The sequence below is a fragment of the Streptomyces sp. NBC_00286 genome (genome assembly GCF_036173125.1).
Classification (GTDB): Bacteria; Actinomycetota; Actinomycetes; order Streptomycetales; family Streptomycetaceae; genus Streptomyces.
This window is the reverse complement of sequence record NZ_CP108054.1, coordinates 5,795,001-6,021,025: the sequence shown is the minus strand read 5'-3', so window position 1 is coordinate 6,021,025 and position 226,025 is coordinate 5,795,001. Positions and strand designations below refer to the sequence as shown.

Annotated in this window: 212 protein-coding genes, 1 tRNA gene, 2 rRNA genes, 5 pseudogenes and 1 riboswitch (2 of these 221 cut by a window edge); of the genes and pseudogenes, 80 read left to right on the top strand and 140 right to left on the bottom strand. The window is 68.6% G+C overall.

The window, feature by feature from the left end; translation table 11 throughout:
- Both OHT21_RS27800 and OHT21_RS27795 read right to left on the bottom strand, forming a co-directional pair.
- On the bottom strand, positions 1–209 hold the 5' portion of the coding sequence (locus OHT21_RS27800; protein WP_328771053.1) for a hypothetical protein. The gene continues 4 nt to the left of window position 1, outside the view; 209 of the gene's 213 nt are visible here — the first part of the coding sequence; it begins with the start codon at positions 207–209; its stop codon lies off the left edge, out of view.
- Between the two features lie 87 nt (positions 210–296).
- Positions 297–378: transfer RNA gene (locus tag OHT21_RS27795), tRNA-Tyr, on the bottom strand.
- A 200-nt stretch (positions 379–578) separates the two neighbouring features.
- Here OHT21_RS27795 and OHT21_RS27790 point away from each other — a divergent pair.
- Positions 579–1,067: a YajQ family cyclic di-GMP-binding protein gene (locus OHT21_RS27790; protein WP_328771052.1), complete on the top strand. Its 489-nt coding sequence runs from the start codon at positions 579–581 to the stop codon at positions 1,065–1,067.
- A gap of 88 nt (positions 1,068–1,155) precedes the next feature.
- On the opposite strand, the gene OHT21_RS27785 is transcribed toward OHT21_RS27790, so the two are convergent.
- Positions 1,156–1,422, bottom strand: a complete 267-nt coding sequence (locus OHT21_RS27785; protein ID WP_328771051.1) for a GlsB/YeaQ/YmgE family stress response membrane protein — start codon at positions 1,420–1,422, stop codon at positions 1,156–1,158.
- 190 nt (positions 1,423–1,612) lie between these two features.
- Between OHT21_RS27785 and OHT21_RS27780 the strand changes: the two genes are divergently transcribed.
- Positions 1,613–2,971 carry an APC family permease gene (locus OHT21_RS27780; RefSeq protein ID WP_328771050.1) on the top strand — a complete coding sequence of 453 codons (1,359 nt, stop codon included), beginning with the start codon at positions 1,613–1,615 and terminating at the stop codon, positions 2,969–2,971.
- A gap of 210 nt (positions 2,972–3,181) precedes the next feature.
- Here OHT21_RS27780 and OHT21_RS27775 read toward each other — a convergent pair whose 3' ends face one another.
- The 13 genes from OHT21_RS27775 to OHT21_RS27715 form a co-directional block, all read right to left on the bottom strand.
- Positions 3,182–4,315 (bottom strand): barstar family protein, encoded by a 1,134-nt coding sequence (locus OHT21_RS27775; RefSeq protein WP_328771049.1) that lies wholly within the window; start codon positions 4,313–4,315, stop codon positions 3,182–3,184.
- Positions 4,316–4,326: 11 nt separating this feature from the next.
- Positions 4,327–4,725: a YccF domain-containing protein gene (locus OHT21_RS27770; RefSeq protein WP_328771048.1), complete on the bottom strand. Its 399-nt coding sequence runs from the start codon at positions 4,723–4,725 to the stop codon at positions 4,327–4,329.
- Positions 4,722–5,585 carry a zinc metalloprotease HtpX gene (gene htpX, locus OHT21_RS27765; RefSeq protein ID WP_328771047.1) on the bottom strand — a complete coding sequence of 288 codons (864 nt, stop codon included), beginning with the start codon at positions 5,583–5,585 and terminating at the stop codon, positions 4,722–4,724. Before htpX ends, OHT21_RS27770 begins: the two co-directional genes overlap by 4 nt.
- Before the next feature lie 259 nt (positions 5,586–5,844).
- Positions 5,845–7,368 carry an NADH-quinone oxidoreductase subunit N gene (locus OHT21_RS27760; protein ID WP_328771046.1) on the bottom strand — a complete coding sequence of 508 codons (1,524 nt, stop codon included), beginning with the start codon at positions 7,366–7,368 and terminating at the stop codon, positions 5,845–5,847.
- On the bottom strand, positions 7,365–8,939 hold the full coding sequence (locus OHT21_RS27755) for an NADH-quinone oxidoreductase subunit M (RefSeq protein ID WP_328771045.1): 1,575 nt from the start codon (positions 8,937–8,939) through the stop codon (positions 7,365–7,367). Before OHT21_RS27755 ends, OHT21_RS27760 begins: the two co-directional genes overlap by 4 nt.
- Before the next feature lie 6 nt (positions 8,940–8,945).
- The gene (locus OHT21_RS27750) at positions 8,946–10,937 is read right to left on the bottom strand and encodes an NADH-quinone oxidoreductase subunit 5 family protein (protein ID WP_328771044.1); all 1,992 of its coding nucleotides are present in this window, start codon (positions 10,935–10,937) and stop codon (positions 8,946–8,948) included.
- Positions 10,934–11,338 carry an NADH-quinone oxidoreductase subunit NuoK gene (nuoK, locus tag OHT21_RS27745; protein ID WP_328771043.1) on the bottom strand — a complete coding sequence of 135 codons (405 nt, stop codon included), beginning with the start codon at positions 11,336–11,338 and terminating at the stop codon, positions 10,934–10,936. The genes OHT21_RS27750 and nuoK (OHT21_RS27745) overlap by 4 nt, the downstream gene beginning before the upstream one ends.
- The gene (locus tag OHT21_RS27740) at positions 11,338–12,018 is read right to left on the bottom strand and encodes an NADH-quinone oxidoreductase subunit J family protein (RefSeq protein WP_328771042.1); all 681 of its coding nucleotides are present in this window, start codon (positions 12,016–12,018) and stop codon (positions 11,338–11,340) included. Before OHT21_RS27740 ends, nuoK (OHT21_RS27745) begins: the two co-directional genes overlap by 1 nt.
- Positions 12,015–12,644 carry a NuoI/complex I 23 kDa subunit family protein gene (locus tag OHT21_RS27735; RefSeq protein ID WP_328771041.1) on the bottom strand — a complete coding sequence of 210 codons (630 nt, stop codon included), beginning with the start codon at positions 12,642–12,644 and terminating at the stop codon, positions 12,015–12,017. The genes OHT21_RS27740 and OHT21_RS27735 overlap by 4 nt, the downstream gene beginning before the upstream one ends.
- Before the next feature lie 2 nt (positions 12,645–12,646).
- Entirely contained in the window at positions 12,647–13,615 is a 969-nt protein-coding gene (locus OHT21_RS27730; RefSeq protein WP_328771040.1) for a complex I subunit 1/NuoH family protein, read from the bottom strand.
- Entirely contained in the window at positions 13,612–14,940 is a 1,329-nt protein-coding gene (locus tag OHT21_RS27725; protein WP_328771039.1) for an NADH-quinone oxidoreductase subunit C, read from the bottom strand. The genes OHT21_RS27730 and OHT21_RS27725 overlap by 4 nt, the downstream gene beginning before the upstream one ends.
- On the bottom strand, positions 14,937–15,587 hold the full coding sequence (locus tag OHT21_RS27720) for an NADH-quinone oxidoreductase subunit B (RefSeq protein ID WP_328771038.1): 651 nt from the start codon (positions 15,585–15,587) through the stop codon (positions 14,937–14,939). The genes OHT21_RS27725 and OHT21_RS27720 overlap by 4 nt, the downstream gene beginning before the upstream one ends.
- Entirely contained in the window at positions 15,578–16,000 is a 423-nt protein-coding gene (locus OHT21_RS27715) for an NADH-quinone oxidoreductase subunit A (RefSeq protein ID WP_328771037.1), read from the bottom strand. Before OHT21_RS27715 ends, OHT21_RS27720 begins: the two co-directional genes overlap by 10 nt.
- A 265-nt stretch (positions 16,001–16,265) precedes the next feature.
- Between OHT21_RS27715 and OHT21_RS27710 the strand changes: the two genes are divergently transcribed.
- The 5 genes from OHT21_RS27710 to OHT21_RS27690 all read left to right on the top strand — a co-directional run bounded on the left by OHT21_RS27710 (position 16,266) and on the right by OHT21_RS27690 (position 23,507).
- Entirely contained in the window at positions 16,266–17,462 is a 1,197-nt protein-coding gene (locus OHT21_RS27710; RefSeq protein ID WP_328771036.1) for a sensor histidine kinase, read from the top strand.
- A gap of 281 nt (positions 17,463–17,743) precedes the next feature.
- Entirely contained in the window at positions 17,744–19,111 is a 1,368-nt protein-coding gene (locus tag OHT21_RS27705) for a sensor histidine kinase (RefSeq protein ID WP_328771035.1), read from the top strand.
- A gap of 456 nt (positions 19,112–19,567) precedes the next feature.
- Positions 19,568–20,227: a response regulator transcription factor gene (locus tag OHT21_RS27700; protein WP_328771034.1), complete on the top strand. Its 660-nt coding sequence runs from the start codon at positions 19,568–19,570 to the stop codon at positions 20,225–20,227.
- Positions 20,228–20,503: 276 nt separating this feature from the next.
- On the top strand, positions 20,504–22,435 hold the full coding sequence (locus tag OHT21_RS27695) for a 2-oxoacid:acceptor oxidoreductase subunit alpha (RefSeq protein ID WP_328771033.1): 1,932 nt from the start codon (positions 20,504–20,506) through the stop codon (positions 22,433–22,435).
- The gene (locus OHT21_RS27690; RefSeq protein WP_328771032.1) at positions 22,428–23,507 is read left to right on the top strand and encodes a 2-oxoacid:ferredoxin oxidoreductase subunit beta; all 1,080 of its coding nucleotides are present in this window, start codon (positions 22,428–22,430) and stop codon (positions 23,505–23,507) included. The genes OHT21_RS27695 and OHT21_RS27690 overlap by 8 nt, the downstream gene beginning before the upstream one ends.
- 90 nt (positions 23,508–23,597) lie before the next feature.
- On the opposite strand, the gene OHT21_RS27685 is transcribed toward OHT21_RS27690, so the two are convergent.
- Positions 23,598–24,005 carry a winged helix-turn-helix transcriptional regulator gene (locus OHT21_RS27685; protein ID WP_328771031.1) on the bottom strand — a complete coding sequence of 136 codons (408 nt, stop codon included), beginning with the start codon at positions 24,003–24,005 and terminating at the stop codon, positions 23,598–23,600.
- A gap of 90 nt (positions 24,006–24,095) precedes the next feature.
- On the opposite strand from OHT21_RS27685, the gene OHT21_RS27680 reads away from it, so the two are divergent.
- Positions 24,096–24,950 (top strand): SDR family oxidoreductase, encoded by an 855-nt coding sequence (locus OHT21_RS27680; RefSeq protein WP_328771030.1) that lies wholly within the window; start codon positions 24,096–24,098, stop codon positions 24,948–24,950.
- Positions 24,951–25,149: 199 nt separating this feature from the next.
- Positions 25,150–26,061, top strand: coding sequence for an EamA family transporter RarD (gene rarD / locus OHT21_RS27675; protein WP_443050670.1), 912 nt, complete (start codon positions 25,150–25,152; stop codon positions 26,059–26,061).
- A gap of 3 nt (positions 26,062–26,064) precedes the next feature.
- Here rarD and OHT21_RS27670 read toward each other — a convergent pair whose 3' ends face one another.
- Complete coding sequence (locus tag OHT21_RS27670; protein WP_328771028.1) at positions 26,065–27,288, bottom strand: 4-hydroxybenzoate 3-monooxygenase; 1,224 nt, start codon at positions 27,286–27,288, stop codon at positions 26,065–26,067.
- A gap of 49 nt (positions 27,289–27,337) precedes the next feature.
- Positions 27,338–28,981 (bottom strand): MFS transporter, encoded by a 1,644-nt coding sequence (locus OHT21_RS27665; protein WP_328771027.1) that lies wholly within the window; start codon positions 28,979–28,981, stop codon positions 27,338–27,340.
- A 182-nt stretch (positions 28,982–29,163) separates the two neighbouring features.
- On the opposite strand from OHT21_RS27665, the gene OHT21_RS27660 reads away from it, so the two are divergent.
- Positions 29,164–29,628, top strand: coding sequence for a VOC family protein (locus tag OHT21_RS27660; protein ID WP_328771026.1), 465 nt, complete (start codon positions 29,164–29,166; stop codon positions 29,626–29,628).
- Between the two features lie 40 nt (positions 29,629–29,668).
- Here OHT21_RS27660 and OHT21_RS27655 read toward each other — a convergent pair whose 3' ends face one another.
- From OHT21_RS27655 to OHT21_RS27625, 7 genes are all read right to left on the bottom strand, one after another.
- On the bottom strand, positions 29,669–30,499 hold the full coding sequence (locus OHT21_RS27655; protein ID WP_328771025.1) for an ABC transporter permease: 831 nt from the start codon (positions 30,497–30,499) through the stop codon (positions 29,669–29,671).
- Positions 30,500–30,608: 109 nt separating this feature from the next.
- A complete protein-coding gene (locus OHT21_RS27650) occupies positions 30,609–31,646 on the bottom strand; it encodes an ABC transporter ATP-binding protein (protein WP_328771024.1) in 1,038 nt (345 codons plus the stop codon).
- A gap of 76 nt (positions 31,647–31,722) precedes the next feature.
- Positions 31,723–32,943 (bottom strand): LolA family protein, encoded by a 1,221-nt coding sequence (locus tag OHT21_RS27645; protein WP_328771023.1) that lies wholly within the window; start codon positions 32,941–32,943, stop codon positions 31,723–31,725.
- A gap of 336 nt (positions 32,944–33,279) precedes the next feature.
- On the bottom strand, positions 33,280–33,618 hold the full coding sequence (locus OHT21_RS27640) for a DUF3455 domain-containing protein (protein WP_328771022.1): 339 nt from the start codon (positions 33,616–33,618) through the stop codon (positions 33,280–33,282).
- Between the two features lie 207 nt (positions 33,619–33,825).
- The gene (locus OHT21_RS27635; RefSeq protein WP_328771021.1) at positions 33,826–34,230 is read right to left on the bottom strand and encodes a hypothetical protein; all 405 of its coding nucleotides are present in this window, start codon (positions 34,228–34,230) and stop codon (positions 33,826–33,828) included.
- A gap of 204 nt (positions 34,231–34,434) precedes the next feature.
- The gene (locus tag OHT21_RS27630; RefSeq protein WP_328771020.1) at positions 34,435–35,445 is read right to left on the bottom strand and encodes a polyprenyl synthetase family protein; all 1,011 of its coding nucleotides are present in this window, start codon (positions 35,443–35,445) and stop codon (positions 34,435–34,437) included.
- A 313-nt stretch (positions 35,446–35,758) separates the two neighbouring features.
- Positions 35,759–36,616: an HAD family hydrolase gene (locus OHT21_RS27625; RefSeq protein ID WP_328771019.1), complete on the bottom strand. Its 858-nt coding sequence runs from the start codon at positions 36,614–36,616 to the stop codon at positions 35,759–35,761.
- 239 nt (positions 36,617–36,855) lie between these two features.
- Between OHT21_RS27625 and OHT21_RS27620 the strand changes: the two genes are divergently transcribed.
- Together OHT21_RS27620 and fahA are read left to right on the top strand one after the other, a co-directional pair.
- Entirely contained in the window at positions 36,856–37,431 is a 576-nt protein-coding gene (locus OHT21_RS27620; RefSeq protein WP_328771018.1) for a hypothetical protein, read from the top strand.
- Positions 37,432–37,504: 73 nt separating this feature from the next.
- Positions 37,505–38,719 carry a fumarylacetoacetase gene (fahA, locus tag OHT21_RS27615; RefSeq protein ID WP_328771017.1) on the top strand — a complete coding sequence of 405 codons (1,215 nt, stop codon included), beginning with the start codon at positions 37,505–37,507 and terminating at the stop codon, positions 38,717–38,719.
- A 95-nt stretch (positions 38,720–38,814) separates the two neighbouring features.
- Here fahA and recQ read toward each other — a convergent pair whose 3' ends face one another.
- From recQ to OHT21_RS27540, 15 genes are all read right to left on the bottom strand, one after another.
- Positions 38,815–40,866, bottom strand: coding sequence for a DNA helicase RecQ (gene recQ, locus OHT21_RS27610; protein ID WP_328771016.1), 2,052 nt, complete (start codon positions 40,864–40,866; stop codon positions 38,815–38,817).
- 207 nt (positions 40,867–41,073) lie between these two features.
- On the bottom strand, positions 41,074–42,723 hold the full coding sequence (nuoN, locus tag OHT21_RS27605; protein ID WP_328771015.1) for an NADH-quinone oxidoreductase subunit NuoN: 1,650 nt from the start codon (positions 42,721–42,723) through the stop codon (positions 41,074–41,076).
- Positions 42,720–44,291 (bottom strand): NADH-quinone oxidoreductase subunit M, encoded by a 1,572-nt coding sequence (locus OHT21_RS27600; protein WP_328771014.1) that lies wholly within the window; start codon positions 44,289–44,291, stop codon positions 42,720–42,722. The genes nuoN and OHT21_RS27600 overlap by 4 nt, the downstream gene beginning before the upstream one ends.
- Positions 44,292–44,296: 5 nt before the next feature.
- Complete coding sequence (gene nuoL / locus OHT21_RS27595) at positions 44,297–46,243, bottom strand: NADH-quinone oxidoreductase subunit L (RefSeq protein ID WP_328771013.1); 1,947 nt, start codon at positions 46,241–46,243, stop codon at positions 44,297–44,299.
- Positions 46,244–46,257: 14 nt separating this feature from the next.
- Positions 46,258–46,557 carry an NADH-quinone oxidoreductase subunit NuoK gene (gene nuoK, locus OHT21_RS27590; protein ID WP_328771012.1) on the bottom strand — a complete coding sequence of 100 codons (300 nt, stop codon included), beginning with the start codon at positions 46,555–46,557 and terminating at the stop codon, positions 46,258–46,260.
- Complete coding sequence (locus OHT21_RS27585; RefSeq protein ID WP_328771011.1) at positions 46,554–47,363, bottom strand: NADH-quinone oxidoreductase subunit J; 810 nt, start codon at positions 47,361–47,363, stop codon at positions 46,554–46,556. Before OHT21_RS27585 ends, nuoK (OHT21_RS27590) begins: the two co-directional genes overlap by 4 nt.
- Positions 47,360–48,001: an NADH-quinone oxidoreductase subunit NuoI gene (nuoI, locus tag OHT21_RS27580; RefSeq protein ID WP_328771010.1), complete on the bottom strand. Its 642-nt coding sequence runs from the start codon at positions 47,999–48,001 to the stop codon at positions 47,360–47,362. The genes OHT21_RS27585 and nuoI overlap by 4 nt, the downstream gene beginning before the upstream one ends.
- Positions 47,994–49,391, bottom strand: a complete 1,398-nt coding sequence (gene nuoH, locus OHT21_RS27575; protein WP_328771009.1) for an NADH-quinone oxidoreductase subunit NuoH — start codon at positions 49,389–49,391, stop codon at positions 47,994–47,996. The genes nuoI and nuoH overlap by 8 nt, the downstream gene beginning before the upstream one ends.
- Entirely contained in the window at positions 49,388–51,892 is a 2,505-nt protein-coding gene (locus OHT21_RS27570) for an NADH-quinone oxidoreductase subunit G (RefSeq protein ID WP_328771008.1), read from the bottom strand. The genes nuoH and OHT21_RS27570 overlap by 4 nt, the downstream gene beginning before the upstream one ends.
- Positions 51,889–53,247: an NADH-quinone oxidoreductase subunit NuoF gene (nuoF, locus tag OHT21_RS27565; RefSeq protein WP_328771007.1), complete on the bottom strand. Its 1,359-nt coding sequence runs from the start codon at positions 53,245–53,247 to the stop codon at positions 51,889–51,891. The genes OHT21_RS27570 and nuoF overlap by 4 nt, the downstream gene beginning before the upstream one ends.
- Positions 53,244–54,053, bottom strand: coding sequence for an NADH-quinone oxidoreductase subunit NuoE (nuoE, locus tag OHT21_RS27560; protein WP_443050669.1), 810 nt, complete (start codon positions 54,051–54,053; stop codon positions 53,244–53,246). Before nuoE ends, nuoF begins: the two co-directional genes overlap by 4 nt.
- Positions 54,054–54,103: 50 nt before the next feature.
- Positions 54,104–55,426, bottom strand: a complete 1,323-nt coding sequence (locus tag OHT21_RS27555) for an NADH-quinone oxidoreductase subunit D (RefSeq protein ID WP_328771005.1) — start codon at positions 55,424–55,426, stop codon at positions 54,104–54,106.
- Between the two features lie 52 nt (positions 55,427–55,478).
- Positions 55,479–56,222 carry an NADH-quinone oxidoreductase subunit C gene (locus tag OHT21_RS27550; RefSeq protein WP_328771004.1) on the bottom strand — a complete coding sequence of 248 codons (744 nt, stop codon included), beginning with the start codon at positions 56,220–56,222 and terminating at the stop codon, positions 55,479–55,481.
- Entirely contained in the window at positions 56,219–56,773 is a 555-nt protein-coding gene (locus tag OHT21_RS27545; RefSeq protein WP_328771003.1) for a NuoB/complex I 20 kDa subunit family protein, read from the bottom strand. The genes OHT21_RS27550 and OHT21_RS27545 overlap by 4 nt, the downstream gene beginning before the upstream one ends.
- 32 nt (positions 56,774–56,805) lie before the next feature.
- The gene (locus OHT21_RS27540) at positions 56,806–57,165 is read right to left on the bottom strand and encodes an NADH-quinone oxidoreductase subunit A (protein WP_033319564.1); all 360 of its coding nucleotides are present in this window, start codon (positions 57,163–57,165) and stop codon (positions 56,806–56,808) included.
- Positions 57,166–57,976: 811 nt separating this feature from the next.
- Between OHT21_RS27540 and OHT21_RS27535 the strand changes: the two genes are divergently transcribed.
- The gene (locus tag OHT21_RS27535; RefSeq protein WP_328771002.1) at positions 57,977–58,819 is read left to right on the top strand and encodes a C40 family peptidase; all 843 of its coding nucleotides are present in this window, start codon (positions 57,977–57,979) and stop codon (positions 58,817–58,819) included.
- 129 nt (positions 58,820–58,948) lie between these two features.
- On the opposite strand, the gene OHT21_RS27530 is transcribed toward OHT21_RS27535, so the two are convergent.
- A complete protein-coding gene (locus tag OHT21_RS27530) occupies positions 58,949–60,253 on the bottom strand; it encodes a geranylgeranyl reductase family protein (RefSeq protein WP_328771001.1) in 1,305 nt (434 codons plus the stop codon).
- A 98-nt stretch (positions 60,254–60,351) separates the two neighbouring features.
- Here OHT21_RS27530 and OHT21_RS27525 point away from each other — a divergent pair, with 98 nt between their 5' ends.
- Entirely contained in the window at positions 60,352–60,858 is a 507-nt protein-coding gene (locus tag OHT21_RS27525; RefSeq protein WP_328771000.1) for a GNAT family N-acetyltransferase, read from the top strand.
- A gap of 159 nt (positions 60,859–61,017) precedes the next feature.
- On the top strand, positions 61,018–61,356 hold the full coding sequence (locus OHT21_RS27520) for a PASTA domain-containing protein (protein ID WP_328770999.1): 339 nt from the start codon (positions 61,018–61,020) through the stop codon (positions 61,354–61,356).
- 155 nt (positions 61,357–61,511) lie between these two features.
- Here the strand turns inward: OHT21_RS27520 and OHT21_RS27515 are convergent, their stop codons facing one another.
- Positions 61,512–62,207, bottom strand: coding sequence for a demethylmenaquinone methyltransferase (locus OHT21_RS27515; RefSeq protein WP_328770998.1), 696 nt, complete (start codon positions 62,205–62,207; stop codon positions 61,512–61,514).
- A 127-nt stretch (positions 62,208–62,334) separates the two neighbouring features.
- On the opposite strand from OHT21_RS27515, the gene OHT21_RS27510 reads away from it, so the two are divergent.
- On the top strand, positions 62,335–63,408 hold the full coding sequence (locus tag OHT21_RS27510) for a chitinase (RefSeq protein WP_328770997.1): 1,074 nt from the start codon (positions 62,335–62,337) through the stop codon (positions 63,406–63,408).
- Positions 63,409–63,411: 3 nt separating this feature from the next.
- Here the strand turns inward: OHT21_RS27510 and OHT21_RS27505 are convergent, their stop codons facing one another.
- The 4 genes from OHT21_RS27505 to OHT21_RS27490 all read right to left on the bottom strand — a co-directional run bounded on the left by OHT21_RS27505 (position 63,412) and on the right by OHT21_RS27490 (position 69,040).
- Positions 63,412–63,864 (bottom strand): imidazolonepropionase-like domain-containing protein, encoded by a 453-nt coding sequence (locus tag OHT21_RS27505; RefSeq protein WP_328770996.1) that lies wholly within the window; start codon positions 63,862–63,864, stop codon positions 63,412–63,414.
- A 17-nt stretch (positions 63,865–63,881) separates the two neighbouring features.
- On the bottom strand, positions 63,882–65,081 hold the full coding sequence (mqnC, locus tag OHT21_RS27500) for a cyclic dehypoxanthinyl futalosine synthase (RefSeq protein WP_328770995.1): 1,200 nt from the start codon (positions 65,079–65,081) through the stop codon (positions 63,882–63,884).
- A 119-nt stretch (positions 65,082–65,200) separates the two neighbouring features.
- Entirely contained in the window at positions 65,201–65,644 is a 444-nt protein-coding gene (locus tag OHT21_RS27495; RefSeq protein WP_328770994.1) for a prepilin peptidase, read from the bottom strand.
- Positions 65,645–66,043: 399 nt separating this feature from the next.
- Positions 66,044–69,040, bottom strand: coding sequence for a BTAD domain-containing putative transcriptional regulator (locus OHT21_RS27490; protein WP_328770993.1), 2,997 nt, complete (start codon positions 69,038–69,040; stop codon positions 66,044–66,046).
- A 247-nt stretch (positions 69,041–69,287) separates the two neighbouring features.
- On the opposite strand from OHT21_RS27490, the gene OHT21_RS27485 reads away from it, so the two are divergent.
- Positions 69,288–69,941 (top strand): hypothetical protein, encoded by a 654-nt coding sequence (locus OHT21_RS27485; protein ID WP_328770992.1) that lies wholly within the window; start codon positions 69,288–69,290, stop codon positions 69,939–69,941.
- Between the two features lie 71 nt (positions 69,942–70,012).
- Positions 70,013–71,020, top strand: a complete 1,008-nt coding sequence (locus OHT21_RS27480; RefSeq protein WP_328774242.1) for a hypothetical protein — start codon at positions 70,013–70,015, stop codon at positions 71,018–71,020.
- Between the two features lie 2 nt (positions 71,021–71,022).
- On the opposite strand, the gene OHT21_RS27475 is transcribed toward OHT21_RS27480, so the two are convergent.
- The gene (locus OHT21_RS27475; RefSeq protein ID WP_328770990.1) at positions 71,023–71,436 is read right to left on the bottom strand and encodes an ATP-binding protein; all 414 of its coding nucleotides are present in this window, start codon (positions 71,434–71,436) and stop codon (positions 71,023–71,025) included.
- Positions 71,437–71,678: 242 nt separating this feature from the next.
- Here OHT21_RS27475 and OHT21_RS27470 point away from each other — a divergent pair, with 242 nt between their 5' ends.
- Both OHT21_RS27470 and OHT21_RS27465 read left to right on the top strand, forming a co-directional pair.
- Positions 71,679–72,530, top strand: coding sequence for a helix-turn-helix domain-containing protein (locus tag OHT21_RS27470; protein ID WP_328770989.1), 852 nt, complete (start codon positions 71,679–71,681; stop codon positions 72,528–72,530).
- Between the two features lie 8 nt (positions 72,531–72,538).
- The gene (locus OHT21_RS27465; protein ID WP_328770988.1) at positions 72,539–72,742 is read left to right on the top strand and encodes a DUF397 domain-containing protein; all 204 of its coding nucleotides are present in this window, start codon (positions 72,539–72,541) and stop codon (positions 72,740–72,742) included.
- Between the two features lie 206 nt (positions 72,743–72,948).
- On the opposite strand, the gene OHT21_RS27460 is transcribed toward OHT21_RS27465, so the two are convergent.
- On the bottom strand, positions 72,949–73,152 hold the full coding sequence (locus OHT21_RS27460; protein WP_328770987.1) for a hypothetical protein: 204 nt from the start codon (positions 73,150–73,152) through the stop codon (positions 72,949–72,951).
- A 493-nt stretch (positions 73,153–73,645) separates the two neighbouring features.
- On the opposite strand from OHT21_RS27460, the gene OHT21_RS27455 reads away from it, so the two are divergent.
- Entirely contained in the window at positions 73,646–73,984 is a 339-nt protein-coding gene (locus tag OHT21_RS27455; RefSeq protein WP_328770986.1) for a hypothetical protein, read from the top strand.
- Positions 73,985–74,398: 414 nt separating this feature from the next.
- Here OHT21_RS27455 and OHT21_RS27450 read toward each other — a convergent pair whose 3' ends face one another.
- From OHT21_RS27450 to OHT21_RS27395, 12 genes are all read right to left on the bottom strand, one after another.
- Positions 74,399–74,989: a hypothetical protein gene (locus OHT21_RS27450; RefSeq protein WP_328770985.1), complete on the bottom strand. Its 591-nt coding sequence runs from the start codon at positions 74,987–74,989 to the stop codon at positions 74,399–74,401.
- Between the two features lie 8 nt (positions 74,990–74,997).
- Positions 74,998–75,186: a hypothetical protein gene (locus tag OHT21_RS27445; protein ID WP_328770984.1), complete on the bottom strand. Its 189-nt coding sequence runs from the start codon at positions 75,184–75,186 to the stop codon at positions 74,998–75,000.
- A gap of 27 nt (positions 75,187–75,213) precedes the next feature.
- Entirely contained in the window at positions 75,214–75,426 is a 213-nt protein-coding gene (locus tag OHT21_RS27440) for a hypothetical protein (RefSeq protein ID WP_328770983.1), read from the bottom strand.
- Between the two features lie 127 nt (positions 75,427–75,553).
- Positions 75,554–75,970 carry a pilus assembly protein TadG-related protein gene (locus tag OHT21_RS27435; RefSeq protein ID WP_328774241.1) on the bottom strand — a complete coding sequence of 139 codons (417 nt, stop codon included), beginning with the start codon at positions 75,968–75,970 and terminating at the stop codon, positions 75,554–75,556.
- Positions 75,971–76,032: 62 nt separating this feature from the next.
- Complete coding sequence (locus tag OHT21_RS27430) at positions 76,033–76,470, bottom strand: TadE/TadG family type IV pilus assembly protein (protein ID WP_328774240.1); 438 nt, start codon at positions 76,468–76,470, stop codon at positions 76,033–76,035.
- A 15-nt stretch (positions 76,471–76,485) separates the two neighbouring features.
- Positions 76,486–76,932, bottom strand: coding sequence for a TadE family protein (locus OHT21_RS27425; protein ID WP_328770982.1), 447 nt, complete (start codon positions 76,930–76,932; stop codon positions 76,486–76,488).
- 27 nt (positions 76,933–76,959) lie between these two features.
- Positions 76,960–77,211, bottom strand: coding sequence for a hypothetical protein (locus OHT21_RS27420; protein WP_328770981.1), 252 nt, complete (start codon positions 77,209–77,211; stop codon positions 76,960–76,962).
- A 42-nt stretch (positions 77,212–77,253) separates the two neighbouring features.
- Positions 77,254–78,174, bottom strand: a complete 921-nt coding sequence (locus OHT21_RS27415; protein WP_328770980.1) for a type II secretion system F family protein — start codon at positions 78,172–78,174, stop codon at positions 77,254–77,256.
- Entirely contained in the window at positions 78,174–79,241 is a 1,068-nt protein-coding gene (locus tag OHT21_RS27410; protein ID WP_443050668.1) for a type II secretion system F family protein, read from the bottom strand. The genes OHT21_RS27415 and OHT21_RS27410 overlap by 1 nt, the downstream gene beginning before the upstream one ends.
- Before the next feature lie 5 nt (positions 79,242–79,246).
- Positions 79,247–80,557, bottom strand: coding sequence for a CpaF family protein (locus tag OHT21_RS27405; RefSeq protein WP_328770979.1), 1,311 nt, complete (start codon positions 80,555–80,557; stop codon positions 79,247–79,249).
- Positions 80,554–81,405 carry a hypothetical protein gene (locus tag OHT21_RS27400; protein WP_328770978.1) on the bottom strand — a complete coding sequence of 284 codons (852 nt, stop codon included), beginning with the start codon at positions 81,403–81,405 and terminating at the stop codon, positions 80,554–80,556. The genes OHT21_RS27405 and OHT21_RS27400 overlap by 4 nt, the downstream gene beginning before the upstream one ends.
- Before the next feature lie 23 nt (positions 81,406–81,428).
- Complete coding sequence (locus OHT21_RS27395; protein WP_328770977.1) at positions 81,429–82,151, bottom strand: hypothetical protein; 723 nt, start codon at positions 82,149–82,151, stop codon at positions 81,429–81,431.
- A 778-nt stretch (positions 82,152–82,929) separates the two neighbouring features.
- Between OHT21_RS27395 and OHT21_RS27390 the strand changes: the two genes are divergently transcribed.
- The 3 genes from OHT21_RS27390 to OHT21_RS27380 all read left to right on the top strand — a co-directional run bounded on the left by OHT21_RS27390 (position 82,930) and on the right by OHT21_RS27380 (position 85,301).
- Positions 82,930–83,532 (top strand): hypothetical protein, encoded by a 603-nt coding sequence (locus tag OHT21_RS27390; RefSeq protein ID WP_328770976.1) that lies wholly within the window; start codon positions 82,930–82,932, stop codon positions 83,530–83,532.
- A 45-nt stretch (positions 83,533–83,577) separates the two neighbouring features.
- Entirely contained in the window at positions 83,578–84,291 is a 714-nt protein-coding gene (locus OHT21_RS27385) for a hypothetical protein (protein ID WP_328770975.1), read from the top strand.
- A gap of 131 nt (positions 84,292–84,422) precedes the next feature.
- Positions 84,423–85,301, top strand: coding sequence for a hypothetical protein (locus tag OHT21_RS27380; protein ID WP_328770974.1), 879 nt, complete (start codon positions 84,423–84,425; stop codon positions 85,299–85,301).
- Positions 85,302–85,423: 122 nt separating this feature from the next.
- Here the strand turns inward: OHT21_RS27380 and OHT21_RS27375 are convergent, their stop codons facing one another.
- The gene (locus OHT21_RS27375; RefSeq protein ID WP_328770973.1) at positions 85,424–86,161 is read right to left on the bottom strand and encodes a transglycosylase SLT domain-containing protein; all 738 of its coding nucleotides are present in this window, start codon (positions 86,159–86,161) and stop codon (positions 85,424–85,426) included.
- Between the two features lie 4 nt (positions 86,162–86,165).
- Positions 86,166–86,316, bottom strand: a riboswitch (cyclic di-AMP (ydaO/yuaA leader).
- A 492-nt stretch (positions 86,317–86,808) separates the two neighbouring features.
- Here OHT21_RS27375 and OHT21_RS27370 point away from each other — a divergent pair.
- The gene (locus OHT21_RS27370) at positions 86,809–88,050 is read left to right on the top strand and encodes an FAD-dependent monooxygenase (protein ID WP_328770972.1); all 1,242 of its coding nucleotides are present in this window, start codon (positions 86,809–86,811) and stop codon (positions 88,048–88,050) included.
- Entirely contained in the window at positions 88,050–89,660 is a 1,611-nt protein-coding gene (locus OHT21_RS27365) for a hypothetical protein (protein WP_328770970.1), read from the top strand. The genes OHT21_RS27370 and OHT21_RS27365 overlap by 1 nt, the downstream gene beginning before the upstream one ends.
- Positions 89,661–89,805: 145 nt before the next feature.
- Here OHT21_RS27365 and OHT21_RS27360 read toward each other — a convergent pair whose 3' ends face one another.
- The 5 genes from OHT21_RS27360 to OHT21_RS27340 form a co-directional block, all read right to left on the bottom strand.
- Positions 89,806–90,867: a hypothetical protein gene (locus tag OHT21_RS27360; RefSeq protein WP_328770969.1), complete on the bottom strand. Its 1,062-nt coding sequence runs from the start codon at positions 90,865–90,867 to the stop codon at positions 89,806–89,808.
- Positions 90,868–91,257: 390 nt separating this feature from the next.
- Positions 91,258–91,755: a hypothetical protein gene (locus OHT21_RS27355; protein WP_328770968.1), complete on the bottom strand. Its 498-nt coding sequence runs from the start codon at positions 91,753–91,755 to the stop codon at positions 91,258–91,260.
- Positions 91,756–91,840: 85 nt separating this feature from the next.
- The gene (locus tag OHT21_RS27350) at positions 91,841–92,470 is read right to left on the bottom strand and encodes a hypothetical protein (RefSeq protein WP_328770967.1); all 630 of its coding nucleotides are present in this window, start codon (positions 92,468–92,470) and stop codon (positions 91,841–91,843) included.
- 13 nt (positions 92,471–92,483) lie between these two features.
- Positions 92,484–97,094, bottom strand: coding sequence for an RHS repeat-associated core domain-containing protein (locus OHT21_RS27345; protein ID WP_443050438.1), 4,611 nt, complete (start codon positions 97,092–97,094; stop codon positions 92,484–92,486).
- A 130-nt stretch (positions 97,095–97,224) separates the two neighbouring features.
- A complete protein-coding gene (locus OHT21_RS27340) occupies positions 97,225–97,872 on the bottom strand; it encodes a hypothetical protein (RefSeq protein WP_328770965.1) in 648 nt (215 codons plus the stop codon).
- Positions 97,873–97,958: 86 nt separating this feature from the next.
- Here OHT21_RS27340 and OHT21_RS27335 point away from each other — a divergent pair, with 86 nt between their 5' ends.
- Positions 97,959–98,264, top strand: coding sequence for a hypothetical protein (locus tag OHT21_RS27335; protein WP_328770964.1), 306 nt, complete (start codon positions 97,959–97,961; stop codon positions 98,262–98,264).
- Between the two features lie 69 nt (positions 98,265–98,333).
- Here the strand turns inward: OHT21_RS27335 and OHT21_RS27330 are convergent, their stop codons facing one another.
- The gene (locus OHT21_RS27330; protein WP_328770963.1) at positions 98,334–98,621 is read right to left on the bottom strand and encodes a GntR family transcriptional regulator; all 288 of its coding nucleotides are present in this window, start codon (positions 98,619–98,621) and stop codon (positions 98,334–98,336) included.
- A gap of 164 nt (positions 98,622–98,785) precedes the next feature.
- Here OHT21_RS27330 and OHT21_RS27325 point away from each other — a divergent pair, with 164 nt between their 5' ends.
- The 5 genes from OHT21_RS27325 (at position 98,786) to OHT21_RS27305 (ending at position 101,766) form a co-directional block, all read left to right on the top strand.
- Positions 98,786–99,082 carry a hypothetical protein gene (locus OHT21_RS27325; RefSeq protein WP_328770961.1) on the top strand — a complete coding sequence of 99 codons (297 nt, stop codon included), beginning with the start codon at positions 98,786–98,788 and terminating at the stop codon, positions 99,080–99,082.
- Positions 99,079–99,444, top strand: a complete 366-nt coding sequence (locus OHT21_RS27320) for a hypothetical protein (protein ID WP_328770960.1) — start codon at positions 99,079–99,081, stop codon at positions 99,442–99,444. The genes OHT21_RS27325 and OHT21_RS27320 overlap by 4 nt, the downstream gene beginning before the upstream one ends.
- Positions 99,445–99,764: 320 nt before the next feature.
- Complete coding sequence (locus OHT21_RS27315) at positions 99,765–100,421, top strand: hypothetical protein (protein ID WP_328770959.1); 657 nt, start codon at positions 99,765–99,767, stop codon at positions 100,419–100,421.
- On the top strand, positions 100,418–101,452 hold the full coding sequence (locus OHT21_RS27310; protein ID WP_328770958.1) for a hypothetical protein: 1,035 nt from the start codon (positions 100,418–100,420) through the stop codon (positions 101,450–101,452). The genes OHT21_RS27315 and OHT21_RS27310 overlap by 4 nt, the downstream gene beginning before the upstream one ends.
- Before the next feature lie 89 nt (positions 101,453–101,541).
- Positions 101,542–101,766 (top strand): hypothetical protein, encoded by a 225-nt coding sequence (locus OHT21_RS27305; RefSeq protein WP_328770957.1) that lies wholly within the window; start codon positions 101,542–101,544, stop codon positions 101,764–101,766.
- A 279-nt stretch (positions 101,767–102,045) separates the two neighbouring features.
- Here OHT21_RS27305 and OHT21_RS27300 read toward each other — a convergent pair whose 3' ends face one another.
- The 4 genes from OHT21_RS27300 to OHT21_RS27285 all read right to left on the bottom strand — a co-directional run bounded on the left by OHT21_RS27300 (position 102,046) and on the right by OHT21_RS27285 (position 104,247).
- A complete protein-coding gene (locus tag OHT21_RS27300; protein ID WP_328770956.1) occupies positions 102,046–102,639 on the bottom strand; it encodes a hypothetical protein in 594 nt (197 codons plus the stop codon).
- The gene (locus tag OHT21_RS27295; protein WP_328770955.1) at positions 102,636–103,010 is read right to left on the bottom strand and encodes a hypothetical protein; all 375 of its coding nucleotides are present in this window, start codon (positions 103,008–103,010) and stop codon (positions 102,636–102,638) included. Before OHT21_RS27295 ends, OHT21_RS27300 begins: the two co-directional genes overlap by 4 nt.
- 248 nt (positions 103,011–103,258) lie before the next feature.
- Positions 103,259–103,708 carry a hypothetical protein gene (locus tag OHT21_RS27290; protein WP_328770954.1) on the bottom strand — a complete coding sequence of 150 codons (450 nt, stop codon included), beginning with the start codon at positions 103,706–103,708 and terminating at the stop codon, positions 103,259–103,261.
- Entirely contained in the window at positions 103,705–104,247 is a 543-nt protein-coding gene (locus OHT21_RS27285) for a hypothetical protein (protein WP_328770953.1), read from the bottom strand. Before OHT21_RS27285 ends, OHT21_RS27290 begins: the two co-directional genes overlap by 4 nt.
- Positions 104,248–104,588: 341 nt before the next feature.
- On the opposite strand from OHT21_RS27285, the gene OHT21_RS27280 reads away from it, so the two are divergent.
- Positions 104,589–104,870, top strand: coding sequence for a transposase (locus OHT21_RS27280; protein WP_328770952.1), 282 nt, complete (start codon positions 104,589–104,591; stop codon positions 104,868–104,870).
- Positions 104,871–105,068: 198 nt separating this feature from the next.
- On the opposite strand, the gene OHT21_RS27275 is transcribed toward OHT21_RS27280, so the two are convergent.
- From OHT21_RS27275 to OHT21_RS27255, 5 genes are read right to left on the bottom strand one after another with little or no spacing between them, the layout of a single operon-like run.
- On the bottom strand, positions 105,069–105,647 hold the full coding sequence (locus OHT21_RS27275) for a hypothetical protein (protein ID WP_328770951.1): 579 nt from the start codon (positions 105,645–105,647) through the stop codon (positions 105,069–105,071).
- Complete coding sequence (locus OHT21_RS27270; protein ID WP_328770950.1) at positions 105,644–106,312, bottom strand: hypothetical protein; 669 nt, start codon at positions 106,310–106,312, stop codon at positions 105,644–105,646. Before OHT21_RS27270 ends, OHT21_RS27275 begins: the two co-directional genes overlap by 4 nt.
- Positions 106,302–106,889 carry a hypothetical protein gene (locus OHT21_RS27265; RefSeq protein WP_328770949.1) on the bottom strand — a complete coding sequence of 196 codons (588 nt, stop codon included), beginning with the start codon at positions 106,887–106,889 and terminating at the stop codon, positions 106,302–106,304. The genes OHT21_RS27270 and OHT21_RS27265 overlap by 11 nt, the downstream gene beginning before the upstream one ends.
- Before the next feature lie 33 nt (positions 106,890–106,922).
- The gene (locus OHT21_RS27260) at positions 106,923–108,143 is read right to left on the bottom strand and encodes a putative T7SS-secreted protein (RefSeq protein ID WP_328770948.1); all 1,221 of its coding nucleotides are present in this window, start codon (positions 108,141–108,143) and stop codon (positions 106,923–106,925) included.
- Positions 108,140–108,451 carry a WXG100 family type VII secretion target gene (locus OHT21_RS27255; protein ID WP_328770947.1) on the bottom strand — a complete coding sequence of 104 codons (312 nt, stop codon included), beginning with the start codon at positions 108,449–108,451 and terminating at the stop codon, positions 108,140–108,142. The genes OHT21_RS27260 and OHT21_RS27255 overlap by 4 nt, the downstream gene beginning before the upstream one ends.
- A gap of 154 nt (positions 108,452–108,605) precedes the next feature.
- Between OHT21_RS27255 and OHT21_RS27250 the strand changes: the two genes are divergently transcribed.
- A complete protein-coding gene (locus OHT21_RS27250; RefSeq protein WP_328770946.1) occupies positions 108,606–109,286 on the top strand; it encodes a hypothetical protein in 681 nt (226 codons plus the stop codon).
- A gap of 72 nt (positions 109,287–109,358) precedes the next feature.
- On the opposite strand, the gene OHT21_RS27245 is transcribed toward OHT21_RS27250, so the two are convergent.
- Positions 109,359–109,658 (bottom strand): WXG100 family type VII secretion target, encoded by a 300-nt coding sequence (locus OHT21_RS27245; RefSeq protein WP_328770945.1) that lies wholly within the window; start codon positions 109,656–109,658, stop codon positions 109,359–109,361.
- 289 nt (positions 109,659–109,947) lie between these two features.
- On the opposite strand from OHT21_RS27245, the gene OHT21_RS27240 reads away from it, so the two are divergent.
- Positions 109,948–114,522 carry an FtsK/SpoIIIE domain-containing protein gene (locus tag OHT21_RS27240; RefSeq protein ID WP_328770944.1) on the top strand — a complete coding sequence of 1,525 codons (4,575 nt, stop codon included), beginning with the start codon at positions 109,948–109,950 and terminating at the stop codon, positions 114,520–114,522.
- 111 nt (positions 114,523–114,633) lie between these two features.
- On the top strand, positions 114,634–115,212 hold the full coding sequence (locus tag OHT21_RS27235) for a hypothetical protein (protein WP_328770943.1): 579 nt from the start codon (positions 114,634–114,636) through the stop codon (positions 115,210–115,212).
- Here the strand turns inward: OHT21_RS27235 and OHT21_RS27230 are convergent.
- The gene (locus OHT21_RS27230) at positions 115,205–117,013 is read right to left on the bottom strand and encodes a serine/threonine-protein kinase (RefSeq protein ID WP_328770942.1); all 1,809 of its coding nucleotides are present in this window, start codon (positions 117,011–117,013) and stop codon (positions 115,205–115,207) included. The two genes, OHT21_RS27235 and OHT21_RS27230, sit on opposite strands and share 8 nt — an antisense overlap.
- Before the next feature lie 80 nt (positions 117,014–117,093).
- Positions 117,094–117,942 (bottom strand): menaquinone biosynthetic enzyme MqnA/MqnD family protein, encoded by an 849-nt coding sequence (locus tag OHT21_RS27225; RefSeq protein WP_328770941.1) that lies wholly within the window; start codon positions 117,940–117,942, stop codon positions 117,094–117,096.
- Between the two features lie 354 nt (positions 117,943–118,296).
- Between OHT21_RS27225 and OHT21_RS27220 the strand changes: the two genes are divergently transcribed.
- The 3 genes from OHT21_RS27220 (at position 118,297) to OHT21_RS27210 (ending at position 119,854) form a co-directional block, all read left to right on the top strand.
- Positions 118,297–118,500 carry a cold-shock protein gene (locus OHT21_RS27220; protein ID WP_033319512.1) on the top strand — a complete coding sequence of 68 codons (204 nt, stop codon included), beginning with the start codon at positions 118,297–118,299 and terminating at the stop codon, positions 118,498–118,500.
- 233 nt (positions 118,501–118,733) lie between these two features.
- Complete coding sequence (locus OHT21_RS27215; RefSeq protein ID WP_328768325.1) at positions 118,734–119,174, top strand: helix-turn-helix domain-containing protein; 441 nt, start codon at positions 118,734–118,736, stop codon at positions 119,172–119,174.
- A complete protein-coding gene (locus OHT21_RS27210; protein ID WP_328766012.1) occupies positions 119,171–119,854 on the top strand; it encodes an IS630 family transposase in 684 nt (227 codons plus the stop codon). The genes OHT21_RS27215 and OHT21_RS27210 overlap by 4 nt, the downstream gene beginning before the upstream one ends.
- A gap of 103 nt (positions 119,855–119,957) precedes the next feature.
- Here the strand turns inward: OHT21_RS27210 and OHT21_RS27205 are convergent, their stop codons facing one another.
- The gene (locus tag OHT21_RS27205; protein ID WP_328770940.1) at positions 119,958–121,859 is read right to left on the bottom strand and encodes an AMP-dependent synthetase/ligase; all 1,902 of its coding nucleotides are present in this window, start codon (positions 121,857–121,859) and stop codon (positions 119,958–119,960) included.
- A 360-nt stretch (positions 121,860–122,219) separates the two neighbouring features.
- On the opposite strand from OHT21_RS27205, the gene OHT21_RS27200 reads away from it, so the two are divergent.
- A complete protein-coding gene (locus OHT21_RS27200; protein ID WP_328770939.1) occupies positions 122,220–123,125 on the top strand; it encodes a MaoC family dehydratase in 906 nt (301 codons plus the stop codon).
- 32 nt (positions 123,126–123,157) lie between these two features.
- Here OHT21_RS27200 and OHT21_RS27195 read toward each other — a convergent pair whose 3' ends face one another.
- The 8 genes from OHT21_RS27195 to OHT21_RS27160 all read right to left on the bottom strand — a co-directional run bounded on the left by OHT21_RS27195 (position 123,158) and on the right by OHT21_RS27160 (position 130,988).
- Entirely contained in the window at positions 123,158–123,811 is a 654-nt protein-coding gene (locus tag OHT21_RS27195; RefSeq protein ID WP_328770938.1) for a TetR/AcrR family transcriptional regulator, read from the bottom strand.
- A gap of 18 nt (positions 123,812–123,829) precedes the next feature.
- Positions 123,830–125,800, bottom strand: a complete 1,971-nt coding sequence (locus OHT21_RS27190) for a zinc ribbon domain-containing protein (RefSeq protein WP_328770937.1) — start codon at positions 125,798–125,800, stop codon at positions 123,830–123,832.
- Between the two features lie 208 nt (positions 125,801–126,008).
- The gene (locus OHT21_RS27185; protein WP_328770936.1) at positions 126,009–126,314 is read right to left on the bottom strand and encodes a DUF4229 domain-containing protein; all 306 of its coding nucleotides are present in this window, start codon (positions 126,312–126,314) and stop codon (positions 126,009–126,011) included.
- A 157-nt stretch (positions 126,315–126,471) separates the two neighbouring features.
- The gene (locus OHT21_RS27180) at positions 126,472–127,014 is read right to left on the bottom strand and encodes a GNAT family N-acetyltransferase (RefSeq protein WP_328770935.1); all 543 of its coding nucleotides are present in this window, start codon (positions 127,012–127,014) and stop codon (positions 126,472–126,474) included.
- Between the two features lie 108 nt (positions 127,015–127,122).
- Positions 127,123–127,809, bottom strand: coding sequence for a UdgX family uracil-DNA binding protein (locus tag OHT21_RS27175; protein WP_328770934.1), 687 nt, complete (start codon positions 127,807–127,809; stop codon positions 127,123–127,125).
- 758 nt (positions 127,810–128,567) lie between these two features.
- Positions 128,568–129,731 (bottom strand): aminofutalosine synthase MqnE, encoded by a 1,164-nt coding sequence (gene mqnE / locus OHT21_RS27170; protein WP_328770933.1) that lies wholly within the window; start codon positions 129,729–129,731, stop codon positions 128,568–128,570.
- 52 nt (positions 129,732–129,783) lie between these two features.
- The gene (locus OHT21_RS27165) at positions 129,784–130,239 is read right to left on the bottom strand and encodes an Lrp/AsnC family transcriptional regulator (protein ID WP_328770932.1); all 456 of its coding nucleotides are present in this window, start codon (positions 130,237–130,239) and stop codon (positions 129,784–129,786) included.
- Between the two features lie 74 nt (positions 130,240–130,313).
- Positions 130,314–130,988: a UbiX family flavin prenyltransferase gene (locus tag OHT21_RS27160; protein ID WP_328770931.1), complete on the bottom strand. Its 675-nt coding sequence runs from the start codon at positions 130,986–130,988 to the stop codon at positions 130,314–130,316.
- A 221-nt stretch (positions 130,989–131,209) separates the two neighbouring features.
- Between OHT21_RS27160 and OHT21_RS27155 the strand changes: the two genes are divergently transcribed.
- Positions 131,210–131,842, top strand: coding sequence for a rhomboid family intramembrane serine protease (locus tag OHT21_RS27155; protein ID WP_328770930.1), 633 nt, complete (start codon positions 131,210–131,212; stop codon positions 131,840–131,842).
- A 63-nt stretch (positions 131,843–131,905) separates the two neighbouring features.
- Here the strand turns inward: OHT21_RS27155 and mqnP are convergent, their stop codons facing one another.
- Positions 131,906–132,808, bottom strand: coding sequence for a menaquinone biosynthesis prenyltransferase MqnP (gene mqnP, locus OHT21_RS27150; RefSeq protein WP_328770929.1), 903 nt, complete (start codon positions 132,806–132,808; stop codon positions 131,906–131,908).
- 67 nt (positions 132,809–132,875) lie between these two features.
- Positions 132,876–134,336, bottom strand: a complete 1,461-nt coding sequence (locus tag OHT21_RS27145) for a menaquinone biosynthesis decarboxylase (protein ID WP_328770928.1) — start codon at positions 134,334–134,336, stop codon at positions 132,876–132,878.
- A gap of 186 nt (positions 134,337–134,522) precedes the next feature.
- Between OHT21_RS27145 and OHT21_RS27140 the strand changes: the two genes are divergently transcribed.
- Entirely contained in the window at positions 134,523–134,855 is a 333-nt protein-coding gene (locus OHT21_RS27140; protein WP_328770927.1) for a PLD nuclease N-terminal domain-containing protein, read from the top strand.
- Positions 134,856–134,978: 123 nt separating this feature from the next.
- On the opposite strand, the pseudogene erm reads toward OHT21_RS27140, so the two are convergent.
- Positions 134,979–135,734: pseudogene (erm, locus tag OHT21_RS27135) on the bottom strand (23S ribosomal RNA methyltransferase Erm); the annotation flags it as partial.
- A 312-nt stretch (positions 135,735–136,046) separates the two neighbouring features.
- On the opposite strand from erm, the gene OHT21_RS27130 reads away from it, so the two are divergent.
- Positions 136,047–136,505, top strand: coding sequence for a nucleoside deaminase (locus OHT21_RS27130; RefSeq protein WP_328770925.1), 459 nt, complete (start codon positions 136,047–136,049; stop codon positions 136,503–136,505).
- A complete protein-coding gene (locus tag OHT21_RS27125; RefSeq protein WP_328770924.1) occupies positions 136,498–137,463 on the top strand; it encodes an isopenicillin N synthase family dioxygenase in 966 nt (321 codons plus the stop codon). The genes OHT21_RS27130 and OHT21_RS27125 overlap by 8 nt, the downstream gene beginning before the upstream one ends.
- A 9-nt stretch (positions 137,464–137,472) precedes the next feature.
- On the opposite strand, the gene OHT21_RS27120 is transcribed toward OHT21_RS27125, so the two are convergent.
- Together OHT21_RS27120 and OHT21_RS27115 are read right to left on the bottom strand one after the other, a co-directional pair.
- The gene (locus OHT21_RS27120) at positions 137,473–138,090 is read right to left on the bottom strand and encodes a TOPRIM nucleotidyl transferase/hydrolase domain-containing protein (protein WP_328770923.1); all 618 of its coding nucleotides are present in this window, start codon (positions 138,088–138,090) and stop codon (positions 137,473–137,475) included.
- Positions 138,091–138,330: 240 nt separating this feature from the next.
- Complete coding sequence (locus OHT21_RS27115; RefSeq protein ID WP_328770922.1) at positions 138,331–138,558, bottom strand: hypothetical protein; 228 nt, start codon at positions 138,556–138,558, stop codon at positions 138,331–138,333.
- 140 nt (positions 138,559–138,698) lie between these two features.
- Here OHT21_RS27115 and OHT21_RS27110 point away from each other — a divergent pair, with 140 nt between their 5' ends.
- Both OHT21_RS27110 and OHT21_RS44775 read left to right on the top strand, forming a co-directional pair.
- A complete protein-coding gene (locus OHT21_RS27110; protein WP_443050437.1) occupies positions 138,699–139,715 on the top strand; it encodes a helix-turn-helix domain-containing protein in 1,017 nt (338 codons plus the stop codon).
- Positions 139,657–139,791, top strand: coding sequence for a DUF397 domain-containing protein (locus tag OHT21_RS44775; RefSeq protein ID WP_443050667.1), 135 nt, complete (start codon positions 139,657–139,659; stop codon positions 139,789–139,791). The genes OHT21_RS27110 and OHT21_RS44775 overlap by 59 nt, the downstream gene beginning before the upstream one ends.
- Here the strand turns inward: OHT21_RS44775 and OHT21_RS27100 are convergent.
- The 8 genes and pseudogenes from OHT21_RS27100 to hemL form a co-directional block, all read right to left on the bottom strand.
- Positions 139,792–140,715: pseudogene (locus OHT21_RS27100) on the bottom strand (CU044_5270 family protein); the annotation flags it as partial.
- 91 nt (positions 140,716–140,806) lie between these two features.
- Positions 140,807–141,916 (bottom strand): c-type cytochrome biogenesis protein CcsB, encoded by a 1,110-nt coding sequence (ccsB, locus tag OHT21_RS27095; RefSeq protein WP_328770920.1) that lies wholly within the window; start codon positions 141,914–141,916, stop codon positions 140,807–140,809.
- The gene (gene resB / locus OHT21_RS27090) at positions 141,913–143,775 is read right to left on the bottom strand and encodes a cytochrome c biogenesis protein ResB (RefSeq protein ID WP_328770919.1); all 1,863 of its coding nucleotides are present in this window, start codon (positions 143,773–143,775) and stop codon (positions 141,913–141,915) included. The genes ccsB and resB overlap by 4 nt, the downstream gene beginning before the upstream one ends.
- Before the next feature lie 3 nt (positions 143,776–143,778).
- Entirely contained in the window at positions 143,779–144,543 is a 765-nt protein-coding gene (locus OHT21_RS27085; RefSeq protein WP_328770918.1) for a cytochrome c biogenesis CcdA family protein, read from the bottom strand.
- A 6-nt stretch (positions 144,544–144,549) separates the two neighbouring features.
- Positions 144,550–145,191 (bottom strand): TlpA family protein disulfide reductase, encoded by a 642-nt coding sequence (locus OHT21_RS27080; RefSeq protein ID WP_328770917.1) that lies wholly within the window; start codon positions 145,189–145,191, stop codon positions 144,550–144,552.
- Positions 145,192–145,257: 66 nt separating this feature from the next.
- Complete coding sequence (locus tag OHT21_RS27075) at positions 145,258–146,553, bottom strand: hypothetical protein (RefSeq protein WP_328770916.1); 1,296 nt, start codon at positions 146,551–146,553, stop codon at positions 145,258–145,260.
- Positions 146,554–146,711: 158 nt separating this feature from the next.
- Entirely contained in the window at positions 146,712–147,386 is a 675-nt protein-coding gene (locus OHT21_RS27070) for a histidine phosphatase family protein (protein WP_328770915.1), read from the bottom strand.
- Complete coding sequence (gene hemL / locus OHT21_RS27065; protein WP_328770914.1) at positions 147,383–148,699, bottom strand: glutamate-1-semialdehyde 2,1-aminomutase; 1,317 nt, start codon at positions 148,697–148,699, stop codon at positions 147,383–147,385. Before hemL ends, OHT21_RS27070 begins: the two co-directional genes overlap by 4 nt.
- A gap of 147 nt (positions 148,700–148,846) precedes the next feature.
- On the opposite strand from hemL, the gene OHT21_RS27060 reads away from it, so the two are divergent.
- From OHT21_RS27060 to OHT21_RS27045, 4 genes are all read left to right on the top strand, one after another.
- On the top strand, positions 148,847–149,506 hold the full coding sequence (locus OHT21_RS27060; protein ID WP_328770913.1) for a hypothetical protein: 660 nt from the start codon (positions 148,847–148,849) through the stop codon (positions 149,504–149,506).
- A 241-nt stretch (positions 149,507–149,747) separates the two neighbouring features.
- Positions 149,748–151,376, top strand: coding sequence for an MFS transporter (locus tag OHT21_RS27055; protein ID WP_328770912.1), 1,629 nt, complete (start codon positions 149,748–149,750; stop codon positions 151,374–151,376).
- Between the two features lie 18 nt (positions 151,377–151,394).
- The gene (locus OHT21_RS27050) at positions 151,395–151,922 is read left to right on the top strand and encodes a hypothetical protein (protein WP_328770911.1); all 528 of its coding nucleotides are present in this window, start codon (positions 151,395–151,397) and stop codon (positions 151,920–151,922) included.
- Between the two features lie 163 nt (positions 151,923–152,085).
- Entirely contained in the window at positions 152,086–152,283 is a 198-nt protein-coding gene (locus OHT21_RS27045) for a hypothetical protein (RefSeq protein ID WP_031116763.1), read from the top strand.
- Between the two features lie 109 nt (positions 152,284–152,392).
- On the opposite strand, the gene OHT21_RS27040 is transcribed toward OHT21_RS27045, so the two are convergent.
- Both OHT21_RS27040 and OHT21_RS27035 read right to left on the bottom strand, forming a co-directional pair.
- Complete coding sequence (locus OHT21_RS27040; protein ID WP_328770910.1) at positions 152,393–153,814, bottom strand: DUF2252 domain-containing protein; 1,422 nt, start codon at positions 153,812–153,814, stop codon at positions 152,393–152,395.
- Entirely contained in the window at positions 153,811–154,458 is a 648-nt protein-coding gene (locus OHT21_RS27035; protein WP_328770909.1) for a potassium channel family protein, read from the bottom strand. The genes OHT21_RS27040 and OHT21_RS27035 overlap by 4 nt, the downstream gene beginning before the upstream one ends.
- Positions 154,459–154,783: 325 nt before the next feature.
- Between OHT21_RS27035 and OHT21_RS27030 the strand changes: the two genes are divergently transcribed.
- The 8 genes and pseudogenes from OHT21_RS27030 to OHT21_RS26995 all read left to right on the top strand — a co-directional run.
- Positions 154,784–155,443, top strand: coding sequence for an HdeD family acid-resistance protein (locus tag OHT21_RS27030; RefSeq protein WP_328770908.1), 660 nt, complete (start codon positions 154,784–154,786; stop codon positions 155,441–155,443).
- Between the two features lie 115 nt (positions 155,444–155,558).
- Positions 155,559–156,908 (top strand): hypothetical protein, encoded by a 1,350-nt coding sequence (locus tag OHT21_RS27025; RefSeq protein ID WP_328770907.1) that lies wholly within the window; start codon positions 155,559–155,561, stop codon positions 156,906–156,908.
- Positions 156,909–156,911: 3 nt separating this feature from the next.
- A complete protein-coding gene (locus OHT21_RS27020) occupies positions 156,912–157,775 on the top strand; it encodes a YhjD/YihY/BrkB family envelope integrity protein (RefSeq protein WP_328770906.1) in 864 nt (287 codons plus the stop codon).
- Between the two features lie 143 nt (positions 157,776–157,918).
- Positions 157,919–158,386: an SHOCT domain-containing protein gene (locus OHT21_RS27015; RefSeq protein WP_328770905.1), complete on the top strand. Its 468-nt coding sequence runs from the start codon at positions 157,919–157,921 to the stop codon at positions 158,384–158,386.
- A 30-nt stretch (positions 158,387–158,416) separates the two neighbouring features.
- Positions 158,417–158,884, top strand: coding sequence for a DUF7144 family membrane protein (locus OHT21_RS27010; protein ID WP_328770904.1), 468 nt, complete (start codon positions 158,417–158,419; stop codon positions 158,882–158,884).
- 21 nt (positions 158,885–158,905) lie between these two features.
- Entirely contained in the window at positions 158,906–160,294 is a 1,389-nt protein-coding gene (locus tag OHT21_RS27005) for a diacylglycerol/lipid kinase family protein (RefSeq protein WP_328770903.1), read from the top strand.
- 159 nt (positions 160,295–160,453) lie between these two features.
- Positions 160,454–161,218 (top strand): class I SAM-dependent methyltransferase, encoded by a 765-nt coding sequence (locus OHT21_RS27000; RefSeq protein WP_328770902.1) that lies wholly within the window; start codon positions 160,454–160,456, stop codon positions 161,216–161,218.
- A gap of 43 nt (positions 161,219–161,261) precedes the next feature.
- Positions 161,262–161,822 (top strand): annotated as a pseudogene (locus OHT21_RS26995) (phosphotransferase); the annotation flags it as partial.
- Between the two features lie 252 nt (positions 161,823–162,074).
- On the opposite strand, the gene OHT21_RS26990 reads toward OHT21_RS26995, so the two are convergent.
- The 5 genes from OHT21_RS26990 to OHT21_RS26970 all read right to left on the bottom strand — a co-directional run bounded on the left by OHT21_RS26990 (position 162,075) and on the right by OHT21_RS26970 (position 168,783).
- Entirely contained in the window at positions 162,075–163,718 is a 1,644-nt protein-coding gene (locus OHT21_RS26990) for a glycoside hydrolase family 13 protein (protein ID WP_328770901.1), read from the bottom strand.
- Between the two features lie 103 nt (positions 163,719–163,821).
- Positions 163,822–164,739, bottom strand: coding sequence for a carbohydrate ABC transporter permease (locus OHT21_RS26985; RefSeq protein ID WP_328770900.1), 918 nt, complete (start codon positions 164,737–164,739; stop codon positions 163,822–163,824).
- Positions 164,740–164,848: 109 nt separating this feature from the next.
- Positions 164,849–166,129: a carbohydrate ABC transporter permease gene (locus OHT21_RS26980; RefSeq protein ID WP_328770899.1), complete on the bottom strand. Its 1,281-nt coding sequence runs from the start codon at positions 166,127–166,129 to the stop codon at positions 164,849–164,851.
- A gap of 207 nt (positions 166,130–166,336) precedes the next feature.
- Entirely contained in the window at positions 166,337–167,581 is a 1,245-nt protein-coding gene (locus OHT21_RS26975; protein ID WP_328770898.1) for a sugar ABC transporter substrate-binding protein, read from the bottom strand.
- A 176-nt stretch (positions 167,582–167,757) separates the two neighbouring features.
- Complete coding sequence (locus OHT21_RS26970; RefSeq protein WP_328770897.1) at positions 167,758–168,783, bottom strand: LacI family DNA-binding transcriptional regulator; 1,026 nt, start codon at positions 168,781–168,783, stop codon at positions 167,758–167,760.
- A 223-nt stretch (positions 168,784–169,006) separates the two neighbouring features.
- Between OHT21_RS26970 and OHT21_RS26965 the strand changes: the two genes are divergently transcribed.
- The gene (locus OHT21_RS26965; protein WP_328770896.1) at positions 169,007–171,169 is read left to right on the top strand and encodes a glycogen debranching N-terminal domain-containing protein; all 2,163 of its coding nucleotides are present in this window, start codon (positions 169,007–169,009) and stop codon (positions 171,167–171,169) included.
- Between the two features lie 108 nt (positions 171,170–171,277).
- On the opposite strand, the gene OHT21_RS26960 is transcribed toward OHT21_RS26965, so the two are convergent.
- Complete coding sequence (locus tag OHT21_RS26960; protein ID WP_328770895.1) at positions 171,278–172,678, bottom strand: DUF2252 domain-containing protein; 1,401 nt, start codon at positions 172,676–172,678, stop codon at positions 171,278–171,280.
- A 233-nt stretch (positions 172,679–172,911) separates the two neighbouring features.
- On the opposite strand from OHT21_RS26960, the gene OHT21_RS26955 reads away from it, so the two are divergent.
- The 3 genes from OHT21_RS26955 to OHT21_RS26945 all read left to right on the top strand — a co-directional run bounded on the left by OHT21_RS26955 (position 172,912) and on the right by OHT21_RS26945 (position 173,977).
- Positions 172,912–173,169 carry a hypothetical protein gene (locus OHT21_RS26955; protein ID WP_328770894.1) on the top strand — a complete coding sequence of 86 codons (258 nt, stop codon included), beginning with the start codon at positions 172,912–172,914 and terminating at the stop codon, positions 173,167–173,169.
- Positions 173,170–173,177: 8 nt separating this feature from the next.
- On the top strand, positions 173,178–173,708 hold the full coding sequence (locus OHT21_RS26950) for a hypothetical protein (protein WP_328770893.1): 531 nt from the start codon (positions 173,178–173,180) through the stop codon (positions 173,706–173,708).
- A 65-nt stretch (positions 173,709–173,773) separates the two neighbouring features.
- The gene (locus OHT21_RS26945) at positions 173,774–173,977 is read left to right on the top strand and encodes a hypothetical protein (protein WP_328770892.1); all 204 of its coding nucleotides are present in this window, start codon (positions 173,774–173,776) and stop codon (positions 173,975–173,977) included.
- Positions 173,978–173,998: 21 nt separating this feature from the next.
- Here OHT21_RS26945 and OHT21_RS26940 read toward each other — a convergent pair whose 3' ends face one another.
- The 3 genes and pseudogenes from OHT21_RS26940 to OHT21_RS26930 form a co-directional block, all read right to left on the bottom strand.
- On the bottom strand, positions 173,999–175,216 hold the full coding sequence (locus tag OHT21_RS26940) for a MalY/PatB family protein (protein WP_328770891.1): 1,218 nt from the start codon (positions 175,214–175,216) through the stop codon (positions 173,999–174,001).
- Between the two features lie 199 nt (positions 175,217–175,415).
- Positions 175,416–176,514: pseudogene (locus tag OHT21_RS26935) on the bottom strand (HAMP domain-containing sensor histidine kinase); the annotation flags it as partial.
- A 361-nt stretch (positions 176,515–176,875) separates the two neighbouring features.
- Positions 176,876–177,634, bottom strand: a complete 759-nt coding sequence (locus tag OHT21_RS26930) for a response regulator transcription factor (protein ID WP_328770890.1) — start codon at positions 177,632–177,634, stop codon at positions 176,876–176,878.
- A 213-nt stretch (positions 177,635–177,847) separates the two neighbouring features.
- Here OHT21_RS26930 and OHT21_RS26925 point away from each other — a divergent pair, with 213 nt between their 5' ends.
- Positions 177,848–179,086: a glycosyltransferase family 4 protein gene (locus OHT21_RS26925; RefSeq protein WP_328770889.1), complete on the top strand. Its 1,239-nt coding sequence runs from the start codon at positions 177,848–177,850 to the stop codon at positions 179,084–179,086.
- A gap of 63 nt (positions 179,087–179,149) precedes the next feature.
- On the opposite strand, the gene OHT21_RS26920 is transcribed toward OHT21_RS26925, so the two are convergent.
- The 3 genes from OHT21_RS26920 to OHT21_RS26910 form a co-directional block, all read right to left on the bottom strand.
- Complete coding sequence (locus OHT21_RS26920; RefSeq protein ID WP_328770888.1) at positions 179,150–179,320, bottom strand: hypothetical protein; 171 nt, start codon at positions 179,318–179,320, stop codon at positions 179,150–179,152.
- The gene (locus OHT21_RS26915) at positions 179,320–180,090 is read right to left on the bottom strand and encodes an SDR family NAD(P)-dependent oxidoreductase (RefSeq protein WP_328770887.1); all 771 of its coding nucleotides are present in this window, start codon (positions 180,088–180,090) and stop codon (positions 179,320–179,322) included. Before OHT21_RS26915 ends, OHT21_RS26920 begins: the two co-directional genes overlap by 1 nt.
- Before the next feature lie 146 nt (positions 180,091–180,236).
- Positions 180,237–180,602: a hypothetical protein gene (locus tag OHT21_RS26910; protein ID WP_328770886.1), complete on the bottom strand. Its 366-nt coding sequence runs from the start codon at positions 180,600–180,602 to the stop codon at positions 180,237–180,239.
- 154 nt (positions 180,603–180,756) lie between these two features.
- Between OHT21_RS26910 and OHT21_RS26905 the strand changes: the two genes are divergently transcribed.
- Positions 180,757–181,197: an ester cyclase gene (locus tag OHT21_RS26905; RefSeq protein WP_328770885.1), complete on the top strand. Its 441-nt coding sequence runs from the start codon at positions 180,757–180,759 to the stop codon at positions 181,195–181,197.
- Between the two features lie 164 nt (positions 181,198–181,361).
- Here the strand turns inward: OHT21_RS26905 and OHT21_RS26900 are convergent, their stop codons facing one another.
- The gene (locus OHT21_RS26900; RefSeq protein WP_328770884.1) at positions 181,362–181,694 is read right to left on the bottom strand and encodes a YnfA family protein; all 333 of its coding nucleotides are present in this window, start codon (positions 181,692–181,694) and stop codon (positions 181,362–181,364) included.
- Positions 181,695–181,839: 145 nt separating this feature from the next.
- Here OHT21_RS26900 and OHT21_RS26895 point away from each other — a divergent pair, with 145 nt between their 5' ends.
- The gene (locus OHT21_RS26895; protein ID WP_328774238.1) at positions 181,840–182,340 is read left to right on the top strand and encodes a MarR family winged helix-turn-helix transcriptional regulator; all 501 of its coding nucleotides are present in this window, start codon (positions 181,840–181,842) and stop codon (positions 182,338–182,340) included.
- Between the two features lie 73 nt (positions 182,341–182,413).
- On the opposite strand, the gene OHT21_RS26890 is transcribed toward OHT21_RS26895, so the two are convergent.
- Positions 182,414–183,250, bottom strand: a complete 837-nt coding sequence (locus OHT21_RS26890) for an AraC family transcriptional regulator (RefSeq protein WP_328770883.1) — start codon at positions 183,248–183,250, stop codon at positions 182,414–182,416.
- An 85-nt stretch (positions 183,251–183,335) separates the two neighbouring features.
- Between OHT21_RS26890 and OHT21_RS26885 the strand changes: the two genes are divergently transcribed.
- A complete protein-coding gene (locus tag OHT21_RS26885) occupies positions 183,336–183,992 on the top strand; it encodes a TIGR03086 family metal-binding protein (RefSeq protein WP_328770882.1) in 657 nt (218 codons plus the stop codon).
- Positions 183,993–184,174: 182 nt separating this feature from the next.
- Here the strand turns inward: OHT21_RS26885 and OHT21_RS26880 are convergent, their stop codons facing one another.
- Entirely contained in the window at positions 184,175–185,032 is an 858-nt protein-coding gene (locus OHT21_RS26880; protein ID WP_328770881.1) for a polysaccharide deacetylase family protein, read from the bottom strand.
- 226 nt (positions 185,033–185,258) lie between these two features.
- Between OHT21_RS26880 and OHT21_RS26875 the strand changes: the two genes are divergently transcribed.
- A complete protein-coding gene (locus OHT21_RS26875; protein ID WP_328770880.1) occupies positions 185,259–186,131 on the top strand; it encodes an LAGLIDADG family homing endonuclease in 873 nt (290 codons plus the stop codon).
- Positions 186,132–186,172: 41 nt separating this feature from the next.
- Here the strand turns inward: OHT21_RS26875 and OHT21_RS26870 are convergent.
- A pseudogene (locus OHT21_RS26870) lies at positions 186,173–187,365 on the bottom strand (RtcB family protein).
- A gap of 170 nt (positions 187,366–187,535) precedes the next feature.
- Between OHT21_RS26870 and OHT21_RS26865 the strand changes: the two are divergent.
- The 3 genes from OHT21_RS26865 to OHT21_RS26855 all read left to right on the top strand — a co-directional run bounded on the left by OHT21_RS26865 (position 187,536) and on the right by OHT21_RS26855 (position 191,010).
- Entirely contained in the window at positions 187,536–188,426 is an 891-nt protein-coding gene (locus OHT21_RS26865; RefSeq protein ID WP_328770879.1) for a DUF3558 domain-containing protein, read from the top strand.
- Positions 188,427–188,544: 118 nt separating this feature from the next.
- A complete protein-coding gene (locus OHT21_RS26860; protein ID WP_328770878.1) occupies positions 188,545–189,396 on the top strand; it encodes a DUF3558 domain-containing protein in 852 nt (283 codons plus the stop codon).
- 234 nt (positions 189,397–189,630) lie between these two features.
- Positions 189,631–191,010: a DUF2637 domain-containing protein gene (locus tag OHT21_RS26855; RefSeq protein WP_328770877.1), complete on the top strand. Its 1,380-nt coding sequence runs from the start codon at positions 189,631–189,633 to the stop codon at positions 191,008–191,010.
- Between the two features lie 158 nt (positions 191,011–191,168).
- On the opposite strand, the gene lysS is transcribed toward OHT21_RS26855, so the two are convergent.
- Positions 191,169–192,914, bottom strand: coding sequence for a lysine--tRNA ligase (gene lysS / locus OHT21_RS26850; RefSeq protein WP_328770876.1), 1,746 nt, complete (start codon positions 192,912–192,914; stop codon positions 191,169–191,171).
- An 808-nt stretch (positions 192,915–193,722) separates the two neighbouring features.
- Here lysS and argS point away from each other — a divergent pair.
- The gene (gene argS / locus OHT21_RS26845) at positions 193,723–195,507 is read left to right on the top strand and encodes an arginine--tRNA ligase (protein ID WP_328770875.1); all 1,785 of its coding nucleotides are present in this window, start codon (positions 193,723–193,725) and stop codon (positions 195,505–195,507) included.
- Positions 195,508–195,578: 71 nt separating this feature from the next.
- Here argS and OHT21_RS26840 read toward each other — a convergent pair whose 3' ends face one another.
- Positions 195,579–196,022 carry a peptidoglycan-binding domain-containing protein gene (locus tag OHT21_RS26840; protein ID WP_328770874.1) on the bottom strand — a complete coding sequence of 148 codons (444 nt, stop codon included), beginning with the start codon at positions 196,020–196,022 and terminating at the stop codon, positions 195,579–195,581.
- Positions 196,023–196,355: 333 nt separating this feature from the next.
- On the opposite strand from OHT21_RS26840, the gene OHT21_RS26835 reads away from it, so the two are divergent.
- Both OHT21_RS26835 and OHT21_RS26830 read left to right on the top strand, forming a co-directional pair.
- Positions 196,356–197,207, top strand: coding sequence for a peptidoglycan-binding protein (locus OHT21_RS26835; protein ID WP_328770873.1), 852 nt, complete (start codon positions 196,356–196,358; stop codon positions 197,205–197,207).
- Between the two features lie 14 nt (positions 197,208–197,221).
- A complete protein-coding gene (locus OHT21_RS26830) occupies positions 197,222–198,157 on the top strand; it encodes a helix-turn-helix domain-containing protein (protein WP_328770872.1) in 936 nt (311 codons plus the stop codon).
- A gap of 47 nt (positions 198,158–198,204) precedes the next feature.
- Here the strand turns inward: OHT21_RS26830 and OHT21_RS26825 are convergent, their stop codons facing one another.
- Entirely contained in the window at positions 198,205–198,942 is a 738-nt protein-coding gene (locus OHT21_RS26825; protein WP_328770871.1) for a hypothetical protein, read from the bottom strand.
- A gap of 419 nt (positions 198,943–199,361) precedes the next feature.
- Here OHT21_RS26825 and OHT21_RS26820 point away from each other — a divergent pair, with 419 nt between their 5' ends.
- Entirely contained in the window at positions 199,362–200,186 is an 825-nt protein-coding gene (locus OHT21_RS26820) for a helix-turn-helix transcriptional regulator (protein WP_328770870.1), read from the top strand.
- Between the two features lie 77 nt (positions 200,187–200,263).
- Complete coding sequence (locus OHT21_RS26815) at positions 200,264–201,190, top strand: aminoglycoside phosphotransferase family protein (RefSeq protein WP_328770869.1); 927 nt, start codon at positions 200,264–200,266, stop codon at positions 201,188–201,190.
- Positions 201,191–201,209: 19 nt separating this feature from the next.
- On the opposite strand, the gene OHT21_RS26810 is transcribed toward OHT21_RS26815, so the two are convergent.
- A complete protein-coding gene (locus OHT21_RS26810; RefSeq protein ID WP_328770868.1) occupies positions 201,210–202,112 on the bottom strand; it encodes an SAM-dependent methyltransferase in 903 nt (300 codons plus the stop codon).
- A 141-nt stretch (positions 202,113–202,253) separates the two neighbouring features.
- Between OHT21_RS26810 and OHT21_RS44770 the strand changes: the two genes are divergently transcribed.
- The gene (locus OHT21_RS44770) at positions 202,254–202,568 is read left to right on the top strand and encodes a response regulator transcription factor (RefSeq protein WP_443050436.1); all 315 of its coding nucleotides are present in this window, start codon (positions 202,254–202,256) and stop codon (positions 202,566–202,568) included.
- A gap of 184 nt (positions 202,569–202,752) precedes the next feature.
- On the opposite strand, the gene hemB is transcribed toward OHT21_RS44770, so the two are convergent.
- The gene (gene hemB / locus OHT21_RS26800; RefSeq protein WP_328770867.1) at positions 202,753–203,745 is read right to left on the bottom strand and encodes a porphobilinogen synthase; all 993 of its coding nucleotides are present in this window, start codon (positions 203,743–203,745) and stop codon (positions 202,753–202,755) included.
- A gap of 196 nt (positions 203,746–203,941) precedes the next feature.
- Here hemB and OHT21_RS26795 point away from each other — a divergent pair, with 196 nt between their 5' ends.
- Positions 203,942–205,336 (top strand): FAD-binding oxidoreductase, encoded by a 1,395-nt coding sequence (locus tag OHT21_RS26795; RefSeq protein WP_328770866.1) that lies wholly within the window; start codon positions 203,942–203,944, stop codon positions 205,334–205,336.
- A gap of 297 nt (positions 205,337–205,633) precedes the next feature.
- Here the strand turns inward: OHT21_RS26795 and OHT21_RS26790 are convergent, their stop codons facing one another.
- The 5 genes from OHT21_RS26790 to OHT21_RS26770 form a co-directional block, all read right to left on the bottom strand.
- A complete protein-coding gene (locus OHT21_RS26790) occupies positions 205,634–207,316 on the bottom strand; it encodes a bifunctional uroporphyrinogen-III C-methyltransferase/uroporphyrinogen-III synthase (protein ID WP_328770865.1) in 1,683 nt (560 codons plus the stop codon).
- Positions 207,313–208,329 carry a hydroxymethylbilane synthase gene (gene hemC, locus OHT21_RS26785; RefSeq protein ID WP_328770864.1) on the bottom strand — a complete coding sequence of 339 codons (1,017 nt, stop codon included), beginning with the start codon at positions 208,327–208,329 and terminating at the stop codon, positions 207,313–207,315. Before hemC ends, OHT21_RS26790 begins: the two co-directional genes overlap by 4 nt.
- Positions 208,326–210,041, bottom strand: a complete 1,716-nt coding sequence (locus OHT21_RS26780) for a glutamyl-tRNA reductase (protein ID WP_328770863.1) — start codon at positions 210,039–210,041, stop codon at positions 208,326–208,328. The genes hemC and OHT21_RS26780 overlap by 4 nt, the downstream gene beginning before the upstream one ends.
- A complete protein-coding gene (locus OHT21_RS26775; protein ID WP_328770862.1) occupies positions 210,038–210,793 on the bottom strand; it encodes a redox-sensing transcriptional repressor Rex in 756 nt (251 codons plus the stop codon). The genes OHT21_RS26780 and OHT21_RS26775 overlap by 4 nt, the downstream gene beginning before the upstream one ends.
- A gap of 317 nt (positions 210,794–211,110) precedes the next feature.
- A complete protein-coding gene (locus OHT21_RS26770) occupies positions 211,111–211,410 on the bottom strand; it encodes a glutaredoxin family protein (protein WP_328770861.1) in 300 nt (99 codons plus the stop codon).
- A 175-nt stretch (positions 211,411–211,585) separates the two neighbouring features.
- Here OHT21_RS26770 and OHT21_RS26765 point away from each other — a divergent pair, with 175 nt between their 5' ends.
- From OHT21_RS26765 to OHT21_RS26755, 3 genes are all read left to right on the top strand, one after another.
- Positions 211,586–212,530, top strand: coding sequence for an HAD family hydrolase (locus tag OHT21_RS26765; RefSeq protein ID WP_328770860.1), 945 nt, complete (start codon positions 211,586–211,588; stop codon positions 212,528–212,530).
- Between the two features lie 347 nt (positions 212,531–212,877).
- On the top strand, positions 212,878–213,711 hold the full coding sequence (locus tag OHT21_RS26760; protein WP_328770859.1) for an ECF subfamily RNA polymerase sigma factor, BldN family: 834 nt from the start codon (positions 212,878–212,880) through the stop codon (positions 213,709–213,711).
- Positions 213,712–213,977: 266 nt separating this feature from the next.
- Positions 213,978–215,222 carry a DUF5667 domain-containing protein gene (locus OHT21_RS26755; RefSeq protein WP_328770858.1) on the top strand — a complete coding sequence of 415 codons (1,245 nt, stop codon included), beginning with the start codon at positions 213,978–213,980 and terminating at the stop codon, positions 215,220–215,222.
- Positions 215,223–215,462: 240 nt separating this feature from the next.
- Here the strand turns inward: OHT21_RS26755 and OHT21_RS26750 are convergent, their stop codons facing one another.
- The 10 genes from OHT21_RS26750 to OHT21_RS26705 all read right to left on the bottom strand — a co-directional run.
- Positions 215,463–216,527 carry a lysophospholipid acyltransferase family protein gene (locus OHT21_RS26750; RefSeq protein ID WP_328770857.1) on the bottom strand — a complete coding sequence of 355 codons (1,065 nt, stop codon included), beginning with the start codon at positions 216,525–216,527 and terminating at the stop codon, positions 215,463–215,465.
- A gap of 14 nt (positions 216,528–216,541) precedes the next feature.
- On the bottom strand, positions 216,542–217,603 hold the full coding sequence (locus OHT21_RS26745) for an NAD-dependent epimerase/dehydratase family protein (RefSeq protein ID WP_328770856.1): 1,062 nt from the start codon (positions 217,601–217,603) through the stop codon (positions 216,542–216,544).
- Positions 217,604–218,022: 419 nt separating this feature from the next.
- Positions 218,023–218,121 carry a 30S ribosomal protein bS22 gene (locus OHT21_RS26740; protein WP_003948845.1) on the bottom strand — a complete coding sequence of 33 codons (99 nt, stop codon included), beginning with the start codon at positions 218,119–218,121 and terminating at the stop codon, positions 218,023–218,025.
- 195 nt (positions 218,122–218,316) lie between these two features.
- A complete protein-coding gene (locus OHT21_RS26735; RefSeq protein WP_093781815.1) occupies positions 218,317–218,526 on the bottom strand; it encodes a helix-turn-helix domain-containing protein in 210 nt (69 codons plus the stop codon).
- A gap of 129 nt (positions 218,527–218,655) precedes the next feature.
- A complete protein-coding gene (locus OHT21_RS26730) occupies positions 218,656–219,471 on the bottom strand; it encodes a phosphatase (protein WP_328774237.1) in 816 nt (271 codons plus the stop codon).
- A 223-nt stretch (positions 219,472–219,694) separates the two neighbouring features.
- On the bottom strand, positions 219,695–220,867 hold the full coding sequence (locus OHT21_RS26725) for an acetoin utilization protein AcuC (RefSeq protein WP_328770855.1): 1,173 nt from the start codon (positions 220,865–220,867) through the stop codon (positions 219,695–219,697).
- Positions 220,818–222,035, bottom strand: a complete 1,218-nt coding sequence (locus OHT21_RS26720; protein WP_328770854.1) for an MFS transporter — start codon at positions 222,033–222,035, stop codon at positions 220,818–220,820. Before OHT21_RS26720 ends, OHT21_RS26725 begins: the two co-directional genes overlap by 50 nt.
- Positions 222,036–222,175: 140 nt before the next feature.
- Positions 222,176–222,820 carry an HAD family hydrolase gene (locus tag OHT21_RS26715; protein WP_328770853.1) on the bottom strand — a complete coding sequence of 215 codons (645 nt, stop codon included), beginning with the start codon at positions 222,818–222,820 and terminating at the stop codon, positions 222,176–222,178.
- A 61-nt stretch (positions 222,821–222,881) separates the two neighbouring features.
- Positions 222,882–222,998, bottom strand: a 5S ribosomal RNA gene (gene rrf, locus OHT21_RS26710).
- A gap of 91 nt (positions 222,999–223,089) precedes the next feature.
- Positions 223,090–226,025, bottom strand: a 23S ribosomal RNA gene (locus OHT21_RS26705); it runs 189 nt beyond the window's last position.

Sequence of the window (226,025 nt, the reverse complement as noted above, 5' to 3'; positions counted from 1 at the left end):
AACAGGGGGAGCTGGCCGGGGAAGTCCGGCACGACGTATTCATCCAGCCCTGGCTGGACTGCCCCGAGCTGCGCCGGCCTGCGCGACCCGGGGCACGATACGAGCTGCCCGCTCTCACGCGCTCCTGGCGGGTCGTGCCGCGCGAACCGCCCGGCGACGACGGCGATCTCCCGACGGCACTCGGGGCAATTCCTACGGCGTGACGACATACGGACCAGCGTACGAAGCCGGACGGCGACAAGAAGAGACCCTCTCGGGCCTGCTTTCTCGCAGGCCCGAGAGGGTCTCTCTCAGAGTGGCGGCGCCAGGATTCGAACCTGGGAAGGCTGAGCCGGCAGATTTACAGTCTGCTCCCTTTGGCCGCTCGGGCACACCGCCAGGGGTTGCTGCCCTTGGAACCGCCCTTCGGCGCTGCTCCGTGGCAACGACGTAAACGATACCCGATGCCCAGGGGTGCTTCGCCACCCGATTGATCGGCACTCGGAGGGTGGGGGGTGGCTAGGCTTGAGCGGATGCGGCCGGGACCGAGCCGGGCTCGACGGCCGCCCCACGCACCCCGATACAAGGAGCCACAGGACATGGCCGACTCCAGTTTCGACATCGTCTCGAAGGTCGAGCGGCAGGAGGTCGACAACGCCCTCAACCAGGCCGCCAAGGAAATCTCGCAGCGCTACGACTTCAAGAACGTGGGCGCCTCCATCTCTTGGTCCGGCGAGAAGATCCTGATGGAGGCGAACTCCGAGGAGCGGGTCAAGGCCATCCTCGACGTCTTCCAGTCCAAGCTGATCAAGCGCGGCATCTCGCTGAAGGCCCTGGACGCGGGCGAGCCGCAGCTCTCCGGCAAGGAGTACAAGATCTTCGCCTCCATCGAGGAAGGCATCTCCCAGGAGAACGCCAAGAAAGTGGCGAAGATCATTCGCGACGAAGGGCCGAAGGGCGTCAAGGCGCAGGTTCAGGGCGATGAGCTGCGGGTCAGCTCGAAGAGCCGTGACGACCTGCAGGCCGTGATCGCACTGCTGAAGGGCAAGGACTTCGACTTCGCGCTGCAGTTCGTGAACTACCGGTGAGATCGCGCTGGTTGCGCGTACGGGGAAGGGTGGGCACCGTCGGGTGCCCACCCTTCCCGCCCGCTGGCTGCGGTTTGAGGGTGTGTACTCAGTTGCGCGAGTGGCCGAACAGGATGCGGTAGGCGACCAGCAGGACGAGGGAGCCACCGATCGCGGCGGCCCAGGTGGCGCCGTCGTAGAAGTCCTTGGTGATCGGGTTGTCCAGCCAGCGGGCTGATATCCAGCCGCCGATGAACGCGCCCGCGACGCCGATGAGCGTCGTGCCGATGAAGCCGCCCGGGTCGCGGCCCGGCAGCAGGAACTTGGCTATGGCGCCGGCCAGCAGCCCCAGAATGATCCAGCTGATGATCCCCATACCGTGAACCTGCCCTTCCGTGCTGTGCCTGTGCTGTGATCTTGCTCTCGCCAGGCTGTGTTCCCGCCGCTGATGTGCTGCTGTTCGCGGCTTCGCCTGTGCTGCGGCTCTTGTCGTTGTTCGTCTGTTGTTGCTGGAGAGGACGCCGCTACGGCGTCGGCCGGTTGCACTGATCAGTAGGGTGCCGCTCATGACACAGTCCGGTTCTGGCCGACCCGGCTCGTCGCCGTCCGGTCCGGGTGCCTCCCGCGCGCGGCAGCCCGGCTCGCCACAGCCCGAGGCGGAGCTACGGCGGACGCTCGGCGTCGGCGACGCCGTGGTCATCGGACTCGGGTCGATGGTCGGGGCCGGAATCTTCGCCGCCCTCGGGCCCGCGGCGCATGCGGCCGGGTCCGGCCTGCTCCTCGGTCTGGGCGTCGCCGCCGTCGTCGCGTACTGCAATGCGACGTCCTCGGCGCGCCTCGCCGCCCTCTATCCCGCATCGGGCGGAACGTATGTGTACGGGCGGGAGCGGCTCGGAGAGTTCTGGGGGTATCTGGCGGGCTGGGCGTTCGTCGTCGGCAAGACCTCCTCGTGTGCGGCGATGGCGCTCACCGTGGGCGCGTACGTCTGGCCTGGGCAGGCGCACGCGGTGGCCGTCGGGGCCGTGGTGGCGCTGACCGCCGTGAACTACGGCGGTGTGCAGAAGTCCGCGTGGCTGACGCGGGCGATCGTGGCGGTGGTTCTCGCGGTACTCGCCTCCGTGGTGGTCGTGTGCCTCTCCTCCGGGAACGCCGATGCCGGGCGGCTCGACGTGGGGGTCTCCGGGGGAGCAGGCGGCGTGCTTCAGGCGGCAGGCCTGCTGTTCTTCGCCTTCGCGGGGTACGCGCGGATCGCGACGCTCGGCGAGGAGGTGCGGGATCCCGCGCGCACCATTCCGCGCGCGATCCCGCTGGCGCTGGGCATCGCGCTGCTGGTGTACACGGCTGTGGCGGTGGCTGTCCTTTCCGTGCTGGGGTCGGGCGGGCTCGGGCAGGCGACGGCGCCGCTGGCCGACGCGGTACGGGCGGCCGGTGTGCCGGGGCTTGTCCCGGTCGTACGGGTCGGTGCCGCCGTTGCAGCGCTCGGCTCACTTCTCGCGCTGATCCTGGGTGTGTCGCGGACGACGCTGGCCATGGCCCGCGACCGGCATCTGCCGGGCACATTGGCCGCCGTGCATCCGCGCTTCCAGGTGCCTCATCGGGCCGAGCTGGCCGTCGGCGCGGTGGTCGCCGCGCTGACCGCGACGGTGGATGTGCGGGGTGCCATCGGCTTCTCCTCCTTCGGTGTGCTCGTGTACTACGCGATCGCCAACGCCTCGGCTTGGACGCTCAGTTCGGACTTCAGGGCGCGCGTCGGGCCGGCGGTCGGGGCAGCCGGATGCGTCACGCTGGCGTTCGCCTTGCCGGGGGTGTCGGTGGTTGTGGGCGCGGGTGTGCTGGGCGCGGGGGCAGCCGCGTATGGAGGGCGGAAGTGGCTTGCCTCGCGGCAGAACGGGCGGGACTCTGGCCAGCAGGGTGGCACAGGATGAAGACGCCCTGCGCAGACGTCGTACAGCGCACACTACGGAGGTGCGTCCGCGGGCTCGGGGTGTGAAGGCTTGCGCCACAGCCTCGAGTTGTGGGCCTCAGTGGCGACACTCGTCATCATTTGCTCGATCTCGGTCATGGGTTCATAGTGCAGGGCGCCACTGACATTCGGGCGGGCTGTGGATAACCAGGCTGTGGATAGTGGTGCGGCGTCAGGCGAGGCGAACCTGGATGCCTTCGGCTGCAAGGAATTCGAGCAGTTCCTCGAAGGTCCAGGGCCGATTGTCGATACGCGGGGTGAGTCCGAGGCAGGTGCGGGCGACCTCCGCGTCGTGCCAGACCAGGTTGGAGGGCCGGCCGGCTCCCCAACCGCCGCGGAGGCAGTCGACCAGCGCGTCGAGACCCCAGCCGAAGTAGCCCCCGGGTCCGTTCACCGCCTCGCCGAGTGCGCAGAAGAAGCCGGGCTCGTCGGTGATGTGACGGCCGTCGAGGTGGTACGTGCCGCCGGGCGCGGCGTCGGGTGTCTGCGCGACGTGGTTGTCCCGCACCGTGTCGAGCCAGTAGCGGCGCCCCTCTGTGCCGCACCGCGCCCAGGAGTTGGGCTGGGCCGGGCGTCCGTCGTCCCACAGCTCCCAGACCTCCCGGGCAGCGGTCGGCGGCCGCTCGGACCACGGTTCCAGCGTGAGGTCCACCAGGCCGCGGCCGGACGGGATCCAGGCGACGAGCTCGCCTTCGACGGCGCACTGAACAGCACGGCCGGATGTGTCGAGACGGATCAGCTTGGCGTGCCCGAGATCCTCCTCCCCCGCGTTCAGTGCCGTAAGAAGGGCTCCTTGCGGGGCACAGCCGAGCAGCCGCACGGACGGTTCGACGAGGTCCGGCCCGCCGTTCTCGACGTACGCCAAATCCCGGCAGCTGCCCCGTGCTTGGTCCTCCGTTCCGAGCAGCCGGTAGCCCGGGGAGAGCGGTGGGCACTGCGGATAGTCGAACGAGTTGTCCGGGGACTGGCGGGCCTCGATCGTGATGTCCAGCAGCGACAGGTCGCGCGCGCATGGGCGGTCGCTGAGGACACGTACGTCCTCCAGGCACCACTCGCCGACCCCGTCACCCTTCTTGTCGAGGATCTGCAGAGCGAGGAAGCCGAGCGGCGCCGAGCCATCGGCACGCGCGCGTGCGAGGGCGGTAGTCAACTCCCCTGCCGGTGCGCAGCCCAGCAATGCGTACGTCCCGCGCGCGGGAGGACGCGGATCGCCGAAGAGGTTCTCGGCGTCCGCGCACAGGGCCCAGATCTCGTCGTCCTCGGCCTCGACGTCGTAGGCCGCCAAGGCGTACTTCGGCTGTCGCACCCCGTGCCGCTCTACCAGCGAGACGTCGCGAACGGCTGGTCCGTACGCACGATTTCGCGTCCCAGAGGGACCAGCGAAACGGGGATCAGCTTGAAGTTGGCGATCCCCAGGGGGATGCCGATGATCGTGAGGCACTGCAGGACACCGGTGACGATGTGGGTGAGGGCGAGCCACCAGCCCGCCAGGATCAGCCACAGGATGTTGCCGACGAAAGAGGCCGCGCCCGCACTGGGACGCTCGACCGTCGTATGTCCGAACGGCCACAGGGCGTACACGCCGATACGGAACGCCGCGATGCCAAACGGGATGCCGATGATCGTTATGCACAGCAGCACGCCCGCGAACACGTAGCCGAGGAACAGCCAGAAGCCGCTCAGTACGAGCCATATGACGTTCAGGATTGTCTTCACTGGTGGTGACCTGCCATCTGCTCGAGCCGGGCAATGCGCTCCGCCATCGGCGGATGCGTGGAGAACAGCCTGGACATCCCCTGGCCCGGACGGAAGGGATTCGCGATCATCATGTGGCTTGCGGTCTCGATGCGCGGCTCGGGGGGCAGCGGAAGCTGCTTCGTGCCCGCTTCGAGCTTGCGCAGGGCGCTCGCCAAGGCCAGCGGGTCGCCGGTGAGCTGGGCGCCGGAGGCGTCGGCCTCGTACTCTCGGGAGCGACTGATGGCGAGCTGGATCAGGGAGGCGGCGAGCGGACCCAGGATCATGATCATCAGCATGCCCAGGAGGCCGGGGCCCTCGTCGTCGTCGGAGCGGCCGAGCGGGATCAGCCAGGCGAAGTGGACCAGGAACATGATCACGGAGGCGAGAGCGCCGGCGACCGACGAGATCAGTATGTCGCGGTTGTAGACGTGGCTCAGCTCATGGCTGATGACGCCGCGCAACTCACGCTCGTTCAGGATCCGCAGGATGCCGTCGGTGCAGCACACAGCAGCATTGCGCGGGTTGCGGCCCGTCGCGAACGCGTTGGGTGCCTCGGTCGGCGAGATGTACAGGCGGGGCATGGGCTGGCGGGCCTGCGTGGAGAGTTCACGCACCATCCGGTAGAGGGCCGGGGCCTCGAACTCACTCACCGGGCGCGCGCGCATCGCGCGTAGCGCCAACTTGTCGCTGTTCCAGTACGCGTACGCGTTCGTGCCGATCGCGATCAGCAGCGCGACGACGAGGCCCATACGCCCGAAGAGGCTGCCGATGACGATGATGAGTGCGGACAGTCCCCCGAGGAGTACGGCGGTCCTGAGCCCGTTGTGCCGGCGGTGCACGGTACGCCCTCCAAGTTGTGCGGCAGGGGAACCCTTTGCTTGCTGATCTCTGTCACTGACTCCGTGCTTCCACGGTCCAGTGGACCCTCCCTTACTGGTCAACGCCAGGCGGGAAGCCCTAGTTCCCTTGTGCGCGCGGCGGTGAGGGTGGGCCGTCCGGGTGAGTGCGGCAACGCCTGGCACGCACGCGTGCGGTTCGGGTGGCCCACGCGCGCGTGCCGGATGCCGTCAGCGGCTCAGAAGAGGCCGGTTTCGCGGTTCAGAACAGGCCGGTGTCCGAGAAGCGGAGGACCAACTGGGGTGCTCCGGAGAGGGCGACTCCCAGGACCGCGGTCAGTGCGATCGCGGCGGTCAGCGGGGCCGGGACGCGGTGCTTTTCGGGTTCCCCTTCGGGGGCGCGGAACAGGAGCGTCGTCCACTGGAGGTAGTAGAAGAGCGCGATCACGACGTTGACGGCCATGACCACGGCGAGCCAGCCGAGGCCCGCGTCCACGGCCGCCGAGAAGACGGTGACCTTCGCGAAGAGGCCGATGATGCCCGGCGGCAGGCCCGCGAGGCAGAGCAGGAAGAAGCCCAGCACGAGCGCGGACAGTGGGCGTGAGGCGTACAGGCCGCGGTAGTCGCTGATGCGGTTGAGTGGCTTCGTACGGGCCACCAGGGCGGCGACGGCAAAGGCTCCGAGGTTCACTGCGGCGTACATCAGGGCGTACGCGACGGTGGAGCCGATGGCCTTTTCGGCGTCCTGGGAGTACGCGGCGGCGGCGATCGGCACGAGGAGGTAGCCGGCCTGGCCGACCGAGGACCAGGCGAGCAGTCGTACCGCGCTGTACGCGCGCGTGGACTGCTGCCGCAGGGCGCCCACGTTGCCGATCGTCATGGTGAGCGCGGCCAGGGCGGCGAGTGCCGGGCCCCAGACATCGGCGTACGACGGGAGGGCGATCACGGTGACGAGGATCAGCCCGGAGAAGCCGACCGCCTTGCCGACGACCGACAAGTAGGCGGCCACCGGCAAGGGCGCCCCTACGTAGGTGTCGGGCACCCAGAAGTGGAAGGGCACGGCGGCCGTCTTGAAGGCGAAGCCGACGAGGGTGAGAACGACGCCGGTCTGGGCGAGCGTGTGGAGTTGTCCGTCTACGTTCTGGATCTCGGTGGCGATCTGCGTGAGGTACAGGGTGCCTGTAGAGGCGTAGATGAAGCTGACGCCCATGAGGCTCACGGCGGTTGCGGTGACCGAGGACAGGAAGAACTTCAGAGCCGCTTCGGAGGACTTCCTGTCGCCGCGTTTGATGCCGACGAGGGCGAAGGCGGGCAGTGAAGCGACTTCCAGGGCGACGATCAGGGTCGCAAGGTCGCGGGAGGCGGGAAGCAGGGCGGCGCCGGCGGCTGAGGAGAGCAGCAGGAACCAGAACTCCCCTTCGGGGAGTTCCCTGTTGGCGTCCTTCAGGGCGGTGACGGAGAGAAGGGCCGCCAGGAGGGCTCCGCCGAGGACGAGGAACTGGATGACGAGCGTGAACTGGTCCGCCGTGTAGCTGCAGACGTCCGCGTCGCCGGTCAGGCAGAAGGTGGAGCGGTCGCCGTCCAGGAGGGGCAGAAGCATCAGCGTGGACGCGGCGAGTCCAGCGACGGACAGCCAGCCGAGCAGCGCCTTCTTGGCGTCGCCCACGAAGAGGTCGACGACGAGCACCACGAGGCCGACGACCGCCGCGATGGTGGGCGGTGCGATCGCGAGCCAGTCGACGGACTGGACCACGGACTCGGCCAGAGGCTGGGCCAGGTTGCTCATCGGGTGCCTCCTGCGAGGAGCTGCTGCACTGCCGGGTCGCTCAGACCGAGCAGAGCCTTGGGCCAGAGTCCGGCGACGACGGTGAGGGCGACAAGCGGGGTCCAGGCGGCGAACTCGTACGTCTGGACGTCCGCGAACCCGGGGCTGTCCTGAGGAACGACGCCCATGCAGACGCGGCGTACCACGATGAGCAGGTACGCGGCGGTGAGCAGGGTGCCGAACGCGGCGATCGCCATGAAGGTCAGGAACGCGGGCCGGCTGAGATCGTCGGCCGGATCGAAGGCGCCGAACAGCGCCAGCATTTCGCCCCAGAACCCGGCGAGGCCCGGCAGCCCGAGCGAGGCGACGGCACCGAAAGCGAGCAGACCGCCGAAGCGCGGGGCCTTGCCGTAGAGCGCGGCGCCGGTCTGCTCCGCGAGTGCGTCGAGGTCGGTGGTGCCCGTACGGTCCTTGAGCGCGCCGACCAGGAAGAACAGCAGGCCGGTGATGAGGCCGTGGGCGATGTTCGCGAACAACGCGCCGTTCACGCCGGTCGGGGTCATCGTCGCGATGCCGAGGAGTACGAAGCCCATGTGGCCGACGGAGGAGTACGCGATGAGGCGCTTGAGGTCGCCCTTCGCGCCCTGCTTGGCGAGGGCGAGGCAGGCGAGGGATCCGTAGATGATCCCGACGACGGCGAAGGCGGCGAGGTAGGGCGCGAAGGTGCGGAAGCCGTCGGGCGTGATCGGCAGCAGAATCCGGACGAACCCGTACGTACCCATCTTCAGCAGGACACCAGCCAGCAGGACGGAGCCGACGGTCGGCGCGGCGGTGTGGGCGTCCGGCAGCCAGCTGTGCAGCGGCCACATCGGCGTCTTGACCGCGAGCCCGATTCCGATCGCCAAAACGGCGATGACCTGCACGGATGTGGTCAGCGACCGGCCGTTGTCAGTGGCGAGTGCCATCATGTCGAACGTGCCGGACTTGAGCCCGACGAGGAGCAGGCCCAACAGCATGACAACGGAACCGAGCAGTGTGTAGAGGATGAACTTCCAAGCGGCAGCCTGCCGTTGCTCACCGCCCCAGCGGGCGATGAGGAAGTACATCGGGATGAGCACCATCTCGAAGGCGAGGAAGAAGAGCAGAAGGTCGAGGACGGCGAAGGTCGCGAGGGTGCCTGACTCGAGGACGAGCAGGAGCGAGACGAAGGCCTTCGGGGTCGGGCCCGAGGGCATCTTGAAGTAGGAGTACAGCGCGCAGAGGAAGGTCAGCAGCGCGGTCAGGACCAGGAGGGGGAGGGAAATGCCGTCTGTGCCGAGGTGGATCCGCACGTCGAGTGCGGGGATCCAGCTGATGTCCGTCGTGGCCTGCATCTTCGACGGCTGGTCGTGGTCGAAGCCGAGCGCGAGGACGATCGCGGCGATCAGCACGGCGCCGGTGACGGTGACGCCGTGGCGCAACACGGCTTGCTCGGGGGACTTTCCCTTCAGCCCTGGTGGGGCGGGCAGGAGAGCGGCGGCGGCGCCGAGGAGCGGGCCGACGACGATGAACGCCAGAAGAACCTGCATCACGGACTCGTTGATATCGATCACGCCTGCTCACGCTCCCGTGGCGACTAGGAGGGCGGCGACCGCGAGGACGACGGTGCCGGCGAGCAGCGCGCTCACATAGGTCTGCACATTGCCGGTCTGGGCGCGCCGGACGGCCGCGCCGAGGAGGCGGGGCAGGGCGCCCGCGCCGCGTACGTAGGTGTCGACGACCTCTCGGTCGAGGAACCGGACGAGTGTGGCTCCGGACTGGACCGGGCGGACAAAGAGTGCCGCGTAGACGGCGTCAAGGTGGAAGCCGACGGCAGCATGGCGGTGCAGCGGTCCCAGGAGCAGGCGCCCGGGGTCCGCCGGGTCGGGTGCGGAGGCTACGTTTCCGTACGCGGGCGCATGGCTGGCGATGGCTTCGGCCTCGACGAGCCCGGCGTCCCCCTCCGGGTGGGCCGCGACCGCACCCAGCGGGACGCGCGCCGCGAGCGCCGTGGTGTGCCTCCAGGCACCGTACGTGACGATGCCGCCGACGAGGGCAACTCCCGTGCCGAGCACGGAGGTGGCGAGGGTCGGGGTCAGATCGTGCCCGTCGAACCAGTCGGGCAGCAGGCCGGTGGTGAGCCCGAGGGCGAGCGACGGGACGGCGAGTACCCACAGCACGGCGTTCATGGCGAGGGGCTGCCTGCCGTGGTCGGGGGCTTCGCCTCCGTGGCCGCGGAAGGCGAGCAGCCACAGGCGCATCGCGTACGCGGCGGTGAGCAGGGCGGTGATCAGGCCGGCGACGAGGACGATCCAGCCTGCGACGCCGGGGATGTTCTCGGCGTGACCGGTGGCGGCGTGCTCGGCGGCGCCCAGGACGGCTTCCTTTGAGAAGAAGCCGCTGAAGGGAGGGATCGCGGCAAGGGCGAGGAGCGCCACGGTCATCGTCCAGTAGGCGTCGGGGACGCGGGCGCGCAGGTCCTTCATGCGGGACATGGCGGCCAGCGAGTTGGTGCCGGCGGCGTGGATGATCACGCCTGCGGCGAGGAACAGCAGCGCCTTGAAGGCGCCGTGGGAGAGGAGGTGGAAGACGGCGGCACCGCGGTCGCCGACGGCGAGGGCGCCGGTCATGTAGCCGAGCTGGCCGATCGTCGAGTACGCGAGGACGCGCTTGATGTCGTCCTGGGCGAGCGCGGCGAGCGCCGAACCGGCCATCGTGACGGCGGCCATGACGGCGAGGACGAGCAGCGCGGCCGAGGAGGCGGCGAAGACCGGAAGGAGCCGGGCGATGAAGTAGACACCGGCGGCGACCATCGTTGCGGCGTGGATCAGCGCGGAGACGGGTGTGGGGCCCGCCATCGCGTCGGGCAGCCAGGTGTGCAGCGGGAACTGTGCCGACTTGCCCGCCACACCGGCGAGGAGCAGCAGGGCGATCAGCGTCGGATGGTCGAGTCCGCCGCTCGCGACCGAGCCGAGGACGGTCCTGATGCGGAAGGAACCGGCGTCTGCGGCGAGCGCGAACAGACCGATCAGGAAGGGGATGTCGCCGAGTTTGGTGACCAGGAAGGCCTTCAGGGAGGCGGCGCGTGCTTCTGGGGTCTCCCAGTAGTGGCCGACGAGGAAGTACGAGCAGATGCCCATGATCTCCCAGCCGACCAGGAGCACCATCAGGTCGCCGGAGTAGACGACGAGCAGCATCGCGGAGGTGAAGAGGGAGACGAGAGCGGCGTACGAGGGGTAGCGCGGGTCGTCGCGCAGGTAGCCCGTCGAGTAGATCTGCACGCAGGAGGCGACGACGCCGACCAGGACGGCGACGAGGGCGGCGAAGCCGTCGATGTGCAGGGCGAGTTCGATGGGGACCGAGCCGGTCGGGGTGAGCTCGGTGGCGGCGTCGATGGCCTGGTCGCCGCTCTGGCGTACGGCGACGAGGACGGTGAGAGCCAGGGAGGTCACCGAGGGCAGGACGGCGAGGGGGCGTACGAAACCGGGGGCTGTGCGGCCCAGGAGCAGGCCGGCCGCGGCGCCCAGGAACGGAAGGAGGGGGACGAGGACGGCGAGGGTGGTCGTGGTCACGCGGTGGCCTCAGCCTTCTCGGCCGTCGTGGGCGCGGCGGATCCGGGGGCGTCGTGGCCGTCGTCGCTGTCATCGCCGTCGTCGGTCTCGGCGGTGTCGCGGAGCTTGTCGATGTCCGAGGTGCCGCGATTGCGGTAGACGGCGAGGACGATCGCCAGGCCGATGCCGATCTCGGCGGCGGCGATGGCGATGGTGAACAGGGTCAGGGCCTGGCCGGAGTGCAGGGTGTCCTGTGCGGTCTTGCTGAGCCAGACGTCGAAGGCGACCAGGTTCAGGTTGACGGCGTTGAGCATCAGCTCGACGGACATCAGGACCAGGATCGCGTTGCGGCGCGCGAGGACTCCGTACAGGCCCGTGCAGAAGAGGAGGGCGGAGAGCACGGCGGGATAGGCGAGATGCATCAGCGGGCGCCTTCCTTGCCCTGGCGCGAGGGCTGCTCGTCGGAGGAGGTGGCCGGGCCCGTACCCGAAGGCTGCTTGCCCGGGGCCGTACTCCCTGTGGGCAGGTTGGAGGCGGCGGCCTTGCGGGAGAGGACGATCGCGCCGACCAGGGCGGCGAGGAGGAGGACGGAGAGGGCTTCGAAGGGGAGGACCCAGTTCTGGAAGAGGGCCTTGCCGTTTGCCTCGGTGGAGCCGGCGGCGGCGCCGTCCAGGTCGATCCAGGTCGTCCGGAAGGCGTCGACGACGACCCAGACGAGGGCGGTGGCCGCGGCGATGGCGACGGTCAGGGCGGCCCAGCGGTTGCCGGAGTCGGCGTCCGGGGACCGGCCGATGGGGGCCTTGGTGAGCATCAGACCGAAGAGGAGGAGCACGACGACGGAACCGACGTAGATGAGGACCTGCACCCAGGCGATGAACTCGGCGGTGAGCAGGAGGTATTCGACGGCGAGGCTGCCGAGCGTCACGACCAGCCACAGGGCGGCGTGGACCAGTTGCTTGGTGGTGACGGTCACGACGGCCGCGCCGAGGGTGACGAGGCCGACGAGGAGGAAGGCGATCTCGACGCCGGTCGGGGAGAGGAAGCCGTTGGTTTCGGCGGCGGTGGTCGTCGCCGTTGATGCGGCGACGGCGGCGAGGCTCACGCGTCTCCCTCCTGCGGCGCGGTCGGCTCCGCCCCGGCTGCCGGTTCGTCTGCCCGGGCTGCCTGCTCCCCGGCTGCCTGTTCGGCGGCGAGCTTGTCGGCGGTCTTGCGGGCGGCGGCGAGTTCCTTCGGTTCCTCGGCGGAGGGGTCGAGGGCCGGAGGGGCCGGGACGGTCCACATCCACTCGCGGAGTTTGTCGCGTTCGTGGGTGAGTTCGTGGATGTCGGTCTCCGCGTACTCGAACTCCGGGGACCAGAAGAGCGCGTCGAAAGGACACACCTCGATGCAGATACCGCAATACATGCACAGAGCGAAGTCGATGGCGAAGCGGTCGAGGACGTTACGGCTGCGCTCGCGGCCTCCGGGGGCGGCGGGCGGGACCGTCTCCTTGTGGGAGTCGATGTAGATGCACCAGTCCGGGCACTCGCGGGCGCACAGCATGCAGACCGTGCAGTTCTCCTCGAAGAGGCCGATGACGCCGCGGCTTCGGGGCGGGAGTTCGGGCTGGGCGTCCGGGTACTGCGCGGTGTGCGCGCGCTTCGTCATCGTGCGCAGGGTGACGGCCAGGCCCTTGGCGAGGCCGCTGCCGGGGATGCGAGACCGAGTGGGCGGGAGGGACTCAGCCATGGCTACTGGATCACCACCTTGACGACGCCGGTGAGGGCGATCTGGGCGAGGGAGAGAGGGACGAGGAGGGTCCAGGAGAGTTTCTGGAGCTGGTCCTCGCGGAGACGGGGATAGGTGACGCGGAGCCAGATCACGAGGAAGGCGAGGACCGCGGTCTTCAGCAGGGTCCAGACCCAGCCGAGGCCGTCGGCGCCCCACGGGCCGTGCCAGCCGCCCAGGAAAAGGACGGTGGTCAGGCCGCACAGGACGATGATTCCGGCGTACTCGGCGAGGAGGAAGAGAGCGAAACGCAGACCGGTGTACTCGGTGTACGCGCCGAAGATGATCTCCGAGTCGGCGACCGGCATGTCGAAGGGAGGGCGCTGGAGTTCGGCGAGGCCGGCCACGAAGAAGACGAGCGCGCCGACGATCTGCCAGGGCAGCCACCACCACTCGAAGGCGTCGAGGATGCCGGGGAGCGAGACCGTGCCCGCGGCCATCGCGACCGAGGCCGCGGTGAGGAGCATCGGGAGTTCGTAGGCGAGGAGTTGGGCGGCGGTGCGGAGGCCGCCGAGGAGGGAGAACTTGTTGGCCGAGGCCCAGCCCGCCATGAGTGAGCCGAGGACGCCCACGCCCATCACGGCGAGGACGAAGAAGATGCCTGCGTCGATGACCTCGCCGACGGCACCTTCGCCCGGGCCGATGGGGATGGCGAGAAGGACGAGTAGGTACGGGAGGAGGGCGACGGCGGGGGCCAGCTGGAAGATACGGCGGTCGGCGCCCGCGGGGACGACGTCTTCCTTCTGGGCGAACTTCACGCCGTCCGCGACGAGTTGGGCCCAGCCGTGGAAGCCGCCCGCGTACATGGGGCCGAGGCGGCCCTGCATATGGGCCATCACCTTGTGCTCCGTCTGGCCGACGATCAGCGGGAAGGTGAGGAACACGACGAAGACGATCAGGAGTCGCAGGGTGACGTCGAGCACGTCGTTCACTGCGGGCCTCCTGGGGGGTTGTCGTCGGTGGGGTGCTGGGCTTCGGGAGTCTCGGAGGGTTTCGCCTGCGCCTCCTCGGGAGCTTCGGCAGCCCTGGGCTCGTCGGGCTCGACGTCCGGTTGCCGCTCAGGCGAGGGACGCTCTTCAGTGGGCGACTCCCCCGTTGGCGACTCGCTCTTCGGCGACTCGCCTGTGGGCGGCTCCCCGATCCGCGACTCCTCCGTGGGAGCCCCCGTGGGCGGCTTCTGCTCAGAGTCGTCGAAGGCGGGGCGCGCATGGTGCCACGGAGCGTCCGTACTGCGGGCGCGCGCCGGGCGGGCGGGCTGCCCGCCTTCGGGCTGCCGCTTGCCTCCGGGCTGCTGCTCGCCGCCAGCTTCGTCGGCCGGGGCGGCAGCGGACACCCCCCGCTGCGACGCCGAGCCCTCGTCGGCGCTGCGGGCGCGACGCGGTGCCGCGGGCGGCGTTTCGGCACCCGATGCCGAGGCGGGCGAGGCCGAAGGAGCACCCGCCGAGCCCGCCTCCGTCCCCTCAGCGCGCTCTGCCCCCTCCGTCCGCTGTGTCGCCGACCCCTCGCTCACGCTGCGCGCCCGGCGTCCCGCAGGCCTGCCCTCCGCCGTCGTACCCGTACCAGGACCCGCGGCGGGCGCACCCGAAGCCGGGGCCTGGCTCGCCGAGCCCTCCCCCGCTGTGCGAGTCCGCCGGGCCGGGCGTTCGCCCGCGGCCCGGGCCGCGCCTCGGGCAGGGCGGGCCGGAGCAGGCGGGAGCTGGCCCTTCAGGGGGCCCCACTCGTTCGGGTCGGGGACGCCGGGCGGCAGCATCTGGCGGCGCTTCGGACCGCCGTGCTCCGACTCCCCCGGCTCCTTCGCGCCGGGCCAGGCCTTGGCGACGCGGGCCGCCAGGACGAAGTCCTTGCGCAGGGGGTGCCCCTCGAAGCCCTCCGGGAGGAGCAGCGGCGCGAGCCCCGGGTGGCCCTCGAAGGTGACGCCGAACATCTCGTGGGTCTCACGTTCGTGCCAGGCGGCGCCCGCGTAGACGTCCACGGCGGAAGGGAGTACGGGTGCGTCGTGCGGCACGGTCGTACGTACGAGAAGGCGGCGTACCGGAGCGAGTGCGACCACATGGGCCGCGACGCGGAAGCCCGTGCCGGGCTCGTCGACGGCGCTCAGCCAGTCGAAATACGTACAGCCCAGTTCGTCGCGCGCGGTCTCCAGGGCGGAGATCCAGGCGGCGGGCGGCACGTCGACGGTCAGGAGCTCGTACGACTCCTCGGCCGTGGCCTCCGTACCGAAGAGCTCCTCCACCGGGGAGGGCAGCCAGCCGGTCACCGCTCGCCCTCCTCCCCTGCCGGAACCGGCGGCTTCACCAGCCCGCTCTGCAGCGCGCCCGTGGAAGGCCGGGGGCCGGCGGATCCGTAGCGCTGAGATCCGTACTCGGATCCGTACCGCTCCCCCAGCGACTCCCGTGCGATCTTCTCCTGAAGCTTGAGGATGCCCTGGAGCAGTGCTTCGGGCCGGGGCGGGCATCCGGGGACGTACACATCGACCGGGATGATCTGGTCGACGCCCTTGGTCACGGAGTACGAGTCCCAGTAGGGCCCGCCGCAGTTGGAGCAGGCGCCGAAGGAGATGACGTACTTGGGCTCGGGCATCTGCTCGTACAGCCGCTTCACCGCGGGCGCCATCTTGTCCGTCACCGTCCCCGACACCACCATCAGGTCGGCCTGGCGCGGCCCTGGAGCGAACGGAATCACGCCCAGGCGGATGAAGTCGTGCCGGGCCATGGAGGCGGCGATGAACTCGATGGCGCAGCAGGCGAGGCCGAAGTTGAAGACCCACAGGCTGTAGCGGCGACCCCAGTTGAGGACCACTTTCATCGGCTCGGGGGCAAGACGCGCGAGCGCACCCAGGCGCTTCGGCTCCGGAAGCAGCACAGGCCCCGGCTCGGACACGGGCTCGGGCTGGGTCACGTCCATGTGAGGACGCCCTTCTTGTATGCGTACAGCAGTCCCACGGCCAGGAAGCCGAGGAAGATGAACATCTCTACGAGCGTCGTCGCCCCGTAGCCCGGCGCGGCGAAGACCGTCGCCCAGGGGAACAGGAAGATCGAGTCGACGGCGAAGATCACGTAGAGGAAGGCGTAGACGTAGTAGCGGACCTGGGTGTGGGCCCAGCCCTCGCCGACGGGGTCGACTCCGCACTCGTACGTCAGGAGTTTCTCGGGCGTCGGGACGACGGGCCGCAGCAGGCGCCCGGCTCCGAAGGCGACGGCGACGAACAGCACGCCGATCACGGCGAGCAGTCCGACGACCGAGTAGGACTGGAAGTAGTCCGCCGCGACCGTGATCCCGGCGGTCCCGGTCCCCGCGCCCCTGGTCGGTTCCGGCACGTCCGCCCCTCGCTCCCTGACCTCGTATGACCGCGTATGACCTCGTGCGCGCGCTGATGTGCGCCGTGCGATGCGCCGTGCTCGACGATCTGTACGCACCGGAGTCTAGGCCCTGCTAAAGAAACGGTAAGCAGCCCGTCACGCCTTGGCATGCGCGGAGGTCGCCGACGGGCGCCCGGCGGGAAGCAGGGGTGGGGTTTTCCCCAGGGGATCCCGGCGGTCCACCTCATGGCGCTCCGGCCTGCGGCCCGGCACGCTAGCCGTTATGACCGAACGCATCATCGCCACCGACACCCGGGACGTCGGCGACCGGCCGCCGCCCGCGCGCTTCGCCTACGACCGGCACACCTGGAAGGAGATCGCGCATCTCCTGGCGAACCTGCCGGTGTCGCTGATCGGTTTCACGTACGTCGTGACGGTCCTGTCCACTGGCGCCTTCCTGACCCTGACGGTGATCGGTCTTCCGCTGCTCGCGGGCGGGCTGATGGGCGCCCGTCTGCTGGGCAAGCTGGAGCGGGGCCGGGCCAGGGCACTGCTGGGGGTACGGGTGGACGAGCCGAGTCCGCTGCCGTGGCGAGGCCGGGGCGGCTTCCTCCCCGCGCTGTGGATGGCGCTGAAGGACCCCGTCGGCTGGCGGACGGTGCTGTACGACTTCATGCGGTTGCCCTGGGGCATCCTCACTTTCACTATCACGCTGACCTCGTTGTTCGTGCTGTGGCCGGTGCTGCCGTTCATCGCGCGCGGGCTCGCCAACGCGGACCGGGCGATGGTCCGCGGGCTGCTGTCGCCCTCCGACGAACTGGAGCGGCGCATAGCCGAGTTGGAGTCGGACCGGGGCGTGGTCGTCGACACGGCCGCGGCCGATCTGCGGCGTATCGAGCGGGATCTGCACGACGGAGCGCAGGCGCGACTCGTCAACCTCGCGATGGGGCTCGGTCTGGCCAAGGAGAAGCTCCTGGAGGACCCCGACACCGCGGCGTCGATGGTCGAGGAGGCGCACGGCGAGGTGAAGATGGCGCTCCAGGAACTGCGCGACCTGGCCCGTGGCATCCATCCCGCCGTCCTCACCGACCGCGGGCTCGACGCCGCCCTGTCCGCGGTGGCCTCCCGCTGCACGGTCCCCGTCAAGGTGACCGCCGACCTGCCGATGCGCCCGGCCGCGGCCATCGAGGGCATCGCGTACTTCACGGTCTCCGAGCTCCTCCAGAACGTCAGCAAACACAGCGGGGCACGGTCCGCCTCCGTCGACGTCTGGCGCTCGGACAACCGCCTGCTCATACAGGTCTGGGACGACGGCCGCGGCGGCGCCTCCCTCGACGGCGGCACCGGCATGGCGGGCCTCGCGGACCGGCTCGGCGCGGTAGACGGCCTGTTCATCATTGAGTCCCCCGTAGGCGGCCCGACAACGATCACGGCGGAACTCCCGTGGCGGGACCGCACGGAGGAGCCGGCACGGAGGTAGGCGGACGGCTGCGGGCGCGCTCCGGCGGGCGGCCGGGCTACGCGCCGTACGACTGCCTGCCGTACGACTGCCTGCCGTACGGCTCTCCTCTTGTACGGCACTTCCAGCTGCACGGCCTTCTCCTGCCGTACGACCCTTCACGTCGTACAGCTAGGTAGGGAAAACCCCCGCTCCAAGACGCCGACGTACTCCATGGTCCGCGGGCCTGGCACCGAGCAGTGTGGAGCTACGACAGCGGACAACCGGACCGAACAGGAACCGAGTAGAAACGGACGGCGGCCATGGCGACGGAGTACGGACAGGGATACGGGCGAGACGCTGGGCCCGGATTCCTCGGGGAGGGCGTCGAGGGGCGGCGGCACAGGCTCCCGGCCGCACTGCGGGCGCCATTCGAGGCGCGCAGCTGGAAAGAGTTCGGCTACCTGATGCTGAACCTGCCGGTCAGCATCCTGATGTTCACCTTCGCCGTGACGATGGTGTCGCTGGGCGCGGGCCTGCTGATCACATTCCTCGGCATACCGGTGCTCGCGGCGGCGCTCGCGGGCTGCCGCGGATTCGGCGCGCTGGAACGGGCGCGGGCTCGCGGGCTGCTGGGTCTGGAGGTCGCGGCGCCGGAGCCGTTGCGGGTCCGGAAGCAGGGCCCGATGGCGTGGATGGGCGCGATGCTCAAGAGCGGGGCGTCCTGGCGGCATCTGCTGTACGCGGTGCTGCACTTCCCGTGGGCCGTGTTCTCGTTCGTGGTGGCGATCAACTTCTGGGCGTACGGCTGGGCCATGCTGACGTATCCGCTGTGGTTCTGGGTCTTCCCGGTATGGGCCGGACAGGACGGGCTTCAGCTGTACGGGGATGAGACGCACCGGATCTACCTGGACAACCCCTTCGAGATAACCGTGACGGCGCTGCTGGGGCTGCTGCTCACGCTGGCCACGCCGTGGATCGTACGGGCGCTGACGCTGGTGGACGGGCTGCTGGTGCGCGGGCTGCTCGGGCCTTCGCGGCTGGCGACGCGGGTCGTGGAGCTGGAGTCGGACCGCGGTGTCGTCATCGACACGGCCGCCGCCGATCTGCGGCGTATCGAGCGGGATCTGCACGACGGGGCGCAGGCGCGGCTGGTCGCGCTGGCCATGGACCTGGGGCTGGCCAAGGAGAAGCTGGCGGAGGATCCGGAGGCGGCGGCGCGGATGGTGGGCGAGGCGCACGGTGAGGTGAAGACGGCGCTGCAGGAACTGCGGGACCTCGCTCGTGGCATCCATCCCGCCGTTCTCACCGACCGGGGGCTCGATGCCGCCCTGTCCGCGGTGGCCTCTCGTTGCACGGTGCCGGTTCAGGTCGAGGTGGACCTGCCGTCCCGGCCGACGCCCGCCATCGAGGGCATCGCGTACTTCACCGCGTCCGAGCTGCTCCAGAACGTCAGCAAGCACTCGCGGGCGACGCGGGCATACGTCGACGTCTGGCGCGTCGACAACCGCCTGATGCTTCAGGTCGTCGACAACGGTGCCGGCGGAGCGGATGCCTCCGGCGGTTCTGGCCTGGCTGGTCTCGCCGAACGCCTCGACGCGGTCGACGGCATCCTCGTCGTCGACTCTCCGCCCGGCGGGCCGACGCGCGTCACGGCAGAGCTGCCTTGGCGCCATGCGTCCGCCGGATGAGTGGGGCGCCCACAGGGGTGGGGGGGACACTCGTGTCGCGGCTGCGGGTGCGTTGTGGTTGCTCGCGCAGTTCCCCGCGCCCCTGGGGTGCGTGGTGGGTGCGGGGCGGCGGTCCGGTGCGTCAGCCCGTCGCCAACAGGGCATACGACCCCTTGCTGACACCGGGCGCAACTGTGCCCAGACCGAAGCTAAGCGACGGACATACGACGCACCGGCCCACGTCCCCTCCCACCGGCGGAAGAGTGCGGGTTCGTCGTGGTCTGGGCTCTGAGTGGAGCCGCAGGTTTTTAGGGGCGCGGGGCTGTGGCATTTGCGGCTCCGCCGCGTGGGCGCGACCAGCCACGACGGCGCCGCAGCCGACAACGAACCCACCCCGCCCAACCACCGGAGGTGAAATGCTGGACCCCTACGCGCAAGCCTGCGCCGACTGGGGGGCCAGAAACCGTGGAGGACAGGGTGCAAGTGGTCATCGCCGAGGATTCGGTGCTGCTCAGGGAGGGCCTGACTCGGCTGCTGACCGACCGGGGGCACGAAGTCGTCGCCGGAGTGGGTGACGGTGACGCACTGATCAAGACCATCACAGAACTGGCGGCCCAGGGCACACTGCCGGACGTCGTCGTCGCGGACGTACGGATGCCGCCGACCCACACGGACGAGGGCGTCAAGGCCGCGGTGCAGTTGCGGAAACATCACCCGGGACTCGGGGTACTCGTGCTCTCGCAGTATGTGGAGGAGCAGTACGCCACAGAACTCCTCGCCGGTTCCAGCCACGGCGTCGGCTACCTGCTCAAGGACCGGGTAGCCGAAGTACGTGAGTTCGTGGACGCGGTGGTACGCGTGGCCCGGGGCGGCACGGCGCTCGACCCGGAGGTGGTGGCCCAGCTGCTCGGCCGCAGCCGGAAGCAGGACGTACTCGCGGGACTCACCCCCCGCGAGAGGGAGGTCCTGGGACTTATGGCCGAGGGACGGACGAACTCCGCGATCGCCCGGCAGCTGGTCGTCAGCGACGGCGCCGTGGAGAAGCACGTCAGCAATATCTTCCTGAAGCTCGGCTTGTCCCAGAGCGACGGCGACCACCGACGGGTCCTGGCGGTCCTGACCTACCTGAACTCGTGAACCGGCCCCACCCGAACCCGGACGGGGCGCGCAAGATCCGTAGAACAGCGTCCGTGGAACAACGTCCTAGAACCAAAGGACGAGCCATGAGCGTCCTCAGAAATAGAGGCCAGAGAGTGAATAAGTCGTGGCAAATCGGGGCGTCCCGCGGTCTCAAGGTGGTGTCCATCATGCGAATGGCCGAGGGAAGGCGACCCTTACAGACGTAGGGTTGAAGGTGGGAGCGCTTGCGGGCAGGCCGCTCTCAGACAGCCGCCTCGAGGGAGGTCCAGTTCAGTGACCAGCCAGGTCAGTCCAACCGAACAGGCCGACGGAGCCGTCGTAGGAGAACAGCGCAAACCGGCGGGCGCGGGCGCGAAGGACGTGCGCCGCCTCGACCGGGTGATCATCCGGTTCGCGGGGGACTCGGGTGACGGTATGCAGCTCACCGGCGACCGCTTCACCTCGGAGACGGCGTCGTTCGGCAACGACCTGTCGACGCTGCCGAACTTCCCCGCCGAGATCCGCGCGCCTGCCGGAACCCTGCCGGGCGTCTCGTCGTTCCAGCTGCACTTCGCCGACCACGACATCCTCACGCCGGGCGACGCCCCGAACGTACTCGTGGCGATGAACCCGGCCGCGCTGAAGGCCAACATCGGCGATGTGCCGCGCGGCGCCGAGGTGATCGTCAACACGGACGAGTTCACCAAGCGGGCAATGGCCAAGGTCGGCTACGCCGCGAGCCCGCTGGACGACGGTTCCCTGGATGGCTACCACGTCCACCCTGTGCCCCTGACCACGCTGACGGTCGAGGCGCTCAAGGAGTTCGACCTGTCCCGCAAGGAGGCCGAGCGCAGCAAGAACATGTTCGCGCTGGGCCTGCTGAGCTGGATGTACCACCGGCCCACCGAGGGCACCGAGAAGTTCCTGAAGTCGAAGTTCGCCAAGAAGCCGGACATCGCGGCGGCCAACATCGCCGCCTTCCGCGCCGGGTGGAACTTCGGCGAGACCACCGAGGACTTCGCGGTCTCGTACGAGGTCGCCCCGGCCACGAAGGCGTTCCCGACCGGTACGTACCGGAACATCTCCGGGAACCTGGCCCTGTCGTACGGCCTGATCGCCGCCTCCCGCCAGGCCGACCTGCCGCTCTACCTGGGCTCGTACCCGATCACGCCGGCCTCGGACATCCTGCACGAACTCAGCAAACACAAGAACTTCGGCGTACGGACCTTCCAGGCCGAGGACGAGATCGCCGGTATCGGCGCGGCCCTGGGCGCGGCTTTCGGCGGCTCCCTCGCCGTGACCACGACATCCGGTCCGGGGGTGGCCCTCAAGAGCGAGACCATCGGTCTGGCCGTGAGCCTCGAGCTCCCGCTCCTCGTGATCGACATCCAGCGCGGCGGCCCGTCCACCGGCCTGCCGACCAAGACCGAGCAGGCGGACCTGCTGCAGGCGATGTACGGGCGCAACGGCGAGGCCCCGGTCCCGGTCGTGGCCCCGCGCACACCCGCCGACTGCTTCGACGCGGCCCTGGAAGCCGCCCGGATCGCGGTCACCTACCGCACCCCGGTGTTCCTGCTCTCCGACGGCTACCTGGCCAACGGCTCCGAGCCCTGGCGCATCCCGGACATCGACGAACTCCCGGATCTGCGCACGCAGTTCGCTCAGGGCCCGAACCACACCCTGGACGACGGCACCGAGGTCTTCTGGCCCTACAGACGCGACCCGGCCACCCTCGCCCGCCCGTGGGCGATCCCGGGCACGCCCGGCCTGGAGCACCGTATCGGCGGCATCGAGAAGCAGGACGGCACGGGCAACATCTCGTACGACCCGGCCAACCACGACTTCATGGTGCGTACGCGCCAGGCGAAGGTCGACGGCATCGACGTACCGGACATCGAGGTCGACGACCCTCATGGCGCGCGGATGCTCGTACTGGGCTGGGGGTCGACGTACGGGCCCATCACCGCGGCCGTACGACGGCTGCGCGCGGCCGGGGAGAGCATCGCGCAGGCTCATCTGCGCCATCTCAACCCGTTCCCGCGGAATCTCGGCGAGGTGCTGGGGCGTTACGACAAGGTGGTGATCCCCGAGATGAACCTCGGTCAGCTCGCCACGCTCGTCCGGGCGAAGTACCTGGTGGACGCCCACTCCTACAACCAGGTCAACGGTATGCCGTTCAAGGCTGAGCAGCTCGCCACGGCTCTCAAGGAGGCCATCGATGGCTGAGACGACCACGGAAGGCACGGACACGATCGAGGCGCTTTCCCTTGTGCCCAAGGCCGAGGGCAAGCAGTCCATGAAGGACTTCAAGTCCGATCAGGAAGTGCGCTGGTGCCCCGGCTGCGGCGACTACGCGGTCCTCGCCGCGGTCCAGGGCTTCATGCCCCAACTCGGGCTGGCGAAGGAGAACATCGTCTTCGTCTCGGGCATCGGCTGCTCCTCCCGCTTCCCGTACTACATGAACACGTACGGGATGCACTCCATCCACGGCCGCGCGCCCGCCATCGCGACGGGCCTGGCCTCGTCCCGGCAGGACCTGTCGGTGTGGGTCGTCACCGGTGACGGCGACGCGCTGTCCATCGGCGGCAACCACCTCATCCACGCCCTGCGCCGCAACGTCAACCTCAAGATCCTGCTCTTCAACAACCGGATCTACGGCCTGACCAAAGGCCAGTACTCCCCGACCTCCGAGGTCGGCAAGATCACGAAGTCCACGCCGATGGGCTCGCTGGACGCACCCTTCAACCCGGTCTCACTGGCCATCGGCGCGGAGGCGTCCTTCGTGGCACGCACCGTGGACTCCGACCGCAAGCACCTCACAGAGGTCCTGCGCCAGGCCGCCGCCCACCCGGGCACCGCCCTGGTCGAGATCTACCAGAACTGCAACATCTTCAACGACGGCGCCTTCGAGGCCCTGAAGGACAAGCAGCAGGCGGAGGAGGCGGTCATCCGTCTCCAGCACGGCCAGCCCATCCGCTTCGGCACGGACGGCGCGAAGGGTGTCGTACGGGATCAGCTGACGGGTGACCTGAAGGTCGTCACCGTCACGCCGGAGAACGAGGAGCAGATTCTGGTCCACGACGCGCATTCCCCGTCCCCCACAACGGCGTTCGCGCTGTCGCGCCTGGCCGACCCGGACACGCTGCACCACACCCCGATCGGCGTCTTCCGCTCCGTCGACCGGCCCGTCTACGACACCCAGATGGCCGACCAGCTGGACACCGCGGTCGAGCAGAACGGCAAGGGCGACCTGGCCGCGCTGCTGGCCGGCGGGGACACCTGGACTGTTGTGGGCTGAGCGGTAGTTGGGCCTGAGGGCCTGGGCGCTGCTGTACGTGCATGACGTACCGCAACGCCCAGGCCCTCACGTCACTCGTCGCGGAGGGAGCTACTCCCTGGCCGCGTCATACTCCTCGCGCGCCTTCAGCACCGCGTCCATGCGGCGCGAAGTCCAGTCGGCCAGCGCCTGCACCTGCTCGGCGGCCTCGCGGCCCAGGTCCGTCAGCGAGTAGTCCACCCTCGGCGGGATCACCGGCTTCGCGTCCCGGTGGACCAGCCCGTCCCGCTCCAGTGTCTGCAAGGTCTGCGTGAGCATCTTCTCGCTGACGCGCCCGATGGCACGGCGCAGTTCGCTGAAGCGGTGCGGGCGGTCCAGGAGCTGGATCAGGACGAGGACGCCCCAGCGGCTGGTGACGTGTTCCAGCACGAGACGGTGCGGGCACATCGCCTCGCCCTCGACGTTCCACTTGGTGACGGACGCGTTGACGGGTGTCTTGACGGATGCGCTTACGGCCATGCAAGTACCTTACTTCAAAGTGGGTACTTTCCAATAGTTAGTGCATCCCCTAGGGTTAGTGCATACCCACCAACAAGGAGCTGCAACATCATGAGCATCGTCGTCACCGGAGCCACCGGACACCTCGGCCGTCTCGTCATCGAAGGCCTGCTGGAGAAGGTCCCGGCCGACCAGATCACGGCTGTCGCCCGCAGCGAGGAGAAGGCCGCCGACTACGCGGCTCGCGGCGTGAAGATAGCCGTCGCCGACTACAGCGCTCCCGAGACCTTCGACAACGTCTTCTCGGCCGGCGACAAGGTGCTGCTCATCTCCGGCAGCGAGATCGGCAACGACCGCGTGGGCCAGCACAAGGTCGTTCTCGAAGCCGCCAAGGCCGCCGGGGTCGTGCTCCTCGCATACACCAGCGCTCCCGGCAGCCTGACCGCCGCGCTGGCCGACGACCACCGGGGCACCGAGGCCGCGATCCTCGAGTCCGGCGTGACGTACACCCTGCTGCGCAACGGCTGGTACCACGAGAACTACACCGAGAACCTGGCCCCGGTCCTCGAGCACGGCGCCGTCGTCCAGGCCGCCGGCGAGGGCAGGGTCTCCTCGGCCTCCCGCGCCGACTACGCCGCCGCCGCCGTGGCCGTGCTGACGGGCGAAGGCCACGAGAACAAGACGTACGAGCTGGGCGGCGACATCGCCTGGAGCTTCGCCGAGTACGCCGCCGAGGTGGCCAAGCAGTCCGGCAAGGAGATCGCGTACAGCCCCGTATCCGTCGAGGTCTACACGGGCATCCTGACCGGCGTCGGCCTGCCCGAGCCGGTCGCCGCGACCATCGCCGGCGTGGACGCGTCCGTCGAGAAGGGCGAGCTGGTCGTCACCAGCGGCGACCTGTCCCGGCTGATCGGCCGCCCGACCACGCCGATCGCGGACTCGATCGCGCTGGCACTCAAGGGCTGACCTGCTCGACCTGCCCCGCGGACCCCACCCCCGCCGGTAATGACCGTATCGTGGATACGGCCATGACAGGCGGGGGTGTTCGGCGCTACCGTCGTGAACGGCTGCGCGCTCGCAGCCGCGCGAGAGGGGAGAGGCCGTGCCGGTGGAGTCCAGGGGTGAGCGGCGGATAGGTCTGCTGAACGGCTTCGCGGCGTACGGCATGTGGGGACTCGTCCCCCTCTTCTGGCCGCTCCTCGAGCCCGCCGGAGCGGTCGAGATCCTCGCCCACCGCATGGTGTGGTCGCTCGGCTTCGTCGCGATCGCACTGCTGGTGATACGGCGCTGGGCCTGGGCCGGCGAACTACTGCGGCAGCCGCGCAGACTGGGCCTGATCGCGATCGCGGCCACCGTGATCACCGTCAACTGGGGTGTCTACATCTGGGCCGTGAACACCGGCCATGTCGTGGAGGCGTCCCTCGGCTACTTCATCAACCCGCTCGTCACCATCGCGATGGGCGTCCTGCTGCTGAAGGAGCGGCTGCGGCCCGCCCAGTGGGCGGCGGTCGGCATCGGCTTCGCCGCCGTTCTCGTGCTGACCATCGGGTACGGGCAGCCGCCGTGGATCTCCCTCTGCCTCGCCTTCTCCTTCGCGACGTACGGGCTGGTGAAAAAGAAGGTCAACCTCGGCGGTCTGGAGTCGCTGGCCGCGGAGACGGCGATCCAGTTCCTGCCCGCGCTCGGCTATCTGCTGTGGCTGGCGGGGCAGGGCGACATGGCGTTCGGAGCCGAGGGCGTCGGGCACGCGGCGCTGCTGGCCGCGACCGGTGTGGTGACGGCGGCGCCGCTCGTCTGCTTCGGGGCGGCGGCGATCCGCGTACCGCTGTCGACGCTCGGGCTGCTCCAGTACCTGGCACCCGTGCTGCAGTTCCTGCTCGGCGTCCTGTACTTCCACGAGGCCATGCCCGCTGAGCGGTGGGCCGGGTTCGCGCTGGTGTGGGCCGCGCTGTCGCTGCTGACGTGGGATGCGCTGCGGACGTCACACCGGGCGCGGCTGACTCTGCAGACGGCGGGGGCCGAGGTGGACGTCCCGGAGATCCAGAGGCCGGCCTCGAGCCCCAGCCCCAGGCTCTGAGGGTCAGTAATCGGCGTCCTTGCCGATGTACAACCCCGCGAACCCGGCCGCGGCGGCGGGCGAGGCGAGGGTCCGTCGCAGCCGGGCCGCGGTGATGCCCGCCCGGAACGGGTCGCCGGACGAGGCGCCGTGGTAGATGTCCGACAGCCACATCGAGAACTCCTGGTACTGCCACACCCGCCCCAGACAGGCCGCCGAGTAACCGCTGAGCCCGCTCTCGTCGCCCTTGCCGCAGTACGCGACGAGCGCGTCGCCCAGCAGCAGGGCGTCATGGATCGCGAGGTTCATGCCCTTCGCGCCGATCGGCGCCAGAAGGTGCGCCGCGTCTCCAGCCAGATACAGCCGCCCGTACGCCATCGGCTCCGCGACGTAGTTGTGCATGTCCAGGACCCGCTTCTCGATCAGCCGCCCCTCGGTGAGCGGCTGGGCCCCGTCCGCCGCGAGCCGCTCGTGGAGTTCGGCCCAGACACGTTCGTGCGACCAGTTCTCGGGGTCATCGCCGGGCGGGCACTCCAGGTAGTAACGGGTGACCTGCGGACTGCGGGCCATATGCCCGGCGAAGCCCCGCGGATGGACTCCGAAGACGACGCAGTCGTTGGACGGTGGCGCCTCTGCGAGCAGCGCCAGCCAGCCGATGCCGTACTCGTGCCGGGCGATGCCGACATGCTCCGGCGGCATGCACGCCCGGGTGACACCGCGCGCACCGTCGCAGCCCGCGACGGCCGCACAGTCGAGTCGTACGCGCTCGCCCGTGTCCGGATCTGTGTACGACACCGAGGGCTGGTCCGAGTCGATGGCGTGCACCTCCACGTCGCGTACGCCGAAACGGATGTCACCGCCCCGCTCATCCGCGTACACGCGCACCAGGTCCGTCACCAACAGCGGCTGGGGATAGGCGAAGTGATGGTGCCCGGACAGGTCGCCGTACCGGAACCTGTGCCGCTCCCCCGCGAACCGGAACTCGCACTCGCTGTGCACCTGGGCGTTCTCCAGCAGCCGGTCGGCGAGGCCACGCCGCTCCAGGGCGCGCACCGCCCACTCCTCCAGGAAGCCCGCGCGAGGCCGCTGCTCGATGAACTCCCTGCTCTCCGCCTCCAGCACCACACAGTCCACGGAGGCGGCACGCAGGATGTTGGCGACGGTGAGCCCGGCGGGACCGGCACCCACGACGACGACCGAGGTGCGCTCCGTACGCTCTGTGGAGGTGGGGGCGGCGGTGTCCGTCATGGGGACATTATGTCGGCGGTTACCGCGCTGCGTGACGTGCCGCGCATCCTCAACTCACCGAATTCTGGGCCGGTTTGGTGCCAGCCCCGACGCTCGCCTCAGCAGTCACTCCGGCCACCCGCCTCCCCCGACCGCCGCGCAGACCGAAGGACGAGAGCAGCGCGCCCAACGTCACCATCACCACGGGCACGATCAGCGCCGTACGGAACGCGGACAGGGTGGACTCGGGGTCCGAACGCGGGGAGGAGGCCAGGCCGTACACCGCCGTCACTGCCGAGATGCCGAGCGCCGCGCCGAACTGGGTCGCAGTGTTCAGCAGGCCGCCCGCCAGGCCCTGCTCGGACTCCGTGACGCCGTCCGTCGCCGCGATCGTGAGCGGACCGTAGGCCAGGGCGAAGGCGATGCCCGATATGAGGAGCGTGGGGAACATCGCGGCGTACGTCCAGTCCATGCCGACCGGCAGGAAGAGCCCGTACGCCACGATCCCCAGGACGAAGCCGCCGAGGATCACCCGGCCGTTGCCGAACCGGTTGACCAGGCGGGGCGTGAGCGTCGGCGCCAGGATCGCGTCGCAGCCCATCACCACCAGGGCTATCGCCGTCTGGAGCGAGGACCAGCCGCGCAGTTCCTGCAGATAGAGCGTGACGACGAACTGGAAACCGAAGAAGGCCCCGACGAAGAGCAACGCCCCGAGGTCGGCCCGTACGACCGATGCCTTCCGCAGGATGCCCAGGCGTACGAGGGGCGCGGGACTGCGGCGTTCGACGATGACGAATGCGGCGACGAGGAGCCCGGCGGCAACGGCCGCCCCGGCCGTCAACTGCCAGCCCTCCAGGCCGTGTTCAAGTCGTATGACGGCGTACGCGGCGAGCAGCATGGCTCCGGCGGCAGTGACGGCGCCGAGGAAGTCGAAGCCCTGGTGGCCGACTGCGGCATGGTGGTCGGTCGCGGCCTGCCGGACAGCTTCGATCTGGCTGTCGGATGCGGTCTCGCGCTCGGCTGCAGTCTCACGGTCAGCAGCGGTCTTGGGGGCGGCTGCAGTCTCGCGGTGGGCAGCGGTCTCGCGGTTGACTGCGGTCGTTTCTGTCGTACGGGGCTGGGGGCACCCGTCCGCTACTTCCTGCCGGCCTCCGCCGGTCTGGGCCGGAATCAAGCGCACCGCCGCGACCAGGATCGCCCCCGCGAGCAGTACCGGTGCGAAGAAGACCCAGCGCCAGCCGAGCTGGGTCAGTAGGCCGCCGATGACCAGGCCGAGGGAGAAGCCGCCGGCTCCCGTGCCCGCGAAGACGAGCAGGGCCTTGTTGCGCTGCGGGCCCTCCTCGTACGAGGTCGTGATCAGGGACAACGCGGCCGGAGTCATGAACGCCGCCGAGACGCCCGTGACGAAACGGGCCACGATCAGCATCCAGCCCTCCGTGGCGAAACCACCGAGACCCGAGAAGGCTAGGAAGACGGTCAGCCAGAGGAGGAACATCCGGCGTCTGCCCAGGAGGTCGGCCGCCCGACCGCCAAGCAGGGTGAAGCCGGCGTAACCGAGTACGTATGCGCTGATCACCCACGCCGCCGCGTTCGTGGACAGGTCGAGATCGGCCCGGATGGAGGGGATCGCGACGGCCAGCATGGCGACATCGATGCCCTCGAGGAAGATCGTTCCGCAGAGAACGAGCAGCAGGGCCCAGGCGCGGGTGCCCATGGCGGGACTCCTTCGAGAGAGGGCGGCGAGGCACAGGCGGTCAGTCGACGGAAGGTCAGTTCTCTCCTGTAACCACGGCCAGCCTGCGGCAGCTTCCAAGGCTCATCAAACGGATTAGCCAGCTGACTCCACGGCGGCGCAAAAACCCCGTACGAAGCCCTCATCCGTCGTACCGTCCCTCCATGACTCAGTCGCCCACGCCCCTGCACTGGAAGCTCGTCATCGACGCCGCCGACCCGCATGCCCAGGCCGACTTCTGGGCCGCCGCCCTCCGCTACGAAGTCGAGGACAACAGCGCCCTCATCGAACGCCTGCTGGGCTTCGGCGCCGTACCGCCCGAGATCACCGTCGAGTCCCACGGCCGCAAGGCATGGCGCGACCTCATCGCCGTACGGCACCCGGAGGACCCGTACGACAAGGAGAGCGGCACGGGCCTCGGCCGGCGGCTCCTCTTCCAGCGCGTTCCGGAGCCGAAGACCGTCAAAAACCGGCTGCACATCGACGTACACACCGAGCCCGGGCGACACGAGGCCGAGGTCGCGCGACTGACGGACCTGGGGGCGGCCGTAGAGCGCGAGGTGAAAGAGCCAGGCGGCGAGTGGGTCATCATGACGGACCCCGAGGGCAACGAATTCTGCGTCCACTGAACGCCCCACCCATACAAGCCGCCGCTCAGGCGGTGATCGGTCAGGCAGTGATGTCCTTCGTCGTGAACCGCGCCCACGCCGCCGTGCCGAACACCGCCGCGTACAGCCCCTGAAGGCCGAGGTTGCGGAGCAGATCGTCCCAGTACACCGGATCGCGCATCAGGTCCGCGAAGGACAGCCAGTAGTGCGAGAAGAAGTACGGCTGTATCGCGTGGAGTTGGGGTATCTGGTCGAGGATCTGGATGGTGATCAGCAGGCCCACGGTCGTCGCCATGGCCGCTATGCCGCTGCCGGTGAGCGTCGAGATGAACAGGCCGAGCGCCGCTATCCCGATCAGTGACGCGGCGACGATCAGCGCGATCAGAAACGCCCGCCCCAGCCCTTCACCGAAGCTGATCCGCGTGCCGGAGATCGTCGTCAGCTCGCCGAGCGGGAACAGCAGGGCCCCCACGATCAGCGCCGACACGGCCACGACAAGTGTCGCCACGACGCAGAACGCCAGCGTGGTCGCGTACTTGGTGAGCAGCAGCCTGGTACGTCCCGCGGGTGCGACCAGCAGGTAGCGCAGAGTGCCGGAGTTCGACTCGCCCGCTATCGCGTCGCCAGCGATGACGCCGATCGCCATCGGCAGGAAGAAGGGCAGCGTCGCGGCCAGCGCCGTGAACACCAGGAACAGTCCGTTGTTGGTGATCTGCGAGACGAACGCCGGTCCCCCGCCGCCTCCGCCCCCTCCCCCACCGTCACTCGTCTCGATCTTCACGGCGATCCCGACCAGCACCGGCACCGCGGCCAGCACTCCCAGCAGCGCGATCGTCCGCCACCGACGCAGGGTGGTCACCAGCTCGTTGCGCAGCAGGCCGAGAGTCCACATCGGACTCGGCTTCCTTACGCCGACGACCGCGGCGGTGCCGGAGCCCGCGGTGATATCAGTGACCTCCGAGACCTCAGAGATCCCCGAAACCCCATTGGCCTCGGATGCTTCAGCCCGCGACATCGAAGCCCTCCCCCGTAAGCGCCACGAACGCGTCCTCCAGCGAAGCCCGCTCAAGCCCGAAGCCCCGTACGCGGACACCTGCCGACACCAACGCCGCGTTCACCTCGGCGAGGTCACGGTCGCGGTCGTCCGGAGGCTCGCCGGTCACCCGGTCCTCCTCGACGACGACGTCGGCCACGCCCTGCTCCTTCAGTACGCGGGCCGCGTCGCCCGGGTCCGGCGTCGTGACGACCAGGCGGCCACGGGCACCGGCCGCCAGCTCGGCCACCGGCCCCTGGATGATCAGCCGCCCCTGCGCCATCACCGCGGCGTGCGAGCACACCTGCTCGATCTCGTCCAGCAGATGCGAGGAGAGGAACACGGTCGTACCGTCGGACGCCAACTCCCGCACCAGAGAACGGATTTCGCGCATCCCCTGCGGATCGAGCCCATTGGTCGGCTCGTCCAGGACCAGCAGTCGGCGCGGCTGGAGCAGTGCCGCCGCCAGGCCGAGCCGCTGCTTCATGCCCAGCGAGTAGGCCTTCGCCTTCTTGCCCGCGGCGGCCGTCAGTCCAACCCGGTCGAGGGCGGTCGCGACGCGCGTGCGCCGCGTGCGGGGATCGGCGGTCGGGTCGGCGGAGTCGTACCGCAGGAGGTTGTCGCGGCCGGACAGGAACCCGTACAGCGCCGGTCCCTCGATCAGCGCCCCCACCTGCGGGAGCACCGTGCGGGTGGCGCGCGGCATGGGCTGTCCCAGGACGCGTGCCGTGCCCGAGGTTGGCTCGATCAGGCCCATCAGCATTCTGATGGTGGTGGTCTTGCCGGAGCCGTTCGGCCCCAGAAAGCCGAAGACGCTGCCCGCCGGTACGGCCAGATCGAGGCCGTCGACGGCGAGTTGCCCGCCGCGGTAGCGCTTGGTGAGCCCACGGGTGGCGATCACCGTGTCCGGTCCGGCATCCGGCCGACTGTCCGGCCCGGAGCCCGACCCCGGACCCGGTCCCGAGTCCGGTCCGGTGTCCGGTTCCGCGGTGGACCGTTCCGCCATCGACTCCCTCAACTCCCTGTTGGCGCCCAGCCAGAATCCTCCGGCCGGGCGCCAACCACCTGTCGTGCTCTGCCTGTTACTTGGCGGCGTTGGCCGCCTTCACCAGTGCGTCCTTCGTGACGGCGCCCGCATACACTTGGCCGTCGTCCGTGATGAGCGCGTTGACCAGCCGGGTCGAGAAGACCGTGCCCGAGCCGAACTTGCCGCTCACCTTCGTGCCCAGCGAGTCGAGGAAGCCGCCCGCGGCGCCGGCCTCCGACGGTATGCCCTCGCCGCCGGTGTCGAACCGGGCGATGGTGGTCCAGCCCTCGCCTATGGTCTTGAGCCCCTCGAACCCTTCGAGCCCTTGGCCCAGGTCCTCTTCGGCCTTCGGACGCGCCTGCTCCTCGGCCTTCGCCTCGTCACCCTCGGTGACCTTCGCGCCCTTCGGCGGGCTGAAATCGAAGGTGGACGCATCCGGCTTGCTGAAGTCGACCTTGGTGAAGCCGGCGTCCACGACGGCCGCGCCACCGCTCGCCGGTGTCAGCGTGAACTTCAGCGGCATACCGGTCTTGGAGTCCACGGCTATGGTGATCTGACCCACCGTCGAACCGGACTGCTTCGGCTTGATGACCAGCCTGTACGCATCGCGGCCCGCGACCTGTGCCGTGCCGTCGACCTTCACGGACGTCGTGTCGTCGACCGCCTTCAGCGCCTCGTCGGCCATCTCCTTGGGCGTGGTCGGGACGTCCTTCGGCGCCTCTTCCTCCTTGCCCTTGTCCTCGGCGGCACCGGAGGCGTCCTTCATGTGGAAGGCCTCGTTCGACGCGCTGTCGTACGCCCACACCTCGTCGCCGTTGTGGATCAGGCTGTACTCGGCGGCGTCGTCCAGCAGCGACACCTTGTGCTTGTCCGGGCCATCGGCCGCGACCCGCAACGTGTGCGTACCGGACGCGAGTTCCATGAGCTTGGTCGAAGGATCGGCGGAGGAGCCCTCGTCCTCGGAACCACCGGCTCCGCCGCCGCCACCCGGAGCGAGGCTGCTCTCCAGACCGCCCAGGTCCGGCAGGCCCAGATTCGTGCTGACCTTCACCGTGCCGGACAGCTGCTGTACGTCGGACGCGGCGATCTTCTCTATGAGTTGCTCAGCGGTGATCTCGGGCAGGTCGGGGTCGCCGGAGCCCGCGAACGCCGGGACCAGCCCGATGGTCGCCGCCGCCAGCCCCACCACCGCGACGGGAACGACGTACCGCGCCGCCTTGCGCCGGCCGGTTCGCAGCTCCTCGTTCGTGTTGTCGTCGGATTCGTACGGTGCCATGTGTGCCCTACCTCCGTCGTCGGCGGCGGCTTACCGTCACGCACTCGTCCACCCCGGCCGCCATTGTCACCCGAACTCCTGTGAAGTGGTGTTTCCAATCAGACCAAATCGGCCGACGAGAAACGTCAGACCTCGGAGCCAACTCTGTGTACTGCTGGGGTATGACGTGAGTGGGCGGCGCCTCCCTCGCCCCGTAGGGGTCGGGAGGGAGACGCCGCCCGTAACTCCGTTCAGAGTCGGTCGGTCATTGCCTCAACAGGCCATGGATCACAGCCTGAACAGGCCTTGAAATCACCGGCTCGCCAGCCCTGAACTGCCGGCTCAACAGCCCGTGGATCACCTGTTGATGAACACGTAATCCGCCCCGTAAGGCACACCCACGATGGTCCCCTCCTCGCAGGACCCGGCAGGAGCCACCCCGCCCACAGTGTTCAGCCGAAGGATCTCGGCCGTACCGGCCAACAGCCCGCGGTGCTTGCCGGACTGAGTGGCCTTGAGGTCCAGCTCCGGGATGTTCTTGTCGCCGTTGGGCGTCTTGGAGATCAGCGCACCGGTGACCGCGCTGCGGTCGGGTGCGATCCACAGCCGCAGTGCGAACGGGGAGTTGGGTGGTGCGGCCGCGCATCGCGGCCACACACCACCTTGGGCGAAGGCTTCGGTTCCACCTTCTTGCACTCTTGGAGTTCTCTTCCGCTACGGGTTGCCCCAGCAGTGGAAGACTCTCCCCTGGATCACTCCGGGGAGTTTGACGGGGACTTGCCCCTCTGACGACCACCCTCCCGGCGACCGGGGCAACTCACCGAGGAGAGCCGCCCGCGCTCCGAACCGAAGCGGAGCCAGCCGAACATACCAACCCAGGCCCAGCCGGGGAGACTTGACTGACTACCCCCACCCGAACGGGTGACCGCGCGGCTGGCCGGTGCCGCGCCACTTGACCGCGACGGACACCTTGTCGCCCTTGACCTTCACGAACTGGAGCGCCGCGCCGTCCTTGTCACCGACGGCGGGGCCGTCCTGGATCGGCACCTCGTTCGCACCGTTGAGGCTCGCGGCGAGGATGGTGCCGCCGCTGCCACTGCCGCCCGCGAGGCCGCTCTGCACCTCGATGGACTGGCCCCCGTGCTGCGCGTGGTTGGCGCCCTTGCCCTTGGCGCTGCCGTTGGACTGGTTTCCGCTGTCAGCGACCGCCGGGATGACGGCGGCGGCGACACCGGCCGCGGCGACCACCGCGACACCGGAGATGACCAGGCTCTTACGACGCTTCGCGGACGTAAAGAATGTCCCCATGATTCTGTTTTCTCCCCGTAACTCAGCTGACACCCCCTGCGTCAGCTTCTGGGCTTTGTCACGGAGTGGATCTGAGTCTGGACTCAATCCAACTATGTGACGTGCATCACTCTGGATTGAAGTCTTCGAGGACTTCGAGGAGCTCGAGAAGACCGAGGAGACGAGAAGATCGAGAGAGGAGATCGAAAAGGGAGCGCGGCAGGGTCAGCCCGCCCGGTGCACCACCGCGTCGCACAGCTCCACCAGCGCCGCCTTCGCATCGCACTCGGGGAGCGGAGCGAGCGTGGAGCGGGCCTCCTCGGCGTACCGCACGGTGTCGCGGCGGGCCTGCTCCAGGGCCGGGTGGGCGCGCAGGAGGGAGAGCGCCTCGGTATGCCGGGCGTCGTCCGTCAGATCCGAGTCGAGCAGCTCGGCGAGCGCGATGTCCTCGGCCAGCCCGAGCCGCTCCACGCGCTCGCGCAGCCGCAGCACGGGGAGGGTGGGAATGCCCTCGCGCAGGTCGGTGCCCGGTGTCTTGCCGGACTCGTGCGAATCGCTGGCGATGTCCAATACGTCATCGGCGAGCTGGAAGGCGACACCGAGCCGCTCCCCGTACTGCGTGAGCACGTCCACCACGGTCTCGTCGGCGCCCGACATCATCGCGCCGAACCGTCCCGACACGGCGATCAGCGAGCCGGTCTTTCCGCCGATCACGTCCAGGTAGTGGTCGATCGGGTCGCGGCCGTCGCGTGGTCCGGCCGTCTCCAGGATCTGGCCGGTGACCAGGCGCTCGAACGCCTCGGCCTGGATCCGGACCGCCTCCGGCCCGAGGTCGGCCAGGATGTGCGAGGCGCGCGCGAACAGGAAGTCGCCGGTGAGTACCGCTACCGAGTTGCCCCAACGGATGTTAGCGCTGGGCACTCCGCGGCGTACGTCCGCCTCGTCCATCACGTCGTCGTGGTACAGCGTGGCGAGGTGGGTCAGCTCCACGACCACGGCGGAGGGCACAACGCCCGGCGCGTACGGGTCACCGAACTGCGCGGCGAGCATCACGAGCAGCGGCCGGAACCGCTTGCCGCCCGCACGCACCAGGTGCTGCGCGGCTTCCGTGATGAACGGGACCTCACTCTTGGTGGCCTCGATCAGGCCTTCCTCGACAGCCGCCAATCCGGCCTGGACATCGGCTTCGAGAGCCTGGTCCCGCACGCTCAGCCCGAACGGCCCGACGACGGTCACGAGGGTCTCCTGTCTGCTGACGCTCTCAAGGGCGGTCTCTGCGTGCTCTTGGTGCTGACTGCTGCTGATGTGTCTTTGTGTGCTGTTTCTGTGCTGTGTGTCATGCGTGCTGTGAGTGTTTGTCGATGTGTCACTGCTCGCACTCAAGTCAGCGTATCCGGTCGCCTTTCGATCACAGTGAGCGCCCGCCCGTCCAGACCAGGCCCTATCGGATCAATGGCGGTATGTTCCCAGCGACCTGCAACGACAACGAAGCACACGGCACGGAAGGTTCCGCTCCCACCACTTCGGGATCACCGGCCCGAGGAAGACCTCAGGACGTACGCCCGCGCACGCGAGGAGCTGCTTCCGTGACGGTCGCCGTAGGGCGGAACAGCCGCTCCAGCACGACCGCGATCCCGTCCTCCTCGTTCGAGAGGGTCACCTCGTCGGCCACCGCCTTGAGGTCGGGGTGGGCATTGGCCATCGCTACGCCGTGGGTGGCCCAGTCGAACATGGGGATGTCGTTGGGCATGTCACCGAAAGCGATCGTTGTGGTGCGGGTGAGACCGAGGTGGGCGGCGGCGAGGGCGAGGCCCGTCGCCTTGTTCACTCCGCATGGCTGAAGTTCGACGGTGCCGGGTCCGGACATCGTGACGGAGGCGAGGGAACCGACCGCTCCGCGAGCCGCCGACGCCAACTCGTCGTCCGTCAGGCATGGATGACGCAGAAGCACCTTGCTGATGGGCTGCGTCCACAGGTCGTCGCGGTGGGGAACCCGAACCGCCGGCAACGTCGGATGCGGCATCTCGTACCCCGGTTCGATCAACGTGAGCCCGTCGACACCGTCCTGGTCCACGGCCGCGTACACGTCCCCGACCTCCGCCTCTATCTTGCCGAGCGCCGTCTCGGCCAACTCCCGGTCGAGGGTCACCGACCACACCATGCGGTGGGCCCCTGCGTCGTACAACTGCGCCCCCTGCCCGCACACCGCCAGCCCCTGACCACCCAAGTCGGCGAGCAACGGCTGTACGCGCGGCGCCGGGCGCCCGGTCACGACTATGTGCCGGGCTCCTGCCGTGGCCGCCATCGCCAGCGCGGTCCGTGACCGGTCGGAGAGGGTGTCGTCGCCGCGGAGCAGCGTTCCGTCCAGGTCAGTGGCGATAAGTGAATATGCGATCGGTGCGGCCATGATCAGAGAATACGGACCGAACGGCCCAACGACCCGGCCCGAACCGGACGTCGTCCGAAACCCCGACCATCCCGCACGCCACCCCAGTCCGACGGCGATCCCCGCACAGGCAGACTTGCTCCTTGCCGCCGAGTTCCCGGCGTCAACTCCCCTGTGGCGATGCGAACTCGAACTCTTGAAACGGGAGGTGCGCCCGGCCCTCCCCGCCACTGGCCCGTCTGGACCCTGGAGGAAGGCGTATGACCTCGTTCCAGCAACATCTGCGCACGACCGCCCCCGAGATCCTGAAACGCTTCCCGGACCAACTCAAACCCGAGATCTACGCCGTCTCCTTCCGCATCTGGCGAATCGACTACGACCCCAGGCAGCCGTACGTCGCGATCGGCTACAACACCGAGAGCCAGTACCGGCGGGAGACCCGGCCGGAGAACCCGGGTGAAGCCCGCTGGAATTACGCCTGCTGGCTGCTGGACGGGTTCGAGACGCTCGGGAACGTTCCTGAGGATCCGGTCGGGAGCCCGCTTTACGTCGACGAGGTGAAGCGGCTCGGCCTCTGGTTCGACGGTGAAGGTGACGACGCGAGCGACGACCAGTACGAGGCACTGGGCGAGCACTTCGCCGACGCCTGTACGAGCCTCGCCCGCCACCTCCACGACAGTGGCCGGCTCAAGGAGATCCTCGGCCGCCCCGTCCCCGTGCAGGTCTTCGACATGGACTGCCCGGGCTGGGAGGTGGAGGCCACCCAGGCCGCCAACCCGCCCGAACTCGTCGCCGACTTCCTGTCTTGGCAGCGAGCCGCGGCGGGCGAGTCGTAAGCCTCTCGGACGCCCCGTGCGCAACTCCGTCGTAACGTGATCCCCACCCACACGGAAAGCGAGGCAGCACCCTATGCCCCCCTTCGAGGTCCCCGAGGGCGATCCCTTCGGCCCGCACAACCTTCCGTACGGCGTGTTCTCCCCGGCCAACTCCGAGGAGCGCGGTGTCGGCGTCCGGCTGGGCGACCACGTCCTCGACGTGGGCGGCGCGGCCCGGGCGCTCGGCTCCCCGTACGTCAGGCTGCTCGCCCGCCGTTCGCTCGACCCGCTGCTCGCGGCGGGCCGTACGGCCTGGTCGGATGTGCGACGAGCGATCACGGCGTGGCTGACCGTGCCCGCCCACCGGGAGACCGTCGAACCCCTGATGCACCCGCTCTCCGAAGTCACCCTGCACCTCCCCTTCACGGTCGCGGACTACGTCGACTTCTACGCATCGGAAAACCACGCCCGCAACGTCGGCAAGATCTTCCGCCCCGACGCCGCCGACTCCCTCACCCCCAACTGGAAGCACCTGCCGATCGGTTATCACGGCCGGTCCGGCACCGTGGTGGTGTCCGGCACGGACGTGGTACGCCCCTGTGGCCAGCGCAAGGCGCCCACGGACCCCGAGCCGGTCTTCGGGCCGTCCGTCCGCCTGGACATCGAGGCAGAGGTCGGCTTCGTGGTGGGTACGCCCTCCGCCATGGGCTCACGGGTGCCGCTGAGCGACTTCCGCGACCATGTCTTCGGCCTCTGCCTCCTCAACGACTGGTCCGCGCGCGACCTCCAGGCTTGGGAGTACGTCCCCCTCGGCCCCTTCCTCGGCAAGTCCTTCGCCACGTCGGTGTCGGCCTGGATCACGCCGCTCGACGCCCTGGACGACGCCCGGGTCGCGCCCCCGTCCCGCACTCACCCCCTGCTCCCCTACCTGGACGACTCCTCCGAGGAACCCGGCGGCTACGACCTGCGTATCTCCGTCGCCCTCAACGGCCACGTCATCTCCGAGCCACCCTTCTCCACCATGTACTGGACCGCCGCCCAGCAGTTGGCCCATATGACGGTGAACGGCGCATCCCTGCGCACCGGCGACCTCTACGGCTCGGGAACGGTGAGCGGAGCCAGCGAGCGCGAACGCGGATCGCTGCTGGAGCTGACCTGGAACGGTCGCGACACCCTCGAACTCCTCGACGGCAAGCGGACGTTCCTCGAGGACGGCGACGTCGTCACGCTGACGGCCTGGGCACCGGGGCCGAACGGAACCCGGGTGGGACTGGGCGAGGTGACGGGGCAGGTCGTACCGAGCGTGTGAGTACCTCTCTCACCTGCTGTGCCTCACCTGGCCAGAGCGTGTGAGTGCCTTGCTCGTCCGCTCTGCCTCACCTGGCCGTCCGTCCCACCCGGCCGCTATATCCAGTCGTCCGGCGCGTCCTGCTCATCGGGCTCGCCCCAGTCCTCCCGATCCGGCTCCCGCTCCCCCGAGTCCCCGCCCTCGGCCGCGCCGGCCGGTGACTCGGGCGAGTCCGGAGCCAGGGAGGCGAGCACCCCGAGCACCCCGTCCCCGTACGTCGCGAGCTTCTTCTCGCCGACCCCGCTGATCGCGCCCAACTCCACGATGGACGTGGGCCCCACCATGGCGATCTCCCGAAGTGTCGCGTCGTGAAAGATGACGTACGCCGGAACTCCCTGCTCCTTGGCCTGCGCGGCACGCCACGTACGCAGGGCCTCGAAGGCGGGGACCAGCTCCTCGGGCAGCTCGACCGCCGCGGCCTTGGGCTTGCGCTCGCCCCTGGGCGACGCCGACTTCGTGGTCACCGGCTTCTTCGGCTCCTTGCGCAGCGGAACCTCCCGCTCGCGCCGCAGCACCGTGCCGCTCGCCTCGGTCAGTACGAGCGTCCCGTACTCGCCCTCGACCGCGAGCAGTCCCTGGGCCAGCAACTGCCGTACGACTCCTCGCCATTCGCCCTCGGACAGCTCCTCGCCGATGCCGAACACGGACAGCTGATCGTGGTCGAACTGTATGACCTTGGCGGTTCTGCGCCCGAGCAGAATGTCGACGATCTGGACCGCCCCGAACTTCTGCCCGCGCTCGCGCTGCAATCGCACCACCGTGGACAGCACCTTCTGGGCCGCGACCGTGCCGTCCCAGGTCTCCGGAGGGACCAGGCAGGTGTCGCAGTTCCCGCACGCCGTGGTCTCGGCGTCCTGGCCGAAGTAGGCGAGCAGTTGGGCCCGGCGGCACTGAACCGTCTCGCACAGCGCGAGCATCGCGTCGAGGTGCGCCGCGGCCCGCCGCTGGAACGCCTCGTCGCCCTCACCGGACTGGATCAGCTTGCGCTGCTGTATGACGTCGTTCAGGCCGTACGCCATCCATGCCGTGGAGGGCAGTCCGTCGCGGCCCGCGCGGCCCGTCTCCTGGTAGTAGCCCTCGACCGACTTCGGCAGGTCGAGATGGGCGACGAACCGTACATCCGGCTTGTCGATGCCCATGCCGAAGGCGATGGTGGCGCAGACGACCAGGCCCTCCTCGCGCAGGAACCGCGACTGGTGCGCCGCGCGCGTGCCCGCGTCCAGGCCCGCGTGGTACGGCACCGCCTCGATGCCGTTGCGACAGAGGAACTCGGCCGTCTTCTCCACGGAGTTGCGCGACAGGCAGTACACGATGCCCGCGTCGCCCGCGTGCTCCTCCTTCAAGAAGGTCAGCAACTGCTTCTTGGGGTCGGCCTTCGGCACGATCCGGTACTGGATGTTGGGGCGGTCGAAGCTCGCCACGAAATGGCGAGCGTCCGGCATGCCCAGGCGCTGCGTGATCTCCTGGTGCGTCGCGTCCGTGGCCGTCGCGGTCAGTGCGATGCGCGGTACGTCGGGCCAGCGCTCACCCAGCAGTGAGAGCGCCAGATAGTCGGGGCGGAAGTCATGGCCCCACTGGGACACACAGTGCGCCTCGTCGATCGCGAAGACCGAGATCTTGCCGCGGGCGAGGAGGTCTAGCGTGGACTCCAGCCGCAGCCGCTCCGGCGCGAGGTAGATGACGTCGAGCTCGCCCGCCAGGAACTCCGCCTCGACCACGCGCCGCTCGTCAAAGTCCTGCGTGGAGTTCATGAACCCGGCGCGCACGCCGAGCGCCCGCAGCGCGTCCACCTGGTCCTGCATCAGCGCGATCAGGGGCGAGACCACCACACCCGTACCAGGTCTGACCAGGGACGGGATCTGGTAGCAGAGCGACTTGCCGCCGCCGGTCGGCATGAGCACCACGGCGTCGCCGCCGGCCACCACATGCTCGATGACCGCTTCCTGCTCGCCGCGGAACGCCTCGTACCCGAAGACACGGCGGAGCGTGCCCAGCACCTCGCTCTCCGCGAGCCCCGCGACCGTGCTCCCGCCGAGGCCCACGGCCTGCCCGGCCAGCCCTGCGGACTGCTCGGCAAGCCCCGCCACGACCCTGTCCTCTTCGGTCATCACACCCATCCCGCCAGTCCCGCTCAGCCCGCTCATTGCTCTGTCCCCCGTCGCACGTCGCGCCTCGACCACTGCGTCCACGATAGGGGCCGCCACTGACAGCCTCAGAGTTATCCACAGGCTGCCTTCCATGACTACTCCCGCTGGACACGCACAAGGCCCCGGCTCCCACGAAGGGTGCCGGGGCCCACGCAACGGGTACGCACGTCAGCGCACGAACACTCCCGCCTGTCCCGCCAGATCCAGGAAGTACTGCGGCGCCACACCGAGTACGAGCGTGACCACCACACCGAACGCGATCGCCGTCATCGTCAGCGGTGACGGCACCGCCACCGTCGGCCCCTCCGGCTTCGGCTCGCTGAAGAACATGAGCACGATCACGCGGATGTAGAAGAACGCCGCGATGGCCGACGAGATCACACCGACCACGACGATCGCGCCCGCGCCACCCTCCGCCGCCGCCTTGAACACGGCGAACTTCCCGGCGAAGCCGGAGGTGAGCGGAATGCCCGCGAAGGCCAGCAGGAAGACCGCGAACACCGCCGCCACCAGGGGCGAACGCCGCCCGAGCCCTGCCCACTTGGACAGATGCGTGGCCTCGCCGCCCGCGTCCCGCACCAGGGTGACGACCGCGAACGCGCCGATCGTGACGAAGGAGTAGGCGCCCAGGTAGAAGAGCACGGACGAGATGCCGTCCGCCGAGGTCGCGATGACACCGGCGAGGATGAACCCGGCGTGGGCGATCGACGAGTACGCCAGGAGCCGCTTGATGTCGGTCTGCGTGATCGCGACGATCGCGCCGCCCAGCATGGTGACGATCGCGACGGCCCACATCACCGGCCGCCAGTCCCAGCTGAGGCCCGGCAGCACCACGTACAGCAGACGCAGCAGCGCCCCGAAGGCGGCCACCTTGGTGGCGGCGGCCATGAAGCCGGTCACCGGGGTCGGTGCGCCTTGATAGACGTCCGGGGTCCACATGTGGAACGGCACCGCGCCCACCTTGAACAGCAGGCCCATGACGAGCATCGCGGCGCCGATGAGCAGCAGCGCGTCGTTGCCCATGGTCTCCGCGAGCGCCGGGGTCACGTTCTCGATCGAGCCGTCGACGACCTGCGCGATCGTCGCGTACGACACCGAGCCCGCGTAGCCGTACAGCAGGGCGATGCCGAAGAGCGTGAACGCGGAGGCGAAGGCGCCGAGCAGGAAGTACTTGACCGCGGCCTCCTGCGACATGATCCGCTTGCGGCGGGCCACGGCGCACAGCAGGTAGAGCGGCAGCGAGAAGACTTCCAGGGCGATGAACAGCGTCAACAGGTCGTTGGCCGCCGGGAACAAGAGCATTCCGCCGATGGCGAAGAGGAGCAGCGGGAACACCTCGGTGGTGGTGAACCCGGCCTTCACCGCGGCTTTTTCGCTGTCGCTGCCGGGCACGGACGCGGCCTGCGCGGCGAACGAGTCGACGCGGTTTCCGTGCGCCACGGGGTCGAGCCGCCGTTCGGCGAAGGTGAACACGCCGAGCAGACCGGCCAGCAGGATCGTGCCCTGCAAGAAGAGCGCCGGCCCGTCGACCGCGATGGCGCCCATCGCCACGATGCCGGCCTTCGTGGTGCCGTATCCCCTGGTCGCGAGCGCGATGACCGCGGCGAAGGCGGCGGCGAGTGAGACGACGGACAGGAACACCTGGGCGTAGTAACGGGACTTGCGCGGCACGAACGCCTCGAGGAGCACGCCGATGATCGCCGCACCGATGACGATCAGGGTGGGCGACAACTGCCCGTATTCGATCTTGGGCGCGTCGATCTTCTCGATCGGATCGGCCGCCATTGTCCACAGGCTGTGGACGGCTGTTGCGCTCACTTGGCCGCCTCCACCTCAGGCTCGGGGTCCTGCTTCTGTACATCGGACATGGTGTGCTCGACCGCCGGGTTGACGATGTCGGTGAGCGGCTTCGGGAAGACACCCAGGAAGATCAGCAGGGCGATCAGCGGGGTGACGACCACGAGTTCCCGCACCCTCAGGTCGGGCATGGCCGAGACCTCGGGCTTCACCGGGCCCGTCATCGTCCTCTGGTAGAGGACGAGGGTGTAGAGCGCGGCAAGGACGATGCCGAAGGTGGCGATGATCCCGATCACCGGGTAGCGCGTGAACGTGCCGACCAGGACCAGGAATTCACTCACGAACGGCGCGAGGCCGGGCAGCGAGAGGGTCGCGAGGCTGCCGATCAGGAAGGTGCCGGCGAGTACCGGGGCGACTTTCTGCACTCCTCCGTAGTCGGCGATCAGCCGCGAGCCGCGCCGCGAGATCAGGAAGCCGGCCACCAACATCAGGGCGGCGGTGGAGATCCCGTGGTTGACCATGTAGAGCGTCGCGCCCGACTGGCCCTGGCTGGTCATCGCGAAGATGCCCATGATGATGAACCCGAAGTGCGAGATCGACGCGTACGCCACCAGCCGCTTGATGTCACGCTGCCCGACCGCGAGCAACGCCCCGTAGACGATGCTGATCAGGGCGAGTACGAGAATGACCGGCGTCGCCCACTTCGATGCCTCCGGGAAGAGCTGGAGGCAAAAGCGCAGCATCGCGAAGGTGCCGACCTTGTCGACCACGGCTGTGATCAGTACGGCGACCGGGGCCGTCGACTCCTGCATCGCGTTCGGCAGCCAGGTGTGCAGCGGCCACAGGGGTGCCTTCACGGCGAACGCGAAGAAGAAGCCCAGGAAGAGCCAGCGTTCGGTGCTGGTCGCCATGTCCAGCGTGCCGTTGGCCCGGGCCTCGGCGATCTCCTGCAGCGAGAAGTTTCCGGCCACTACGTAGAGGCCGATGACGGCGGCCAGCATGATCAGGCCGCCGGCCAGGTTGTAGAGGAGGAACTTCACGGCGGCGTACGAGCGTTGGGCCGCCGCCTTCTCGTCCGTGCCCGCGTGGGCGCGGTCTCCGAAGCCGCCGATGAGGAAGTACATCGGGATGAGCATGGCTTCGAAGAAGATGTAGAAGAGGAAGACATCGGTGGCCTCGAAGGAGAGGATCACCATCGCCTCGACGGCGAGGATCAGGGCGAAGAAGCCCTGTGTCGGACGCCAGCGGCTGCTGCGGGTCTCCAGCGGGTCGGCGTCGTGCCAGCCCGCGAGGATCACGAACGGGATCAGCAGCGCGGTCAGCGCGATCAGCGCCACCCCGATGCCGTCCACACCCAGCTCGTAGCGCACCCCGAAGTCCGCGATCCAGGCGTGGGATTCGGTGAGTTGGTAGCGGTCGCCGCCGGGCTCGAAGCGGACCAGGACCACCACGGCGAGTACCAGGGTGGCGAGCGAGACCAGCAGCGCCAGCCATTTGGCGGCGGTGCGGCGCGCGGCCGGCACGGCGGCCGTGGCGATCGCCCCGAGGGCCGGGAGCGCCGCCGTCGCTGTCAGCAGTGGAAAGGACATCGGTATCAGACCGCCCTCATCAGCAGGGTCGCGGCGATGAGGACCGCCGCACCGCCGAACATCGAGACCGCGTACGAGCGCGCGAAGCCGTTCTGCAGCCTGCGCAGCCGTCCGGACAGGCCGCCCATGGAGGCCGCCGTGCCGTTGACGACCCCGTCGACCAGGGTGTGGTCGACGTACACCAGGGAGCGCGTGAGGTGCTCTCCGCCGCGTACGAGGACGACGTGGTTGAAGTCGTCCTGGAGGAGGTCACGCCGAGCGGCCCGGGTGAGCAGAGAGCCACGCGGGGCGACGACGGGCACGGGACGGCGCCCGTACTGGGCGTAGGCGACGCCGACGCCGATGACCATCACGGCCACCGTGGAGAGAGTGACCGTCAGGGCGCTGACCGGCGGATGCCCGTGCGCGTGGTCGGTGACGGGCTCCAGCCAGTGGATGAACCGGTCGCCGATGCTGAAGAACCCTCCCGCGAACACCGAACCGAAGGCGAGCACGATCATCGGGATAGTCATGGACCTCGGGGACTCGTGCGGGTGGGGTTCGGCGTGCTCGCCGTGCGTCTCGGCGGCGGGCTCCACGCTCGGCTCGGCCGGGGACGGCGTCGGAGCATGCCGCCAGCGCTCCTCTCCGAAGAACGTCATCAGCATCACGCGCGTCATGTAGTACGCGGTGATGGCCGCGCCAAGGAGGGCCACGCCTCCGAGGATCCAGCCCTCGGTGCCGCCCTTGGCGAAGGCCGCCTCGATGATCTTGTCCTTGGAGAAGAAGCCGGACAGGCCGGGGAAGCCGATGATGGCGAGGTAGCCGAGGCCGAAGGTGACGAAGGTGACCGGCATGTACTTCCTGAGGCCGCCGTACTTCCTCATGTCGACCTCGTCGTTCATGCCGTGCATGACCGAACCGGCGCCGAGGAAGAGCCCGGCCTTGAAGAAGCCGTGCGTCACCAGGTGCATGATCGCGAAGGCGTAGCCGATGGGGCCGAGGCCCGCGGCGAGGATCATGTAGCCGATCTGCGACATGGTCGAGCCGGCCAGCGCCTTCTTGATGTCGTCCTTCGCGCAACCGACGATCGCACCGAACAGGAGCGTGACGGCGCCGACGACGGTCACGGCCAGCTGAGCGTCCGGCGCGGCGTTGAAGATCGCGCCGGAGCGCACGATCAGGTACACGCCCGCGGTCACCATCGTCGCGGCGTGGATGAGGGCCGAGACCGGGGTCGGGCCCTCCATCGCGTCCCCGAGCCAGGACTGCAGCGGCACCTGGGCGGACTTGCCGCAGGCGGCGAGCAGCAGCATCAGACCGATGGCGGTGAGCTTGCCCTCGCTCGTCTCGCCCGTCGCCTCGAGTACGGGCCCGAAGGCGAAGGTGCCGAACCAGGCGAACATCAGCATGATCGCGATGGAAAGGCCCATGTCGCCGACGCGGTTGACCAGGAAGGCCTTCTTCGCGGCCGTGGCAGCGCTGGGCTTGTGCTGCCAGAAGCCGATCAGCAGGTACGAGGCGAGGCCGACGCCCTCCCAGCCGACGTACAGCAGCAGGTAGTTGTCGGCGAGGACGAGCAGCAGCATCGCCGCGAGGAACAGGTTCAGATAGCCGAAGAAGCGGCGGCGCCGCTCGTCGTGCTCCATGTACCCGATCGAGTACACGTGGATCAGCGAGCCGACGCCGCTGATCAGCAGGACGAACGTCATCGACAGCTGGTCGAGCTGGAAGGCGACGTCCGCCTGGAAGCTCTCCACGGGGACCCAGCTGAACAGGTGCTGGGTCATCTCCCGGTCTTCCGCGCCCTTCCCGAGCATGTCGGCGAAGAGGATCGCGCCGATCACGAAGGAGGCGGCCGCGAGGACGGTGCCGATCCAGTGGCCGACGGCATCGAGCCGTCGGCCACCGCACAGCAGTACGGCCGCTCCGAGCAGAGGCGCCGCTACCAGCAGCGCAATCAGGTTCTCCACGATTCAGCGACCCCTTAGAGCTTCATCAGGCTGGCGTCGTCGACCGAGGCCGAGTGGCGGGTACGGAACAGGGACACAATGATCGCGAGCCCGACCACGACCTCCGCGGCGGCGACGACCATCGTGAAGAAGGCCATGATCTGGCCGTCGAGATTGCCGTGCATCCGAGAGAAGGCCACGAGCGCGAGGTTGCAGGCGTTGAGCATGAGCTCGACGCACATGAACACCACGATCGCGTTCCGCCTGATCAGGACGCCGGTGGCGCCGATCGTGAACAACAGGGCGGCGAGGTAGAGGTAGTTGACGGGATTCACTTCTTGGCCTCCTCTTCCCGGCCGAGCCGTTCCTCCGCGCGCTGCTCCAGGGCCTTGAGGTCATTGATCGCCTCGTTGGACACATCGCGGATCTGGCCGCGCTCCCGCAGCGTCTTGTGGACAGTGAGCTCGGACGCGGTGCCGTCCGGGAGGAGGCCGGCGATGTCCACCGCGTTGTGCCGGGCGTAGACGCCGGGGGCGGGCAACGGCGGGAGCTGCTTGCCTTCCCGTACGCGCTGCTCGGCCAGCTCTCGCTGGGTCTTGGCCCGCTCGGTGCGCTCCCGGTGCGTGAGCACCATGGCGCCGACGGCGGCCGTGATGAGCAGGGCGCCGGTGAGCTCGAAGGCGAAGACGTACTTCGTGAAGATGAGGGCGGCGAGACCCTCCACATTGCCACCGGCGTTGGCCTGGCCCAGGCCGCTGAACTCGTTCAGCGAGGCGTTGCCGATTCCCGCGCAGAGCAGGATGCCGAAGCCGAGGCCGCACAGGAGGGCCAGCCAGCGCTGCCCCTTGATGGTCTCCTTCAGGGAGTCGGCGGCGGTGACGCCGACGAGCATGACCACGAAGAGGAAAAGCATCATGATCGCGCCGGTGTAGACGACGATCTGCACGATGCCCAGGAAATAGGCGCCGTTGGCGAGGTAGAACACCGCCAGGATGATCATGGTTCCGGCGAGGCAGAGCGCGCTGTGCACAGCCTTCTTCATGAAGACGGTGCACAGGGCGCCGATCACCGCGATGGTGCCGAGGACCCAGAACTGGAAGGCCTCTCCGGTGGAGGTGGTGTAGGCGGCGAGATCCATCATTGGCCGATCACCTTTTCCGACGCCGGCTCGTCCGGGCCGAAGGTCGAGGCGGCCTCCTGCGGCACCTCTCCCTTGGAGAGGGCAACCTGGCGCTCCGTACCCGGCGCAGCCTCCGTGACCAGACCTCGGTAGTAGTCCTGCTCGTCCGTCCCGGGGAAGATCGAGTGCGGGCTGTCGACCATGCCCTCTTCGAGGCCGGCGAGCAGCTGCTCCTTGGTGTAGATGAGGTTGGCGCGGCTGGTGTCAGCCAGCTCGAACTCGTTCGTCATCGTCAGCGCGCGCGTGGGGCACGCCTCGATGCACAGCCCGCACAGGATGCAGCGGGCGTAGTTGATCTGGTAGACGCGGCCGTACCGCTCGCCCGGGGAGTAGCGCTCCTCCTCGGTGTTGTCCGCGCCCTCCACATAGATCGCGTCCGCCGGGCAGGCCCAGGCGCACAGCTCGCAGCCGATGCACTTCTCCAGGCCGTCCGGATGGCGGTTGAGCTGGTGCCGACCGTGGAATCGCGGGGCGGTGGTCTTCTTCTGTTCGGGGTACTGCTCGGTCAGCCGCTTCTTGAACATGGCCTTGAAGGTCACGCCGAAACCTGCGACGGGGTTCTGGAAACCGGGTTTGGTCTCCTTCTGCTCATCAGCCATCGGACGCCTCCTTTCCGTCACGAGATCCATCGGTTCCGTCACTGGCAGTATCGACCCCACCACTGACAATCAACTCCCGCTCCCGGCGCGGGCTTCGCCTCGGCACCGGTGGCAGCGTCTGTCCCGGCAGCGGTGGTACGGGGAATCCGCCCGCCATCGGGTCGAAGGCGACGGCCTCCGCGGGCGCCTCCTGCGCTTCCTTGCCGGACTTCCGATCGCGGAACATGTCGACGGCGAACGAGAGCACCAGCAGGCCGAGGACCGCTGCGGCGACATAGAGGGCAATGTCGGCGAAGTCGTAGTTCTCGTTGCGCAGGGTCCGTACGGTCGCGACGGCCATCAGCCAGGTGACCGAGACCGGAAGGAGGACCTTCCAGCCGAACTTCATCAGCTGGTCGTAGCGGACACGGGGCAGCGTGCCGCGCAGCCAGATGAAGAAGAACAGCGACACCTGCACCTTGAGGACGAACCAAAGCATCGGCCACCAGCCGTGGTTGGCACCCTCCCAGAACGTGCTGACCGGCCAGGGAGCCCGCCAGCCGCCGAGGAAGAGCGTCACCGCCACGGCCGAGACCGTCACCATGTTCACGTACTCGGCGAGCATGAACATCGCGAACTTGATCGACGAGTACTCGGTGTTGAAACCGCCCACCAGATCGCCCTCGGATTCCGGCATGTCGAGGGGCGCACGGTTGGTCTCGCCGACCATCGTCGCGACGTAGATCAGGAAGGAGACCGGCAGCAGCACGATGTACCAGCGGTCCTGCTGCGACTCGACGATCGCCGAGGTCGACATCGACCCGGAGTAGAGGAACACCGAGGCGAAGGCGACACCCATCGCGATCTCGTACGAGATCATCTGCGCGCAGGCCCGGAGGCCGCCCAGCAGCGGATAGGTGGATCCAGAACTCCAGCCCGCCAGCACGATCCCGTAGATGCCCACCGAGGCGACCGCGAGGATGTAGAGCATCGCGATCGGCAGGTCGGTGAGCTGCATCGCGGTGCGCTGGCCGAAGATCGAAATTTCGTTGCCGGCCGGTCCGAAGGGGATCACGGCGATCGCCATGAAGGCCGGGATCGCGGCGACGACCGGCGCGAGGACGTAGACCACCTTGTCCGCGCGCTTGACGATGACGTCTTCCTTGAGCATCAACTTCATGCCGTCGGCGAGCGACTGGAGCATGCCCCAGGGGCCGTGCCGGTTGGGGCCGATGCGCAGCTGCATCCAGGCGACGACCTTGCGCTCCCACACGATGGAGAAGAGCACGGTCAACATCAGGAAGGCGAAGCAGAAGACCGCCTTGATGACGACCAGCCACCAGGGGTCGCGGCCGAACATGGAGAGGTCTTCAGCCGCGAGGTACGACGCCGCGGTGAGGTCCGGAGTCATGCCTTCACCTCCTTGGGGGCCTCGGGGGCGAGCGTCGCCGGGCCGATGCGGACGAGGTCACCGGGGATCGCGCCGGTGTCGGAGGCGACACCTCCTCCGGCGGAGTTCAGCGGGAGCCACACCACGCGGTCGGGCATCTCCGTGATCTGCAGCGGGAATTCGACCACTCCGGAGGGGCCGGTTACGGCGAGCACATCGCCGCTCTTGACGCCGGCCTCGGCTGCCGTGGCGGCCGACACGCGCGCGCGTGCGGCATGCCGGGTCCCGGCGAGCGCCTCGTCGCCCTCCTGGAGGCGGCCCTGGTCGAGCAACAGCCGGTGCCCGGCGAGGACTGCCTCCCCGGCGGCGGGGCGCGGCAGTTGGGCTCCTGTCTCCAGGGGCTCGGTGGCCCGCGCACCGTCCCAGGCACCGAGCCGGTCGAGCTCCACGCGCGCGGTGCGCAGATCGGGCAGCCCCAGGTGTACGTCCATGGCGTCCGCGAGCATCTGCAGGACGCGGGCGTCGGTCGGCGCCAGCCGGCGGGTCATCTGGTCGGGCTTGAGCGCCGCCTCGAAGGACCGGGCCCGGCCCTCCCAGTTGAGGAAGGTGCCCGCCTTCTCCGCAACGGCGGCGACGGGGAGTACGACATCCGCGTGCTCGGTGACCTCACTGGGGCGCAGTTCGAGCGACACCAGGAAGCCCACTTCGGAAAGTGCCGCACGCGCGCGTGCCGGATCGGGCAGGTCCGCGACCTCGACGCCGGCCACGACGAGCGCGGCCAGCTCACCGGTGGCGGCGGCCTCGACGATCTGGCCGGTGTCACGTCCGTCCCGGAGCGGGAGTTCGGAGACTCCCCAGGCGGCTGCGACCTCGACCCGCGCGCGCGAGTCGGTGGCCGGACGCCCGCCCGGCAGCAGGGAGGGCAGCGCGCCCGCCTCGATGGCGCCGCGCTCCCCGGCCCGGCGCGGGATCCACACCAGTTCGGCACCCGTCGCGGAGGCGGCCCGTACGGCGGCGGTGAGCCCGCCCGCCACGGCGGCCAGCCGCTCCCCTACGACGATCACGGCGCCCTCGGCGCGCAGGCCTTCGGAGGCCGTCGCGCCGTCGCCTTCAAGGCCGACACCGGAGGCGAGCGCGTCCAGCCACTCGGTCTCGGTGCCGGGCGCGGCGGGCAGCAGCGTGCCGCCCGCCTTCTCCAGTCCGCGGGTCGCGTGCGTGGCGAGCGCGAACGTCTTCTGCCCGTGCTTGCGCCAGGCCTTGCGCAGCCGCAGGAAGACGCCGGGCACCTCCTCCTCGGCCTCGATGCCGACGAGCAGGACGGCGGGTGCCTTCTCCAGGGAGGTGTACGTGACGCCCGTACCGTCGAGGTCACGGCCGTGTCCGGCGACCCGGGCGGCCAGGAAGGCGGCCTCCTCGCCGCTGTGCACGCGCGCGCGGAAGTCGATGTCGTTCGTGTCGAGGGCCACGCGCGCGAACTTGCTGTACGCGTAGGCGTCTTCGACGGTGAGCCGCCCGCCGGTCAGGACACCGGTCCTGGAGCGGGCCGCCAGCAGCCCTTCGGCCGCCGCCGCAAGGGCCTCGGGCCACGAGGCGGGCTCCAGCTCACCGGATTCGCCGCGCACCAGGGGCGTCGTCAGACGGTCCCGCTGCTGCGCGTACCGGAAGCCGAACCGCCCCTTGTCGCACATCCACTCCTCGTTGACCTCGGGGTCGGGAGCCGCGAGCCTCCGCATGACCTTGCCGCGCCGGTGGTCGGTACGGGTCGCGCAGCCGCCGGAGCAGTGCTCGCACACCGAAGGCGAGGAGACGAGGTCGAAGGGGCGCGAGCGGAAGCGGTACGCCGCCGATGTCAGCGCGCCCACCGGGCAGATCTGGATGGTGTTCCCGGAGAAGTACGACTCGAAGGGATCGCCCTCTCCGGTGCCGACCTGCTGTAGTGCGCCCCGTTCGAGCAGCTCGATCATCGGGTCGCCCGCGACCTGGTTGCTGAACCGGGTGCACCGGGCGCACAGCACGCACCGCTCACGGTCGAGCAGCACCTGGGGCGAGATGGGGACGGGCTTCTCGAAGGTCCGCTTCTTGCCCTCGAAGCGGGACTCGGCGTTGCCGTGCGACATGGCCTGGTTCTGTAGGGGGCACTCGCCGCCCTTGTCGCAGACCGGGCAGTCCAGCGGGTGGTTGATGAGCAGGAGCTCCATCACACCCTTCTGGGCCTTCTCGGCGACAGGAGAGGTGAGATGGGTCTTGACGACCATTCCGTCCGTGCAGGTGATCGTGCAGGACGCCATGGGCTTGCGCTGGCCCTCGACCTCGACGATGCACTGGCGGCAGGCGCCGGCCGGGTCGAGAAGCGGGTGGTCGCAGAAGCGGGGGATCTCGATGCCGAGCTGTTCGGCGGCGCGGATGACCAGGGTGCCCTTGGGCACGCTGATCTCGATGCCGTCGATGGTCAGCGAGACGAGATCTTCCGGCGGAACCGCCGCCTCCCCGCCCCCGGAGGGAGCGCTGGTGGTCACGGTCATGCGTTCACCTCCGCGTGCTTGTCCTTGTCGGCCCAGGCCGTGGACTTGGCCGGGTCGAAGGGGCAGCCCCGGCCCGTGATGTGCTCCTCGTACTCCTCGCGGAAGTACTTGAGGGAGGAGAAGATCGGCGAGGCGGCGCCGTCGCCGAGGGCGCAGAAGGACTTGCCGTTGATGTTGTCGGCGATGTCGTTCAGCTTGTCGAGGTCGGACATGACGCCCTTGCCGGCCTCGATGTCGCGCAGCAACTGCACGAGCCAGTACGTCCCTTCGCGGCAGGGCGTGCACTTGCCGCAGGACTCATGGGCGTAGAACTCCGTCCACCGCGTCACCGCCCGCACGACACACGTCGTCTCGTCGAAACACTGCAGAGCTTTGGTGCCGAGCATGGAACCCGCGGCGCCCACTCCTTCGTAATCAAGAGGGACGTCGAGGTGCTCGTCGGTGAACATCGGGGTCGAAGAGCCGCCCGGCGTCCAGAACTTGAGCCGGTGCCCCGGCCGCATCCCGCCGCTCATGTCGAGGAGTTGGCGGAGCGTGATGCCGAGCGGGGCCTCGTACTGACCGGGACGGGCGACATGGCCGCTGAGCGAGTAGAGCGTGAAGCCCGGGGACTTCTCGCTCCCCATCGATCGGAACCATTCCTTGCCCTTGTGGAGAATCGCGGGAACTGACGCGATCGACTCGACGTTATTCACCACAGTCGGGCACGCGTAGAGCCCCGCGACAGCAGGAAAGGGGGGACGAAGTCGCGGCTGGCCACGGCGGCCCTCGAGCGAGTCGAGCAGTGCGGTCTCCTCACCACAGATGTACGCGCCCGCGCCCGCGTGCACGGTGACCTGGAGGTCGAGTCCGCTGCCCAGGATGTTCTCGCCGAGGTACCCCGCCGCATACGCCTCCCGTACTGCCTCGTGCAGACGCCTCAGCACGGGGACAACTTCACCGCGCAGATAGATGAAGGCATGCGAAGAACGGATCGCGTAACAGGCGATCACGATGCCCTCGATGAGGCTATGCGGGTTCGCGAAGAGAAGCGGGATGTCCTTACAGGTGCCCGGTTCCGATTCGTCGGCGTTGACAACTAGATAGTGAGGCTTGCCATCGCCCTGCGGGATGAACTGCCACTTCATGCCCGTAGGGAATCCCGCGCCGCCGCGTCCACGCAGACCGGAGTCCTTCACGTACGCGATGAGGTCGTCCGGCGACATGGCCAGCGCCTTGCGGAGCCCCTCGTACCCCTCGTGCCTTCGGTACACGTCCAGCGTCCAGGACTTGTCCTCGTCCCAGAAGGCCGACAGCACGGGTGCGAGCAGCTTCTCCGGGCCGGTGTCTTTGATCTCGGCTGCCAAGGTCATCACTCCCCCTCCTCGGAGACCGGGCCCGCAGGATGCGCGGGGTCGGAGGCCGAGGTTCGCTGCGGCGCGTCATGCGAGCTGAGGTGCTCGGCGGGCGGCTGGTCCTGCGGACCGCCGGAGCCCCGCGGGTGCACCACGCGCGCGGGAGTCATCTCGCCCTTCGCCAGCCGGAGGCCGATCAGTGAGGCCGGTCCCGCACTGCCGCCCGCCTCGACGGCTCCGGGGCGCTCGTCGGGGAAGCCGGCCAGGACCCGTGCGGTCTCCTTGAACGTGCACAAGGGGGCACCGCGCGTCGGTTCGACCTGTGCACCCGCCCGCAGGTCGTCCACGAGGCGCTTGGCGGTGTCCACGGTCTGGTTGTCGAAGAACTCCCAGTTGACCATCACGACCGGGGCGAAGTCGCAGGCCGCGTTGCACTCGATGTGCTCCAGGGTGACCTTGCCGTCGTCGGTGGTCTCGCCGTTGCCGACACCTAGGTGGTCCTGGAGGGCCTCGAAGATCGCGTCGCCGCCCATCACCGCGCACAGGGTGTTGGTGCAGACGCCTACCTGGTAGTCACCGGAGGGCTTGCGCCGGTACATGGTGTAGAAGGTGGCGACCGCGGTGACCTCGGCCGTGGTCAGGTCCAGCATGTCGGCGCAGAACTGCATGCCGGTGCGCGTGACATGGCCCTCCTCCGACTGCACGAGATGCAGCAATGGCAGGAGGGCGGACCGGGAGTCCGGGTAGCGGGCGATGACCTCGCGCGCGTCGGCTTCGAGCCGGGCTCGAACGTCGTCCGGGTAGTCGGGCGCGGGCAGTTGGGGCATGCCCAGGCTGACGCCCTGTGCCTGTACGCCCTGCTCGGAAGGAGTGGTGGTCACCGGTCGACGCCTCCCATCACGGGGTCGATGGACGCGACGGCGACGATGACGTCGGCGACCTGGCCGCCCTCGCACATCGCCGCCATGGCCTGCAGATTGGTGAAGGACGGGTCGCGGTAGTGGACCCGGTAGGGACGGGTGCCGCCGTCGGACACGGCATGCACCCCGAGTTCGCCCTTGGGCGACTCGACGGCCGCGTACGCCTGGCCGGGCGGGACCCTGAAGCCCTCGGTCACCAGCTTGAAGTGGTGGATCAGGGACTCCATGGAGGTGCCCATGATCTGCTTGATGTGGTCGAGGGAGTTGCCCAGGCCGTCGGGGCCGAGAGCCAGTTGTGCGGGCCAGGCGATCTTCTTGTCGGCGACCATGACCGGACCGGGCTTCAGCCGGTCCAGGCACTGCTCGATGATCCGCAACGACTGGCGCATCTCCTCCAGGCGGATCAAAAAGCGCCCGTACGCGTCACAGGTGTCGGCGGTCGGGACGTCGAAGTCGTACGTCTCGTAGCCGCAGTACGGCTGCGACTTGCGCAGGTCGTGTGGGAGGCCGGCCGAGCGGAGGATCGGGCCGGTGGCGCCGAGGGCCATGCAGCCGGCCAGGTCGAGGTAGCCGATGTCCTGCATACGGGCCTTGAAGACGGGGTTCCCGGTGGCGAGCTTGTCGTACTCGGGAAGGTTCTTCTTCATCTTCTTCACGAACTCGCGGATCTGGTCCACCGCGCCCGGCGGCAGGTCCTGGGCGAGGCCGCCGGGCCTGATGTACGCGTGGTTCATGCGCAGGCCGGTGATCAACTCATAGATGTCGAGAACGAGTTCACGATCACGGAAGCCGTAGATCATGATCGTGGTGGCGCCGAGTTCCATGCCTCCGGTGGCGATGCACACCAGGTGCGAGGAGAGCCGGTTCAGCTCCATCAGGAGCACGCGGATGATGGAGGCGCGATCGGGGACCTGGTCCTCGATGCCGAGGAGCTTCTCGACGGCGAGGCAGTATCCGGTCTCGTTGAAGAACGACGTCAGGTAGTCCATGCGCGTCACGAAGGTCGTGCCCTGCGTCCACGTACGGAACTCGAGGTTCTTCTCGATGCCGGTGTGCAGATAACCGATTCCGCAGCGGGCTTCGGTGACCGTCTCGCCGTCGATCTCCAGGATCAGCCGGAGCACGCCGTGGGTGGACGGGTGCTGCGGGCCCATGTTGACGACGATGCGTTCGTCGTCGGCCCGGGCCGCGGTCTGGACGACCTCGTCCCAGTCGCCGCCTGTGACCGTGTAGACGGTGCCTTCCGTGGTCTCGCGGGCGGATGCGGCACTGGTCATCACAGCCTCCCGAAGGGAGTCGTTGAGGGGTGGTGGTCGGGCGACGGGTGGGCGCTCATGAGTAGGACCTCCGCTGGTCCGGGGCCGGGATCTGGGCGCCCTTGTACTCGACGGGGATGCCGCCGAGGGGGTAGTCCTTGCGCTGCGGGAAGCCCTGCCAGTCGTCCGGCATCATGATCCGCGTCAGGGCCGGGTGACCGTCGAAGACGATGCCGAAGAAGTCGTACGTCTCGCGCTCGTGCCAGTCGTTGGTCGGATAGACGGAGACCAGGGACGGGATGTGCGGGTCGGCGTCGGGAGCGCTGACTTCGAGGCGGATCAGCCGGTTGTGGGTGATCGAGCGCAGGTGGTAGACGGCGTGCAGCTCGCGCCCCTTGTCGCCGGGGTAGTGGACGCCGCTCACCCCCGTGCACAGCTCGAAGCGGAGCGCCGGGTCGTCGCGCAGGGTCTGCGCGACGCGGACCAGATGCTCGCGCTCGATGTGGAACGTGATCTCGTCGCGGTCGACGACCGTCTTCTCGATGGCGTTCTCGGGGACGAGGCCCTGTTCCTCCAGGGCACCCTCCAACTCGTCGGCGACCTCGTCGAACCAGCCGCCGTACGGCCGGGTGGCGGGCCCGGGCAGCCGGACGGAGCGGACCAGGCCGCCGTAGCCGGAGGTGTCGCCGCCGTTGTCGGCGCCGAACATGCCGCGCTGGACGCGGATTTCCTCGCCCGCCTCGCCCCGCCGGCCGGGGAGGTTGGCGGCGCTGAGGTCCTTCTCGGGGGTCACCCCGTTCGTGCCGTTCGCGTCGCTCACCGCAGCAGGCCCTTCATCTCGATGGTGGGGAGCGCCTTGAGCGCCGCTTCCTCCGCCTCGCGGGCCGCCTCCTCGGCGTTCACGCCGAGCTTCGAGGTCTGGATCTTCTGGTGCAGCTTGAGAATGGCATCCAGCAGCATCTCGGGCCGCGGCGGACAACCGGGCAGATAGATGTCGACAGGGACGACGTGATCGACGCCCTGCACGATCGCGTAGTTGTTGAACATCCCGCCCGAGGATGCGCAGACCCCCATGGAGATCACCCACTTGGGGTTTGGCATCTGGTCATAGACCTGCCGCAGCACCGGCGCCATCTTCTGGCTGACGCGTCCGGCGACGATCATCAGGTCGGCCTGGCGCGGCGAGCCGCGGAAGACCTCCATGCCGAAGCGCGCCATGTCGTAGCGGCCCGCGCCGGTCGTCATCATCTCGATGGCGCAGCAGGCGAGGCCGAAGGTGGCGGGAAAGACGGACGACTTGCGCACCCAGCCGGCGGCCTGCTCGACGGTGGTCAGCAGGAAGCCGCTCGGCAGCTTTTCTTCGAGTCCCATGCTCAGTGGCTCCTCTGTGCCCTATCCGGGGTTCAGTCCCATTCCAGGCCGCCGCGCCGCCATACGTACGCGTACGCGACGAAGACGGTGAGCACGAAGAGCAGCATCTCCACGAGCCCGAATACCCCAAGGGCGTCGAAGGTGACGGCCCAGGGATAGAGGAAGACGATCTCGATATCGAAAATGATGAAGAGCATCGCCGTCAGGTAGTACTTGATGGGGAACCGCCCACCGCCGGCCGGCGTGGGGGTCGGTTCGATACCGCACTCGTAGGCCTCGAGCTTGGCCCGGTTGTACCGCTTTGGACCGATAAGCGTGGCCATGACCACGGAGAAGATCGCAAAGCCTGCCCCGAGGGCTCCCAGTACGAGGATGGGCGCATACGCGTTCACCGCTCCTCGCTCCTCTCAGTCGGCATTGACTGCTTGCGGGGTCCCCCCGGCCGGAGGCTGGGGAGGTTCGTCGGACTTCACCCGCCCCACGAAGCTCACAGGCTCCGTCGGCTTCACGAGACTCGCAAGCCCCGTGCGGCTTCACGAAGATCGCGTACATGTGAAGCAGGTCACAAGCCCAACTGCCACGCATCTTATGCCTGCCGGTCTGTGATCTGCGACACGGGGTACGACAACGCCTTTGTGATCTCCACCACCTGGCATTGGATCATGCGGCCAGAGGCGAGCCGATCTTCGCGCAGGAAGCGTCCAAGTGATCACCAGAAGTGACAATTTCGCTCGTTAACGCAGGTCCGGCAGTGGAGCTCTTTACCAAGGGGCGGCACGCACAAGCAAATTGGCCCTGAACATCAACGCTTGGTAGAGGAACTCGTTCACACTTCGGGGGAAGTTGGCTCGCCGGTGTGGACGGGCGCGAGCACGTGCATCCGTTCACGAGCAGAACACGAACTTGAGACCCGAACGAGACACAAGCCGCGTCGCACTCCGGTCGCCACACGCGACGTATCCGCCACAGTGGCCGTTCCGTGACCTGCGTCACACTCGAAACCGGGGCCGATAAGCGGGGCTTGGCCATCGGTCCCAACGGGTGGTAAGTGCTGGGCAATTCGGACGTAATGCGAAAAGACCTTGCTCACGGACCAGTTGAGCGGTGTCCGCTTTGCCCGCTACGGCGTCAATAAAGAACGCCACGCCCGGGAATTTGGCGGCCCATTGAACAACTGTGGCGCACCACACGTTTCTTGAAGATATGGAGGAGCCCCTGATACCGGTTGGACTCATGTCCCACACCGCTCACATACCCAGCCACCGGAAACCCCGGCCTCGCAGCAGTTCGACGCTCGCGATGCGCGCCGGAGTTGCCGGTGGCGTCCTCAGCACCCTGGCAGTGGGAGCTGCGGCCGGATCGGCGAACGCGTCCGAGCCCGTGACCCAGACGATCGAACTGCCCACGCTCACGGCCGACCTGTCCGCGACCGTGGCCGAATCTGCGGCCGCCACCCAGCAGGCCGCGGCCGACTACGAACTGCTGGCCGAGCGTGACGCGGCCGCCGCCAACGCGGCCAAGCAGGCCAAGGCCGACCTCGCCGAGGCGAAGAAGAAGGCGGAGGCCAAGAAGAAGGCCGAGGCCGAGCGCAGGGCCGCCGCGGAGGCCGCTGCCTCCAGGGCCGCCGAGCGGACCACCCTCAGCTCCTCCGCTGCCTCGAGCTCCGAGACCGATGTCCCGGCCCCGGCCAGCGGCAGCGTCGGTACGGTCATCAACTTCCTCAAGGCTCAGGTCGGCGACGCCTACGTCTTGGGCGCCACCGGTCCCAACGCCTGGGACTGCTCCAGCCTGGTCCAGGCCGCGTTCAAGCAGGTCGGCGTGGACCTGCCGCGCGTCTCGCAGGACCAGTCGACGGTCGGGACCGACGTCCCGCTGTCCGACATCCAGGTCGGCGACATCCTGTACTGGGGCGGCAAGGGCTCGGCGTACCACACGGGTGTCTACATCGGTGGGGGCCAGTACCTGGACGCCGCGAACCCCAGCAAGGGCGTCGTCATCCAGGACCTGTCGGGCTACCCGGCGAGCGGCGCGGTACGCGTCCTCTGACTCCGACTCCGACCGGACCCAGGGGTCCTTTCTGAACCGCTCCGGTCGCGCAACGTGAAGGGCCGCTTCCCCATCGGGGGAAGCGGCCCTCAGCGCGTACGTGTCACGCCCGGGGTGCGCCTGGGCGGGTCACGCCTTGGGCGACACCTTGCTCAGCCCGTTGATGATGCGGTCCATAGCGTCGCCGCCCGTCGGGTCCGTCAGGTTGGCGAGCATCTTCAGCGTGAACTTCATCAGCACGGGGTGCGTCAGTCCGCGCTGCGTCGCGATCTTCATGACCTTCGGGTTGCCGATGAGCTTCACGAAGGCGCGCCCGAGGTTGTAGTAGCCGCCGTAGGTGTCCTTGAGGACCTTCGGGTAGCGCTGGAGGGCGAGTTCGCGCTGGGCGGGCGTCGACCGGGCGTGCGCCTGGACGATGACGTCGGCGGCGATCTGGCCGGACTCCATGGCGTACGCGATGCCCTCGCCGTTGAAGGGGTTCACCATGCCGCCCGCGTCGCCGACGAGCAACAGGCCCTTGGTGTAGTGCGGTTGGCGGTTGAAGGCCATGGGGAGGGCGGCGCCGCGGATCGGGATCGTCATGTTGTCCGGGGTGTAACCCCATTCCTCCGGCATCGACGCGCACCAGGCCTTCAGGACCTCGCGCCAGTCCAGCTCCTTGAAGGAGGAAGAGGTGTTGAGGACGCCCAGGCCGACGTTCGAAGTGCCGTCGCCCATGCCGAAGATCCAGCCGTAGCCGGGCAGCAGCCGGTCCTCGCCCGGTCCACGCCGGTCCCACAGCTCCAGCCAGGACTCCAGGTAGTCGTCCTCGTGGCGCGGGGACGTGAAGTACGTACGCACCGCGACGCCCATCGGCCGGTCGTCGCGCCGGTGCAGCCCCATGGCGAGGGACAGCCGGGTCGAGTTGCCGTCGGCCGCCACGACCAGCGGGGCATGGAAGGTGACTTCGCGCTTCTCCTTGGAGTCGACGTCACCGAGCTTCGCGTGCACGCCCGTGATGCGGCCCGTACGGTCGTCGAGGATCGGGGCGCCCACATTGCAGCGCTCGTACAGCCGCGCGCCCGCCTTCTGCGCCTGCCGCGCCAACTGCTCGTCGAAGTCGTCCCGCTTCCGTACGAGTCCGTAGTCCGGGTAGGCGGCGAGATCCGGCCAGTCCAGCTGGAGGCGGACACCGCCGCCGATGATGCGCAGCCCCTTGTTCCGGAGCCAGCCCGCCTCCTCGGAGATGTCGATGCCCATCGAGACAAGCTGCTTGGTCGCGCGGGGCGTCAGCCCGTCACCGCAGACCTTTTCGCGCGGAAACGCCGTCTTCTCAAGGAGCAGGACATCGAGCCCGGCCTTCGCCAGGTAGTACGCGGTGGTGGAACCGGCTGGCCCGGCCCCGACGACGATCACATCAGCGGTGTGTTCGGAGAGGGGCTGGGACTCGGTCACGGCGGGGTCTCCCCAAGACTCGAAATCAACGTGCCGACGGGCACTGGACATGGGCAGTCTATTCAGCGGTACTGATCACCCTGCTGAAGGGCCACTCCATGAACCGACCTTCCCCCGTGGTACGACTGCGCGTCCCCACCGACGAGGACGCCTTCGCCTGGCACCGGATCTTCGACGACCCGGACGTGATGGAGTTCCACGGCGGAAAGCCGGCCGAGCTGTCCGTCTACGAGGAGCTGACCGCGCGACAGCGCCGGCACGACGCCGAGTACGGCTTCTGCTTCTGGACCATGCTCGACGAGCAGGACGACGTCATCGGCTTCACGGGCGCCCAGCCGTGGCCGCACGCCTGGGGTCCGAAGGGCGAGATCGAGATCGGCTGGCGGCTCGGACGGGCGTACTGGGGCAAGGGGTACGTGACCACCGCGGCGTGGAGCACGCTCGACCGGCTGCGGACGGCGGGCGTCACCAGCGTGGTGGCGATGGTCAACTCCCGCAATGAACGCTCCATCGCGGTGACCACACGCCTCGGAATGACTCTCTCCGAGAGGTTCACGTCGCCGAACTCGCAGCAGGTGGGCCACTGCTACCGGCTGGACCTCTGAGACCGGTGACGGCTTCCGGGTCGGCCTGCGAGACCCGTGACGCCCTCCAGGGCCGGCTGTAACGCCTTCCGGGTCGGCCTCCGGGCTGGGTGACGCCTTACGGTGGCGCCCGGCTTCCGGCGGCGCGCGGCAGCGTTTACTCTTCCGGTACCGCTGGGGGTGACGTCTGTGCGCAAACCACCCGATGTGCGTGTACCGCGGCTCGTCGGCCTGATGGCCGTGGACGCGCGCGAGACGGCCGAGGCGCGTGGCGTGATGCTCGCCGCGCCGGACCGGCCCGACTTCCATCTGACCGTCGTCGACTACGTCGTACGCCAGTACCCGCTGCCCGGCACCGAGGTGCCACGCGGTGCCGTCGTCACCGTGTGGTTCGACTTCGGTGAGGGGGAGGGCGGCGGAGGTGCGGGGGTGAGGGAGCCACGGCTCCCTCACCCTCCTACGGGGGGCTTGTACCGCGAACTCGATGAACCAGGCAACCCGTTCGAGGTCTTGCGGTAGCGCTCCGCTGGGTAAGGCAGATTCGAAGCTGCGGGTTCGTCGTGGCTGGTCGCGCCCACGCGGCGGAGCCGCATATCGAAACAGCCCCGCGCCCCTAAGAGGCCTGCGGCCTCCTCAGGGGCGCGGTGTACAGCACCGAATTCCGCCTGCTCAGCTCAGCTCTCTTTGAAGCCCCTGTGCAGTGCCACAACCCCGCCCGTGAGGTTCCGCCACGCCACCTTCGACCAGCCGGCCTTGCGCAGGCGTTCGGCCAGTGCGGGCTGGTCGGGCCAGGCGCGGATGGACTCGGCGAGGTAGACGTACGCGTCGGGGTTGGAGGAGACCGCCCTCGCGACCGGCGGCAGCGCGCGCATCAGGTACTCCGTGTATACGGTGCGGAAGGGCGCCCAAGTGGGGTGCGAGAACTCGCAGATCACCACGCGTCCGCCCGGCCTCGTCACCCGGTACAGCTCGCGCAGCGCCGCGTCCGTGTCCTGGACGTTCCGCAGGCCGAAGGAGATCGTCACCGCGTCGAAGGTGTCGTTCTTGAAGGGCAGCCTCGTCGCGTCGCCGGCCGTCAGCGGCAGCCAGGGGTGGTTCCGCTTGCCGACCCGGAGCATCCCGAGCGAGAAGTCGCACGGCACAACGTACGCCCCGGTCCGCACGAAGGGCAGGGACGAGGTGGCCGTACCCGCCGCCAGGTCCAGCACCTTCTGCGCGGGCCGCGCGTCCACCGCCTTGGCGACCTCCTTGCGCCAGCGCCGGTCCTGGCCGAGTGACAGCACGTCGTTCGTCAGGTCGTACCGTTCCGCCACGTCGTCGAACATCGAGGCGACTTCGTGCGGCTGCTTGTTCAGGGAAGCGCGGGTCACGGGCCCATTGTGGCAGCCGAGGGCAGAGCCGGGACGCCCGGCCTGCCCGACCAGGACCGGATCCACGCCGCCGCCGGTGAGACGTTGCCCGTCCCCTGCCGTACCTCACACGAGAGGTGGATGTGCAATGAAGAGTCTTCTGAAACCGGCTGCCGGGCTTGTCTTCGCCACGGCACTGACCTGTACGGGGTGCTCCTCGGACCCGTCGCCCTCGCAGGCGGCCCCCACGCTGCCCAGAACGCCCGCCCCTCCCACGGAGACCTCGCCGGACACGCCTGAGTCACCGGATACGCCGTCACAGTCGCCGCCGGAAACCCCCTTACCGGGGCCTGCGTTCGCCCCATACGTCAGCGCCACCGCGGCCTCCGGCAACGAATCAATGGGCTCCGCGTCGTCGTACAACCTGGCCTTCGTGATCGCGGGCCGCGGCGGCTGCACACCGACGTGGGGCAAGTACGGCATCGGCAAGGCGTCGGTGAAGTCCCGGATCTCGGCGCTGAAGTCGTCCGGGCGCAGCGTGCGGGTCTCCTTCGGAGGTGCCTCGGGCAAGGAGCTGGCCACCACCTGCAAGAGCGTCCCCAAGCTGGCCGGTGCATACGCGGTCGCGCTCGACGCCGCCGGTGCGACGGAGGCCGACTTCGACATCGAGGGCCCGCCGTTGTCCGACTCCAAGTCGGTGGCGCTTCGCTCCAAGGCCATCGCCCTGCTCCAGCGGCAACGCCCGGAGATCCGGGTGTCCTTCACGCTGCCCGTGATGCCGCACGGCCTCAACAGGGACAGCCGGGCCGTGCTGAAGTCCGCGAAAGCCGGCGGCGTGAAGGTCTCCGCGGTCAACATCATGACGATGAACTACGGCAGTTCGTACGACGATGACATGGGCACGTACGCGATCAAGGCGGCCAAGGCGACCCATGGCCAGCTGAGGAAAATCTTCGGCCTCTCGTCCGAGGACGCCTGGAAGGGCCTCGCCCTGACCCCGATGATCGGCGTCAACGATGTCGACAACGAGACGTTCACGGTGTCCGACGCGGCCCAAGTCCGCTCGTTCGCCGAGAAGAAGGACATCGCGTGGGTGTCGATGTGGGCGGCGGCCCGCGACCGCCAGTGCGCACCCGGCAAGGCGAAGCGGAACGTCGCGCAGACGGACTGCAGCGGGGTGAAGCAGGAGGCGGGCGAGTTCGCGAAGGCCTTCTCCGGCTGACCGCTATCTCCGCCGGTGCACCAGCCGCCCCGCGCAGACGGTCGCGACACACGCGCCGGTCTCGTCGAAGACGGCGAGGTCGGCGCGGCCGGTGTCGACGATCACGGGCCGTCGCGCCGCGCTCGCGAGCACGACGACGTCGTTACGCTCGGCCGCGGCCCGGAGTCCGGCCGTACCGGCGTACTCCTCCAGAACCGCCACCGCACCGAGCTTCAGCACCGCATGCACCCGTTCCCGAGGCGTCGGCGCCTCGGGCAGCGGCCCCTCGTGGACGAGGGCGGGCCCGAGCACGCCGGACCAATGCCGTACGCGAGCGCCCGGGAAACGTTCCCGAAGCTCCGCAAGCGGCCCCGTCGCCGCGACCCGGCCCCCTTCCACCACGACGGCCCCGTCCTTCACCGGAACGGAGTCGTCCCAGGCGTGGCGGAGCTCATCCGCGGCGTGAATCGTCAGCACAGGAAGGCTAGTTGGGGCTAGTTGGAGGCGAGGAGCTTCAGCTCCGGGTGGGCCGTGCCGCCCGCGATCGCCGTCGACGAGATGTGCGACTGGACCCGCTCGTCGACGGGATCCTTCGCCGGGTCGTCGTGGACGACGAGGTGCTCGTACGTCGTCGCGCGCTGGGCCGGGACGCGGCCCGCCTTGCGGATCAGGTCGATGATCTCCATGCGGTTGGAGCGATGCTTGGCACCGGCCGACGAGACGACGTTCTCCTCCAGCATGATCGAACCGAGGTCGTCCGCCCCGTAGTGCAGCGACAGCTGGCCGACTTCCTTGCCGGTGGTGAGCCAGGACCCCTGGATATGGGCGATGTTGTCCATGAACAGCCGCGAGATGGCGATCATGCGCAGATACTCGAAGATCGTCGCCTGCGTACGCCCCTTGAGGTGGTTGTTCTCGGGCTGGTACGTGTACGGGATGAAGGCCCGGAAGCCGCCCGTCCGGTCCTGTACGTCACGGATCATCCGCAGGTGCTCGATGCGCTCGGCGTTGGTTTCGCCCGTACCCATGAGCATGGTGGAGGTGGATTCCACGCCCAGCCGGTGCGCGGTCTCCATGATCTCCAGCCAGCGCTCACCGCTCTCCTTCAGCGGGGCGATCGCCTTGCGGGGCCGCGCGGGCAGCAGCTCGGCACCGGCACCGGCGAAGGAGTCGAGTCCGGCGGCGTGAATCCGCGAGATGGCCTCTTCCACACTCACCTTGGAGATACGGGCCATGTGCTCGACCTCCGACGCCCCCAGGGAGTGGATGACGAGCTGCGGGTACGCGGCCTTGATGGCGGCGAAGTGCTTCTCGTAGTACTCGACGCCGTAGTCCGGGTGGTGCCCGCCCTGGAACATGATCTGCGTACCGCCGAGCTCGACGGTCTCCGCGCAGCGCCGCAGGATGTCGTCCAGATCGCGCGTCCAGCCCTTGTCGACGGCCTTCGGCGGCGCGTAGAAGGCGCAGAACTTGCAGGCCGTGACGCATACGTTGGTGTAGTTGATGTTGCGCTCGATGATGTACGTCGCGATGTGCTCGGTACCGGCGTACCGGCGGCGGCGTACGGCATCGGCGGCGGCGCCCAGCGCGTGCAGCGGGGCGTTCCGGTAGAGGTCGAGCGCCTCCTCCGGGGTGATCCGCCCACCCTCGGCGGCACGGTCGAGGACGGACTGAAGGTCGGCGTTCTCGGTCACCGGGCGGTCCCTTTCGACAGGAGATGGAAAAGGCGCGAAGCGCTTCGAAATAAGGGTGGTGGTGGGAGACGGGTGGGCGGACTGATCCAGCGTACGCCAGCCCCTTGCGGCAGCTCGCGTCAGGCCGCATACGCCCCGATGAGCGTGCCCACGAAGGCGCCGCCGATGAGGAAGGGCCCGTACGGCACCGCGGTCTTACGCCCACCCCTGCGCGTAACGACGAGCCCGACCGCGTAGAACCCCGCCAGAAAGAACCCGGCAAAGGCCCCGAGAATCAGCACCGCCCACCCGTACCACCCGAGGACGGCCCCCAGCCAGATCCCGACCTTCACGTCACCGAAGGCCACCCAGTTCGGATTGATGAGAAAACAGACGAAGAACCACCCGGCATAAGCGAGCCCACCGAGCAGCGCCCCCGTCCAGTCGCCGCCGTTCTCCGGCACCAGCGCCACGATCCCCAGCAGCCCCGGCACGCCGACGGCCACCGGCAGATTCACCACGTCCGGCAGCCGATGCACAGAGAAGTCGACGAGGGTCAGCAACACCCCCAGGGGCGCAACCAACAGCCATACGCCCAACTCGGGCCGAGCACCGGTAGCAGCGGCAAGAGCAGCGCAGACAAGCGAGGTGGCGACAACGATGAGCGGCGTACTAGGCCCATAGGCCCGCCCCGCACACCGAGCCACCCCCACCCACCCACGGATCTGATGCCCATCCGGACACTGCCCCCGCCACTCCTCCTCAGGCTCAACGGAAAGCCGATAGACAGCCCGGGGAACGAACATCCCAGTAAGCGCACCCCAGAGGGCAGCCCCGAGAATCAACGCCAATTCCACGCAAGGCTCCTAGCCGCAACCGCTACCGCTGTGGGCAATCGTTCCGCAGGGCGATGGGGGTCCCCCCGCTCGAGCGAAGCCGAGAGTGGGGGAGGGTGGGCACAGCCACAAGCACCGGGCAACTTGTCACCCAACGGCCGCAACACCACTCCGCCAAGAGGGCAGCAACTCATCCAACAGAGCCTCAGTCCGAGGCGGCAGCCCCCGAGCCCCGCTCCGAGACACCAGGTCCGCCGCAAGCCTCTGAAGCTGCGCTTCGTCACCCGTGGCATGAGTAGCCCGAAGCAACTCATGCCACAACCGCTCATCGCCAGGCGCGGAGCCAAGCGCAGCGTTCAGCGCCTCAATAGCCTTCCCCGCGCGCCCCTTCTCCAGATGGAACGCCGACAACGCCAGCCCAATATCGGCAACGAGCAAGGGCAGTTGCGCGTCAATGATCTCGTGGGTGAGCCACCCATACCGCCCCGCCGGCCGCTCGGCCAACAACGGCCCCCGCACCAACACCAGCGCATCGGTCAGCAACCGCCCCCGCACAGCCCGGCTGTCGACCCCACGCCCCTGAGTCGCCTCGTGGTACAGCGACCGCAGCACATCAAGGTCGGACACCACGGACTTCGCCAGCTTGAGCCGCCCCGTCGAGTCGGTACCGAGCCGCGGCGTACCGTCCGTATCGTTGCCCAGCCACGCCCGCAGCCGCTCGATCAGCGCGTCCCGAACATCCTCCGTGACGCCCCGGGGCCACAGCGCGGACGAGAGCACCCGAGGATGGACGCCCTCCCGGTGCAGCAGCAGCAACGCCAACGCCTCGTGCAGCAGCGGACTCCGCTCACCGTCCGGCGTATCGAGGCCGATGATCTCGTACGGCCCGACAAGTCGCGCGTACACCGCCGGCCGCCCCTGTTCGCTGATGTCGACGAGGAACGGCGGATCGGCGGCGGGACCGTTCGGCTCGCGCTCGGGGTCCGCCTCGACGAACAGCTCGACGACGGCGCGCTGTTGGGCCACCGGCAGTAGCTGCGCGTCGAGTTCGAGCCCGAGGAGCGGGGCGAGCAGCTTGCCCTCGCCGGTGATCTGCATCTCCCAGGCGGCGCCGGGCAGATCGCCCGACTCGGTCCCGACGAGGTAGCCGATGCCCAACCGGCTGGCGTCGGAGGCGAGTTCGGCGAGCTTGACCGCGTCCTCGGCGGACGGTTGGGCGGCGAGGAGTACGAGATGCGGGGCCCAACGGGTGTGCTGCGCGGGCCCAGTACGCCCCGTGAGGACGGAGTCGTGACCGGCGGCGCCGAGCGCGCCGCGCCGCTGCCGGGTCTCCGCCTCCATGGTCTCGACGAGCGCCTCGATGTCGTCGAGGTGGCGCAGCCGGTTGGGCGCGAGAGGCGTCAGATCCTCCCCGAAGCCGACGAGCGTGATCGTCATGCGGTCGGACCAGCCGTTGGTCGCCAACTCGGCGGCCACGGAGGCGAACACGCCCGCCCGGTCCTCCTCGCTGCCGCTCAGCGAGACGATGCCGGGCACGGACTCCAGGTTGAGCAGCAGCCGCGAGTCGTCCATCGTGCCGAGGCTGACGAGTCCGGGGTACGGGGCTGCCGTGTCGGTGTCCTCGTACCGCTCGGCGTCCGCCCGTGCCAGCATCCAGAACGTCTGGTCCTGCCCGAGCTGCCACGGAACCGGCGGCCTTCCGGCAGGCTGCGCCAGTTGCAGATGCAAATCCCCGTTGCTCATCCAGGCCGCGTACACGGTCGGCAACGGCCGCGACTCCTCCGCGAGCGAAGCGGCCAGCCCGCGCAACGACCGGTCAAGAAGTCGTACGCCCTCGGGGTCGGCCCCCACGAGCAACGCGTCCTGTGCATCGGCGGCCGTACCGGTGGGCGTCGGCGGCTCCAGCATGCCACGCCGCCCGCCGACGGCAGCGAGGGCCGACTGCCACAGGGCCTGACGGCGCCGGCGCCCAAGCGCACCGAGGAGCCCGGCGGCGAGGAGGGGCGCCCCGAGGAGGGCCTGCGGCAGCCCGAAGCCACTGTCGTCGGCGGCGGAGGTGGCGTGTTCCTGCCCCTGCTGGCCTTGACCCTGCTGTCCGTGGTCCGGAGCGGGCCGCTGCTCGGGAATGGAGATCTGAGCGGTGTCATGATCAACAGCCCCGCTGCCACTGCCACTGCCGCTACCGCTGCCGTCCTGCTGGCCACTCCCCCGCTGCTCCGCACTCCCCGTCTGGGAGTAGTCGGAGATCTGCTGCTGGACCTCCTTCGACACCTCCGGGGCCTCGTCGGGCATCTCGACGAGGTCGCCGCCGCGGGCGTCGCCGGGCATCTCCAGGATCCAGCCGGGCCGGATCAGACTGGCCTCGGAGAGCCTCGAACCGTCGGGCTGCGCACGGTCCTTGTTGAGCTGGTAGATCTCCTTGTACCGCCGCCCGTCCCCGAGATGCCGCTCGGCGACCTCCCAGAGGGAGTCGTGATGGCGTCCCTCCGGCGGCTGGATCCGGTAGTACTTCGTGTCGCCGCTGTCGGCGGTGCTTCCGCTCTCGGCGGCGTGCGCGGCGTTCGCGGCCTGTTCGGCCAGCGCGGCGGCGGCACTGGAGGCGGCCTGTTCCTGCTGCCCCAGCAGGCCGGCGGGCGTCTGCTGCGCGGCGGCGACGGTAGGCCGCTGGTTCTCCTGCATCTGCTGCCCGAGCTGCGAGAGTCCGGGCGCGAAGCTGGCCGCGGTAGCGCCGACCAGCAGCAACGCGGCGACGAGCTGCCGCGCGAGCAACTGGCTCGGCCCGGCTCCGGGCACGCGGTTCGGCACTCCGACGCCGGAGAGGGCGGCCTTCATCTCCACGAGTACGCACGCGGTGAACTGGGCCCAGGCGAACCAGACGACAACAGTCAGGACGTTCAGAAAGGTGCCGGCCGTGATCGGCTGCTGCAGCCAGTCCAGACTCGGCATCCCGCTGGGCAGCGGCCACCCCATCTGCGTGGCCAGCGCCCCCGGCACTCCCACCAACAGCACAATCAGGGCAATAAAGGCAAAGAACGCCTTCGCGAAGTCCCCGAACGTACGCCGCCGCCGAGGCAATGGCTGCGGCGTCCGATTCCTCGGACCCGGCGAACTGCCCGTCGAGCTGGAAGTGGTGCGTCGCGCCATGGCGGGTGTCCTGATGTCGTGTGTGGAGGGAGGCGTGCGGGGGTGTACTGAGCCTACTGAGATCTTAAGGAGGGTGTCGAAAGCCCGCACCACATCCGGGATGTGAGCCACTTCGCAACTGTCACGTCACACATCTCACGATCCCCACACAATCCCCCATCGCTGCTTCGATACGCGCTACTTGCCCCTGATAGCTTCGTTCTCTGTTGCACACGCCAGAGACGCCTGACACAGGGGGAGTTCACCCGTGGCCCGCCGCATCGCGCCCATAGCCGCCACGTTCGCCGCGACAGCGGCGCTATTGATCACCGCTTGCGGTGGGGGTGACGATTCGTCTTCTACGGATGACATCCAGGGGGCGGATACAGGCTCGAAGAGTCCGTCGGCTTCGGCTTCCGAATCAGCTGACAGTGACCGTCCGGATGTCAGTCTGCCGAAGGACTTCAAGCTGGTCTTCGACTTCGACAAGCCATCCGACGCCAAGCATGCGGCGGCGCTCGCCGACGCGCAGAACTACATTCGTGCGCTGAAGCACGGCATCGCCAAGCAGGACCCGAACGACCCGGCGTACCAGTTCTATTCCGCCGCACAGGCCGCGCAGTACGCCAAGTCGCAGATCGAGGAGTACGTGAAGGGCGGGTGGACCGTCAACGGGACCGACAGGTACTACGACGAAGACACCACCACCCTGAATGACGGCAAGGGCGTCCTCGTCACGTTCTGCAGGAACCAAGCCAAGTTCTACGGCAAGGAGATCAAGACCGGGAAGATCCTCTACACCGAGGAGAGCCTGAACAGCTACCAGACGTTCCGGCTGCTCATGGTCCCGCCGTCCGGCTCCTCCGAGGTCTGGAAGACCGGGAACATCGAGGTCATGGGCAAGGCGAAGGAGTGCCAGTGATGACGCCTTCGCGACGGACAGTGTGCTGGGGTGCTGCTGTCGGCGCGGCTGCGGTGCTGTGCGCCGGTGGCATGGCTCATGCCGACGGGCCCGGGGACGACACGACCGCTCCCTCGAAGCCCTCCCCTCCCGCGGGCAACGTGAACAATCAGGACTTGTCCGCTGCCGTCTCCCGGATCAAGGTCACCCAGGTGAGCGGCCCCACCGGCGGCAACGGCGGCAACATCTCGTCGACGGACGTGAACTGGGAGCCCCCACCCTGCTGGTACGAGCCCGCCTTCACGCCGGAGCAGCTCAAGGAATTCTCGGAGACGAACTACCCCCTGGGAGACGTCAGCCCCCACACTGCCTGGGGCGGCGAGAGGCTGTGGACGGACCACTACCGGGACGGCAAGGAGGCCTACAGCTACGAGGACGGCGCCTTGGTCTCCCACGAAGGCTACGAGAACTACAACATCGGCAAGGACGGCTACTTCTGGCGCGGCGTGGCCCGCGACACCGGTGACCCGGACTCGTACGACTGCGAGCGCGTCATGTTCTGGCAGGACGCCGACGAGGTCCCCGACGCACCGAACGCCCCCACGCCCGAGACACTCGCCGCATACGCCTACGACAAAATCAAGGTCCCCGACACCAAGATCGAGCTGAAGCCGGAAGCCAAGTCGACGGTCAACGCGCCCACTTGGGTGTGGCTGGACAAGGGCACCTTCAAGGAGGTCAAGGTCCGCGCCGAGTTGCCCAACACCGGCCTGTGGGCGGAAACGACCGCAAAGCCGATCGCCCTCCACCTGGAGCCGGGCACGGACGACGCGGAGACCTTCCCCTCCTCCGGCGACTGCGAGATCAACGACGACGGCTCCATCGGCACCCCGTACAAGACGGGCGACGCCGGGAAGACCCCACCGTGCGGCATCAGGTACCTGCGGGCCACCAACGGCGAACCGTACGAACTCTCAGCCTCGGTGACCTGGGAGATCAACTGGGAAGGCGCCGGAGGCACAGGCGGCGACCTCCCGAACGGCACCTTCGAGACCACCCAGGACATGAACGTCCAGGAAATCCAGTCGATCAACCGCTGACGCTACGCGGCCCGCAAGTCGCACCACACGTACTTGCCCTTGTCGGCGCCGCGCCGCAACGGATGCCAGCCCCAGTCGTCGGCGCAGGCGCGGACGAGTTCGAGACCGCGCCCCGCCTCCGCGTCGACGGCGTACGCCAACTCCCGTGGAGGCGGCGGCGGTTCAGGGTCAGCGTCCCAGGCCTCGATACGCAGGACTCCGTCCCGCCAGTGCAGGCGCAAGGACGCGGGCCCTTTCGTATGCCGTACGGAGTTGGAGACGAGCTCTGTCACCAGCAGCTCGGCGACTTCGGATAGCCGGATCAGCCCGTGGATGGTGAGGATCAGGCGCAAGGTGCGTCGGCAGACGGTGACGGCTCGAACGTCGTGCGGGATGTGGAGCGTGTACTCCCAGGGCTCGTCCATGGGTTTGGGCATGCGTGAACTCCGTGTGGTGGAAGGGGAGTTGGCGAGAGGGGTGCCACGGTCGACGGGCGATGGCTCGGCCGCAGCCGTCACGGCATGACGGAGCGGTGCACTTTCGGAGCCCCGAGGTTCCGCAGCGTGTGCGACGCATGACCGACGGTAGGTCTTTAATTTAGGACTATGCAAGTCGTTGCCGTAATCTTCCCCCCGAACGAGTCACTGTTTCCCCGCAGTTGGGAACGAGGAGGACGTCCATGCCGCGTCGACGGCAGCCCACCGCACGCCAGGTACGGCTGGGCATCGAGCTGCGAAAACTGCGAGAAGCCGCAGGGCTCAAGGCGCGCGAGGCGGCCGTACTGCTCGGGGCGGATTCCGTCCAGATGAGCCAGATCGAGTTCGGTATCGCCGGCGTCAGCGAGGAACGCGTACGCCGCCTCGCCGCTCACTACGCCTGCACAGACGACGAGTTGATCGCGGCGCTGGTGGCCATGGCAACCGACCGGACGCGCGGCTGGTGGGAGGAGTACCGAGGCTCCCTGCCCACACCGTTCCTCGACCTCTCCGAACTGGAGCACCACGCCAAGTTCCGCCGCGATGTGGAGTTCCTCCATGTTCCCGGGCTGCTTCAGACGGAGGACTACGCTCGCGCGCTCTTCTCGTTCACAACGCCCGAACTACCTCGGAGCGAGCTCGACGCGTGCGTGAGTCACAGGATGCGACGGCGCGCGATCATCGAGGGAAGTCGGCCGATCCCGTACGAGACGGTCATCCACGAAGCAGCGCTACGGATCAGGGTGGGTGACCGTGCCGCCGCACGAGCACAGCTCGACCGCATCCTGACGACGTCCGAAGCGGATCACGTCACGGTCCGCGTCATCCCGTTCAACCTGGACGGATTCGCCGGAGCCGGTAGCACCATGGTGTACGCGGGAGGTGCCGTTCCCCAGTTGGACACGATTGTTCGCGACGCACCGCACGGCACCACGTTCATCGATTCCGCCGCCCAACTCAACCACTTTCGAACGCTTTTCCGTAAAGTGGAGGCGGTGTCGCTCGATCCGAAGCGGTCGCGTGACTTCATCCACCAGTTGGCAACGGAACTGTGAGGTAGAGCATGACCACCCCCGACAACTGGCAGAAGTCGTCCTTCTCCGGCGGCGGTGAAGGCAACGCCTGCGTCGAACTCGCCTCCACCCCCACCACGATCCACCTCCGCGAAAGCGACACCCCCACCACCCAACTCACCACCACCCCCACCCCCCTGGCCAATCTCCTCCACTCCATACGCTCCGGAGCCCTGGCCACCCCTGCAACGTAACTGCGACGGGCCCCGGATCAGTCGGCTGCTATTGGCGAATCCGGGCGACATTGCGGGCGCATCTCCCGACACCGCCGCTCCCGGTAGGCAATCGCGGGAATGTGACACTCACCCCCGCGAGTGTCACATTCCCGCGAACGACCACCTGCCCGGGGAGGATTCGCCGACAGCACCCAGGCGACCCGGGGCCTGCGGCACCCGCTCCGTCAGTGCGCGCCGGCGTGAACGCTCACGCCTGCCACGACACCGTCGGCCGAGGCCGCGCCAAAGGCGTCGGCGCAGACGTCGACGTTGACGGGCCCGGCCTGGAGAAGGCCACCGCCGGACACACCGCCCGCGAGGCCGCCGGACACGTTGTCCAAGCCGGTGTCGGAGAGCTCTGCGGTTTCAACCTGGGGGGTGAAGTTCATGGCGCGCGTTTCCCTTCGGATGTGAATTTCCCGATGGCGGAGTTCGCCCGATTCCCAAAAACCGGGAACCATTCCCAGCAACTCACGCCGTGCGCAGGATCAAAGCACGCCTACGAATGCACGGCCAGCCGCTCCCCGCCCCTGCGGGACGCATTCCGATGCCCGGCTTCACACCCGTGACGACCAACTCACCGAATACACCAACTCCTTCACACACCCGTCCACGCCGCTGCACGCACAATAGTTGCCACCAGGTTTCCAAGCCGGACATCCAACCGCCAAAGCCTCATGCCGCAAAACAGGTGTGACAGATATTCAGGTTCCGCATGACCTCGCGGTGAATGCTGTGCAGGTTTCCCAGATCTTCCGCCGCCGCTCGACGGATCACCTGCGTCAACGCCACAAGCCCCGCCTGTCAGACCGATGCGGTACTTTCACACGTACGTTCTGAAGAGTCCGTAGCCGCCACGCACACCACAGGGGGATCGAAGACATGGCCAAGCCCGACCTCGCGCTTCCGCTCACTGAGATGGAGGACTACGGGAGCCGGCTGCGTGACATCAAGCAGCGTATGAACCACACCAAGAAGCTCTTCGAGTCCTACCGGGACGACGTGGGTGACGGTGGGGTCTACGACAAGCTCGAAGAGTTCGAGTCGAACTGGGAGGACGGCCGCGAGGACATCAACCAGCAGCTTGACGCGCTGGCCGACATGTCCGACGCCGTCGTGCGCGAGTTCAAGAAGCTCGACGACGACCTGGCGAAGAAGGTCCGGGATGGTGTGAAGACCAAGGAGAAGGGCGGGGGCGGAAAAGGCGGCAGCGACAAATAGGCGCCCTCGGTTCCTTCAGCACCCCCACCGAAAGCCGCCCCACCCCTGCCGCGTGCCGCGACGCCGCCCGCGGGGCCGCACTCCCCAACCCGATCGCCCTGAGCAAGATCAGGGACGACTCACTTCTCAAGGCCTACACAGGCATCTGCATCGAGTCGAGCGAGGGCGCCGTCAGCTGCCTGTGGATCTCCAAGGTCAACAAGGAGACGGAGAACGACAATCTATGGACGTACGTGCTCACGGCCACCCAGTGGAAGCCCGAGTGACCTGAGGGCCGAGTGGCGGCGGCCAGCCGGCCTCGACCTTGGTATAGGCGAGGGCACGGCCTCTGACCACCACGTCCCCGCCGCCCTCACGTCTTCCTCTCGAAGGGGTCCAGCCGGGCGTCAGAGCAACGGCGTCAGAGCAACGGCGTCAGAGCGAAAGTGTCCGCGCGATGTTGTCGGCCATCTGCTCGGCAGGCTCATCGAGGATCGACTCGGTCCAGGACATCGCCATGGTGATCGCCACCTCCGTGTTCTCCGGACGGACGCCGTAGAAGAGAGTGCGGATCACGGGGCGGGCTGCGAGCAGCCGTTTCTTCTCGCCGATGAAGTTCTGCCGGATGCGTACGGCGTCGCCGAGCGGCAGCCGTACCTCGCGCACGTCCGATTCGCCGAAGTCCCGGATGGTCATGTGCTCGGTCAGCCAGGAGAGCGTGACGTCGGGGACCGAAGCGTCCGGATGGATGGCGTCGAGTTCGAGGATGGCGGCCACCGAGTTGTGGCCGCTCACGTACCAGCCGAAGGCCGCGAGGGGGTCGCGGGTACGGCTGTCTGCCGCGGCGCGTTTGAGGTCCCGTGCCAGGACGCGGGCGTCGCCCTTTTTGCCGTCCTGCGCGTAGCGCGCGGCGAGTTCCTCCGCCTGGTACGTGGCCCAGTAGTCCAGGTCCACGGTGTCGGCGACGGGGAAGGGCACCCAGTCCTCCGAACACTCCAGGCCGAGGTTCGAGAGGTCGTCGGTCATGGGTGTGATCACTCCGTCCAGGTCAGCGAACCGGTGATCGCGTCGAAGAGGTCGGCCATCGCGTCGGCGACCGGCTCCAGGGGGGTGGAAAAGGTGAGCAGCAGGAAGGCCGCCGTGCCGGGGACGGGGACGTGGTACTCCACCGAGAGGGAGGTGTGGGCGTGCTCGGACTCCTCCTCGGCGTCCTGCCGGGTCATCCGTCGGACCCGGACGGCGGGGCCCGCTCACTTTCTGCCCCCAGTTCCCGATCCTTGCTTGTCCTCACGCCTCAGTGCCTCGGCGAGCTCGTGGTCGAGCTGCTCGTACGAGTCCGCGGCCGCCTTGGTGATCTCGTGCAGGGTCTTCAACTCCTCAGTGAGCTTCCTGCGGCGGATCTTCCAGTTGCTGTCGAACTCCTCGAAGGCGTCCAGGAGCTTCTGTGCGCCGATCTCCGCCACGCCGTATCCCTCAGCCGGGTTGCCTCGCTTCTCAAAGGTGTCATGGACGCGTTTCAGCGCCCGAGCACACTCCCTGATCCGTTCGATGTCGGCTTCTTGATCACTCGCTGTGCCCCCTGGCTCCTACTCAGCCGACCTGGTTCTCCGCCACCGCCTGGCCGTGGACGATCACGTCTCCGCCGTACAACATGCCCGTGAAGACGGGGGAGTACGTGAGCTGGACCTCGACCTCCACCTCGTCCGCGTTCGCGGCCACGCAGTGCGTGGCGCCGATGTCCGCGCCGGACATGCCCATTTCGTTGGCGAAGGCCTTCACGCGGGCGTTGCAGTTCTCGAAGAGGATGGGGGCGGGGCCGGCCTCGTTGTCGTAGAGGGCTTCGAGGTCGATGTCCTGGGCGGCGTAGCGGGCGGCCTGTTCCGCGATGTCGGCGGCACGTTCCCGCTTGGAGATCGACAGACCGCCGTCGATGACGAAGGCCGACAGGGACAGGAACACGAGCGCGAAGATGATGACCGCGCCGGCACCCGAGCCCCGGTCGTCCATACGGTCCCGGCGGGCCGCAATCCAAACACGCACATCCCATCCGCGTACAGCAGAACGCAGCGTCACGCCGTCCTCCGGAACGGGTCGAGCGGCGAGCTGAAGCTGGCCGTCAGCGTCGTGGGGATGTCCACGCCGATCATCGCGAGGCCACGTATCTCGCAGCTCACCTCGACCGTGAAGATCGTGTCGGGTATGAAGCCCTCGCTGGTCTGGTTCACCGTCACCGGGCCCGAGCAGACGTCATCGAGGTTGGCCTCCGCGGCTTTTCGCGCCTCCGCCATCGCCGTGGCGTGGTCCTTCTGGATCGAACCCGCGCGGGCCGCGTCCCGGGCGGCCCCGTCCAAGGCCCCCCGCCCGTCCACCACTTGCCCGAAGGCCACCAGCAGGAGGATGAACATGATCATCACGGGGGCGAGGATGACCACCTCGATCGTGGACAACCCACGGTCCCGGTCCCGGGAAGCCAGGACCCGCACCCGAGCCCGTACAAAAGCGAGCATGCCGAAAGAGCGCACCTAATCCACGTCCTCCACGAACCGCTCCACCGGCCCCGACGACTCCGCGTGCACCGTGAAATCAAGGCCGGGAAAGACCGTCGGCACCTTGGCCGTGATCTCCACGCCCACCGTGTTCTCCTCCGGCTGGAGCATCGTCACGTCGGGAGCGAGGACCAACTGCGGCCCCAGCTGCGCGATATAGCTGTCGACCACGTCCTGCGCCTCGCCCCGCCAGGCGCCCGGCTGCTCATCCGCCGTCGCGCGCGCCTTCCGCGCGCCCGCCTGCGCCGCCGCCTGGGCCACATGGTCGGCGAAGAAGTACAGCGCGAACTGCACCGTCGCGAAGATCATGAAGAAGAGTACGGGCGTGAGCAGCACGAACTCGATTGCGGTCATGCCGGAGTCGCCGCGGGCGGAGGCGGCCTCCACCCGGCGGCGTACCCAGCTTCGTACGCTCACCAGCAACCCCGTATGGATGTGAAATGGAAGAAATCAGCAGGTGTTGCCCGCGTCAGCGCCCTCGATGCAGTCCTTCACCTTGTTGGCGCCATCACCCAACGCCTCGTTGATGATCGCAGCCACCACACCCACGATCGCCACGACAACCGCCGAAATAATGACCCACTCCACCGCGGAGGCCCCCCGGTCGAGCTCCCCGGAGCGGGCGCGCTGCACCCTCCCCTGGAGGAAGGTGATCAGGAAGTCCACCCCCGGGATCCCGGTGCTGAAGTTCCGTCCGTTCATGGTGAGTTGTCCTCTCAGTGATCTCGAAAGTAGTGGTCGGCGTCAGACTTGGAACACACGCATCGCGGCCGGAAAGATCAGGAACACGAGGAACCCCGCACACAGCAGCAGCTGCGCCACAAGCATCGACTGCGACTTCTCCCCCGCACTGCCCTCGATATCGGCGAGTTCGCGGTGCCGCATCGTCTCGGCACGCGAGGCGAGGGACTCGCGGACCTTCGCGCCGTCGTCCGCGACGAGCGCCAACGACGCCGACAGGTCCTTGAGTTCCTCGACGCCCAGCTCCTCGCCGAGCGAACCGAGCGCCTGCCACTGGCTGATACCGGTGATCCGGGCGTCGGACAGCGCGTTACGGATCCGCTGGGTCGCCCAGCCGTCGGAGATCTCGGCGGCGGCCATCAGGGCCTCCGGGAGACCGCGGCCACCCGCCAGGCTCATCGACACCAGGTCCAGATACGCGCCGATCACGCGCCGCAGGTCGCGCCGCTTGTCGGCCGCGTCCCGCCGCACCTCCAGATCCGGCAGGAAGAAGAAGAGCACCGCGAACAGCAGCGCCAGCCAGACCGGGATGATCGGGCTGCTGCCCACGCCCAGCGTCCACACCACGGCGAACAGCAACGGCCCGAAGAACAGACCCGCGGCCCCCAGCAGCACCTTCGTCGCGAGGAACTTCTCCCAACTCCGGTCCAGAACAGCCAGATCCGCCCGCAGCGACCGCAGCTCCCAGCCCTGCTGCATATAGAACTCGGCGACGCGCTGGCCCACTCCGGCCCGCAGGCTGCCCAGCCGCCCGTCGTCGGCGGTGCGATGCGAGGACTCGTACGCCGCGCCCCGCGCCCGCATCGCGTCGATGCGCGCGACCTGGGAAACCGCGCTGCGCTTCGACGGCATCAGGGCCCGTACGAGGACGTAGACGCCCAGGCCGATGGCGGCACCGATCACGATCGGCATGGTCAGGTCCATCAGCGACGCACCCCCTCTTCGGACGGAACCGACGCCTGGCCCGGACCCGACGCCTGGCCCGGACCCGACGGTGACGGCTGCGACTGGGCCGGCATCCGGGGTCGTACGAACTGGACCGCCGCCTCGTCCCTGACCAGGAACCTTTCCGGCGTCTCGATCGTCGACAGTTTGCGCAGCCACCAGAAACCGAGCGCGAACAGGGCGCAGACGCAGGCGAGTACGAGCTGCCCGATCGCCGTGCCGTACGGCTCGACGAACTCGCGGTTGAAGATGGACAGTCCGAGCACGAAGGAGATCGAGACGGCGACAACGATCTGTACGGACCGCCGAGTCGACGCCCGCTGCGCCATGACGCGCTGCCGCATGTCGACCTCCTCGCGCGCCGACTTGGCGAGCGCCCCGAGGACTTGGCGCAGACCCGGGCCGCGCAGCCGCGCGTTGAGGATGAGCGCGGCGACGATGATGTCGGCGGAGGCGTCGTCGATCTCGTCGGCGAGATGCTGCAGGGCCTCGGGCAGCGGCGTACGGGAGCGGAGCCGGTCTACGAGGGCGTCGAGGTGCGGACGCAGTACGGGGGCGGACGCGCGCGCGGACGCCGGGATGGCCTGCTCCAGACCGACCGCGCCCGCGATCGTGTCACGCAGCGACTCGGTCCAGGACGCCAGCGCTTCTACGCGGCGCATGGCGGCCTTCTCCTCGGAGGCGCCGCCGAAGAGCTTGTCCCAGAAGAAGACGAGTATGGCGGCGGCGATACCGGCCACCGCCCAGCGGGTGAGCAGCAGGACGACGATTCCGGCGCCGGCCGCGATCGAACCGCGCTGACCGGCGAACTTGATGAGCTCCCCGGCCCGTTCCCCGGACTTGTGCTTCTCGTGCTCGGGCTTGGCGGGCAGCCCTCGCACCGCGACGGCGAACAGCGCGATCCCGCCGCCGACGGCGACCCCGCACGCCAGCGCGTACAGCACCGTCGTGGAGAAGAGCCCGCCCATGGAGCCGAGCGAGCCCAGCGCGGCAAGCTGCACGGCCGACCCCGTCATCTCCCCCGTCGCGTACGTCATTTCTGTCATCCCCATCAGCCCCAGTTCCCGGCGGGCCCGCGATAGCCGTGCGCGACCAGGTCGTCGAGGCAGGACATGGGCGCATGCGGTACGACCCTGCCGTCGGCCGTCTCGGCGAACACCTCGCTGGACAGGACGCGTCCGTCGACGCCGTTGACCTCACGGATCGAGGTGACCATGCGCTGAAGTCGGCCGCCCGTCTGGTAGTTGTTGCGCCGCTGGATGAACACGACGAAGTTCACGGCGCCGGCCACGAGCATCTGGCTGGCCTCGATGGGCAGCCTCTCGTTGGCCTGGAGCGCGTACGTCGAAATACGGTTGAAGACCTCGCTGGAGCTGTTCGCGTGGATCGTGGACAGCGAGCCGTCGTTGCCCTGCGACATCGCGTTGAGCATGGTCACGATCTCGTCGCCGAGGACCTCACCGACGATGACGCGGGAGGGGTTCATACGCAGCGACCGGCGGACGAGCTCGGCCATCGAAATGGCGCCCTGGCCCTCGGAGTTGGGCAGCCGCTCCTCGAACGCGACCACGTTCGGGTGCAGGTCGGGGAACTGGTCGAGGCCGAGCTCCAGGGCGCGTTCGACGGTGATGAGGCGCTCGTGCGGCGGGATCTCGTTGGCGAGCGCGCGCAAGAGGGTCGTCTTACCGGCGTTCGTGGCTCCCGCGATCATGATGTTCTTACGGGCCCGGACGGCGCAGGCGAGGAAGTGCCCGATCTCGGGCGTGAGCGTCCCGTTGCCGACGAGGTCCGACATGAAGACCTTGCCCATGCGCGCGCGGCGGATGGACAGGGCCGGGCGCCGGGTGACGTCCATGACGGCGGACAGTCGCGAACCGTCCGGCAGCCGCAGGTCGAGCTGCGGGTTCGCGGAGTCGAAGGGCCGGGAGGAGAGACCGGAGTACGCGCCGAGGATCTGGATGAGCTCGATGAGCTCCTCGTCGTTCTCGGCGACGGGATCGGCCTTGACCTCCTCGCCGTTCGCGTATCCGACGAAGACCTGGTCGTACCCGTTGATGTCGATGTTCTCGACCTCGGGATTGTCGAGCAGGGGCTGAAGCCGGCCGACTCCGAAGAGAGCGGCGTGCACGGCGGCCGCGTACTGCTCCTCGGTCTCGGCATCCAGCGGCGTACGACCGGAGTTGATCTCCGTACGGGCGTACTCCTCGAGGATCTGGGCGATGACCGCGCGGGCGTACTGCCGCTCGTCCTCGCTGGACATCGGCGTGACGCCGGAGACCTGGTCGAGGCGGCGCTGCTCGGCGATACGGTCACCGGCCTCCTGCCGGAACCGCTTGACCAGCTGGTGGTCGACAGCGGTCATCGGCCCGCCCCCGCGGTGGGCTGCCCGCCCGGCCCACCGGCCGGTACGGCCCAGGCCGCCCCGAACTGCTGGTAGAGGTCCGCGGTCACCTTGCGCGCCGAGCGGATGAGCAGCGACTTGTCGAGCCGGCCGCGCTTGCGTCCGGCCAACTGGTCGGCGCCGGACGGGTCGTCGGCGAGCGTACCGACGACACGGGCGCCGGTCTGCGCGGCCACCAGCATGTCGTTGACCTGGTGGACGAGCTTGGCGGAGTCGCCCGGGTCGGCGATGAGGATGACGCCGATGAGCGGGGTCGCGAGGGAGGCCGCGCCGCGGGCGCCGCCGTGCAGCTTGGCGGTGAGGGCGGCGGCCCGGTCGCGTACGCGCGCGATGGCCTCCGGCTCGGTGCGGGAGATGAGGAGGACGAGGGCCGCCTGCGAGAACATCTCGACGGCGGGGGTGTCCCCCGCGACCCGGCCGCAGTCGGCGATGACGTCGGCGGGCGCGTTCGGCGAGTCGGCAAGGTGAGCGAAGGCCCGGCCGAGGGTCGGCCACAGCCCGGCGAGCCCGGCGGCCTGCTCGGCGTTCCCGAGCCCGACGAGCACCTCGAGTCCACCGCTCAACGGCTGTACGTGGTCCCAGAGTTGATCCGGTACGAGCCCTCGGCGCGCGGTGGCGGCGATGGACAGCATGCCGGTGTTGGGGTTCAGCGGACCGCCGTGCGCGGCGGCACTGCGGTACACCAGGTCACCGCCGGCCGGATCGGTCTCCGCCAGCAGAGCCCGGCGGGGCCAGACCGCGGCGAGGGCGACGGCGGCCGTGGTGACGCCGGGGGAACCCTTGTCGGCGGCGAGAGCGATGAGCGCCATGTCTCTTGTTGTCTCTCTCGCCCTTAGTTGCCGGGCACGAGGACGACGGCGACCTCGCCTGCGGCGGCGGCCTGGGTGAGGGCGGGGACGTCGTCCTGGTCTACGAGCACCGTGACCGAGATGTTGCCGGTGCTGATGGTGGCGTCGTCGCCGCTGCTCTTTGTATTCACGCGCGCGTTGTCGACGAGGAGGGTGTCGGTGCCTGTGGCGGTGCCGCCGGACGAGTTGTTGTCGGAGTTGGAGCCGGTGCTGGTCTTGCTGGCGCGGTAGGCGGCGACGATATCGCCGGGCTTGATGTTGGACGGGTACTGGCCCTCCTTGAGGGCGAGGCCTACAGAGGCCTTGCCTGCGGGGAGGGAGGACTTCGCCCCGAACATCTGGCCGACGACGACAGTGCCCGCGTAGATGGGCGACTTGGCCTTGAGGGTCTTCAGGGTCTCGCGCTGCTCCCAGCGGACGTACTTGATGCTGGAGTCTTCCGCGACCAGGACGGAGGTGATGTTGCTGTCGTCGACGGCCTCGCCGGCCTGGAGGGTCTTCGTCACCTGGATGACCTCGACACGATCCCCGGCCCGCAGCACGAGCATCGTCGCCCCCAGCGCTCCGACCAGGATGAGCAGCACGGCGAGAGCGGCGAGTGCCGGTTTGCGCTCGCGAGGTGGCGTGGGAAGACGCTCACCCATGGCCGGCTGAGCCGGCGCCGCGGAACGGTTGTTACCCGCCCCCGTACGCTCTTGGATCTTCACGCAACCGCTCCCCGTACACCCAAGAAGGTTTCCGTCATTTGGGACACTCCATTCGGCATCGGGCGTACCGCCCGACCTGGCCGAATAACCAGCGACTTGAGTGCTGGAATGAGTGTCAAGTCATCGCACCGTATCAGGGGCGCATAAGCCCCTCAAGGCGCGCCAACGATCGCGAACCTCACAGGACTCGACGTTATCCACGCGCAACGTAGGCCGGTTGGTTCCCCGTTGAGTACGGGCCTTCCTGAGCAGGTTCTGCTGTGCGAGCGCGAACGGCGTGACGTCCGCGAGACACGTGATCGTCATGCGGAGGCCACCGTTCCTGCACGAACTACTCACGAGTCAAGGAGAGGGCGGTGTGGGCCGCGGGATGACCTTCCAGGTCGGAGGGTGCACCGTGACTGCGCCCTCGCACCTCCGGTGACGGTGAGTGTTCAGCCTTGTTGACAGCGTGAGGGGCGGTACCCCAGGATCTGTTGACCGCGTTCCCGCTTCGAGATCGAGCGGGTCCGCGCACGGGGAACGTCGTCTGCCCGACGAGCAGTTGGGCCTTTCCTGGTGCAACTCCGGTGGCTTGCAGCCCCGTAGAGCACCGGCATCGGAATCGGCACCTCCGACCGCGTAGCGCTGTGTGGCTGTGCCGCGGCTGTGGCTGTCGCTGTGGCTGTTCCGCGTTGTGGCCATGCCGCTGTGGTGCCGTGCCGTTGTGGCGCCGTACCGCTGTGCGGCCTGCGCGAGTAGATCCCCCCACAATCACAACACCCACAAGGAGCTTGTCTTGCTGCACCAGAAAACCGCCCTGCGCGTCGCCGCGCCCGTCGCCGTTCTCGCGCTCGCGCTGACGGCGTGCGGCGGCGGGGAGGACAAGGCCGACGCGAAGGAGCCCGCTACCAAGCCGGAGGCGGCGGCAACTCCGGCCGAGGCGGCCTCCGGTGGCGAGATGGCCACGGGCGAGAGCGCCGAGGGCAAGGTCGAGGAAGAGGACGGCAAGGTCACGTACGACATCACCGCCATGAAGGTGGACGTCGGCACCGAGGCCGAGGCCCAGGAACTGGTGCAGGACAAGGCGGAGGCCAAGGGCATGGTGCTCGCGGTCGCGCACCTCAAGTTCACGCACAAGGGCGGCCCGGCCCTGACGTCCGACTCCGACGCGGCCGACGGCACCAGCATCTGGGCGGACGGCAAGCGGGGCGCCCTGCTCATCGGCGCCGCCGACGACGCGCCCGGCTGCGAGGACCCGTACGACGTCGAGAGCTGGAAGACGGGCGAGAGCCACACCTTCTGCGACTCGTACCTGATCCCGGCGAACGCCAAGGAGATGGAGGTCCGCTGGGCGGAGGAGGACGGGGAACCGTTCATCTGGAAGTTCCCCGGCCAGTAGGGCAGTTGCTTCCACCGGCAGCCATCGATAAGGAAAGGAAGAGGAATGAAGAGATCCGCTGCCCTGACCGCCGGCGCCCTCTCCATAGCCGTACTCACCGGCCTGACCGCCTGCGGAGGCGGTGACTCGGAGACGGACGCGGCCGCCGCCGACACGCCCAAGCCGACCCCGACGGGGCCGAGCCCGGCCGAGCGGCTCGCGAAGCTCGCGATCACCAAGGCGGACGTCCCCGGCTACAACGTTGAGAAGAGCAGCGAGGAGTACCTCTTCGCCAAGTCCCAGGACGAGGTCACCCTCGACAAGAAGGTGTGCGCCCCACTGGCGTACGCGATGAGCCAACTCCCCGTCGGCGAGGCGCAGGCCGACCTCAATCGAGTGGCTTCGAAGAACGTCAACAGCCACACGTATGTCACGCTCAACGCCTACGAGGCCGGCAAGGCGGAGTCCGCCATGGCCGGCCTCACCAAGGCGGTGGACTCCTGCGGCACCGGCTTCACGGCCAAGGCGAAAAACAACACGAGCGCGTTCGACTCGGTTACGGCCGAGAAGGCGGACCCGGCGGGCGACGAGTCCCTGGCCTTCAAGGCCACGTTGACGTTCAGGGGCGTCACCCACACGGTCCACTCGGCAGCCGTACGCCGCGACGACGTGATCGCCGTCTACTACGCGGTGAACGGCTGGGCCATCGCGGACTCCAGGCCCAGCGACACCAAGGTCGCCTCCGTCGTGGCCAAGGCCCAGAACGCGAAGCTTGGTTGAGGGCTCCGGCCCCGGCCCCGGCCCCGGGTACCTGGCTGCCCGGGGCCGGACGCTTGCCGCTGATCATCCTTACGAGTGAGCCAACGGCATATTCCCGTCCGGCTTGACGTGCCGTCACTACCGTCCGTCACATGGTCAGCTCATCCCACGAGGCGATGCACCGCCTCTTCCAGGAGGACCCCGGCGCCTTCGCGCGGACCTTCCGGACCCTGGATCTCCCGTTTCCGGACCCGGTCGCGGTGTCCCTCATGCCCACTGATCTCACGGAGATCAAGCCACTGGAACGGCGCGTGGACACGCTCCTCAGGCTCGACACCGCCTCCGGCGAAAGCCATCTCCTGGTCGTCGAAGCCCAGGGCAAGAGAGACCCGAAGAAGCACGCAAGCTGGGCTTACCACATCGCCCACCTCTACGCGAAGTACCGCATCCCGCCCGTCTTGCTTGTCACCTGCCAGGACAAGGCCACCGCCGCCTGGGCCGCCGAACCCATCACGATCGGGCCCAGCCAGTGGCGCACTCTCACACTGCGTCCCCTCGTTCTGGGCCCGCACAACGTCCCCGCCATCACCGACCCGTCCACTGCGGCCCGCGACATCCCCCTGGCGACACTCTCCGCCATCACGCATGGCAAGGACGTCAACGCCGCTGCCATACTGAAAGCCCTGGCCGCCGCTCTGAAGACCGTCGACGAAGAGACCGCGAGGATCTTCGCCGAATTCACCGAACTCGGCCTCGGGACCGCCCCGGCCGCCAACACCTGGAGGCAATTGATGTCCGTCGACCTCTCCTTCTTCCGCTCGGAGACCTCCCAGCGCCTGCGCGCGGAAGGCCGCGTCGAGGGCCATGCCGAGGACATCCTGCTGATCCTGAGCGAGCGCGGCATCGAGGTCCCAGACGACGTACGCGCGCGCATCACGGACTGCACCGAAGTGGAAACCCTCCGAGCCTGGCTCAAGCGCTCCGTCACGGCCGCCACTGCCGAAGATCTGTTCGGGGACATGAAAGGCTGACGATCGACGGTGAATGCCCGGCCCATCACAGGGCCGGGCATTCACCCTGTCGCCGATCGGCCGACCCATGGGGTGCTCAGCTGATCCGGTGCCTAGGCCGCCCCACAGGTCCAGACACCCGATCAGTAAGGGCCGTTGACGTTGTCGATCGAGCCGTATCGGTCGGCGGCGTAGTTGCAGGCGGCCACGATGTTGGCGACCGGGTCGAAGGGGTCTGTCGACGTGCCGGGCACGTGGTAGGCCCTGAAGGTCGGGTCGATGGTCTGCAGGAGGCCCTTGGACGGGGTGCCGGCCGCGGCGTTGGAGTCCCAGTTGTTGATGGCCTGCGGATTGCCGGACGACTCGCGCATGACGTTGCGGTGGATGCCGTCGTACGAGCCCGGAATCCCGTTCTGGGCCATGATGTCGAGCGCTGCCTTGATCCAACCGTCGAGGTCGTTCGAGTACGTCTTCGCGGCGGCTTGCGTGGCAGCGGCGGGCGCCGTGGACTTGGCGGCGGCCGGGCTCGCGGCCGCCTTCTTCGTACCGACGGTCAGCGTGAGACCGGGCTTGATCAGCGACGGGTTGTTTCCGATGACCGCACGGTTGGCCTTGTACAGCCCCTGCCAACCACCGCTCGTGCCATGCTTCTTGGCGATCTTGGTCAAGGTGTCGCCCTTGGCCACCTTGTGCGTGACGAGCTCGACCTGCGGAACCGCGGCCTCAGCAACCTGCGTGACCTGCCCCGCCGGCTGGGCGGCGTGGGCACCGCTCACCGCCACGAACGGGAGGGCGAGCGCGACTCCACCCGTTCCTACGGGGACGAAGGCGCGGGCGATGCGGCTGACTCTCGTACGGCGGTGCTTACCTCGTGCGGGCATGACGAATTCCTCTCCGGCGCCTGCGAGGTGAGCTGTCGGGTTCGGGCGGGAGCTGCCCGGCCGCGCAGTGAGCGCGACTTCACCCCAAGCCGCTCCGGTTGCCCGGATCGGCGACTTACCTGGGTCCCCCGCTCCTGCCATAGCGCGTGGATGAATGGGGTTCCGGAGCGGCGGCAGGATTAGGCGTTCCGTCCGGATCGAGACGAGAACGTATGCGAGAGCACACACCCGAAACAAGCCTCGAAATCCCGGTGCGCCCCTTATGAACTCGCCAAAAGGAAGGGTAAATCGCCCGATTATTCCGGAACGCGACTCTCAACTTACGTTCTGCAAAGCAGAAGTTGTCGAGGCACCCCCTCAACGCCCAATCCACCCGAACGTGACTCATTTCACGCGATCAAGCGCCACTAAGCCTGAACAAAGCGGCAATGTAGGCAACTCGGGCATTGCGCCTTCCTGAGGGCCCGCCGGGGCTGGGCGTGAAGAACCCCTTGCCGGTCCGCCCCTCGGCACGTTGACAGGCGACTGTCGCCATGCTGCTATGAGGCGCTTCCCAGCCGGACCTGCGCCGCGTCGCACACCGCTCAGGCACCGGATCGACGGACACCTGACCGGGGGCGGGCCCCGAACAACCAGAGCGAGGACCCATGCCGCAGCGCGCCGCGACCATCGTCGGCGGCGGGATCGGCGGCCTCGCGGCGGCCATTGCCCTGCACCGCCGGGGCTGGCGCGTCGAAGTCCTGGAGCGTGCCCCGGAGTTCACCGAGATCGGCGCCGGCATCTCCCTGTGGCCGAACGCGCTGCACGCGCTTGAGGTGCTCGGCCTGGCCGACGCCGTCCGGGTACTCGGCGCCGTCGAGGCCGCAGGCGGCGTACGGGATCGCCGGGGCCGCTGGCTGTCCCGTACGGACAACGCGGAGCTGACGCGCCGCTTCGGCCAGCCCCTGGTGGTCCTGCACCGCGCGGACCTGTTGCGGGTGCTCACCGAGGCACTGCCCGCCGACAGCCTGCGGTCGGGCAGCGAGGTGTCCGCAGTCCGCGACGACGGCCACGGTCACGGTCACGGTCACGGCCTGGTCGTCCATCACCGCGAGGGTGAGTCCCGGCCCGACGTCGTGGTCGGCGCCGACGGGCTGCGCAGTGCGGTCCGCCGCGCCTTGTGGCCTGACGCGGCCGGCCCCCGGTACGCCGGTTACCCGGCCTGGCGCATGGTTACCGAGCCCCTCGCCGAGCCACCCTCCGAGGGCGCGGCGATCTGGGGCCGTGGGGAGAGGTTCGGCTACACGGCGCTGCCGGGCGGGCGGATGTACTGCTTCGCGACCGCGTCGCTGCCGGAGGCCGCGGCCTCCGGCTCGTCCTCGTCCTCGTCCTCGTCCGAGCACGCCGAACTGCTGCGCCGGTTCGGGTCCTGGCCGGATCCCGTCCCCGCCCTGTTGGCCGCCGTCCCCGCGGAGGCGGTGCTCCGGCACGACCTGTACGACCTGCCGCCGCTGCCCACCTTCGTACGCGGCCGGGTCGCGCTGCTGGGCGACGCGGCCCACGCCATGACCCCCAATCTGGGCCAGGGCGCGTGCCAGGCGCTGGAGGACGCGGTCACCCTCGCCCACTGCCTCGACGGCACCCCGGACGTGACCGCCGCACTCCGCTCGTACGACCTGCTGCGCCGTCCGCGAACCCAGGCCATCACGCGCCGCTCCGCCCGGCTCGGCGCAATCGGCCAGTTGTCGTGGCCGCCCGCGGTGCTGCTGCGCGACACGGCCGCCCGGCTGACCCCGACGCAAGCGACGCTGCGTTCGATGACGCCGGTGCTCGGCTGGACCGCGCCCGCCGACCCGGCGACCGCGACGCAGAGCGAGCGCAAGAGCGAGCGCAAGAGCAAGAGCGACTGATGCCGGACTGGACGTATCACCCGCTGCGCGGCGCGGCCGCCGCCGTCCTCGGCCGTCGCCGTTCGCAGCGAACCGCACTGCGGCTGCTGGCCTCGATCGGCTCCCGTCCCGCCGGCGCACGGCTGATCGCCCGGGGATTCGGCCACCGCCATCCGCCCGAACGCCTCGCCGGCGAGATCGCCGGCGTACCCGTGACCGTCCGCCTCGGCATAACCGTCCCGCCCTCGCTCGCCCGCCAAACGGTACGCGCCATGCCCCCGCTCGGGGCCGGCGTCGTCGAGGTGGCACCCGTCTCGGCGGCCGATGTGGAGACCGTACGGAAGGCCGCTGTCGGCCGCTCGATCCCGCTGATCGTCCGTGCGAGCGACCCGGAGACCGAGGCCGCCCTCAAGCCGTACGTCGACGGGTTTCCCAGCGGCGACGACCCGCACGCGATCCATGTGTCCGACCCGTACGGCGACGGGTTCACCAGCGGCGACGACCCGCACGTGGTCCACGTGTCCGACCCGTCGGTCACCGCCGCGGCCGCCATGCTCGAGGAGCCGGGCGCCGTCGTGCTCGCCCGGCCCGGGGTGCTGGTCGAGGCCGGACCCGGCTGGTTCGCACGGGTCACCGAGGCGGCCACGCCCACCGTGCCCGCGCCGCGGCTACGGGACGTCGGGCTACGAGACGTCGGCCGCGATCCCCGCCGCTGGCCCGCCTGGTGGTGGGCGCTGCTCGTCGGGCTCGGTATGACGGGTGCCGGACTCGGCGCCGCGGCGATCACACTCGGGCCCGTACTGCTCTGGTACGACCGCGACTACCTCGGCATGACGGTGCATCAACTGCACGCCGCCAATCCCCACCTCGTCCACTTCCTCCAGCACGACCGGATCACCATGGCCGGCACGATGGCATCGATCGGCGCCCTCTACACCGGCCTCGCCGTGGGCGGCATCAGACGCGGCTGGCCCTGGGCCCGCGAGGTGTACCTGCTCTCGGGAGCGATCGGCTTCCCCACCTTGTTCTACTTCCTGGCCACCGGCTTCGTAGAACCCCTGCACACGGCCACCGCCCTCGTACTGTTCCCGATGTTCGTGGCAGCGGTCCGCCGACCCCCGCACACACCGCGCTGGCACCTGGCCCCCGAGGGCCCGGAACCGGAACGCCGACGGGCCCTGACCGGCCAACTCCTGCTGATCGTCACGGGAGCGGGCCTGTTCGCCGGCGGAGCGGTGATCTCGGTAGTCGGCCTGACCGGCGTCTTCGTACCGACCGACCTGACCTTCCTGGGCACCAGCGCGGAGGCGCTCGAAACCCTGAACTCCCGGCTTGTGCCGTTCGTCGCGCACGACCGGGCGGGGCTGGGCGGCGCCCTGATGTCCGCCGCGGTGGCCATCGTCTTGCTCAGCGCGTGGGGGTGGCGGCGGGGCGAGGCGTGGGTGTTCTGGACCCTGACGGCAGCGGCGGCGGCCGGATTCCTGCCGGCGGTGGTGGTGCACGGCGCGATCCATTACACGGACTTCGTCCACTTGGCGCCGGTCTACTTCGGCATCGCTATAACGGGTACGGGCTTGCTGCTCGCGCGTCCGTACCTTTGCGCCAAGGCGTCGGCGAGGCCGGAGGACTGACGGTGCATCTCGGAGAACGCCCTGCCCCAGACACCCCGACCGTCGGCCCAGCCTGAGGGACAGGTCAGGTTCAGCTTTCGCTGGGCCACTCACCCGTCGGCCCACCCGAGCGGCTGGCTCGGCTCCCGCACCCCTAGCGCGGGCACTACCCGACCGGGGCACCGGACGGCACCCGAACCTCTGCCGTGCCGCCGTCGAGCCGCTCGCGCAGGCACGCGAGCAGGACGCCCATCGGCGCCAGCGCCAAGGGCAGCAGCACGAGCGCCACCGCAACCGGGGTGATGATGACGAGGACGCCCGTGACCCACACGTTGTCCTCGGTGGTGGCCAGCATGAGCAGCCCCGCCCAGTGCGCCACGTACGTCCCGAGCCACTTCAGCACGTTGAAGGCGACGGCGACCGCGAGAGTGCCCAGCAGGAAGATCCCGGTGGTGTACAGACGTGCCGTACCGGTCAGCGTCCAGGAACGGCGCATCGCCGCCGTCGCCGAGGAGTTGTCCGCCACCCGTACCGCGGTGGCCAGGGAGAAACGGGCCAGGAGGACGCCTCCGAGCGCCCAGAGCACGACGGGCAGGATCCGGCCCACCAGGATGAACTGCACGGTCGCGGGATCGTGGTACGTGGGCCACACGACCCCGGGCACCATCTCCAACTCGAGGAGAACCAGGACGAGCAGGCCCGCCAGTGCCGGGACGAGGACGCACACCAGGGTCAGCAACTGCACGCGGAACGCGGCCCCGAAGTGCGGACGGCAGCGGCGCCACAGGGCGCGGAGGGTGAGCGCACCAGGGGCCGCGGCAGCGCCCGTGCCCGTGCCCGCCGCCGCGCGTTCCCGCGCGTTGGCGACGGTGACGGCCTGGGCGGTGAGCAGCCAGGCGATCAAGACCATCGCGACGAGGAACAGCAGCGGGAACACGCATAACGCGACGTTGACGAGGCTGTCCTTCTGGTCGGCGTACGCGACGTAGGAGTCCTCGGACGCGATGCTGAACTCGGCGTCTCTTCTGGCTTGCAGGAAGAGACCCCACGACGCGGCGAACGCGCCTACCACGATCCCCCCTCCGACAAGCAGCGCCACCACGCCGGCCAGAACGGCGGAGCCGAACACCGGGCGCCGGTCACGGCTGCTGATCCGCAGGCCCTCGGCCACGACGGAGGTACCGGCCCGGCGGTCCTCCGGGCTGATCACAGAACTGCTGCCCGTCATGCCGCACCCTCTCTATTCCTGGGCCCGTAGACGGCAGCGGCGCTCTCCCGGTTCCGCGCAGGCCAGGCAAAATCCTGCTAGAAATTCAGCCGGGATCTTACTCAGAGCGGAGTAGGCCTCCACATAGCGAGCCAATTCGGCCCCCTTTGGATGCTACGGGAATTACGGAACAATGCGTGACAGCATTTCGTACATATACGGGTGATCTATAAGGTTCTGAGGCAGGCCGCCGGTTCGCCAACAGCAAGGCCCGGAGGGTGTCACACGAAGTCGCCGCTTGGACGGAATTCGTGCTCTGCGGCAGGGAGTTCCCAGAGGATCTCCGACTGTACGTCTCCCTCCAGGACCGCGACCAAGAAGCTGGTGCAGGTCATCTGGTGGTGTTCCCACTCAGGGCCGCGGCCAGCGCATCTTCACGAAGGGGTTGGGCTCGCGATCGAAGTTTTTCATCCGTAGCATGCGGTACCGGGTGACGGCCTCGTCGAGGGACTCCTCTCCCGAAAACTCACAGGAATAGGCAGGAAATGTCAGGCGCACATATGGAGTGAGATCCGGATTCTCGCCACGGTAGAAACGGTGCACCTCCGCTCCTACTCCCGCCACCACGTCGAAGCAACGCCCACCGGGCGCCTTGAACCCGCCGACCGCGCTCAAATGAGGGTTACGGAAAAACATCTCCGCCTCGCGCCCCCTGGCGAACTCCAGGGTGGCGATGGCCAGTTCCTGGTCATAGGAATCACGGGCACTGAGCTGAAACAGCCGCTCACCATCCCCGGAGAGCGCGCCGGCAAAGTCGAACCGGAGAGCAGGAGACCAATGCCAGGCATCCGCCAGCCCCGGGAGCGGCGCCACATTACGGAATCCGCTTACCTCGGCGCGAATGTCCATGTTCTTCCACGATCACCTGCACTATTAGCCACTCAAGCACCCCTGCACGCGTCTTTTGTCCTCGCACACTGCCGATATCGAACCGTCACCCCTGAACCCAGCCAGCCAGCTCAGCGACGGACACAGTGGCCGCCCTGATCTCGTCGCGGATGGGCACGCAAGAATTTCGAAGATTTTCGAGAAAATCCCCGTCAAGAGCGCCGCCCGCCTGATCGCCAACCAAGGTGCGGGCTGATGCGACGAATGAATTCTGTGCGTCCTGCTCCAGTCGCTGAAGCCGACCGATTTCCTCTTCCTCGCCGGCCCGGGTCACTTTGGTTTGACTACCGCCAAGTTTGAAGTCGATACTTCCGAGGATCGTTTCGAGTGTCTGCCCGGACATCTCAGCCCGAGCCGGACTCGGATTCATGTAGACCGCGATGGCATTGACTGCAAGCATGCCGGACTGCAGGATGGAAAAACCTTTGCTACCCGGGTCATCACCATCAAATGATTCTGCTCTGCTCTCGAAGTCCTCGATGATCTCGATGAGTTCATCCTCGCCAACCTCGCCGACCGGCGCCTTCCAAGCAGCGTCAAGAACGTATGAGAACCACTCTGCATCCGCTGGATCGGCCAAAGTGGTGAACACCCCACTCCCACGCTCCGCGCAAGCCAGGCAGAATCCCGTCAGGAAGTCAGCAGGAAGCTCGCGCAGAGCGGAGTAGGCTTCCATATTGCGAGCCAACTTAATCTCCTCTGGTCCAGAACAACGTATAGGGTGAATTCTGTGACATATGACCGCGAATCCCCTCTCCACCGACTTCTATGCCTCGCACATCGATTTGCGGCAAGCATATGTCGTTGCAGAAGTTCCGCGAAGCCGCACCGTAAACGGCATGCTCGTTGGGCCCCAGAGCGTTGATTATACCGTCCTCGGCGTGTCCCGGAGCTTGAACAAATTCTTCACCGTCTCGCAACTGCCAGCCGGAGGGCATGGGACCGTCACCATTAATTCCGATTCGCCTGGTGAACTGCCTCGTTTCGGAATTGAATACCCCGATGACCGCTGTGGTCCCCCTGACATCGGCCATCCAGTAATCGTTTCTGAGAGATTGCAGCTCTTCCGCACGATTCAGGGCGAGGAGTGCATCGTCCCGCGTTCCTGGGCTGCAGGGGCTTAGGCCTAGGGGATCGATCCATACGAACGGGTTCCCGACGTAGGCAAAGGGGTTGGGGCCAGGTGCAAGACCAAGGGGGTCAGACGTGACGAAGCGGGCGGTCTCTGGGTCGTAATGGCGGAAGAAGTTGTAATGGAGGCCGGTCTCGGGGTCGAAGTACTGCCCGGGGAATCGGAGCGGGGTGTAAGCGGTGCTGCCCGACGCCCAGCTGGTGGTCCCCCACAAGGAAGTTCGGGTATTCCAGGCGATGTCTCCTGACTCGTCAACGAGTTCGGTCGGAGTGCCTACGAGGTCGGTGACGATCGCGAAGAAGCGGGAATCGATCTCGTCCTGCGGTGCTTCAGCCGCCGTGATGCGCTCGGTCTGAGCAACAGGGCGCAGCCCCTGATGGTCCCAGGTAAGGGTGACTGGGTTCGCCAACTCCACGCTCTTAGTGGTCTGTTCACAGAGGGTGGTGCCATCCCACGTGAAGTCGATTCGCTCAACGACCGTTTCGCCGTCAGCGGCCATGCGGAGCTTGGCCGTACGGCGGCCGAGCGGGTCATAGGTGTAGCGCCACAGGGTGCCGTCGGGGGTGACGGTTGACGTGAGTCGATCTTCGGCGTCCCAGGTGTAGCGCCAGGTGTCCGGCTTGCGGGACAGGCGGGTTTTCTGGCGCAGGGTGATGCGGCCGAGTTCGTCGTGCTCGTAGCGGACCTGGCCGGCGCGGGTGATCCGAGTGCCGCTGTAGGTGCGCGACCCTGTCGCCTCGTGGCCGGGGTGATGCTGAGGCCATGTCGCCTGGGTTTGGTTGCCCACGGCGTCGTAGGCGTAGGTCTCTGTCCAGTTCTTGGCATGGACGGCCGTGACTCGGCCTGTCTCGTCGAGATCGAAGTGGCGAGTGCCCGACTGCGGATCAGTGAGCCGAGTGAGGTTGCCGTCAGTTCGGTATGTGTAGGCGCGGTGCTGGATGGGGTTGCCGTCGGCGGCGGTTACTGACTGGGTCGTGAGGCGCCCCAGTTCATCGAAGGCCTGGGCCAGCGTGACGTTCGTCCCTATGTTCCGAGCTACTTCCCGGCCCATAAGATCACGGTCGAAGTCGATCTCATGGCCAGAGGCGTCGAGTCGGATGCGGTGACCGGCGGGGTCGTAGGTCCAGATGCTGGTTGTGCCGCTTGGAGTGGTGCGCTGCAGGCGTCGGCCAGCGGCGTCGTAGCCATATGTGACGGTGCGACCGTTGATCGTCTCCGAGACGGGACGGCCCACGCGGTCGTATCGCAGAAGGATTTCGGAATCCGAGTCGGTTGTGGCTCTGGTCAGTCGACCGTGCAGGTTGTAGGCGTAACTCGTGACCGCTCCGGCGACGTTCTTGCGGATGATCTGGCCGAACGCGTCGTGTTCGAATGTGACGGTTTGACCGACTGCGTTGGTGCGGGAGGCAACTCGGCCAGCTGCGTCGTGCGCGTAGGTGAGCGTACGGTCGTCGAAGTCCGTTTCAGCTGTCAGGCGTCCAGCAGCGTCGTATTCGTAATTCCACGTCATCCCCTCCGGGTTGGTGACGCCAATAAGCCTCAAAGACGCGTCGTATTGGAACTCGGAACGGGCTCCACCAGGGCCGCTGCGGGCCGCGAGCAGGTCGAAGTGGGTGTACTCGAAGTGGGAGACCTGCCCCAACTGATCTGTATAGCTGGTGCAGTTGCCTTCGCCGTCGTAGCTCCACGCCTCCGTCGCTCCGTCAGGTGTGGTGCGGCCGATGAGTCGGCCTTCGGGCGACCAGGTGAAGCGGGTGGTGTGTCCCAGAGGATCGGTCACGGCGACGGGTCGGCCGTACGTGTCGCGTTGCCAGGTCGTCTCGGCACCCATTGGGTCGGTGACCTTCAGGGGCAGGCCCGCGGGATTGCACACCACGGCGGTGGTATGCCCCAGGGCATCACTGACGGCGATGGCATGTCCCTCCGGGGTGTACGTGCTGCGGGAGATCCCTCCATCCGGGGCGATTGCCGCAGTGCAGTTACCGCGTTCGTCGTAGGCGTATCTCCAGATCGTTCCGTCCGGAAGGTTGATCGCCGTGGTGAGGTTGAAGTCTCCGTAGGTGAAGCGGACGACCGTGCCGTCCGGCCGGGTCACCTCTGTGGGCTGTCCCAGCTCGTTGTTCACGGCGCTGGTGGTGTGCCCTAGCTGATCCGTCAAAGAGATCAGGTGGTGATGAGCGTCGTAGGCGGTGCGGACCACACCTCCCAGGGGGTCGATTTCGGCGACAACCTGACAGTTGTCGTTGATGACGAAGCGGGATGTGGCTTCCTCTGCTGTGGTGATCTCCGTGACGTGGCATCCGGGCCAAGCAGGATCGACGACTTCGTAAGCAAAGGTGTTGACCATGTGCCCGGCTTCACCGCCCTGCGCAATGCAGCGGTCCTGGGCATCGTAGGTGTAGTCGTAACGACGGCGATTGGTGTCCGTCCAGGACGTGATGCGAAGCCGCTCGTCATAGGTGAACTCCAGTGGCAAACCAGAGGAGTTGGTGACCGAGACGAGGTTGCCATCGGTGTAGCCGTACTGCTTGATGACGGCGTCCGAGCCGTCATCAGCCGCTCCGGTCATGCTCAGCGTGGTGACTCGGCCCTCGTAGGTGGTGAGTTTGAGGTGGTAGCCGCCTGAGTGGCGAATGGCGAGAGGGACACCGTGCTCGTCGTAGTCGAAGTCGATTGTGTTGCCGTTGCGGTCGGCGAAGCGGGTGAGCGGGGCCAGTCCGTCGGTGGGCCGGGCGAAATGACGGGCGTGGCCGGTGAGCGGGTCGTCGACGCGGTAACTGCCGTCGCCCAGGCGGAACAAGGGCCAGCGGGGGCCAACCTCGGGCAAGACCCGGAGGCCCGGTGCTTCGGGGTGTGGATAGGCGAGCAGCATTCCGTCCTCGGTGACGAAGACGATGCCGTCCTCTTCGACTTCGAGGCGCTGGTCGATGGTGGAGGCCCAGGTGGGGCCGAACCACCAACCGCAGCGGTAACCGGAAGCGGCCCGCCGTGTGAAGGTCAGCGGGAGAGCGCCTGGCAGCGTGATGTCGGTCCCATCCAGAAACATCCACCCCGTGGCTGGATCAACAGGGTCGCCACAGCCCTTGATCTTGGTCTTGAGCCGGTTGTAGGCGCCCTTGGCCCCGTCAGCGATGGCCGTCTTGGCGTTCTTCGTCAGGCCGCCCAAGCTCTTGGCCATGCCCTTGAGGCCCATGGCGCCAGCGGACTTCAGCCCCTTGGCCAGGCCGCCAAGGGTGGTCAGGCCCTTCATCCCAGGTATGCAGTCCAGCGCCGCGAACGCCACATCCCATAGTGAGGCTTGTCCCTTGGCGTACCTGTTGAGCGTGTCGGCCAGCACGACCAGCGCGGCGACGAGCACGATCGCACCCAGGATCGGCCCGCCGATGATCATCGCAATGATGCCCAACACCGCGACAACGACCTTGCAGACTTCGACGATGGTGTCCCAGTTGTCGGAGACCCAGTCGCCGACCTCCTCGTACCAGGCCCGGTTCTGGATCCCCGCCTCAGAAGCCTCCTCCAGCTTGTTCTTCGCCTCCCGCGCCGCCTCCTCGCGCATCTGCCGGGCGTCCGCGGCCATCTTCTTCGCCGCATCCAACGCGCTCTGCGCGGCGCTGACATCCGACTGGGCCGCAGTCTGCGCCGACTTGGCGTTCGTCGCATCCCGCGTCGCGGCACGCACCTTGGACTCGTCCGGCTTCGGGACGTCCTTGCCCGCCGAACCGGGATCGTCCTTGTACTTGTCCGCCTCCTTGGTCGCCCGCGTCACCCACGAATCCGCCGTCGACAGACGGGACTTGGCCGAGGCCAGATCCGCCTGCGCCTCCCGCCCCTTGACCAGCGCCTTGTCCGCCAGCGCCTGCGCACGCTCTAACTTCGGCCAATACGCAGCCAGCGCATCGCCCGCCAAGTCGTAGGACTTCTTCAACTTCTTCAGGTTCTTCGGAACACCGGAGAACTCATCGCGGAAGACATCCGCGGTCTTGCCCACCATCGACAGGACGGCATCCTCATCTGCCATCCCCTTCACCAGACGCAGCGCGTCCTGCACGTCATCGGCGAACTCATGCAGCTGCCGGGCCAGCGACTTGACCCGGTCCGGATCCCCCGGCGTCGGGTCCTTGTCCAGGTCCAGCACATGCCAGTCCGTCGGCCGAAAGCCCGCCACGCCACAACCCCCGTCACACCAACCCCGTCAACCACGCATACGCACAAGTGAAGTTAGCGGGTACGAGCGTTCGATGTGAAGGCCGCAAGGGGACGCGGGGGCAGGCGAGGCCCCGGCACTGGCACCGGTCCTACTCCGCGAAACGGAACGTAGACGTGATCGCGTCGAAGATGTCGAAGAAGGAGTCCGCGAGGTCGAGGACTTGGCTGCTTCCGGCGATGAGGGCGACCTTGCCCTCCTGGCCGGGCACGGGGATGAACGTTTGCATGAGTACGGCACGACTGGTGCGGTTGAGGCTGTCGCCGGGGACCGGGATGTCCTCGATGCCGTACGTACGCGCCGCCGGCCCGACGCCCGGGATGTCGACGGTCGTGACCTTCCGCCACGCGTCGCCCTCCTTCTTGGCCTCGCGCACGGCGAGTTGGCCGGCCATGAATTGCGGGTCGGTGGAGAGCGGCTCACCGGCCTGCGTACGCCCGCCGACGAGCGAGACGGTGATCGACCCGGTGATCGGCGTGTCCCCGCCGAAGCTCTCCGCCATGCAACCGCAGTACAGCGCGCCCGACTTCCAGGCGTCGGCCGCGGACTTCTGCAGGAAGGCGGTGTACGTGTCCCGGTACTTGGCCAACTCCGGGCGTTCCCGTACCCGTTCGCTCACCATCCTGCGTATGGAGTCGTCCCGCGACTCGGGCCGCACATCGAACTCCCACCAGGACTCCGGCACCTTGATCCGAAAACCACCGCGCTCGATCGTGAGCGCCTCCATGTAGCGGGCCATGCCGTTCTCCCCCGGTTCCGGTGCGAGCTGGTGTGCGTCAAGCGTACGAGGGCGCGTACTCCTGGCCGCGGCGGCACACTCTTCTCATGGCCAGGACCAAAACCAGGATCGCCATCAGCCTTGAGCAGGAGCAGGTCGAGCGCATCAGGCGGCACGCGGAGCGGGCAGGCATGGACGTCTCCGCGTACGTCGTGCACGCGGCGACACGGCAGATGGCCGAGACCGAAGCCATCGAGGAACAGTTCGCCGGGCTCGATGCCCTCATCGCCGAGGCGGAGGCAGAAGCGGCAGCCCTTCCTCCCGAACCAGGCCTCACCACAGAGGAGTTGACAGAGCAGGAGCGACGCGACGTCGAAGCCGCTCTCAACCTCTTCTACGGTGAAGAGACGTAGGCGTGCTGAATACGGGCGACGTCCACGTCGAAGCAGCGTGACGGAGGAACGCCGGGGCGGGCGACGCCGTTACTCCTCGCTGTCGTCGGCGGGCTCGCCCGCGTCCGGATACGCGACGAAGGTGCCCTTCGCGGGGAGCGTGACGACGAGGCCGCGGTCGCGGAGTTCGCGGGTGGCGCGGCGAGCGGTCAGGTGCGCCACCCCGTACTCGGCGGCAAGGTCGCGCTCGCCCGGCAGCCGCGCACCAGGTCGCAGCTCCCCCGACGCGATGCGGGCCGCGATGTGGTCCGCCATCTGCATGTAGACGTAGGCAATCTTCGTCGGGTCGATCGGCGACTGCCCTGACTCTCCTGTCATATCGAACAACGTACGACAGCACGTAACTACATGGCTCCTTGGAGTGCGGCTAACCGCTATACACCACTCATGTGCACCCTGTATCGTGCTGGTTACTGAACGAGACCCCGGCGACGGAGGCAAGCCGTCCCGGGGCATGGCCGACGCTGAATAGGAGCGCCAGCATGCTGGACCTTACTCTTCGACTGCTCGCCTGGATGCTGAGCATCTGCACCCCACGCCCCCGAGGCCGCCACCGCCTCGGCTCGGTGCCGCCGCTGCGGTACGCACCGGCCCCGCCGCCGCGGTTCGCCAACCTTCTCGGCGGCAGCACATCCCGTCTCGTACGCCCTTACGTGCTGGACGCTGCCGAACACCGCCGCCAACGCGAACGCCGCCGCGCCCTCTACCTCGCCACCCTCGGCATCGACGTCGGCCCCACCCACATCCACGGCATCCGCGTACCGGCGGCCACCCGATGACGCGCCCCGCCGTGCGGATGTGCGCCCGCTGCCACCGCACCACCAACACCCCGGTCCTGGTCCACGAGGTACACGCAGCAACGGGCCCCGGCTTCAACGTGTACGCGTGCACCGAGTGCGCCGACCACTACCCACCCATGACCGACCCGCTGGACCCCCCGGAGACTCCTCGCCAGCGCTCCCGCCTCACCCTCCGCGTCTACAAGGTCAACGCCCAAGGCGCCGTGACTGAGGAGCGCGGCAAGGTCGAGGTTCTGGCCGGTGGCCGCACCGAGCCCGTAGCGAGCACGTCGGCATACCCGCCATGCGAATGCCCGCGCTGCCGAACGGGAGAACACAACGCGACCCTGGCGACCTGCTGAAGACCGAGATCCGGATCCAACCCGCGTTCCCCTTCGAGGAGTTCCAGATCTGAACGGCCGCCTCACGCCGCTACGGAACCCTCGTCGCGCAAGCAACGCCTGAATCCCGGCACATAACACCCACACCGGCCCCGAACGCCGCCTGCCAGCGTTCGGGGCCGTCGCATGCCCAGACACGATCGGGCCACAAGCACCTTCGACTTACCCCGTTTTCCTCCCATCTGCCCAGTCATGCAAGGAAGTTCGCTGTGGCGAAACCACTCGCCCCGCAGATACCGTCGTTGCCCTTGACCGAACCTTTGTCACACGGGGAGTCCACAGTGAAGCGCCGCCCTTTGCCCGTTGCTGCCGCGCTCGCCGCAACCGCAGCCCTGCTGCTGACGGCCTGCGGCAGCGGGGACGACAAGTCCAGCGACAACGACCAGATCGCAGGGGCCGATCAAGGGGGTTCCGAGGAGTCGCCTTCGCCGAGTGCGAGTGCGTCGGATTCCGCCGAGCGGCCCGAGGTCGTCCTCCCCAAAGACGTCACGAACGTCTTCGAGAGCTGGAAGACGGGCGACTCCACGAAGGACGCGGTACTCACCGACGTCAGCGAACGCATCAACGCCACGGACGCGGCCATCACGGCCGGCGATCCGGAGTCCGCGGCGCTGAAGTTCTATTACGCCGATGAAGCCCTGGTCGACGCCGTTCAGTGGGTCCAGGGCTACAAAACCGACGGCAAGTCGATCACCGGAAAGACTCGCTACTTCAATCCCGAGCTCGAGGTCTTCGACAAGGACACGGCGGCCCTCGCGTACTGCTCCGACGAGAGCAAGGCCTACGACAAGGACCGTAAGACCAACAAGGCCGACGAGACGACCGTGACGAAGAACTCGTATGTCACCTACAACGCGCGCGTGCAGAAGAACGAGCGGGGCATCTGGCAGACCACGAGTCTGCTCTCGGAGAGGGGGAACGCGAAGTGCGCTCCGTGACAGCGCGGAAGTGGTGGCTCGTTACGGGGGTGGTTGCCACCACGTTGGCACTGACTCCCGGCAACGCATTCGCGGACAAGGGCGGCGGCAGCGCGCAGGGAGGCAATGCTCGGACCAGCGGTCGACAGAGCGGCGGCGCCATCGAGTCCCTCGTTACGTACTCCGGCCACACCGGAGGCGGCAGCGGCAAAGCCGGCAACGTGCAGCCCGTCGGCGACTGGACCCCGCCCGCCTGCTGGTACGAGCCCCGTACGCCGGACCAGTTCGGGAAGTCCGTCGAGGACGGCTACAACGAGACGGTCAACGCCCCCGGCCAGGACAGCTACGCCAAGACGTCTGTCGGCCAGTTCCGGGACAAGTACAAGGACGGCGAGTACAAGAACTACAACAAGGACAAGGCGGACGAGGGCAACTGGTGGGTCGCAGTTCGTGACGAGGACCGCTGGATGGAGCCGGAAGCCCAGGCATGTGACGAGCAGCCGTTCTGGGTCGAGAACGGCGACGATCCAGGCGTCCCGAACGCCGTTACCCCGGAGATCCTCGCCGAGCTCGCCTACAACCGTCTCGAACTCCCCGAGACCGAGGTCACGCTCGCGCCCGAGGAGAACACCAAGGTGAACCTGCCGACGTGGGCCTGGCTGGACAAGGCCACGTTCAAGGAGGTCGACGTCACCGCCCAGCTCAACGTCGGCGGACTCAACATCCAGGCGACCACCACTGCCAAGCCGGTCTCCCTCAGGCTGGAGCCGGGCACCGAGGACGCCGAGACCTACCCCGCTTCCGGCGAGTGCGCGATCAACGACGACGGCTCGATCGGTGAGCCGTACGCCAAGGGCAAGGCAGACCAAACCCCGCCCTGCGGCCTCAAGTACCTCCGCTCCTCCGGCGACGGCACCTTCAAGCTCCAGGCGACCATCACGTGGGAAGTCGACTGGGTCGGCACCGGCGGCGCAGGCGGGGACCTCCCCAACGGCGAGTTCGGCAACGAACAGGCCGTCATCGTCCAGGAGATCCAGTCCGTGAACCGCTGAGCGGGCACGCCTCCGCGGTCGGTTGAGCCAGCTGGGCACCGGCCGCGACCGGCCTTCTCCATGATCCAACAGATCGGTCACAGAGCCGAATGCCTCGGACTCCCCAACGGCATCATGATGTTGCGGCCTCGGCGGATGCGTTCCCCGCCGACCGTCGCGACTACATCACGGTGCGCCCCGAGGAGTACCCGGACGTATCGCAGCACCGGGCCTCTCTGATCGCCTGGGAGATGGCGCTGCGTGCGGAGGCGGCGGGCAACCGGGGCTCGTGGCGCTTCGGGGAGACCGTAGTCGAGGAAGTTCCGCACGACTGAGCCCGCATGCCTCAGCTGCACCGATGGACCCGTCGAGTCCCGTCGCACTTCAGCCAATGGCCCTCAGTCCCGACGCGGACCGGGCGCCTTGACCACTTGCGCGTACACGGCAGAGCCATCAGCTGCTGCCCTGCGGTAATCCCGCAAACACAACGCCAGGACCAGCAGCGCGCCACCGTTTGCTGCACACACCCGAGTTGGAGCGTCAGGGACGTACACCGGTCTCGTCCAACGAGGCGCCTTCGCCTCGTAGAGGGCGGCACGACGCCAGTAGCGACTTCAGCCCGGGCCGGCCGTCACGCTGATCCGCCCGACGAATGCGTCGATGTCGTCCATGGCGCCAAGGACCCGGCGCGGGTCCGGGGCCGCGGCGATGACCAGAACATCGCAGCCGGCCTCCTCGCTCCGCCAGGCGTACCGCACACAGGCGATGATCGTGCGGTCCTCCTCCGTCTGCGCATAGCGCAAGGAACGCAAGCCGGTGCCCAGCGCCTCGGTGGTGAAGTCCTCCACGATTGGCCTCTCCACAAGGTCCGGGTCGTCCGTGGTGACCAGTTCCCGCAGAGTCTCCTCACGGTCTCCGTCTGCCTCGACCGAGGCGACGTACACGGGCAGCGGCATGAGCCGCGGGTCCGGCAGATGAAGGTAAACGTCGAAGCCAGGGTGGCTTCCTGGGAATCGCTCCGCGCAGGCCTGCAGAGTGGTGGCCAGGCCTTTGAGGTCCTTGCGGCTCGGCTCGAACTCGCTGTCGCCCCACCATGCCTCGGACATGTAGCGGCCCCACTCCTTGGGCCCCTTCCACGGGGTGCCCTCCCACGAGTCCGGGATTCTCATCCACAGGTCGGTGTCATAGTCCACAAAGGGCCAGCTCATGCGCGGCTCCAACGGAAAGTGGTCATCATCGCGTCGAACAATTCCACAAAGAGGTCGGCGAGTTCGTCCTCGGGGTCGCCCGCTCCGAGGGTGGAGAAGACGACGCCGACCCAGCGCCCGCAGTCACCCGGGACCGGAACTATGTAGTCGACACGGCGCGATCCCAGTTCTCCGCCGCCCGGGGCATCGGCGGCGACCGTCCGTTCCGTACGGACACCGCGCACTTCGTCGACCTCGACGAAGCTCGTCTCACCATCCCGCCCGGGCGCCTCAAGGAGGCGGCGCGCCACGGCCGAGGGATCGACCGCGACCTCGTCCGGGAACTGCATCTCCGACACCACGATCGACGCGGGAACGGCGATGCCGTGCATTCGCTCCAGCGGCAGGTACAGATCCAGCGCCTCGGCTCGCCGGGGCTTCCTTGACGGCGTCCTTCAGGCGCCGTTCCAACTCACGCCGGTACGGGCCGATTCTGTCGCGCGGCGCGTCAGCGGGCAGCGTGGCGAAGGCTTCGTCGACGATTGCCCGTATCGCCTTGTCGGTCCCGGATCGCATCGGTATGCGGACCCACTCCGGCGGCAGGATCAGCTGATAGCCGTGGGGAGCTGTGGTGGCGCGGTCAGTCACGGTTTCCCTTCCGCCGGGTGCGGAGCCTCGATAGCGCCCACTGAGTAAGGGGCGCCACCAGCGGGATCAGTACGTAGGCGAGCGAGTCCGTCGCGAACCCGGCCAGGCAGTTCAAGAGGGCGCCGCCGAAGACCACCACCGGAATGCCGAAGTCCCGCTGGGGCGAACGCTCGTACTTCAAGATCAGCCCGACCATGAAGGCCGTGGCCACGACGCCGGCCGGTCCCAGCACATACCGCAGGACGATCATCGCAACGTCGTCCGATGCCGCGCCTACGACCATGGCCGCGCAGAACAGGAGCGGCGGCACCATCGAGATCACGCGCACATAAGCGACGTCCTTGGAATAGGCACGCTCCGCTGCCTTCGGCGCCCGCGCCTTCTCCCGCCTGCTCCGCTCGAGGCCCTCGAAATAGCGCTCGCCCGGCTCGCGGCGGGTCACCAGGTGGATCCAACTTCGGCTGTGTACTCGTTTTTGTAGTCCTGGAACGGCTCGAGATATGGCTTGTCGGTCACGGTGTCGCTGGCGCCGAGGGCCTTTCCGCCCAGGTCGGTACCCTGCCCGGCCATGAAAACCTGCTGGCTGTGGCGCAGATAGCTCTCGGCACCCTGACTGGCCGCGTGAACACCGCTGTGCTCCACGTAGGCGGCCCGCGTCTTCACGATGTCCTTGTAAGCCGCGGCCGCGTCCTTGTCTCCGCCTGCCTTGAGGATGTCCGCCTTGCTGACCTTGGGCAATGGGGCCTTCGTGGCCAGCTTCTCGGCGCCCTCACCCGCCTTTGCGGCCAGCGCGTCCGCCTGCTCGATGGCTTCCCGGGCCGCGCGCTTCTGCGCCTTGGACGCGCCCTTGTTGGGGAGGGTACGGCCCGCTTGCCCATACACCTTGTTCATGCCGTTCTTCGCGGCACTGGTGGCGGCCTTCTTGGCGCCCTGCCCCGCAGCCAATCGCGTTGCGGCCTGCCCGGCCTTCAGGCCGGACACCGCACCGCGTAGAAGCCGGGCGCGAGCAGCTTGCCCCCAGGGCCGCCGAAAAGGGTCAACAGTCCGAGACACCTCCGACGGCCCACGACCACCCGGCCAGTGCAGCAGTACCGGTACCAACCCGCGCACGAGCCGCTCAAGTTTCCAAGCCTCCACACGAGAACGGCTCCAGCGGCCACCAGGGCGATCACGAACCCAGCGATCCGACACCGAGCCGGAACCGCTCATCGCCAAGGACCGTATGCAGTTCATGGTTTTCACCGAGAGCTTCGACGCACGCGTCAGGTGACGCTTCCTGGACCGGCTCGTCGGCCGACTTCGATCGCGAGGTGCACCTCGTCGTGAACGCCCCCTCCGCCCGCCGCTCCCGCAAGGTCCGTGACTGGCAGGCCGAGCAATCCGACCGACTTGAACTGCACTTCCTGCCCGCGCGCTCGCCCGAACTCAACCCCGACGAACTGGGCAACACCGACCTCCAGCGCAGCCTGCCCATACACATCCGAGCCCCGTGTCCAGGCCCAGTCGCCGCCGAGACCCACCGGTTCTTCCACCACCGCCAACATCAGCCGCGCATCGTCCGCGGCCACTTCGGAGGCGCACACGTCCACTACACCCTCGAATAGAACCATTTGAGTTTCGGATCAAACAAGAACGGTGGCTGGAGCCAAAAGCGACCGAGCACGGTCTGTCGTACTCGTGCAGCATCCGCCTGCACGCAGCCGGCATGTTCACTACGCCAACAGCCGCGTTGTGCTCAGCCAACTCGACTAGCCGGAGTGCAGCTGATGGCACCAAGGCATCGGGATTTCCAGCACAACCTTTCACACCACCCACCTCAGAGAGCCCGCGATGGCATCGCACAACCGCTCCATCGGGCCCGACATCCCGATGAGCGGTGCCGAGAAGGAGAGCGTCAAGTACCCCACGCCGCCGGGCATAAGGGCATGGACGCTCAACCTCGTGGCGCCAAGGACCCGCACGGCAGCGCCCGCTGGGAGATTCACCACCGACACTTGCTGCCGTGTACGCCTTTCAGGCTCTCGCATGTCGAGCCACGCTGCGTACTTCTGCGGATCAGCGGGTGTCTCGCCCAGAGGCATCAAAGACACGAGGAGCGAGGCTGGCAGATTGCCGTCGCGCGAGGTCGCCAGGAGGAAGAACTCCATGGCGCCGCGCGCGAGGCCGCCTTCCGCGGTGTTGCGCAGCGTGGCCCATACGTTCCGGGTGAGTTCGGCGGAGACATGCCGGCCTGCCGCCTGCCGGTCCACGAAAGTCTTGAGTTGAGCACGCCAACGATCCTGCGTGAGGTCGATGCGGAACCACTCCCGTGGCACCAGCAGCCTGTAGTCCAGGGGGATGCCCCCCGATGGCGGGGCATCTGCCTCTGCTGACTCCCTCACCCCGGCATCACCAGGGGAGATCCGTAGTCGTCGAAGAAGCGGACGCTCTTCACGATGCCGGCGAACATGGCGGAGAAGACCTCCCACCCTTCGACTGTCGGCGTGCCCATCTCCAGCAGCAGCACGGTCCCGTTGTTCAGCGGAATCTGGACCTGTATGAACGACGTCCACAGCGCCTCGTCCTGCCCCGACTGCGTCAGGCTGCCGTCGATGCTGGAAGGCCGGTTGCCGACGCATGTCACCGCCGGGCCGCAGGACAGCTGCACTTCGCCGATCTGTCCGAGCTCCAGGTGCCGCATCGTGGTCGCGATGAAGCCCGCCGGATTGTTGCCGGCTCGCTCATCGAGGTCCATGAGGCTGACGTTCACCGTGGCCGTGCAGCGGACGCCGTCGACCTCCGTGGTGACGAAGCCGACGTACTGCACGCCTGCCTCGATGAACTCGTCATAGTTCGCCGCGCACATCGCGGCATAGTGCAGCTGCACTTCCTCATCGGCACCGGGCAGCGCCCGCTTGGCCAACTCGACCAGCTGCTCGGCCAGTTCATCCAGGTCGTCCGCCTCGAAGGGCAGCTCGAGGAAGCCCTCCGGCATGATCCAACGAACCTCTACACCGCTGCTTCCCGTAAGGCCGCGTTGGGATTCTTCGACGGCGTCAGTGGTCATCTGAACTTTCGCTCTCAGACTGTCCGAGATCGTCCACCTCGGGATGAAACTTCGCAGCGAAAGGATAGGGGCCGTAATGCGGGTAGTGTGCCGGGACTTCGGCCCCACCCCGTCGAGCGATATGGGCGATCTCCCGGTAACTTCGCGCGCGGGCCCGCAGGTTCTGCTGGACCGGATCACCCCAGTGCGACATCGCACTTCGTACGAAGAAGAAGACTTGAGTCAATACGACGGCCACGGCGACCGCCAGATAGGCGTTGCGGGAGGCGGCGGTCTCCCAGTACTGAGCCACACCGCCCCAGTAGATCGCGACCCCGAAGCCGACGAGCGCCAGCGGCACTCCATGCTTGAAGCCCGCGTTGAACATGTCCTCTTCGTCGAGATGACGCCGGCGCAGCAGTTCGAGCACCGCCCGGTCGTCCAGGAAGTCGAACCGAAGCTCTCGTCGAGCCTCCTCTGCGGCTCGCTTCGCCTCGGGTACGGCGGCGATCACCGAGCCGCCGACCAACGTGACAGCGTCTCCACCTCGGCGACCGATGAACTCCCAGGCCCCAAGGTCGTGATGGCCGTCGCTCATGGAATCTGCCCTCCTTGAACAGGTCGCCAGGTCCTATGCCGCCAAGGCCGCGTTGAACGCCTTCGGCGAGACGCTCGGGGCGGGGCGAGGTGACGGCGACGGCGTGGGAGTGGGCGTGTCGGCCTTGGCGGGCTCCTGGTAACCGGTCTTCTCGCCGTTCTCACCACTGAGCATCTTGTTCAAGGCGCTCGCGAGACCCACGCCCTTGATCACACCCGTGATCTTCTTGCCGTCGATCAACTCGTTACGCGCCGTCCTGCCCAGAACCTTGTTGACCAGCTTGACACTGACCCCGTTCAGGAAGTTGTGCCCAACACCGTCGAGTGCGGCCAAGCCACTGAACCTGAACTTCGCCAGTCCCTTGGCGCCCTTGAGGGCCTTGAAGCCCTTCAGCGCGCCAAGCCCTGGCAGCACTCCCAGCACATCGGCACCCAGCTTCAGCCAGTCGACCTTCCCGCCGCGCGCAGTCATGTCGTACGCATGGCCGGCGAGCGCGGCCGCACTGGTCAGCACGGCAAGGGTCGCGAATATGGGAACCAAAAACTGAAGCGGCGGAACGAAGGCGCAAATCACCGCAAGCACAGACAGGACGGCCGAGATGTTCGACAACATATCCGCCCAGTCCGCAAGGAAGTTCATGAAACCGCCCGGGTCCCGGACCGCATCGTGGTGCACGACGTTCTTGATATGACGGGCGGCCTTGTCGCCCGCATCGTCATAAATGTCCCTGGCGTCCTTCACAGCCTTGCGTGCATCACCCATGCGATGCAGTGCCTCGTCACGCTTCTTGACCCAGCGCTCGTAATCTTCCTTCTCCGCGGCGGGAATATTTTGCGCGGGATACTTGTCGGTGAACTTCTTCACCTCGTCGTCCGCGAGGTCATGGTCGGCCTTGGCCTCACGGTAATCAACAAGCGCCTTGTCCGCCTTCCGCTGCGCGCGGCGCATTTCGCTGGCAAACTGGCCCGAGCTCCCTTCGCGCACCTCCTCTCCGATGACCTTGGCCGCCTCGTCATAGCGCTCGAAGGACTTCTTCAGCTTGTCCGCCGTGCCACCGGCGAGCTCATGGAAGCCTTTTCCAGCCTCACTGTCCCAACCCTCCACCGAGGCAAGCGCCTCGATGACCCCGGACTGCTCATCGATCATGTCGGCCATCTTGCGCAACTTGCGCCCCAGTTCGGCCACTTCCTCGGGGTCGCCCGGCGTGGGGTCGTCATGCCACAGAGGCGGCCAGTCGGCGTCCAACCTGCTCACTTCTTCCCCTTACTCTGCGCCTTGGCATCCCGGATGGCCTTGGCCAGCTCCTGGTCGATCTCGTCATACGCCTTGGCGGCGGTTCGGGTGAACTCGGCCAACTGCTCAAGTTCCTTCATCAGTTTCTTCCGAGTCTTCTTCCAGGTGTCCCCGAATTCCGAGAAAGCGTCCTTGAGGCCACCGTGACCTACCGCCTGGCCATACTCGTCCGCAGGATTTCCGTTTCGCTCGAACTCGCCGTGAATCTTGGTCAGATCGCGTGAGCACTGCTTGATGGCGGCGAGGTCCGCCCTTACATGGTCCGCCATGTTTAATTGCCTCTCCATGACTCTATTATTTTTCTCGGTGGAATCTGACGAGCGCGGTCGGGTTACGGACTCCCTCACTCCTCATGGCGCCCCGCACGCGATAGGCTCTCCGACACACCGAACCCTGTTCCGCGTCGGCAAGGAGAGTCTTGACGTGACACGTAGGGGCAAGCAGCGCGCGGCAACGGACCGCCTTGGCATTCATTCCGAAGCGGGCGAATGGTGCTGGATCGACAAGATTCCGCAGCCCCCGGCGGACGTACTCCAGGCCGCGGGCAACCCCCGTCTCCGCCCTGCCAGACTGCCCCCGCTGGGCATGATCGGCGCGGTGCTCGGTGCACCGTTCATGCCCCTCATCATGCTGTTGAGCCTTCTGTCCGATGCCGAAGAAGCCATCAAGCGGTCCCTCGGCACGAAGGAAGAAAAGGAACGGTGGCAAGCCAAGAAGGAGCAGGACAAGCGCCGGGACGCCACCATCGCCCAACAAGGCCTCGACAAGGTCTTCGACGGAAACTGGCACGGCAACGCCGGGCAGTTCCTGCTGCGTTGGTACAGCCACTCCACCCACCACCAGCGACTGCTGCTCGCGACCCAGGAGGGCATCGTCCTGGCGGCTCCACCGCAGCGCGTCAGCGTGGGACGGGAGAAGCACATGCAGATCGTCGCCCACCTTCCCGCCACCGAAGCAACCCTCGTCGACCCTTTCTCCGGTGAGTTCGAGACGAGGATGCTGCTGATCCGTTTCCGTGACGGATCCTGGCTGCGAGTCGATACCGAAGAACTCCGCAGCGACCTCCACATGTACGTGCTCCGGCAGCCACTCCCCGACAGCTGACGCGCCCCCGGGCGGGCGCCCGCCCGGTGCGTTCAACATCCACTGCCGGACGGGCGGGCGCCTCTCAGGCCGTTACTTCTTGGCCGACTTCGCCAGCTCCTCGTCGATCTGCTCGAACTTGTCCGCGGCCATGGTCAGGTAGTCACCCATACCGTCCAGGCCGTCCATGGTGTCCTTGGCCCCGCGCACGAACTCGTCGAAGTTCTCGTCGAAGGCCTTCGAGGAGCTCTTGGTGACGTAGCCGCTCTCGACCAGGTTTGCGATGTACTTCCGCAAGCCGTCGAGCTTTTCCTGGAGCCTTTCCTTCTCCTTCACGACATGCTTGGCCGCATCCCGCATGTCCTGATATGTGACGTCAAGGTCCTTGGCCATACAGCCCACTCCTCGTCAACTCGCCGCAGGGCCAACCCCCGTGGCACCACTTGATGCGGATTGTGCGATCGGTGCGATCTTCCGCTCTTGGGCCAGCAGCTTACGGGTGGGGCCCTTGAGGGCACATCCCCGTTCCCCCAACTATTGGCCGTGAGCTGATGCACAGGGCGTTGCCACTGGGAAGGCGGAGACGGCAGCCCGTTGCCCTCCAGTGATATGGAGCCGATATCGTCGCTTCCACTGTGGCCCGCGTTGCGGAAGCGGCCACAGGGCCGTGGGGAGGACAAGCGTGCGCCTGACTCTGACCGTTGTCGATCCATTCGGCGGTGAATCCGCCGACGTCGTGCTCGATGCGGATCCTGAGTCCACTGTCGGGGACATCGCTCAGGAACTGGCGCGGCAAGTAGGGCACAGCGGCGCCCAAGTCATCCCCCTCGGACAGCATCAGGCGCCCAGGAACGGCGCGCCCATGTTGTACGTGGACGGCTACGCCCTCGACCCCAGCGCCACCGCCGTCGGCTCACCTCTGCGGGAGGGAGCCGTCGTCAGCCTCCAGGACCCCGCCGGCTGTCTGCCGGGCGAGCCCACCGGGCTGGTCGAACTGAGGGTGGTCGGCGGGCCCGTGGCAGGTGCCGTGCACCGGGTCGGGATCGGGCGGTACGACATCGGAAGCGGATCGGCCTCGTACATACGGATCGACGACCCCGAACTCGACGCCCGCGCGCTCACATTGTCAGTTGCAACCGATGGCACTTGCCAAGTCACGGTACATGGGGACAAGGAGGGCGTCACCCTCGACGGAGCGGAGCTCGAAAGCGACGAGTGGCCTCTGGGCGGGCAGATCGCCGTGGGGAACACCCTGCTGGAACTGGTCCGGTACTCCCCGCCGGACGCTGCCCTCAAGTGGTCCGACGACGGCATAGGCCTCGACTACAACCGGCCACCGCGGCTGCGTCCTCCGGACCGGCAGACCAAGTTCCGACTGCCGTCGCCGCCCCGGGACTTCGAAGCGAGGCCGCTGCCCTGGCTCATGGCGCTGACTCCGCTCGTCGGCGCGGTCGTTGCGGTGGCCATCTTCGGTCGCTGGTACTACCTGATCATGGCGGCCCTGAGCCCGCTCATACTCTTCGGCAACTACTTCATGGACAAGAAGCATGGGCGGAAGTCCCATGCGAAGCAGGTCAAGGAGTACAAGGAAACCAAGACGCGTATCGAGAAGGACGCACAACAAGCCCTCGTCACCGAGCGCCTCGACCGGCGACACGCCATTCCCGACCCGGCCACGGTTCTCTCCCTCGGAACCGGCCCGCGTACCCGGCTGTGGGAGCGGCGGCGCACCGACCGCGACCATCTGCTGGTCCGCGTGGGCACAGGGCAGCTTCCATCGGAGGTCGTACTGGACGACCCCGAGCAGGACGAGCACCGGCGAGAGGTCACCTGGAAGATCGAGGATGCACCGGTCGCGCTGTCGCTGCGTTCCCTCGGCGTCATCGGCATGGCAGGGCCGGGTGACTCGGCCCGTGCGCTCGGCCGTTGGGCAGTGGCGCAGACCGCTGCCCTGCACAGCCCGATGGATGTGCAGTTCTACGTTCTGAGTGAGAACACCGCTCAGGACAGCTGGGACTGGGTGCGCTGGCTGCCGCACGCGCGGCCCTCCGGCGGGCAGGACATCAACCTGCTGATCGGCACCGACGCCGAAACCGTCGGCGCTCGCATCGGTGAACTGACGCAGATCCTCGACGCGCGTACGAAGGCGGCGCAGGAAAACCACGGACAGGCCTCCTCCTTCAGCGACCCGGACATCGTCGTGATCTGGGACGGTTCCCGCCGGCTGCGGTCCCTGCCCGGAGTAGTACGGCTGCTGCGCGAGGGGCCGAGCGTGTCGATGTACGCGCTGTGTCTCGACGCCGAGGAGCGGTTCCTGCCCGGCGAGTGCCAGGCCATAGTCATCGCCGAGCCGAAGCCACAGGAGCCCGGCGAGGCGAACAGCCAGGCAGCAGACGCGAATCAGCAGCCCCAAGGCGGCATCCCTCGGCCGGCGGCCGGCAATTTCCCTTCCATGCAGGCCTGGCACACGGCCGGGAACCAGCCCGCCGGGCGCGACGGAACCGACAAGCTGCGGCTGCGGGTCGAGGAGGCGGGGACCGAACGGGTCGCCCAGGTACGCCCCGACTTCGTCTCCACCGCCTGGTGCCTCCGCCTCGCCCGCTCTCTGTCACCGCTGCGCGACATCAGCGGCGAGACAGAGGACTCCGCGCTTCCCGCCTCCAGCCGCCTGCTCGACGTAGTGCAGTTGGAGCCGCCCACGAGCGACGCCATCACCGCGCGCTGGCGTATGGGCGGCCAGTCGACGCTGGCGGTCATCGGCGAATCGTACGACGGGCCGTTCGGCATCGATATGCGCAAGGACGGGCCGCACGGTCTGATCGCGGGTACGACCGGTTCCGGTAAGTCGGAGCTGCTGCAGACCATCGTGGCCGCGCTCGCGGTGGCCAACACCCCGGAGAACATGACGTTCGTGCTCGTCGACTACAAGGGTGGCTCGGCGTTCAAGGACTGCGTGAAGCTGCCGCACACGGTCGGTATGGTCACCGACCTCGACGCACACCTCGTCGAGCGGGCCCTGGAATCGCTCGGCGCCGAGCTGAAGCGGCGTGAACACATTCTCGCCGCGGCCGATGCCAAGGACATCGAGGACTACCAGGACCTCGTACGCCGCGATCCCTCGCACCCTCCCGTGCCCCGACTCCTCATCGTCATCGACGAGTTCGCATCGATGGTGCGCGACCTGCCCGATTTCGTGACAGGTCTCGTCAACATCGCCCAGCGAGGCCGTTCGCTCGGCATCCACCTGCTCCTGGCCACGCAGCGGCCCAGCGGCGTGGTCTCTCCCGAGATCCGCGCCAACACGAACCTGCGTATCGCACTGCGTGTGACGGACGGCGGCGAGTCCACCGACGTCATCGACTCCCCAGAAGCCGGGCACATCTCGAAGAGCACCCCGGGTCGTGCCTACGTGCGTCTCGGGCATGCCTCGCTCGTCCCCTTCCAGTCGGGACGCGTAGGTGGGCGCCGCCCCGGAGCCGCAGACCCGCAGGTCCTTGCCCCCTGGGCGGGCGCACTGACCTGGGAGGACCTGGGACGTACCGCGCTGGTGAAGCCGAAGGCCGAGGCGCGGGAAGAGGAAGAGATCACCGATCTGAAGGTCCTGGTCGACGCGGTACGCGAAGCCAACCAGGCCATGGGGATTCCGGCCCAGCACAGCCCCTGGCTGCCCGCGCTCTCCGAGACGCTGCTTCTCGACGAGATCCCGACGCCACAGGCGGCGGAAACCCCGGGCGCACTGCCTCCTGCGCCGTACGGCGTCGAGGACTTGCCGGCCGCCCAAGCACGCCGCCCGGTCGCCGTGGACTTCTCGACCTTCGGGCATCTGATGATCGGTGGAGCGCCGCGCAGTGGCCGCTCCCAGATCCTGCGCACCATCGCGGGCTCCCTGGCCCGTACGCACTCGTGTGCCGACGTCCACCTCTACGGCATCGACTGCGGCAACGGCGCGCTCAACGCACTGACCCGCCTGCCGCTCTGCGGCGCGGTCGTCGGGCGTAACCAGACCGAGCGTGTGGTCAGGCTCGTCAACCGCCTCAAGGGCGAACTCTCCCGACGCCAGGACCTGTTGGCCGAGAGCGGCTTCGCGGACATCGGGGAACAGCGGGCCGCAGCCGCCGAGGATGAACGGCTGCCGCACATCGTCATCCTGCTGGACCGCTGGGAGGGCTGGGTTCCCACACTCGGCGAGATCGACCACGGCTCGCTCACGGACGAGCTCACCACGATGATGCGCGAGGGTGCGAGTGTCGGCATCCACCTGGTGCTGACGGGCGACCGCACGCTGCTGGTCGGCCGTATCGCGACCCTGACCGAGGACAAGTACGGGCTGCGGCTGGCGGATCGCAGCGACTTCTCGACGCTCGGCATCCCGACGCGCAAGGTGCCGGAGGAGATTCCTCCGGGCCGCGGTTTCAAGAACGAGTCCGGCACGGAGACACAGTTCGCTCTGCTCTCCGAGGACACCACCGGTCAGGGTCAGGCCGCGGCCCTCACGGCGATCGGCGAGGCAGCGGCGGAGCGGGACACTGGAGTACCGCGCGCCAGGCGCCCGTTCCGTGTCGACAGCCTGCCGAGCCGGATCTCCTTCGGCGACGCCTGGGAGCTCCGCGACCCCGAAGCTTCGCGTTCCAAGCTGTGGGCAATGGTGGGCATCGGAGGTGACGAGATCGTCGGATTCGGCCCGGATCTCGCCCAGGGTGTGCCGGCGTTCGTCATCGCGGGTCCCGCCAAGTCGGGCCGCTCGACGGCGTTGATGAACCTCGCGCAGTCGTATCTCGCACAGGGAGTACGTCTCGTCATTGCCGCTCCACGCCAGTCACCGCTGCGCCAACTGGATGGCACTGAAGGCGTGTTGAAGGTGTACACCGGCGACGACATCGACGAGGACGACTTCGAGGAGATCATCGAGTCGGCGTCCCTGGAGGAACCGATCGCCGTCCTTATCGACGACGGCGAGATCCTCGAGGACTGCGACGCCGGGCCTCAGATGAAGAGGATCATCCAGCGCGGCGCCGAACGAGGGCTGGCGCTTGTCATCGCGGGTGACGAGGAGGACGTCTGCAGCGGCTTCTCCGGCTGGCAGGTCGATGCGAAGAAGAGCCGCCGCGGCCTCCTGCTCTCCCCCCAGGAATCGTCGAGCGGCGACCTCATCGGCCTACGGATGTCGCGCAGCATGGTCGGCGGCCAGATCGCCCCGGGCAAGGGTCTGCTGCATCTCGGCGACGGGGAACTGCGGACGGTCGTCATCCCGGGCTGACACACCGGTCCCGCGATCGGGTGCGGATGGACAGAGACAGGTCAGCAGAACAGCAGAGGGACTGTGAGCGGATCAGCCAAGCCAAAGCGGCGGCGGGCGGCAGGAGCCGCGTTGCGCTACGAGCATTCGCGGCAGCGGGCGGCCTCGTCGGCGAAGCCGGAGAAGGAGCGGATGTCGAGGCGGGAGGTGGTTGTCGCCTGGCTGTGCGTCCTCACCTTCGTCGGGGGACTCATCGCTTTCGCGATCTCGATCAAGGCTTGGGGCCCCACGATCTGGGGCGACCTCGCGCCCAGCTGGCCCGGCGGCGGTTACGGCTTCGCCGGCGCCGTGGGTGCCCTGGTGCCCCTGGCGTTGGCCGCGATGATCGCACCGCTGACGCGTATGAGGTGGAAGAAGAGCAAGGCCCGTTCGCTCGCGTGGGCCGCGGCCTCGCTCCCCGGGCTGGCCACGTCCACGCTGTTCCTGATCGTGATCTTCGCAATGTGGCGCCCCAAGCGCCGCCGCGACTGGGACGGGTCCTGCTACGGCGAGGGCGGACCCTGCTGGGTCCACGAGCAGTACCCGTACGTGTGGGCCGTCGGTCTGGCCGCGACCCTGCTCGCGGCGGTGGCGATGGGCGCCGGACTGGTCAAACTCCAGGCCGCCCGCACGCGTACGACGCCCGATCCGGCGGAGTCTTCGGCTACTTGACCTTGTTCATCCGGGCCACCGGATCCCCCGCCTCCTCGTTGTCCGTCTCGTACCTCAGGTCGTCGTCGACCGGGATCAGGCGGACCTCGTGGCGGCCCATCACGCACACCGCGTCCTTGGACTTCTTGGCGACGCTCGTGGCGGTGATCTGCTGGGGAGTGGCCTTCTTGAGGATGAGTACGGTGTCGCAGTGGCCGCCGATCAGGTCGGTCTGGCGGAACGTGGCGAACTGTTCGCCCACGCCGGCCTGGCGGACCGTGACGCGGAACTTGCCCATGGGGAGGGTGCCGTTGAGGGCTACGCCGTCGCCCTCCCAGGTGCCGAGGTAGCGCTTGGGGACGGCCGCTCCGGTGGCCGGTGCGGACGTGGGCGCGGACGCGCTCGGTCTCGCCGCCGTGTCGTCGGCCGCGGGCCCACCGTCGCCGTCCGAGGCTCCGCCCGGCAGCAGGTCGAAGACGAACACCGAGCCGAACGTCACCGCCGCCAGCGCTCCCGCGACCGCCAGCGCCACCGTGCAACTCAGCTTGCGCCCGCGACCGCCCGCCCCCGGCGCGGAGGTCGCGGCCACGGAGACGGTCAGCCTTCCGGGAGCGGAGGGGCCACCAGGGCGCGGTTCCAGTCCGGATCCCGGGCCAGGTCCCGATACCGATCCCGATCCTGGGCTCTCGCCCTCGCGGGGTTCCGGGACGTACGTCGGTACGTCCGCCACCTGGGCCGCCCGCCCTACCCCGTCCCCCATCCCGTACGACGGATCCGGCGGCCCGAACACCCCAGCCGGAGCCGCCGGAGCAGCCGGAGTCGCCGGAGCAGACCCGTTGCCCGCCCCCTCCTCCTTCACCGGCGAAGCAGCATCCGCCCCCACTGAAGGACTGCTGAACCCCACCACTCCCGAAGGCTCCGCCCCCGTAGCCTCAAGGTTCAGCACCTGCACCGCACTTCGGCTCACCTGTTCCACCAACGGCCCCGGCAGCCACCCCGCCGCCACCGCCCGCGCCGCCCCCTCCGGCGCCAGCCGCGCGGCGAGCTCCCCCGGAGACGGACGCCCGCCCGGGTCCTTGGACAGACAGGCCGCGACTACTTCCCGCAACTCCCCGTCCACCGGTCCGAGTTCAGGCTCCTCGTGCACCACCTTGTAAAGCAGCGCAGCCGACGAGTCCCCGGGGAACGGAGGCGAACCCGTGGCCGCGTACGCCAACACCGCCCCCAACGAGAAGACATCCGCCGCCCCCGTGGCCCCCTTGCCGAGGATCTGCTCGGGCGACATGTAACCGGGCGAGCCCACAGACACCCCCGTGGACGTCAGCGACGCCGTGCCGTCCGTCGCTCGTGCGATGCCGAAGTCGATGAGCAACGGCCCGTCCAGCGTCAGGAGTACGTTCGAGGGCTTGACGTCGCGATGTACGAGGCCCAGGCCGTGCACTGCCGCCAGCGCCTCGGCCAGGCCCGCACCCAGGACCCGTACGGAATGGTCCGGCAGTGGACCGGCGTCGGCGACGGCCGCGGCGAGCGAAGGGCCTGCGGCGTACGCGGTCGCCACCCATGGGATCGCGGCGTCGGGGTCGGCGTCCAGGACCGGTGCCGTGTACGCGCCGCCCACCCGCCTCGCCGCGTCGACCTCGCGGCGGAAGCGGGCGCGGAACTCCTCGTCGAGCGCGAAGTGCGGGTGCACGATCTTGACCGCTACGGTGCGGCCGCCCGCGCTGCGGCCCAGATAGACCCGGCCCATCCCGCCCGAGCCGAGGCGGCCGAGCAGCCGGTAGGGCCCGACCGTGGTGGGTTCGCCGACATCGAGCGGTTGCATGGCGTGTGCCTCCCCCGGACGCGCTCCACTCCCCACCGGCAAGGGTAGGGACAACCAGCAGGGTAGGCGCTGCTTACGGCTTACGGCTCCAGCAGAGACACCTTCACATCCGCCGGGAAGCCGGTCGTCGGGCCGACGCGGCGGGCGAACTCCGTGACGGCCTCCAACTGGGGCTCGCCGAAACGGAAGTCGAGCGTCGTGAAGTAGTGCTCCAGGACGCTCTCGTCGAAGGCCTCCCAGCGGGCCGCCTGTTCGGCGACCTTGCCGACCTCCTCCAGGGAGAGGTCCCTGGACGCGAGGAAGGCCTCGTGCACCTTGCGCGTGACGACCGGTTCGCGCTCCAGGTACTCGCGGCGCGCCGCCCAGACCGCGAAGACGAACGGCAGGCCCGTCCACTCCTTCCACAGCGCGCCCAGGTCGTGCACGGCGAGCCCGTACTGCGGCCCGTCGAGCAGGTTGGCGCGCAGTGCCGCGTCTCCGATGAGTACGGCGGCCTCGGCCTCCCGCATCATCAGGGCCAGGTCGGGCGGGCACGTGTAGTACGAGGGCTGTACGCCGAACCGGTCGGCCAACAGCAGCTGCGCGAGCCGTACGGACGTGCGCGAGGTCGAGCCGAGGGCGACGCGGGCGCCGTCCAGGTCCTCCAGCGGGACCTGCGAGACGATCACGCACGACATCACGGGGCCGTCGCAGCCGACCGCGATGTCGGGGAAGGCGACCAGTTCGTCGGCGTGTTTGAGGAACTCGACGAGCGTGATGGGTCCGATGTCGAGATCGCCACGCACAAGCTGCTCGCTGAGCTGTTCCGGGGTGTCCTTGGTGAGCTCGAAGTCGAGAAGCGTCCCCGTACGAGCGAGCCCCCAGTACAGGGGCAGGCAGTTCAGGAACTGGATGTGGCCGACGCGCGGCCGGGTGCGAGAATTGTCCACATCGCGAGACTAGACCCTTTGGGGTACGGTGCAGGCTTCGGGTCCCGGAGTGGTGGGAGCCATTCCGGAAACCCGCCCGGCCTTTCGTGTCAACCCCTGTGACACCTGGTCGCCATCCCTACGTCAACCCCTCGGGCGAGCTGCTCAAACCTTTGGGTGACGTGATCTTGACCTCTATTGCTTTCCACTGCCTGCGTGCTAGGCTCGGCCGCAAGTTGCAGTTTGGTTTCCCTTGCAGTACAGAGCCTGCGGAGCGCATGTGACCGCGGGCTCTCGTCGTTTTCAGACGAATGCAGTTGTTTACACAATCGCTGGTTCTGGAGCAGGGCAACCCTTTGGGCCCAAGGAGGGCTTATGGCTACCGGAACCGTGAAGTGGTTCAACGCCGAAAAGGGCTTTGGCTTCATCGCCCAAGAAGGCGGAGGCCCCGACGTCTTCGTCCACTACTCCGCAATCAACGCGAGCGGCTTCCGCTCCCTCGAAGAGAACCAGGCGGTTACCTTCGACGTGACCCAGGGTCCGAAGGGCCCGCAGGCGGAGAACGTCACACCCGTCTGATCCTTCGGCCTCTAGAGCGGACGCTCTGAGCTCCGGAACGAGTGCAGTACCTAAGGAGCCCCTTCACCATTTGGTGGCGGGGCTCCTGCCTTTGCCTCCGGCGGGCGCCTAGTAGACTGTCGCGACTAAGTGTCGTTCTGGTTGGTGGAGTTGGGGTCGGGCAGGCTTCGCTTGATGCTTCCGTTCGGCCGGGCAGGGGTGCCGTGTCCTCGCAGAAGAAGTATCCGGTTGTCTTGAGTGCCGAAGACCGTCGGGCGTTGGAGCGTGTGACGACGACGGGGGTCCGCAGCGCGTCGATGATCAGGCGGGCGCGGGTGCTGCTCGCGTTGGACACCTCGGCCGGCGAGGTCGCTCCGCGGGCGGTGATCGCGGAGCGGGTCGGGGTCTCGTGCGATTCGGTCCGCCTGATCTCGAAGCGGTACGCGGAGACCGGCGGCGATGTGTGGGCCACGGTCGGCCGGAAGGAACGCGCACTGCCGCCGGTGCCCTCCCCGGTGACCGGCGAGGTCGAGGCAAGGCTGATTGCGCTGGCCTGCTCGAAGCCGCCCAAAGGACACGCCCGCTGGTCGCTGCGCCTGCTGGAGAAGCACGTCGCGCTGGCCGAGGACATCCCGGATCTGGACCACTCCACGATCGGGCGGGTCTTAAAAAAACGGAACTGCGCCCTCACGTGAAGAAGTGCTGGACCATCCCGCCCGCTGCGAATGCGGCCTTCGCCGCGGCGATGGAGGATGTCCTGGCGGTCTACCACCGGCCCTTCGACCCGACGCGCCCGGTGGTGTGCATGGACGAGAAACCGTACCAGTTGCTCGGCCACGTCCGTGATCCGCTTCCCGCGCGGCCGGGCCGTGACCGCCGCGAGGACAACGAGTACGTCCGCTCGGGGACCTGCTCGATCTTCTGCTGGGTCGAGCCGCTGCGCGGATGGCGACGCGTGGACGCGCAGCCCCGCCGGACCAGGGTCGACTGGGCGCACCAGGTCGAGCACCTGCTGACCGTGGACTACCCCGACGCCGCCACGGTCGTGCTGGTGATGGACAACCTCAACACCCACACCACCGCCTCGCTCTACGAGGCGTTCGACCCGGCAAAGGCCTTCGCGCTGACCCAGCGCCTGGAGATCCACCACACCCCCAAACACGGGTCCTGGCTCAACATCGCCGAGATCGAGCTCTCCGCGCTCACCCGCCAGTGCCTGGACCGCCGCCTCGACGACCTCGCCGTACTCAACGCCGAACTTGCTGCCTGGCAGCAACAGACCAACAGCAACCAGCGCCAAGTCGACTGGCAGTTCACCACCGACGACGCACGCGTGAAACTACGCCACCTCTACCCAACCACACAGCGAAATTAAGCCGCGACAATCTACTAGTGGGGTGGGTTTTGGGGTTCGTTGGCGCGTGCGGGTGCGTCGTGGCTGGTCGCGCAGTTCCCCGCGCCCCTTACGGGGCTCGCCCCTACCTCTCGTACAACCCCTCGATCTCCGCCGCGAAGTCCCGTGCGATCGCATCCCGCCGTAGCTTCATCGTCGGCGTCAGGTGCCCGGCCTCCTCGCTGAACCTCCCCGGCAGGATCGTGAAGCGGCGGATCGACTCCGGGCGGGAGACCAGCTTGTTGGCCTCGTGGATGGCTCGTTCGAGGATGGTGTTCAGTTCCTCGTCGTCTACCAGGAGTTCGTTGGGCACCGCGTGTTTGTGGTTCATCTGGCGCCAGTGGGTGATGCCTTCGGGGTCGAGTGTGATCAGGGCGCTGACGTACGGGCGGCCGTCGCCTACGACCATGACGTGGGCGATCAGAGGGTGGGAGCGGAGCCAGTCCTCCAGGGGGGCCGGGGCCACGCTCTTGCCGCCGGCCGTGATCAGGATTTCCTTCTTGCGGCCGGTGATCGTGAGGTAGCCCTCGTCGTCCAGGGTGCCGATGTCGCCCGTCGCGAACCAGCCGTCGGGGGCGGCGGGGACGACTCCGCCCGCATGCGGGTCCCAGTAGCCGCGGAAGACATGGTTGCCGTTCAGCAGGATCTCGCCGTCCGCGGCGATACGGACCCGGGTGCCGGGCAGCGGCCAGCCCACCGTGCCGAGGCGGGGCTTGAGCGGCGGGGTGACCGTGGCCGCCGCCGTCGACTCGGTGAGGCCGTAACCCTCGAAGATCTCTATGCCCGCGCCGGCGAAGAACGCCGCCATCTCGCGGCTGAGCGGGGAGCCGCCGCAGATGGCGTAGCGGACGCGGCCGCCCAGGGCGGCCCGGATGCGGCGGTAGACGAGGGGGTCGTAGAGGGAGCGGGCCGCGCGCAGGGAGCGGCTCGGGCCGGGGCCCAGGCCGTGCTGCTCGGCCTCGACCGCCTCGCCGTACGCGCGCGCGACGCGCGTCGCGCGGTCGAAGGACGAGGCGCGGCCCATGCGTTCGGCGGTCGCGCGGCCCGTGTTGAAGACCTTCTCCAAGACGTACGGGATGGCCACCAGGAACGTCGGCTTGAACGAGGCCAGGTCCGCGAGCAGTTCCTCCGAACCGATGCTCGGGGCGTGGCCCAGGCGGACGCGGGCGCGCAGGCAGCCGATCGCGATCATGCGGCCGAAGACGTGGGAGAGGGGGAGGAAGAGGAGGGTGGCCGCCGGTTCGTCGGTGAGGGATCTGAAGGCGGGGTAGAGGAGTTCGATGGCGTTGTCGACCTCGGCGAAGAAGTTGCCGTGGGACAGTGCGCATCCCTTGGGGCGGCCGGTCGTACCCGAGGTGTAGATGATCGTGGCGAGGGTGCCCGGCCCCAACATCCCACGGCGTACGGCGACTTCCGCGTCCGGCACGTTCCTGCCCGACTCGGCGAGCCGCTCCACGTGGCCCTTCTCGAAGACCCACACATGCCGCAGATCCGGGAGCCTCTCCATCTCCGGGCCCAGCGCGGCGGCCTGCGCGGCGCTCTCGACGGCGAGCGCGACGGCCCCGGAGTCCTGGAGGATCCAGCGGGTCTGGAAGAGGGAGGAGGTCGGGTAGATCGGCACGGTCACCAGGCCGGCGGCCCAGGCCGCGAAGTCCAGCAGCGTCCACTCGTACGTCGTACGCGCCATGATGGCGATCCGGTCGCCCGGCATCAGCCCCTCGCCGATCAACCCCTTGGCCAGCGCCAGCACTTCGTCAGCGAACGCGTTCGCCGTCACGTCCAACCAGTCGCCGTCCGGCCCCTTCCGGCTCAGTACGACCTGGGCGGGCGCGTCGCTCGCGTTGTCGAACGGGATGTCCGCGAGCGAGCCGTGCGTGATCGGCGCGACGAGCGGCGGCACCGACGCCTCCCGTACGACGCCGTCCAGCCGCTTGAGATCCGGCTCGACGAGGGCTGGTGCAGGGGTGGAGGACTTTCTGGCGGACATGGGGCGGCTCCTCTTCGTCATGCCCGGCGGTCCCCCCGCAAGGCCCCATGGGTGCTACGGGGCTGATCTACCCGGTGTTCAGTGGGAGTGGGTCCATCAACATACGCATTACGACGTACGCGAGTGCCGTGAGCGAACCGTCTTCACCAGCGACGACGCCACCCTCCACACACATTCACAGGCGCCGGGTGCGTCTCGACCACTTTCTGACTTCTGAGTAATCTTACTTTGGAGTAAGAATCACGATCAGATCCAGATCAGATCCACGACCAGATCCGCGAGCAGGTCCGCGAGCAGGTCCGCGACCGGATCCACCACCAGATGCACGACTGCGCCGATCGAGCTGGGAGTTCTTGGACGATGGCCGACCGCCCCATGCGCCCCCTGCGCGACCAGACCCTGGCCGCCTCCCCAGCCCTCGCTCCCCTCCTCGCCCGCGGCGCGCTCCTCTCCCTCTGCAAGCGGCCCCGGGCGGCGGGCGGCACGGATCTGCCCCCGACTCGCCTCGTACTCCCCGGAGTTCGCATCGACCTCGCCAAGCTCGCCGGATACGAGCGCGTCTGCGGCTACGGCGTGGGCGCCGATGCGCTGCCGGTGACGTATCCGCATGTACTGGGGTTTCCGCTGGCCATGCGGCTGATGAGTGAGCGGGCGTTTCCGCTGCCGTTGCTCGGCCTTGTGCACACGTCCGTCGAGATCGTGCAGCGGGAGGGGCTTCCGGCAACCGGGGAGTACGAACTCCAGGCGTTCGTCGAGGGGTTGGCGCCCCATCGGCGCGGGACCGAGGCGACGCTCGTCACGGAGGCACGGGCCGGCGGCAGGCTCGTATGGGAGTCGAGGAGTACGTATCTCGCGCGACATCGGACCTCGCAGAGCACGCACAGTACGCCGCATAGTGCGCAGAGCACGCGATCTTCTAGGCCCTCTCAGCCCCCTCAGCCCCTTCCCGCCATCGCCGAGTGGCGGCTCGGTGGGGATCTCGGGCGGCGTTACGGGGCGGCGTCCGGGGATCGGAACCCGATCCATCTGCATCCGGTCACGGCTCGGCTTTTCGGCTTCCGCCGGCCCATCGCGCATGGCATGTGGACCGTGGCTCGCTGCCTGGCGGAGCACGGGGTACCCGAAGGCGCGTACGTCAAGGCCGAGTTCAGGGCGCCGGTGCTGTTGCCGGGGGTGGTGACGTACGCGGCGAAAGGTGGTGCCTTCGAACTGCGTGGGGGTGGGGAACGCGTGCACGTCAGGGGCGAGGTGCGAACCCTGGTGTGAGGTCTTGTCCCGCTTGAGGCTGGCGGGGCGCGTTACGGCTTCGGAGGGTTCCAGGCTCGGCCGTCCATCAGATTTCCGAGGCCCGCCCAGGCGAAGTTCATCAGGGTCGCCGCCGCCTGCTTGGCCGAGACGCCGGGGGTGGAGTTGGCCCAGGCGGCCAGGGACTCGGCTGCTCCGACCAGGGCCTCGGCCAGGCCGGCGACCTCGTTCTCGGCGCGCTCGGGGGGCGGTGGCTCCCGGTGGGCCTCGCGGGCGGCCACCGCTATCAACTGGGTGACGAACGCGACGAGTTCCTCCCGCATCGCGGCGACCTCGGCGGCGAACGGCTCGCCGTGCGTACGGGCCTGGAGGTGCAACACCGCCCAGCCGTCCGGGTTCTGCGCGGTGTGCGTGAAGAACGCCCGTAGCCCTTCCCAGAGTTGGCGGTCGGCTGGCAGACCGGGGTGAACTCCCGCGCGTACGGCGGCCGTCAGGGCGGCGGCCTCGCGGCGGATGCAGGCGGTGAAGAGGTCTTCCTTGGAGTTCAGGTACAGGTACACCAACGGCTTGGACACGCCCGCCAGATCGGCGATCTCGTCCATCGAAGCGGCCCGGTACCCCCGCTGCCCGAAGGTCCGCACGGCGGCGTCCAGCATCTGCTGTTCACGCACGGCACGCGGCATCCGCTTGTTCTTCACAGCACCCATATGGCTTAGCGTCTCAGATCAGCTTGGTATCCCGTGCAAGACGGGGTGTTTAGCAGGTTCTACCCACCGTGGAGGGGTGGCGTGGGCGTGGTGGTGGAACCCTGCGCCCAGCGCTGTTCCTCGTGGCCGGTGTCGGCTGGTGGCGGGTGTGCTGATCGTTGTCACGCCCTGGTGCCGGTGGGCTGCGCGGGGCAGCCGGGTCCGGTCCGTGTGAGCGTGTCCCTCCGGACGCTGGCCCGCCGGACCCATGGGTCTGGTGGGGGAGGGTGCCCTGCGTCGCCTGGGCGCGGGGCGTGTTGCCTTGTGCCGGGTGGGTCTGGTCTTGGACCGGTCCGTCCGGCGGGTCTTCGGCGCGGTGGGGGTGATGACCGCGCCCGCTTCCAGCTTGTCGATCAACGTGCGGATCACCATGGCACCGCTGGTGCGATCGGTGACGGTCTTGGCCTGATGGGTCAGACCGCGTGCGGCGATACGTTTCCATGCGCCCTGGTCGCGGTCGCCCTGCCAGCCGCAGGAGCCGCAGAGGGCCCACTTCCAGCCAGGTGTGGTGGGCCGGTCAGGGGCCTTGCGGTGCCGCAACACGTCCAGGCATTGCGGGCAGTGTTTCGAGGTGTTCCGCGCCGGGACGGTGACCACGGCGATACCGGCCTCAGCAGCGAGGTGCCGCATGCGGTCCACGATCTGTCCGCGCACTTGCTGGGACAGGCGGGTGTTCACGGTGCGGCCCATGCCGCGGGCTTCCATCGAGCGGAGGTCTTCGACGTAGATCACGCTCGCCCCGGCGGTGATCGCCTGGTCTACCGCCCAGCGGGCGGCAGCCCAGGCGAGGGCGTCGTTGAGGTTTGACCGCCGGGCGGAGACGTGCCGGATCTCGTCGGCCAGGATCGCGTGCCGACCGGTCAGGAGGTGGTGTTCGGCCCCGTTGATGAGCCGTTGGTAGTGGTCGGCTTTGGCGTGCAGATGCTCGGACAGGCGGCGCAGCCGGTGCTGCTTGGCAAAGATGCCGTCGGCCCGGAACATGCCACCGCTGCCGAGGGCGGTGATCGTGCCGTCGTCGTTCAGCCGGGCGGCCCCGGCGGACAGCAGGGTGTTCAGGCCCCAGTCCACGCCCAGCGCAACCGCATGCCCGCTCCGCCGCGCCTTCGGGACGGCGTGGGTGTAGGCGAGATCGGCCCACACCGCGCCCTGGTAGATACGCAGGGTGGGCAGGTGCAGCACCGCGTTCGCGGGGATCGTCGGCGGCAGCTTGATGGGGCAGGCCACCCACGTCCAGTCCGCGTAGGACCGCGGGTCGGGGCGGGTAGGCAGCTGCATGCGCAGCATCGCCCGGCCCGGTGTGTCGGCGCGTTCGACTGTGGCCTGTTGCCCGTCGCAGGCGGACAAAAGCAGCATCCGCGCGATCCGCGGCTCGGACTCCATCTCGAAGACATCGGTCGGCATCCGGCCGTGCTTCTTCGCGAAGGTGGCGATCTGCCGGGTGCGGGAGGAGATGACGCTGGAGGGCACGAAACGCCCGTCGGGCACCGCCTCCCGTACCGCGTCCCACTCTGTGGGGGTGCGCCTGGCCGGGGTGCCGGGCCAGGTCGCCTGGACCGCGGTGGTTAGGTCGGCGCGCCACTTCGCCGAGCGCAGCGTGCGCCCGGCCACCTCCTGGGCGATGCGCACGATGCGGTCGTTGACACGGACACCCTCCGGCGGGCTGACGGTCCAGCCGAGGCGGCGCAGGGCCATCCAGGCGTTCGACGGCAGCGGGCGGCCCACTGCGTCCTCACCGGCCGCCAGCACATCCACATCACGAGTGTTCCAGTGCTCTGCCAGCAGCGCGGCGACCATGCCGGACACCAGATCACCCGCCCAGCCCACCCGCTCAGCCAGCATGCCGACCGACAGCAGCGCGCCGGTCTTCTCCTCCACACCCGTGCGCAGCACACTGCGGGCACAGGCGGTGCGGGCAGCCTCACCCTCGCCAAGCGGCAGCCTCCGGCTCACCGATAGCCCCTTCCCGCCCACGGTGCTGTCATCCGATCAACGACACCACCACGAAAAAGGTCACGCAATCGACCCTCGCACCCGTATACGACATCGGCACCGGCCACTCGGCACGACGCCAGCGGATGACGAGTCACTCCGGACATCTAGGGAGCAGGTGAGCCTACGGTTTTCTCCAATCCGAGAGCGCCCAAGGTGTTGCCGTCAGTTACGAAGGCTGGCCCTGGGCGCCACCGCGGGCCGCGTCGTCCGCGGTGTCCTCCTGGGAACGGTTGCGCTCCAGGTTGGCCTTGGTGCGGTCCACTCGCTCGACGATCTTCGCGGAGGCACGGTCGCGCTCCTTGCGCAGGACCACGAAGCTGATCGGGGCCGAGAGCACGAGGGCGAGCAGGACGATCCACATGCCGTTGGAGTCGCCGAGGCCGCGCGGGGCGATGCCGGAGTAGACGAGGCCCCAGACGACCACGAGGCAGCCCACGAAGATTCCGAGGCGCATCAGCGTGTAGCGGAGCATCTCAATCCACTCTTCCCGTTCGAACGTTCCCAAAGGGCACCCTCCAGTCAAGCATGTTCTGGCTTTGAGCTCGCAGGGGGGCCTGGGGGCTCGGCGGGGGCCTCCATGGCTTCAGGCTGAGAAGCCTCGGGCGGAGTGGTGCCTCAGGCGAGTGGCCTCAGGTGAGGTGGGTGAGTGGCAGCAGCATCGTGATGTCGTCGCGGTCGTCGCGGTCGTCGCCGGAGGCTACGCGGATCGCGCCGGGTACGCGGCCGACCTCCTTGTAGCCGCAGGAGGCATAGAAACGCTCGAGTCCGAGTCCGCCGCGGCAGGTGAGCCGTATCGCGTCGATGCCCTCGAAGCCGGCGGCCGCCTCCGCGGCGGCTGCGAGCAGGTCGCGTCCGTAGCCCTTGCCCTGGTGCTTCGGGTGCACCATCACCGTGTAGAGCCATACCCAGTGCGTCATCAGCCGGTGCGTGTTGAAGGCGAAGAAGGCGGTTGCGGCGACGTCTCCGTCCTCGTCGCGGCCGATCAGCAGCCGCATACGGCCTTCGCTCATCGCGGCCAGGTGCTTGATGAGTTCCGGGCGGATCGCGTCGGGGGCCACGGGGGGTACGAAGCCGACGGCGCCGCCTGCGTTGGAGACGTCGGCCCAGAGGGTGAGGAGGCCGTCGCGGAGGGCGGGGTCTACGGTGGGGTCGAGGACGAACGTAAGGGGCATTAGGCGAGAGTATCTATTACCGCGTACGAAGCTCAAGGGCATTCGGAGGACCCGCGGACGGACGCCTGCGGACCGGCGCCCTCCCCTTATTCTCCGGGTGGCCCGCGTTCAGGCCAGTGCCCTTGCCGCCACCTTCAGGTCGGAGACCAGGCCCTGGTACACCGCCTCGCGGTCGTCGGCGCGTAGGGCTGCGGACGGGTGGATGGTGGCGACCACGCGGGTCTGGCGGCCGTGGATCTCCTCCTCCAGGAGGGTTCCGCGTTGCTGCGTGACGCGGAACGAGGAGCCGAGCAGGGCCTTGCCCGCCGTTGCGCCGAGTATGACGATCAACTCCGGGTCCACCAGGGCCAGTTCGGCGGCCAGCCAGGGGCCGCAGGCGGTCATCTCGCGCAGGCTGGGGGCCTTGTGGATACGGCGCTTGCCGGGGGCGATGGGGGTCCCCCCGCTCGAGCGAAGCCGAGAGTGGGGGAGGGTGAATTTGAAGTGCTTGACGGCGTTCGTGACGTACGTCTGGGCGGGGTCGATGCCTGCCTCGGCCAGGGCGCGGTCGAGCAGGCGGCCCGCGGGGCCGACGAACGGCTTGCCCTGCCGGTCCTCCTGGTCGCCCGGCTGTTCGCCGACGATCAGTACGCGGGCGTCTGTGTCGCCGTTGCCGAACACGGTCTGTGTGGCGTCCCGGTGCAGGGGGCAGCCGCGGCAGTCGGCGGCGGCTTTGCGCAGGGCGGCCAGGCCGCCGCGCTCCGGCACGAACGGCTCCGCCGTGTACGCGTCCTCGGGGGCCCTGGTGGTGACCATGCGCCCCGAGTACCCCTGCCGGGCGGTGCCTCACGCGGATTTCTCCCCCACCCCGCCCCTTCCCGTAACAAGGGGCGCTGCCCCTGGACCCCGCTGGGGCTCCGCCCCAGACCCCGATCGGCCTGAAGGGCCTCGTCCTCAAGCGCCGGACGGGCTGGGGGCCAGGGCCCGGCTGGAGAGCGCTGGCGGGTGGGGTTGGGTGGTGGCGCTGGGGCGGGTGGGTGAGCGTCGGCCCGAGCGGCCTCGTCGTCTCGCGCCGGACGGGCTGGATTGCCAGGCCTCGGCTGGAAAGGTGCCGGTGGGTGGGGGCAGGCGGTGGCGCTGGAGGCGGGTGGGTGAGCGTCGGCCCGAGCGGCCTCGTCGTCTCGCGCCGGACGGGCTGGATTGCCAGGCCTCGGCTGGAAAGGTGCCGGTGGGTGGGGGCAGGCGGTGGCGCTGGAGGCGGGTGGGTGAGCGTCGGCCCGAGCGGCCTCGTCGTCTCGCGCCGGACGGGCTGGGGTGCCTGGGCCCGGCTGAAGAGCGCTGGCGGGTGGGGCGCTGGGGGGCCTGGGCTCTGCTGGAGAGCGCAGGGTGCCGTGCGCGCCCCGTAAGGGGCGCGGGGCTGTGACACATGCGGCTCCGCCGCGGGGCGCGACCAGCCACCCACAACCCGCACCCTCCCGGCCACCACACGTGGCACCCCCGATGGAGCCGGGAGTTCAAGAGGGCGGAGCCCTCCTTGAACCTGGAAGGGCGGGCGGGTGGGAAAAGAGGAACCCTCACACCCTCATCGGCTGAGGCGACTCGCGACGCGACGCGTCCGGGCCCTCGTACTCGCGGATGATCTCGTACCGCGTGTTCCGCTCCACCGGCCGGAACCCGGCGTCCCGGATCAGGTCCAGCAAGTCCTCGCGGGTCAACTTGTTCGGCGTGCCGTAATTGTCCGCGTCGTGGGTGATCTTGTACTCCACCACCGAACCGTCCATGTCATCGGCACCGTGCTGCAACGCCAACTGCGCCGTCTGGACGCCGTGCATGACCCAGAAGACCTTGACGTGCGGAACGTTGTCGAAGAGCAGCCGAGAGACCGCGAAGGTCTTCAGGGCTTCCGCCCCCGTCGCCATCTGCGTACGCGCCTGCAGCCGGTTGCGTACCTTGCCGTCCTTCATGTCGACGAAGTCGTGCTGGTAGCGCAACGGGATGAAGACCTGGAAGCCGCCCGTCTCGTCCTGCAGTTCACGCAGCCTGAGCACGTGATCGACCCGGTGCCTCGGCTCCTCGATGTGGCCGTACAGCATGGTGCACGGGGTCTTCAGGCCCTTCGCATGCGCCAGGCGGTGGATGCGCGACCAGTCCTCCCAGTGCGTGCGGTGGTCGACGATGTGCTGGCGTACCTCCCAGTCGAAGATCTCCGCACCACCACCGGTGAGGGACTCCAGGCCCGCCTCGATCAGCTCGTCCAGGATCTCCGACGCCGACAGGCCCGAGATCGTCTCGAAGTGGTGGATCTCGGTCGCCGTGAAGGCCTTCAGAGAGACGTTCGGCAGCGCCTTCTTCAGCTCCGACAGCGACCGCGGGTAATAACGCCACGGCAGATTCGGGTGCAGCCCGTTGACGATGTGCAGCTCGGTGAGGTTCTCGCCCTCCATCGCCTTGGCGAGCTTCACCGCCTCCTCGATGCGCATCGTGTACGCGTCCTTCTCGCCCGGCTTCCGCTGGAACGAGCAGTACGCACAGGACGCCGTGCATACGTTCGTCATGTTGAGGTGGCGGTTGACGTTGAAGTGGACGACGTCACCGTTCCTACGGGTCCGCACCTCGTGTGCGAGACCGCCCAGCCAGGCCAGGTCGTCCGACTCGTACAGCGCGATGCCGTCCTCACGAGTGAGCCGTTCACCGGCCCGGACCTTCTCCTCCAGCTCGCGCTTGAGCCCGACGTCCATGCTGCTTCTGCCTCTCCTCGTGACGAACCCTGTCAACCGTACGCGTACGTGCTTACGCCTCCTCGGGCAGCTCACCCACCCGGTTCTCCCACTTCGTGGAGAGCACGATCGTCGTACGCGTACGGGATACGCCCTTCGTCCCCGACAGCCGCCGGATCGTCTTCTCCAGGCCGTCCACGTCCGGCGCCCGGACCTTGAGCATGAACGAGTCGTCGCCCGCGATGAACCAGCAGTCCTCGATCTCGTTCAGGTCCCGCAGCCGGTGCGCGACGTCCTCGTGGTCGGCGGCGTCGGAGAGCGAGATGCCGATCAGGGCGGTGACGCCGAGGCCGAGCGAGGCGGCGTCGACCGTCGCGCGGTAGCCGGTGATGACACCGGCGGCCTCCAGGCGGTTGATGCGGTCGGTGACGCTGGGTCCCGACAGTCCGACGAGGCGTCCCAGCTCCGCGTAGGAGGCCCGGCCGTTCTCCCTGAGGGCCTGGATGAGCTGCCTGTCCACCGCGTCCATGCGATCGATAGCCTTCCGCTGAAGAGTTCCTGAAGTACGAAGTCCTGAAGTGATGCGCGGGTACTGCGAGTTGCTCAAGAGGGGTGTGAGCCGCCGCCCAGTTCGCCCTCCCAGCGGCGGTACAGCGTGTGCTCGACGCCCGCCGCGTCCAGCACCCGCCCGGCGACGAAGTCGACGAGGTCCTGGATGTGGGTGGCGCCCGCGTAGAACGCCGGGGACGCCGGCAGTACGGTCGCTCCCGCGTCGTCCAGGGTCACCAGGTGCCGCAGGGTCTGCCCGTTCAGCGGGGTCTCGCGGACGGCGACGACCAGCTTGCGGCGCTCCTTGAGCGTGACGCTCGCGGCGCGTTGCAGCAGGTCTTTCGAGAGGCCGAGCGCGACGCCGGCGACACAGGCTGTGGACGCGGGCACGATGAGCATGCCTTTCGAGGCGTACGAGCCTGAGGACGGCCCCGCTGCCAGGTCACCGGGGCTCCAGTGGCGTACGTCCTGGGCCTGGATGTCGAAGGTGCCGGGCTTGCCGTCCGCGCCACGGGTCAGCCATTCGCGCAGGTCCTCGTCCCAGTGGGCGTCCCGGAAGCTGATCCCCGTCTCGTCCAGCAACGTCAGCCGCGAAGCCCTGCTGACGATCAGGTCGACGCTCTCCCCCGCATCCAGAAGCGCACGCAGCACAGCAGCGGCATACGGCGTACCGGACGCACCCGAGACCCCCACGATCCAAGGCGTGCGCTGCGTCTGTCCTGGCTTCATGGTGTCGAGCCTATCCGGCGGCCCCGAGTGGGAACGGCGCGAGGGGCCCGCCCGTTAATCTGACAGAGCAAAAGCGCTCCGCTGGAAATGCAGTGATAGGGCTGAGGGCCGGTGGGGGCTGGTCGCGCCCACGCGGCGGAGCCGCAAATTGATACAGCCCCGCGCCCCTTACGGGGCGCGACCGGTGCGTGCGGCGCTACGGGTGGACATGGGGGACGGCGATGGCTGGTAAGGACGTCAGTTGGACCCGGAGTGACCGGGGCTGGTCGCAGGGCGAGCGGGCGAAGACCGCCGCCAAGTTGATGGTGGGCTGGGTGGCCCTGCTGTGGCTGCTCGAAGTCGTCGACGTGATCACGGGGCACTCGCTGGACGGCCTCGGGATCACTCCGCGTACGCCGTCGGAGCTGGTCGACATCGTGCCGGCCTCGTTCATCCATTTCGGCTTCGCCCACCTGGCAGCGAACACGGTTCCGCTGCTGGTCCTCGGCTTTGTCGCGGCGCTCGGCGGGCTGCGCCGTTTCGCCGCCGTGGCCGCGCTGATCATCGTGGCCGACGGGCTCGGCGTCTGGCTGATATCTCCGGCACACACCAACACCGCCGGGGCCTCCGGCCTGATCTTCGGGCTCTTCGGCTTCCTGGTGATCAGCGGCTTCGTGGAGCGACGGCCGCTCGGCATCGTGGCCGGGATACTGATCGCGGCAGTCTGGGGCAGCTCGATCCTCGTGGGCATAGCCCCCACCAACACCACGGTGAGCTGGCAGGGGCATCTCGTCGGCCTGGTGTCCGGCGTGGCAGCGGCGTTCCTGTTCCGCCGCCGCTCGGCCTCCGGCTCACCCGAAAGGGCCATACGGTAAGCCGCGTACGGGCAAATCCCTACGCGTCAGAAAGCCGCGTACGGGCAGATCCGTACGAGCCGGTCAGACCGTGAGGCCGCGCACCAGCAGGTCGATCAGGGCGCAGATGAAGAGGCTGATTCCGATGAAGCCGTTTGTCGAGAAGAACGCCCTGTTCACCCGGGACAGGTCGTGCGGCTTCACGATCGAGTGCTCGTAGAGGAACGCGGCGGCGACGATCAGCAGGCCCAGCCAGAAGAAGGCGCCCGCGTCGGTGGCCAGGGCGTACCAGACGAACAGTGCCGTGGTGATGGTGTGGCAGCCGCGGGCGCCCCAGATGGCGGCCGGGATGCCGAAGCGGGCCGGGACCGACATGACGCCGATCTCGCGGTCCGTCTCGACGTCCTGGCAGGCGTAGATCAGGTCGAAGCCGCCGATCCAGATGCCGACCGCGAGGCCGAGGATCACCGCGTCCCAGGACCATGCGCCGGTGATCGCCAGCCAGCCGCCGATCGGGCCCATGGCCTGGGCTAGACCGAGGATGGCCTGGGGGAAGTTCGTGAACCGTTTGCCGTAGGGGTAGACCACCATCGGGATCACGGCGATGGGGGCGAGGGCGAGGCAGAGGGGGTTGAGCAGGGCCGCGGCGCCGAGGAAGAAAACCAAGGCGACCAGCGCGCCCGTCCACGCGTGCCGCACGGTCATCGCGCCGGTGACCAACTCCCGTTGCGCGGTACGAGGGTTGCGGGCGTCGATCTCGCGGTCGATGATCCGGTTCGCGGCCATGGCGAACGTACGCAGCCCGACCATCGCGACGGTGACGAGGAGTAGCCGGCCCCAGTGGATGTTCCGGTCGAGCTGGAACATCGCCGTCAGCGCGGCGATGTAGGCGAAGGGCAGCGCGAAGACGGAGTGCTCGATCATGACGAGGCGCAGGAACGCCTTCGTACGGCCGGGCTGCGGGATCGCTGCGGATGCGCTGCTCACGAGAGTCCGAACTCCCTTCTGCTGCACGGGCGGTACGCGCTGATCACGTTGCTGATCACGTTGCTGCTCACTTGAGTCCGTACTCCTTCCAGCGGCGGTCGACGAGCGCCGCCGTTTCCGGGTCGGACAGCACCATGTCCGGCCAGCCGCCGTCGCGCGTGTAGCCCTCCTCGGGCCACTTCTTCGTCGCGTCGATGCCCGCCTTGCCGCCCCAGAACTGCTGGTAGGAGGCGTGATCGAGGTGGTCGACCGGGCCTTCTACGACCGTGAGATCGCGGGCGTAGTCCGTGTTGCCGAGGGCGCGCCACGCGACCTCGTGCAGATCGTGGACGTCGCAGTCCGAGTCGACGATCACGATCAGCTTGGACAGGGACATCATGTGCGCGCCCCAGATCGCGTGCATCACCTTCTGGGCGTGCTTCGGGTACTTCTTGTCGATCGCGACGATCGCGCAGTTGTGGAAACCGCCCGCCTCGGGGAGGTGGTAGTCCACGATGTCGGGAACGATGATCTTGAGCAGCGGCAGAAAGAAGCGCTCCGTCGCCCGCCCCAGCGGGCCGTCCTCCGTCGGAGGCCGGCCCACCACGATCGACTGGAGCAACGGCCGCTTGCGCATCGTGACGCAGTCGATGGTCAGGGCGGGGAAGGGTTCCTGCGGCGTGTAGAAGCCGGTGTGGTCGCCGAAGGGCCCCTCCGGGAGCATCTCGCCCGGTTCCAGCCAGCCCTCCAGTACGACCTCTGCCTGCGCCGGCACCTGGAGCGGCACCGTCTTGCAGTCGACCATCTCGATCCGCTTGCCCTGGAGGAACCCGGCGAAGAGGTACTCGTCGATGTCGCCGGGGAGGGGGGCGGTGGAGGCGTAGGTGACGGCGGGCGGGCACCCGAACGCGATCGCGACGGGCAGCTTCTCGCCCCGGCGCGCGGCCACTTGATAGTGGTTCCGGCTGTCCTTGTGGATCTGCCAGTGCATGCCGATGGTGCGCTTGTCGTGGCGTTGGAGGCGGTACAGCCCGAGGTTGCGGATGCCGCTCTCCGGGTCCTTGGTGTGGGTGAGCCCGAGGTTGAAGAAAGACCCGCCGTCCTTCGGCCAGGTGAAGAGGGCCGGGAGCTGGTCGAGGTCGACGTCGTCGCCCTTGACCACGACCTCCTGCACGGGCGCGTTGTCGGACTTCACCTTCTTCGGCGGTACGTGCGTCATGGCGCCGAGCTTCCCGAAGGCCTCCCGCACGCCGACGAACCCGTGCGGCAGTTCGGGCTTGAGCAGCCCGCCGATCTTCTCGCTGATCTCGCCGTACGACTTCAGGCCGAGCGCCTTGAGCAGGCGCCGGTCGGTCCCGAAGACGTTCATCGCGAGCGGCATGGCCGACCCGCGTACGTTCTCGAAGAGCAGCGCCGGGCCGCCCGACTTCTGTACGCGGTCGACGATCTCCCCCACTTCCAGATACGGGTCGACCTCGGCCTTGACTCGCTTGAGGTCACCCTCGCGTTCCAGTGCCCTGAGCAGGGAGCGAAGATCGTCGTAAGCCATGCCGTCAAGTATCGCCGAGGGCAGTCGGAAGCATGCGCGCGCCCCGCGTTCCGGCCGGGGGTCCGGCCCGCCGCGCAGCGGCAATGGGACACAGCGCCCCCCGGGATAGCACAGCGGCTACGGGCTACTCTGGCCCGGTAACGGGGCCTGGTCCAGCGGCCCCGATCGCAACGCAAGGGAGTGCTCATGCTCAGGGTGCTGATGGTGCTGGTGCCGCTGGGGCTCAGCATCTACGCGTTCATCGACTGCATCAGCACCGATGAGAAGCAGATCCGGTACATCCCGAAGCCGCTCTGGGCCATGCTCGTCCTGCTCTTCCCACTCGTGGGCTCCATCTCCTGGCTGCTGGTGGGCAAGGAGCGCACGCCGCGGCGCCCCGCGGGCGGAGCGCGCCGCGACGGCTGGGTGGCGCCGGACGACAACCCCGAGTTCCTGAAGTCCCTGAAGGACGAGGAACCGAAGGACGAGAAGCGCGACGAGAGGCCGGACGAAAAGCGAGACGAGGACGGCGAGAAGTGACGCCGGGAGCCGGCGAGAAGTGACGGCTGACGGCTGACGGCTGACGGCTGACGGCTGACGGCTGCCGGCTGACGGCTGACGGCTGACGGCTGACGGCTGACGGCTGACGGCTGACGGCGGGAGCTAACGCTCCTGCCGGACCCGGTACAGCTCCGCCCACTGCTCCGCGGTAAGGCTCTTCGGCAGGGCATGCGGAGCGATCCGGTGGTGGCGCGTCCAGCGGCGGATCCGTTGCCGCGGCAGTTCGGGCGCGGCGGCGGCGAGCATCTCCGGCAGGCCGCGGCCCTTGGCGGTGAACACCCGCTGGACGAAATCCTGGTAGCGCCGCTGCTCGCGACGGTCGACGAGAGGCCGCTCCCGCCGGGACACCGTCATCAGCCCGCCGTCGACACCGGGGCGCGGCCGGAACGCCGCCGCCGGTACGCGTCGTACGAGCCGGAACTCGAACCACGGCCACCACTGCGCCGTCATCATCGTCGCCCCGCCCACACCGGCCCGACGGCGCGCGACCTCCCACTGCACCAGCAGGACGGCCTCGGTCCAGCCGGGGGCGTTGAGGATGCGCCGGAGCATGGCGGTCGTCTGGTGGAAGGGCAGGTTGCCCACCAGGACATGGGGCGTGCTGGGAACCGTATAGCGGAGGAAGTCCGCCCGGACGATGGCGGTCGACGGGCGCGTACGGCGATCGAGGCGGGCCGCGCGCCGGTCGTCGATCTCGATGCCGGTCAGGGGCCTGGCGAGGCCTTGCAGGGGAAGGGTGAGCGCGCCGTCCCCGGCGCCGATCTCGATGATCGGCCCGTCGGTACGGGTCACGAGACCGACGATGGCGTCGACGACGCTCTGATCGACGAGGAAGTTCTGACCGAGCTCGTGACGGCCAGGACGACCAGGACGGCTGGAACGGCCAGGACGCTGGTGCGAGTTTTGCTGATGACGCTGGGTGCGCACAGGATCTCCGCGGCTTCGAAGGGAAGCCGGGCAGCACGACAGGGGCCGCCCGGCGGGAGGTCTCCGGAGCGGCGGTTGCTCTCGTTACACGAGATCGTTTACGCGCTGGGCGTTACGTCGTGAGAGTGCCCGCCGCTAGAAGCGACGGGTCCTGGTGATTGCTGCGGCTGCGCACATGCCGATCAAGTTACGTCAGGCCAAGTACCTCTCGGCAACTGATTTTCCGGTACGACACTGGGGAGCATGGAGCCCATGGATCAGGCACAGGCACGCGCATGGCTCGCCACCGCCGTCGAGGAGGCGCGCGCGGGGCTCGCCGAGGGCGGCATCCCGATCGGCGCCGCGCTGTACGGCGCCGACGGGACGCTCCTCGGCCGCGGCCACAACCGCCGCGTCCAGGACGACGACCCGTCCATGCACGCGGAGACATCCGCCTTCCGCGCGGCCGGCCGGCAGCGGACGTACCGCGGTACGACGATGGTCACGACCCTCTCGCCGTGCTGGTACTGCTCCGGCCTGGTGCGGCAGTTCGGCATCTCGCGGGTGGTGATCGGCGAGGCGACGACATTCCACGGCGGCCACGACTGGCTGGCCGAACACGGTGTAGAGATCGTCCTGTTGAACGACCCCGAGTGCACCGCCCTGATGCACGACTTCATCAAGAACAACCCGGCTCTGTGGAACGAGGACATCGGTGAGTGACCCCCGTATCCCCACGATCGATCTCCGCCCCTGGCTCTCCGGCGACCCCGAGGCCCGCAAGGAGATCGCCCGTACGGTCGACGAGGCCCTGCAGACGGCCGGGTTCCTGCTCGTGACGGGGCACGGCGTGGACCCGGAGCTGCGGACGGCCATCCGGGACTCCGCCCGCGCCTTCTTCCGGCTGCCGGTGGAGGTCAAGCAGCCGTACGCGGCCCAGGTCGGCGGCCGCGGCTGGCTCGGCCCGGGCGCGGAGGCCAACGGCTACGCGGAGGGAACCGAGACCCCGCCGGACCTGAAGGAGTCGCTGACGTTCGCGACACACGAGCCCTTCGAGGACCCGGTCGTGAACGCGGAGTGGTACGCGCCGAACGTCTGGCCCGCGGAAGCCCCCGAGCTGAGGGCGCTCTGCGAGGAGTACCTGGCGCGGATGGCAGCCCTGGAGAACCACCTCCTGAGCCTCCTCGGCGAAGCCCTCGGTCTCCAACCCGACTTCTTCACCCGGCACATGAGCCACCCCACCTACGGCTTCAACATCAACTGGTACCCGGGCAGGGATGTGTTGGGCGACCCCGAGCCGAACCAGTTCCGCATCGGCCCCCACACCGACTTCGGCACAGTCACGATCCTCGACCGACAGTCCGGCAAGGGCGGCCTACAGGTCTTCACAGACGAAGGCGGCTGGGAAAACGCCCCGTACGACCCCGAGGCGTTCACCATCAACATCGGCGACCTGATGTCCCGCTGGACCGGCAACCGCTGGCGCTCAGGCCGCCACCGGGTCCTGCCCCCGCCCGCGGACGCACCCGCCGAGGAGCTGATGTCCCTCGTCTACTTCGGCGAGTGCACGCCGGGGACACGCGTGGAGTCGGTGCCGGCGCCGGTCGGACGGGTGGCGTACGACCCGGTGGACTCGCACGTATACCTGCGGGAGAAGCTGGACTCGATCACGGTCGGCTGAGGCGGTTGGTCAGACGCTGGCGAGCAGACCTTCCAGTGGGGCGGGCACCTGGTCGGGGTCTAGGGCCTCTACGAGGATGCGGCCGTAGTGGATCTTGCGGCCCTTCTTTGTGCCGAGGAAGCGGCGTAGCTGTTGGTGTGGGGGGCGGTCCTGTTGGGCGGGCTGTTGGCGGAGGGTTTGCAGGGGGCGCCAGTCGCCTTCTGACTGGATTAGGGCCTCTACTCGGGGGACGCCCAGGGCGCGGATCAGTTCGTCTTCCAGGTCTGCCGTGCAGACGAAGAACTGGTGGTGTGCCGCGCCTGCTCGTTCCAGGCCGCGGGCGTAGTAGCTGCGCTCTCGTTCGTCGCACAGGCCTGTGAGGTTCAGGTTCAGGCCGGGGGGTCCTAGGAGGCCGGCGAAGCGGCCGACGCTCATTGCGCCGCCCATCGGGAGGACGCAGATTCCTTCGGCCGCCAGGTCGCGGCCGCGGCTTGCGGCCAGCGCGTCGACCGCTGCGACGTCGCTCGGTCCTTCGAGGAGGACGGCCGCCCGGACCGGTAGTCGCTCGGCCAGTTCGCGTGCGGGGTCGGCGGGGCCACCGGCCGCCCACGCGATGACCGCATCCCGGAATGCCCCCATGTCAGCCATGGGACGAGTGTCCGCCCTTTCCGGCCGCGACGGTAGGGAATTACTGCGGGGTACGGGAGGCGTGGTCGCGGTGTTGGTGGCGGCGCAGGAGGACGTCGGCGTCGGTTTCTGCGCTGCGGTTGCCTTGGGCGCGGGCGTCGCCTCGGGTGATGGCGAGCTCCGTGCACGTTTCGCAGCCGGGGGTTGGGACGGGTGGGCGGTTGAGGGCGTCGTCCGGCTGGACTGGCTGGTGCAACAACGTCACACCCGCCGCTTCGTACGGTGGTTCGCCGCCCTCAGCGTGGCGTCGATCCGTTCCTCCTGTGTTGCCGGGCGGAGCAGTGCCGGGTCGGCCTCCCACTCGCGGCCGCCGCCTACCGGGCGCAGCATCGCGTACGGGCCCGCCTTGTCGCGATACTCCCCCACCTTGCGCGTACCCGGGTCATAGACGAGCGCCCCCGGCTTCAACTGCCCTGCTTCGTCCGCCATTTCCACTCCGTACGTTCTTTGCCATTCGCACCTGCCAGGGGTGCATGACTCATTACTCTGGGTGAATCAAGCGTTGCGTAGCGGAGCGTGGCGTTTCAACGCCGGACGCGTGCCACTGGCCCACTGTCACGGAGGAAGTTGTGAGCCGACGTAATGCCGAAGGGGGTTCGGCCGCCACCACCGGGGCCGTTTTCGGGGAGCTGCTCAAGCACTTCCGCGAGGCGGCAGGGCTGACGCAGGAGGGGCTGGCGAAGGAAATCCCCTGCGATCGCTCGCATGTGGCGCGGGTGGAGGCGGGGACGCGGGTCCCGCAGGACACGTTCGCCAAGAAGTGCGACGAAGTCCTGGATACGGGTGGTGTGTTGCTGCGGTTGTGGGGCCGGATTGATTGGTATCCGCAAGTGGAGCATCCGGATTGGTTCAAGCGCAGGGCTGAGATGGATGCGGTGGCCGTTGCCCTGCGGGAGTATCAGGAGCGCGTCGTGCCGGGGCTGTTGCAGACACCGGACTACGCGCGGGCGCTGTTCTCCCGCGTCGCGAGCGGCGACGAGTTGGAGGAGCGCGTTCGGGCCCGGCTGAGCCGACAGCAGCGCTTCCTCGTCGAGGGCGGTCCACTGTACGTCGTGGTTCTGGACGAGAGCTGTCTACGGAACGTGGTGGGCAGCCCGGCCGTCATGCGTGACCAGTGCGCGCACCTGCTGAGCGTCGGACGGCGCCCCAACATCCGTATCCAGGTCGCCCCGGCAAACATCCCTGAACTCGTCCGCCCCAACGCCCCCTTGTCGTTGATCACGCTGCCCGACGGCCACAGGTGGGTCTACTCGGAGTCGCTGGATCGTGGCCATTTCAACGATGATCCAGCCATCTACGCAGGCCATGAGCAGACCTATGATGCGCTCAGGGCGGACTCTCTGTCGGCCCATGAGTCTGCCGCTGTGATCGGCGAGACGATGGAAGGATACGGGCGCGATGGACAGGATCGATCTCAGCAGGGCGACCTGGGTCAGGAGCAGCTACAGCGGCGACAACGGCGGCAACTGCCTGGAAATGGCGACCTGGGTGAAGAGCAGCTACAGCGGCGACAACGGCGGCGACTGCATCGAAGTAGCCCCCGATTTCCCCACCGTCGTCCCCGTCCGCGACAGCAAAACCCCTGACGGACCGGTCCTGTTGATCAACCGCTCAGCCTGGTCGTCCTTCATCTCAGCCGTACGGGAACCCAACTTCACCTGACTACGGCCTCTCCCCCGCCTTGTCGACGACCGCCTGCTCAGTGATGGCTTTGGACGTCAGCAAGTCGCCCGGCATGTTCGACCCGCACCGTCCGCTCGTCGCACTGCCCGCGTAGAGCCGCCGCTCCCCCAGGTACTCCAGGGTCTTCTCGTCGAAGATCCAGTCGATCCGTTCCTGCATGCCCTTGTCGGTGCGGCCGATCGCCACCCCGCTCCGGCCCAGCGCGTCGCGTACGTCCCCGACCACCGTCACCCCGGGAAGCTTCGCGACGGCCCGGAACAGTGCGGCGGCCACCTTCGGCGGGACGATGTTGTCGCTGAGGATGGTTGTGGCCGTGAGGTAGGCGGAATCGTGGCTCCTGGCACGGGGGTTCTCGCCCTTGTGGAGCCAGGCGTACATGGCGTCCGGGTCGGTGGGGAGCGCCTCCAGTTCGCGGTAGTCCGCCGGCGCCTTTTCGTTCGCCCACGTCTTGGGGTGGACCTTCTCCTCGTACGTGCCCGAATCCCCCGGCTTGCCCAGATCCGACCTGTGCAGGCCCCAGCGCGTACCGTCGACCGATCGCCACATCTCGAACTCCGTGAGGTCGTGATCGGGCACGGGACAGGTGTCGTCGAAGGTGGCTTCGATGTAGTCGTCCTGGCTTTTGACGTAGACGAACTGGTCGTCGCGAACGGGCAGTTGCTCGGATCGCTTCTCGGCGGCCCCCGCGATCCGCTCCAGCAGCGGGCGGTCACCGCCCGCTGCTGCCACCTCCCCGGAACGGGTGACCGTGACGCCCAGGACCACCGCGCCCGAGAGCACGGCCGCCAGCGCGGGGGCCACGAAGGACGGACGGTGCCAGAAGGCCCGTACGGCCGGATCAGAGGAACCGTTCTCGGTCTGCTCGGTCTTGTCGGTCTTGTCGGTCATCCGGTGCTCACCTCGAGCTTTCGGCTCAGAGCCTCTGGCTGGTCGTCACTACGACGCCCGGGGCCAGTAAGACGTTCGAGCTGACGAGGTTGAGCGCTCGAGGTTCTCAGCCGACGTCGGCGTACGAGTGCTTGCCGCTCACGAAGATGTTCACGCCGTAGTAGTTGAACAGCCAGCAGGCGAAGGCGGCGAGGGCGATGTACGCGGCCTTGCGGCCCTTCCAGCCGGCCGTGGCGCGGGCGTGGAGGTAGCAGGCGTACGCGACCCAAGTGATGAAGGACCAGGTCTCCTTGGGGTCCCAGCCCCAGTAACGGCCCCAGGCGTCGCCCGCCCAGATGGCGCCCGCGATGATCGTGAACGTCCACAGGGGGAAGACGGCGGCGTTGACGCGATAGGAGAACTTGTCGAGGGAGGCGGAGGAGGGCAGCCGCTCCAGGACGGAGGTGGCGAAACGGCCCGGCGTGCCGCCGCCGGCCATCTTGTTCTCGTACGAGTCCTTGAACAGGTACAGGATCGTGGCGACCGCGCCCACGTAGAAGACGGCGCCGCAGAAGATCGCCGTCGATACGTGGATGTAGAGCCAGTACGAGTGGAGGGCGGGAACCAATTGGTCACTGGCGGTGTACAAGACAGTGACGGCAAGTCCGAGATCGAGGAGGACCGAGGTGACCAGGGGGAGGCCGAGCCAGCGGATGTTCTTCTTCAGCGCGAGGAGTGAGAGGTACACGCCTACGGCGACGGTGGAGAAGGTGATGTTGAACTCGTACATGTTGCCCCACGGTGCCCGCTGCACCGAGAGGGCCCGTGCGAGCACTCCGCCGAACTCGATGAGGAAGGCGAGCACGGTGAGCGACACGGCGATACGTCCGTAGAGGTCGCCCTGTTCGTCCCCGCCGTGCGCGCCGGGTCCGTCCGGCACGTCCCGCGCACCGGCGGCGGCCCGCGTGACGACCTTGGGCCGCTCCAGAACGGCCGTGCCACCGGCTTTCTTCACGGTGACCTCGGGCGCCCCGCCCTTCTTCGCGCCCTTCGCGTCGGCAGTGAGCGCGGCGGCCGTGCGGCTGACCTTGCTGCGGCTGCCGAAGGTCCACTCGGCGATGTAGGCGAAGAAGGCCAGCGTGTAGACGGCCATCGCGGAGTAGATCAGCGTGTTGCTGAGGTTCGCGAGGTTTTCGTTGGTCGCGGCGGCGAGGTCGGTTGCGGCGGCGAGAGTCACTTCTTCTCAGCCCCTTCGGCAGGTACGGCTTGGGGGTCGGGGGTGGTGGCGGCTTCGGAAGCCTTGGCGTCGGCCTCAGCTTCGGCTTCGGAAGACCTGGCCTCCGGCTCGGGCTTGGCGTCGGGCTCGGCGGTGGTGGCCCTGGCTTCAGCCTCGGAGTCCGGCTCGAGCTCGGCGTCTGGATCCCGTGCGCCAGGAGCCGTGTCGTACAGGACGGCCGCCAAGTCGCCCAGTTCCTCGGGGACCTTCGCGGACTCGCTGCGGCCGAGGCCCGCCATTTCGACGACCGTGACGCCGCCGGGGCCCGCGGTGGCGCGGACCCAGACCCGGCGGCGCTGGATGAACAGGGAGGCGGCGAGGCCGAAGATGGCGGCCAGGGCTCCGGCGAGGGCCCAGCCGCTGCCGGGCTGTTGGGTGACCTGGAAGCCGGCCCACTCCTTGATGTCCTTCTCGAAGGTGACCGAGCCGGCGCCGTTCGGGAGCTTCATGGTCTCGCCTGGGAGGAGGCGTTGCTTGAACAGTTCGCCCTTGGAGTCCTTGAACTCCTTCATGTTCTTCGTGTCGAGCTGGTACACGCTCTGCGGGAGACCCGAGTTGACGCCCAGGTCGCCGTGGTAGGCGGACAGCGCCAGTACGGGGAAGTCCAGCGCCGGGAACTGGGACAGCATCTCGCCCTGGCCCGCACCGGCGAAGGTCGGCACGAAGAAGGCATTGAAACCGAGCTGTTCCTTCTGGCCCTGGGCGTTGGTGTAGCCGTCGAGGACCTTGATCGCGCCGGAGGAGGTGACGTTGGAGTCGAGGGGCAGCATCGGCACGGCCTGGCTGAAGACGACGTCACCCTTGGCGTCGCGGACGGTGACGACGGGAGCGTAACCATGGCTGACGAGGTAGACGTTCGAGCCGTCGATCTTCAGCGGCTCGTTGACCTCGATCGTCCGCGTCTTCTCCTTGCCGTCGGCGCCTTCGCTGTAGGTGACGTCGGCTTCGTAGGTGCGCGGGGTGCCCCTGTTGGGCCCGGTCCGCTCGTACGTGCCCTTGAAGTCCTTCAGGTTGAAGCTGAACGGATTCAGGTTGTCGTTGCTGAAGAGGTTCCCGGACTTGAAGTCGTCGTACTGCGTGAGGGTGTTGGCGAAGCCGTCGCCCTCGATGATCAGCTTGTTGCCCTCGGACTTGAAGAGCTGGCCCCAGGCGAAAGCGATCAGCATCACGATCAGCGCGATGTGGAAGGCGAGGTTGCCGACCTCACGGAGGTAGCCCTTCTCGGCGGCGACGGCGTCCCCGGCGGTGTGCGCGCGGAAGCGCCGTTTCTTCAGCAGCGTGAGCGCGGCCTCGCGGACCTGCTCGGGCTCGGCCTCGGTCCGCCAAGTCGTGTACGCGGGCAGCCGGGTCAGGCGGCGGGGCGCGCCCGGCGGCCGGCCGCGCAGCTGGCCGACGAACTGCCAGGTGCGGGGCACGATGCAGCCGATGAGCGAGACGAACAGCAGGATGTAGATCGCCGAGAACCATACGGAGCTGTAGACGTGGAACAGCCCGAGCTTCTCGTAGATCGGCGTCAGCGTCGGGTGGTCCTGCGCGAACTGCTCGACCTTCATCGCGTCGGTCCCGCTCTGCGGGATCAGCGAGCCGGGAATCGCCCCGAGCGACAGCAGGAAGAGCAGGAGCAGCGCGACCCGCATGGAGGTGAGCTGCCGCCAGAACCAGCGGGCCCAGCCGATGACGCCCAGCGAGGGGAGGTTGGGCGCGTCCTCGCGGGGGGCGGTGGAGAGCTGCGAGCCGGCGGCGCCGAGCTCGCTGTCGTCCCGTACGGCGGTGCTGTCGTCCTGCGCGGCGGTGCCCTTGCCGGTGTCAGTGGTGCTCATGGATCAGACCCCTACGACGAAGCCGTTGGACCAGACCTGCATCTCCTGCACGAGGCGGTCCCATGCGCCCGTCAGCAGGAGCACTCCGGTCAGGATCATCATGGTGCCGCCGATCCGCATCACCCAGACATAGTGACGCTTGACCCAGCCGAAGGCACCGAGCGCCTTACGGAAGGCGACCGCGGCGAGCACGAAGGGCACGCCGAGACCGAGACAGTACGCGACGGTCAGTATGGCCCCGCGGCCCGCGCTCGCCTGGTTGGAGGAGAGGGCCAGCACGGAGGCGAGGGTCGGGCCGATGCAGGGCGTCCAGCCGATCCCGAACAGCGCGCCGAGGACGGGGGCGCCCACCAGTCCCGTCACCGGCCGCTTGTGGATCCGGAATTCGCGCTGGGTGAGCCAGGGCATCAGGCCCATGAAGAAGATGCCCATGAGGATCATGAGCCCGCCGAGCACCTTGGAGAGGGTGCTCTGGTGCTCCAGCAGGGTCGAGCCGAAGTAGCCGAAGAGCGCCCCGCCGGAGACGAACACGGCGGTGAAGCCGAGCACGAAGAGGGAGGTGCCCAGAACCATGCGCCCGCGCCGTGCCTCGGCCAGGTCGGTGCCGGTGACTCCGGTGACGTACGAGAGGTAGCCGGGTACGAGCGGCAGGACGCACGGCGAGAAGAAGGACACGAGGCCGCCGAACATGGCGACCGGCAGGGCGAGCAGCAGGGCCCCGCTGAGGATTGTGGTGTTGTTGTCTGTGGCTGCGGCGAGGAGAGACACGAGCGGTCACTTCTCCGCGAGGATCGGCTTGATCATCTTGCGGAGCTTTTCCTCGCTGAGCGGCTGCAGCGAGCGCGAGGCGATGTTGCCCTCCCGGTCGACGACGATCGTGGAGGGGATCGCCTGCGGGTTGAGCGTGCCCTTTTCGAAGCGGAGCATGAGCTTGCCCGTCGGGTCGTACAGGCTGGGATAGGTGACCCCGTACTCCTTCTCGAAGGCCACCGCGGGTTTGGTGCTGGTGTCGCGGGTGTTGATGCCGACGAACTGTACGCCTTGGTCCTTGAGGTCCTCGGAGACCTTGACGAAGTTCTTGGCCTCCAGGCGGCAGGGGCCGCACCAGGAGCCCCAGACGTTGAGGACGACGATGTCGCCCTTGTAGTCGGCGACATCGAGTTGCCCGCCGTCGATGGTCTTGCCGGAGAGCTCGGGGGCTGCTGCCCGCTCGCCCTTCTCGACGGTGGCGATGCCGTCGGTGCCGGTGACGAAGCCGGTGTTGCCCGACCCTCCGGACGTACCCCCGGATCCGCATGCGGTCAGCGCCAGTGCCGCGACGGCGGCCCCGCTGGTGAACAGGGCGGCGCGACTACGCGTACGACTGGACGGGCGGGTGCGGTTCGAGCGCTGGGGGTCGTGGCTTGCGGCACTCATGTGAAAAGTTTCGCATGTCCGTTCCGGGGATCTTGCGCACCCCCCTCACGGGTGGAAACCCACACGTCAGGCTGCGTTTTCGGACCCTTCCTCGGCCCCGTTCTCGGCTCCCTTCGAGGGGCTCGCGGCGACATCCCCGAGGTAGGCGTTCCAGCCACCCACCGGCTCCTGCCCGACATCCAGCGCCCGAAGCTTCTCGAGCACTTCCGGCTTCTGTACGTCCAGCCAGTCCACGAACTGCCGGAAAGACACGAGTCGTACGTCCTTCTTGCCGGCCATGTGCTTCAGGGCTCCCTCAACGGCGTCCATGTAGATGCCGCCGTTCCAGTCCTCGAAGTGGTTGCCGATGAAGAGGGGGGCGCGATTCGTCTCGTATGCCCGCTTGAATCCGGCGATGTACGCCCCGGTTGCCTGCTTGCGCCAGCCCGGGTAGTTGGCGGGCGGGGCCTTGGTGGAGTTGAGGGACTGGTTGGCGAGGATGTTGTAGTCCATCGAGAGGACCTCGAAGGTGTGGCCGGGGAACGGGATCGACTGGAGTGGCAGATCCCACAGGCCCTGGTTCTTTCCGGGCCATTGCTGGCGGCCGCCGGGCGAGGAGGCGTCGTAGCGCCAGCCGAGTTCGCGGGCGGCGGGCAGCAGGTTCTCCTGGCCGAGCAGACAGGGCGTGCGGCCGCCGATGAGTTCCTTCTCGTAGTCGAAGGGCAGCGCGGGCAGATCGGCCCAGCCCGTGTTCGTACGCCATTCCTTGACGAAGGATTTCGCCTGGTCGATTTCGCTGCGCCATTGCTTGGGCGTCCAGTTGGCGACGGTGCCGGTGCCGCCGCAGAAGTGGCCGTTGAAGTGCGTGCCGATCTCATGGCCGTCGAGCCAGGCCTGTCGTACGTACTTCAGTGTCGACTTGACGTGGTCGTCGGTCAGATATCCGATGTCGGAGGCGCCCGGCGCATTGTTCGGCGGAAGGTACTTGCGCTTTTTCGACTCGGGCAGGAGATACAGCCCGGTGAGAAAGAACGTCATGTGTGCGTCGTGCTCTTTGGAGAGGTTCAGGAACCGCTCGAAGAGTCCGTTGCCGACGTCTCCGGCTCCGTCCCAGGAGAACACCACGAACTGCGGCGGTGTCTGGCCGGGTTCGAGGGGTTCGGGCTTCGGGGGCTGGTGGGGCTGCTTGCCGGTGTAGGCGGTGGAGCCGTCGCCTATGGGGCGGTCGGTGCTCCCTTTGCCCTTATCCTTGCCGGAGTCTTTTTCGGAACCTTTGTCACTGCCGAAACCGTTTCCCAATTCGGTACCGCAGCCCGCGAGTCCCACAGCCGCCGCAGCACCGGCTCCGAGTCCCAGCATTCCCCGTCGTGTCATGTGGCGCATTTCCGCCCCGTTCGTCGCGCTGTTCCGTGCCGGATGACACCGGATTAGAGGGCGCGACGAACATGGGGGTTGCTGGAAAGCGCGTCACAATTACCGTGCGGGACGGGGATGAACTTGTTACAGAGGAAATGGAACGAGAGGGCGCGATGAGCCGTCGCCTACGCGCCGAAAGCCTTGTCTTTGCCCTTGACCGGCTTCGCCCCCGCCAGCAGATGCGGAGGTACAAGATCCCGGGCGGGCTCGGAGTACCCGACAGAGACGATCTTGTCGTCCTGGTAGGTGAAGGTCGTCAGCGAGGCGAGGGTGCACTGCCGCTTGCGCGGGTCGTGCCACAGTCGGCGCCGCTCGACGTAAGAGCGCACGATCCAGATCGGCAACTGGTGCGAGACGCACACCGCTTCATGTCCGCGGGCCGCGTCCTTGGCGGCGTCCAGCGCCCCCATCATCCGTACGACCTGCTCCAGATACGGCTCACCCCAGGACGGCTTGAAGGGGTTGAAGAGATGCTTCCAGTTCTCGGGCCGGCGCAGCGCGCCGTCGCCGACGCCGAAGGTCTTGCCCTGGAAGACGTTGCCGGCCTCGATCAGCCGGCGGTCGGTCGCGAGGTCGAGGCCGTGCCGCTCGGCGATCGGGGAGGCCGTCTCCCGCGCCCGCTCCAGCGGCGAGGAGACGACATGCGTGATGTCCCGGGGGGCGAGGTGCTCGGCGACCCGCTCGGCCATCCGCAGCCCGAGCTCGGACAGGTGGTAGCCGGGCAGGCGCCCGTACAGAATCCCGTCCGGGTTGGCGACCTCGCCGTGCCGCACCACGTGTACGACGGTGATGTCACTCATGCTGCCGTGGCCTCCGCTGCTGCCCGTGCCGCCGCCGGAAGGGCGTCGGCGATCCGCTGGACCGCCCGCTCGTCGTGCGCCGTCGAGACGAACCAGGACTCGAAGGACGACGGGGGCAGATAGACGCCCTGCGCCAGCATCGAGTGGAAGAAGGCGGTGAAGCGGTACGACTCCTGCGCCTTCGCGTCCTCGTAGTTCCTGACGGGGCGGTCGGTGAAGAACACGGAGAACATACTCGAGGCGTTCTGCACCCGGTGCGCCACGCCCTCCTTGGTGAGCGCGTCCGACACCAGCGTACGGAGCTGCTCGGACACCGCGTCGACCGTGGCGTACGCCGCGTCGTCGAGGAGCCGCAGCTGGGCGAGCCCGGCGGCGGTGGCGACCGGGTTCCCGGAGAGGGTGCCCGCCTGGTAGACGGGCCCGGCGGGCGCGAGGTGCGCCATGACATCGGCGCGGCCACCGAAGGCCGCGGCCGGGAAGCCGCCGCCCATGACCTTGCCGAAGGTCATGAGATCGGGACGTACGCCATCAATCCCGAACCATCCGGACTTACTGGTCCGGAACCCGGTCATGACCTCGTCCGAGATGTACAGCGCACCGTTTTCCGCACAGGCGTCCTTGAGCCCCTGGTTGAAGCCGGGCTCCGGCGGCACGACGCCCATATTCCCGGGCGAGGCCTCGGTGATGACGCAGGCGATCTGGCCGGGGTGGGCGCGGAAGGCTTCGCGGACGGCGTCGAGATCGTTGTACGGGAGGACGACGGTGTCCCCGGCCTGGGCACCGGTGACGCCGGGGGTGTCGGGCAGCGCGAACGTGGCGAGTCCGCTGCCCGCGGCGGCCAGCAGGGCGTCCACATGCCCGTGATAGCAGCCGGCGAACTTGATCACCTTGGCTCGCCCGGTGTAGCCGCGGGCGAGACGGATGGCGGACATGGTCGCCTCGGTGCCGCTGGAGACGAGCCGGACCTGGGCGACGGGCTCGACCCGGGCGACGATCTCCTCGGCGAGCGCGACCTCGCCCTCACCGGGCGTACCGAAGGACGTACCGCGAGCGACGGCCTCCTGGACCGCCGCGATCACCTCCGGGTGGGAGTGGCCGAGGATCATCGGCCCCCAGGAGCAGACGAGGTCCACGTACTCCCTTCCGTCGGCGTCGGTCAGGTACGGACCGGTGCCGGACACCATGAACCGGGGCGTACCACCCACGGCGCGGAACGCTCGCACGGGAGAGTTCACGCCGCCGGGTGTGACGGCCGCCGCACGGTTGAAAAGAGCATGAGAAACTGGGGCGTCGTATTCGTACGGATAGTTCACACAGCCATGGTGTCAGAGGCCTCGAAGATCCTGCGGACAGGTGTTTCAACGCACGTTTCGGCGCGCGACCGCGGGGGAGGTCACTGACATGATGATCGGGTTGCGTGGCGGGGATGGCGCACCTTAGATAAGCAGTCGGGTGGAGATATGCATCGCGGTGGCGGACTGGGCGAGGGGACCGATGACCTCGGTCCTCGCCGTGCCCGGCGGGGAAGGCACCGACGCGAGGCGGAAGCGGCGGCCGAGACACGCGAAACCCGCGAGGTACGGCAGACGGAGAGTGAGCCCGAGCCGGGCGAGCGGATCGACGGGCTGAACGGGCTCCGTCGGTTCGACGCCCCACGGGCAGGGAGCAGGAATGGTGGCCGGGTGGGGGTGACGTACAAATACTTCGGGGCTCCGGACGGCGCGACAGCCGCTCGCGTCCCCATCTCCATGCGCCCAGAGGAACTCGGCGGCGACGAGCTCGGCATGAACGGCATGTTCACGAAGATCAAGCCGGAGACGATGGCCGCGATGGTCCTCACCGGCATAGAGGGCGTACCGCTGAACAAGGTCCCGCCGCTCGAACTCGTAGTCCTGCACCCGGACTACGCCGTAGTCAAGCTCCCCATGACGGTCGTAGACCCCCTACGCGGAATAGGCGAGGAGGCAGTCGGCGCGGCAGCCTTCATCTGGTCGACGGTCCCGGACCGGGGCGGGCCGAGGGACGCGTTCAACGTGTACCAACTGCTGCACGAGTGGCAGGACTTCAGCCATCGGTTGCATGAGGCGGGGCATCAGCCGTACTGCCTTGTGTGGCCCTGACCTGGGGTTTCACTGATATCGGGCGGGGTCTTCGGGCCTCGCCTTTTTCAGTGCGTCGGTGAGAGGGTTCGGCGCCCGCGTTCCCCACCGGGGGGCGTCACAGGGGCGCTGACCTTCCCCCGTGGCGGGTGAGGCGCGAGGCGCGTACTTCGGGTGCGATGGGCAGGAGCGGCGGAGTGTGTGCCGGCCACTGCCCGGCCGACTCCGCGTGCGTACCGGCCGACTCGGCGAGGTGGACACCGTGAAGCAATGGCGGGCGCTGATCGTCCTCGGTACGGCCCAGTTCCTCATGGTGCTGGACACCTCCGTCATGAACGTGTCCATCAGTCAGCTGGTCGAGGACTTCGACACAGAGGTCACCGCCATCCAGGCCGTCATCACTCTGTACGCACTGGTCATGGCGGCGTTCATGATCATCGGCGGCAGATTGGGGGACATCCTGGGGCGTCGCCGTATGTTCCTTCTGGGTCTCGTCGTCTACGGCGTGGGGTCGGCCCTGACCGCCGTGGCACCCACCCTGTGGGTCCTCACACTGGGCTGGTCCGTCATCGAGGGACTGGGAGCCGCGATGGTGCTGCCGGCCATGGCCGCCCTCGTCGCGGAGTCGTATCGCGGGAAGGACCGGGCCGTCGCCTACGCGGTGATCGGCGGGCTCGCCGGTGCCGGGATCGCGGTCGGCCCGCTGCTGGGCGGCTGGGTGACGACGTACCTCACCTGGCGGCTGGTCTTCGCCGGCGAGGTCGTGGTCGTCCTGGCCGTCCTGCTGTGCCGCCGGGTGATCACGACGCCCGCCCCGACCGGCCCGCGCCCCCGGCTGGACGGCGTCGGTGCCGTGCTCTCCGCGGCCGGACTGGGACTGGGTGTGCTCGGGGTGCTGCAGAGCAGCACCTGGGGATGGGTGCAGCCCCGCAACCCTCCCTTCACCGTCTTCGGCTTCGCACCGACGCTGTTCGTCGTCGGCGCGGGGGCGGCCGTCCTGGCCCTCTTCCGGCACTGGGAGCGGCGGCGGGAGCACCAAGGTGCCGACCCCCTCGTGCACCTGTCCCTGCTGGGCAGACCCGTGCTGCGGTCCGGCCTGATGACGCTGCTGAGCCAGAACCTCATCCTGCTGGGGCTGTTCTTCACGATCCCGCTGTACTTGCAGGTGGTCCAGGGATTCGACGCCTTCGAGACGGGGCTGCGCCTGCTCCCCGTGTCCGCCACCATGCTGGTGACCTCCCTTTCCGCGTCCTCGCTGGGACGGGTGTGGGGGCCGCGCCGGGTCGTCCGGCTTGCCCTGGTGACCCTTGCCGCGGCCATCGTGTGGCTGCTGGCCACCATCGACCCGGTCATCGACGACGCGCAGTTCGCCGGAGCCATGGCCCTGCTGGGCGTGGGCGTCGGCCTGCTCGCCTCGCAGCTGGGCAACGTCGTCCAGTCCGGCGTCGGCGAGGAGGAACGCAGTGAGGCCGGAGGACTCCAGTTCACGGCACAGAACCTGGGCTCGGCGCTGGGCACCGCGCTCATCGGGTCGATCCTCATCGGTGCGCTGGCCCACGCCTTCACGACGCAGGTGGCGGACAATTCGCGGCTGTCCGAACAGACCCGTGAGGAAGTCGGTGTCGCCCTCCAGGCGGGGGTCACCTTCGTCTCCACCAATCAGGTGCGCTCGGCGGCCGAGCGTGCCGGGTTGCCAGCGTCGGAGGTCGACGCCGTCGCGGACTCCTACGCCTCCGCGCAGCTGGACGGTCTGAAGGCGGCGGTCCTTGCCACCGGCGGCATCGCTCTCGCCAGTTTCCTGGTCACTCCGCACCTGCCGACCGCCCGGGACAGCCGTCCGCGGCAGCCGGACACCGATGCTGCGGCGGGGGCGACCGGATCGACGCGCTGAGTCCGGAGGGAGTCACCGGTGTTCAGGACCAGGATCGTCCCGGCCACGGCTCGCGGGGAGCGCCGTGCCGAGCATCGGGCCCGCGCGGACTACACGGGCGGCGTCTACGGATCCATGCTCGCGGCCTCCGTGGTGATCGGCGCCGGCTCCCTGGGCGAGTTCCCGCGCACCGAGCTGGTGCTGCTGCTGTTGCTCACCGGCGTGGTGTTCTGGATCGCGCACGTGCATGCCCAGTTGTTCGGGGCGCGCTTGTCGCAACAGGCTCTGGACCGCCGTGTCGTGCTGCACGTATGCCGTGACGAGTGGCCGATCGTCAAGGCCGCCGTCCCGCCGGCCGCCGCGGTCACCGTCAGCCCGCTCCTGGGCCTGGACGTGCAAGGTGCCCTCTGGCTGGCTCTCTCCGTCTCCGTGGCCGGGCAGGTGGGCTGGTCCGTGGCCGCGGCACGCCGCGCCGGTGCTTCGCGGCGGCTTGTGGCCGCCACCGCATCGGTCAACCTGTTGCTCGGTCTGCTGATCATCTCCTTCAAGATCGTTCTGACGCATTGATCTGTGGCGTCCGTCTTGATCTGTGGCGTCCGTCTTGATCTGTGGCGTCCGTCGCCGGGCGGCGGTCACCTGTACCGGGTGAGGCCCGAAGGAGCGAGGAAGCGGACGATCGCAGGGAAGGGCGCCGTCCGCCTGTCCCAGGCAGTCGAGGGGAGGACAGCTCGTGCGCTACGAGATCCGAGTCGAAGGCCACCTGTCGGAAACGCTGGCCAAAGCCTTCCCGGAGCTGGGCCACGTGGTGATGTCCGGCCAGACCGTCCTGTTCGGCCCTGTCGTGGACGAGGCGCACCTGTACGGGCTGCTGGCGCGCTGCCAGTCACTGGGACTGCGCGTCTTGGAGATGCGGCAGGTGCCGGAGTGACAGGACCGGGCGGTGTGCGATACCGGATCGCTCGGAGCGCCATGAGCATCCGGCCGGCCCGCTGGACGGCGAACCGTAGCGATCTCGCGTGGTGACCGGGCATGCGTCCTCAGAGCCGCTCCGCCCTGATCCGACCGGAGCGGCAGGCGGCTTCCAGCGCCTCCGAGTCCCGCTCGTTCTGGTCGGCGTAGGACTGGGCGAACCCGGTGAGCGCGCGGTCGAAGCGGTCGCTGCCGCCCAGGTAGGCGGCGAGGGCGAGGGGATCGCCCGAGCGGGCGTGGGCCCGTGCCAGGGATGCCCCGCACAGCCGGCCGAAGAGGGCGAGCAGGCGCGGCCCCATGGTCTCCGGCCGTGCGATGCCCTTCCAGTCCCACAGCTGGCGCACGTAGAAATCCCGGCCCTGCCCGTCGAGGCCCACGACATGCGTCCAGCCCAGGAAGATGTCGCCGGTGGTCTGCATCAGGCGCTGTCCGGCCACCACCCGGCGGCCCTGGTTGTCGTAGCGCTCACCGCCCGTGTGGGCGGCCAGCACCGACTCCTGGGCCTCCTTGGCCTGCAGCAGCAGGGGATCGTCGTCGTCCCTGCCGAGCAGGAGCAGCACCCAGCAGCGCGTACCGACACTGCCGACGCCCACCACCTTCCGGGCCATGTCCACCAGGTGGTAGTGACGCAACAGGTGCCGGCGTTCGGACGGCAGGGTCCGTGCGTACCCGTCCAGAAGGGTCTGCAGCTCCTTCTCCCGCCCGGCTTCGGACGGGTCGGCCGACAGCTGATCGAGCGGCGTGATCAGCGGTGGGTCCGGTGCGATGCGCCGGCCCTCGGCTGTGACGCGGGTGAGCTTCTCGAAGGCCTTCAGGTGCGTCCGCGTGCGGGCCCGCGCCGTGGCCTCGGCCGTACGACGCCTGGCCTCCCTGTCCAGTGACTTGTCGTTCGACGACGCCAGCAATTCCCGCAGCCGGTCGGCGTCGTCCTGGGCGTACCAGATGTCCAGGGTGCGCATGCCGGCGAACTCGCGCATCCGCTCCCGGTACGCCTCCACGCAGCCCCGCACCGTGCTGTTCTGTTCCTTGAGCGAGAAGCCGTTCGCGCGGGCCGCCGTCGCGAAACCGGCCGCCAGCCGCTTGACGTCCCATTCGAACGGCCCGGGCAGCGTCTCGTCGAAGTCGTTGATGTCGAAGACCAGACGGCGCTCCGGCGAGGCGAGCAGCCGGAAGTTCAGGGGGTGGGCGTCCCCGCAGAGCTGTACCTGGAGTCCGGTGTTGGGGAGGGGCGCCAGGTCAGCTGCCATGATCGCGGCCGCTCCCCGGTAGAAGCGGAACGGCGACTCGAGCATGCGGCCGTAGCGGATCGGCACCAACTCCGGTACACGATCCGCCGACTGACGCTCAATCACCTCGATCGGGTCCGGTCGCCGCTGCGCCGTCTCGTACCAGCCGTGACACGAGCGCGACGCCCGCCTGCGCGCGTTCCTGCCGTACGCCGCTCGCTCGGCCGGCGACAGGGACGCGGTGAAAGCGCTGGGTACGGTCATGGTCCGGCCTCCCGGTCCGGCGGCGTCCCGGCGTCGGTACCGGAACGCGGCTGAGCCGACGGTTCTCGGCGCTGCCGGCGCAGCCCCGCCTGGACCGCGCTCGCCAGCACCCGTGCGGCGACGCCCACGAGCAGCAGCCCTCCCGCCATCTGCAGCATCGTCAGCACGCGCCCGGTCTGGGAGCGTGCCGTGATGTCCCCGTAGCCGACGGTGCTGAAGGTGGTAAGAGTGAAGTACAAGGCGTCCGTTCTGGTCATCGGCTCGCTGAAGGAGCCCGGGGTGGAGCGCTCCAGCAGGTAGTAGGCGCCGGCGAAGAGGACCAGGAACAGCGCCAGCGTGGCGGCCAGGGCCTCGACGGCCTTCAGGCGCGGGTGGGGTGAGCGCGCGATGGCCCGCACCTCCCACCCGAACACCAGCAGCACCGCCACCAGACCGCACACGAGCAGCACAGACGCACCGGCCGTACCGCGCTCGTCCAGGGGCAGCAGGTAGTAGGCGGTGACGAGACCGACGGCGATGAGCACGGCTCGGGCGACGGCGACGACCGCCGCCCACCGGCGGGGGCGGAGCCGAAGGCGCCGCCGGTGGGCGGCGGCCGGCCCGGACCGGGCGCGGTCCGTCCGGTCGGTGCGCGGATCGCTCATCTCGTGTCTCTTCGTTCCGTTCGGCCGGAAGGCCGATGGGCCGGGCTCCGGGCTCCGGGCTCCGGGCGGGCCTGGAGCCGGGGGCCGGGGCCGGGCGGGCCGGGGGCCGGGCTCCGGGCGGGCCTGGAGCCTGGGGCCGGGGGCCGGGCTCCGGGGGATTCCCACCTCACCGCCACGGAGGCATCGCCGGATCACCCGTGGTGGGTGACCCCGGCACCCGGTGACAGGCGTGAGCCTGGAGCGGTCAGGTCCTCGCACACCGCCCCGTCACACTCCGCCCCGCCGGCGGTCCGGAGGCGACCACTCGATCACGCGTGGAGGAGCCATGACCATGCCGCACGGTCCGGCATCGAAAACCGGACAGGAACACGAGCCCGACGGGGCTGCCCCCGGCCCGCTGGACGACCCCGCGCAGGCACTGGGGCGGCTCGGCCGTTCATGGACCTGGCTCTTGGGCTCGGCCGTCGCGACGCTGGTGCCGGGCGTCCTGGTACTGGTCTGGCCGGAGGGAACCCTGCATGTGCTGGCGGTCCTCATCGGCCTGTACCTGCTGGTGACGGGGGCGTTCCGGTTCGTTGCCGTCTTCGCGAGGGAGGGGCACGAACGGCTCCCGGGGCTGCTCCTGGCCGTGCTGTACGTCCTGGCCGGGGTGCTGTGCCTGCGGAACCCGCTGCAGACGATCGCCGCGCTCTCACTGATCGTCGGGGTCGTCTGGCTGGTGTCCGGCATCCTCACCCTCTACGCGGCCCTCGCCACCAAGGACCTGCCGCACCGCGGGGTCGTCCTGGGCGCCGCGGTGCTCGGCATCGTCGCGGGGATCGTGGTGCTCGCCCTGCCGGCCGAGTCTGCCCGCGCCCTGACCCGGCTGCTCGGCCTGTGGCTCGTCCTGCTCGGCCTGGCCGAGGCGGTGGTCGCCCTCGCGTGGCGGGCCGCGCTCCGAAAGACGCACACCACGGGGCCGCCCGCCCCCGCCGAGACGGCCTGACACCGCACACCGCACCCGCCGCGGCAGACGCAGCGGACCCGGTCGCTCCCCTCCACACCGTCATCCCGAGCGGCGACCGTCACGGCCGGAGCGGCGCACACGGAAAGGAGCACCCATGAACCCGGCCGCGACGCCGGATTCGCCGGACTCCGGCGGAGCCGCGCACCAGAAACACGTCATGACCGCCGAGGAGCGAGCGGAATACGAGCGACTGCGCCGGCACGCGGCGGTGCGCCACCGACGGGTACGCCGGGCCGGCTCCATCGTCCTCCTCCTGCTGGCCCTGCTGCTCGCTCCCCTGGCCGTGGTCGCGGCCTGGGTCCAGGACACGGTCTCCGACACCGACAGGTACGTGGAGACCGTCGCGCCGCTGGCGTCCGAGCCGCCCGTGCAGGAGGTCGTGATCAACCGGCTCACGGACCGCGTGGTGGCCAACGTGGACGTCGCGGCGGTGACGGACTCGCTCGTCAGGGCCCTCCAGGACGCCGGGGCGTCCCCCCGTGTCGTGGAGGGGGCCGAGTCCCTCGAGGGTCCGCTGCGCAACGCGGTCAGGACCGTCGTGGACCGCACCGTCACCCGCGTGATCACCAGCGACGCCTTCCAGCAGGTATGGGAGGGCGCCAACCGGCGCTCGCACGCCGCCGTGGTGAACATGCTCACCGGAGAGCGCGAGGGTGCCGTGCGCGCCGAGGGCGACACCGTCCAGCTGAACGTGGGAGATGTCGTCGACGAGGTTCGGGAACGGCTCGTCGACGCGGGCTTCGACAAGGCGGCCGCCATCCCGGACACGGACAGGACGATCACGCTGTTCCACACCGAGGAACTGGGCAAGGCGCAGGACGCGATGCGGCTGCTGGACATCCTCGGCACCTGGCTGCCCGTCCTGACCGTCGTGCTCGCCGCGCTCGCCGTGTGGACCGCTCCGGCACACCGGGTGATGCTGATGATCACCGCGACGGGTGCCGGCGTGATGATGGTCGTGCTGCTCGTCGCACTGGCCGTGGTCCGACGGGTCTATCTGGACTCGGTCCCGCCCACGACGCTGCCCACCGACGCGGCGGCGGCGATCTACGACACGTTCGTCCGGTTCCTGCGCGACAGCACGCGCACGCTGCTGGTCGTCGCGGTGGTCACGGCACTGGTGGCGTACCTGTACGGTCCCGGGCGTCCCGCCCGCGCCGTCCGCACCGCGGCGGTCAGGGGCACGACGGCCGCCGGCCGGGGGCTGCGCCGTGCCGGAGTGCGCACCGGGGCCACCGGACGCTGGCTGACGGACCACCGGGCATGGACCACCGGTGGCGTCATCGCGGCCGGAGCGCTGGCGCTGGTGCTCTGGAACCACCCCACGGTCGGAGCGGTGGCGCTCGTTCTGGGCATCGCCCTGGCTGTCATCGTCGTGGTGGCGATCCTCGCGGCCGCCGCGGGCCCGACCGCCGGGCATGAGGACCGGGCGGCGGTCCCGTGAGCCATGGCGAGAAAATCCCGCCCCGCCCCGGCGTCCCGCAGGCGCACGGCGGTGGAGCGGGCCCTGGCGAGCCTGCGGTCCGGTCCGATGGCCCGGCTGCTTCCCCGCCTGTCGGCGCTCAACGTCGTGGAGGGCTCCGTGAGGCTGGCCGCGCAGGCCTTCATCACCGCGCTCCCGCTGCTGATGACCGTCGCGGCGTTCGCCCCCCAAGGGGTGCAGGACCTACTGAGCGACTCCCTCCGTGCGGTTCTGGGGGTGCGCGGCGACACGCTCGACGAGGTACGCCGTGCCTTCACCGCCACCGGCACACCACGGGACGCCGTCGGAGCTGTGGGCGTGGTGGTGACCCTCGTGTCCGCCACGGCCTTCAGCCGGGCGCTTCAGGCGGTCTGCGAACGGTGCTGGCACCTGCCCCGGACACCGGTGCGGGCCGCGGTCTGGCGCTGGCTGCTCTGGCTGCTCGTCTGGCTGGGCGTCCTCCTGATCCAGGCACCGCTGCGCAGCGGGTTCGGCGGCGGCGCGGTGATCGGAGGGATGCTGTCCCTGCTGTCGGCGACGCTGCTGTGGTGGTGGTCCCAGCATCTGTTGCTGGGCGGCAGGATCGGCTGGCGGAACCTGCTGCCGGGAGCGCTGCTCGCGGGCACGGGCACGGTCGGGCTGAGCTGGGCCGCCGGCCTGTTCGTGCCCACGGCCATGGAGCGCAGTCTGCAGGAGTTCGGCCCGCTGGGGCCCGTCTTCACGTTCCTCTCCTGGTTGATCGCCGTGTTCCTGGTGGCCGTCTCGGGCCTCGCCCTCGGCCAGTACGTCGCCTCCTCCGACTGGTACCGGACAGCCGCCGTCCCCCGCCGTACGCGGGCCGAACCCTGATCCCACCGCAGGAGCGCATCCATCAAGTGCCGGGCCGCCCGCAGGCTCACCCGCGTCGGGTGAGGCCAACCGGCCCTGGCCATGCCCACGCTGAAGACAGCACACAACGGCGGCCGGGCGAGCGCCCGGGACGGAGACGAGACATGAGCGCGCAGACGTACCTGGCGTACGACTACCCCTTGCTGAGCATCTTCTGGAGCATGCTCCTGTTCTTCCTGTGGATCATGTGGTTCATCCTGCTCTTCCGCGTCGTCGTCGACATCTTCCGCGACGACGCGATGAGCGGGTGGGCGAAAGCCGGCTGGCTGGTGCTCACCATCCTGCTGCCCTTCCTGGGCGTCTTCGTCTACGTGATCGCCCGCGGCAAGAACATGGGCCGCCGCGAAATAGCGCAGGCCCGAGCACAGCAGGAAGCCTTCGACGCCCACATCAGGGAGGCCGCAGGCGGCACGGGCCGACCCAGCAGCGCCGACGAACTCGCCAAGCTGTCCGAGATCCGCGCACGCGGCGACATCACCGACGAGGAGTTCCGCAGGGCCAAGGAACTGGTCCTGACCGGCCACGGCCCGGCGGAGCACGCCGGCTCCACCGCCCGCACCCCCGGTCGCTGAGCATCCGCACACCACGAATCGAGGCGCAAGATGACCGCAACACACACCCGGCCGGAACCTACGGCCAAGCAGGAATGGGCAACCGGCCTGACGGTCTTCGCGGCCGTGATGCTCTTCCTCGTCGGCCTGCTCGACATCTTCCGGGGCATCATGGCCATCGCCGAGGACGACATCTTCGTCACGACGCGCCAGTACGTGTTCGAGTTCGACCTGACCGGCTGGGGCTGGGTCCACCTCGCTCTGGGCGCGGTCGCCGTGATCGTCAGCGTCGGGCTGCTCAAGGTCTCGGTGTGGGGGCGTGTCGCCGGCGTGGCCATCGCCGGACTCGTCATCATCGCCAACTTCCTCTCCCTGCCGTACTACCCGGTGTGGTCGATCGTGATGATCGCGCTCTCGGGCTTCATCATCTGGGCCCTGTGTGTGGTCCAGCGCGACAACCTCTTCGATCTGTCCGAGGAGCGCCCACTGTCCGAGGAGCGCCCGCCGCACAAGGTGTGAGGCAGAGGAGAAGGGCCGACGGTGGGACGACACGGCGGGAACACGAGGGGGGCTGGAGAGGCAGGTGCCGCGGCCGTACGCGAAGACAGCGCCGGACGGGCTCGTCTCGCCGTGCTCGCCCTGCTGGGCAGCATCCTGGTGCCGCTCGTCGCCGCCGGTCTGCGGAGCGTGCTGTGGGCCCTGGTCGGCATCGCCGGACTGGCGCTCGCCGCCGTCGGGGTGTGGTGGACCCTGGCGCACACCGGTGGGCTGCGTGCCCTGGGCGCGGCCCTGTCGCTGGCCGCGCCGCTCGCTGTCCTCGCCCTGTTTGCCACGTACGGCATGCTGGGGCCGGCCTTGGTGTCCCTGGCCCTGTGGCTGCTGGCCGTCACGGCGGCACGTACGGCCCTGGCACCTGGTCACACCGCCTCCGAACAGGCTGTCACCGAGGCGCCCCGCGCCCCCTGGGTCCTCATGAATCCGCGCTCCGGCGGCGGCAAGGTGGGTCGTTTCGATCTGGTGGAGAAGGCCCGGGCGGCGGGCTGCCGTGTCGTCCTGCTCGACGTGGGCCGGCACCAGGACGTCACCGAGCTGGCCCGGCAGGCCGTCACCGAGGGAGCCGATCTGCTGGCGGTGGCGGGCGGCGACGGCACCCAGGCGCTGGTGGCCGAGGTCGCCGCGCACCACGACCTTCCCTTCGTGGTGATTCCCGCCGGTACGCGCAACCACTTCGCCCTCGATCTCGGCCTAGACCGTGACGATCCGGCGGCCGCCCTGGAAGCTCTGACCCACGGCGTCGAACTCCGCATCGACCTCGGGTACGCCGCGGACCGCGTCTTCGTCAACAACGCCTCGTTCGGCACGTACGCGTCCGTCGTCACCGACCCCGCGTACCGGGACGCCAAAGCCCGCACGACCCTGCGCACCCTTCCCGGCCTCCTCACCGGCGAGGACGCGCCCAGGCTGCGGGCGCGGGCCGACCAGACATACGTCGATGGACTTCAGGCGCTGCTCGTCAGCAACAATCCCTACGGCCGTGCCGTCGACGCGGCGCATCCGGGGCGCAGGGAGCGGCTGGACTCGGGGCTCCTCGGCGTGGTGTGCGTGCGGGTCGCCGGCACCGCCCAGGCGGCGCGCATGGTGCGCGGTCCGCGCTCCGGGGGGCTCATCCGGCTGAGCGCCGGGGAAGTCGTCGTCGAAGCCGACACGGACGCCCTCCCGGTCGGCATCGACGGGGAACACGTCGTTCTGCCGTCACCCGTCGTGTGCCGCAGCGCGCCCGGGGCACTCCGGGTCCGCGTGCCACGCCGTCGCCCCGGCACGCCACAGGCGGGCGGGACGGCGGCCGACTGGCCGCGCGTGGCACGGCTGGCGCTGGGCCGTCTGTTCCCGGGCCGGGAAGAACGGCCGTCACCCTCGCCTCGCTGCTGATGTAGGCGTGACGCTAAGCGGCCTGGCCGAGGTTCGCTGCGGTACGGCCGTGCCCGATAAGGGCGCCGGGATCAGCGGCGCACTTCGCCGCGCCCGCTTGGCGCCGTAACCCGAAAATGTAGTGGCCGCGCGGGCTCGGGGCCACATACGTTCGCCTCCATGGTTGACGCAACTTTCGGGCATCCGCGCCTCGCCGCCATCTACGACCCGCTCGATCCGGACCGCAGCGATCTCGACGCGTATCTCGCGATGGCGGAGGAGTTCGGGGCGCGGTCCGTGCTGGACATCGGGTGCGGTACGGGCGTGTTCGCGCTGCTGCTCGCCGAGCGCGGGATTACGGTCACCGGGATCGATCCCGCGCGGGCGTCCGTCGACGTCGCGCGTGGCAAGCCGGGCGCGGAGCGGGTGCGCTGGCTCGACGGCGACGCGGGGGACCTGCCGCCCATGCAGGTCGACCTGGTGACGATGACCGGGAACGTCGCCCAGGCGATCGCCGATCCGCAGGCGTGGCGTACGACGCTGCGCGGCGCGTACGAGGCGCTGCGGCCCGGCGGGCGGCTTGTCTTCGAGACGCGCGATCCGGCGCAGCGCGTGTGGGAGGAGTGGGCGGAGTGGACGCGCGAGACCACGTACCGCGTGACGGACATCCCGGGCGTCGGCCACGTCGAGACCTGGGCCGAGCTGACGGACGTGAGCCTGCCGCTGGTGAGCTTCCGGGGTACGCACGTGTTCGCTGCGGACGGGGACGTACTGACCTCGGAATCGACACTGCGCTTCCGCGAACGTGCGGAGATCGAGCGGGACTTGCACGAGCACGGCTTCGTCGTCGAGGACGTACGCGACGCACCCGACCGGCCGGGCAGGGAGTTCGTGTTCGTGACACGGCGCGGTACCGCAGGGCCCGTCCCTCCCGGAATGCCCTAGGAAGCGTGCGCACCACACAGCGCCGGGCAGACGGGACTTTGAAGATGAGGACCCCGGCGAATCGTCTGCGTTTGCCCGTGACTTGGCCGATCTCATCGGCGACCTACGCGCGATCGACACGCGTGGCCGCACGTTTGCCGGCACAGGCCGAGGAGGCGACCTGCAATCCCATGACGCGTGGATGGAGACCTGTTTCACGCACAGTGAGCAGCTCCTGGATGTCCCTCGACTTCGCCGCATCTGGGCGACTTTGCGCGATCTGCCGCGAGGTGCGGCCGAGGACGTCATGGCCCATTGCGATCTGATTCCTGGCAACGTGCTCGTGTCCGCCGGTCGGCTTGCGGGGATTCTCGACGTGGGCGGCTTCGGGCCGGCTGACCCTTCGCTGGATCTCGTGAGTGCGTGGCATCTGCTCGAGGCCGGGCCGCGGCAGGTTCTCCGCGATCGCCTGGGCAGCGACGACCTTGAATGGGAGCGAGGCAAGGCGTGGGCTTTCGTTCAGGCGATGGGGTTGGTCTGGTACTACGTCGAAAGCAACCCGGCCATGAGTCGGATGGGCCGACGATCCTTGGAACGTGTCCTGGCGGACAAGTCGCTCGCGTGACGTGTTCGCCTTGAGCATGGCCGCTGACCGTCTTGATCGTGAGGTTGAGGCAGCCGACACGGGAAACTCACACGTCACGGACACCTACGCAACGCATCAGTCCCCTCTCGGATGACTTGCCCGGTCGTTGTACGTAGATGGGCCGGGGCCTGCCCGGTCAGCGGGGAGTGAACACCGGACAGGCCCTGGCGGATTTGGGCGCCGCTGGGCGCTGGGGAGGTCGGCTGGGGTGGTCCCGTCGCCGGCCGTCAGTCAGTCCAGATGCAGCAGGACCGTGGTGTCCGGCGGCAGCATCCCGTCCTTGCTCAGCGGTCCTGACGCGATGAGGGGGCTGCTGGCGTCGGGGAACGGGATCGGCTGGTCGGTGAGGTTGACCGCGCACAGCAGGCCGTTGCCGCGTTCGAAGAGGAGTGTGCCGGCCGGGCTGTCCAGCCAGCGGAACTCCTCTCCCCGCAGGTTGGGGTTGGTGCGGCGCAGGCGCAGGGCGGAGCGGTAGAGCTGGAGCATGGAGGTGCGGTCGGCCTGGTTGGCTTCGGCGGTGTAGGACTTCCAGTCGTCGGGCTGGGGAAGCCAGGGCGTGGCCGACCCGTACGTGCTGAAGCCGAAGGGCGGGGTGTCGCCGGTCCAGGGGAGGGGGACGCGGCAGCCGTCGCGGCCTCGGACCGTGTGGCCGGAGCGTTCCCAGGTGGGGTCCTGGAGGGCCGACTCGGGGAGGTCTTCGACCTCGTACAGGCCCAGTTCCTCGCCCTGGTAGATGTACGCGCCTCCGGGCAGGGCGAGCATCAGCAGGGCCGCCGCTCGGGCGCGGCGGGTGCCGAGGGTGAGGTCGGTGGGGTGGCCCTGGTCGCGCATCGGGGTGGTGACGCCGGTGTGGGCGCGGCCGTAGCGGGTGACGTGGCGGGCTTCGTCGTGGTTGGACAGCACCCAGGTGGCGGGGGCGCCGACCTTCGCCAGGTCGGTGATCGTGCGGTCGATCACCTGCCTCAACCTGTCCGCTTCCAGGGCGCATCTCAGGAAGTCGAAGTTGAAGGCGGTGTGGAGTTCGTCGGGGCGGAGGTAGTCGGGCATGCGGCCGGGGCGCACGTTGGCCTCGGCGACGAAGGCGCGGGGGTCGGGGTAGCTGTCGGCGATGACGCGCCAGCCGCGGAAGATGTCGTGGACGCCGTCGCGGTCCCAGTGCGGGTGGTTCTCCTGGCCCTCGTCGGCGAGGACGGAGAACTCCGTCAGGCCCAGGTCCGGGAGTGCCGGGTCCTTGACCATGCCATGGGCGACGTCGATGCGGAAGCCGTCGACGCCCAGGTCGAACCAGAAGCGCAGGATCGACTCGAACTCGGCTCGGACTTCGCCGTTGTCCCAGTTGAGGTCGGGCTGTTCGGGGGCGAAGAGGTGGAGGTACCACTGGCCGTCCGGCGTGCGGGTCCAGGTGGGGCCGCCGAAGGCCGCGTGCCAGTCGGTCGGGGGCTCGCTGCCGTCTTCCCCTTTCCCGTCACGGAAGATGAACCGGTCTCGTTCCGGGGAGCCGGGCGCCGCCGCCAATGCCTTCTGGAACCAGGCGTGTTGGTCGGAGGTGTGGTTCGGGACGATGTCCAGGATCACCCGCAGGCCCAGCTCGTGGGCCTCGGTGATCAGCTTGCGTGCCTCGTCGAGGGTGCCGTACGTGGGGTGGATGTCGCGGTAGTCGGAGACGTCGTAGCCGCCGTCGGTCAACGGGGACGGGTACCAGGGGTTGATCCAGATCGCGTCGACGCCGAGGTAGGACAGGTACTGCAGGCGGGAACGGAGACCGGCGATGTCGCCGGTTCCGTCACCGTCGCCGTCGGCGAAGCTGCGTATGTACACCTGGTAGATGACCGCGGAGCGCCACCAGGAGTCGTTCGTGCGGGTCGGGTCGCTCATGTAGCTCGGTCCTGTCGGAGGGGATGCATGGTCCACGCCGCCCGCTGGTCGACGTGGCTGGGCAGGCCGGGGTGGGGCGTATCGCATCGGGTTGCCCGCCCGGCTACCCCTTGGTCGCGCCTGCCGTGCCGCCGCGGACGAAGTGCCGCTGGAAGGCGAAGAAGACCAGGGCCACGGGGATGGTCATGAGCAGGGTCGCGGCGAGCTTGAGCGGGTACTGGTTGCCCGAGCCGAACTGGCCGGAGACGAGTGAGGCGACTCCGGATGTGAGGGTGTTCAGTTCCGGGCTCTGCCGGGACACGATGAAGTGCGGGAGTTCGTTCCATGATCCCTGGAACGACAGGATGGTCAGGGTGATGAGGGCCGGCTTGGCCATCGGCAGCACGACGGACCAGAAGGTCCGGAAGGTGCTCGCGCCGTCTATTCGGGCTGCTTCCTCGACGCTGACGGGGATCGACTCGAAGAACTGCTTCATGATGAACACCCCCGCGGCGTCGGCGAGAAGCGGCACGATCATGCCCGAGTAGGAGTCGTACATCCCGATCTGGTTGAGGACGAGGAATTTCGGGATGAGCAGGACGACGCCGGGCACGGCCATGACCGCGATGACGGCGGCGAACAGTGCGCCCCTGCCGCGGAAGCGCAGCCGGGCCAGTGCGTATCCGGCGAGGGAGTCGAAGAACACACGGCCCGCGGTGACGAGGAGTGCGACGACGACGGAGTTGGCGAACCAGCGCGGGTAGTCCGCCTCGGCGAGCCGGCTGAAGGCCGCTGTCGTGAAGGGGTCGGGCCACAGCGACAGCGGGTTGCCGGTCGCGTCCGCGTCGGTCTTGAAGCTCGTCGCGAGTTGGATGAGGAAGGGGTAGATGTAGGCCAGCGCGATGACGAGGAGGGCGGTGTAGCCGAGCGCGCGGGTGAGGCCGCTGCGGCGGCGTGTGCGTTTGCCGTCGGGGCGGGTTGCGGGATTGTCGTCCGCGTGCGCTGCGGTGTCTGCGTCGGCGAGCTTGGGTTGTGTGCTCATCGCGTGCCTCTGTGGACGTCGGCGGTGGCCGCCGGGGCGGCTGCGGTGGTGGGCGCGGGTGCGTCGGTTCCCGGGGGTGTGGTGCGGGCCGTTGCAGCGGTACGGGTCATCAGGCCGCCCCCGCCGTCGGGCCGGAGCCGGAGCGTGCCGCTTTTGCCGCGCGCCGGGTGGCGGCCTGGGCGCGGGCCTCGTCCTTGTCGCGCAGGACGAACCGCTGCAGCAGCGTCATCGCGACGATGATCGCGAAGAGGATGAAGGCGATGGCGCTGCCCTGCCCCCACTCGTTGTTGATGAACGAGGACTGGTACGACAGGAACGCGGGCGTCAGCGTCGTCTTCGCCGGGTTGCCCTCGGACATGACGTAGATCTGGTCGAAGACCTGCCAGGTGCCGATGAGTCCGAGGGTCAGGACGAGGAAGAGCGTCGGCTTGAGCATGGGCAGCGTGACGTGACGGAACCGCTGCCAGCGCCCGGTGCCGTCGATCTCGGCGGCCTCCTCGACCTCGAGGGGTATGTCCTGCAGTGCGGCGAGGAACATGAGCATGAACGTGCCTGCCGTCGTCCACACGACGAGCGTGATGATCGCGGTCATGGCGACGCTGGGGCCGGAGATCCAGTCCCACAGGGACAGACCACCGATGGTGGTGTCGGCGAGGGCGGAGGGTGGCGCGTCGGTGTTCATGCCGAGGGCGTCGAGGGCGAGATGGATGATGCCGCGGGGATCGGCGAACCAGGCCGGTCCCTCGACGCCGATCTTCTCCAGCAGGGCGTTGACGACGCCGCTGGAGGAGAAGATGAACAGGAAGACGACCGAGATCGCGACCGAGCTCGTCACCGCCGGGAAGTAGTACGCGGTGCGGAAGAATCCTTTGCCCTTCAGCCGTTTCCCGTTGACCAGGAGCGCCAGGCCCAGGGCGAGCGCGGTCTGCAGCGGGACGACGAAGAAGACGTAGTAGGCGTTGTTGCGCAGGCTCATCATGAAGTCGCTCTGCGCCAGGCCTGATTCGGTGACCAGCGGCTTGTAGTTGTCCGTACCGACGAAGTCCACGCCTGACGAGAAGGGGCTGCCCTGGCCGTTCCAGTCGGACACGCTCACCCAGAGCGCCATGAGGATCGGTACGACCAGGAAAAGTCCGAGCACGGCGACGACGGGTGACACGAACAGCCAGCCGGCGAGGCCTTCGCGGCCTCGGATGCCGCCGCGGAGGGCGCGGGTGCGGCGGCCTCCACCGGCTCCTCCACCGGCCTTGGCGGTGTCCGGGCCGGTGTCCTTACGCGGTCCACGTAGCGCGGGTGACGCGGCGGGGGTCTGGGTGGTGCCTGCCCGGCTGTTGGCCGTTGCCGGGCCGGTGCCCGGGCCCTGTGCGGGCCCGGGGTTCGGTTGGCTCATCGCGGGTTCACTTTCGTTCTGTTCGTGTCGGGTTATCCGGGGCTAAGCGGCCTTGGTTGAGTTCGGTGCGGTACCGCGCCCCGTAAGGGGCGCGGGGCTGTGCGGCTCCGCCGCGATGGGGGTCCCCCCGCTCGAGCGAAGTCGAGAGTGGGGGAGCGACCAGCCCCCACCGGCCCGCAGGTTCATCACCGTTCTTCCAGCGGAGCGCTAGTCGCCTACGACTGCCTGGGCGTTCTTCTGGAGCCGCGCCAGGATCTGCGCCGGGTCGCCCTTGGGCAGCCCCTGAAGACCGGTGTCGAAGTCGGCGAGCACCTGGTCGATCTTCGCGACGTTCACCGGGGCCTGGGCGTACGCGGCACCGTCGATGTAGGGCTTGTCCTGCGGGGACTTGGCGATGTAGTCGGCCTCGGCGGACTGCAGGGACGGCATCACGCCGATCACCTGGGCGAAGGCCAGCTGGTTGTCCTTCGCGGTCATGGCCTTGACGAAGTCGAGGGCCGCGGCCTTGTTCTTGCTCTTCGCCGCGATGCCCCAGCACTGGGTGAAGGCGAGCGTGCCCTTGCCCTTGGGCCCGGCCGGCAGCGGAACGGTCGTGTACTTGACGTCCGGGTAGTCGTTCTTCATGGCGCCGGCGATCCAGTTGCCCTCGATCGTCATGGCGGCCTTCTGCTTCCCGAAGGCCTCGCCCGGCCAGCCGGAGTCAAGCTGCTTGGGGTACTTGGCCGAGCCGTCGGCGAGCAGCGACCGGACGAACTTCAGCGCCTCGAGGTTCTCCGGGGAGTCCGCGGTGACCTTGGTGGAGTCCTTGTTCGTCACCCATCCGCCGGCCTGCACCATGAAGGCACCGATCCGGTCGCGGGTGTCGCCGAGCGCGAGGCCGACCTGCTTGCCCGTGGTCAACTTCTTCGCCACGGCCGCCAGTTCCTCCCAGGTGGTGGGATAGTCGGCCTCGGTCAGGCCGGCCTTCGACCACGCCGCGGTGTTGATCTGCAGGGCGAGCGTGGAGAAGTCCTTGGGGGCGCAGTAGAGCTTGCCGTCATAGGTGAAGGCCTGGCGCAGAGCGGGGTAGAAGTCGTCCTTCCCCGGGAAATCGTCGCCGTACGGTTCGAGATTGCCCGCGCTTGCGTACGTGGCGAGTCGGCCGGCATCGACGTAGAAGACGTCCGGCGGGTTGTTCGAGGCGAAGCCCTGTCCGAGCTGCTGGGTGATCTCCTGGGCCTGGGTGACGGTCGCCTTGTTGCCGGACTTGCCCGCCCATGTCTGGGCGGCGTCCTTGACGGCCTTCGTCTCGGCGTCGCCGCTGGAAGCGATGAGGACCTTGATCGAGGCGGGTCCGGCCGACGCCTGGTCGTCGGCTTCGCCGGTGTCGTCGAACCCGCTGCCGCAGGCCGACAGGCTCAGCGACATCAGCGCGACGGCGCCAACTGCCCAGCGTATACGCGGATTAGTCATGATAAATCTCCTTGCGCAGGCCGGCTTGAGGCGCCGGTGGTAGAGGGGACCGCGATCCGCCGCCGCGCTGGGGGCTGTGAGCGGGATCGCGGGTGTTGGCTGAACGGGCTACGGAGCCGTTCGGCAGGGTGAAGTGGGTGCGGGTGCTATGGGTGCTACGGGTGCTGCGGGGCGGCTCAGCCGCTCGCCCGGACGACGAGCCGGGGCGGCAGCAGGACAGGAGTGGGCGGCTTGGCCGGTGGTTCGGGAGCCGCCAGCAGTTCCTGGAGCATCCGCAGGCAGGCGGCGGCGGCCTCGTCGTACGGCTGCGCCACGCTGCTCAGGCCGACGACCGCCGCGGTCGGGGAGTCGTCGAAACCGACCACCGCGACATCGACCCCGGGGCGCAGTCCACGCGCGGTGATCTCGGTCCAGGCCCCGAGGGCCAGCGAGTCGCTCGCGCAGACGATCGCGGTCGGCGGAGTGGGCAGGTCGAGCATCGCCGCGGCGGCCTCGCGGCCGGTGTCGAGCCCGTCGGGGACGCCCATGTCGTAGCCGGCGGGAGTGTCGATTCCGGACACGGCGAGCAGGGAGGACCAGCCGCTGCGCCGGTCGTCACCGACCTCTAAACTCTCCGGCCAACCGAGGAAGGCGATCCGCTGGTGGCCGCTCTCGATGAGGTGCCGGGTCGCGGCAAGGGTCCCTTGCGCGCCGTCGACATCGACCCAGCCGTGCCGCTCGGGGGCTTCGGGTTCAGCTCCCCAGGGCCGGCCGAAGGTCACGAACGGCACCCGGCGCTCTGCGAGCCATTCCGTCCGGCGGTCGCCGACGTGGGTGGCGTGCAGGACGAAGGCGTCGAGGTCGTGGTCGTCGAGAAGCTGTTCGTACAGGGAGCATTCGTGGTCGTCGTCGGTGGCCGTGAACACCACGATCCGGTAGCCGGCCTCCTGGGTACGGGCGGTCAGCGACTGGAGGAACTGGGCGAGGACGGCGCCGTTGACGCCGTCGCGCGGCGGCTCGATGCGGGCGCCGATCAGACGTGAACGCCGGGTCCGCAGCGTTCGGGAAGCCTGGTTCGGGCGGTAGTTGAGTTCCTCGATGGCGGCCTGCACGCGGGCACGGGTCTCCGGGCGCACCCGATGAGGCGCGTTGATGACGTTGGACACCGTCTGCATCGACACAGAGGCATGCCGCGCCACGCTTTCGAGTGTTGCTCGCGCCATCGCGAAGCCACCTCCACAAAGTTCACTGCGCCGCAGCGTATCGCCGTCGTGGCACCGCAGTGAAGCGCCGATCGGCTGGATTTGAACGTTAAATTTAGCGTTCCAATCGGTTACTGTGGCGATCGCCGCTCGGACTGTCAAGAGTCGGCGCGGTCACAAACCGCCCTCACAAACCGCCCTCCCAAACCGCCCACGAGACACGAGGGCACCGGACGGAGCTTTCATGACCTCACCCGAGCGGCAGCCGCTCCTGCACGATCTCGCGGTCACTCTCGCCGCCCCGACGGTTGTACTGTCCCGGCCGGACGGCAACCTCGACGCCGCCGCTCCCGGGGCCGGCGTACAGGGGCTCTTCCATGCCGACGTGCGTGCGGTGAGTCTGCTGCGCGTGACGCTGCGCCCCGTCTGCGAACCGTCACGCGAGCATCACGGGACGGTGCGGCCAGGCACCGGAGCGGCGGACGGTGACGAGGGGTGGCTGCCGGTCGTTTCGGTCATGAACGCTGCGGACGGGCCCGGCCGCAGCCGTTTCGTCGGCCTGGCACAGGCGCTCGGTGACGCCGTTCCAGACCCGACCGTCCGGGTCGACCGGCGGCGCACCGTCACTCCTGGTCTGCTCACCGAGCAGCTGACCGTCCGCTCCACCGCGACGACGCCGGTGCATCTCGCCGTCCGGGTCGATATCGCCGGGGACCTCGTGACGCTGGATCACGCGAAGGCGGGCCTGGCAGCCCGGTCCCCTCTTGAGCCGACCGGCGAACTCTCGTCCGCCACCGGCATGTTGAGCTGGAGCGACGGCACGGTCGCCGTCACCGTCAGCGCCCCCGCCGCGACCCCCGACGCCGAGAACTCCACCCTGACCTGGACACTCACGGTCGAGCCCGGCGAGAGCGTCGACCTGCACCTGGCCGTCGAGATCTCGGAACCCGACGCGGTCGTCACGGCCGCCGATCCCCGGCCCACCTGGCAGCGTCCGGACGTCACCGCCGACGACCGACGGCTGCCCGCACTCGTCGCGCAGAGCCTGGATGACCTCCACTCGCTGCGCATGGCCATGGCCGCATCGCCCGGTGACACGTTCCTCGCCGCGGGGATCCCCTGGTTCTTCACGCTCTTCGGCCGGGACAGCCTGTGGGCCGCACGGATGCTCCTGCCGCTGGGCACCGACCTCGCACTCGGCACCCTGCGCACCCTGGCCGCACAGCAGGGCACCCGCACCGACCCGGCGACGGAGGAAGAGCCGGGCAAGATCCTCCACGAGGTGCGGCGCGGGGTCTTCGACGACGGCCAGGGCCTTCGCCTGCCACCCGTCTACTACGGCACCGTCGACGCGACCCCCCTGTGGATCTGCCTCCTCCACGACGCATGGCGCTGGGGCCTGCCCGCCGACGACATCAAACCGCTGCTGCCCACGCTCGTGGCCGCGCTCGACTGGATCGACGCCGCCGCCCAGGCCGGAGGCGGCTTCCTCTCCTACGTCGACCACAGCGGCACCGGCCTGGCGAACCAGGGCTGGAAAGACTCCGGCGACGCCGTCCGCTTCACCGACGGCCGACTCGCCGAGGCGCCCCTGGCTCTCGCCGAAGTACAGGGCTACGCCTACGAGGCGGCCCTCGCCGGAGCGGCACTCCTCGACGCCTTCGGACTGCCGGACGGCGAACGCCGACGGACCTTCGCGTCCGGCCTCGCCGACCGCTTCCGCGCCCGCTTCTGGGTCTCCGACCAGCAAGGGCCCTACCCCGCCATGGCACTTGACGCCTCGGGCCGCCCCGTCGACGCCGTCGCGAGCAACATGGGCCACCTCCTGGCCACCGGCATCCTCGACGCCGACGAGACCGCCGCCGCCGCGGCCCGACTCGCCGCCCCCGACATGTCCGACGCCTACGGGCTGCGGACGATGTCGTCCAGGTCCGGCGGCTTCGGCCCGCTGCGCTACCACTGCGGCACCGTCTGGCCGCACGACACCGCGATCGCCGTCACCGGCCTCGCCCGCAGCGGCCACCCCGAGGCCGCCGCCAGGCTCGTCGAGGGCATCCTCGCCGCGGCACCGGCCTTCGACTACCGGCTCCCGGAACTATGGGGCGGCGACGCACGCACGGACACCCCCGCACCGGTCCCCTACCCGGCCGCCTGCCGGCCACAAGCCTGGTCGGCGGCATCAGCCATCGCCCTCATGACCGCGCTGACCGGCTTGGATCCCGACGTACCCGCCGGCCGTCTCCACCTCCGTTCGACGGGCCCGCTTCCCGTCGGCGCACTCGCCATCACAGGGCTCACCGTCGCGGGAGAACGACTCGACGTCACCATCGGCTCCGACGGCCGGACCGCGTCGGTTTCAGCCCCTGCGGGACTGATCGTCGAGGAACACGCGGCGTCGCGGTCCTGAGGACCACCCCGGCCGACGGCCGACGGCAGGACCTCCTGCCCGGCCATCCGAGTCGTCCTCCTGCCGTGCCGTGCGGCGCGGCAGTCGTCTCCGGCCCCCCTGCAGGCGCTACGCGTTTTGGGCGTGGACCCGGCCGGTACGTACGGCGTCGGTAAGTGTCTGATGGTCGCGTTCGTTCTGGTCCGCGTAGCTCTCGGCGAACTCGGTGAGCGCACGGTCGAAGACATCTCCGGCGCCCAGGTATGCGGCGATGGCGATGCGGTCTCCGGAGCGGGCGTGGGCGCGGGCGAGGGTGGCGCCGCAGAGTTCACCGAAGGCGCGCATGTCCTTGGGGACCATGAGCTGGGGTTCGGCGATGCCTTTCCAGTCCCGCAACTGGCGTACGTAGAAGTCGCGTTGGCGTCCGTCGATGCCGGTGACGCGTTCCCAGCCGAGGAAGATGTCGCCGGCGGCCTGCATGAGGCGCTGCCCGGCGACGACCCGCTGGCCCTGGTTGTCGTAGGCGCTAGTCCCGGCGTACGGGGCCAGCACCGACCGGTCGGCTTCCTTGGCCTGCAGCAGCAGCGGATCCTCGTCGTCCCTGCCGAGCAGCAGGATGATCCAGCAGCGGGTGCCGACGCTGCCGACCCCGACGACCTTGCGGGCCATGTCGACGACCCGGTACTGACGCAGCAGATGGCGGCGGTCGGACTGCAGGGTGTGGCTGTACCGCTCGATCAGTTCGCGCAGCCGCTCCTCCAGCGCTTCACGCTCGACGCCCGGCAGCAGGTCCTGCAGCGGCACGATCAGGGGCGGGTCGGGGGTGATCCTGCGCCGGCCGTCGGCCACCCGCGTCAGCTTCTCGAAGGCCTGGAGGCTGTCGCGGCTGCGGGCCTTGGCCATGGCCCGCCGGGTACGCTCACGGCCCCGCGCTCCCAGCCTCCGGTCCGCCAGTGCCCGCAGCGCGTCCGCGTCGGCCTGGGTGTACCAGACGGCGAGGTTGCCCAGGTCGGCGAAGTGGCGCATCCGCTCGCGGTAGGACCGTACGGTGGTTTGTACGACCAAGGTCCGCTCGGCATCCGTGTAGCCGTTCTCGCGTCCGGCGATGGCCAGGCTGGCGGCCAGCCTCTTGACGTCCCACTCCCAGGGGCCGGGCAGGGTCTCGTCGAAGTCGTTGATGTCGAACACCAGATGCCGCTCGGGCGAGGCGAGCAGCCGGAAGTTCAGCAGATGCGCGTCCCCGCAGAGCTGCGCGGTGATTCCCGAGCGGGGAGTGTCGGCCAGGTCACCGGCCATGATGGCGGCGGCACCCCGGTAGAAGCGGAAGGGGGACTCCAGCATCCGCCCGTACCGGATGGGCACGAGTTCCGGCAGCCGGGCGGCCGACTGCGCCTCGATGGTGTCCACCGGGTCCGGTCGCTTCGCCGAGGGCTGGTACGCCGCGTGAGCGGAGCGCGGCGCGTCCGCACGCGCCGCCCGGCCCCGCGCCGCCCGCTCCTCCGGAAGCCTCCCGCTGACCTGGTCAGCCATGACGCCACCTCCTGGGGGGTGGCCCTGCGGAGCAACTGCCCCCGTCCGAGCCTGGTCCCCCGGCCCTCTCCCACCGTTCCACACCCCGCGCCGGCAAGCATCTCGGCCATCGGCGTCGCTGCGACGGGACGGCCGAGCCGCCGTGGCAACCTACGGTCCCGCCACTCCTTCGGTAGCGAGCCGCGTGCTGGAAGAGGACGCTGGATGAAGGGGCAACGTGATGGAGACATCTCATGGCCCGAACCAGCACAGACCAACAGCCGCACACACCATTCCTTTCCCGCCCCGGTGTCCGCCGCCTCGCACCGTTCGTTCTGATCACTGCGATCGCTCTGGTCTTCATTTTCGAGAACCGCGCGAGTATCAAGATCCGTCTTCTCATCCCGGAGGTGACCATGCCGCTATGGGGTGCCCTTCTGATCGCCTGGGGCCTCGGCATGCTCGCCAGTGCCTTTACCGTGCGTCGGCGCCGGGACCGGCGCACACGATGACCGGGTGTGTGATTCCCTGCGGCCCCTGCCCCTGCCCCTGCCTCCGCAACCGCATCGACCAGTGGCTGGTCTCCAATCTCCGCAACGATCGCGGAGAGACGCTCAGCCACGCGTGTCACCTCCTCACCGCCGTCGGAGCGGCCCAGACGCGGCAGCGTCGACAGTCCACTGCTCAGCCGCTGGATGCCTGGCCCGAGTTTCTGATCGGTCGGGAGTGGGTGGCGGTCGGGGAGCTGTTCGACGGGGTTGCCGGAGGCGGCGAGGCCTTCAGTAATCGTGGGGGTGAGACGCTCTTCGATGCGGTGGCGCGGGTTGGCGTGGACTGGAGTGGGTCGGTGAGCTGCGGGGCGCAGGGCGGCATGGTCTGCGATTTGTCCACCCAAGTCCTCGTCGATCTCGGGTACTTCGACTCCCGTGACGAGCTCTTCGAGCGGCACGGGCAGACGTTGTGCCGCCCGGCTCACGTCTTCCTGGAGCCCGTACTGGGGCGATGGAGCGCGGGTGCCCGGCTTCCCGCAAGTACGGGTTACCGCCAATAACCGTTCGGCCCCTTTGGCGATCCCGTCTCCTGCGTGTGGGAAGCGGGGCTCGTTAGCGTCTCGTCATGACGCGACGTACGCGACGTAAACGGTTCGGGACGCGGCGGATCAAGGCCTTACAGCGGGTACGGGACCGGGCGCTGCAGCGACGGGAGGAACGGCGGGCCGGTGGCCGGGTGCGGCGGCTGGGCCGGCGGGCCGAGCGGGCCCGCCCATGGCTCCAGCTCGTGGCCGACGTCGCCGCCCTCCTCGCACGACTGGTCAGATGACCCAGCGCCCAAGCCGACGCTTCAAGCCAGCGCCCGCGCCATCCGTCGCACCGCCTCCGTGAGCAGTTCCGCAGACGTCGCCAGGTTCAGGCGTACGTGTCCGGCGCCGCCCGTGCCGAAGGGGATGCCGGAGTTCAGGGCGACTCGGCCCCGTTCCAGGAAGGCGGACGCCGGGTCGTCGCCGAGGGGCAGGGACCGGCAGTCCAGCCAGGCGAGGTAGGTGGACTCGGAGGGGGCGTAGCCCACGGAAGGCAGATGCTCGGCCAAGAGGTCGGAAAGCAGCCGGCGGTTTTCGTCGAGGCCCAGTAGCAGGGCGTCCAGCCAAGGGCCCGCGTCACGGAGCGCCGCCGTGTGGGCCAGGATGCCCACGTGGCTGGGGCCGTGGCTGACCTCCTCGGGGAGTTCGGCCAGTTCCGCGGCCGCGTCGGGGCCCGCGATGGCCAGGGCCGCCTTCAGGCCCGCCAGGTTCCAGGCCTTGGAGGCGGACATCAGGGAGAAGGCGTTCTCGCCGCCGGGGACCGTCAGATACGGGACGAAGCGGGCGCCCGGCGACACGAGCGGGGCGTGGATCTCGTCGGCCACCACGCGTATGCCGTACGTGTGGGAAAGCCGTGCCACGGTGGTCAGTTCATCGGTGGTGTGCAGCGTGCCGGTGGGATTGTGCGGGTTGCAGAGCAGATACGCGGCCCGGCGTCGGCCGCCCTCGGTGACCCGGTCGAAGGCGGACTCCAGTTCCGCGAAGTCCAGGCGGCCGTCCTCGCCCAGCGGGGCCTCGACGACGGTGCGGTCCATGTGCCGTACGAACTGGTAAAACGGCGGGTAGACCGGGCAGTTGACGACCACCGGGTCTCCCGGCCCCGTCACCAGCTTCAGCATCTCGACGATGCCCAGCATCACGTCCGGCACGATCGCCGTACGCTCCACGGCGAAGTCGTCCCACCCCCACCGCTTCCCGGCGAACTCCGCCAGCGCCTCCGCGTACGCCGTCCCGGCCGGATAGCCCGTGTCGCCGAGCGCGATCGCGTCCGTGAGGGCACGCGCGACCGGCTCGGCGAGCGGGACGTCCATCTCGGCCACCCAGAGGGGCAGTACGTCCTCCGGATAGGTGCGCCATTTCATGCTCGTACGGCGGCGGAGTTCGTCGAGGGAGAGCTGGCCGAGCGGGTTGGGGTGGGCGCCCGGGTGCGTGGGAGCGGCGAGAGTGGCTGGAGTGGCGTCAGGGGTGGTTTTAGGCAGCATGTGGAAGATTCTTCCCCTCTGCGACTCCTTCGTACGCCCGTTCACGCGACCAGCGTCACCGCGCCCACCGCCGCTGTCCGCAACGTGCGGCCTGGGGCGACTATTAGCCCGGCAGGCAGCTGTTGTTTGTCGGGTGCGGGTCCGTCGTGGCTTGTCGCGCCCACGCGGCGGAGCCGCAAATTGACACAGCCCCGCGCCCCTACAGGGCGCGACCCTCAGTCACCGTGAAGCCGATCACCGAGCCGCCCCCCTCCCGGCTACGGGCGAACGGCTCGCCCCCATGCGCCGTCGCCACCTCCCGCACGATCGACAGCCCTAGGCCCGAGCCGGGCAGGCTCCGCGCGGCCGGTGCTCTGTAGAAGCGGTCGAAGACTCGCTCAAGGTCCTCTTCTGCGAGGCCTGGGCCTCGGTCCAGGACCTCGACTCGGACGGACCCGTCGCCGCCCCTCACCTCGATCTCGATCGGGGACGTGCCTTCGCGGTCGAACTTCGCCGCGTTCTCCACCAAGTTGGACAGTGCTCGTTGCAGGGCCGCCGGGCGGCCGTTGACCACCGTCTCGCCAGTTGCCCGTACGACGATCTCCCGGGCCGTTCTTCTCCTTGCCGCCACCGCCACGTCCTCCGCGATGTCAGCTACAGCCACCCGCTGTGGTGGCTCGGTGGCGGGCTGGCCCGCGGCCAAGTCGACCAACTCGTTGACCAAGTCCGTCAGTTCGCGGGACTCGTGGGCCAGGTCCGCTACCAGGTCCTCGCGGGCCGCGGGCGGGAGTTCGTTGATGCGGCGGGCATCGAGATGTTGGTGCGGAGGGACGTCAAAGGCGTGCGGAGTTCGTGGCCCGCGTCCTGGACCAGGCGGCGTGGTCTTCCTCGGACTGGGCGAGGCGGCCGAGCATGCGGTCGAAGGAGCGGCCCAGTCGGGCTACCTCGTCGCGGCCCGTCACCGGGACCTGGGTCGCGAGTTGGCCCGTGCGGGCCACGTTCTCGGCGGCGCCCGCGAGGCGGACCAGGCGGGAGGTGATCCGGCGGGCCAGCCACCAGCCGAAGAGGCCCGCGGCGAGCACGACCGAGGACACCAACAACACGGTCCGCTGCTGGAGTTCGCGCAGCAGGTCCTCCGTACCGGAGAACTCCTGCGCCACCTGCACCGCACCCCGGCCCCCGCCGAGTGCGACGGTCGCGACCCGGTACACCTCGCCGCCGGCCTCGGCGTCGCGGTGTTCCACCAGCCGCCCGGCGGTCGGGGCCGACGCGGCCCGCCGGTCGTCAGCGTCGCCGACAGCGGCGGGCTGCCCCCGGTCGTCCTCCCTCAGTACGTACCGTTCCTGAATACTGAGCAAGAGTGAGCCTGGTCAGCCGCACGCCCCGAACGGTCTTGGGCGCTCCCCCAGACTCCGTCCGGGGGGACCCCCAGGTCCCCGGCGTACTCAACCCCGGGGCGGCGACACGCATCCTGTGCGTGGTCCGATCCCGGGAGGCCGGTTCCCTGCGTGACCTGGCCAGATGGGTACGACCAGAGGCGACGGGGAGGCCCCGAACCATCACTCCGGTGGAACGGGGGCCCCGCACGCCGACGCCGTACCCGACGTCCCAGATGCCGACGCCGTACCCGACGTCCCAGATGCCGACGCCGTACCCGACGTCCCAGATCACGTGATCACGTTAACCCGGTCGGCCTAGAGCACCGCAAGCCTGAAAGCCGACCATCACACGAATCGAGCTAACGCGACCACGTGCCACGCCCCGCACCGTGTGGATCAGGGCGGACGCGCCCGGCTCGTCGAGCTTGCGCCGCAGGTAACCGACGTACACGGCGAGGTTCTTGGAGCCGGGGCCGAAGTCGTAGCCCCAGATGCGGTCGTAGATCGTGGAGTGGTCGAGGACGATGCCGGCGTTGCGGGCGAGGAGTTCCAGGAGGTCGAACTCCGTGCGGGTGAGGTCGATCTCACGCTCCCCGCGCCAGACGCGCCGAGCCGGAGGATCGATCCGCAGCCCCGCCACCGCGACTTGGGCGCCGGGCATGCGTTGCTGTTCCTCGGGTACGCCGACGGCAAGGTCCGTACGTCGCAGCAGTGCGCGCAGTCTGGCGAACACCTCGTCGACGTCGAAGGGTTTGACGACGTAGTCGTCCGCTCCGGCGTCCAGGCCGGCGATGCGGTCGGCGGTCTCCACGCGCGCGGTGAGCATCAGGATCGGCGTACGGTCGCCCTCGGCACGCAGCACGCGACACACCTGGAGGCCGTCGATGCCCGGCATCATCACGTCGAGCACGAGGACGTCCGGCGGACTGCGATGGGCCTGCGCGAGAGCCTCCACGCCATCGGCGACGGCCGTCACCTCGTACCCTTCAAGGGGCAGGGCACGTTCCAGAGCGTGGCGGATGGCACGGTCGTCCTCGGCGAGCAGCACGTTGTGGGGCACACGACCAGTCTGCCAAGGCCTGGGATACGTAGTACCTGATGAGCAGGGGTACGACCGGGTCTCTTACCCGGTTCTCACCCCGCTGGGACCGGTGGCTCACCTCGCCCGGCCGCTGTCTCCCGGGGGCCGGGTCCATCAGAAGGACCCGAGGGCGACGAGAGCCGCGACGGGGAAGGCACGCACGGGATGAAGCGCAGGAAGGCCGCGAAACGCATGAGGATCGTGTTTCTGCTGCACAACGCGTACGCCATCGGGGGGACCGTCCGCACCACACTCAACCTCGCTTCGGCGCTCGCCGACCGCCACAAGGTCACGATCGTGTCGATGTCGCGCCACCGGGACGTGCCGCGCTTCGACGTCGACCCCCGCATCACGCTCGTCCCCCTCGTGGACACGAGAGACGGCAGCGCGGACCTCTCCGACCCGCTGCACGCGGAGCCGGCGACCGACTTCCCCTCCTCCGACAAGCGGTACAAGCAGTACAACCGCCTCACGGACCTCCGCGTCCGCGACTACCTGGCGGACTGCGACGCGGACGTCGTCATCGGCACCCGCCCCGGCATCAACGTCTACGTCTCCCGCTTCGCCCCACCTCGCGCCCTGCGCATCGCCCAGGAACACCTGAGCCACGACGCGCACAGCAAGAAGCTGCGGGCCGTACTGGCCCAGGAATACGGCACGTTGGACGCTCTCGTGACGACGACGAAGGCGGACGCGAAGGTGTACCGGAAGCGGATGCCGCTGCCGGGCGTACGGGTCACGGCGGTGCCGAACATCGTGCCCGCGCCGAAGGGTGTGGCGCCCTCCACCGGGGACGCGAAGGTGATCGCGGCGGCGGGGCGGCTCGTTCCCGGCAAGCGGTTCGACCTGCTGATCGAGGCGTTCTCGGCGGTCGCCGCGAAGGAGCCGGAGTGGCGGCTGCGCATCTACGGCGGCGGCGCCCAGAAGGAAAACCTCCAGTCCCTCATCGACGGCCTCGGCCTCACCGGCCGCGCCCAGCTCATGGGCCCGCGCACCCCCATCGAGGCGGAGTTCGCCCAGTCCTCGCTCGTGGTCAGCGCCTCGGACGCGGAGTCGTTCGGGATGACCCTCGTCGAGGCGATGCGCTGCGGCGTCCCCGTCATCAGCACGGACTGCCCCCTCGGCCCCGCCGAGATCATCACCTCCGGCGTCAACGGCCGCCTCGTCCCCGTGGGCGACGCCCGCGCCCTCTCGGAAGCGATGCTCGACCTGATCGCGGACGAGTCCGCGCGCCGGGAGATGGGACGGGCGGCACTGGAGAGCGCGCATCGGTACGACGCGGAGCCGATCGTGGCGCGCTATGAGGGGCTGTTCAGGGAGCTGCGGGCGGTGCGGCGCAAGGCTCGGATCGACGAGTGGAAGCGGAGGGTTCGGCGGGCGGTTCCGGGACTGGGCGGGGGCACGGAGGGGGCGTCAACTTCTCGCGCATGACGTCAAGTTCGGGCGCGTGACGTGTACTTCGCGTGCCCGACGTTTACTTCGCGTACCTGATGTCTACTTCGCGTGCGTCACCGCATAGATCATCACGAACGCCACGATGTGGATGCCGAAGAGGAAGTACGCCAGATACCACCAGACGTAGCGTTCGTTCTTCTTCTCCTGGGCCAGGCGGCGCTTTTCAGGGGTGTCCGTGGGCGTGTCCTGGGAGTCCTGGGAGTCGGCCATCACAACTCCCTGTGGACCTTCGTGTTGGATGCCTGGGCCCGGGGGCGGACGACCATGAGGTCGATGTTGACGTGGGAGGGGCGGGTGACCGCCCAGGTGATCGTGTCGGCCACGTCGTCGGCGGTCAGGGGCTCGGCCACGCCGGCGTAGACGCTTGCCGCCTTCTCCTCGTCGCCGCCGAAGCGGGTGAGGGCGAACTCGTCCGTCCTGACCATGCCGGGAGCGATCTCGATCACGCGCACCGGGGTGCCGACGATCTCCAGGCGGAGGGTCTCGGCGAGTACGTGCGCGCCGTGCTTGGCGGCGACGTAGCCCGCGCCGCCCTCGTACGTCCTATGGCCCGCGGTCGAGGAGACGACGACCAGCGTGCCGTCGCCGCTCGCGGTCAGGGCGGGGAGCAGGGCCTGGGTGACGTTGAGCGTGCCGAGGACGTTCGTCTCGTACATCTGGCGCCAGTCCGCCGGGTCGCCCGTCGCGACCGGGTCGGCGCCGAGCGCGCCGCCCGCGTTGTTGACCAGCACACCGATGGTCTTGAAGGCGGTGGCGAACTCGTCGACCGCCGCGCGGTCGGTGACGTCGAGCGCGTATGCCGTCGCCTGGTGGCCCGCCGCCTCGAGCTCCTCCGCCAGCGCCTCGATACGGTCCTTACGGCGGGCCGTGAGCACCACCCGGTACCCGGCGGCCGCCAGCTGCCGCGCCGTCGCGGCCCCGATTCCGCTGCTCGCGCCGGTGACGACGGCGATACGGGACTTGGCGGCGGGGGCGGTCATGGGCTGCTCCTCGGGCGGGGACGTACGGGTCCGCGCTCGCTCGCGCGAGCCGGCGTTCGAATCCACGCCAGGATAGGCTCCGGTGGCCGGCACGGGCGTCGAATGCCCCGGCAATGGCCGGCGCCCCCTGAAGCCGCCCCGCCCCGTCAGCCCAGCTGTGCCTTCACGTGGTCGATGACCTCGGTGAACTCCTTCGTCGGCGAGAAGTCGATGTACTCGCAGTCCTCGAGGGCTTCCGGGGCGTGCCCGGGCGCCCAGTAGAAGGCCTGTCCGGCCTCGTAGGTCTCCTCCCCGCCCTTCGTGCGCATCTTCAGCCGGCCCTTGAGCAGGTATCCCCAGTGCGGGCATTGGCAGAGGTCGTCCGGTTGCCCTTTGAGGACGGGCGCCATGTCCGTGCCCTGCGGAAACCGTACGAACGCGACGGACATGTCGCCGCCGATCTCCTGCATGCGCAGCTCCGTGCCGCCGCCTTCGAACGCGACGGGCGTCTCATTCTGTGTCGTCGCCGTCATGGTTCCTCGCCCTTCTTTAAAGGAGCTCGTCCTTCCAGCTTGGTCCTTCTCCGGCTCAGCTGCCTCCTCTGGGCGCGGGCCGGTGACCTGATGCACGGGCCCGGGGACGGTGGGAAAATCGAGGTGGGTGATCCTCTGCGCAGGAGGTGGCTCCATGGGACAGGCACGTGAGGTCATGGACCGGCTCACCGAGGCGGTCACCGCGCCCCCGGACATCAAGGCCCTCAACGAACTGTTCGCGGCGGACGCGATCGCCGTGACGCCCGACGGCGGAGAGCTCCACGGGCGGGACAACATCGTCGAGTACTGGCGGCAGATGACGGACGCGATCCCGGAGGGCACGTTCGAGTCGGTGCACTCGTACGAGATCGGCAACACCGCCATCGACGAGGGCTTCTTCAGCGGCAGGAACACCGGGCCGATCCACCTGCCCTCCGGCGAGACGCTGCCCGCGACGCAGAGGGAGATCAGGATCCGCGGGATCGACCTCGCCACCATCGACGCGGACGGCCGGATCGCGGACTACCGGCTCTACTTCGATCAGTTGGACTTTCTGGGGCAGCTGGGGCTGCTGCCGGAGGACCTGCCGGCCTGAGGATCTGCCGACTTGAGGACCTTCGGCTTGAGGTCTTGCAGGCCTGCGCACCTGTCGGCCTGAGGATCTGCCGGCTTGAGGACCTTCGGCTTGAGGTCTTGCAGGCCTGCGCACCTGTCGGCCTGAGGACCTTGTCGGCCTGAGGTCCCCGCTGCTCCGGTGGGTCAGTTTCGCGGTGCGTACATGATCACCGCCATGCCCGCGAGGCAGATCAGCGCGCCCGTCACGTCCCAGCGGTCGGGCCGGAAGCCGTCCGCGACCATGCCCCAGGCCAGCGAGCCGGCGACGAAGACTCCGCCGTACGCGGCGAGGATGCGGCCGAAGTTCGCGTCGGGCTGGAGGGTGGCGACGAAGCCGTACGCGCCGAGGGCCATGACGCCGGCGCCGATCCACAGCCAGCCGCGATGCTCGCGCACGCCCTGCCAGACCAGCCATGCGCCGCCGATCTCGAAGAGCGCGGCGAGGGCGAACAGGGCGGCGGAGCGGGCGACGAGCATGGGGGCAGCTTCGCATGGGGCGGGGGTGTGCCGACGGGCCGGTGCCGTCACCTATTCGCGGGGCTTGTTGGGGGCGCCGGGTGGCATACATCCCCGTATGACCGCGCCCAGGTCCACGCCCACGCCCACGTCCATGTCCATGCCCATGTCCGCAGCCGGTACAGCCACCGGTGCGCGGCGCGTCCGGCTGCTCTCCGAGCTGGCCACCGAGTCGCGCCGCTGCATGGCCCTGTACGCCCTCTTCAACGAGGCCGTCGCCGACCAGCTGAACCTGCACCCCACGGACCTCCAGTGCCTCAATCTCCTCAGCCTGGAGAGAGGGCCGGTCACGACCGGACGAGTCGCCGAGCTGACGGGGCTGACGACCGGATCGGCGACGCGGCTCGTGGACCGGCTGGAGCGGGCCGGTTATGCCGTACGGCAACGGGATGCCAGCGACCGGCGCCGCGTACTCGTGGCGACCGTGCCGGAGAAGGCCGAGGAGTTCGGCCGGATGTGGCGGCGGCTGAGCGGCGACTGGTACGCCCTCTTCGAGGATCTCGGGGACGACGAACTCGCCCTGCTCATCGGTCACATGAGACGGACGGTGGAGTTCACGGCGACACAGACGGCGCGGCTACGGCGCGGAGAGCTCGACGCGCTCTAGGCCAGCTCTAGGCCGACTCTGGTCGGCCCAAGACCTGCGAAGCCTCCGCGTGGCCCTCAGGCCCCCAGGCCCCTCAAGTCCCAAGGTCCTTAAGGGCTGTGCCCTGTGCGTACGCCGCCGGGGGCACCCCCACCGTCGCCGTGAAGTCGCGTACTAGGTGGGCCTGGTCGGCGTAGCCGAGGTCGGCGGCGAGGGCGGCCCAGTCGATGTCCGACCGGGTGCCGGCCAGCTCCAGGGCCTCGTGGATCCGGTAGCGGAGGATGATCCACTTCGGGCTGACGCCGACGTATGCCGCGAAGAGGCGCTGCAGCGCCCGTACGGACATGCCCTCCGCGCGGGCGAAGTCGGCCACGCGGAGGGTCGAGCGGTCGGTGCGGATGCGGTCGACGAGGGTCATCGCGAGGTCGGCCTTGGGGTCGGGCTCCGGGGCGAGTGAGAGCAGGAACGCGTCGAGGGCCGCGACCCGTGCGTCCTCGTCATCGGGCGTGAGTACGGCCTCGACGGCGCCCGCGTTCGAGAGGGCCGAGGGGAAGACCTCGTCCAGCGGCAGGCGCCTGCCCGTCCACTCCGTCAGCGGGTGCCGCGGCGCGAAGGGACGGAAGCCGCCTGGCCGGAACTGCACGCCGCACACGCGCCCCCGCGCCTCAAGCTTCTGCGTGAACAGCTCCAGGCCGATCCCCGCGGCCTCGCCGAACGGCTCACGCCCGGTGAGAGCCTGAAAGACGACGTTCACGGAGGGGTGCGGGACGACCTGGGACTCGTACGGCGTGGGCAGGTCCCAGTCGATCAGCCAGTAGTGCTCCAGATACGGGCGCAGCGGCTCGGCGGGCTCGCGGCGCCGGAAGCGGACGCGGGAGAAGAGCTCGGCGGCGTCGACGATGCCTCGCGTGTCACGTCGGGGAGCGGCCATGGCCGGATCGTATGACGTCCGCAACCGCTTGGGGCTGTCGCGTTTCTTCAAGCCGCCGGGTCGGGGGCGTACGTACGGTCGTGTTATGACCCACGAGATCAACCAGATCAACCAGATCGACGAGATCAACGAGATCAGTGAGCCCAATGCCGGTGTGCCCTCGCTCGGTGATCTGCTGGGCACGGCCGCGGCCCAGGCAGTTCCCGTCGTACGGGCCATTCCGGACGCGGCCCTCGCCCGTCCGACGCCGTGCGCCGAGTACGACGTGAAGGCACTGGTCAACCACCTCTTCCATGTGGTGGTGGAGTTCCGGAAGCTGGCCGCCAAGAAGCCGGCGGACTTCACCAGTACCCCCGACCGGGTCGGGGCGGGCGATGACTGGCGGGACGGTTTCGCGGAGGCGGCGGCTCGACTGGTCGAGGCCTGGTCGCAGCCGGGGGCCGAGGACGGGACGACGGGGGCCATGGAGCTGCCCGCACGGACGGTCGGCTGCCTGGTGCTGCTAGATCTGACGGTGCACATCTGGGACTTGGCGCGGGCGACCGGCCAGGAGTACCGGCCGCATCCGGCGGGCACCGGTGTCCTGTCCACGCTCGCCGACACCGTGGCCGAGATGGCACCCACGGCCCGCCAGATGGGCATGTTCGCCGAGCCGCTACCCGCACCGAAGGGCGCAAACACCTTCGACCGCCTACTGGCGGAAACGGGCCGCGACCCACACTGGACCCCGACCGAGCGGTAACGGGAGCGGGCCCGGGCGAGCTCTCACCAAAGCCCGAGCCCGCGCATTCGAGACGGCGACCTTCACGGTCCGGGGGCTGTCGCCGGAAAATGTGACACCTAGGGCATCAAGTGTCACATTTCCTGACGACAGCCCCCGCCCCGGCACCGACTCCCTTCACCACGGGTTCACCGCTCGCACGGTCAGCGTCTCCCTGACCAGCGCCCCTGAATCCCCCGATAGTCGATCACGAAGATCCCCTCCTCCCGCAGGAGTTCACGAGCTTCGGCCGACATCAGAAACTCGTGATCGGTCTGCCGCACCCGCCATCCCCCGGGCTCCACCACCCGCGACTCCTCATCGGCCAACCCCGGATGCACCGCCCACTCACTGAGCCCAACGGGCAACTCGCGCAACAACTGGGCATACCGAGCCGCCTTGCCGTCGAGCCCCAGCGAGAAACTGTCGAGGAAGTCGTTGTCGGTGACGGGTAGCCCGCGCACCTTCTGCCGCCCGGCTTCACTCCAGACCCGTACGGCCAGTCCGTACTCGTCGGCCAAGGCCAAGGTCAGCTCAAAGATGTCGTCCCGCCCGCCATCGGCCAGGCAATGCCAGTCGAGGTGAGTAGGCGCGAGCCCGGCCCCCACCACGGCGTCGACCTGCGCCCGAAACTCGACCTCGACCTCCTCGATCCGGGCCCGTGCAAGCAACTCCCCACACCGGTCAGGCGAGAACAACTCCCCGGCCTCATCAAGCAACGACCCGACCCGCTCCTTCGAGGCAACCGGCCCCCAAGCCCCCTCCCGCTCCACCTCACACACCAACGTGAGATGAATCCCGAACGGAACCCCCGGCCGCTCCCGCAGCAACCGCATAGCTTCTCCGGCCCCAGGACACGGCACCATCAGACTGCACGAACTCGCGATCCCACTCTCGATCGCCTCAACGACGGCGGCATTGATCCCACGACGCATCCCGAAGTCGTCGCAGTTGACGATGAGGACACGGGCGTCAGCGGGAAACCCCAACAACTCACTGGACAGCACGACGGGTTCGGTCATCCCCGCAGTGTGAACTCCACGGACGACAACGCGCTCGCGATTTACGCGGCCACGCGTGCGCGCCGAGGCGATGCCCCAGTAACCCACAAGGATGAACCGAATGGATCACCCATACGGGACCTGAACTCCCGATCTAGGCTCGCGCCACAACATCAAAAACGACGGCCCTCGGCCGGGACCGGCATCCCAACCGAGGGCCTGACCATCAAGGAAGGCCTACTTCCCCATGGCTGAACGCGAGCCTAACGCGCACCAATTCACGCTGGACGACGCCCTTGGCGTCGACACGACGGGGTTCATGGACCTCGAGAACCCCAACTACGCCTACATGTTCGGCTTCTTGCAGGCCGATGGGCATCTACAGCAAGGAGTAGGGCAGAAGGGCAGGTTGTCCGTTGAGATCAACGTCCGAGACATCGATGTTCTGCGCGAGTTCCAGCGGCTGACGCCGTACAACAGCAGCATCAGAGAGCGCACTCGATCCACAAACTTCGCCGAGACCGCACACTCGGCAGTCTGGAGCTTCTGCTCCCTTGAAGCCAGGACCAAGCTGAACGAACTCGGCCTGCCGTACGGCCGCAAGTCCATGGCGATCACTCCGCCAGGCGGCCAGTTCTCATGCCGCGACTACCTGCGAGGGGTCATCGACGCCGACGGCTCGGTGGGCTACACCAACAAGGGATTCCCGTTCATCTCCCTAACCACGGCCAGTACGGCTCTCGGTACGTACGTCAGCCAATACGTGAAGGAGGTCACGGGCGTCGAGCGCAACATCAAGCGCAACATGCGCGACAGGATCTACAACCTGTACTACGCCAAGGAAGCTGCCCAGGCCTTGGCCGCCCACCTCTACTACCCCGGCTGCCTGTCGTTGGAACGGAAGCGCAGGTCCGCCGAGTCGCTTGCCACCTGGCTCCGTCCTCCCAGTATGCGGTCCGCCCATACGCGACGTTCCTGGAAGGAATGGGAGGACCGGATTTTGCTGGAGCTCAAGAGCCCGAAGGAAGCAGCAGAAAAGCTCGACAGGAGTCCCCAGAGCTGCAGCCTCCGCCTCTGGCGCCTGCGAAGTGGCCAAGCCCCCATGCCAAGCGATCAATGAGCGGATACGAGGCCCCCGGTAGCGACCGGGGGCCTCGCGCGTTAGCCCTTGACGCACACGACCTGCTTCAGCTTCGCCACAACCTGGACAAGGTCGCGCTGCTGGTCGATGACCTGCTCGATCGGCTTGTACGCGCTCGGGATCTCGTCCACGACGCCGGAGTCCTTGCGGCACTCCACGCCCCGCGTCTGCTCCTCCAGTTCCTTCGTCGAGAAGCGGCGCTTCGCCGCGTTGCGGCTCATGCGCCGACCGGCGCCGTGTGAGGCCGAGTTGAAGGCCTTCTCGTTGCCGAGGCCCTTCACGATGTACGAGCCGGTACCCATCGAGCCGGGGATGATGCCGTACTCGCCGGAGCCGGCCCGGATCGCGCCCTTACGGGTCACGAGCAGGTCCATGCCGTCGTAGCGTTCCTCGGCCACGTAGTTGTGGTGTGCGCTGATCTCGGACTCGAAGGTCGGCTTCGCCTTCTTGAACTCCTTGCGGATCACATCCTTCAGGAGCGCCATCATGAGCGTGCGGTTGTACTTCGCGTACTCCTGCGCCCAGAACAGGTCGTTACGGTACGCGGCCATCTGCGGGGTGTCCGCCACGAAGACAGCTAGGTCACGGTCGACCAGGCCCTGGTTGTGCGGGAGTTTCTGGGCGATGCCGATGTGATGCTCAGCCAGTTCCTTGCCGATGTTCCGGGAGCCGGAGTGAAGCATGAGCCACACCGAATCGGAATATCTATGCAAATCTCGACAAAATGGTTGCCGGCTCCGAGTGTGCCCATCTGCCTGGTCGCCCGCCCCTGACGGAACTTCACAGCGTCGGCAACCCCATCGAACCGCCCCCAGAAGTCATCCCACCCCGCAGTAGCGAGCCCATGCAGCCGCCCCGGATCAACCGGATCGTCATGCATCCCCCGCCCCACCGGAATGGCCTGCTCAATCTTCGAGCGCAGCCGAGACAGATCCCCCGGCAGGTCATTCGCCGTCAGCGACGTCTTCACCGCCGACATCCCGCAACCGATGTCGACCCCGACAGCAGCCGGGCAGACAGCCCCCCGCATCGCGATGACCGACCCCACCGTCGCGCCCTTGCCGTAGTGCACGTCCGGCATGACCGCCAGGCCCTTGATCCACGGCAGCGTGGCGACGTTCTGGAGCTGCTGGAGCGCTCCTGCCTCCACCGACGCCGGGTCCGTCCACATGCGGATGGGCACCTTCGCTCCTGGTACCTCTACATACGACATAGCGTCCTCAATCCCCCGTAAGGCAAACAAAGTTCGGGCATCGCAAATACCGGGGCCAAGGTCTATGAAAGGGAAGGCGAACCGGCGTTCACGGCCGTGCGTGCGATAGACATTGTGGTCATCGGCCACCTTCGGGCGGCAAGCGATTAAGCGGAACGAGAGGAGCCTCCGTGCAGCGGAAGGCGTATGTAGTCGGCGTTGCCGCGCTTCTTGCGGCGACGGCGGCGCTGGCCGGCTGCACCGGTTCGGACGGCGGTGGGGAGCCGGCGGATTCGAAGCAGGGTGGCTCGGGTTCGGCGGCCGCGTCGGCGGAGCCCGGGCGGTATCGGACGCTGCCGGAGCCGTGTGGTGCCGTCGAGCGGGGCACGCTGGACGCGCTGTTGCCGGGGATCAAGCAGGTCACGGACGGGGAGCAGCGGGAGAAGGCGTATGAGGGGTCGCCGACGCTGACGTATGACACGGACCGGAAGATCGGCTGTCGTTGGAGTGCGGAGTCGCCGAGTGCGACGGATCGTCTGTGGGTGGACTTCGACCGGGTGACCTCGTACGAGAACGCCGTGAGCGACGCCACCCGCGCCTCGGAGCTCTACGCGACGAAGGAAGAGGAGGCGGATCTGCCCGTACCGGCTCCGTCGTCCCCGAGTGCGACGCCCACGGAGACCCCAAGTGGGGACGAATCCGGCGCATCGGATGAAGCGACAGAGGGTGACGCGGCAGAGGGTGCGGAGGGTGGCGAAGGCGAGGGCGCCGGCGACACCGGCTCCCCCACCCCGACCGACGACCCGAGCGGCGCCTCGGACGGCGCCCCTTCCCCCAGCGTCACCCCCGCCGGCCTCCAGCCCCGCACTCTCGACGATCTCGGTGACGAGGCGTTCCTGGACGATGCGCTGAGCGCCTCGCGGCAGCGCACGGTGACTGTGGTGTTTCGCACGTCCAATGTGCTGGTGACGATCCGGTACGACGAGCAGCCGACGAGTACGACGGACGTCCCGAGCAGCGAGGACATGCAGGACAGGGTGCGGGAACTGGCCGATCAGCTCGACGGCACGTTGAACGAGTAGCGGTCGCCGGGGGCCTGTGAGGCTGGGCGGAATGGAAGTCACATCCGCCTCGTAACGCGTACCGTGGCCCCTCGGACCCGACCGCACGCACACAAAACGCGTCTTGAGTGAAGGAACCATGCACCGACCCGCACAGCGACTCCCCCGCATCCTCGTCAGCGCAGCCGTTGTTCCGGTGATGCTCGTCGCCGCAGGCTGCTCCTCGGATTCCGGCTCCGACTCCGGTGACGCAGCGAACAAGGACTCCAGCGCGAAGGCGTCTCCCTCCGCCTCGAAGGCGGCGGTGGTGAAGGAGGCCGCGTACGCGAAGCTGCCCGAGCCGTGCAAGGTGTTCTCGTCGAAGACTCTGGGCGAGCTGGTGCCGGAGGCGTCCAAGTCCGGCAAGGAGGGCAAGTCGGACGACGCGGCGACGCGCGGCAGTTGCTCCTGGGACAGCCTGGAGGACAAGGGCGTGAAGGGCTCCCAGTTCCGCTGGTTGAGCGTGTCCTTGCTGCGCTTCGAGTCGGACCAGACGCGGGGTACGGGCGAGAAGCTGGCGTCGACGTACTACGCCGACCAGGTCCAGGACGCGCGGGAGACCGGCGCGACGAACGCCAAGTCGGAGCCGGTGTCCGGTACGGGCAATGAGGCGACGCAGGTGAGTTACGACCTGAAGAAGAAGGAAGGCACCTTCAAGCAGCAGGTGGTCGTGGCACGGGCGGAGAACGTCGTCGTGTCGGTGGACTACAACGGCGCGGGTCTCGCGGGTGACAAGGCCCCGAGCGTCGAGGATCTGTCGAAGGCGGCGCTGAAGGCGGCGAAGGAGGCCGTGCAGGCGGTGGTGACCGCCAATCAGGCCGGCGGGTCCGGCGCCGGAGCGGGTTCCGGTTCCGGCGACAGCGCGAGCCCGAGTCCGAGCAAGGGCGCGAGCGAGAGCCCGGCCGAGGGAACCAAGTCCCCGGCCACCAAGCCGCCGGCGACGGAGAACTGACGAAGGCGGGAGCTCGTCTGGACCCGGGAGGGTCCGCTGGCCCCGGGATGGTCCGTCTGGCTCCAACTCGCAGCCAGCACCGCCTTTTACCGGAGCCCGGCCCCATGCGTGCCGGGCTCCGGCCGTATACCGAAGCCGTACCGAAGCGGAGGCGACTCCCTTCCGGACACCCGCGAACCGCACACATGTGCCACCCTGTTCCGCGCAACAGGTCTCACAGGGAGGGGAGTACGGGTGGCCGCGCCAATGGAACTCACCAGGACGCACCGGATCCTCATCGGGGTCGTCGTCTTCGGGGCGGTCGTCATCGCTGCTATCGGCTTCGCCGGTTCGTACGCGGCGGTGCGCGAACTCGCCCTGGAGAAGGGTTTCGGGAACTTCAGTTACGTGTTCCCGATCGGCATCGACGCGGGTATCTGCGTCCTGCTGGCCCTGGACCTGCTGCTGACCTGGATCCGCATCCCGTTCCCGCTGCTGCGTCAGACGGCGTGGCTGCTGACGGCGGCGACGATCGCGTTCAACGGCGCCGCCGCCTGGCCGGATCCGCTGGGTGTCGGTATGCACGGCGTCATCCCGATCCTGTTCGTCGTCTCGGTCGAGGCCGCGCGCCACGCGATCGGCCGGATCGCGGACATCACGGCCGACAAGCACATGGAGGGAGTACGCCTCACGCGCTGGCTGCTCTCCCCCATCCCGACCTTCCTCCTCTGGCGCCGGATGAAGCTGTGGGAGCTGCGTTCGTACGACGCGGTGATCAAGCTGGAGCAGGAGCGTCTGGTCTACCGGGCCCGCCTCCGCTCCCGTTACGGCCGCGCCTGGCGCCGTAAGGCTCCGGTGGAGTCGCTGATGCCGCTGCGTTTGGCGCGCTATGGCGTGCCGCTCGCGGAGACGGCCCCGTCCGGCCTCGCGGCGGCGGGCATCGAGCCGGTCCTGCTGCCTCCGGCCCCGCGCCAGCCGGAACGGGAGCTGGAGCCGTCACAGCGGGCTGGGATGCCCGTGGCGCCGGCGAGGGAGCAGCGCGGCCCCGAGAACGACGCCGTTCCGGAGCAAGCTCCACAGCAAGAGGCGTACGCCCGGGAGCAGGAACAGGAGCAGGCCCAGGAACCCGACAGCAGCCCCTGGTTCGCGCCCCCGCACCAGGAAGTGGTCTACGAGGGCGGCTACGACCCGTCGTACGAGCCCGAGGAGCGGTACGACGGCGAGCAGTACGACCAGCAGTGGTACGAGGCACAGCGCCAGGCCCAGGAACAGGGCCAGGCTCCGTACCAGAACCAGGGCCAGGCTCCGTACCAGGGCCAGGAACAGGATCAGGCTCAGGAGTACGAGCCCGGTCCCGAGGACACCGGCAGTTGGCGCATCCCGACGGGGCCGGGCGGCCGGACACGGCAGTTGGGCGAGGGCGGTGGGGCGCCGGAGGGCCCCGAGCCGGACGAGGAGTCGTACTACCAGGTCTTCAAGCAGTCGATCAACGGCAGCTACCCCACCCCACGCCAGTTCAGCGACAACGTCGAGGCGACGTACGGCATCCCCGTCCCGGACCCCGACGCCAAGCGAATGGTCAGCCGCTTCACGAACCGTCACACGGCGGAACTGGAAGAGGACCACATCGCGTAACCGCCGTCGTGCATACGTGGCTGGGGGCGCCCGGAGAACTCCGGGCGCCCCCAGCGCCCCAAAGGGGCGCGGGGCTGTGTCAATTTGCGGCTCCGCCGCGCGGGCGCGACCAGCCACGACGCACCCGCAGGTGACGTACCGGACTCCCAGCGGAGCGCTTACGCGCCAAGCAGCTTCCGTACCCGGTCCGCCCCCACCGCGAGCAGCAGCGTGGGCAGTCGAGGTCCGGTGTCGCGGCCGACGAGGAGGTGGTAGAGCAGCGCGAAGAACGAGCGCTGAGCTGCCTTGATCTCCGGCGGCAGTTCCTTGGGCGTGGCGTCCGGGGCAAAGCCGGCCTGGACCTTGGGCACGCCGTACACGAGGTGCGTCAGGCCGTCGAGGGACCAGTTCGCGTCGAGTCCGTCCAGCAGGAGCCGGAGGGATTCGCGGGCCTGGTCGTCGAGGGACTTCAGCAGTTCGACGTCCGGTTCCTGACGGACGACGGTGCGCTGCTCGGCCGGTACCTGGGTGTTGATCCAGGCCTCGGCCTTGTCGTATCGCGGCCGTACTTCGTCGAGTGAGGCGAGCGGGTTGGTGGGGTCGAGGTCGCTGAGGATGCGCAGGGCCTGGTCCTCGTGGCCTGCGGTGATGTCGGCGACGGAGGCGAGTGTGCGGTACGGCATGGGCCGCGGGGTCTTCGGGAGTTCGCCCGCGGCGGTCCGTACGGCGCGGGAGTGGGCGGCGATGTCGGCGGGCAGGGCGGAGCCGTCGGCGACCTTGGCGTTGAGCTTGTCCCACTCGTCGTAGAGCCGCTGGATCTCCTGGTCGAAGGCGATCTTGAAGGACTGGTTGGGGCGGCGGCGGGCGTACAGCCAGCGCAGCAGCTGAGGCTCCATGATCTTCAGGGCGTCGCCGGGGGTGGGCACGCCACCGCGGGAGGACGACATCTTCGCCATGCCGCTGATCCCCACGAAGGCGTACATGGGGCCGATCGGCTGCTTGCCGCCGAAGATGCTGCCGACGATCTGTCCGCCGACCTGGAAGCTGGAGCCGGGGGACGAGTGATCGACGCCGGAGGGCTCGAAGACGACGCCCTCGTAGGCCCAGCGCATCGGCCAGTCGACCTTCCACACCAGCTTGCCGCGGTTGAACTCGCTCAGCCGGACGGTCTCCGAGAAGCCGCACTCGGTGCAGGTGTACGTCAACTCGGTGGTGTCGTCGTCGTACGCCGTGACCGTGGTGAGGTCCTTGTTGCAGCCGCCGCAGTAGGGCTTGTACGGGAAGTATCCGGCGGAGCCGGTCCCGTCGTCCTCGGCCGCGGCGCCCGAGCCCTCGGCGGCCTCGAGCTCGGCCTGGTCGACGGGCTTCTGGCCCTGCTGCTTCTTGGGTGGGGCCTTCTTGGTGCGGTACTGGTCGAGGATCGCGTCGATGTCCGCGCGGTGCCGCATGGCGTGCAGGATCTGCTCGCGGTAGACGCCACTCGCGTACTGCTCGGTCTGGCTGATCCCGTCGAACTCGACGCCGAGCTCGGCCAGGGCGTCGATCATGGCGGACTTGAAGTGCTCGGCCCAGTTGGGGTGGGGGGAGCCCTTGGGGGCGGGCACGGAGGTGAGCGGGCGGCCGATGTGCTCGGCCCACGACGCGTCGATGCCGGGGACGCCGTTCGGCACCTTGCGGTAGCGGTCGTAGTCGTCCCAGGAGATGAGGTGCCGGACTTCGTGTCCGCGCCGGCGGATCTCGTCTGCGACGAGGTGCGGCGTCATGACTTCGCGCAGGTTCCCCAGGTGGATGGGCCCGGAGGGGGAGAGCCCGGACGCGACGACTACGGGTTTGCCCGGGGCCCGACGCTCCGACTCCTCGATGACCTCATCCGCGTAACGGGAGACCCAGTCGGTGGTCTCGGTGCTCTGACCCACGATCGGCACGTCCTTCTTTCCTCAGGGGTTCCGCCATCGCCCGAGCGCGCTGTTGTCCGCCGGGCTGACCACCCCATTCTCCCAGCTCCACCACCATCCACGAAAACGCCTTTTCATCGCCCCCTCCGCCCTTACCCGTCCCATACCAAAGGGCTCCGCCCCTTCGACCCCGCTGGGGCTTCGCCCCGGACCCACCAGGGGCTTCGCCCCTGGACCCCATCGGCCTGAACGGCCTCGTCCTCAAACGCCGGACGGGCTGAAAAATCAGCCCCTTGGGGGCACCTCTGGGGGCACCCCAAGCGGTAGCTGGGGGAGTTTGAGGAGCGGGGGTTCGGGGGCTGACCCCCGAACGGGGTCCGGGGCGGAGCCCCGAGCGGGTCCAGGGGCGCAGCCCCGAGGGGGCCTGGGGGCGCAGCCCCGAGCGGGTCCAGGGGCGCAGCCCATGGCCGGGGTCCGGGGCGGAGCCCCGAGCAGTCCAGGGGCGAAGCCCCGAGGGGGCCTGGGGGGCGGAGCCCCGTGGGGGTCAGGGGCGCAGCCCCGAGGGGGCCTGGGGGCGCAGCCCCGTGGGGGTCAGGGGCGCAGCCCCGAGGGGGCCTGGGGGCGCAGCCCCGTGGGGGTCAGGGGCGCAGCCCCGAGGGGGCCTGGGGGCGGAGCCCCCAGCGGGGTCCAGGGGCGCAGCCCCTTGGTATGGGACGGGTAGGGGCGGCGGGGGCGAAAACAACCCGCCCACACCCACCCGCGCCCAGAAAAACCGCTTTACCCCCCATGGGATACTGGCTACATCCACCGAACCCAAGACGAGAACGGCACCCACCCCATGGCCTCGGTCACGTCCCTCACCGCTCACGTCCACCAGCGCCTGGCGGACGCGCTGAACGCCGCCCTCCCCGCGGCGGCGGCCGGCGCAGACACCGACGTCGACCCCCTGCTGCGCCGGAGCGACCGAGCCGACTTCCAGGCCAACGGAATCCTGGCGCTGGCGAAGAAGACGAAGGCCAACCCGCGCGAGCTGGCGAGCGCCGTCGTCGAGCGGGTCGTGACCGGTGATGTGATCAAGGGCATCGAGGTGTCAGGACCCGGGTTCCTGAACATCACGATGACGGACAAGGCGATCATCGAGAACCTGGCGCAGCGCGCGGAGGACCCGGTGGCCCGCCTCGGAGTGCCGTACGCCGAAAACCCCGGCACCACGGTCATCGACTACGCCCAGCCGAACGTGGCGAAGGAGATGCACGTAGGCCACCTCCGTTCCGCGGTCATCGGCGACGCCCTGGTCCAGATCCTGGAGTTCGTCGGCGAGACGGTCGTCCGCAGGCACCACATCGGCGACTGGGGCACCCAGTTCGGCATGCTCATCCAGTACCTGATCGAGCACCCGCACGAGCTCGATCACAAGGACAGCGAGGTCTCCGGCGAGGAGGCCATGTCGAACCTGAACCGCCTCTACAAGGCGTCCCGTACGCTCTTCGACTCCGACGAGGAGTTCAAGACGCGGGCCCGCCGCAGGGTGGTCGACTTGCAGGCAGGCGACCCGGAGACCCTCGCCCTGTGGCAGAAGTTCGTGGACGAGTCGAAGATCTACTTCTTCTCGGTCTTCGACAAGCTGGACATGGAGATCAAAGACCCGGACATCGTCGGTGAGTCGGGTTACAACGACATGCTGGACGAGACCTGCCGCCTGCTGGAGGAGTCGGGCGTCGCGGTCCGCTCGGAGGGCGCGCTGTGTGTGTTCTTCGACGACATCAAGGGCCCGGACGGCAACCCGGTCCCGCTGATCGTGAAGAAGTCGGACGGCGGCTACGGCTACGCGGCGACCGACCTCTCCGCGATCAGGGACCGTGTCTTCAACCTGAAGGCGAGCACCCTGCTGTACGTGGTCGACGCCCGCCAGTCCCTGCACTTCAGGATGGTCTTCGAGACGGCACGCAGGGCGGGCTGGCTGAACGGCGACACGAAGGCCGTACAGCTGGCGTTCGGCACGGTGCTGGGCAAGGACGGCAAGCCGTTCAAGACCCGTGAGGGCGAGACCGTACGGCTGGTGGACCTGCTGGACGAGGCGATCGACCGCGCCACGGCCGTCGTACGGGAGAAGGACACCCAGGGTCAGCTGTCCGAGGAGGAGATCGCCGAGCGTGGTGCGCAGGTCGGCATCGGCGCGGTGAAGTACGCGGACCTGTCGACGTCCGCGAGCCGCGACTACAAGTTCGACCTGGACCAGATGGTGTCGCTGAACGGCGACACGAGCGTGTACCTGCAGTACGCGTACGCCCGTATCCAGTCGATCCTGCGCAAGGCGGGCTCCACCGAACCGGCCGCGCACCCGGAGCTCGAACTGGCCGACGCCGAGCGGGCCCTGGGCCTGCACATCGACCGGTTCGCGGAGACGCTCGCGGAGGCCGCCGCGGAGTACGCGCCGCACAAGTTGACGGCGTACTTGTACCAACTGGCGTCCCTGTACACGTCGTTCTACGACAAGTGCCCGGTCCTGAAGGCGGAGACTCCGGCCCAGGTCGAGAACCGTCTGTTCCTGTGCGACGTGACGGCCCGGACGCTGCACCAGGGGATGGCGCTGCTGGGCATCCGGACGCCTGAGCGTCTCTGACACAACGCACGGCACACGCCGCGGCCCGTCCTCTCCCCGCTGGGAGGACGGGCCACGGTCGTCAGGCCGGCTCAGCAGCTGGTCGTCCCGGTGAAGTTCCAGAACGCGGCCCTGGTCGCCTCGCCGGCCTTCCCGTCGACGGCGAGGTTGTAGTCGCCGACCGAGTTCAGGTAACGCTGCAGCGCACTGATCGTGTCGGGTCCGACCTTTCCGTCGACTTCGCCCGCGTCAAGGCCCAGGAGGTTGAAATACCGCTGGGCCGCGGTCCAGCTACTGGTGCCCAGCTTCCCGTCGATCTCGCCGGGGGTGTAGCCCGCGTTGCGCAGCCAGCACTGCCAGTTCTTGGCCCGCTGCACGTCCAGGCCGAGGTTGTTCACCTCGAGCACGGTGATGGCCTCAGCGCTCGCTACCGTCCCCGTGTCCTGCGCGGGTGCCGCGAAGGCGGTACCCGCGGCGGCCACGCCTCCGGCGGCGATCCCGACGACGGTGGCGACACTGACGAGCGTCCTGGTCATGGCTCGCATTTCGTTTCCCCTTCCGATGGGCGGAGCCGACCGCACCGACCGGCTCGGCAACGAGACTGCGGGTCGGGAGGCAGGCGTCGCCACAGCTGCCACAGAAGTGACGTCATCGCGGGACGTCACCCGCGCCGACCTGCGAGGACGTCGTCCGCCGGGTCGGTACGGCGGGACGGATCCGACGAGCGGTGACCGATTCCGTACGCGTGCGGGAATCGCGCTCGGGAGGGGTCCGTGGTTCCTGATGCAAGATGCGACGGGGAACGGGACCCGGAACGCGATGAGACGACCCGGACGCACGTCGAGGTCCGCACACGCGAGTGGGGAAACATGCCGCGTTGGAAAGAGCTGCCGACCGAACTTGATCCGCCCGTCCGCCAGTTGGCGGTGCGCCTGCGCCGGCTGAAGGACCACAGCGGGCTGACCATGCGGCAACTGGCCGCGAAAACGGGGTACAGCGCGAAGTCGTGGGAACGGTACCTGGGCGGCAGAACGCTGCCGCCCCCAGAGGCCGTCGAGGCGATGGCCCGGATCGGCGGCGACGATCCGACACGGCTGCTCGCGCTGCACGAGATCGCCACCGACGCCTGGGGAGGCAGGCGGGGAGCCACGTCCGTAACCAAAGCGACCCCTGCGACGGGACCAGCGAAGGCAGCGGAAGCAACCGTGGCCGTGCAGGTGCCGGAGAGCCCGCCGGCCGGGACCAAGAAGACGCGGCGGCGCGTACGTTCACCACGCGTCGCGCTCGTGGCGGGCGCGGTGACACTGATGGTGGCCCTCTCCGCGGCGGTCCTCGTGGTCGTACGGCCCCCGGACGGCGTGAGCAGAGCAGCGGCGGCTCCCGTCGCTCCGTCCGCTGCGGCGTCGCCGTCGCCGTCGAAGCCCACGTACACCTGCCGGATGGAGCGGATCGACGGCCACTGGTACGCGGGCAACAGCCGCACCCAGGATGCCCTCCTGGCGGACGGCTTCGCCGGGCCGAAGGTGGCCGAGGCGCAGTGTCTGCTGCGTCGGGCGGGCATCTCCCCAGGGAAGATCGACGGGATCTACGGTCCGCTGACGCAGCGCGCGGTCCAGATCATCCAGAAGCGGGCCGGGCTGCCCAAGGACGGGCTCGTCGGCCCGCACACCTGGAAAGCCCTTCGGGTCGGCCCGCACACCTGGAAAGTCCCCCAGGGATGACAGGAATGACTGGGATGACCGGGGGGACGACCCGGAATGGCACCGGGACGACGCGGACGACACCGTCGCCGGAACGCGTACGACTGGCCGCCGCGCTACGGGAGTTGAAGGCGCGCACGGGCCTGAGCCTGACAGGCCTGGCAGAGCGGAGCGCGTACAGCAAGTCCTCCTGGGACCGTTACCTGAGCGGCAAGGCGCTGCCGCCACGCCAGGCGGTGCAGGACCTGTGCCGCCTCGCCCGCGAACCGGACGGCCGGTGCCTCGCGCTGTGGGAGATCGCGGAGTCGGGGTGGAGCGGGCGGGCGACGGACGGGACGGGTACGGGCGCGGGTACGTGTACGGGTGCAGGCACAGGTACGGCTCCGATCCCGGCCCCGGACCTGGACCCGACTGCGGCTCCGGCTCCGGCTCCGGCTCCGGCTCCGGCTCCGAAGGAGGGCGTACGTGCCGGTCGCCAGCGCGCGGTCATGGCGGTGCTCGCGTCGGTGTGTGCCGTGGCCGTCGCGAGCGTGGCGGCGGCCCTCCTTCTCCCGCTGCGCGAGGAGGCCGAACCGCGGTCGTCCCGGTCCGCCTCCCCGGCATCGTCGGCTCCCGGACCCCGCTGCCGGGGGAACGCCTGTGAGGCCCAGGACCCGAGGCACATGAAGTGCCGTGACGCGGACTCCCTCGCCGTACGTCGTACGACCACCGGCGCCTGGGTGGAACTGCACTACAGCGAGAAGTGCGGGGCCAGTTGGGCGCGGACGTGGGGTACGCGCGTCGGTGACCGGCTGGAGATGACGGCGGGCGGTCCCCTCCGCAGTGTCGACATCACGGATGACGTCGACGCGGAGTCGTACGTCATGACGGACATGGCGGCGACCAGGCCCGGAGTTACCCTCCGGGCCTGCCTCTTGGCTGCGGCCGGCGGCGCCAAGGAGTGCGTTAGCGCTCCGCTGGGCGGGCCGTGAATCACCTGCGGGTCCGGTGGGGGCTGGTCGCGCAGTTCCCCGCGCCCCTAATAGGGCGCTGTCGTCGCCGTTGCTTGTGGAAGCGCCACCTGCCCCGTGACGAACTCGCTCCACAAGCCGAACCGTAGCTCATCCCCCTGCTTCGCCTTCGTCTCGGCGAAGCTGACCGTTCGGTCGCCGACTCGGCGTGTGGCGCCCCAGGTCAGTTCGAAGCGGCGGGTGCCTACGCGCTGTTCGGGCGGGGTCGGGCTGGGCGGGATGATCTCGTCCAGGGCCCAGCGGTAGCCGAGGTGGCGGTAGGGGGCGGTTACCGGCTCCCAGGTCAGTTCGAGGATCGTGTTGTTCGCCGGGATCACTACGAGGGCGCCGCGCATCCCGTTCGGGTGGCGGGTGTTGACGGCGTACACCTCCGCGGTGCCCTCGGGGTAGAGGTGGCTGGTCCCGCGTCCGACCAGCGAATCCGCGGGGCAGGCGTCGACACCGCCCGACTCGACCGTCGCACGGGCGCAGGTCGGGAAGGCGTCCGGGCGGAAGCCGAGCGCCTCGTCGAAGAGGAACACGAAGCGGCGGGCGGCGGCCGGAGGTCCCTCCGGTTCGGCCCGGCTGGTCCGGTCGAACCCGACGAGGACGCCCTTGCCGGACGTACCGCCGTCCGAGGTGACCTCACCGGCCAGGCCGTCGATGTTCCGCGGCCCCGGAACATCAGGTTCGTACGGCCGCTGCGGCCCACCCGGCGCGGGATCGGGCGGCACAGGGCTCCCCTCCGGCGCAGGATCGGCCAGCACCGGGCTCCCCTCCGATGCCGGAACAGGCCGCACCGGGCTCCCCTCCGATGCGGGACCAGACAGCGCCGAGCTCCCCTCCGCCCCGGCCCCGCCTGCTCCCGCACCAGCCCCACCAACTCCGTCCCCGACCACGCCGCCTCGCGAACCGCCCGCTCCCTCCGCCCCCTCCGCAGGCACCGCGACCAACACCACCCCCGCCACAGCCGCCGTAACCGCGGCAACCCCACGCCGCCGCCGTCCCCGTATCCCGTACCGCATGGCCCCCACCTCTCCCCTCCAACTCGTCAACCGCCCTCCCATACTCACCACCCCACCCCCGTTCTCCCGCCACCCCACCGTGCCAGGGGTCCACCAAACCCAGGGACCGCCGCACCCACCCACACCCCCACCAACGGCGGCAACGAACCCACAATGAACCCATGGCTGCACACAGGGAGTTGGGCGAGTTCCTGCGCTCGCGGCGGGCCAGGATCCGCCCGGAGGACGTCGGTTACGCCTCCGGTGCCGGGCTGCGGCGCGTACCGGGGCTCAGGCGCGAGGAGTTGGCGCATCTGGCGGGGGTGAGCGTCGACTACTACGTACGCCTGGAGCAGGGACGCAATCACAGCGTGTCCGACGCGGTCCTGGACGCGGTGGCGGAGGCGTTGCGCCTGGACGCGGACGAGCGGGAGCACCTCTTCCGTCTGGCCCGCCCGCAGAAACCGCAGGACGACCCCGGCGGCAGCTTCGACGCCCCGCGGCCCGAAGTGCGGCAGCTCCTGGACTGGATCACGGCTCCGGCGCTCGTCCTCGGCCGGCGTATGGACGTACTCGCCTGGAACCGCGCGGCCTCCGTCCTCATCACCGATTTCGCCGAACTCCCCCGCGATGAGCGCAACTTGGCGTACCTCCACCTCCTGCACCCGGACATCGGCCCCCGCTACCCGGACAGGGACTTCATCGCCCGAGAGGTCGTGGGCCATCTCCGTATCGCGTCCGGCCGCTTCCCCGAGGACCCCGAGCTGTGCCGACTCGTCGACCAACTCACCAAGCACAGCGAGGAGTTCAAGGGGCACTGGGAGCGCCACACGGTCCGTACGAAGTCGTACGGAGTGAAGCGCGTCGACCATCCCGAGGCGGGCCCGCTCACCCTCTCGTACGAGATCACGCACTTCCCCCAGGACCCGGACCAGACCCTGCTCGTCTACACCGCCGCTCCCGGTTCCCCGGAGGAGAAGGCACTGCAAGCCATGGCCAAAGGTTGAAGTGTCTGATCTTGTCCCGAAAGTATTCGATGCTGCATCGCTTTGGATCGCTAGCTGGGAGAGCAGGGAGAGCACCCATGCTGCCACTCGTGGAGACCGGCGAGGAACTGGACGAGGTCGTCGGCGACGAGGCGCTGTTGCGCCCCGCCGTCGCTGACCTGTGTGAACGGCTCGGCCTTGCCGGGCAACGGATCGTCCGCTTCGAGGAGGGTTCGCTGCCGGTGTACGCCATCGGCGGGGCGCACGTGGTCAAGCTGTATCCCGCCTTCGAGCAGGACGACTGCGTACGCGAGGAGAAGGTGCTGAGCCATCTGTACGGCCGACTCCCTATTCCCACACCGCAGTTGCACTCGGCGGGCGCGTACAAGAACGGCTGGCACTACGTCCTGATGTCCCGCCTGCCCGGCGTGGGCCTCGACCAGGAGTGGCCGCGAATCCCTTCCGCGGAGCGGGACCGGATCGTCACGGAGGCCGCCGAGGCCCTCGCCGCGCTGCACTCCGTGGACCCGGCACCGATCGCGACCGCCGTGGGCCCGGCGGACTGGCGCACGCTGATCGCCGGACAGCGGGCGCAGGCGGTCGAGCAGCAGCGGGCCTTCGGCCTCTCGCAGGGGTGGCTGGAACAGATCCCCTGGTTCCTGGACACGGTCCCGCTGCCGCCTCCGCCTCGACGCGTGCTCCTGCACACCGAGTTCATGCGCCAGCACCTGACGGTGGACCCCCAAGGCTGGCGCCTGACCGGCCTGTTCGACTTCGAACCGGCCATGATCGGCGACCCGGCGTACGACTTCGCGGCCGTGGGCATGTTCATGACGAGCTGCGACCCACGCCTGTTCAAGCGGTTCTACGACGCGTACGGCCGCCCCCCGATCAACCCCCGCGTCCTCATGGCGTACGGCCTCCTGCACCTCTACAGCAATCTGCCCTATTGCCTCCGCGAACTCCCCGCCCCGCCCAAGCCGACGCTGGACGCGCTCGCGGAGACATGGTTCGGCACGGTCTGATGGCCGGGCTCACCTGTGGTTATGCCTTGCGGCCGGCCGCCCCGTAGACATTGATGTCGGCATCGGTGACGTCGTTGATGTCCCGATAACGGATCTTCTCGATGTCGTCGAGGTTCTCGAAGTCGGCCGGGTCGATGGTTTCGGGGGCGGGTGCCGGGCTCGGGTGCCAGTGGTGGACGGGGACGACACCGGGCTCGTCGAGCTGGACGCCCGGCGTCTCGGTGAAGAAGCGCTCGACCTCGTCCTTGGCGCGGAGCACGAACGTGAACCCGCGCTCCGTGTACGTCCGTTGCACCGCGCGGATGCTCTCCGCGTTGAGGTCCTCGGTGATATGGCTGAGCACGAGACGGCTTCCGGAGGGCAGCGCGTCCATCAGCCCTCGTACAACGGGGTACGCGTCCTCGTCCTCGACAAAGTGCAGAATCGCGACCAGCGCGAGCGCGACCGGCTCGTCGAAGTCCAGGGTTTTCGCGGCCAGTTCGAGGATCTGCGCGGGGTTCCTGAAGTCCGCGTCGATGTAGTCGGTCCTGCCCTCGGGGCCGCTGGTGAGCAGGGCGCGCGCGTGGGCGAGTACCACCGGGTCGTTGTCGACGTACACGATCCGCGACTCGGGGATGATCCGCTGGGCGATCTGATGGACGTTCTCGCCGGTCGGCAGCCCCGTACCGATGTCGAGGAACTGCCGGATCCCCTCCTCCCGGGCCAGCCGGGTCACGGCCCGCCGCATGAAGTCCCGGTTGTGCCGCACATCGAGGTACCCACGCGGATTGGCCGCGAGTGCCGCAGCCGCCGCGGCGCGGTCGGTCGGGTAGTTGTCCTTGCCCCCGAGGAAGACGTCATAGACGCGCGCCGGATGCGCCTTGGTCGTGTCGATCCTCTTCCTCAGCTCGGCAGGATCCTGGCTGAGAGCATCACCACTCATGGAGACCTTCCCTCTTCACGTCATCAACCATCAGCTCACTCACCAAATCAGCAACAAGCTAACTCCTGGGGGGACTTGATGGTGCCCGACCGCTGCGCTCGGCTTGGGCGGGGTTCCGGTGGACCCGCGCTCGAGCCGTGAATGTCGCGTAGGGTCACGGGTTTCGCGAGTACGACTGCTTCTGGCGCGGCCTGCTGCTCGGCGGGCTGCGGCGGACAGCCCTTCAACGCGGCGCACGGCCGTCCCGGTCGCGCCTGGCAGGGGCGACCGGGACGGCTCACGCACGCCGACGCGGCGCGGCGCGGCGACAGCGGGTACTCCGTCGCCGACATCGCCACCCGCCTCCACCTGGCGGAAGGCACCGTACGCAACTACCTCTCGAACGCCATGCAGAAAACCCAGACCCGAACCCGCCACGAAGCAGCACGCTACGCACGCGAACACGACTGGCTGTAGCGGCGGGCGGGGCCGGCACGCTACCGCGCCCCTGAAGGAGGCCGCAGGCTTTGCTTCAAGGGGCGCCGGGCTGTATTGATTTGCGGCTCCGCCGCGTGGGCGCGACCAGCCACGCACTCGCAGCCGTCAACCCACAGAACCAACCGAGCTCTCCGAACCGCACACCCAGCGGAGCGCCACCGCGCTACCGCAACTTCTGCGCAACCTCCGTCGCCCAGTACGTCAGAACGTTCTGGGCCCCCGCCCGCTTGATCCCCGTCAGCGTCTCCAGAATCGCCCGATCCCGATCAACCCACCCCTTCTCCGCCGCAGCCTCGACCATCGAGTACTCCCCGGAGATCTGGTACGCGGCCACCGGCACATCCACCGAGTCCGCGACCCGCGCAAGAATGTCCAGGTAAGGCCCCGCCGGCTTGACCATCACCATGTCGGCGCCCTCCTCCAGGTCGAGCGCCAACTCCCGCATGGATTCCCGTACGTTGGCCGGATCCTGCTGATACGTCTTGCGGTCACCCTTCAGCGACGAGGCGACCGCCTCCCTGAACGGCCCGTAGAAGGCGGACGAATACTTCGCGGTATAGGCGAGGATCGCGACATCCTCCCGCCCGATCTGGTCCAACGCATCCCGGACGACACCGATCTGACCGTCCATCATCCCGCTCGGCCCCACCACATGCGCACCCGCGTCGGCCTGCACCTGGGCCATCTCCGCGTACCGCTCAAGCGTTGCGTCGTTGTCGACGCGCCCCTGTGCGTCGAGGACACCGCAGTGCCCGTGATCCGTCGTCTCGTCGAGGCAGAGGTCGGACATGACGAGCAGCTCGTCGCCGACCTCGGCCCGTACGTCACGCAGGGCGACCTGCAGGATCCCGTCCGGGTCGGTCCCCGGCGTCCCGACGGCGTCCTTCTTGGACTCCTCCGGAACGCCGAACAGCATGATCCCGGAGACCCCCGCCTCCACAGCCTCCAACGCCGCCTTCTTCAGGCTGTCCCGCGTGTGCTGCACGACCCCGGGCATCGCGGCGATCGGCACCGGCTCGCTGACGCCTTCGCGGACGAACGCGGGGAGGATGAAGTCGGCCGGGTGCAGCCGGGTTTCGGCGACCATGCGGCGCATGGCGGGAGTGGTACGCAGCCGCCGCGGCCGCGTACCGGGGAAGGATCCGTACTTCGTCATGCCCTCTACGCTACGCCCGCCCCAGCACCACCTTTGCCGACGCGGAGTCGGGGATCACGGGGCCGCATCCAGGCCCCGTTGCCTTCCTCGCGGCCCGCGATCCAGCTCCGCATGCGAACCCCATACAGCGGGTCCAAGCTGGTGAAAGGGCCTCTTCACCGCGCAGCCCGTACGCCGGCGCTCCCCGGAGGACGCGATGACCACCGCCGATCACCTCCCCGACCTCTTCGCCCTCTCCGACATCCACGGCCCGGTGCTACGGCCCGACGACCCCGGCTACGCCGACGAGGTCACCGGCTTCAACCTGGCCGCGCGGCACACCCCCGACCTGGTCGTGGGGGCGACCGGCGCCGACGACGTGGTGACCGCGATGCGCTGGGCGCACGCCACGGGCACCCCCGTCGCCGTCCAGGCCACCGGGCACGGCGCGAACTTCCCCATCGACAGCGGCCTGTTGATCAACACCGCCCGCATGACCGACGTACGGATCGATCCCCGTGACCGCACCGCGACGATCGCCGCCGGAGCGAAGTGGCGGCACGCCCTGGAGGCGGGCGCGCCACACGGCCTCGCCGGGCTCAGCGGCTCGTCCACGGACGCGGGCGCCGTCGGCTACACGCTGGGCGGCGGCCTACCCGTGCTCGGCCGGGCCTACGGGTACGCCGCCGACTACGTACGCTCCTTCGAGGTCGTCACGGCCGACGGAACCCCGCGCGAGACGAACGCCGAGCAAGAGCCAGAGCTGTTCTGGGCGCTGCGCGGCGGCAAGGGCAACGTAGGCGTAGTGACCTCGATGGTCACCGAACTGCTGCCGCTGTCCCGCATCCTCGGCGGCGCAATCTACTGCCCCGGCGAGCACGCCGAGCCCCTGCTCCGCGCCTGGACTGACTGGACCCGCACAGTCCCGAACGAAATGTGCTCGGCGTTCACCCTGCTTCGCCTCCCGCCCCTGCCGGAGATCCCGGAACCCCTGCGCGGCGGCTTCTGGGCCCGCGTAGCGATCGCCTGGACCGGCGACACGGCCGAGGGCGAACGCCTCATCGCCCCGATGCGCGAGGCCGCGCCGGTGGCGGTCGACACCGTGGCGGAGATGGACTACACGTCCATGGACGACATCTACGCGGACCCGCACGACCCGCTCCCCGCCCGCGAATCCTGCACCCTGCTACGCGACCTGCCCCCCGACGCGATCCGCACCTACCTGGACCACGCAGGGCCGACGGCGCCCCCCGACTACCCGCTCCTCCTGGTCGAACTCCGCCACATGGGCGGCCAGCTGTCCCGCCCCACAGCAATCGAGGACGCGATCTGCGCCCGAGACGCCGAGTACGTCCTGACCTCGGTAGCCGTGATCCCCGACTCCCGCATAGCCACCGCAGCGGAGACAGCCACGTCCGCCCTGCACTCAGCGATGTACCCCTACGGCACAGGCCTGACCATGGTCAACCTCCACGGCCGCCCCGGCGACACCCTGGACCGCTCCCGAGCCTGGACCCCCGAGGTCTACGACCACCTACGCCAAACCAAGCAAACCTACGACCCCGAAAACCTCCTCCGCTTCGGCCACACGGTGCCACCGGCAGCAGCGTAAGAGGGGGCCGCGCCAGGGGCGCGGGCCTGTATCAATTTGCGGCTCCGCCGCGCTCAGTGCCCCTTTAGGGGCGCGGGGAACTGCGCGCCCAGCCACGACGGGCCCGCAGCGTCAAACCGCACACCAGCCCCCTCAGGGGCGCGGGGAACTGCGCGACAAACCACGACGCACCCGCAGCATCACAACGCACCCCAGCCACCCCAAGGGGCGCGGGGAACTGCGCGAGCAACCACAACGCACCCGCACCCGCCCAACCGCCGGAGGCACCCCGCGTCAAACCGGCAACCCCCGGAGGGGCTACGTAGTAGACCGCCGCCGCCGAGCCCCCGGCCTCCGCTCACTGGGCCGCGTAACCGGCCCCCCGGCCTCCACAGCCGCAGCCCGCCGCCGCGACCCAAACTCCGCAAGCGCCTCCGCCAGCTTGTGAACAGACGGCTCCGGAGCCATCACGTCAACCCGCAGCCCATGCTCCTCAGCCGTCTTCGCCGTAGCCGGCCCAATACAGGCGATCACCGTCACGTTATGCGGCTTACCCGCAATCCCGACCAGGTTCCGCACGGTCGACGACGACGTGAACAGCACCGCATCGAACCCACCGCCCTTGATCGCCTCCCGAGTCTCCGCAGGCGGAGGCGACGCCCGCACGGTCCGGTACGCCGTGACGTCGTCAACCTCCCAGCCCAGCTCAATCAGCCCCGCCACCAACGTCTCCGTGGCGATATCGGCCCGAGGCAGAAACACCCGGTCGATCGGGTCGAAGACGGGGTCGTACGGAGGCCAGTCCTCAAGAAGCCCCGCAGCCGACTGCTCCCCCGAAGGCACCAGATCCGGCTTCACACCAAAGGCAACGAGCGCCTTCGCCGTCTGCTCCCCCACCGCAGCGACCTTGATGCCCGCGAAGGCGCGCGCATCAAGCCCGTACTCCTCGAACTTCTCCCGCACCGCCTTGACCGCGTTCACCGAGGTGAAGGCGATCCACTCGTACCGCCCGGTCACGAGCCCCTTGACCGCCCGCTCCATCTGCTGAGGCGTCCGCGGCGGCTCGACGGCGATCGTCGGCACCTCGTGCGGTACGGCTCCGTAGGACCGCAACTGGTCGGAGAGCGACGCCGCCTGCTCCTTCGTACGCGGCACGAGAACCTTCCAGCCGAACAGCGGCTTGGACTCGAACCACGACAACTGCTCACGCTGGGCAGCGGCGGAATGCTCACCGACCACGGCTATCACCGGCCGCCCGCCTTCAGGCGAGGGCAGCACCTTGGCCTGCTTCAGCGTCTGCGCGATGGTGCCGAGCGTCGCGGACCAGGTCCGCTGCCGGGTGGTCGTACCGGCGATGGTGACGGTCAGCGGCGTATCGGGCTTGCGTCCGGCGGCCACCAGCTCGCTCGCGGCGGCGCCGACGGAGTCCAGGGTCGAGGAGACGACGACGGTCCCGTCGGACGCGCCGACCTCGGACCACAGCCGCTCGGAGGCCGTGGCCGCGTCCACGAACCGCACGTCCGCGCCCTGCGCGTCGCGCAGCGGAACACCCGCGTACGCGGGCACTCCGACGGCCGCGGCGATACCGGGGACGACCTCGAAGGGCACGCCCGCGGCAGCGCAGGCCAGCATCTCCTGGGCGGCACAGGTGTCGAGCCCGGGGTCACCGGTGACGGCACGTACCACCCGCCTGCCGCTGCGTGCGGCCTCCATGACAATATGGGCCGCGTCCCTCGACGCGGGGGCACCAGCGGTTGTTGACGCGCCGTCAACTACCGTCAGCTGAGGCGTGTCCGGGCCCGATTCCGTGTCCAGCACGGTCACGCCTTGTCTGGCGTGCGTACGGACGACGTCGAGCACTTCGGGCTCGGCGATCAGGACATCCGCGTTCGCCAGCGCCTGTACGGCGCGCAGTGTGAGCAGTCCCGGATCCCCGGGTCCGGCACCGAGGAAGGTGACGGAGCCGTGTTCCAGGCCGGCGGGAAGGGTGGTGGGGCTCAATGTGCTCGCTCCCCCATCAGACCGGCCGCGCCCTTGGCAAGCATCTCGGCAGCGAGTTCACGGCCGAGCGCCATTGCTTGGTCGTACGTCTCGGGCACGGGACCGGTGGTGGACATCTGCACCAGCGCCGAGCCGTCGGTCGTGCCGACGACGCCGCGCAGGCGCATTTCCTTGACAATCTGCCCGTCGGCCTGGGGGTCCCCCCGCTCGAGCGGAGCCGAGAGTGGGGGAAGGTCGGCCAACGCACCGACAGGTGCGCTGCAGCCGGCCTCCAGGGAGGCGAGCAGGGACCGCTCGGCGGTCACGGCGGCCCGGGTGACCGGGTCGTCGAGTGCGGCGAGCGCCGCGACGAGGTCCGCGTTGTTCGCGGCGCATTCGATCGCGAGCGCCCCCTGGCCGGGGGCGGGCAAAACCATGTCGACCGAGAGGAACTCGGTCACTTCGTCGATCCGGCCGATCCGGTTGAGCCCGGCGGCGGCCAGTACGACGGCATCCAGCTCGCCCTTGCGGACGTACCCGATCCGGGTGTCGACGTTCCCCCGGATCGCGACCGTCTCGATGGTCAGCCCGTGGCAGCGCGCGTACGCGTTCAACTGGGCCATGCGCCGCGGCGAACCGGTGCCCACGCGAGCGCCGTCCGGCAGCTCTGCGAAGCTCAGCCCGTCGCGGGCGACGAGCACGTCCCGCGCGTCCTCGCGTACCGGCACCGCGGCCAGTGCGAGGTCGTCGGGCTGCGCGGTCGGCAGGTCCTTGAGGGAGTGCACGGCGAAGTCGACCTCGCCGCGCAGCAGCGCCTCGCGCAGCGCGGTCACGAAGACGCCCGTGCCGCCGATCTGCGCGAGGTTCTCGCGCGAGACGTCGCCGTACGTGGTGATCTCGACGAGCTCCACGGACCGCCCGGTCACCCGGCTCACGGCGTCAGCCACCTGCCCGGACTGGGCCATGGCGAGCTTGCTGCGCCTCGTCCCCAGCCTCAGGGGGCCGCTCTCCGGCCCCGTTCGCCGCTCAGTCATGCTCGCCCTCGGTTCTTGGCGTTCTCGGTGCTGATGTCATCGGTGGCCCGTGAGACGGAGTCGACCGTCTCCTGGTCCAGGTCGAACAGGGTCCGCAGTGCGTCCGCGTACCCGGCGCCTCCGGGCTCGGCCGCGAGCTGCTTGACCCGTACGGTCGGCGCGTGCAGCAACTTGTCCACCACGCGCCGCACGGTCTGGGTGATCTCGCCCCGCTGCTTCTCGTCGAGCCCGGGCAGCCGCCCGTCGAGCCGCGCGATCTCGCTCGCGACGACATCGGCGGCCATGGTGCGCAGCGCGACGACGGTGGGTGTGATGTGCGCGGCCCGCTGGGCGGCCCCGAAGGCGGCGACCTCGTCGGACACGATCCGCCGGACCATGTCCACGTCGGCCGCCATCGGTACGTCGGCGGAGGCCTCGGCCAGCGACTCGATGTCCACGAGCCGCACGCCGAGCAGCCGGTGCACGGCCGCGTCGATGTCGCGCGGCATGGCGAGGTCGAGCAGCGAGAGCACGGGCACCGGGCGCGGGGCCTCGACGACGGGCTCGGGCTTACGACGCTCGGGCACCCGCCCGATGGCGGCCGCGGTAGCGGCCAGCGCGGCGATGACGGCGGCGTCGGACTCGGGCGTACGGGCGTCTTGTGCACGGCGGCGGCGGTCGACCGTCGCGTTGTCCACCCAGGCCGCGTGCTGCTCCAGGGCCGCCGCGTCCAGGCCCGCCACGGCGGCCTCTCCCATGACGGAGAAGGCGGCGGCGCCCTGCACGGGCGACAGGTCCAGCGGACAGCCGTCGTCGGTGCCGACGCTGGTGGGCGGCAGGTCCTCGCGTACGACACGGGGGGTGGCCGCGCGCTCCTCGGCGGGCGCTCCCGTACGGCCCTCGACGGCCGCGGCGACAGCGTCGGCGGTCAGCACGAGCCCCGTCGCACCCGTACAGGACACCGCGACATCGGCACGTGTCAGCTCGGCCGGCACCGCTTCCATCGGTACCGCGCGGGCCGCCACGTCCGTATCGCCGCCGTCCATCAGAATCTGGGTGAGGCGCTCGGCGCGATCCAACGTGCGGTTGGCGATGACCACTTCGGCCACCCCGGCGCGCGCGAGCGTCGCCGCGGCCAGCGAGGACATGGAGCCCGCGCCGATCACGAGGGCCCGCTTGCCGGCGGCCCAGGCCTGGACGTCCGCGCCCGAGGTCAGCTGCTCCAGGCCGAACGTCACCAGGGACTGCCCGGCCCTGTCTATGCCCGTCTCGGAGTGGGCGCGCTTGCCGACCCTGAGCGCCTGCTGGAACAGGTCGTTCAGCAGCCGCCCCGCCGTGTGCACTTCCTGCGAGGTGGCGAGCGCGTCCTTGATCTGGCCGAGGATCTGGCCCTCGCCGATCACCATCGAGTCCAGACCACAGGCCACGGAGAACAGGTGGTGAACCGCCCGGTCCTCGTAGTGCACGTACAGATAGGGCGTGAGTTCCTCGAGCCCGACCCCGCTGTGCTGCGCGAGCAGCGTGGAGAGCTCGGCGACGCCCGCGTGGAACTTGTCCACGTCGGCGTACAGCTCGATCCGGTTGCAGGTGGCGAGCACCGCGGCCTCGGTGGCCGGCTCGGCGGCGATCGTGTCCTGGAGGAGCTTGATCTGCGCGTCCGCGGACAGCGCGGCCCGCTCCAGCACGCTGACCGGAGCGCTGCGGTGACTCAGCCCGACGACGAGAAGACTCATGCCGGCATCACGGCGGGGACATCCCCGTCCGGCCCTTCCCTGATCTCCTTCGCCGCCGCGGCCTCGGCCTCGAGCACGGCCTCGGCTTCCTCGCCGGCCTTGCGCTGCTCGTGGAAGGCGAGGATCTGCAGCTCGATGGAGAGATCGACCTTGCGTACGTCGACGCCGTCCGGCACGGAGAGCACGGTCGGCGCGAAGTTCAGGATGGACGTCACACCCGCGGCGACGAGCCGCTCGCAGACCTGCTGGGCCGCCCCGGCGGGGGTGGCAATCACGCCGATCGACACACCGTTGTCCTTGATGATCTTCTCGAGGTCGTCGGTGTGCTGCACGGGGATTCCGGCGACGGGCTTCCCGGCCATGGCGGGATCGGCGTCGATGAGAGCGGCGACCCGGAAACCGCGCGAGGCGAAGCCGCCGTAATTGGCCAGTGCCGCGCCGAGGTTACCGATACCGACGATCACAACCGGCCAGTCCTGGGTGAGGCCCAGCTCGCGGGAGATCTGGTAGACGAGGTACTCGACGTCGTAACCCACACCGCGCGTCCCGTACGAGCCGAGGTAAGAGAAGTCCTTGCGCAGCTTCGCGGAGTTGACCCCCGCGGCGGCCGCGAGCTCCTCGGAGGAGACCGTGGGTACCGAGCGCTCCGACAGTGCGGTCAGCGCACGGAGGTACAGCGGAAGCCTGGCGACGGTGGCCTCGGGAATCCCTCGGCTGCGGGTCGCCGGTCGGTGAGTTCGGCCAGTTGCCACGGTGCTCCTGCGGGTAGAGCGGGGCTGCAGGCGGTCACGCGTCCGACCGCCCCGTCGACAGCAGGCTATGTCTTTGTGAATGCATGCACAAAGATGGTGTCCGATTTGCCCGCCCAACGTGACCGGGGTCACGCGACTCCGCCACATGCGTATGGAACCGGCGCAAAGGCGCCTTCGTTCCCTGCTTGAAGGGGGCAAAGCCGTACACACTCCTCTACGCTCCCCGCCCCCGAGGCCAAACCGCACCCGATCCTAAGTGACTTTGCGAACCACTTGGAGTGCCCGGAAGGGCCACGGTTCGGTTACGCACACAGTCCTCACTCCGCGAGGGCTTTGCGCAACCTTCCCTCGTCCACCCGCCAGAACGTGTGCTGCACACCATCCACCAGCACCACCGGGATCTGCTCCCAGTAGGCGCGATGCAGTTCCTCGTCCCGCGTGATGTCCTTCTTCTCCCAGGGCACACCGAGTTCCCCGCAGACCTTCTCGACCACGACCTCGGCGTCCTCGCACAGATGACAGTCGGGCTTCCCGATCAGCGTGACCAGCCGCTCGTGCGGCGCCTTCTTCTCCGTACGGCGGTCAGTACGCCGAAAGATGGGACTCATACGAGCCATTCTCACCCGACATCCGCACCCCGTCAGGTGCGCGGCTTTCCCGCAATTCGGCGTCATCACCGGTGCGCGACAAGTCAGAAACGGCCCGTAGCCGTAACGACACGGTCGCGGAGAGTTCACACCCTTCAAACCTCCCGACTCCGGAAGTAACGCTGAGACTGGCTATGCTCACGCCATGGCCGCTCTCGGATGGCTCACTCCCCGTAGGCGCTCCGCCACGGCGCGGAGCGTGTTGGCAGGCGAGGCCTCGGCGGAGGCAGCGCGCAAGTCCTCCCAGGAACTGGAGGAACTCGCGCACGAAGCCACGCCCGAAACCGCCGCGGAGGAACCGGAATTCCCGGTCCTCGGCGACGACAAGGCCGCCGCCTTCTTCGACCTCGACAACACCGTGATGCAGGGCGCCGCGCTGTTCCACTTCGGCCGCGGCCTCTACAAGCGGAAATTCTTCGAGACCCGCGACCTCTACCGCTTCGCCTGGCAGCAGGCCTGGTTCCGGCTGGCCGGTGTCGAGGACCCCGAGCACATGCAGGAGGCGCGCGACTCCGCGCTGTCCATCGTGAAGGGCCACCGGGTCGCCGAGTTGATGTCGATCGGCGAGGAGATCTACGACGAGTACATGGCCGAGCGCATCTGGCCCGGCACCCGCGCCCTCGCCGAGGCCCACCTCGACGCGGGCCAGAAGGTATGGCTCGTCACCGCCGCCCCCGTCGAGATCGCCACGGTGATCGCCCGCCGCCTCGGCCTGACCGGCGCCCTCGGCACGGTCGCCGAATCGATCGACGGCGTCTACACCGGCAAGCTCGTCGGCGAACCCCTGCACGGCCCCGCGAAGGCGGAGGCAGTACGGGCGTTGGCGGCGGCGGAGGGCCTGGACCTGAGCCGCTGCGCCGCGTACAGCGACTCGCACAACGACATCCCGATGCTCTCGTTGGTCGGGCACCCGTACGCGATCAACCCCGACAGCAAGCTCCGTAAGCACGCCCGCACCCTCGACTGGCGCCTGCGCGACTACCGCACCGGCCGCAAGGCGGCGAAGGTCGGCATCCCCGCGGCGGCCGGCGTCGGCGCGGTCGCGGGCGGCACGGCGGCCGCGATCGCCCTGCACCGCCGCCGCCGCTGACACCGGCCCCAACCGTCCGGAATTGCCCGCGTGTACGAACACGCGGGCAATTCTGCTGTCTTACCCTCACCCCGCCCCCGCCAGTCCCGTTGGCGACAGACGGCCACAACACGCCCCGGGCTCGGCCGGAATGCGAAGCAATTCGATCAACTACCGGTCACTGTGTGGCACTTGATCAGACGCCGATACGTCACAGAAGCGACGGAATCGATGATTTGAGCAACTGGGCGTAGCACTGCCTGTACGAAGCGTTATTCTCCTCAGACGCATGACGGACCTCACACGTCGCTACGACGGGTGAATCATCCGGTACTGCACGTGATGGAAGCTCTGCCTCTGGGAGTCCCGTGTACCCACACGTCGGGGTTGACGCCTCGGGCCTGGCTACGCTCCGCGCGGCGGTCCTCGACCACCTGCGCGGCTTCGTCCCCACCGCGTACGCCGTCCCCGCCCTCGCTGTCTCCGCCGCGCCCCTCAGCCCGTGCTATGCACTGGCCGAGGGCATCGAACGGGGGCCGGCGCGGAGCGCCGTCGTTGAGGGGCGGCGGTCGGGCGACGGGCGGGCCGTGGGCAGACGGGGTCGTACGAGCGCGTCGGCCACCACCACCGCCCGCCGCCCGGCCGCGGACAGTGACAGCGCCCGGATGATGGACCTCGTGGAACGCGCCCAGGACGGCGAGGCCGAGGCCTTCGGGCGCCTCTACGACCAGTACAGCGACACGGTGTACCGCTACATCTACTACCGCGTGGGGGGCAAGGCGACCGCGGAAGACCTCACGAGCGAGACCTTTCTGCGGGCGCTGCGGCGCATCGGGACCTTCACCTGGCAGGGCCGCGACTTCGGCGCCTGGCTGGTCACGATCGCCCGCAACCTCGTCGCCGACCACTTCAAGTCGAGCCGCTTCCGCCTGGAAGTGACCACCGGCGAGATGCTCGACGCCAACGAGGTCGAGCGCTCCCCCGAGGACTCCGTCCTGGAGTCCCTGTCGAACGCGGCACTTCTGGACGCCGTACGCCGCCTCAACCCGCAGCAGCAGGAGTGCGTGACCCTGCGCTTCCTCCAGGGCCTCTCGGTCGCCGAGACCGCTCGCGCGATGGGCAAGAACGAGGGCGCGATCAAGACCCTCCAGTACCGGGCCGTGCGCACGCTGGCCCGGCTCCTGCCCGAAGACGCCCGCTGAGAACCCGTATCGCAGCCTCACCCACCCCGCACACCTCCTTACCCTCTGCGACGCTCAACTCACCCTTCGTCGCCGTCTGTTGGTCCCGCGGTCCGATCATCCGTAGTCCGTAACCCAAGTGCCGAGAGGCTCGTTGTGCGGGATACAGGCTCCCTGTGGTCACCTCTGGCCGTCCCTGATCACCCGATCGTGTGGAACCGATCAGAGAGTGCAACCCTCAGGACCCCCTGGGGAGTCGACCGTCATGACGAGAGGAGGTGCCGCCAGTGATCGCGAACGTATCGGCACACCGGCGGGCGAACGCCTTCGCCCAGGCCCTGGAGGAGCAGTCCGACGGGGCCACGGCGGCCGAGCAGTCCGAAGGTCCGGCGGCGGAACCCACGGAGTCGTCCGGCGAGTCCGGTCAGTCCGAGCGGAGCCGGATGCTGTCCCTGGCGACCGGACTCGGCGAGCTGCCCAAGCCGGCGATGGACCCCGAGGTCAAGGTCGTTCAGCGGGCCCAGCTGGTGGCCGCGATGGAGGCCATGCTGCAGGAGGGCACGGCCGCGGGGGGCGACGCGGCGGAACCTTCGGTACCGGGGCAGAGGGCGCACCGGGGGCGGGGTGCGCACCGGGCGACCGGCCTCGGAAAGCTGCGACCGCGGTCCCGGCTTTCCAAGGGGCTCGCCGCGGGCGGGCTCACCGTGGGGGTGGCGGCGGGAGCGTTCAGCGGCGTCGCGGCCGCCAGTTCCGACGCCCTGCCCGGTGACTCGCTCTACGGGCTCAAGCGCGGCATGGAGGACCTCAAGCGAGGCATGGCCGACGGCGACAACGACCGCGGCCGGCTCTACCTCGACCAGGCCTCCACGCGGCTGAGCGAGGCACGCCGGCTGATCGAGCGCGACCGCTCAGGGCCCCTCGACCACGAGTCCATGGGCGAGATCCGCCGTGCGCTGTCCGGCATGCGCCACGACGCCTCGGAAGGCCACCGGCTGCTGCACGAGGCGTACGAGCGCGATCCCGACTCGCTGGCTCCCATCCAGACCCTCTCGGCCTTCTCCCATTCGCACCGCGACAGGTGGGGCGAGCTGCGCGACCGGCTGCCCGCGCAGCTCGGCGACGTCAGCCGACAGGTCAGCTCGGTCTTCGACGCCATAGACCTGGAGGTCGATCCGCTGCGCTCACTGCTGCCGGAGCTCCCCTCGCGGGAGGGCACCAGCCGCAGCCCGGGCTCCGGCGAGTCCTCCGCCGACTCCTCCGACCAGGACCGCCCGACCGCCCCCAGCGCCACCGGCAACTCCCCCGGCGGCGGCAACTCCAGCAGCGGCAACCCCGAGCCGTCCACCTCGGACACGGAGGACGACGGCCTGCTGGGCGGCAACACGGGCGGCCTCCTGGAACCGCCCACGGCAGACGCCAGCACCACCCCGTCCGACAACACCACCCCATCGGCCAAGCCCGACGTCACGGTCCCGCCACTGCTCCCGGGGCTCCTCCCGGGGCTGGGAGTGGAGAACGAGAACACGGAGTAGTTTCTGCTGATACGTCGGTGGGGGCGCCCTCTTCGAAGAGGGCGCCCCCACCGACGTATCCAGGCCTCTTGAAAAAACACCGACCGCCGCTGCACGAGCAGCTTGGCCCCTCCTGTCTGCTGCCCTCGCACTGCTTCGCAGCCACACCGCGGTAGCGGCATATCGAGCACTGCGGACAGCTGCGCCGGACTCCGTCCGGCGGCTCCGGACGACCGGACTCCGGCGCGTCTGGGCCGACCGTCAGAAGAAGACCGACCTGCGCTGTACCAGCAACTTGTAGAGCGTGTGCTGGATCTGCTCCCTGACTTGGTCCGTCAGGTTGAACATCAGCATCGGGTCCTCGGCTGCCTCCGGCGGGTAGCTGTCCGTCGGGATCGGCTCGCCGAACTGGATCGTCCACTTCGTCGGAAGCGGCACCGCGCCCAACGGGCCCAGCAGCGGGAACGTCGGCGTGATCGGGAAGTACGGGAAGCCCAGGACGCGGGCGAGCGTCTTGGCGTTGCCGATCATCGGGTAGATCTCTTCCGCTCCGACGATCGAGCAGGGGATGATCGGCGTGCCCTGGCGGAGGGCCGTCGACACGAAGCCGCCGCGGCCGAAGCGCTGGAGCTTGTAGCGGTCGCTGAACGGTTTGCCGATGCCCTTGAAGCCCTCCGGCATCACGCCGACCAACTCGCCGCGCTGCAGCAGCCGTTCCGCGTCCTCCGCGCAGGCGAGCGTGTGACCGGCCTTGCGGGCCAGCTCGTTGACCACCGGCAGCATGAAGACCAGGTCGGCGGCCAGCAGGCGGAGATGGCGGCCGTCGGGGTGGTTGTCGTGCACCCCGACCTGCATCATCAGGCCGTCCAGCGGCAGCGTCCCGGAGTGGTTGGCGACGATCAGCGCCCCGCCGTCGGACGGGATGTTCTCGATGCCCTTCACTTCGACGCGGAAGTACTTCTCGTAAATCGGCCGCAGCATCGACATCAGGACCTGGTCGGTGAGCTCCTGGTCGTAACCGAAGTCGTCGACCTCGTAGTCGCCCGTCAGCCGCCGCCGCAGGAAGGCCAGACCATGCGCGATGCGCTGATCCCAACCACCGCCCTGCCGCTCCGGCTCGGATGCGGTTTCCTCGGGCGTCACCGGCACATCTGTCACAGGAACATCATCCTGCAGAATCGTTCGGCCAGGCAGGGGCTGGACCTCACGTACCCCCGCGGGCTCGCCCTTGAGCCGGCTCCCCGCACCGCGGCGCCGCGCCGGCCGGTGCACGGCGCTCCCACGGGACCGGTCGTCGTCGAACGGAATGACCTTGGCGTCCGCCATCGTTGATGCGCTCCTCAGTTGGCGCTCTGCGTCGGGGGGTGGCCACCGCCCAGGAGGGACAGCCCGGCGATCCGGTCGACAGCCCCCGCAAGGGCTTCCGGCGGCAGGAGTCCGGGTCCGCGGCTGCGTGCGAAGTCCGCGAAGGTCTCCGCGGTCGTGTACTTCGGCCGGAAACCCAGCGTCTCGCGCATCTGCTTGGTCGCCACGACCCGGCCATGGGTGAGCAGCCGCAGCTGCTCGGGCGAGAAGTCCGTCATACCCAGCGTACGCACTGCCGTGCCCACCCAGCTGACCGCGGGCAGCAGCAGCGGAACCGTGGGCCGGCCGAGCCTGCGCGCGCACTGCGAGAGCAGCAGGACCCCGTCGCCGGCGATGTTGAACGTCCCGCTGTTGAGCGTCCCGCGCTCCGGCTCGTGCGAGGCGATCCGCAGCACGTCGATCACATCGTCCTCGTGCACGAACTGCAGCCGCGGGTCATAGCCGAACACGGTCGGCAGCACGGGCAGCGAGAAGTACGCGGCCAGCGGCGAATCCGCGCTCGGCCCGAGGATGTTCGCGAACCTCAGCACACACACGGCCACATCGGGCCGACGCCGCGCGAAGCCGCGTACGTACCCCTCGACCTCCACCGTGTCCTTCGCGAAGCCGCCGCTGGGCAGCGACTTGGGCGGCGTCGTCTCCGTGAACACGGCCGGATCCCGGGGCGCCGACCCGTACACGTTCGTACTGGACTTCACGACCAGCCGCTTGACCGCCGGGGACTTCTGGCACGCGCCGAGCAACTGCATGGTGCCGATGACGTTGGTCTCCTTGACCGAGGCCCGGCTGCCGCTGCCCAGTGGGGTGCCCGAGACGTCCATGTGCACGACCGTGTCGACGGAGTACTCGGCGAGCAGGCGCGCGATCGTGGGCTGCCTTATGTCGGCCCGTACGAAATCGGCTCCGCCCAGGTGGTGCTCGGGCTGGACCGCGTCGACGGCGACCACCCGGTCCACCTCGGGGTCACGCTGGATCCGCCGTACGAAACGGCCCCCGAGCTGCCGGGCCGCTCCGGTCACGAGCACGATCTTCCCCAAGATCAGCGCCTTCCTTCCAGCCCTAGGTGGCTTCCTGCTCGTACTCTTCGCACTCTGCCGCGTTCCCCGTGGCGGCCCACGTTAGCGGGTAGATGTTGCGCTGTGGTGACCACCCGATGCACGAAGTCACGACGGACGCGGACAGACGACGAGACCAAGCCAATGACGTCCCATCGGACGCTGCCAACGACGTTCCACCGGACGCGATCGGCGACGTACGACCCGAACATGCCGATGTCGTACGACCCGGCCAATCCGACGTCGTACGACCACACCGCGCCGACCGGGTATGGCTGTGGCCTCCCACCGATGAGTGGGAGGCCACAGAGCGCCTGCTTGTCGCATCGGCGCGCAACACCGTGGGCACGGCCGTGAGGGCGGATCCGCCGGGGCGGGTTCATGGCCCTACGACCTACTGCCTACTTCTTGTTGCGACGCTGAACGCGCGTGCGCTTGAGCAGCTTGCGGTGCTTCTTCTTCGCCATCCGCTTACGCCGCTTCTTGATAACAGAGCCCACGACTACCCTCGCTCACTTCTCGGACAACCCCCGCAACAGCGGGGACAATCACTCGGTGCGGGGCTGCATTGGGGCCCACACGACCTACGGGGGGCCAGCCTACCCCGACAGAGCTCCGAGCTTGTAATCGAGGTGATCCAGGGGGAAACCGGGGACGACCACGAGGGCCGTCACCGGCATCCACCGGAGTCGCCGTCAGGCGGTTTCCACCCCCACGTAGGACTCGCGAAGGTACTCGTGAACCGCTTGCTCCGGGACTCGGAATGACCTCCCGACCCGGATCGCGGGCAGATGACCGCTGTGCACCAGTCGGTACACGGTCATCTTCGACACTCGCATCACCGAGGCGACTTCCGCCACGGTAAGGAACTGAACCTCGTTCAGAGGCCTCTCGCCAGCAGCCATGACACACCTGAACCTTCCGCACTCGACGGTCACCGGCTTCCCCTTCCGGTGACACTTCGTCGTTGCGTGCTCACTCCCCAATGTAGGGGCGGGTGATGCGAGTGGGGAAGAGGGGATGCCATCTGGCAGCTACTGTGACAGACACGCTCGATTGAGTACATAGCGAGTAAGCGGCCGGTAGTAAGCAGACCGCACAGCGTCATCAAGCGGAACGGCGACGGACACCCGCCCCTCCGCCTCCCCGACGAACAGTGCCGGATCGTCCGTATCGCCAAGGCCTATGGCGTCGAACCCCAGCTGACCTGCACCGCAGACCCAGCCGTGGTCTCCGATCACGAGTTCCGGGAGGGGCCCGCCGGCTTCCGCGGCGGCCGCCAACGCCAGTCGAACCGGGAGCGGTGAATGCGAGTGTGCGCCGGTCGCACAACCGGTGGCCTGAGTCCCTGGTTCGCGTACCAGCGCGACACCTTGTACGTAGTCAAGGTTGTGCGTGCGTAGACCGAACCGGGTCGTTATGTCGACACAGCTACCCTGCGCGGGGGTGAGCACGGCACATCCCGCCGCCGACAGGGCGTCCGCGAGAGCGGCGTAGAAACCGAGCAGTCGGTGCGGGTGGCCGGTGCCCAGGAGCACCGGGGAACGGTTACGGGCGGCCACCTGGAGCCGCTCCGCGAAGGCATCAAGAGCCGCCAACGTCCGCTCAGGATCGATCACATCGCGACCTGAGGTGTGCCGTGGGTCGGCTGAGACTCCGCACTTGTCAGCCATCAAGGCAATCAAATCCGGCTGTTTCCATGACCATTCCGGGTCGAGCCCGATCAGCACGCGGGGGTCGCGAGCCGCGAAGAGCCGATAACTCCGCAGACTCTGCTCCCGCGAGGTCGCCACAGGCCCGGCCAACCGCGCGGCCAGCAAATGCGCACGCAACGCTCCAGCACTCAACACACTCCGATGCTGGCGCATGTGCCACTGGCGCAAGCCGAAAACGCCGAAAGCCCGCACGGTCGGAGTAACTGCCCTGGCCCCTGCTGTGGGCAATCGTTCCGCAGGGCGGAACGGGTGGGCACAGCGACCAGTACCGGGTGCCGAGAAAGCACGGCCCGCCTCCTGCCAGGGCTTGGGGCGAAGCCCCAACTTCGGGAAGGGGCGGGCTTGGGGAAGGAAACTCCTACGCCAACAACCCCCGCAGCGGAAACACGGCCCGCCGAGCCGCGACGATCGCCTGGTCAAGCCGGTCGGCCGGATCGTACCCGTCCTCCCACGCCTTCCAGGCCACCGGCCACCGCCCATCCGTCATCCGCGCCGGCGCCAACTGCCGCGTACGAGCGAATACTTCCTGCCGCCACTCCTCAGGAATCCCCGCCTCGGGCGCGACCTCCCGCCCCGCCGCGATGGCGACCAGATGCGTCCAGGACCGCGGCACCACATCCACCACCGCGTACCCCCCGCCCCCGAGCGCGACCCACCGCCCCTCGGCATACTCATGCGCCAGCTCATGACAGGCGACCTGCACCGCCCGCTGCGCATCCAGCGAAACGGCCAGATGAGCCAGCGGATCCTCGAAGTGCGTATCGGCCCCGTGCTGAGTCACCAGCACCTGCGGCCGGAAGTCCGCGATCAACTCCGGCACCACAGAGTGAAAGGCCCGCAGCCACCCCGCATCCCCCGTCCCGGCCGGCAACGCCACATTCACGGCGGAGCCCTCCGCGGAGTCCGCCCCCGTCTCCTCCGGCCAGCCGGTCTGCGGAAACAACGTCCGAGGATGCTCGTGCAACGAGATCGTCAGCACCCTCGGGTCTTCCCAGAACGCGGCCTGCACCCCGTCCCCGTGATGCACATCCACATCGATGTACGCGACCCGCTCGGCCCCCAGCTCCAGCAGCCGCGCGATCGCCAGCGACGCGTCGTTGTAGATGCAGAACCCCGACGCCCCGCCGGGCATCGCATGATGCAGCCCACCCGCGAAGTTCACCGCGTGCGAGACGTCCCCGCGCCACACCGCCTCGGCCGCCCCCACCGACTGCCCGGCGATCAGCGCGGACACCTCGTGCATCCCGGCGAAGGCGGGATCGTCCATGGTCCCCAGGCCGTACGACATGTCCGCCGCCCGAGGATCCACGGAAGCGGCCTTGACCGCCTCGACGTAGTCCGCGCGATGCACGAGCCGCAGCGTCGACTCCCCGGCCGCCTTCGCCGCGACCACGTCCAACTCACGATCGAGCCCGAAGGCATCGACCAGTCGCCGGGTCAACGCCAGCCGGACCGGATCCATCGGGTGATCCGGACCGAAGTCATAGCCCGTTACTGCCTCGTCCCACATCAGCTGTGCGCGGCCGCTCATGCCCGTCACCGTATCGGTCCGGTTGAGGAGCGAACGAACGGGCGTACAGAAGTGTCACCAGCACCAACACCATCGGCACCAGCATCGCCCCCCGGTACGACCACGCATCGCCCAAGGCGCCCACGAGGGGCGAACCGATCAAGAACCCCACATAGTTGAAGATATTCAGCCGCGCGATGGCAGCATCCGCAGCACCCGGGAACAGCCGCCCTGCCGCCGCGAAAGTCTGCGGTACGAGCACACACAACCCGAGCCCCAGCAACGTAAAGCCGAGCATCCCGACCCACGCCCCGGGCGCCACCGCCACCACCGCGAACCCCACGGCCGCGACGACCGACCCCAGCCGTACGACCGCCACGGCCCCGAACCGCCGCACCCCGAGGTCCCCGATGGCCCGCCCGAGCAGCGTCGTGACCATGTAGACGTTGTACGGCACGGTCGCCAGCTCCTCAGAACTGCCCAGCACGTCCTCCAGATACTTGGCGCTCCAGTTGGAGACGGTCGAGTCCCCGATGTACGCGAAGGTCATCACCAGACACAGCGGCAACAACAGCTTGAAGGCGACGGGTTGGGCCCCGGCCACCTCCTTCGGCTCCTCAGCGCCGGGCCCGCCCCCGTCGACGTACCACCGACTCCCCACCAACGCGACGGGCAACAGCACCACGACGACCGGCAGATACGACACGAACAGGTGCAGATCCCAGTGCGCCCCCACCCACGCGAGCGAGGCCCCGACGATCCCGCCCAGGCTGTACACCGCGTGGAAGCCGAGCATGATGCTGCGCCCGTACGCGTGCTGAAGGCTGACCCCGAGCATGTTCATGGACGCGTCGAGCGCACCGACGGCCAGCCCGAACGCGGCCAGCGACAAGCCGATCTCCCACAGCCCGTCGCCTGCTCCGACACCGAGCAGCGCGAGCAGCACGACGGGCTGCGACCAGCGCAGTACGTGACTGGGCCGCACCCGCTTGACCAGCTGCTCCGTACAGACACTGCCGACACCGGCGAGCACCGGCACGGCGGCGAGGAAGGCGGGCAGCAGGGCGTCGGATATCCCGTACTGGTCCTGGATCGCGGGGATCCGCGTCACCAGCAGCGCAAAGGCCACACCTTGAGCGAAGAAGCTGAACGCCAACGAGGCCCGGCCGCGCCGCAGCACATCTGTCATGGCGGATCAGCGTACGGGTGCGGCTTACTCGTGGGTAGACAGATCGGAAGATGAATTTTGCTCATCTTCTGGAGCGGGCGTGAGGATCCGGATACTGAGGGGCTTCAGGATCGCTGGGGAGCTGCGCGCTGGAGGGAGCCTCAGGAGAGGAGCGCGGGCAGCTCCTGCATCGAGCCGAAGAGTCCGGTGGCGCCCGCGAGCCGCTCGGCGGGCGTCATCGCCGTGAACCCGTACACATCCATGCCCGCCGCGACAGCAGCCCGCACCCCGAGCGGACTGTCCTCGACGACCACACACCGCTCCGGCCGGACCCCCATCCGCTCGGCCGCGTACAGAAACAGATCCGGCGCCGGCTTCCCCCGCCCCACATCCTGCGAACTGAAGATCCGTGCGTCCTCGAACCACCGCTCGAGCCCGGCCGCCCGATGCCCCACCCGAATCCGCTCATGGCTCCCGGAGGACGCCACGCAGTAAGCAACCCCGTCCGCGGTCAGCTTCTCCAGCACCTCTACGGCCCCCGGGACCGGCCCCAACTCCCGCTCGAATGCGGCGAATACACGCCCATGGAAGACCTCGTCGAAGTCCTCGGGCAACCGCTGACCGGTCCGTTCCAGCACAAGATCGTGTACGCGATGCATGGCGGCGCCCATGTAGTCCCGCAGGGAGTCCTCGTACGAGGTCGGGTGCCCGAGCTCGGTGAGATAGGCGGCGAGCAACTTATTGGAAATCGGCTCGCTGTCCACGAGCACACCGTCGTTGTCGAAAATGACGAGGTCATAGCGCATAACAAAGACTGTAAACGCAGAAAACCCCCTTACCGAAGGTAAGGGGGTTTTCTCAATATTTGTTCGGCGGTGTCCTACTCTCCCACAGGGTCCCCCCTGCAGTACCATCGGCGCTGTAAGGCTTAGCTTCCGGGTTCGGAATGTAACCGGGCGTTTCCCTCACGCTATGACCACCGAAACACTGTGAAACACTCAACCGGCAACCGTCCTGTGGCCCAGGACAGGGGTTGTTCGTGGTTTCAGAACCAACACAGTGGACGCGAGCATCTGAGGACAAGCCCTCGGCCTATTAGTACCAGTCACCTCCAGCGGTTACCCGCCTTCCAGATCTGGCCTATCAACCCAGTAGTCTCCTGGGAGCCTTAACCCCTCAACGGGGGTGGGAGTCCTCATCTCGAAGCAGGCTTCCCGCTTAGATGCTTTCAGCGGTTATCCCTCCCGAACGTAGCCAACCAGCCATGCCCTTGGCAGAACAACTGGCACACCAGAGGTTCGTCCGTCCCGGTCCTCTCGTACTAGGGACAGCCCTTCTCAAGACTCCTACGCGCACAGCGGATAGGGACCGAACTGTCTCACGACGTTCTAAACCCAGCTCGCGTACCGCTTTAATGGGCGAACAGCCCAACCCTTGGGACCGACTCCAGCCCCAGGATGCGACGAGCCGACATCGAGGTGCCAAACCATCCCGTCGATATGGACTCTTGGGGAAGATCAGCCTGTTATCCCCGGGGTACCTTTTATCCGTTGAGCGACGGCGCTTCCACAAGCCACCGCCGGATCACTAGTCCCGACTTTCGTCCCTGCTCGACCCGTCGGTCTCACAGTCAAGCTCCCTTGTGCACTTACACTCACCACCTGATTGCCAACCAGGCTGAGGGAACCTTTGGGCGCCTCCGTTACTCTTTAGGAGGCAACCGCCCCAGTTAAACTACCCATCAGACACTGTCCCCGATCCGGATCACGGACCCGGGTTAGACATCCAGCACGACCAGACTGGTATTTCAACGACGACTCCCCCCGCACTGGCGTGCGAAGTTCACAGTCTCCCAGCTATCCTACACAAGCCGAACCGAACACCAATATCAAACTGTAGTAAAGGTCCCGGGGTCTTTCCGTCCTGCTGCGCGAAACGAGCATCTTTACTCGTAGTGCAATTTCACCGGGCCTATGGTTGAGACAGTCGAGAAGTCGTTACGCCATTCGTGCAGGTCGGAACTTACCCGACAAGGAATTTCGCTACCTTAGGATGGTTATAGTTACCACCGCCGTTTACTGGCGCTTAAGTTCTCAGCTTCGCACGCCCGAAAGCGCACTAACCGGTCCCCTTAACGTTCCAGCACCGGGCAGGCGTCAGTCCGTATACCTCGCCTTACGGCTTCGCACGGACCTGTGTTTTTAGTAAACAGTCGCTTCTCGCTGGTCTCTGCGGCCACCCCCAGCTCACCGTGTAAAACGGATCACCAGGAATGGCCCCCTTCTCCCGAAGTTACGGGGGCATTTTGCCGAGTTCCTTAACCATAGTTCACCCGAACGCCTCGGTATTCTCTACCTGACCACCTGAGTCGGTTTAGGGTACGGGCCGCCATAAAACTCGCTAGAGGCTTTTCTCGACAGCATAGGATCATCCACTTCACCACAATCGGCTCGGCATCAGGTCTCACCCTTGGTGAACGACGGATTTGCCTATCGTTCGGGCTACACCCTTACCCCGGGACAACCACCGCCCGGGCTGGACTACCTTCCTGCGTCACCCCATCACTCACCTACTACCAGATCGGGTCACCGGCTCCACCACTCCCCTCAACTCCGAAGAGATCAGGGCGGCTTCACGGGCTTAGCATCACTGGATTCGATGTTTGACGCTTCACAGCGGGTACCGGAATATCAACCGGTTCTCCATCGACTACGCCTGTCGGCCTCGCCTTAGGTCCCGACTTACCCTGGGCAGATCAGCTTGACCCAGGAACCCTTAGTCAATCGGCGCACACGTTTCCCACGTGTGAATCGCTACTCATGCCTGCATTCTCACTCGTGAACCGTCCACAACTCGCTTCCGCGGCTGCTTCACCCGGCACACGACGCTCCCCTACCCATCACGATCCCCGTTAGAGGTATATATCGCAATGACACGACTTCGGCGGTACGCTTGAGCCCCGCTACATTGTCGGCGCGGAATCACTTGACCAGTGAGCTATTACGCACTCTTTCAAGGATGGCTGCTTCTAAGCCAACCTCCTGGTTGTCTCTGCGACTCCACATCCTTTCCCACTTAGCGTACGCTTAGGGGCCTTAGTCGATGCTCTGGGCTGTTTCCCTCTCGACCATGGAGCTTATCCCCCACAGTCTCACTGCCGCGCTCTCACTTACCGGCATTCGGAGTTTGGCTAAGGTCAGTAACCCGGTAGGGCCCATCGCCTATCCAGTGCTCTACCTCCGGCAAGAAACACACGACGCTGCACCTAAATGCATTTCGGGGAGAACCAGCTATCACGGAGTTTGATTGGCCTTTCACCCCTAACCACAGGTCATCCCCCAGGTTTTCAACCCTGGTGGGTTCGGCCCTCCACACGGTCTTACCCGCGCTTCAGCCTGCCCATGGCTAGATCACTCCGCTTCGGGTCTTGAGCGCGCTACTGAATCGCCCTGTTCGGACTCGCTTTCGCTACGGCTCCCCCACACGGGTTAACCTCGCAACACACCGCAAACTCGCAGGCTCATTCTTCAAAAGGCACGCAGTCACGACACACCAAGCAAGCTTGATGTGCGACGCTCCCACGGCTTGTAGGCACACGGTTTCAGGTACTATTTCACTCCCCTCCCGGGGTACTTTTCACCATTCCCTCACGGTACTATCCGCTATCGGTCACCAGGGAATATTTAGGCTTAGCGGGTGGTCCCGCCAGATTCACACGGGATTTCTCGGGCCCCGTGCTACTTGGGTGTCTCTCCAACGAGTCGCTGACGTTTCGACTACGGGGGTCTTACCCTCTACGCCGGACCTTTCGCATGTCCTTCGCCTACATCAACGATTTCTGACTCGTCTCACGGCCGGCAGACCGTGAAAGAGAGATCCCACAACCCCGTACACGCAACCCCTGCCGGGTCTCACACGTATACGGTTTAGCCTCATCCGGTTTCGCTCGCCACTACTCCCGGAATCACGGTTGTTTTCTCTTCCTGCGGGTACTGAGATGTTTCACTTCCC

Coding starts and splice junctions, on each gene's coding strand:
- OHT21_RS27445 (WP_328770984.1), bottom strand. CDS start 75,186: ATGACCCGGCAGGACGCCGAGGAGGAGTCCGAGCACGCCCACACCTCC.
- nuoI (WP_328771010.1), bottom strand. CDS start 48,001: ATGGCTGATGAGCAGAAGGAGACCAAACCCGGTTTCCAGAACCCCGTC.
- OHT21_RS26860 (WP_328770878.1), top strand. CDS start 188,545: ATGCACCGACCCGCACAGCGACTCCCCCGCATCCTCGTCAGCGCAGCC.
- OHT21_RS27155 (WP_328770930.1), top strand. CDS start 131,210: ATGGCTGGTAAGGACGTCAGTTGGACCCGGAGTGACCGGGGCTGGTCG.
- OHT21_RS27785 (WP_328771051.1), bottom strand. CDS start 1,422: ATGGGGATCATCAGCTGGATCATTCTGGGGCTGCTGGCCGGCGCCATA.
- OHT21_RS27475 (WP_328770990.1), bottom strand. CDS start 71,436: ATGCCCAAACCCATGGACGAGCCCTGGGAGTACACGCTCCACATCCCG.
- nuoE (WP_443050669.1), bottom strand. CDS start 54,053: ATGCCCCAACTGCCCGCGCCCGACTACCCGGACGACGTTCGAGCCCGG.
- OHT21_RS27245 (WP_328770945.1), bottom strand. CDS start 109,658: ATGGCCAAGGACCTTGACGTCACATATCAGGACATGCGGGATGCGGCC.
- OHT21_RS27270 (WP_328770950.1), bottom strand. CDS start 106,312: ATGACCACTGACGCCGTCGAAGAATCCCAACGCGGCCTTACGGGAAGC.
- OHT21_RS27690 (WP_328771032.1), top strand. CDS start 22,428: ATGGCTGAGACGACCACGGAAGGCACGGACACGATCGAGGCGCTTTCC.
- nuoK (WP_328771043.1), bottom strand. CDS start 11,338: ATGCATCTCGCCTATCCCGCCGTGCTCTCCGCCCTCCTCTTCTGCACG.
- OHT21_RS26715 (WP_328770853.1), bottom strand. CDS start 222,820: ATGCGCTATGACCTCGTCATTTTCGACAACGACGGTGTGCTCGTGGAC.
- OHT21_RS27405 (WP_328770979.1), bottom strand. CDS start 80,557: ATGACCGCTGTCGACCACCAGCTGGTCAAGCGGTTCCGGCAGGAGGCC.
- OHT21_RS27380 (WP_328770974.1), top strand. CDS start 84,423: ATGGTCAGCTCATCCCACGAGGCGATGCACCGCCTCTTCCAGGAGGAC.
- OHT21_RS27365 (WP_328770970.1), top strand. CDS start 88,050: ATGCCGGACTGGACGTATCACCCGCTGCGCGGCGCGGCCGCCGCCGTC.
- OHT21_RS27075 (WP_328770916.1), bottom strand. CDS start 146,553: ATGCGCCACATGACACGACGGGGAATGCTGGGACTCGGAGCCGGTGCT.
- OHT21_RS27130 (WP_328770925.1), top strand. CDS start 136,047: ATGGAGCCCATGGATCAGGCACAGGCACGCGCATGGCTCGCCACCGCC.
- OHT21_RS26810 (WP_328770868.1), bottom strand. CDS start 202,112: ATGAGTGGTGATGCTCTCAGCCAGGATCCTGCCGAGCTGAGGAAGAGG.
- OHT21_RS26965 (WP_328770896.1), top strand. CDS start 169,007: ATGACCTCACCCGAGCGGCAGCCGCTCCTGCACGATCTCGCGGTCACT.
- OHT21_RS27470 (WP_328770989.1), top strand. CDS start 71,679: ATGCCGCGTCGACGGCAGCCCACCGCACGCCAGGTACGGCTGGGCATC.
- OHT21_RS27070 (WP_328770915.1), bottom strand. CDS start 147,386: ATGAGTGACATCACCGTCGTACACGTGGTGCGGCACGGCGAGGTCGCC.
- OHT21_RS27305 (WP_328770957.1), top strand. CDS start 101,542: ATGCCTCGGACTCCCCAACGGCATCATGATGTTGCGGCCTCGGCGGAT.
- OHT21_RS27175 (WP_328770934.1), bottom strand. CDS start 127,809: ATGGTCACCACCAGGGCCCCCGAGGACGCGTACACGGCGGAGCCGTTC.
- OHT21_RS26720 (WP_328770854.1), bottom strand. CDS start 222,035: ATGACAGATGTGCTGCGGCGCGGCCGGGCCTCGTTGGCGTTCAGCTTC.
- OHT21_RS27015 (WP_328770905.1), top strand. CDS start 157,919: ATGAGCGCGCAGACGTACCTGGCGTACGACTACCCCTTGCTGAGCATC.
- OHT21_RS44770 (WP_443050436.1), top strand. CDS start 202,254: ATGTCGCGTAGGGTCACGGGTTTCGCGAGTACGACTGCTTCTGGCGCG.
- OHT21_RS27705 (WP_328771035.1), top strand. CDS start 17,744: ATGGCGACGGAGTACGGACAGGGATACGGGCGAGACGCTGGGCCCGGA.
- OHT21_RS27760 (WP_328771046.1), bottom strand. CDS start 7,368: ATGAGCAACCTGGCCCAGCCTCTGGCCGAGTCCGTGGTCCAGTCCGTC.
- OHT21_RS27570 (WP_328771008.1), bottom strand. CDS start 51,892: ATGACCGTGACCACCAGCGCTCCCTCCGGGGGCGGGGAGGCGGCGGTT.
- OHT21_RS27790 (WP_328771052.1), top strand. CDS start 579: ATGGCCGACTCCAGTTTCGACATCGTCTCGAAGGTCGAGCGGCAGGAG.
- mqnE (WP_328770933.1), bottom strand. CDS start 129,731: ATGGACGTCGGGCTCAAGCGCGAGCTGGAGGAGAAGGTCCGGGCCGGT.
- OHT21_RS26840 (WP_328770874.1), bottom strand. CDS start 196,022: ATGACCAGGACGCTCGTCAGTGTCGCCACCGTCGTCGGGATCGCCGCC.
- OHT21_RS27635 (WP_328771021.1), bottom strand. CDS start 34,230: ATGGGGACATTCTTTACGTCCGCGAAGCGTCGTAAGAGCCTGGTCATC.
- OHT21_RS26955 (WP_328770894.1), top strand. CDS start 172,912: ATGGCCCGAACCAGCACAGACCAACAGCCGCACACACCATTCCTTTCC.
- OHT21_RS27600 (WP_328771014.1), bottom strand. CDS start 44,291: ATGTCCTTTCCACTGCTGACAGCGACGGCGGCGCTCCCGGCCCTCGGG.
- OHT21_RS26980 (WP_328770899.1), bottom strand. CDS start 166,129: ATGAGCCAACCGAACCCCGGGCCCGCACAGGGCCCGGGCACCGGCCCG.
- OHT21_RS27195 (WP_328770938.1), bottom strand. CDS start 123,811: ATGGGTGCTGTGAAGAACAAGCGGATGCCGCGTGCCGTGCGTGAACAG.
- OHT21_RS27220 (WP_033319512.1), top strand. CDS start 118,297: ATGGCTACCGGAACCGTGAAGTGGTTCAACGCCGAAAAGGGCTTTGGC.
- OHT21_RS27355 (WP_328770968.1), bottom strand. CDS start 91,755: ATGGACATTCGCGCCGAGGTAAGCGGATTCCGTAATGTGGCGCCGCTC.
- OHT21_RS27140 (WP_328770927.1), top strand. CDS start 134,523: ATGCTCAGGGTGCTGATGGTGCTGGTGCCGCTGGGGCTCAGCATCTAC.
- OHT21_RS26770 (WP_328770861.1), bottom strand. CDS start 211,410: ATGGCTCGTATGAGTCCCATCTTTCGGCGTACTGACCGCCGTACGGAG.
- OHT21_RS27185 (WP_328770936.1), bottom strand. CDS start 126,314: ATGCTCCGCTACACGCTGATGCGCCTCGGAATCTTCGTGGGCTGCCTC.
- OHT21_RS27645 (WP_328771023.1), bottom strand. CDS start 32,943: ATGGCACCGTACGAATCCGACGACAACACGAACGAGGAGCTGCGAACC.
- OHT21_RS26885 (WP_328770882.1), top strand. CDS start 183,336: ATGACCCACGAGATCAACCAGATCAACCAGATCGACGAGATCAACGAG.
- OHT21_RS27650 (WP_328771024.1), bottom strand. CDS start 31,646: ATGGCGGAACGGTCCACCGCGGAACCGGACACCGGACCGGACTCGGGA.
- OHT21_RS27360 (WP_328770969.1), bottom strand. CDS start 90,867: ATGACGGGCAGCAGTTCTGTGATCAGCCCGGAGGACCGCCGGGCCGGT.
- OHT21_RS26990 (WP_328770901.1), bottom strand. CDS start 163,718: ATGAGCGACCCGACCCGCACGAACGACTCCTGGTGGCGCTCCGCGGTC.
- OHT21_RS26725 (WP_328770855.1), bottom strand. CDS start 220,867: ATGAGCGGCCGCGCACAGCTGATGTGGGACGAGGCAGTAACGGGCTAT.
- OHT21_RS27335 (WP_328770964.1), top strand. CDS start 97,959: ATGGCCAGGACCAAAACCAGGATCGCCATCAGCCTTGAGCAGGAGCAG.
- OHT21_RS26750 (WP_328770857.1), bottom strand. CDS start 216,527: ATGGCGGACGCCAAGGTCATTCCGTTCGACGACGACCGGTCCCGTGGG.
- OHT21_RS26815 (WP_328770869.1), top strand. CDS start 200,264: ATGCTGCCACTCGTGGAGACCGGCGAGGAACTGGACGAGGTCGTCGGC.
- OHT21_RS26895 (WP_328774238.1), top strand. CDS start 181,840: ATGTCCGCAGCCGGTACAGCCACCGGTGCGCGGCGCGTCCGGCTGCTC.
- OHT21_RS27450 (WP_328770985.1), bottom strand. CDS start 74,989: ATGACCGACGACCTCTCGAACCTCGGCCTGGAGTGTTCGGAGGACTGG.
- OHT21_RS26875 (WP_328770880.1), top strand. CDS start 185,259: ATGGCTGAACGCGAGCCTAACGCGCACCAATTCACGCTGGACGACGCC.
- OHT21_RS27385 (WP_328770975.1), top strand. CDS start 83,578: ATGAAGAGATCCGCTGCCCTGACCGCCGGCGCCCTCTCCATAGCCGTA.
- rarD (WP_443050670.1), top strand. CDS start 25,150: ATGTGGGGACTCGTCCCCCTCTTCTGGCCGCTCCTCGAGCCCGCCGGA.
- OHT21_RS27060 (WP_328770913.1), top strand. CDS start 148,847: ATGCATCGCGGTGGCGGACTGGGCGAGGGGACCGATGACCTCGGTCCT.
- OHT21_RS27420 (WP_328770981.1), bottom strand. CDS start 77,211: ATGAACGGACGGAACTTCAGCACCGGGATCCCGGGGGTGGACTTCCTG.
- OHT21_RS27655 (WP_328771025.1), bottom strand. CDS start 30,499: ATGTGGACTCTCGGCCTGCTGCGCAACGAGCTGGTGACCACCCTGCGT.
- OHT21_RS26735 (WP_093781815.1), bottom strand. CDS start 218,526: ATGGCTGCTGGCGAGAGGCCTCTGAACGAGGTTCAGTTCCTTACCGTG.
- OHT21_RS26910 (WP_328770886.1), bottom strand. CDS start 180,602: ATGACGGCGACGACACAGAATGAGACGCCCGTCGCGTTCGAAGGCGGC.
- OHT21_RS27490 (WP_328770993.1), bottom strand. CDS start 69,040: ATGGCGCGACGCACCACTTCCAGCTCGACGGGCAGTTCGCCGGGTCCG.
- OHT21_RS27585 (WP_328771011.1), bottom strand. CDS start 47,363: ATGATGGATCTCGCCGCCTACACCACCTCCACCGGAGAGGCCTTCCAG.
- OHT21_RS27535 (WP_328771002.1), top strand. CDS start 57,977: ATGGAGGAGCCCCTGATACCGGTTGGACTCATGTCCCACACCGCTCAC.
- OHT21_RS27410 (WP_443050668.1), bottom strand. CDS start 79,241: ATGACAGAAATGACGTACGCGACGGGGGAGATGACGGGGTCGGCCGTG.
- hemB (WP_328770867.1), bottom strand. CDS start 203,745: ATGACGAAGTACGGATCCTTCCCCGGTACGCGGCCGCGGCGGCTGCGT.
- OHT21_RS27375 (WP_328770973.1), bottom strand. CDS start 86,161: ATGCCCGCACGAGGTAAGCACCGCCGTACGAGAGTCAGCCGCATCGCC.
- OHT21_RS26820 (WP_328770870.1), top strand. CDS start 199,362: ATGGCTGCACACAGGGAGTTGGGCGAGTTCCTGCGCTCGCGGCGGGCC.
- resB (WP_328770919.1), bottom strand. CDS start 143,775: ATGAGCACCACTGACACCGGCAAGGGCACCGCCGCGCAGGACGACAGC.
- OHT21_RS27320 (WP_328770960.1), top strand. CDS start 99,079: ATGACGCGCCCCGCCGTGCGGATGTGCGCCCGCTGCCACCGCACCACC.
- OHT21_RS27460 (WP_328770987.1), bottom strand. CDS start 73,152: ATGAACTTCACCCCCCAGGTTGAAACCGCAGAGCTCTCCGACACCGGC.
- OHT21_RS27330 (WP_328770963.1), bottom strand. CDS start 98,621: ATGACAGGAGAGTCAGGGCAGTCGCCGATCGACCCGACGAAGATTGCC.
- OHT21_RS27165 (WP_328770932.1), bottom strand. CDS start 130,239: ATGGACGCGGTGGACAGGCAGCTCATCCAGGCCCTCAGGGAGAACGGC.
- OHT21_RS27620 (WP_328771018.1), top strand. CDS start 36,856: ATGACCTCGTTCCAGCAACATCTGCGCACGACCGCCCCCGAGATCCTG.
- OHT21_RS27430 (WP_328774240.1), bottom strand. CDS start 76,470: ATGCTCGCTTTTGTACGGGCTCGGGTGCGGGTCCTGGCTTCCCGGGAC.
- nuoH (WP_328771009.1), bottom strand. CDS start 49,391: ATGACTCCGGACCTCACCGCGGCGTCGTACCTCGCGGCTGAAGACCTC.
- OHT21_RS27040 (WP_328770910.1), bottom strand. CDS start 153,814: ATGACCGTACCCAGCGCTTTCACCGCGTCCCTGTCGCCGGCCGAGCGA.
- OHT21_RS27160 (WP_328770931.1), bottom strand. CDS start 130,988: ATGAAGCCAGGACAGACGCAGCGCACGCCTTGGATCGTGGGGGTCTCG.
- OHT21_RS27350 (WP_328770967.1), bottom strand. CDS start 92,470: ATGGAAGCCTACTCCGCTCTGCGCGAGCTTCCTGCTGACTTCCTGACG.
- OHT21_RS26880 (WP_328770881.1), bottom strand. CDS start 185,032: ATGACCGAACCCGTCGTGCTGTCCAGTGAGTTGTTGGGGTTTCCCGCT.
- OHT21_RS27455 (WP_328770986.1), top strand. CDS start 73,646: ATGGCCAAGCCCGACCTCGCGCTTCCGCTCACTGAGATGGAGGACTAC.
- OHT21_RS26920 (WP_328770888.1), bottom strand. CDS start 179,320: ATGGCCGACTCCCAGGACTCCCAGGACACGCCCACGGACACCCCTGAA.
- hemC (WP_328770864.1), bottom strand. CDS start 208,329: ATGACTGAGCGGCGAACGGGGCCGGAGAGCGGCCCCCTGAGGCTGGGG.
- OHT21_RS27480 (WP_328774242.1), top strand. CDS start 70,013: ATGGCTCATGCCGACGGGCCCGGGGACGACACGACCGCTCCCTCGAAG.
- OHT21_RS27710 (WP_328771036.1), top strand. CDS start 16,266: ATGACCGAACGCATCATCGCCACCGACACCCGGGACGTCGGCGACCGG.
- argS (WP_328770875.1), top strand. CDS start 193,723: ATGGCCTCGGTCACGTCCCTCACCGCTCACGTCCACCAGCGCCTGGCG.
- OHT21_RS26905 (WP_328770885.1), top strand. CDS start 180,757: ATGGGACAGGCACGTGAGGTCATGGACCGGCTCACCGAGGCGGTCACC.
- OHT21_RS26830 (WP_328770872.1), top strand. CDS start 197,222: ATGACCGGGGGGACGACCCGGAATGGCACCGGGACGACGCGGACGACA.
- OHT21_RS27200 (WP_328770939.1), top strand. CDS start 122,220: ATGGCCGACCGCCCCATGCGCCCCCTGCGCGACCAGACCCTGGCCGCC.
- OHT21_RS27000 (WP_328770902.1), top strand. CDS start 160,454: ATGGTTGACGCAACTTTCGGGCATCCGCGCCTCGCCGCCATCTACGAC.
- OHT21_RS26765 (WP_328770860.1), top strand. CDS start 211,586: ATGGCCGCTCTCGGATGGCTCACTCCCCGTAGGCGCTCCGCCACGGCG.
- OHT21_RS27115 (WP_328770922.1), bottom strand. CDS start 138,558: ATGGCGGACGAAGCAGGGCAGTTGAAGCCGGGGGCGCTCGTCTATGAC.
- OHT21_RS27030 (WP_328770908.1), top strand. CDS start 154,784: ATGACCATGCCGCACGGTCCGGCATCGAAAACCGGACAGGAACACGAG.
- OHT21_RS27680 (WP_328771030.1), top strand. CDS start 24,096: ATGAGCATCGTCGTCACCGGAGCCACCGGACACCTCGGCCGTCTCGTC.
- OHT21_RS27465 (WP_328770988.1), top strand. CDS start 72,539: ATGACCACCCCCGACAACTGGCAGAAGTCGTCCTTCTCCGGCGGCGGT.
- OHT21_RS27510 (WP_328770997.1), top strand. CDS start 62,335: ATGAAGAGTCTTCTGAAACCGGCTGCCGGGCTTGTCTTCGCCACGGCA.
- OHT21_RS27025 (WP_328770907.1), top strand. CDS start 155,559: ATGAACCCGGCCGCGACGCCGGATTCGCCGGACTCCGGCGGAGCCGCG.
- OHT21_RS27080 (WP_328770917.1), bottom strand. CDS start 145,191: ATGAGTGCCGCAAGCCACGACCCCCAGCGCTCGAACCGCACCCGCCCG.
- OHT21_RS27780 (WP_328771050.1), top strand. CDS start 1,613: ATGACACAGTCCGGTTCTGGCCGACCCGGCTCGTCGCCGTCCGGTCCG.
- OHT21_RS26900 (WP_328770884.1), bottom strand. CDS start 181,694: ATGCTCGTCGCCCGCTCCGCCGCCCTGTTCGCCCTCGCCGCGCTCTTC.
- OHT21_RS27415 (WP_328770980.1), bottom strand. CDS start 78,174: ATGGACCTGACCATGCCGATCGTGATCGGTGCCGCCATCGGCCTGGGC.
- OHT21_RS26945 (WP_328770892.1), top strand. CDS start 173,774: ATGACGCGACGTACGCGACGTAAACGGTTCGGGACGCGGCGGATCAAG.
- OHT21_RS27325 (WP_328770961.1), top strand. CDS start 98,786: ATGCTGGACCTTACTCTTCGACTGCTCGCCTGGATGCTGAGCATCTGC.
- OHT21_RS27265 (WP_328770949.1), bottom strand. CDS start 106,889: ATGAGCGACGGCCATCACGACCTTGGGGCCTGGGAGTTCATCGGTCGC.
- OHT21_RS27205 (WP_328770940.1), bottom strand. CDS start 121,859: ATGTCCGCCAGAAAGTCCTCCACCCCTGCACCAGCCCTCGTCGAGCCG.
- recQ (WP_328771016.1), bottom strand. CDS start 40,866: ATGACCGAAGAGGACAGGGTCGTGGCGGGGCTTGCCGAGCAGTCCGCA.
- OHT21_RS27525 (WP_328771000.1), top strand. CDS start 60,352: ATGAACCGACCTTCCCCCGTGGTACGACTGCGCGTCCCCACCGACGAG.
- OHT21_RS27660 (WP_328771026.1), top strand. CDS start 29,164: ATGACTCAGTCGCCCACGCCCCTGCACTGGAAGCTCGTCATCGACGCC.
- OHT21_RS27120 (WP_328770923.1), bottom strand. CDS start 138,090: ATGGCTGACATGGGGGCATTCCGGGATGCGGTCATCGCGTGGGCGGCC.
- OHT21_RS26835 (WP_328770873.1), top strand. CDS start 196,356: ATGCCGCGTTGGAAAGAGCTGCCGACCGAACTTGATCCGCCCGTCCGC.
- fahA (WP_328771017.1), top strand. CDS start 37,505: ATGCCCCCCTTCGAGGTCCCCGAGGGCGATCCCTTCGGCCCGCACAAC.
- OHT21_RS26890 (WP_328770883.1), bottom strand. CDS start 183,250: ATGGCCGCTCCCCGACGTGACACGCGAGGCATCGTCGACGCCGCCGAG.
- OHT21_RS27685 (WP_328771031.1), bottom strand. CDS start 24,005: ATGGCCGTAAGCGCATCCGTCAAGACACCCGTCAACGCGTCCGTCACC.
- OHT21_RS27295 (WP_328770955.1), bottom strand. CDS start 103,010: ATGCACGGCATCGCCGTTCCCGCGTCGATCGTGGTGTCGGAGATGCAG.
- OHT21_RS27230 (WP_328770942.1), bottom strand. CDS start 117,013: ATGCAACCGCTCGATGTCGGCGAACCCACCACGGTCGGGCCCTACCGG.
- OHT21_RS27020 (WP_328770906.1), top strand. CDS start 156,912: ATGGCGAGAAAATCCCGCCCCGCCCCGGCGTCCCGCAGGCGCACGGCG.
- OHT21_RS27010 (WP_328770904.1), top strand. CDS start 158,417: ATGACCGCAACACACACCCGGCCGGAACCTACGGCCAAGCAGGAATGG.
- OHT21_RS26780 (WP_328770863.1), bottom strand. CDS start 210,041: ATGAGTCTTCTCGTCGTCGGGCTGAGTCACCGCAGCGCTCCGGTCAGC.
- OHT21_RS26960 (WP_328770895.1), bottom strand. CDS start 172,678: ATGGCTGACCAGGTCAGCGGGAGGCTTCCGGAGGAGCGGGCGGCGCGG.
- OHT21_RS26985 (WP_328770900.1), bottom strand. CDS start 164,739: ATGAGCACACAACCCAAGCTCGCCGACGCAGACACCGCAGCGCACGCG.
- OHT21_RS26915 (WP_328770887.1), bottom strand. CDS start 180,090: ATGACCGCCCCCGCCGCCAAGTCCCGTATCGCCGTCGTCACCGGCGCG.
- OHT21_RS27255 (WP_328770947.1), bottom strand. CDS start 108,451: ATGGCGGACCATGTAAGGGCGGACCTCGCCGCCATCAAGCAGTGCTCA.
- OHT21_RS27400 (WP_328770978.1), bottom strand. CDS start 81,405: ATGGCGCTCATCGCTCTCGCCGCCGACAAGGGTTCCCCCGGCGTCACC.
- OHT21_RS26925 (WP_328770889.1), top strand. CDS start 177,848: ATGAGGATCGTGTTTCTGCTGCACAACGCGTACGCCATCGGGGGGACC.
- OHT21_RS27735 (WP_328771041.1), bottom strand. CDS start 12,644: ATGGCTGAGTCCCTCCCGCCCACTCGGTCTCGCATCCCCGGCAGCGGC.
- OHT21_RS27145 (WP_328770928.1), bottom strand. CDS start 134,336: ATGGCTTACGACGATCTTCGCTCCCTGCTCAGGGCACTGGAACGCGAG.
- OHT21_RS26940 (WP_328770891.1), bottom strand. CDS start 175,216: ATGCTGCCTAAAACCACCCCTGACGCCACTCCAGCCACTCTCGCCGCT.
- OHT21_RS26975 (WP_328770898.1), bottom strand. CDS start 167,581: ATGACTAATCCGCGTATACGCTGGGCAGTTGGCGCCGTCGCGCTGATG.
- OHT21_RS27670 (WP_328771028.1), bottom strand. CDS start 27,288: ATGACGGACACCGCCGCCCCCACCTCCACAGAGCGTACGGAGCGCACC.
- OHT21_RS27340 (WP_328770965.1), bottom strand. CDS start 97,872: ATGGCCCGCTACATGGAGGCGCTCACGATCGAGCGCGGTGGTTTTCGG.
- OHT21_RS27180 (WP_328770935.1), bottom strand. CDS start 127,014: ATGCCCCTTACGTTCGTCCTCGACCCCACCGTAGACCCCGCCCTCCGC.
- OHT21_RS27370 (WP_328770972.1), top strand. CDS start 86,809: ATGCCGCAGCGCGCCGCGACCATCGTCGGCGGCGGGATCGGCGGCCTC.
- OHT21_RS27545 (WP_328771003.1), bottom strand. CDS start 56,773: ATGGGACTCGAAGAAAAGCTGCCGAGCGGCTTCCTGCTGACCACCGTC.
- OHT21_RS27435 (WP_328774241.1), bottom strand. CDS start 75,970: ATGGACGACCGGGGCTCGGGTGCCGGCGCGGTCATCATCTTCGCGCTC.
- OHT21_RS26970 (WP_328770897.1), bottom strand. CDS start 168,783: ATGGCGCGAGCAACACTCGAAAGCGTGGCGCGGCATGCCTCTGTGTCG.
- OHT21_RS27720 (WP_328771038.1), bottom strand. CDS start 15,587: ATGGACGTGACCCAGCCCGAGCCCGTGTCCGAGCCGGGGCCTGTGCTG.
- OHT21_RS27300 (WP_328770956.1), bottom strand. CDS start 102,639: ATGAGCTGGCCCTTTGTGGACTATGACACCGACCTGTGGATGAGAATC.
- OHT21_RS27665 (WP_328771027.1), bottom strand. CDS start 28,981: ATGGGCACCCGCGCCTGGGCCCTGCTGCTCGTTCTCTGCGGAACGATC.
- OHT21_RS27035 (WP_328770909.1), bottom strand. CDS start 154,458: ATGAGCGATCCGCGCACCGACCGGACGGACCGCGCCCGGTCCGGGCCG.
- OHT21_RS26795 (WP_328770866.1), top strand. CDS start 203,942: ATGACCACCGCCGATCACCTCCCCGACCTCTTCGCCCTCTCCGACATC.
- OHT21_RS27625 (WP_328771019.1), bottom strand. CDS start 36,616: ATGGCCGCACCGATCGCATATTCACTTATCGCCACTGACCTGGACGGA.